Source organism: Nocardia sp. NPDC060255 (genome assembly GCF_042727395.1).
Classification (GTDB): Bacteria; Actinomycetota; Actinomycetes; order Mycobacteriales; family Mycobacteriaceae; genus Nocardia.
Window position 1 is genome coordinate 1 of sequence record NZ_JBHXAU010000021.1, and the last position, 178,479, is coordinate 178,479.

161 protein-coding genes and 4 pseudogenes are annotated in these 178,479 nt (G+C 67.3%); 87 read left to right on the forward strand and 78 right to left on the reverse strand.

Annotated elements, in window-relative coordinates; translation table 11 throughout:
• Positions 1–200 precede the first annotated feature (200 nt).
• On the reverse strand, positions 201–623 hold the full coding sequence (locus tag ACFWF1_RS31180) for a PPOX class F420-dependent oxidoreductase (RefSeq protein ID WP_379291995.1): 423 nt from the start codon (positions 621–623) through the stop codon (positions 201–203).
• Positions 624–901: 278 nt separating this feature from the next.
• On the opposite strand from ACFWF1_RS31180, the gene ACFWF1_RS31185 reads away from it, so the two are divergent.
• The 4 genes from ACFWF1_RS31185 (at position 902) to ACFWF1_RS31200 (ending at position 4,367) form a co-directional block, all read left to right on the forward strand.
• Complete coding sequence (locus tag ACFWF1_RS31185; protein WP_379291996.1) at positions 902–1,657, forward strand: SDR family NAD(P)-dependent oxidoreductase; 756 nt, start codon at positions 902–904, stop codon at positions 1,655–1,657.
• Positions 1,658–1,668: 11 nt separating this feature from the next.
• Positions 1,669–2,913 (forward strand): precorrin-6y C5,15-methyltransferase (decarboxylating) subunit CbiE, encoded by a 1,245-nt coding sequence (cbiE, locus tag ACFWF1_RS31190; protein ID WP_379291997.1) that lies wholly within the window; start codon positions 1,669–1,671, stop codon positions 2,911–2,913.
• Positions 2,914–3,015: 102 nt separating this feature from the next.
• Positions 3,016–3,636, forward strand: a complete 621-nt coding sequence (locus tag ACFWF1_RS31195) for a hypothetical protein (RefSeq protein ID WP_379291998.1) — start codon at positions 3,016–3,018, stop codon at positions 3,634–3,636.
• A complete protein-coding gene (locus ACFWF1_RS31200) occupies positions 3,633–4,367 on the forward strand; it encodes a cobalt-precorrin-6A reductase (protein ID WP_379292032.1) in 735 nt (244 codons plus the stop codon). Before ACFWF1_RS31195 ends, ACFWF1_RS31200 begins: the two co-directional genes overlap by 4 nt.
• Here the strand turns inward: ACFWF1_RS31200 and ACFWF1_RS31205 are convergent.
• The 6 genes and pseudogenes from ACFWF1_RS31205 to ACFWF1_RS31230 all read right to left on the reverse strand — a co-directional run bounded on the left by ACFWF1_RS31205 (position 4,353) and on the right by ACFWF1_RS31230 (position 8,750).
• Entirely contained in the window at positions 4,353–4,883 is a 531-nt protein-coding gene (locus ACFWF1_RS31205; protein WP_379291999.1) for a PadR family transcriptional regulator, read from the reverse strand. The two genes, ACFWF1_RS31200 and ACFWF1_RS31205, sit on opposite strands and share 15 nt — an antisense overlap.
• 74 nt (positions 4,884–4,957) lie before the next feature.
• Entirely contained in the window at positions 4,958–5,224 is a 267-nt protein-coding gene (locus ACFWF1_RS31210) for a hypothetical protein (protein ID WP_379292000.1), read from the reverse strand.
• Between the two features lie 32 nt (positions 5,225–5,256).
• Positions 5,257–6,027 (reverse strand): annotated as a pseudogene (gene cobJ / locus ACFWF1_RS31215) (precorrin-3B C(17)-methyltransferase); the annotation flags it as partial.
• Positions 6,028–6,546: 519 nt separating this feature from the next.
• A pseudogene (locus ACFWF1_RS31220) lies at positions 6,547–7,317 on the reverse strand (precorrin-2 C(20)-methyltransferase); the annotation flags it as partial.
• Positions 7,318–7,589: 272 nt separating this feature from the next.
• On the reverse strand, positions 7,590–8,225 hold the full coding sequence (locus tag ACFWF1_RS31225) for a precorrin-8X methylmutase (protein ID WP_379292001.1): 636 nt from the start codon (positions 8,223–8,225) through the stop codon (positions 7,590–7,592).
• Positions 8,226–8,312: 87 nt separating this feature from the next.
• Positions 8,313–8,750 carry an Lrp/AsnC family transcriptional regulator gene (locus tag ACFWF1_RS31230; protein ID WP_379292002.1) on the reverse strand — a complete coding sequence of 146 codons (438 nt, stop codon included), beginning with the start codon at positions 8,748–8,750 and terminating at the stop codon, positions 8,313–8,315.
• Between the two features lie 137 nt (positions 8,751–8,887).
• On the opposite strand from ACFWF1_RS31230, the gene ddaH reads away from it, so the two are divergent.
• Positions 8,888–9,730 carry a dimethylargininase gene (gene ddaH / locus ACFWF1_RS31235; protein WP_379292003.1) on the forward strand — a complete coding sequence of 281 codons (843 nt, stop codon included), beginning with the start codon at positions 8,888–8,890 and terminating at the stop codon, positions 9,728–9,730.
• A 118-nt stretch (positions 9,731–9,848) separates the two neighbouring features.
• On the opposite strand, the gene ACFWF1_RS31240 is transcribed toward ddaH, so the two are convergent.
• Entirely contained in the window at positions 9,849–11,048 is a 1,200-nt protein-coding gene (locus ACFWF1_RS31240; protein WP_379292004.1) for a precorrin-3B synthase, read from the reverse strand.
• A 184-nt stretch (positions 11,049–11,232) separates the two neighbouring features.
• On the opposite strand from ACFWF1_RS31240, the gene ACFWF1_RS31245 reads away from it, so the two are divergent.
• From ACFWF1_RS31245 to ACFWF1_RS31255, 3 genes and pseudogenes are all read left to right on the forward strand, one after another.
• The gene (locus ACFWF1_RS31245; protein WP_379292005.1) at positions 11,233–11,673 is read left to right on the forward strand and encodes a nuclear transport factor 2 family protein; all 441 of its coding nucleotides are present in this window, start codon (positions 11,233–11,235) and stop codon (positions 11,671–11,673) included.
• Positions 11,674–11,899: 226 nt separating this feature from the next.
• Positions 11,900–15,748, forward strand: a pseudogene (gene cobN, locus ACFWF1_RS31250) (cobaltochelatase subunit CobN); the annotation flags it as partial.
• Positions 15,749–15,924: 176 nt separating this feature from the next.
• Positions 15,925–16,455: a hypothetical protein gene (locus ACFWF1_RS31255; protein ID WP_379292006.1), complete on the forward strand. Its 531-nt coding sequence runs from the start codon at positions 15,925–15,927 to the stop codon at positions 16,453–16,455.
• 98 nt (positions 16,456–16,553) lie between these two features.
• On the opposite strand, the gene ACFWF1_RS31260 is transcribed toward ACFWF1_RS31255, so the two are convergent.
• The 8 genes from ACFWF1_RS31260 to ACFWF1_RS31295 all read right to left on the reverse strand — a co-directional run bounded on the left by ACFWF1_RS31260 (position 16,554) and on the right by ACFWF1_RS31295 (position 22,446).
• Positions 16,554–17,513, reverse strand: a complete 960-nt coding sequence (locus tag ACFWF1_RS31260) for a helix-turn-helix transcriptional regulator (protein ID WP_379292007.1) — start codon at positions 17,511–17,513, stop codon at positions 16,554–16,556.
• An 87-nt stretch (positions 17,514–17,600) separates the two neighbouring features.
• Complete coding sequence (locus ACFWF1_RS31265; RefSeq protein WP_379292008.1) at positions 17,601–17,879, reverse strand: hypothetical protein; 279 nt, start codon at positions 17,877–17,879, stop codon at positions 17,601–17,603.
• Between the two features lie 146 nt (positions 17,880–18,025).
• A complete protein-coding gene (locus tag ACFWF1_RS31270) occupies positions 18,026–19,000 on the reverse strand; it encodes a RimK family alpha-L-glutamate ligase (RefSeq protein ID WP_379292009.1) in 975 nt (324 codons plus the stop codon).
• A gap of 190 nt (positions 19,001–19,190) precedes the next feature.
• Entirely contained in the window at positions 19,191–19,835 is a 645-nt protein-coding gene (locus tag ACFWF1_RS31275) for a formylglycine-generating enzyme family protein (RefSeq protein WP_379292033.1), read from the reverse strand.
• Positions 19,836–19,840: 5 nt separating this feature from the next.
• Positions 19,841–20,371 (reverse strand): GtrA family protein, encoded by a 531-nt coding sequence (locus ACFWF1_RS31280; RefSeq protein ID WP_379292010.1) that lies wholly within the window; start codon positions 20,369–20,371, stop codon positions 19,841–19,843.
• Between the two features lie 143 nt (positions 20,372–20,514).
• A complete protein-coding gene (locus tag ACFWF1_RS31285) occupies positions 20,515–20,910 on the reverse strand; it encodes an isochorismatase family protein (RefSeq protein ID WP_379292011.1) in 396 nt (131 codons plus the stop codon).
• Between the two features lie 89 nt (positions 20,911–20,999).
• Entirely contained in the window at positions 21,000–21,602 is a 603-nt protein-coding gene (locus tag ACFWF1_RS31290) for a TetR/AcrR family transcriptional regulator (RefSeq protein WP_379292012.1), read from the reverse strand.
• Positions 21,595–22,446 (reverse strand): alpha/beta fold hydrolase, encoded by an 852-nt coding sequence (locus ACFWF1_RS31295; RefSeq protein WP_379292013.1) that lies wholly within the window; start codon positions 22,444–22,446, stop codon positions 21,595–21,597. Before ACFWF1_RS31295 ends, ACFWF1_RS31290 begins: the two co-directional genes overlap by 8 nt.
• A gap of 247 nt (positions 22,447–22,693) precedes the next feature.
• On the opposite strand from ACFWF1_RS31295, the gene ACFWF1_RS31300 reads away from it, so the two are divergent.
• The 6 genes and pseudogenes from ACFWF1_RS31300 (at position 22,694) to ACFWF1_RS31325 (ending at position 28,048) form a co-directional block, all read left to right on the forward strand.
• A complete protein-coding gene (locus tag ACFWF1_RS31300) occupies positions 22,694–23,482 on the forward strand; it encodes an oxidoreductase (RefSeq protein WP_379292014.1) in 789 nt (262 codons plus the stop codon).
• Between the two features lie 221 nt (positions 23,483–23,703).
• Positions 23,704–24,006, forward strand: a pseudogene (locus ACFWF1_RS31305) (helix-turn-helix domain-containing protein); the annotation flags it as partial.
• 129 nt (positions 24,007–24,135) lie between these two features.
• Positions 24,136–25,083, forward strand: coding sequence for a hypothetical protein (locus ACFWF1_RS31310; RefSeq protein ID WP_379292037.1), 948 nt, complete (start codon positions 24,136–24,138; stop codon positions 25,081–25,083).
• Between the two features lie 224 nt (positions 25,084–25,307).
• A complete protein-coding gene (locus tag ACFWF1_RS31315; protein ID WP_379292015.1) occupies positions 25,308–25,730 on the forward strand; it encodes a VOC family protein in 423 nt (140 codons plus the stop codon).
• Between the two features lie 635 nt (positions 25,731–26,365).
• Entirely contained in the window at positions 26,366–27,529 is a 1,164-nt protein-coding gene (locus ACFWF1_RS31320) for an epoxide hydrolase family protein (RefSeq protein ID WP_379292016.1), read from the forward strand.
• A 126-nt stretch (positions 27,530–27,655) separates the two neighbouring features.
• Complete coding sequence (locus ACFWF1_RS31325) at positions 27,656–28,048, forward strand: PPOX class F420-dependent oxidoreductase (RefSeq protein WP_379292017.1); 393 nt, start codon at positions 27,656–27,658, stop codon at positions 28,046–28,048.
• A gap of 82 nt (positions 28,049–28,130) precedes the next feature.
• Here ACFWF1_RS31325 and ACFWF1_RS31330 read toward each other — a convergent pair whose 3' ends face one another.
• Positions 28,131–28,394 (reverse strand): helix-turn-helix transcriptional regulator, encoded by a 264-nt coding sequence (locus ACFWF1_RS31330; protein ID WP_379292018.1) that lies wholly within the window; start codon positions 28,392–28,394, stop codon positions 28,131–28,133.
• Positions 28,395–28,717: 323 nt separating this feature from the next.
• Here ACFWF1_RS31330 and map point away from each other — a divergent pair, with 323 nt between their 5' ends.
• Entirely contained in the window at positions 28,718–29,515 is a 798-nt protein-coding gene (gene map, locus ACFWF1_RS31335) for a type I methionyl aminopeptidase (protein WP_379292019.1), read from the forward strand.
• Positions 29,516–29,910: 395 nt separating this feature from the next.
• Here the strand turns inward: map and ACFWF1_RS31340 are convergent, their stop codons facing one another.
• Positions 29,911–30,630 carry a glyoxalase gene (locus ACFWF1_RS31340; protein ID WP_379292020.1) on the reverse strand — a complete coding sequence of 240 codons (720 nt, stop codon included), beginning with the start codon at positions 30,628–30,630 and terminating at the stop codon, positions 29,911–29,913.
• 113 nt (positions 30,631–30,743) lie between these two features.
• On the opposite strand from ACFWF1_RS31340, the gene ACFWF1_RS31345 reads away from it, so the two are divergent.
• A complete protein-coding gene (locus ACFWF1_RS31345; protein ID WP_379292021.1) occupies positions 30,744–31,295 on the forward strand; it encodes a PadR family transcriptional regulator in 552 nt (183 codons plus the stop codon).
• A 24-nt stretch (positions 31,296–31,319) separates the two neighbouring features.
• Positions 31,320–31,703 (forward strand): PPOX class F420-dependent oxidoreductase, encoded by a 384-nt coding sequence (locus tag ACFWF1_RS31350; protein ID WP_379292022.1) that lies wholly within the window; start codon positions 31,320–31,322, stop codon positions 31,701–31,703.
• 173 nt (positions 31,704–31,876) lie between these two features.
• Here the strand turns inward: ACFWF1_RS31350 and ACFWF1_RS31355 are convergent, their stop codons facing one another.
• The 3 genes from ACFWF1_RS31355 to ACFWF1_RS31365 are packed head-to-tail and all read right to left on the reverse strand — an operon-like array spanning position 31,877 to position 35,215.
• Positions 31,877–32,245 carry an immunity 8 family protein gene (locus ACFWF1_RS31355; protein ID WP_379292023.1) on the reverse strand — a complete coding sequence of 123 codons (369 nt, stop codon included), beginning with the start codon at positions 32,243–32,245 and terminating at the stop codon, positions 31,877–31,879.
• Between the two features lie 52 nt (positions 32,246–32,297).
• A complete protein-coding gene (locus tag ACFWF1_RS31360) occupies positions 32,298–33,674 on the reverse strand; it encodes a metallopeptidase TldD-related protein (protein ID WP_379292034.1) in 1,377 nt (458 codons plus the stop codon).
• Between the two features lie 11 nt (positions 33,675–33,685).
• Entirely contained in the window at positions 33,686–35,215 is a 1,530-nt protein-coding gene (locus ACFWF1_RS31365) for a TldD/PmbA family protein (RefSeq protein WP_379292024.1), read from the reverse strand.
• Positions 35,216–35,338: 123 nt separating this feature from the next.
• On the opposite strand from ACFWF1_RS31365, the gene ACFWF1_RS31370 reads away from it, so the two are divergent.
• Positions 35,339–36,058 carry a helix-turn-helix domain-containing protein gene (locus ACFWF1_RS31370; RefSeq protein WP_357389428.1) on the forward strand — a complete coding sequence of 240 codons (720 nt, stop codon included), beginning with the start codon at positions 35,339–35,341 and terminating at the stop codon, positions 36,056–36,058.
• Here ACFWF1_RS31370 and ACFWF1_RS31375 read toward each other — a convergent pair whose 3' ends face one another.
• Entirely contained in the window at positions 36,059–36,826 is a 768-nt protein-coding gene (locus ACFWF1_RS31375; RefSeq protein WP_379292035.1) for a TSUP family transporter, read from the reverse strand.
• A 158-nt stretch (positions 36,827–36,984) separates the two neighbouring features.
• Between ACFWF1_RS31375 and ACFWF1_RS31380 the strand changes: the two genes are divergently transcribed.
• The 11 genes from ACFWF1_RS31380 to ACFWF1_RS31430 all read left to right on the forward strand — a co-directional run bounded on the left by ACFWF1_RS31380 (position 36,985) and on the right by ACFWF1_RS31430 (position 61,615).
• A complete protein-coding gene (locus ACFWF1_RS31380) occupies positions 36,985–38,157 on the forward strand; it encodes a sensor histidine kinase (RefSeq protein WP_379292025.1) in 1,173 nt (390 codons plus the stop codon).
• A 34-nt stretch (positions 38,158–38,191) separates the two neighbouring features.
• Positions 38,192–38,851 carry a response regulator transcription factor gene (locus ACFWF1_RS31385; protein ID WP_357389435.1) on the forward strand — a complete coding sequence of 220 codons (660 nt, stop codon included), beginning with the start codon at positions 38,192–38,194 and terminating at the stop codon, positions 38,849–38,851.
• Between the two features lie 177 nt (positions 38,852–39,028).
• Positions 39,029–39,730, forward strand: a complete 702-nt coding sequence (locus ACFWF1_RS31390; RefSeq protein WP_379292026.1) for a TetR/AcrR family transcriptional regulator — start codon at positions 39,029–39,031, stop codon at positions 39,728–39,730.
• A 9-nt stretch (positions 39,731–39,739) separates the two neighbouring features.
• Positions 39,740–40,876 (forward strand): FAD-dependent oxidoreductase, encoded by a 1,137-nt coding sequence (locus ACFWF1_RS31395; RefSeq protein WP_379292027.1) that lies wholly within the window; start codon positions 39,740–39,742, stop codon positions 40,874–40,876.
• Between the two features lie 87 nt (positions 40,877–40,963).
• The gene (locus tag ACFWF1_RS31400; RefSeq protein WP_379292028.1) at positions 40,964–41,446 is read left to right on the forward strand and encodes an FxsA family protein; all 483 of its coding nucleotides are present in this window, start codon (positions 40,964–40,966) and stop codon (positions 41,444–41,446) included.
• A 76-nt stretch (positions 41,447–41,522) separates the two neighbouring features.
• Entirely contained in the window at positions 41,523–41,765 is a 243-nt protein-coding gene (locus ACFWF1_RS31405; RefSeq protein WP_379292029.1) for a hypothetical protein, read from the forward strand.
• Between the two features lie 40 nt (positions 41,766–41,805).
• Entirely contained in the window at positions 41,806–43,401 is a 1,596-nt protein-coding gene (locus ACFWF1_RS31410; RefSeq protein ID WP_379292030.1) for an amidohydrolase, read from the forward strand.
• Between the two features lie 344 nt (positions 43,402–43,745).
• A complete protein-coding gene (gene lnt, locus ACFWF1_RS31415; protein WP_379292036.1) occupies positions 43,746–45,470 on the forward strand; it encodes an apolipoprotein N-acyltransferase in 1,725 nt (574 codons plus the stop codon).
• Between the two features lie 360 nt (positions 45,471–45,830).
• Positions 45,831–59,633, forward strand: a complete 13,803-nt coding sequence (locus ACFWF1_RS31420; RefSeq protein WP_379322242.1) for an amino acid adenylation domain-containing protein — start codon at positions 45,831–45,833, stop codon at positions 59,631–59,633.
• Positions 59,634–59,706: 73 nt separating this feature from the next.
• A complete protein-coding gene (locus ACFWF1_RS31425) occupies positions 59,707–60,702 on the forward strand; it encodes an ATP-binding cassette domain-containing protein (protein ID WP_379283426.1) in 996 nt (331 codons plus the stop codon).
• Between the two features lie 130 nt (positions 60,703–60,832).
• Positions 60,833–61,615, forward strand: coding sequence for an ABC transporter permease (locus tag ACFWF1_RS31430; RefSeq protein ID WP_379283903.1), 783 nt, complete (start codon positions 60,833–60,835; stop codon positions 61,613–61,615).
• A 223-nt stretch (positions 61,616–61,838) separates the two neighbouring features.
• Here the strand turns inward: ACFWF1_RS31430 and ACFWF1_RS31435 are convergent, their stop codons facing one another.
• Positions 61,839–62,174, reverse strand: a complete 336-nt coding sequence (locus ACFWF1_RS31435) for an RNA polymerase-binding protein RbpA (RefSeq protein ID WP_040731279.1) — start codon at positions 62,172–62,174, stop codon at positions 61,839–61,841.
• Positions 62,175–62,442: 268 nt separating this feature from the next.
• On the opposite strand from ACFWF1_RS31435, the gene ACFWF1_RS31440 reads away from it, so the two are divergent.
• Positions 62,443–62,778, forward strand: coding sequence for a hypothetical protein (locus ACFWF1_RS31440; protein ID WP_379283904.1), 336 nt, complete (start codon positions 62,443–62,445; stop codon positions 62,776–62,778).
• A gap of 166 nt (positions 62,779–62,944) precedes the next feature.
• On the opposite strand, the gene ACFWF1_RS31445 is transcribed toward ACFWF1_RS31440, so the two are convergent.
• On the reverse strand, positions 62,945–64,054 hold the full coding sequence (locus ACFWF1_RS31445) for a hypothetical protein (protein WP_379283427.1): 1,110 nt from the start codon (positions 64,052–64,054) through the stop codon (positions 62,945–62,947).
• A 113-nt stretch (positions 64,055–64,167) separates the two neighbouring features.
• Between ACFWF1_RS31445 and ACFWF1_RS31450 the strand changes: the two genes are divergently transcribed.
• The gene (locus ACFWF1_RS31450) at positions 64,168–64,488 is read left to right on the forward strand and encodes a transposase (protein WP_379283428.1); all 321 of its coding nucleotides are present in this window, start codon (positions 64,168–64,170) and stop codon (positions 64,486–64,488) included.
• Positions 64,489–64,498: 10 nt separating this feature from the next.
• On the forward strand, positions 64,499–65,407 hold the full coding sequence (locus ACFWF1_RS31455) for an IS3 family transposase (RefSeq protein WP_379283429.1): 909 nt from the start codon (positions 64,499–64,501) through the stop codon (positions 65,405–65,407).
• A 734-nt stretch (positions 65,408–66,141) separates the two neighbouring features.
• Here ACFWF1_RS31455 and ACFWF1_RS31460 read toward each other — a convergent pair.
• The 6 genes from ACFWF1_RS31460 to ACFWF1_RS31485 form a co-directional block, all read right to left on the reverse strand.
• Positions 66,142–66,552: a YybH family protein gene (locus tag ACFWF1_RS31460; RefSeq protein ID WP_379283430.1), complete on the reverse strand. Its 411-nt coding sequence runs from the start codon at positions 66,550–66,552 to the stop codon at positions 66,142–66,144.
• A gap of 133 nt (positions 66,553–66,685) precedes the next feature.
• On the reverse strand, positions 66,686–68,086 hold the full coding sequence (locus tag ACFWF1_RS31465) for an APC family permease (protein ID WP_379283431.1): 1,401 nt from the start codon (positions 68,084–68,086) through the stop codon (positions 66,686–66,688).
• 188 nt (positions 68,087–68,274) lie between these two features.
• A complete protein-coding gene (locus tag ACFWF1_RS31470) occupies positions 68,275–69,420 on the reverse strand; it encodes an LLM class flavin-dependent oxidoreductase (protein WP_379283432.1) in 1,146 nt (381 codons plus the stop codon).
• Positions 69,421–69,434: 14 nt separating this feature from the next.
• Positions 69,435–70,439 (reverse strand): ABC transporter substrate-binding protein, encoded by a 1,005-nt coding sequence (locus ACFWF1_RS31475; protein ID WP_379283433.1) that lies wholly within the window; start codon positions 70,437–70,439, stop codon positions 69,435–69,437.
• Positions 70,436–71,308, reverse strand: coding sequence for an ABC transporter ATP-binding protein (locus tag ACFWF1_RS31480; RefSeq protein WP_379283434.1), 873 nt, complete (start codon positions 71,306–71,308; stop codon positions 70,436–70,438). The genes ACFWF1_RS31475 and ACFWF1_RS31480 overlap by 4 nt, the downstream gene beginning before the upstream one ends.
• On the reverse strand, positions 71,281–72,018 hold the full coding sequence (locus ACFWF1_RS31485) for an ABC transporter permease (RefSeq protein WP_379283906.1): 738 nt from the start codon (positions 72,016–72,018) through the stop codon (positions 71,281–71,283). Before ACFWF1_RS31485 ends, ACFWF1_RS31480 begins: the two co-directional genes overlap by 28 nt.
• Before the next feature lie 320 nt (positions 72,019–72,338).
• Here ACFWF1_RS31485 and ACFWF1_RS31490 point away from each other — a divergent pair, with 320 nt between their 5' ends.
• Complete coding sequence (locus ACFWF1_RS31490; RefSeq protein ID WP_379283435.1) at positions 72,339–73,844, forward strand: flavin-containing monooxygenase; 1,506 nt, start codon at positions 72,339–72,341, stop codon at positions 73,842–73,844.
• Here the strand turns inward: ACFWF1_RS31490 and ACFWF1_RS31495 are convergent, their stop codons facing one another.
• The gene (locus ACFWF1_RS31495) at positions 73,845–74,558 is read right to left on the reverse strand and encodes a TioE family transcriptional regulator (protein ID WP_379283437.1); all 714 of its coding nucleotides are present in this window, start codon (positions 74,556–74,558) and stop codon (positions 73,845–73,847) included. It lies immediately after the preceding gene.
• An 81-nt stretch (positions 74,559–74,639) separates the two neighbouring features.
• Here ACFWF1_RS31495 and ACFWF1_RS31500 point away from each other — a divergent pair, with 81 nt between their 5' ends.
• From ACFWF1_RS31500 to ACFWF1_RS31510, 3 genes are all read left to right on the forward strand, one after another.
• Complete coding sequence (locus ACFWF1_RS31500) at positions 74,640–75,782, forward strand: erythromycin esterase family protein (RefSeq protein WP_379283438.1); 1,143 nt, start codon at positions 74,640–74,642, stop codon at positions 75,780–75,782.
• 154 nt (positions 75,783–75,936) lie between these two features.
• Positions 75,937–77,526, forward strand: coding sequence for an ABC transporter ATP-binding protein (locus ACFWF1_RS31505; protein ID WP_379283439.1), 1,590 nt, complete (start codon positions 75,937–75,939; stop codon positions 77,524–77,526).
• Positions 77,523–79,268 carry an ABC transporter ATP-binding protein gene (locus ACFWF1_RS31510; protein WP_379283440.1) on the forward strand — a complete coding sequence of 582 codons (1,746 nt, stop codon included), beginning with the start codon at positions 77,523–77,525 and terminating at the stop codon, positions 79,266–79,268. The genes ACFWF1_RS31505 and ACFWF1_RS31510 overlap by 4 nt, the downstream gene beginning before the upstream one ends.
• 42 nt (positions 79,269–79,310) lie before the next feature.
• On the opposite strand, the gene ACFWF1_RS31515 is transcribed toward ACFWF1_RS31510, so the two are convergent.
• Positions 79,311–79,877 (reverse strand): TetR/AcrR family transcriptional regulator, encoded by a 567-nt coding sequence (locus tag ACFWF1_RS31515; protein WP_379283442.1) that lies wholly within the window; start codon positions 79,875–79,877, stop codon positions 79,311–79,313.
• A gap of 145 nt (positions 79,878–80,022) precedes the next feature.
• Between ACFWF1_RS31515 and ACFWF1_RS31520 the strand changes: the two genes are divergently transcribed.
• Positions 80,023–81,042 carry an NAD-dependent epimerase/dehydratase family protein gene (locus tag ACFWF1_RS31520; protein WP_379283443.1) on the forward strand — a complete coding sequence of 340 codons (1,020 nt, stop codon included), beginning with the start codon at positions 80,023–80,025 and terminating at the stop codon, positions 81,040–81,042.
• Between the two features lie 186 nt (positions 81,043–81,228).
• Positions 81,229–84,408, forward strand: a complete 3,180-nt coding sequence (locus tag ACFWF1_RS31525) for a carboxyl transferase domain-containing protein (RefSeq protein WP_379283444.1) — start codon at positions 81,229–81,231, stop codon at positions 84,406–84,408.
• A gap of 144 nt (positions 84,409–84,552) precedes the next feature.
• Here the strand turns inward: ACFWF1_RS31525 and ACFWF1_RS31530 are convergent, their stop codons facing one another.
• Both ACFWF1_RS31530 and ACFWF1_RS31535 read right to left on the reverse strand, forming a co-directional pair.
• The gene (locus ACFWF1_RS31530) at positions 84,553–85,719 is read right to left on the reverse strand and encodes a serine hydrolase domain-containing protein (RefSeq protein ID WP_379283445.1); all 1,167 of its coding nucleotides are present in this window, start codon (positions 85,717–85,719) and stop codon (positions 84,553–84,555) included.
• Between the two features lie 21 nt (positions 85,720–85,740).
• Positions 85,741–92,955 (reverse strand): amino acid adenylation domain-containing protein, encoded by a 7,215-nt coding sequence (locus tag ACFWF1_RS31535; protein ID WP_379283446.1) that lies wholly within the window; start codon positions 92,953–92,955, stop codon positions 85,741–85,743.
• Between the two features lie 324 nt (positions 92,956–93,279).
• Between ACFWF1_RS31535 and ACFWF1_RS31540 the strand changes: the two genes are divergently transcribed.
• From ACFWF1_RS31540 to ACFWF1_RS31550, 3 genes are all read left to right on the forward strand, one after another.
• Positions 93,280–93,684 carry a YciI family protein gene (locus tag ACFWF1_RS31540; RefSeq protein ID WP_379283907.1) on the forward strand — a complete coding sequence of 135 codons (405 nt, stop codon included), beginning with the start codon at positions 93,280–93,282 and terminating at the stop codon, positions 93,682–93,684.
• Position 93,685: 1 nt separating this feature from the next.
• Positions 93,686–94,939 carry an RNA polymerase sigma factor gene (locus ACFWF1_RS31545; protein ID WP_379283447.1) on the forward strand — a complete coding sequence of 418 codons (1,254 nt, stop codon included), beginning with the start codon at positions 93,686–93,688 and terminating at the stop codon, positions 94,937–94,939.
• A 67-nt stretch (positions 94,940–95,006) separates the two neighbouring features.
• Positions 95,007–95,654, forward strand: coding sequence for a pentapeptide repeat-containing protein (locus ACFWF1_RS31550; RefSeq protein WP_379283448.1), 648 nt, complete (start codon positions 95,007–95,009; stop codon positions 95,652–95,654).
• Between the two features lie 5 nt (positions 95,655–95,659).
• On the opposite strand, the gene ACFWF1_RS31555 is transcribed toward ACFWF1_RS31550, so the two are convergent.
• The gene (locus tag ACFWF1_RS31555; protein WP_379283449.1) at positions 95,660–96,427 is read right to left on the reverse strand and encodes a TetR/AcrR family transcriptional regulator; all 768 of its coding nucleotides are present in this window, start codon (positions 96,425–96,427) and stop codon (positions 95,660–95,662) included.
• A 137-nt stretch (positions 96,428–96,564) separates the two neighbouring features.
• Here ACFWF1_RS31555 and ACFWF1_RS31560 point away from each other — a divergent pair, with 137 nt between their 5' ends.
• Positions 96,565–97,206, forward strand: coding sequence for a hypothetical protein (locus tag ACFWF1_RS31560; protein ID WP_379283451.1), 642 nt, complete (start codon positions 96,565–96,567; stop codon positions 97,204–97,206).
• Here ACFWF1_RS31560 and ACFWF1_RS31565 read toward each other — a convergent pair.
• From ACFWF1_RS31565 to ACFWF1_RS31605, 9 genes are all read right to left on the reverse strand, one after another.
• Positions 97,199–97,714 (reverse strand): hypothetical protein, encoded by a 516-nt coding sequence (locus ACFWF1_RS31565; RefSeq protein WP_379283452.1) that lies wholly within the window; start codon positions 97,712–97,714, stop codon positions 97,199–97,201. The two genes, ACFWF1_RS31560 and ACFWF1_RS31565, sit on opposite strands and share 8 nt — an antisense overlap.
• Positions 97,715–97,815: 101 nt before the next feature.
• The gene (locus ACFWF1_RS31570; protein ID WP_379283453.1) at positions 97,816–98,790 is read right to left on the reverse strand and encodes an MlaD family protein; all 975 of its coding nucleotides are present in this window, start codon (positions 98,788–98,790) and stop codon (positions 97,816–97,818) included.
• On the reverse strand, positions 98,787–99,848 hold the full coding sequence (locus ACFWF1_RS31575; RefSeq protein ID WP_379283455.1) for an MlaD family protein: 1,062 nt from the start codon (positions 99,846–99,848) through the stop codon (positions 98,787–98,789). The genes ACFWF1_RS31570 and ACFWF1_RS31575 overlap by 4 nt, the downstream gene beginning before the upstream one ends.
• Positions 99,845–100,945, reverse strand: coding sequence for an MlaD family protein (locus tag ACFWF1_RS31580; protein ID WP_379283457.1), 1,101 nt, complete (start codon positions 100,943–100,945; stop codon positions 99,845–99,847). The genes ACFWF1_RS31575 and ACFWF1_RS31580 overlap by 4 nt, the downstream gene beginning before the upstream one ends.
• A complete protein-coding gene (locus ACFWF1_RS31585) occupies positions 100,945–101,982 on the reverse strand; it encodes an MlaD family protein (protein WP_379283458.1) in 1,038 nt (345 codons plus the stop codon). The genes ACFWF1_RS31580 and ACFWF1_RS31585 overlap by 1 nt, the downstream gene beginning before the upstream one ends.
• Complete coding sequence (locus tag ACFWF1_RS31590; protein WP_379283459.1) at positions 101,970–102,992, reverse strand: MCE family protein; 1,023 nt, start codon at positions 102,990–102,992, stop codon at positions 101,970–101,972. Before ACFWF1_RS31590 ends, ACFWF1_RS31585 begins: the two co-directional genes overlap by 13 nt.
• Complete coding sequence (locus ACFWF1_RS31595) at positions 102,989–104,032, reverse strand: MlaD family protein (RefSeq protein ID WP_379283460.1); 1,044 nt, start codon at positions 104,030–104,032, stop codon at positions 102,989–102,991. Before ACFWF1_RS31595 ends, ACFWF1_RS31590 begins: the two co-directional genes overlap by 4 nt.
• Before the next feature lie 4 nt (positions 104,033–104,036).
• Complete coding sequence (locus ACFWF1_RS31600; RefSeq protein WP_379283461.1) at positions 104,037–104,903, reverse strand: ABC transporter permease; 867 nt, start codon at positions 104,901–104,903, stop codon at positions 104,037–104,039.
• Positions 104,903–105,757 (reverse strand): MlaE family ABC transporter permease, encoded by an 855-nt coding sequence (locus ACFWF1_RS31605; RefSeq protein WP_379283462.1) that lies wholly within the window; start codon positions 105,755–105,757, stop codon positions 104,903–104,905. Before ACFWF1_RS31605 ends, ACFWF1_RS31600 begins: the two co-directional genes overlap by 1 nt.
• A gap of 333 nt (positions 105,758–106,090) precedes the next feature.
• Between ACFWF1_RS31605 and ACFWF1_RS31610 the strand changes: the two genes are divergently transcribed.
• The 13 genes from ACFWF1_RS31610 to ACFWF1_RS31670 all read left to right on the forward strand — a co-directional run bounded on the left by ACFWF1_RS31610 (position 106,091) and on the right by ACFWF1_RS31670 (position 121,797).
• Entirely contained in the window at positions 106,091–106,771 is a 681-nt protein-coding gene (locus ACFWF1_RS31610) for a TetR/AcrR family transcriptional regulator (RefSeq protein WP_379283463.1), read from the forward strand.
• 3 nt (positions 106,772–106,774) lie between these two features.
• Positions 106,775–107,419 (forward strand): TetR/AcrR family transcriptional regulator, encoded by a 645-nt coding sequence (locus ACFWF1_RS31615; protein ID WP_379283464.1) that lies wholly within the window; start codon positions 106,775–106,777, stop codon positions 107,417–107,419.
• 92 nt (positions 107,420–107,511) lie between these two features.
• Positions 107,512–108,555, forward strand: a complete 1,044-nt coding sequence (locus ACFWF1_RS31620; RefSeq protein ID WP_379283465.1) for an AraC family transcriptional regulator — start codon at positions 107,512–107,514, stop codon at positions 108,553–108,555.
• Between the two features lie 90 nt (positions 108,556–108,645).
• Positions 108,646–110,064: an MFS transporter gene (locus ACFWF1_RS31625; RefSeq protein ID WP_379283467.1), complete on the forward strand. Its 1,419-nt coding sequence runs from the start codon at positions 108,646–108,648 to the stop codon at positions 110,062–110,064.
• A 103-nt stretch (positions 110,065–110,167) separates the two neighbouring features.
• Positions 110,168–111,427, forward strand: coding sequence for a hypothetical protein (locus ACFWF1_RS31630; RefSeq protein WP_379283469.1), 1,260 nt, complete (start codon positions 110,168–110,170; stop codon positions 111,425–111,427).
• Complete coding sequence (locus ACFWF1_RS31635) at positions 111,424–112,395, forward strand: glutamate ABC transporter substrate-binding protein (protein ID WP_379283470.1); 972 nt, start codon at positions 111,424–111,426, stop codon at positions 112,393–112,395. Before ACFWF1_RS31630 ends, ACFWF1_RS31635 begins: the two co-directional genes overlap by 4 nt.
• Positions 112,392–113,576 carry a hypothetical protein gene (locus tag ACFWF1_RS31640; protein ID WP_379283471.1) on the forward strand — a complete coding sequence of 395 codons (1,185 nt, stop codon included), beginning with the start codon at positions 112,392–112,394 and terminating at the stop codon, positions 113,574–113,576. Before ACFWF1_RS31635 ends, ACFWF1_RS31640 begins: the two co-directional genes overlap by 4 nt.
• Positions 113,573–115,981, forward strand: a complete 2,409-nt coding sequence (locus ACFWF1_RS31645; RefSeq protein WP_379283472.1) for a tetratricopeptide repeat protein — start codon at positions 113,573–113,575, stop codon at positions 115,979–115,981. The genes ACFWF1_RS31640 and ACFWF1_RS31645 overlap by 4 nt, the downstream gene beginning before the upstream one ends.
• Entirely contained in the window at positions 115,978–117,015 is a 1,038-nt protein-coding gene (locus tag ACFWF1_RS31650; protein ID WP_379283474.1) for a protein phosphatase 2C domain-containing protein, read from the forward strand. The genes ACFWF1_RS31645 and ACFWF1_RS31650 overlap by 4 nt, the downstream gene beginning before the upstream one ends.
• Positions 117,012–118,298: a VWA domain-containing protein gene (locus ACFWF1_RS31655; RefSeq protein WP_379283475.1), complete on the forward strand. Its 1,287-nt coding sequence runs from the start codon at positions 117,012–117,014 to the stop codon at positions 118,296–118,298. Before ACFWF1_RS31650 ends, ACFWF1_RS31655 begins: the two co-directional genes overlap by 4 nt.
• A gap of 167 nt (positions 118,299–118,465) precedes the next feature.
• Positions 118,466–118,942: an FHA domain-containing protein gene (locus ACFWF1_RS31660; RefSeq protein WP_379283476.1), complete on the forward strand. Its 477-nt coding sequence runs from the start codon at positions 118,466–118,468 to the stop codon at positions 118,940–118,942.
• A gap of 79 nt (positions 118,943–119,021) precedes the next feature.
• Positions 119,022–119,885 (forward strand): SDR family oxidoreductase, encoded by an 864-nt coding sequence (locus ACFWF1_RS31665; RefSeq protein WP_379283477.1) that lies wholly within the window; start codon positions 119,022–119,024, stop codon positions 119,883–119,885.
• A 19-nt stretch (positions 119,886–119,904) separates the two neighbouring features.
• Positions 119,905–121,797: a CocE/NonD family hydrolase gene (locus tag ACFWF1_RS31670; RefSeq protein ID WP_379283478.1), complete on the forward strand. Its 1,893-nt coding sequence runs from the start codon at positions 119,905–119,907 to the stop codon at positions 121,795–121,797.
• Here the strand turns inward: ACFWF1_RS31670 and ACFWF1_RS31675 are convergent.
• The gene (locus ACFWF1_RS31675) at positions 121,794–122,153 is read right to left on the reverse strand and encodes a hypothetical protein (RefSeq protein WP_379283479.1); all 360 of its coding nucleotides are present in this window, start codon (positions 122,151–122,153) and stop codon (positions 121,794–121,796) included. The two genes, ACFWF1_RS31670 and ACFWF1_RS31675, sit on opposite strands and share 4 nt — an antisense overlap.
• Positions 122,154–122,329: 176 nt before the next feature.
• On the opposite strand from ACFWF1_RS31675, the gene ACFWF1_RS31680 reads away from it, so the two are divergent.
• Positions 122,330–123,094, forward strand: a complete 765-nt coding sequence (locus ACFWF1_RS31680; RefSeq protein WP_379283480.1) for an SDR family NAD(P)-dependent oxidoreductase — start codon at positions 122,330–122,332, stop codon at positions 123,092–123,094.
• A 1-nt stretch (position 123,095) separates the two neighbouring features.
• Here the strand turns inward: ACFWF1_RS31680 and ACFWF1_RS31685 are convergent, their stop codons facing one another.
• The gene (locus tag ACFWF1_RS31685) at positions 123,096–123,560 is read right to left on the reverse strand and encodes an NUDIX domain-containing protein (RefSeq protein ID WP_379283481.1); all 465 of its coding nucleotides are present in this window, start codon (positions 123,558–123,560) and stop codon (positions 123,096–123,098) included.
• Positions 123,561–123,824: 264 nt separating this feature from the next.
• Between ACFWF1_RS31685 and ACFWF1_RS31690 the strand changes: the two genes are divergently transcribed.
• Entirely contained in the window at positions 123,825–124,112 is a 288-nt protein-coding gene (locus ACFWF1_RS31690) for a muconolactone Delta-isomerase family protein (protein WP_379283482.1), read from the forward strand.
• Between the two features lie 26 nt (positions 124,113–124,138).
• Here ACFWF1_RS31690 and ACFWF1_RS31695 read toward each other — a convergent pair whose 3' ends face one another.
• A complete protein-coding gene (locus ACFWF1_RS31695) occupies positions 124,139–124,459 on the reverse strand; it encodes a hypothetical protein (RefSeq protein WP_379283483.1) in 321 nt (106 codons plus the stop codon).
• A gap of 291 nt (positions 124,460–124,750) precedes the next feature.
• Between ACFWF1_RS31695 and ACFWF1_RS31700 the strand changes: the two genes are divergently transcribed.
• The 3 genes from ACFWF1_RS31700 to ACFWF1_RS31710 all read left to right on the forward strand — a co-directional run bounded on the left by ACFWF1_RS31700 (position 124,751) and on the right by ACFWF1_RS31710 (position 128,089).
• Positions 124,751–125,821, forward strand: a complete 1,071-nt coding sequence (locus ACFWF1_RS31700; protein ID WP_379283484.1) for a hypothetical protein — start codon at positions 124,751–124,753, stop codon at positions 125,819–125,821.
• An 83-nt stretch (positions 125,822–125,904) separates the two neighbouring features.
• A complete protein-coding gene (locus tag ACFWF1_RS31705; RefSeq protein ID WP_379283485.1) occupies positions 125,905–126,774 on the forward strand; it encodes an inositol monophosphatase family protein in 870 nt (289 codons plus the stop codon).
• A gap of 136 nt (positions 126,775–126,910) precedes the next feature.
• Entirely contained in the window at positions 126,911–128,089 is a 1,179-nt protein-coding gene (locus ACFWF1_RS31710; RefSeq protein WP_379283486.1) for a hydroxylase, read from the forward strand.
• Between the two features lie 29 nt (positions 128,090–128,118).
• Here the strand turns inward: ACFWF1_RS31710 and ACFWF1_RS31715 are convergent, their stop codons facing one another.
• A complete protein-coding gene (locus ACFWF1_RS31715; protein WP_379283487.1) occupies positions 128,119–128,727 on the reverse strand; it encodes an HAD family hydrolase in 609 nt (202 codons plus the stop codon).
• Between the two features lie 142 nt (positions 128,728–128,869).
• Here ACFWF1_RS31715 and ACFWF1_RS31720 point away from each other — a divergent pair, with 142 nt between their 5' ends.
• Positions 128,870–129,394 (forward strand): AAA family ATPase, encoded by a 525-nt coding sequence (locus ACFWF1_RS31720; RefSeq protein ID WP_379283489.1) that lies wholly within the window; start codon positions 128,870–128,872, stop codon positions 129,392–129,394.
• Between the two features lie 5 nt (positions 129,395–129,399).
• Here ACFWF1_RS31720 and ACFWF1_RS31725 read toward each other — a convergent pair whose 3' ends face one another.
• A complete protein-coding gene (locus tag ACFWF1_RS31725; RefSeq protein ID WP_379283490.1) occupies positions 129,400–130,905 on the reverse strand; it encodes an FAD-dependent oxidoreductase in 1,506 nt (501 codons plus the stop codon).
• 116 nt (positions 130,906–131,021) lie between these two features.
• Here ACFWF1_RS31725 and ACFWF1_RS31730 point away from each other — a divergent pair, with 116 nt between their 5' ends.
• Positions 131,022–132,098, forward strand: a complete 1,077-nt coding sequence (locus ACFWF1_RS31730; RefSeq protein WP_379283491.1) for a P1 family peptidase — start codon at positions 131,022–131,024, stop codon at positions 132,096–132,098.
• Here ACFWF1_RS31730 and ACFWF1_RS31735 read toward each other — a convergent pair.
• The 6 genes from ACFWF1_RS31735 to ACFWF1_RS31760 all read right to left on the reverse strand — a co-directional run bounded on the left by ACFWF1_RS31735 (position 132,085) and on the right by ACFWF1_RS31760 (position 135,320).
• Positions 132,085–132,252, reverse strand: coding sequence for a hypothetical protein (locus tag ACFWF1_RS31735; RefSeq protein ID WP_379283492.1), 168 nt, complete (start codon positions 132,250–132,252; stop codon positions 132,085–132,087). The genes ACFWF1_RS31730 and ACFWF1_RS31735 overlap by 14 nt on opposite strands.
• A 60-nt stretch (positions 132,253–132,312) precedes the next feature.
• On the reverse strand, positions 132,313–132,630 hold the full coding sequence (locus ACFWF1_RS31740) for a hypothetical protein (RefSeq protein ID WP_379283494.1): 318 nt from the start codon (positions 132,628–132,630) through the stop codon (positions 132,313–132,315).
• A gap of 2 nt (positions 132,631–132,632) precedes the next feature.
• Positions 132,633–133,094 (reverse strand): hypothetical protein, encoded by a 462-nt coding sequence (locus ACFWF1_RS31745; RefSeq protein WP_379283495.1) that lies wholly within the window; start codon positions 133,092–133,094, stop codon positions 132,633–132,635.
• A gap of 1 nt (position 133,095) precedes the next feature.
• Positions 133,096–133,437 carry a hypothetical protein gene (locus tag ACFWF1_RS31750; protein ID WP_379283496.1) on the reverse strand — a complete coding sequence of 114 codons (342 nt, stop codon included), beginning with the start codon at positions 133,435–133,437 and terminating at the stop codon, positions 133,096–133,098.
• Positions 133,438–133,503: 66 nt separating this feature from the next.
• On the reverse strand, positions 133,504–134,478 hold the full coding sequence (locus tag ACFWF1_RS31755) for a glycosyltransferase family 9 protein (RefSeq protein WP_379283497.1): 975 nt from the start codon (positions 134,476–134,478) through the stop codon (positions 133,504–133,506).
• Positions 134,479–134,600: 122 nt separating this feature from the next.
• Entirely contained in the window at positions 134,601–135,320 is a 720-nt protein-coding gene (locus ACFWF1_RS31760; RefSeq protein WP_379283498.1) for a metallophosphoesterase, read from the reverse strand.
• A 148-nt stretch (positions 135,321–135,468) separates the two neighbouring features.
• Here ACFWF1_RS31760 and ACFWF1_RS31765 point away from each other — a divergent pair, with 148 nt between their 5' ends.
• Positions 135,469–136,017: a DUF6328 family protein gene (locus ACFWF1_RS31765; RefSeq protein WP_379283499.1), complete on the forward strand. Its 549-nt coding sequence runs from the start codon at positions 135,469–135,471 to the stop codon at positions 136,015–136,017.
• Between the two features lie 3 nt (positions 136,018–136,020).
• Here the strand turns inward: ACFWF1_RS31765 and ACFWF1_RS31770 are convergent, their stop codons facing one another.
• Together ACFWF1_RS31770 and ACFWF1_RS31775 are read right to left on the reverse strand one after the other, a co-directional pair.
• Complete coding sequence (locus tag ACFWF1_RS31770; protein ID WP_379283500.1) at positions 136,021–137,241, reverse strand: glycosyltransferase; 1,221 nt, start codon at positions 137,239–137,241, stop codon at positions 136,021–136,023.
• Positions 137,242–137,403: 162 nt separating this feature from the next.
• Positions 137,404–137,646 carry a hypothetical protein gene (locus ACFWF1_RS31775; RefSeq protein WP_379283501.1) on the reverse strand — a complete coding sequence of 81 codons (243 nt, stop codon included), beginning with the start codon at positions 137,644–137,646 and terminating at the stop codon, positions 137,404–137,406.
• Between the two features lie 296 nt (positions 137,647–137,942).
• On the opposite strand from ACFWF1_RS31775, the gene ACFWF1_RS31780 reads away from it, so the two are divergent.
• From ACFWF1_RS31780 to ACFWF1_RS31795, 4 genes are all read left to right on the forward strand, one after another.
• Positions 137,943–138,350 (forward strand): STAS domain-containing protein, encoded by a 408-nt coding sequence (locus ACFWF1_RS31780; protein WP_379283502.1) that lies wholly within the window; start codon positions 137,943–137,945, stop codon positions 138,348–138,350.
• Between the two features lie 98 nt (positions 138,351–138,448).
• Positions 138,449–139,123: a PAS and ANTAR domain-containing protein gene (locus ACFWF1_RS31785; protein WP_379283908.1), complete on the forward strand. Its 675-nt coding sequence runs from the start codon at positions 138,449–138,451 to the stop codon at positions 139,121–139,123.
• A 174-nt stretch (positions 139,124–139,297) separates the two neighbouring features.
• Positions 139,298–139,729 (forward strand): anti-sigma factor, encoded by a 432-nt coding sequence (locus tag ACFWF1_RS31790; protein WP_379283504.1) that lies wholly within the window; start codon positions 139,298–139,300, stop codon positions 139,727–139,729.
• Positions 139,719–140,504 carry an RNA polymerase sigma factor SigF gene (locus ACFWF1_RS31795; protein WP_379283505.1) on the forward strand — a complete coding sequence of 262 codons (786 nt, stop codon included), beginning with the start codon at positions 139,719–139,721 and terminating at the stop codon, positions 140,502–140,504. The genes ACFWF1_RS31790 and ACFWF1_RS31795 overlap by 11 nt, the downstream gene beginning before the upstream one ends.
• A 42-nt stretch (positions 140,505–140,546) precedes the next feature.
• On the opposite strand, the gene ACFWF1_RS31800 is transcribed toward ACFWF1_RS31795, so the two are convergent.
• The gene (locus tag ACFWF1_RS31800) at positions 140,547–140,789 is read right to left on the reverse strand and encodes a hypothetical protein (RefSeq protein WP_379283506.1); all 243 of its coding nucleotides are present in this window, start codon (positions 140,787–140,789) and stop codon (positions 140,547–140,549) included.
• A gap of 309 nt (positions 140,790–141,098) precedes the next feature.
• Between ACFWF1_RS31800 and ACFWF1_RS31805 the strand changes: the two genes are divergently transcribed.
• The 9 genes from ACFWF1_RS31805 (at position 141,099) to ACFWF1_RS31845 (ending at position 149,343) form a co-directional block, all read left to right on the forward strand.
• Positions 141,099–141,428 (forward strand): hypothetical protein, encoded by a 330-nt coding sequence (locus ACFWF1_RS31805; protein WP_379283507.1) that lies wholly within the window; start codon positions 141,099–141,101, stop codon positions 141,426–141,428.
• 276 nt (positions 141,429–141,704) lie between these two features.
• On the forward strand, positions 141,705–142,415 hold the full coding sequence (locus ACFWF1_RS31810) for a response regulator transcription factor (protein ID WP_379283508.1): 711 nt from the start codon (positions 141,705–141,707) through the stop codon (positions 142,413–142,415).
• Positions 142,402–143,481 (forward strand): ATP-binding protein, encoded by a 1,080-nt coding sequence (locus tag ACFWF1_RS31815; RefSeq protein ID WP_379283509.1) that lies wholly within the window; start codon positions 142,402–142,404, stop codon positions 143,479–143,481. The genes ACFWF1_RS31810 and ACFWF1_RS31815 overlap by 14 nt, the downstream gene beginning before the upstream one ends.
• Positions 143,482–143,671: 190 nt before the next feature.
• Entirely contained in the window at positions 143,672–144,163 is a 492-nt protein-coding gene (ectA, locus tag ACFWF1_RS31820; RefSeq protein ID WP_379283909.1) for a diaminobutyrate acetyltransferase, read from the forward strand.
• On the forward strand, positions 144,160–145,437 hold the full coding sequence (gene ectB, locus ACFWF1_RS31825) for a diaminobutyrate--2-oxoglutarate transaminase (protein ID WP_379283510.1): 1,278 nt from the start codon (positions 144,160–144,162) through the stop codon (positions 145,435–145,437). The genes ectA and ectB overlap by 4 nt, the downstream gene beginning before the upstream one ends.
• The gene (locus ACFWF1_RS31830) at positions 145,434–145,832 is read left to right on the forward strand and encodes an ectoine synthase (RefSeq protein ID WP_150404705.1); all 399 of its coding nucleotides are present in this window, start codon (positions 145,434–145,436) and stop codon (positions 145,830–145,832) included. Before ectB ends, ACFWF1_RS31830 begins: the two co-directional genes overlap by 4 nt.
• A gap of 8 nt (positions 145,833–145,840) precedes the next feature.
• On the forward strand, positions 145,841–146,746 hold the full coding sequence (gene thpD / locus ACFWF1_RS31835) for an ectoine hydroxylase (RefSeq protein WP_379283512.1): 906 nt from the start codon (positions 145,841–145,843) through the stop codon (positions 146,744–146,746).
• A gap of 206 nt (positions 146,747–146,952) precedes the next feature.
• The gene (locus ACFWF1_RS31840; RefSeq protein ID WP_379322243.1) at positions 146,953–147,177 is read left to right on the forward strand and encodes a hypothetical protein; all 225 of its coding nucleotides are present in this window, start codon (positions 146,953–146,955) and stop codon (positions 147,175–147,177) included.
• Between the two features lie 114 nt (positions 147,178–147,291).
• On the forward strand, positions 147,292–149,343 hold the full coding sequence (locus ACFWF1_RS31845; RefSeq protein WP_379283910.1) for an AMP-binding protein: 2,052 nt from the start codon (positions 147,292–147,294) through the stop codon (positions 149,341–149,343).
• Positions 149,344–149,368: 25 nt separating this feature from the next.
• Here ACFWF1_RS31845 and ACFWF1_RS31850 read toward each other — a convergent pair whose 3' ends face one another.
• From ACFWF1_RS31850 to ACFWF1_RS31860, 3 genes are all read right to left on the reverse strand, one after another.
• Entirely contained in the window at positions 149,369–150,535 is a 1,167-nt protein-coding gene (locus ACFWF1_RS31850) for a lactate 2-monooxygenase (protein WP_379283513.1), read from the reverse strand.
• Entirely contained in the window at positions 150,532–151,392 is an 861-nt protein-coding gene (gene erm, locus ACFWF1_RS31855; RefSeq protein ID WP_379283514.1) for a 23S ribosomal RNA methyltransferase Erm, read from the reverse strand. Before erm ends, ACFWF1_RS31850 begins: the two co-directional genes overlap by 4 nt.
• 265 nt (positions 151,393–151,657) lie before the next feature.
• Positions 151,658–152,389 carry a tyrosine-protein phosphatase gene (locus ACFWF1_RS31860; RefSeq protein ID WP_379283515.1) on the reverse strand — a complete coding sequence of 244 codons (732 nt, stop codon included), beginning with the start codon at positions 152,387–152,389 and terminating at the stop codon, positions 151,658–151,660.
• 86 nt (positions 152,390–152,475) lie between these two features.
• On the opposite strand from ACFWF1_RS31860, the gene ACFWF1_RS31865 reads away from it, so the two are divergent.
• Positions 152,476–153,042, forward strand: a complete 567-nt coding sequence (locus ACFWF1_RS31865) for an NADAR family protein (RefSeq protein ID WP_379283516.1) — start codon at positions 152,476–152,478, stop codon at positions 153,040–153,042.
• On the opposite strand, the gene ACFWF1_RS31870 is transcribed toward ACFWF1_RS31865, so the two are convergent.
• From ACFWF1_RS31870 to ACFWF1_RS31885, 4 genes are all read right to left on the reverse strand, one after another.
• A complete protein-coding gene (locus ACFWF1_RS31870) occupies positions 153,027–154,505 on the reverse strand; it encodes a hypothetical protein (protein ID WP_379283518.1) in 1,479 nt (492 codons plus the stop codon). The two genes, ACFWF1_RS31865 and ACFWF1_RS31870, sit on opposite strands and share 16 nt — an antisense overlap.
• A 206-nt stretch (positions 154,506–154,711) precedes the next feature.
• Complete coding sequence (locus ACFWF1_RS31875; protein ID WP_379283519.1) at positions 154,712–155,293, reverse strand: DUF2867 domain-containing protein; 582 nt, start codon at positions 155,291–155,293, stop codon at positions 154,712–154,714.
• A 237-nt stretch (positions 155,294–155,530) separates the two neighbouring features.
• Positions 155,531–155,860, reverse strand: coding sequence for a hypothetical protein (locus tag ACFWF1_RS31880; RefSeq protein ID WP_379283520.1), 330 nt, complete (start codon positions 155,858–155,860; stop codon positions 155,531–155,533).
• Positions 155,861–156,094: 234 nt separating this feature from the next.
• A complete protein-coding gene (locus ACFWF1_RS31885) occupies positions 156,095–156,415 on the reverse strand; it encodes a nuclear transport factor 2 family protein (protein ID WP_379283521.1) in 321 nt (106 codons plus the stop codon).
• 260 nt (positions 156,416–156,675) lie between these two features.
• Here ACFWF1_RS31885 and ACFWF1_RS31890 point away from each other — a divergent pair, with 260 nt between their 5' ends.
• The 3 genes from ACFWF1_RS31890 to ACFWF1_RS31900 all read left to right on the forward strand — a co-directional run bounded on the left by ACFWF1_RS31890 (position 156,676) and on the right by ACFWF1_RS31900 (position 158,577).
• Positions 156,676–157,755 carry a dihydrodipicolinate reductase gene (locus tag ACFWF1_RS31890; RefSeq protein WP_379283522.1) on the forward strand — a complete coding sequence of 360 codons (1,080 nt, stop codon included), beginning with the start codon at positions 156,676–156,678 and terminating at the stop codon, positions 157,753–157,755.
• A complete protein-coding gene (locus ACFWF1_RS31895) occupies positions 157,752–158,240 on the forward strand; it encodes a carboxymuconolactone decarboxylase family protein (protein WP_379283523.1) in 489 nt (162 codons plus the stop codon). Before ACFWF1_RS31890 ends, ACFWF1_RS31895 begins: the two co-directional genes overlap by 4 nt.
• A 211-nt stretch (positions 158,241–158,451) precedes the next feature.
• Complete coding sequence (locus tag ACFWF1_RS31900; protein WP_379283525.1) at positions 158,452–158,577, forward strand: hypothetical protein; 126 nt, start codon at positions 158,452–158,454, stop codon at positions 158,575–158,577.
• Positions 158,578–158,676: 99 nt separating this feature from the next.
• On the opposite strand, the gene ACFWF1_RS31905 is transcribed toward ACFWF1_RS31900, so the two are convergent.
• The 9 genes from ACFWF1_RS31905 to ACFWF1_RS31945 all read right to left on the reverse strand — a co-directional run bounded on the left by ACFWF1_RS31905 (position 158,677) and on the right by ACFWF1_RS31945 (position 168,515).
• On the reverse strand, positions 158,677–159,372 hold the full coding sequence (locus tag ACFWF1_RS31905) for a hypothetical protein (RefSeq protein WP_379283526.1): 696 nt from the start codon (positions 159,370–159,372) through the stop codon (positions 158,677–158,679).
• 61 nt (positions 159,373–159,433) lie between these two features.
• Positions 159,434–160,516, reverse strand: coding sequence for an MSMEG_0565 family glycosyltransferase (locus ACFWF1_RS31910; protein ID WP_379283527.1), 1,083 nt, complete (start codon positions 160,514–160,516; stop codon positions 159,434–159,436).
• Positions 160,516–161,361, reverse strand: a complete 846-nt coding sequence (locus ACFWF1_RS31915) for a carbon-nitrogen hydrolase family protein (protein WP_379283528.1) — start codon at positions 161,359–161,361, stop codon at positions 160,516–160,518. The genes ACFWF1_RS31910 and ACFWF1_RS31915 overlap by 1 nt, the downstream gene beginning before the upstream one ends.
• Positions 161,362–161,368: 7 nt before the next feature.
• Positions 161,369–162,619 (reverse strand): MSMEG_0569 family flavin-dependent oxidoreductase, encoded by a 1,251-nt coding sequence (locus ACFWF1_RS31920; protein WP_379283529.1) that lies wholly within the window; start codon positions 162,617–162,619, stop codon positions 161,369–161,371.
• A complete protein-coding gene (locus ACFWF1_RS31925; protein WP_379283531.1) occupies positions 162,612–163,526 on the reverse strand; it encodes a carbon-nitrogen hydrolase family protein in 915 nt (304 codons plus the stop codon). Before ACFWF1_RS31925 ends, ACFWF1_RS31920 begins: the two co-directional genes overlap by 8 nt.
• Positions 163,523–164,932: an MSMEG_0567/sll0787 family protein gene (locus tag ACFWF1_RS31930; protein ID WP_379283532.1), complete on the reverse strand. Its 1,410-nt coding sequence runs from the start codon at positions 164,930–164,932 to the stop codon at positions 163,523–163,525. The genes ACFWF1_RS31925 and ACFWF1_RS31930 overlap by 4 nt, the downstream gene beginning before the upstream one ends.
• 4 nt (positions 164,933–164,936) lie before the next feature.
• On the reverse strand, positions 164,937–165,995 hold the full coding sequence (locus ACFWF1_RS31935; RefSeq protein ID WP_379283533.1) for an MSMEG_0568 family radical SAM protein: 1,059 nt from the start codon (positions 165,993–165,995) through the stop codon (positions 164,937–164,939).
• 9 nt (positions 165,996–166,004) lie between these two features.
• Positions 166,005–166,547 (reverse strand): MSMEG_0572/Sll0783 family nitrogen starvation response protein, encoded by a 543-nt coding sequence (locus ACFWF1_RS31940; protein WP_379283534.1) that lies wholly within the window; start codon positions 166,545–166,547, stop codon positions 166,005–166,007.
• A 411-nt stretch (positions 166,548–166,958) separates the two neighbouring features.
• Entirely contained in the window at positions 166,959–168,515 is a 1,557-nt protein-coding gene (locus ACFWF1_RS31945) for an amino acid permease (protein WP_379283535.1), read from the reverse strand.
• Between the two features lie 158 nt (positions 168,516–168,673).
• Between ACFWF1_RS31945 and ACFWF1_RS31950 the strand changes: the two genes are divergently transcribed.
• Entirely contained in the window at positions 168,674–170,044 is a 1,371-nt protein-coding gene (locus ACFWF1_RS31950) for an FAD-dependent oxidoreductase (protein WP_379283536.1), read from the forward strand.
• A 3-nt stretch (positions 170,045–170,047) separates the two neighbouring features.
• On the opposite strand, the gene ACFWF1_RS31955 is transcribed toward ACFWF1_RS31950, so the two are convergent.
• Together ACFWF1_RS31955 and ACFWF1_RS31960 are read right to left on the reverse strand one after the other, a co-directional pair.
• Positions 170,048–170,467 carry a nitroreductase family deazaflavin-dependent oxidoreductase gene (locus ACFWF1_RS31955; protein ID WP_379283538.1) on the reverse strand — a complete coding sequence of 140 codons (420 nt, stop codon included), beginning with the start codon at positions 170,465–170,467 and terminating at the stop codon, positions 170,048–170,050.
• 68 nt (positions 170,468–170,535) lie between these two features.
• Positions 170,536–170,928: an ankyrin repeat domain-containing protein gene (locus tag ACFWF1_RS31960; protein ID WP_379283539.1), complete on the reverse strand. Its 393-nt coding sequence runs from the start codon at positions 170,926–170,928 to the stop codon at positions 170,536–170,538.
• A 137-nt stretch (positions 170,929–171,065) separates the two neighbouring features.
• Here ACFWF1_RS31960 and ACFWF1_RS31965 point away from each other — a divergent pair, with 137 nt between their 5' ends.
• A complete protein-coding gene (locus ACFWF1_RS31965) occupies positions 171,066–172,334 on the forward strand; it encodes a glycosyltransferase 87 family protein (RefSeq protein WP_379283541.1) in 1,269 nt (422 codons plus the stop codon).
• Positions 172,335–172,435: 101 nt separating this feature from the next.
• Positions 172,436–172,630: a general stress protein gene (locus ACFWF1_RS31970; protein WP_379283542.1), complete on the forward strand. Its 195-nt coding sequence runs from the start codon at positions 172,436–172,438 to the stop codon at positions 172,628–172,630.
• 136 nt (positions 172,631–172,766) lie between these two features.
• Here the strand turns inward: ACFWF1_RS31970 and ACFWF1_RS31975 are convergent, their stop codons facing one another.
• On the reverse strand, positions 172,767–173,882 hold the full coding sequence (locus ACFWF1_RS31975) for a hypothetical protein (RefSeq protein ID WP_379283543.1): 1,116 nt from the start codon (positions 173,880–173,882) through the stop codon (positions 172,767–172,769).
• 229 nt (positions 173,883–174,111) lie between these two features.
• On the opposite strand from ACFWF1_RS31975, the gene ACFWF1_RS31980 reads away from it, so the two are divergent.
• A complete protein-coding gene (locus ACFWF1_RS31980; protein WP_379283544.1) occupies positions 174,112–174,690 on the forward strand; it encodes a TetR/AcrR family transcriptional regulator in 579 nt (192 codons plus the stop codon).
• Between the two features lie 94 nt (positions 174,691–174,784).
• Entirely contained in the window at positions 174,785–175,723 is a 939-nt protein-coding gene (locus tag ACFWF1_RS31985; RefSeq protein ID WP_379283545.1) for an alpha/beta fold hydrolase, read from the forward strand.
• A 27-nt stretch (positions 175,724–175,750) separates the two neighbouring features.
• Here the strand turns inward: ACFWF1_RS31985 and ACFWF1_RS31990 are convergent, their stop codons facing one another.
• The gene (locus tag ACFWF1_RS31990; protein ID WP_379283546.1) at positions 175,751–176,413 is read right to left on the reverse strand and encodes a TetR/AcrR family transcriptional regulator; all 663 of its coding nucleotides are present in this window, start codon (positions 176,411–176,413) and stop codon (positions 175,751–175,753) included.
• Positions 176,414–176,516: 103 nt separating this feature from the next.
• On the opposite strand from ACFWF1_RS31990, the gene ACFWF1_RS31995 reads away from it, so the two are divergent.
• Both ACFWF1_RS31995 and ACFWF1_RS32000 read left to right on the forward strand, forming a co-directional pair.
• The gene (locus tag ACFWF1_RS31995; RefSeq protein ID WP_379283547.1) at positions 176,517–177,986 is read left to right on the forward strand and encodes a cytochrome P450; all 1,470 of its coding nucleotides are present in this window, start codon (positions 176,517–176,519) and stop codon (positions 177,984–177,986) included.
• A complete protein-coding gene (locus ACFWF1_RS32000) occupies positions 177,983–178,171 on the forward strand; it encodes a ferredoxin (RefSeq protein ID WP_379283548.1) in 189 nt (62 codons plus the stop codon). Before ACFWF1_RS31995 ends, ACFWF1_RS32000 begins: the two co-directional genes overlap by 4 nt.
• Positions 178,172–178,479 lie beyond the last annotated feature (308 nt).

Sequence of the window (178,479 nt, forward strand, 5' to 3'; positions counted from 1 at the left end):
CCGCAAACGCCACGGCTACCGCACCCCCGCCCAAGTCCTCGACCAGCTACTGTCGAACCCCGACAACCCTGTTGCATCGACCCCTTGAACCTGCCTCGACCGATGCCTGCATCACTTCCCAGTGATCACCCGTCCAGCACGGCGTCAGGTGCGATCGTTGCCTCTTGTGGCATCGAGATCCGCTGCCGGATCCGACGGTGCTACTGCGCGTCAGGGGCGGCTGGGGTGGTCAGGGTGGAGCTGGACAGGACGCGTTGGACTGCGATCGCGATGACTACTCGGGTCGGGTTTTCGCGGGGGACTCGGTAGCGGCCTGCGTAGCGGGTTTCTGCCTCGGCGACGGCGTCCGGGTCGTCGAGCACGGTGGCCGGGCCCTCCAGGGTGAGCCAGCGTCGCCCCTCGACCTGGCTCACGGCCGCGTAACCGCCCCGGCGCACGTTGCGTACCTTCGCCGACCCGCCGTCGGTGATCACCCTGGCGATCCCGGCCGCCGGATCCCAGGTGAATCCCACCGCGACGACGTGCGGTGTCCCGTTGGCGCGCAACGTGGTCAACGTGGCGAGGTGCCGCTCGATGACGAACTCGAGCGCGGCGGGCGAAAGCTCTACGGTCTGCGTCGGCATCCTCCGACGGTAGCCGCCGCCTCGGGGCCTCCTCCGCAGGGGCGCGGCGACCGCACGATCTCGCTCAACCCGCAAGCCTGCCCCGTCTGGTCGAGCAGATGCCCGGGCGTGCTCTGCGGGTGCGCGGTGGCGGTAAAACGGCGAGGCAATCCGCGATGGCGTGTCCTCGATGAATCGCGGCGTGATGGACCGGACATTGCTGGCGAGATGGCTCAGTCCGGTCCCGTTGGTCGTGGGGTGACGCGGGTGGGCAGGGGTGGAATGACAGACTTAGCGGCATGGGATTGCGAGGGATTGCCGAGGGGACGGTGCTGCTGCTCGGTGGGCGCAGCGAGATCGGGCTCGAGGTGGCGCGGCGGCTGGCACCGGGGCAGGTGGTGATTCTCGCGGCCCGTCGCAGCGGCGACCTGGCGGCGCAGACCGCGGCGCTGACAGATGGTGGAGCGGCGGCCGTGCACTGCGTGGAGTTCGATGCCGACGACACGGCGAACCATCCGGCGTTCCTCGAGAAGATCGCGGCCGAGTACGGGCAGATCGGGGTGGCGGTGCTCGCCTTCGGCGTGCTCGGCGATCAGGCGCGGGCCGAACAGGATCCGGCGCACGCGCTCGCCGTCGTGCACACCGACTACGTCGCCCAGGTCAGCGTGCTCACCACGCTCGCGAATCTGCTTCGCGCGCAAGGCGAAGGACAGCTTGTCGTGTTCAGCTCGGTGGCGGGCGTGCGGGTCCGCCGGGCCAACTACGTGTACGGCTCGGCGAAGGCAGGCCTCGACGGTTTCGCCAGCGGACTCGCGGATGCGTTGTACGGCACCGGCGTTCACCTCCTGCTGGTGCGCACCGGCTTCGTCATCGGCCGGATGACCCAGGGCATGGACCCGGCCCCGTTCTCGAGCACCCCGGACCAGGTCGCCGCCGCCGTCGTCAAGGGCCTGCACAAGCGTGCGGGAGTGGTCTGGACGCCCGGCATCCTGCGCCCTGTCTTCTTTGGCATGCGCCTACTGCCCCAAGCGATCTGGCGCCGGATGCCGCGGTGAGCGGTACGGCAATGACCGATGCGTGGTCGGGGCCGCCGGTGGTGGTCGCCGGGATCGGGGCCGATGGGTGGGATGGGCTGGGGCGGGCGGCGCGGGAGGCTATTGCGTCCGCCGAGGTGATTTTCGGGTCGGTGCGGCAGCTTGGTCTTGTGGCGGAACGGGATTCGGTGGGGGAGCGGGTGGTGTGGCCGTCGCCGCTGGTGCCTGCGTTGGCCGGGTTGTTCGAGCGGTATGCCGGGGCGCGGGTGTGTGTGCTGGCCAGCGGGGATCCGATGTTTTACGGGATCGGGGTGACGTTGGCGCGGTTGCTGGGGGCCGATGCGCTGCGGGTTTTGCCGCAGCCGTCGTCGGCGTCGTTGGCGTGTGCGCGGTTGGGGTGGGGGTTGGCGGAGACGCCGGTGGTCAGTGTGGTGGGGCGGGCGCTGGAGACGGTGCTGCCGGAGTTGGGTGACGGGCGGCGGGTGCTGGTGCTCAGTGCCGATGAACACACGCCGGGATTGCTAGCGGAGTTGTTGGGGTGCAATGGGTTCGGGGATTCCTCGGTGACGGTGTTGGAGCAGTTGGGTGGTCCGGCGGAGCGGGTCGAGGCGGGGATCGCGAAGCAGTGGCAGCGACCCGCGGGAGATCCGCTGAACATCGTGGCGATCGAATGCGTCGCCGACCCGGAACATGTTCGGGCGACGCGATTGCCCGGCCTGCCCGATGAATTGTTCGGCGGCGATGGTCAACTCACCAAGAGCGAGGTGCGCGCGCTGACCCTGGCCGCATTGGCCCCCGCACCCGGGGAACTGCTGTGGGACATCGGCGGTGGCTCCGGCAGCATCGCCATCGAATGGTGCCGCACGCATCCCAGTTGCCGCGCACTGACTTTCGAACAACTCGAACGTCGGCGGCGCCAGATCGCGGACAACGCCGCTGCTTTGGGCGTCGCGCACATCACCGTCCACGGCGAGGTACTCGCGGAATTGCACGGCACCGCCGAATTCCCTTCGCCGGACGCCATTTTCCTCGGCGGTGGCCTCACCCAGCCTGGCCTGTTCGAGACATGCTGGTCGCAGCTGCGCCAGGGCGGCAGGCTGGTCGCCAACGCGGTGACCGCGGAATCCGAATCGCTGCTGCTCAGCTGGGCGGCCGGCCACGGCGGCACCTTGCGGAAGTTTCAGGTCTACCGTGCCGAGCCGCTGGGATCTTTCACGACGTGGCGCCCGCAACTGCCGGTCACGCAATGGTCAGTTGTGAAACTGCACAGTGCATGATCGCAAAATGAGGTCCACGGCCGAGAGGATTGCACCCCAGCGGGTAGGGTCGGGGCCGAGATCCGGTCATGATCGGAAATCCGGTTCCTGATGGGGAGATAGATGAAATACAAGAAGTTCGCCGCTACCGCACTTTTGGCCATCGCCGCGACCGGCGTCAGCGCGGGCACCGCGTATGCCGCGCCCGTTCCCGCGCCGCCCGCCGTGCAGGATCAAGCCGCCGCACCGACCGTCAAGGGCCAGGACCAGGGCATCAGCTACGACCTGCAGCTGGCCGACGCGGGCAAGTCGGTCGTCACCAACGTCACCGGCGGGGCGTTCAGCCTGGCCGCCGACAAGCAGTCGGTCACCTTGACGAATGCCGCTGGTGAGACAGTCACCACGATCCCGCTGACCCAAACGGCCAAGGGCGAGCAGGTGGCGATCGCCGCCGCCATCGCCGACGACGCCAAGCAGCTGACGCTGACCCCGCAGGTCGCACCGACTGCGAACGCCCCGGTCGCCGCCGAGTTCATCGGCGCGCAGGACTGGTTCTTCGCCGAGCTGCAGCGTAGTTCGCTGGGCGCGCTGGTCGGCGGATTGATCGGCGCCGCAGTCGGAATCCTGTTCTTCGGTGTCGGGATCCTGCCCGGTGCCGTGCTCGGCGCGATCATCGGCCTCGCCGTCGCGGGCGGGCCGTCGCTGCTGAACGCGGGCATCGCCTACTTCAGCGGCCAGCCCTGAAAACCCTGATTCTGGGCGGCACCCGGGAAGCCAGGGAACTCGCCGCCATCGCTTCCGGCGAGCAAGGATTCGACATCGTCTCCTCGCTCGCCGGCCGCGTTCGTGACCCCCTGTTGCCGGTCGGCGCGGTGCGCGTCGGCGGCTTCGGCGGGGTCGAGGGCCTGCGGGAATGGTTGGTGGCCAACGAGATCGAGGCCGTGGTCGATGCCACCCATCCGTTCGCGGGCATCATCAGCGCGAATGCCGCCGTGGCGGCAGCGGATCTGCCGCTCGTCCATCTTCGACGGCCCGGCTGGTCCGAACAGTCAGGCGACCAGTGGATTCGGGTACCCGACCGCACCGCCGCCGCGAAAATCGTTGAGGAGCAGGGCGATCGCGTCTTCTTGACCATCGGCCGCCAGGGCGTCGGCGCTTTCGCCGAGCTGACGCGCCCCTGGTTTCTGATCCGCGCCATCGATCCACCCGAGGGTGCGTTACCACCGAGACACGAATTACTGCTCGCCCGTGGACCTTTCACCGTCGATGAGGAAACCCGGCTGCTGACAGATCGGCGCATCGACCTGCTCGTCACCAAGGACAGCGGTGGCGACCAGACCGAGGCCAAGCTGACCGCCGCCCGCTCGGCGGGCCTGCCGGTGGTCATGATCGACCGGCCACCGTTGCCCGAGGGCGCCGTGGTCATGGAAAGTGTTGCCCAGGTCTGGGATTGGCTTCGCTCAGCCGCCGAGTAGTTCGGGCAGCCGGTCGAACCAGTCGAGTACCGCGCGTTCGTATCCGATGCCGAAATCCAGCGTCGCGCGGGCGAAGGCGGGCATGCAGCTGGGATCCTCGGTGAGGTATCGAGTGAGTCGCTCCTGGTGAATCTCCTTGTTGGCGGCGATCATTCGATCGAGATGCGGTCGATCGAGGTGGTCGCCGAAGGCAAGGGTCAGCAGTAATGGGAAGCGGATGTTTTCGCCGCCGGGTTCGCGGGCTATCCACTCCAGGAAGGCTTCCCGCCCCGCGTCGGTGATCAGGTAGGGGGTGCGCTCACGTGCGCCCGGCGCGCCCTTCTCCACCAAGCCCGCCGCGTCCATCGCACCGAGTTCCCGGTAGACCTGGCTTTGCGTGATCGTCCAGAAGTCGCCGATGCGTTGCTGGGCCTGGGCCACCAGATCCCAGCCCGACATGGGCCCTTCGTGCAGAAATCCGAGCAGCGACGCGGCCGTGGAGTTCAACGGCTTGCGGCTGGTCGCGGTGTTCGTCAACCGACTGCTCCCTTCGCTCTCAACCTTCCATAATGGAATGTTATACGAACGTGCGCCGGACCTCCCCGCCTGGCCTACTTGCCGGCCAGCTGATCGAGACGGGCGAGCACCAGCGCCATGCCCTCTTCCAACCGCGCTTGCCCGAGGCGCAGCTCGACGAGGTCTTCCTCGATTTTCTCGGCGCGCTCCTCGATCCGGTCGATGCCGTCGAGCGCCTTTCTGGTGAGAGCCGCGAGTTCGCTGAGAACGTCACCCTGCTCGTCGAGTGCTTGTTCGCCGGCGGTGGCTCGGGCCTCCAGGGCTCGGGCGCGCAGCGTCAGCTCCGACAGTGTCGCGGCCAAGATCCCTCCAATCGTCAGTGCGTCAGGAGATCTTACGCGTCGGGCGAGGTCGCGTCGCGTGTGCGTGTGTAGCGCCGCGAGGTGTAAACCCGGACCCCCTGGTCGGTTTCCAGCGTCGCGGTGGTGGACGCGCCGATGATCAGCAGGGTGCGCATGTCGACGTCGGCCGGGTCGAGGTCGCCGAGCGGTACCACGCGCACCGACTCGGCCGGCCCACCCACATCGCGGCCGAGCACCACGGGCGTGTCGGGCTTGCGATGCTCCAGCAGCAGGTCGCGCATGGCACCGACCTGCCAGGTGCGCTGGGACGAGGCGGGGTTGTAGACGGCGATCGCCATATCCGCGGCGGCCACTGCGGAAAGACGTTGGGCGACAACCTCCCACGGCTTGAGGCGATCCGAGAGGGAGATCATCGCGTAATCGTGACCGAGCGGCGCACCGACGCGGCTGGCCACCGCATTGGCCGCGGTGAGACCCGGCAGTACCCGCACCGGCACACCGCGCCACTGGGGATCGGCTGCTTCCTCCAGCACTGCCGCCGCCATCGCGAACACCCCCGGATCGCCCGACGACACCACCACGACCCGCGCGCCCCGCGTGGCCAGATCCAACGCCATAGCGGCGCGCTCCGACTCGACGCGATTGTCGCTCGCATGCCTGCGCTGGCCGGGGCGCAACGGCACCCGGTTCAGATAGGTGGTGTAACCGACGAGATCCGTTGCGTCGGCGAGTGCTTCGTGCACCTCGGTGGTCGTCCACTCGGCCGCACCGGGACCGAGGCCGACGACGACAACTTGACCAGGCTGATCGGCGCTGCGTTCTGGAGTGGCATTGTCGGCGGAATGATAGGCAGCCGAGCCGGATTCGTCGGTAGCTGCGGTGAAGGTAGCGCACAGTGCGGAGGTGGCGCGGGGTTCGGCCGTGCTGGTGGCAGTGCCCTTCGAGGCAGCGTTGCCAGTGAAATGATAGGCAGGCGAGCTGGGTTCGTCGGTGGCTGCGGTGAAAGTGGCGCGCAGTGCGGAGGTGGGGCGGGGTTCGGCCGTGTTGGTGGTAGTGCCCTTCGAGGCAGCATTGTCGGCGGAATGATGGGCGGGCGAGCTGGATTCGTAGGCTGGAGCGGCGGAACTAGCGAGCGGCGCGGAATTCTTCGCGGCACCGCGCTGGTCTGTCGTGGAGCCGTCGACGTGTGCGGCGGCCCTCGGCTGACCACCTGATTCGCGAGAGCTGATCGTCACTGAGTTGCGCGGCTCCGGGTGGGGTTCCGCTGCTCGAGGATTCGCATGCTCGGCGTGGTCGCCCGTCGACTCATGCTGCTTGACCGCAGGTTCGGTGTCCACGCGGGGGAGCGGTGTGGTCGGGGTCGGGCCGGGGACGAGGGTGATGGCGAAGTAGGGGACGTCCGCGTCATCGACGTCGGCGGCGCGCAGCACGCGTTGGCGGGTGCTGCTGGCGCGTTCGATGTAGTAGGCGTCGGCGAGGCGGCCGGAATCCGAAAGTGCCTGGCGCACACCTGGATAGGTGCGACCGAGCTTCATGATGGCGGCGGCCTCGGTGTCGCGGAGCCGACGGGTGAGCTCGTCGACCGGCATGGTGCCGGGCAGGATGGTCAGCACCTGCTCGCCCTCGACCAGCGGAGTGCCGAGCGCCGCCGAGGCCGCGCTCACCGAGGTGATGCCCGGAATGATCTCGGCCTCGAAGCGATCGGCCAACCGTCGGTGCATGTGCATGTAGGAGCTGTAGAACAATGGGTCACCCGCAGCGAGCAGCGCGACCGACCGCCCCGCCGCCAGATGCCCCGCCAGTCGCTGCGCGGCCTGCTCGTAGAACTCATCGATCGCACCCTGGTAACCGCCGGGATGATCGGTGGTCTCGGTGGTCACCGGATAGACGAGATGTTCCTCCAGCTGTCCCGGCCGCATATACGGCGCGGCAATGCCTTTGGAGATACTCCGTCCATGCCGCGCACTGTGGAACGCGATCACATCGGCCTCGGCGATGATTCGCGCCGCCTTCACCGTGACGAGCTCGGGATCGCCGGGACCGAGCCCAACGCCCCACAATTTGCCTGGCGTCGTACGTGATTCGGCCTCCATCGACGCCGCAGTGCCTATCGCGCGTTCGACCCGCATTGTGCCGGTGGATTGTCGGCCGGAGTCGTGGGCGGTGCCGTCGCGCTGCGTGCTATCCGATGTCGCGCTGCCGGATTCGAGGGTCGCTGCCGAGAAGGGCGCGTCCGTGCGGGAATCCGTGGCCTGTGCGTCATGCTTCGTGCTTGCCGAGCCTTCGCCGCCGAACCGCCTGCCTGCCAAGTTTTCTGCGCTGCCCACGTCGGTCCTCGCCGACTGGTCGCTGTTCGTCCCGTCCGTCATTCCTGTTCGCTCGCAATCGCATTCAGCGCCGACGCGGTGATGGCGCTGCCACCCCGCCGGCCGCGGACGGTCAGGAACTCGACGCCGCCGAAATCGATCAGCGCGTCCTTGGATTCCGCGGCACCGATGAAGCCGACGGGGATGCCGAGAATGGCGGCCGGTCGTGGCGCACCCGCGTCGAGCAGGTCGAGCAGGTGGAACAGCGCGGTCGGCGCGTTCCCGATGGCCACGACCGCACCGTCGAGGTGCTCGCGCCAGAGCTCGAGCGCGGCCGCGGAGCGCGTATTGCCCATGCTCGCAGCGAGTTCCGAGACGCGCGGATCGGCGAGCGTGCAGATCACCGGATTGTCGGCGGGCAGTCGCTTACGGGTGACACCGGAGGCAACCATGTTCGCGTCACACAGAATCGGCGCCCCCGCCCGCAACGCCGCCCGCGCCGAAGCCACCACACCCGGCGAAAACGCCACATCCCCGGCCAAATCCACCTGACCGCAGCCGTGGATCATCCGCACCACCACCTGCGCCACGTCCGGCGGGAACCTGTCGAGCTCCGCCTCGGCGCGGATCATCGCGAACGAGCGCCGGTAGATCTCGGCCCCGTCGGTGAGGTAGCTGGCACGCACGTCGGACATGCGGTCCACCCTAAGAGGTCGGCTCCCGGCCAGGTCGGCGCGGGTAGCTGGTGCAACCGGTTCGGCGCGGCAGTCGAGTCGGCGGGGTCAGGTGCGGGGGCGCTCGAGGATCCGGGACATCACGATCGAACTGCGGGTGCGCCCGACGCGGGCGTTCTCGCGGATTCGCTCGACGGTCACCTCGATTTCGGCCATGTCGGTGGCCATCACATGGATCAGCGCGTCGGCCTCGCCCGCGATCGTCCACACGCCGACGACCTGCGGAATCGGTTCCAGGGTGCGGCGCAGTTCGGCGGGGGAGATGTTGTCGCGGTAGTACACCTCGACGTATGCCTCGGTCTTCCAGCCCATCGCCGCCGGATTCACCATCGCGGTGAAACCGGTGATCTGTTTGCTCGCGACCATCTTGTCGACGCGCCGTTTCACCGCGGGCGCGGTGAGGCCGACCGCGCTGCCGATTTCCTGGAACGAGGCCCGTGCCTGTCTGAGGAGGTGCTCCAGAATCCGCCGGTCGATGTCGTCCACGTCACACTCGCTTCCTCGTCACACAACGATTCGATGTTTCAGGGCCAAAATGCGCAACGATTCGTTGTTCCTGGCGCAATAGTAGGCGAATTACCGTCGTGTGAGCCGCAAGATCGCGCCGACCTACGGGAGACACGTTGACGTCTGTAGCCACCCTCCGCGCCGAGTCCACCGCTCGTAAGTCGTCGCCGCGACGGTTCGTCATGTGCCGTCCGGACTACTTCGAGGTCACCTACTGCATCAATCCGTGGATGGATCCCGATGCGCCGGTCGACCGCGCCCTCGCCCTGCTGCAGTGGGAAACGCTGCGCGCCACCTACGAGGAGTACGGGCACAAGGTCGACGTGGTGCCCGGCGTGCCCGGCCTGCCCGACATGGTGTTCGCCGCCAACGGTGGCCTCATCGTCGGCGACCGCGCGATGTCGGCCAGGTTCACCCATGTGCAGCGGGCCGCCGAGGGCCCGGCTTACCACAACTGGTTCGCCCAGCACGGCCTCGCCGGACTGGTCGAGGCCGCCGAGATCAACGAGGGTGAGGGCGACTTCCTCCTGGTCGGCGAGCGGATGCTGGCCGGTATGGGCTTCCGCAGCTCGCTCGCCGCGCATCAGGAAGTGTCACAGCACTTTTCGCGCGAGGTGGTGTCGCTGGAGCTGGTCGACCCGCGCTTCTACCACCTCGACACCGTCCTGCTGCCCCTCGACGACACCACCATCGCCTACTTCCCGCCCGCCTTCAGCGCGGCGAGCCAGGCGGTGCTCACCGAGCTGTTCCCGAACGCCATCGTCGCCACCGACGCGGATGCCGAGGTACTCGGTTTGAACGGTGTCTCCGACGGATTGAACGTCTTCCTCAGCAACAAGGCCACGGCGCTGACCGAAGCCCTGCGCGCCCGCGGCTACAACCCGATCGGCATCGACATGTCGGAGCTCCTCAAGGCCGGCGGCAGCGTCAAGTGCTGCACCCTGGAAGTCCACGAATAACCAACGCAAAATCCGCACTCTCACTCGGGATCTGCACTCAGAATTCGGCCCTATTGCGAGTGCAAATCCCGAGAGAAAGTGCGGATTTTGGTTATTGGTGGGTCGAGTGCGGTGGTGGTCAGGTCGAGGACTGGCGGTAGCCGGTGTTGGTGGCGATGACGTCGGTGACGGGGCCGCGGGGGCGACCACAGCGGCGGTCGCAGCCGGACCAGTGTTGGCGACCGGCGACTGTCACCTCGTTTGCGTCGAGGATCGGGATGTCCTGGTGCGTGGGCGGATTCGGCTCCGCTGGAAGCACGCGTCCCGATTCGACGGCTGCTGTCACGTCGGCGCGGACATCGGTGAGTGACTTCGCGCAACCAGGGCGACCCGCGCAGGCGCTGACCTGCAGCCAGGGGGAGTTGGCGTCGAAGATCAGGTCCATCGGGGCGAGCACGCGGACCACTTGCTCGGCGGTCCATTCGTCCATATCGGTGATGACGAGGCTGCGCCAAGGGGTGATGAATATGGGACGCTCGATGGCGGCGATGAATTCGGCTGTGCGCACGGGCAGGGAGCCGAGACGAACTCCGGCACCGAGGCTGACCAATCCGTTGTCCTGATCCAGCCAGCCGATCGGAATATCCTGGGCCGCACCGACTTCCACTCGGTCAGCACCGCGAGTGAGGGCGAGCGTCTCGGCCACCCGTTCGGCACCGTTCTCGATATCGTGCAGACGCCACTGGCCCGCGTCATCGCCACGCAGGTCGAGGAATCCGTGCGCGGCGGCGAGCATCACATCCACCGCGTCAGCGGCCGAGATTCGAATGCCGGTGTCCCGCCCCGCGAGCAGCAGCGCGAATTCCTCTGCGCCCGTGGCGTGTACGCCGATATCGGCGCTGAGTCCACTGACGTCGCCACGCCCGTCATCGAGCGTGAACAGCACCCGCCCGGGCAATTCGGCCAGGCGCGGCGCGGCCAGCAGACCGGCATCGAGGACCGGAACCAGCGCGTGCACATCCGCCGAACCACCGATCCGACCGGACAATGGTGAGGCGACGATATTGCGCACCCGCTCATGGCGGTGACTCGGCAACAACCCGGCCGCCTCTAGCCGACCGGTCAGCGCCTCCGCATCCCGCACCTGCCGCAACTGCACATTCCCCCGCGACGTCAGCTCGATATTCCCGTCTCCGAGCTCCCGCGCCGCCTCCGCCAACACCAGCAACTGCCCCGGCGACACCCGTCCCCCCGGCACCCTTACCCGCGCCAACGGCCCATCGGCCGCCGCATGCAACCGCAGCACACCGGGACAGGAATCCGGACCACCTCGACTCATAGTCCACCCAGCGTACGTACCCCCACTGACCACCGACCACCGACGGCGACTTGACGTACGAAGGGGGCTCTTGACGCATGTTGCAGCGTGCGTCAAGAGCACCCTCCGTACGTCAAGTCGACAAGGGGCGATGGTGGTGATTAATGGCGAGCGGTGAACGGTGGGGATCGCTAATGTGAGACATATGTCTGAAATCTCTACCCTGGCAGATCGACTCGCGATTATCGACGTGGTTACCCGGATGTTCGTCTACACCGATCAGCGTCGTTGGAACGACCTGGTCGACGCCGTTTTCACGCCGAAGGTCGATTTCGACGGCGGGTTCGGCGGCCCGGTCGGCGAGCGGGACGCGGCCGACATCGTCGAGGACTGGCGGGTCGGGCTCGCTGATCTGGACGAGCTCCATCACCAGTCCGGGAATCATCTGATCGAGCTGGCGGGCGACACGGCCGACGTGCACGCGGACGCGATCGCGGTACACGTGAAGAACTCCGCTACCAACGGCAAGACCCGCACGTTCGTCGGCAGCTACGCCATCGGCGCCGAGCGGACTCCGAACGGCTGGCGCGTCAACAAGTTCCACTACCTCCTCAAAGTCATCGACGGAAACGCCGATCTGACCTGATCCGCGATGGGGTGACGCCAACTCGGAAGCAACGGCGTCACCCTCGCACCAACATCCGCGGTGACCGCCTGAACGGAACCCAACCGCACGGCAGGTAGCATCTGCATGCTCGACGGGCGACGAGGAAACCGGTGGAAATCCGGTGCGGTCGCGCCACTGTGAAAAGCCAGACCCTCTCCGGCGAGCAGCAACCCCCGATGGGCGCGTAACCCGAGGAAGGCCGTCACCTGTGATTCTGCTGCTGTCCACGTCCGACACCGATCTGCTGAGCGCCCGCGCGAGCGGCGCCGCGTACCGGTGGGGCAACCCCGCACGGCTGCTGGTGGACGACCTGCCCGCGCTGCTCGACGGCGCCGATCTGGTGATCGTGCGCATCCTCGGCGGCAAGCGCGCCTGGGAGGACGGTCTCGACGCGATCCGCGCCAGCGGCGTGCCGATGGTGGCGCTCGGCGGCGAGATCGCGCCGGACGCGGAGCTGATGGAGTGCTCGACCGTGCCCGGCGGTGTCGCCGCCGACGCACACAACTATTTGGCCGCGGGCGGGTCGGACAACCTGCTGCAGCTGCACAACTTCCTGTCCGACACGGTCCTGCTGACCGGGCACGGCTTCGAGCCGCCGGTGCAGCTGCCGAGCTGGGGTGTGCTGGAACGGGTTTCGGGCGAGCCGAGCGCCGATCAGCCCACCGTCGCGGTGATCTATTACCGCGCACAGCATCTCGCCGGGAACACGGGCTACATCGATGCCCTCTGCCGTGCGATCGAAGACGCCGGTGCGCGCGCACTGCCGCTGTACTGCGCCTCGCTCCGCACCGCCGAGCCGGAACTGCTTGCGACACTGCGCCAGGCCGACACCCTCGTGGTGACGGTGCTCGCCGCGGGCGGCACCAAGCCCGCGACCGCCTCGGCGGGCGGCGAGGACGAGGCCTGGGATGTCGGCGCGCTCGCCGACCTGGATGTGCCCATCCTGCAAGGCTTGTGCCTGACCAGCGGCCGCGACCAGTGGGCCGCCAACGACGACGGCATGTCGCCGCTCGACGTCGCCACCCAGGTCGCCGTCCCCGAGTTCGACGGCCGGATCATCACGGTCCCGTTCTCTTTCAAGGAGTTCGACGCCGACGGCCTGTCCACCTACGTCCCCGACGCCGAGCGCGCGGCCAGGGTCGCGGGCATCGCGGTGCGCTACGCGCGGTTGCGGCACATCCCGGCCGATCGCAAGCGCGTCGTCCTGATGCTGTCCGCCTACCCGACCAAGCACGCCCGTATCGGTAACGCCGTCGGCCTCGACACTCCCGCGAGCGCCATCCGCTTGCTCACCGAAATGCGCACCGCCGGTTATCACCTCGGCGAACCGGGGGAGATTCCCGGCCTCGACGAGCAGGACGGCGACGCCCTCATCCACGCGCTCATCGCGGCGGGCGGCCAGGATCCGGACTGGCTGACCGCGGAACAGCTGGAGGGCAACCCGATTCGGATCGGCGCGGCCGCCTACACCGCCTGGTTCGGCACGTTGCCCGAGGACTTGCGCGAGGCGATCGTCGAGGCGTGGGGGCCGCCGCCCGGCGAGCTCTACGTCGACCGTTCCGCCGACCCGAACGGCGAGATCGTCATCGCCGCATTGCGTTTCGGCAATGTGGTACTGATGGTGCAGCCGCCCCGTGGTTTCGGTGAGAACCCCGTCGCCATCTACCACGACCCCGACCTGCCGCCGAGTCATCACTACCTCGCGGCCTACCAATGGGTCAGGTCCGCTGACGGTTTCGCCGCCGACGCGATGGTGCACCTCGGCAAGCACGGCAACCTGGAATGGCTGCCCGGCAAGACCCTCGGCATGTCCGCCTCCTGCGGCACCGACGCCGCCCTCGGCGACCTGCCGCTGATCTACCCGTTCCTGGTGAACGATCCGGGCGAGGGCACCCAGGCCAAGCGCCGCGCGCACGCGACCCTGGTGGACCACCTGATCCCGCCGATGGCCCGCGCCGAAAGCTACGGCGATATCTCGCGTTTGGAGCAGCTGCTCGACGAGCACGCCAACATCTCCACCCTCGACCCGGCCAAACTGCCCGCCATCCGCCAGCAGATCTGGACGCTGATGCGCGCGGCCAAGATGGACCACGACCTCGGCCTCGCCGAACGCCCGGACGAGGAAGTCTTCGACGATATGCTGCTGCACGTCGACGGCTGGCTGTGCGAGATCAAGGACGTGCAGATCCGCGACGGCCTGCACATCCTCGGCCAGGCGCCCGCGGGGGAGAGCGAGGTCGACCTCGTGCTCGCCATGCTGCGCGCCCGCCAGCTGTGGGGCGGCGAGCGAAATGTGCCCGGCCTGCGAGAAGCGTTGGGGCTGGACGAATCCGGCACCGAGGTCCGTGGCCGAGTCGATGTCGTGGAGAGCCAAGCTCGCGGACTGGTTGCCGCACTGCAATCGGCCGACTGGTCGGCGGCGGCGGTCGACCGGCTCGTCGACGAGTTCGCCGACTCGCTCCTCGCGACAGCGGATGGCTCCCGGTCCACGGCGAAATCGTCGGCGCTGGCCGAGAGCCCCGACGCTAGTCCTCAGCAATCGGCTGATCGCCTGCCCGGTTCGCCCGTGGCCGCAGCCGATGCCCGGACCGGCGCGCGATCAGCGGCCGAGAGTCCCAGTGCGACGGCCGAATCCAGCGCTGACCGCCCAGCGGCGGCAGCGCACGCCGACCTCGTCGACGCGGGTGCCATCCTGACGACCGATCCCCGGCTCGCCGCGGTTCGTGACGTACTCCGTTTCGCCGCAACCGAAGTCGTTCCCCGTCTCCGCCAAACCGGCATCGAGATCGACCGCGTCCTGCACGCCCTCAACGGCGGCTTCATCCCGGCGGGCCCCAGCGGTTCACCGCTGCGCGGCCTGATCAACGTCCTGCCGACCGGTCGCAATTTCTACTCCGTCGACCCGAAGGCCGTGCCGTCGCGCCTGGCCTGGGAAACCGGTCAGGCCATGGCGGATTCGCTGCTGGCGCGTTATCTCGCCGATCACGGCGAATACCCGCGTTCGGTGGGCCTTTCGGTGTGGGGCACCTCGGCGATGCGCACCTCCGGCGACGATATCGCCGAAGTTCTTGCCCTGCTCGGTGTCCGGCCGGTGTGGGACGAGGCGAGCCGCCGCGTCACCACCCTGGAAGTGCTTTCGCTCGACGAATTGTCCCGTCCCCGTATCGATGTCACGGTGCGCATCAGCGGTTTCTTCCGCGACGCGTTCCCGCACGTGCTCGCCCTGCTCGACGATGCGGTGCGCATGGTCGCCGAACTCGACGAGCCCGCCGAGTCGAATTACGTTCGCGCACATGCCGAGGCCGACCTGGCCGAGCACGGCGACGCCCGCCGCGCCACCACCCGCATCTTCGGTTCCAAGCCGGGCACCTACGGCGCGGGCCTGCTGCAGCTCATCGATTCCAAGAGCTGGCGCACCGACGACGACCTCGCGCAGGTCTACACCACCTGGGGCGGCTACGCCTACGGTCGCGACCTCGACGGCGCACCGGCCGCCGACGACATGCGTACCGCGTACCGCCGAATCGCGGTGGCGGCCAAGAACACCGACACTCGCGAGCACGACATCGCCGACTCCGACGACTACTTCCAGTTCCACGGCGGCATGGTGGCCACCGTGCGCGCGCTCACCGGCAAGAACCCCGAGGCCTACATCGGCGACAGCACCCGCCCCGACGCGGTGCGCACCCGCACGCTCTCCGAGGAGACCTCCCGGGTCTTCCGGGCCCGCGTGGTGAATCCGCGCTGGTTGGAGGCGATGCGCAGGCACGGCTACAAGGGCGCGTTCGAGATGGCCGCGACGGTCGACTACCTGTTCGGCTACGACGCGACCACCAATGTCGTCGCCGACTGGATGTACGAGAAGCTCGCGGAGAGCTACGTTTTCGACGACGTGAACCGCAAGTTCATGGAGCAGTCCAACCCGTGGGCGCTGCACGGCATTGCCGAGCGGCTGCTGGAGGCCGCCGAGCGGGACTTGTGGGAGCACCCGGAGCAGGCGACACTGGATCGATTGCGGCAGGTCTACTTGGAGACCGAAGGGGAATTGGAATAGCGGGAAAATCAACCCCCCAATTGTTGGGGGATTGGTGAATTGCGCGATCTTGCAAGGCAATTCAATCTTCGCACAACTCTCGACAACGCTGTTGCCGAGAGCGCATGATCGATGGTGTGCCCATGGGTGTTCTCGGGGAAACGCCAATCGATTCGGCTAGATGATTGGAAAGCTTTATGAATATCAGGAAGTTCGTAGCAACAGCAGTTCTCACCATCGCCGCAACAGGTGTCGCCGCCGCCACCGCGCACGGTGAGGGGCAGGTGGCCGATGCCGCGTTCAGCGGTGTCGATCAGGGCGTCGCGTACACGGCGGCGGTCGCGCCCGACCACTCGAGCGCCACGCTCACCCTCGCCTCCGGCAAGTTCGTGCTGACGCCCGATCAGGGCATCTCCGTGGTGGCGCCGGACGGATCGCTGGTCGCCACCGTGCCGACCACGATGCAGTCGGTGTCCGGCCAGCAGGTGCGGGTGGCGCCGGAAGTCAACGCCGGCGCAACTACTGTGACGCTGACGCCGGTCGGGGCGGCGACCCCGGAAATGGGGGCACCGCAGTTCATCGGTGACGCGGGCACCACCGTGGCCGGAGTGTTGATCGGCTGCGCGATCGGGTTCTTGATCGGGCTGATCTTCGCCATTGTCGGAGCCATCCCCGGCTGCATCATCGGTGGCATCATCGGCGGTATCGCGGGTGCCAACCAGCCCTAGCAGGTAATTCCGGATAGTAGCGACCCGGCCGTGCTCGGCGAATTCCGCCCGCTCCGGCCGGGTTTCGCTTTATCGCCGAATTCCAGCGCGCTGAGATTTCATGGACGACCGGCGGCCCTGCGAAATCGCTCGGCGGTCGCCAGCAGTTGCTCGGCGAGTTCGGGGGCGTCCAGCACCTCGAAATCGACGTCGGCCAAACCGAGATAACACGTGAGCAGCTGCGGCGAATCCGAACCCACGTGAACCACACAGTGATCCGGCCCGTCCGGCTCGATGGTCAGCGCCGCCGGCATCTTCGCCCGAATCGCACTGGCGGACGCGGCCATTCGCACCGTCGCGCGATAACGCCAGGTTGCCGTGCCGACGCCATGCTGCACGCGCTCGGCGGTCTCGGCCTCCGACAGCACCCGCGGGGTGAACCGCGGGCCGTTCGGCGTCTTCGGCGCGAGCCGGTCCACCCGGAAGGTGCGCCAGTCGCCGCGCCCCGGATCCCAGGCGACCAGGTACCAGTGACCGCGCCAGTGCACCAGCCGATGCGGCTCGACATCGCGGTGTGACGGTGTGCCGGAATGTGTTTCGTAGTCGAAGCGCAATCGCTCGCTCGCGCGGATCGCCCCGGCGACGGCGGTGAGTACCGCCGCGTCGACGGTCGGCCTACCGGCACCGGGCACGTGCACGGTGGCCGACGTCAACGCCGCCACCCGATTACGCAGCCGCGACGGCAACACCTGCTGCAGCTTCACTAGCGCCCGCACCGAGGTCTCCTCGATGCCGGTGACCGCGCCGTTGGCCGCGGTGGCCAGGCCGACCGCGACCGCAACCGCCTCGTCGTCATCGAGCAGCAGCGGCGGCAGCGCGGAGCCCGCGCCCAGCCGATAGCCGCCCGCGACACCGGGCGTGGCGTGCACCGGGTAACCGAGGGTGCGTAGGCGCTCGATGTCGGTGCGCACTGTGCGAGTGGATACCCCGAGTCGCTCGGCCAGTACCGGGCCGGTCCAATCGCGATGCAGCTGCAGCAGCGACAGCAGCCGGAGCAGTCGCGCGGAGGTCTCCAACATCACTCGATCATCGCAGCAATCGCGGAAGAGCACCTTCCGCGATTGGTTCCGTTCTCCTCCGGCTCCAGCGCTCGCCGGGATGACGGCTCAGCCGACGACGGCGTTCATGATCGTGCCCGCGCTGGTGGCGACCACCCCGCCGATCATCGCCCCCGCGATCATCTTCGGCGAGTCGATCGGACCACCTTGCCACTTCTCCCACGCGAATCGTCCACCGGCGTAAGTGATTCCGCAGACTCCGGAGAGCAGCACCAGCCAGGTGAGGTAGCGGACCATCTGCAAGATCTTGTCCGAGACCGGCGGCGCCTCCGGCGTCGGATTGCCGATCTGTGCGAGGAGGGCGTCGTGCACAGCGAAGATGACCATGAATACGCTCGCTTCGGGGTCGATGTGGCTCCGGCTAGGAGTGCCACTGGCGCGTTGTCTGGGTGATAGCCATGCTTGTACCGGACAGTATGTGCGGCGCCGACGATTTCGTGGAGCGTACGGAAGAACCTGTCGGGAATGTCCGATCAGCGGTGCGGGCGCAAGGTTTCGTGCCGCGTCGGGACTGCGGCAGCGGCATCGGCGAGGTGTGCGAGCAGGAAGGGAACCGCCACCGTTTCCAATCCCTGCGGAACATCGAGCACCGGATGCACATTCACCTCGAACACCGCGCCTCCTCGCTCGGGCACCAAATCGACGCCGCCGAACGGTAGCCCGACCGATGCTGTGGCTCGGATGGCGAGCTCGCGGAGGTGCTGGGGGAGGGCGTCGGGCGCGAGCACGGTAGAGACCGCGCCCTGCGCCTCGTTGCACGGGGCGTCCGGATTGCCCTGGACGTGCTCACACACCCGCAACACCCGTTCGCCGAGCACGACGACGCGGTACTGATGGCGGCGGCCGTGCTCATCGAAGTTGTGCGCATCGCGCGTGAGCAGCCAACTGCCACCGGTCTTTTGGTAGCGCTCGCGCGCCGCGTGCAGTTGCGCCTCGGTGGTCACGTGCCAGACGTCGCGCCCGCCGAAGCCGATGATCGGCCGGGTCCACACGTCGCGGCCGAGCCGTTCGAAGGCGGCCAGCGCGGCGGGCCAGGTGGGGTTGTCCAGGACGAGCGATTCGGCCTGTGAAATGCCTTCGGCCCGGAATCGGTCAATCGTGCACCGTTTGTCGGTCGCGTTTCGCCAACCTCGCGCACCGGCACCGAGACAGGGAATGCCGCTGCGCGCGACATCCGCTTGAAAACGGGTGAACCGGTGCCGATCACCCGGCGGTATTTCATAAATGACGAGGGCGGCGGGTCGCACCTCGAGGTTCTCGGACGGCACCAGGAGTATCGGCTGAGCGCCGAGTCGCAACTCACCGTCGCCGCCGTCGTAGAAATGTCTCGCGTCGACGATCAATGGTGTAGCGCCGGTGACCAATTCGACCGCGCGGGCGAGCTGAGCGGAACTCCCCTCGGTGGAACTGTGGTCGGTCATTACGACGATGTCGCTGGTATTCCTCATCGTGCACCACCGTCCTGCAGCAGGGGCGAATCCACTATCGAGACAGCGTCACTCCGTGCCGGCGCGGCGAATCCGGTTCGGGCGCAAGCCGGCTACTCGGCGACCAGGGCCGACGCGGCACCGGCCCGATCGACACCCTACCGGACCGCACATGATGCGAAAGCCGAACGGCGGCAACAGAAATGTTGGTTCAGATGCCCAATGAACGCGCGACGCGGAATCCCACATCGTCCAGCCGCAGCGTCGGATGGCTGCGGCGGCGCACCGACGCGCGGCAGCTCCAGTGTTCGTCGAACCAGCCGCCACCGCGCAATACCCGGTAGGAGCCGTAGATTTCGGCGTCGTAGATGTCCCAGCACCAGTCCCAGGTGTTGCCGAGCATGTCGTACAGGCCCCACGCATTGGGCCGCTTGCCGCCCACCTCGTGCATGTGCTCGGCCGAATTACCCCGGTACCAGGCGATTTCGTCGAGCTCACCGTAGCGCGGGCCGGTGCTGCCCGCCCGGCAGGCATGCTCCCATTCGGCCTCGGTGGGTAGTCGATAGCCGTCGGCGGCGTTGTCCCACAGGGCGTTCTCGTCGTCGAGTCGATACGCCGGTGTCAGCCCCTCCCGGGCCGACAGGGCATTGCAGAATCGCAGCGTCTCCCACCAGGAGACGCTGTCGACCGGCAGTCGGTCGCCTCGGCCGCTGCTCGGCCGCTGCCCGGTGACCTGCGCGTACTGTTCCTGGGTGACCGGGGTCGCCGCCAGCTGGAACGGTGCGACGGCCACCGGCCAACTGCGCTGGGTCCGCCGATCCGACAGCGTCACCGTTCCCGCGGGGATAGCGACCAGCACGGTCAGGCTCGCGTCCCGGAAACCGGCTCGTCGTGTTCCATGGCGGGCCGCACCGGATCGGGGAACACGAATTTACGCATCGCCCACCAGCGGAAAACCGTGGCGAGCAGGGTGCCGATCACAGTCGCGCTGATGAAGTCGGCGATGTTTTCCGTGAGCACCGAGACGTGCGGGGTGCGCAGCTGGAAAAGGTAGCTCGACACGGCGAGCGGCAGCTGGTTGATCACCATGCCGACGCTCGCGACCAGGAAGAACAGGGCCGCTTCGTGACGGCGCTCACGTCCGCCGCGCGCGGTGAACGCCCACTCGCGGTTCAGCACGTAGGAAACCACGGTGGCGATCAGCACGGCGACCACGTTCGCGGTCACCGGCTTGCCTTCCAGCACAGTCCATTTCAGGCCGAAGAAGAGCACCATGGTGGTGACGAAGGCGATCGCTCCGACGGTCAGGAATTTCAGCAACTCCGCGTTCCGCACGAACACGGACAGCATCCGGCTCGGCACGCGAGCGGCGACGATCTGGGCCAAGAACATCGGGACAGGTTATCCGAGGGGCACATCGGCAGTAGCGGGCGGACCGTTGCCGGGCGGCGGACCGCAGGCGAATTCTTGGTGCGCGGCAGGTGACGACGAGCGGAACAGTTTGAGCACGGTTCGGCGGTGGCGTTGCTAATTCGTTATCTGCGAACAGCTTTCGGACGGCGATCTGAGAGGAAGATCGTTGCCGCGGTGCTAGTACAGATGCAAGAGCACGCGAGCTCACCGGTTGCCGCGTCGCTCGGTGAGCCGAATGCGCGGAAGTATGAAAGCCTCATGTATCGAGGCAGGGGCCCAGAGGAAATCACTCGGACACCGGTCGGCACGACCCGCGGGGCCTCAGCTATCAGCTGAGGCCCCCGCAGTGCCTCGGGGCCCGAATGCCGGGCCGGTCCAATATTCGGGGTCACGCCCGCGACCACCAGGCGGTGCACGCCCAGGTTGCGCAGCTGCGGCTCCAACTCGGTGTAGGCGAAGAAGCTGTGCCGGGTCTTGACCAGGACCAGGTCGCCCTGGTGCGGCGCGACGGCGTCCATGATCTGCGCCTTCCACTCCGATGCTCGGGCGGCAGCTTCGGCACCAGGTGCCTGCGCTGTTGCAGGTGGCGGCGCGGGTGCGGGCCGGATCAGTCGGCGATCGGTCCGTGCAGATCGGTTCGGCGCGAGCCGATTTGGGTGAGCCCATGGTCGATGAATCGGATCATCCAGTCGAAACTGTCGTCGGTGTCTTCGCTCCACTGGAAGCCATGGGACGTTTGCAGGGTGGCGAATCCGTGCAAGGCGCCGCGTACCGAGCGCATCGCGTGCACCATGTCGGACTCGTCGATGCCGTAGCCGTGCAGGACCGCCTCCAGGGACTGCAGGAGCCGGGAACCGCTGTGCCGCAGGGGATCTTCCGATCCGGTGTCGGGCTCGCCGATGGTCGCGGCGTAGCGGCCGGGATGCGCGACGAGGTAGTCGCGGAAGGCGGTGGCGAACGCGGCCAGCGCCTCGGTTCCCGAGCGGCCGTGCATGGCGTCGCGGACCCGCTGGTCGAGTTCGGTGATGGCCAGGGCGGCGATGCTGTGCCGCAGGTCGGCCAGGCTGTCGATGTGCTTGTACAGCGACGGGGTGCGCACACCCAGCCGCTGGGCCAGCGTGCCGAGTGAGAGATTGGTGAAGCCGACGTCGTCTGCGAGGGTCGCCCCCGCGGCGACGACGTCGGCGTTGCTCAGGCCCACCCTAGGCATGGTGCTCTTTCAGGAATGGCACGATCACCTCGGCGGTCCGCTCGGCGGAGTCGAAATGCGGGTAGTGCCCGCTGCCGTCGATCACGGCGAGGCTGCCCAGCCCGGCAGGCAGTGCGGCGACGATGCGTTCGCCCTCGGCCCGCGGGCTCGGGAAGTCGGGATCGATGGCACCCATGATGATCAGCGCGGGCTGAGTTACGTTGGGCGCCTGAGCTTCCGCGTCCGCGGGCGTCGATTGACCGGTCTTCATGAACTCGGCCATCCGGCCCGGCTCGCGCAGCCGCGCCGCGACCCCGGCCAGGAACTCGGCGTAGTCGGCGTTCTTGACCGGAATGGCCACGCTCAGGTACTTCAGCCACAGGCGCAGGCTCTTGAAGATCATCGTGCTCAGCAGTGGCACCATGCCGCGCCGGTGGTGCGCGTTGGTGAGCAGCGCTCCGATATCCATCTTCTGGGTCAGCGTGAACGGGTTGATCTCCACGATCGCCCGCACCAGGTCCGGCCGCCGCGCGGCAGCGATGGTGGCCGAGCCGCCCGAGAGCGAGTGCCCGACGATGACCGCGGGCCCGCCGCCCAGCTTCTCGATGACCGCGAGCAGATCCCCGGCCACGTCGGTCCGGCTGATGGCCGCCTTGCCGGTTTCCGAGGTCCAGTTCATGCTCGACTCGCCGTGGCCGCGCATATCGGTGTTGACCACCCGGTATCCGGCGTCGGCCAGGAGTGGGATCAGATTCTGATAGGCGCGCCGGTCCACACCCATCCCGTGCGACAGCACCACCAGTGGGCCGGTGCCGATCTCGTCGTACGCGATCCGGCCGCCGTCGATGTCCACATACTGCGTCATGGTCTTACCCTTCAAGAAAAGCTAACTGCGTTAGCCGTAAAGCTAATCACGTTAGCCTCGGGCGTCAACCCCTGGCCGAGGATTGTGGAGGCGATGCGCGAAGGTGTGCCGCGCGGGCGGTCTACTGCCTCCTGCGTCAAGCAGAAGCGCTACAAAAGTGGCACTTGTAACTTCTTAGTTGCAACATTAGTGTTGCAACTAGGAAGTCAACGAGGTCTTCGTTGATGCTGTTAGGAGGCTCGAGGTTATGGACGTTCAACTAGCTGGCAAGACCGCCTTGGTGACTGGCGCCAGCCGCGGGATCGGCTTGGCCATCGTCACCGCGCTGATCGCCGAGGGCGTGCACGTAGTCGCCGGCTCACGCACCATCCCGCCGGAACTGGCCGCGTCCGGGGCGATCGCGGTGCCGGTCGACCTCGCCACCGCCGAGGGCTCTATCCAGCTCGTCGAACGGGCGCGCACCGAGCTGGGGGAGGTCGACCTGCTGGTCAACAATGTCGGTGGCGGTGACAGCGACGGCCGCCAGACCGGCGGCTTCGCCACCTTCGACGACGAACAGTGGCAGCGGATGTTCGAGCTGAACTTCTTCAGCGCGGTCCGGACCACTCGTGCCGCACTGCCCAGCCTGCTGCGACGAAAGGGCGTCATCGTGAACATTTCGTCCAACGCAGCGCGAATGCCGCACGCCGGGCCGATGCCGTACAGCACCGCGAAGGCGGCCTTGACCGCGTTCGGCAAGGCACTCACCGAGGAAGTCGGCCCGCAGGGCGTGCGGGTGAACACCATCTCGCCCGGCCCGGTCCGCACCTCCATGTGGGAGTCCCCCCAGGGCTACGGCGCGGAACTCGCGCGTTCGATGGGCGTACCGCACGCCCAACTCCTGGCACAACTGCCAGCGGCACTGGGCATCGCCAGCGGCCGATTCGTAGAGCCCACCGAAGTCGCAGCCCTCGTCGCCTACCTCGCCTCCCCGCTGGCCGCCAGCATCACCGGCGCGGACCACATCATCGACGGCGGCGCGATCAAAACAGCCTGACCGCCCCCGAAGCCGAAGCCCTGTCCGCCCAGTTGCCATGTGGCCGACAGGGTTTCAGGGCATCCCGGACTGTGCGGGCACCTGGTTGGCGATCACGTTGCAAGTGCTGCTTGAAAAGCGTTGCGGTCTGATCGCCGTCCATCTGGCCTGGCGGTAGCGTCGAGTAGGCGCGAGCACCGCAGTCTTGGTCGGCCCGCGAGCCTGTTGGGAAGGTCAGCATAATGGGGGACAGTCGGCACAACAGTTCATGTGGACGCCGTCTGGCGCGAAATATCTTGGCGGCGGGTGGTTTTGCGGACGACGCGGCGTTTGCCGTGCACCGGCACTGCGGGGTGTCGTTGCTGCGCGCGCACCGTATCGCCTGCGGGCACACGCTGGTGGAAGCGGTCGAACTGCTGAAGAAGTCTCTGCGCTCCCGTGGAGCGCTGTCCGAAGGGCTTGCGCACCAGCAACTCTCGCGCTGGGAAAACGGACTGGACGTGCCGAGACCTCGATATCTCGATGCATTGTGCGCTTTGTACCGCACCAGGCCGGACCGGCTCGGATTCGGAAACGACTACTCCGGGACTACCCCGTCTTGTTCTGACGGGATCGTAGATCGGCGGGTGCTTGCGGACCCTGTGACGATCGGCGTAGAACCTGCTCTGTTGTCGATGACCGAGTTGCCGTGCGGTCATACCGACGTTCCCGACCGTGGCAGGGCGGCCATTGCGTACCTCGACTTCCTCGAAGAACTAACCGCGGCGGCCGGATACATGCTGTACACCGCTGCGCCGACCGACTTCATCCCGGCGCGTATGGCGGATCTGGCGCGCATCAAGGCGTGCTTGATGACGGTGCGGTCACCGAGTATCCGGCGGCGGTTATACCGCGTGTCCGCCATCAACGCCGGATTCATCGGCATCCGGATCATCGACGTCGCGAGCCTGGACGATGCCCTCGAGTGGCTCGGTGTCGCGCACCGGGCCGGCCGCTCGGCCGGTGATGTCGGTATACAGGCGTGGATCGCCGGACATGTCTGCACATCGTGCGCGTGGTACGGCCGGTTCCTCGAATCCGGCCTCGCCGCCGCGCGCATGGCCCAGTCGGCCGGGGATAGTCGTCCGAACGCTGCGGCGGTATTCGGCTACCTCGCCGAAGCGGGCGTCCAAGCTAGAATGGCTTGTCGCGGAGAGGCTTTGGCCGCAATCCGCGCTGCCGATCGGATGTTCACCGCACTTCCCGAGGCTGAGACCGTAGCCGACGGATGCCACATCACCGAGTACTTTATGCGCTGGCATCAATCCGTCGCGTTGACCGCGATCGGCGCGCGAACCGACGCCGATGCGCTCCGGACGCGAGCGCTCGAGCTGCCGTTCAGCCGACAGGACGAGGTCGGTACGGCGGCGCTGCATTTGGATGAGGCTGCCTCGAAAGTCGAGGAAGGAGAAGTGGATTGGGGCTGCCGGATAATCGCCGAGGTGTGGGAACGTACACCGCCGGAGTATCGAGTCGGTCAGATCCCACGCCGCGCCCTGCAGATTCTCGACAGTGTCAAGCCTGCCGACGCCGCCGGTACCGGGGTCCACGCGGTACGGGATCTGCTGCGGCACCCGGTGTAGTAGCCGAACGGTCAGCCGCGTCACAGATCTCGGCAACACCTCGAACAAACTGAAATGGAGCCGGTTGCGGTCGCCAGCGCGAACTCCGGGGTCGGAGGGCGACGCGGCAAAATGGTGCGTGTGCGCAGGACCGCCCTGATTGCGCGGTCGCGTAGGTCACCGGCGTACCGTGGCGCGCGTTCCGTCGCCTGCACGAACACTGCAATGGGGAAGGGTGCCTCGTAATGATCGATCATGTCTATATCTCGGTCACTGACATCGAGAAGTCGTTGGCCTTCTATGTCGAGGCGCTGAAGCCCATTGGCTGGCGCGAATTCGGGAACTATGACGCCGCGGCTGGGCCTGATAACGTTCCGGATCTCTTCGGTCTCGGCGACGACGCATATATGTCCGGTACGGGAGTCGGGTCGAGTATTTGGCTGCGGCGGCGTCAGCGTGGCGAGACAGGTCTGTATATCGGCATCGTTTGCGATACCAACGAGGCTGTTGACGCCGCTTACCTCGCCGCGATCAATGCCGGTGGCATCGATGAAGGCGGGCCGGCGGACCGGACCTATTTCGCCCCAGGCTATTACGCTGCCAATGTTGCCGACTTCGATGGCAACCGCCTGGAGTTTGTGCACAAGGCATGGAACCCCGCGCGGTAGGGCCGCAGGCCCGGCAGCCGAACGATTCTTGCCGCTGACACTCCGACCCATCCGGGCTGCTCGCAGGTCCGAATATTGGGAAGTATGGTGAATCGGACCGTCCGGACCACCTCGACGAAACGGGGCTTTGTATGCAGTTGAGGCGAGCAGGCGGCACGGCAGTCGTAGCGGCGTGTGTTGTTCTTTGCGGGGCGGCGCCCGCCGACGCCGCGCCGGCGGAGATGCCGAAGTTGGCGGGCACAGGACTCGCGGGAGCCGTCAAGACCTTGGGCGGCCACGAGAAGACCGATATCAGGGACATGAGCGGACAAGATCGACCTGTCGATTGGCCAGGCAACTGGAAGGTCTGTACGCAGTCACCGGCAGAGGGTGCACCACTAACTCAGAAAACCACTGTTTTGCTCGGCGTGGTCAAGACGAAAGAGGATTGCCCGAAATAGCGGCGCCCGCAGTGGTAGCGACTTACCCGTGAAGTCACGTCGAGTTGCGGATGGGAGCAGCGGGTCGATTCCGGACTAGGCTCGCGCCCTGCAGGACGGCGAGCGGCGGGTGGGCCCTCGCGGAGCTCGACGAATCTGAAAGAAGGGTTGGATTGCGGAAGCAAGTCTTCCGCAATGCCCGCGAGAGTGCTTCTCATGACGAACACAGCGATCCACCCCTTCCGTATCGACATTCCACAGACCGAGCTCGACGAGCTGCGTCACCGGCTGACGCGGACCCGAGTCCCGTATGCGGTGCGTGGGACCGAAAATGATTGGGGCCGTGGCATTGCGCCCGATTACCTCGCGGAGCTGGCGGAGTATTGGCGGGACGGGTTCGACTGGCGGGCGCAGGAGGCGAAGCTGAATGCGTTCGACCAGTTCACGACCGAGATCGATGGGCAGACAATCCATTTCATTCACGTGCGGTCGGCGGAGGCGGGGGCGCTGCCGCTGTTGATCACGCACGGGTATCCGGGGTCGGTGGTCGAGTTCCTCGACCTGATCGGGCCGTTGACGGATCCTGTTGCGCACGGCGGTGATTCGGCGGACGCGTTCCATGTGGTGATTCCGTCACTGCCGGGGTTCGGGTTCTCCACGCCGTTGGCGTCGACCGGGTGGGAGTTGGCGCGGACGACAGAGGCGTTCGCGGAGCTGATGACTCGGCTGGGGTACGAGAAGTTCGTGGCGCAGGGCGGGGACGTCGGTGCGGGGGTGACCGGGCGGCTGGCCGCGATCTATCCGGAGCGGGTGATCGCGACGCACGTCAACAGTGATCGAGGCTCGCTCGGGTTGGTTGGTGAGCAGTTGCCGGTGCCGGATGGGCTGACCGACGAGGAGCTGGCGGCGATCAAGGAGGCGCAGGTGCGGTGGTCGGGGCAGAAGGGGTATCTGGTGCTGCAGACGACGCAACCCAACGCGATCGCCGCCGCGCTGACCGATTCGCCGATCGCACAGTTGGCGTGGATCGCGGAGAAGTTTCAGGTCTGGACCGACCAGGCGCGTTCGGCCGGTGAAGCGGTGGACCGCGATCTGCTGCTGACCAACATCAGTATCTACTGGTTCACCCGTAGCGGTGCCTCGGCCGCTCAGTTCTTGTGGGAGACAGCTCATTCCGGCATGGATTGGGTGATGCCCTCCGGCGTCCCCCAGGGTTGGGCGGTGTTCGATACGAGCCCACTGATGCGCCGAGTCATGAACCCGGGTGGGTACATCGAACACTTCACCGAGTACGCCGAGGGCGGACACTTCGCGGCATTGGAGCAGCCGCAGCTGTTCCTCGAGGACGTGCGGACGTTCTTCCGCGGCCATCGGGGTTGAGCCGTAACGGGGTGCGCCGATCGGGTGCACCCCGTTACCTGCGCCGCGGATACGTCACGACGCGTAGTGCGGATTTGTGCCCGTGGACGGATGTGCCTGCGCATACCGCGGCCTACCGTTTTCGCTATGACATGGAATGAGCTGGGCGCGAGCAAGTTCGTGCTGCTGACGACGTACAAGAAGGACGGCACCCCGGTCGGGACGCCGGTATGGGTTGCGCCGGAAGGGGATCGGATCGTCGTATGGACCAATCCGACGACGTGGAAGATCAAGCGCATCCGTCGCAACTCGGATGTGACGTTGCAGGCCTCCGATGCCCGCGGCCGCCCGAAAGTCGACGAGGTGCTCGCGGGAACCGCCACGGTCCTCGATGCCGACGGCACTCAGCGAGTGCGCGATCTGGTTTCGCGCAAGTACGGCATTGTCGGCGCGCTGGCCATCAAGCTGCACAAGCTGTTTCGCGGCGCGGATGGCTCCGTCGGCCTCGCCATCACTCAGGGGCTGGTCGTCGACGAGTAGCGCCCAGCTTTCATGATCAGGGGGATCCGGTGCGGGTTGCCTCGACGAATGCCAGCACCAGTTCCTGATGATCTTGGTTGAGTCAGGCGGATTCGGCTAAGCCGGCGGCGCGCCAGGTGTCGGCGAGGTCCTGGAGGGGGAGGTCGAGGGTGAGGCTGAGGGCGACGACCGTGCCGAAGGCGGGGGAGGGGAGGCGGCCGGTCTCGATCTTGCGCAGGGTTTCCGGGGAAATGCCTGCTGAGCGGGCGACTTCGATGAGGTCGCGGTCGGCGCGGGCGGCGCGCAGGGCGGAGCCGAGGCGGCGGCCTGCGTCGATTTGAGCCGGGGTCAACGGGAGACGGACCATAGGCACAGGGTATTGGTGGTATTTAAATACCGCAAGTATGCGCTAGAGGGGCCGTCGGATGTGCGTATGACCGCGTAGACCGGTGTTGGCATCGGGCGCGGTCGTGATCGGCGGCTCAGCTGGCATGGCAATCAGGCTCGGTGGAACGTTCCCAGCTAAACCATGCTCTTACGTAGATATGCGCATCAAACGTTGAATCGTGTACATCCGAGGTTGCGCCGTGACCGTCTGGAACCTGCACATACCGCTGAGGACCAGGCGGGTTGGTATTAAAATACCGAATGGGCTACGTTGGTATAAAAATACCAAGGAAAGGGATGCTCATGGTGGAGCTGAAGTCGCCGGACGAGATCGAGCGAATGCGGGTGACCGGTCAGTTCGTGGCCGAGGTGCTGGGGGAGTTGCGGGAGCTCGCGCACGTCGGGGTGAACCTGCTGGAGCTGGAAGCTCATGTGCGCGAACGGATCAGGCAGCGCGGCGCGGAATCGTGCTACTGGGACTACTCGCCGTCCTTCGGGCGCGGGCCGTTCCGGAACACCGTCTGCCTCTCGGTCAACGACGCTGTCCTGCACGGACTTCCGTTCGATTACGCGCTCCGCGACGGTGATGTGCTGACTACCGACCTTGCCGTCAGTATCGACGGTTGGGTGGCGGATGCGGCGACCACGTTCGTGGTCGGCACCGCCGCGGCAGAGGATCTGCGCCTGGTCCGGGCGACCGAGGAAGCGCTCGCCGCCGCGATCGCAGTCGCATTGCCCGGCAACCACATCGGCGACATCTCCGCCGCGATCTCGACGGTCGCCCGCGACTACGGCTACCCGGTGAACACCGAATTCGGTGGCCACGGACTGGGCCGCACCATGCACGAGGACCCACACGTCGCCAACGTCGGCCGACCGGGCCGCGGCTTCCGCCTCCGCCCCGGCCTCACCATCGCCATCGAGCCCTGGTTCGCCCGCACCACCGACCGCATCGTCACCGACCCCGACGGCTGGACCATCCGCTCCGCCGACGGCTCCCGCACCGCCCACTCCGAACACACCATCGCCATCACCGAAACCGGCCCCGACGTCCTAACCCTGGCCCCAGTGAAAGCCCAAGGCGGACAACACCGTCCGTAAGAAACGCCGCCCTCGCAGCAACCCACTTGACGTACGTTGCATGCACTTGGCGCATGCTGCAACCTACGTTAAGAGCACGCTCCATACGTCAAGTCGCCGGGGCTCGCGGTGGAGTGCAGCTCGATTGGGGTTCCTGCGATGCGGGCACAAGCCGATGGTCGCCGCTGGTGTGGCCGTCGCGCCCATGGCTGCTCGCCGGTCCCACCGACCGGTGACAGAATCCGCACCCTAACTCGGGACCTGCACTGAAACTCGGGACCTGCACTGGCTTTAGGGCCCTGTTCCGAGTGCCGATCCCGAGTGAGAGTGCAGATCTTCAGCTCACTGGACTGGCCACCTCTGGAGTCTAAGCAGCTCTTGCCCGATGGGCACAGCTTCGCGGAAAGTGCTGCGGGTCAGTCGGTTTCGGTCAACCACTGCTCCAAGTCGGTTGCGATCTGGAGGTGCTCGTCGATCTTCGCGCGGTCCTCGTCGGAGAGGTCGAGTGCGGCGATCTCGGCGCGTAATTCGGTGACGCGCTGCCGTTCATCGGCCGCCACCGCCAACTCGATGAGTTCGGCCATCGCGTGCGCTTTGTCGAGCGGAGCCGCCGTGGCGCCGAAGCGGCGCAGCCCGGACTCCAGTGTCCTGCGGGCCGCCTTGTCGTCGAGTTTGGAGTAACGCAGGATGCGGGCATTGTCCAAAGTTCGTTGCAGCCCTTGGAGTTCGCGCGATCCGCCATAGTCCGGGTCGGGTTCGTCGCGCACGACGTAGACGACGGTATTGCCGACCGGATCGAATACGGTGAACCTGGTCTGGCCCGGCCGGAATCTGGTGATGCGCGGCAGGCCGCTGGCGGGCACGCGCCCGAAGCGTTGACGCAACGCGGCACTGAACTGCTTGTGCAGATCGGCTACCTCGTCGACGAAGACCACGCACGACACGTAGCACTCCTCGGCGGTGCCCTTGTCCTTCGGGGTTGGGCCGAAATGCAAGGAGTAACCGTTGCGGGCTACCGCGCCGTAGTTGTAGGGCCGAGTCTGCTCGGCGGTCACCTCGTAGCCGAGCGTCCTGTAGAAGTCGAGTGTTTCGGTCAGATCGCCGCTCCACATCATCGGCACCGACACGTCGCCCATAAGACCTCCCCGTGCTGCGGTAATCAATTTTGACTACCGAAGGGTAGGGCGGTCGCTGCCTGGAAGTCAAGTTTGACTACCATGGAGATTTCCTATCTGAAGGAGGCTCGTCCATGTCGGCTGTGCGCCTGTTGGTGCTGGGGGTGATGCGCTTGCGTCAGCCCACCTACGGCTACGCCGTGCGTCGCGAATTACTGTCCTGGCGTGCCGAAACGTGGACGAACGTCAAGCCCGGCTCGATCTACCACGCACTGAAACAGCTGACGCAAGAAGGAAAGTTGAGCGCCTTCGGCACCGAGGACAGCAGCGAGGGCCCTGGCCGCACGCTGTTCAATCTCACCGAGGCGGGCGAGGCCGAATTCCGCAAGCTGATGGACGAGGCGCTGGTCAGCATCGACATGGAGGAACTCGGCGCGGGCATCGCGTTCATGGACGCGCTGCCTCGCGCGCACGTCATCGAGAAGCTGCGTGAACAGCGCAGGCGCAGCGACGAAGCCCGCGCCGGCCTGCTCGACATGATCCCGACCTTCCCCGGCGGCCGCCACGAGCCGCCGCACACGACCGACCTCCTGGAACTGTGGAGCAGCGTCTTCGGCAACCTCACCGGCTGGACCGACGCCGTGCTGGCACGGTTGGAGGCCGGCGAGTACCGAATGTCCGAATAGCCGACACCCCGATACGCTGCCCTCATGACGAACACGCTGGGGGCCGTCGGCAAGGCCGATTACGTTCTGCTGACCACGTTCCGCAAGGACGGCACACCCGTCGGCACGGCGGTCTGGGCAGTCGCCGACGGCGACAAACTCTACGTCTGGACCGTCACCGACAGCTGGAAGGTCAAGCGGCTACGCCGCAACACCGACGTCACCGTCCAGCCGTGCAACGTCGCAGGCAAAACCCGCGGCGAGGCAGTCACCGGCACCGCCCGCATCCTCGACCAGGACGGCACCGCCCGCGTCCGCAAACTCCTCATGCGCAAATACTGGCTCATGGGCCCCATCACCATCCTCGGCAGCAACCTCCGCCGCGGCAAAAAAGGCACCATCGCCATCGAAATCACCCTCACCCCTTAACGATCCACCCGCACCCCCGTTAAATCGCCTGGCTGACGGCAGAATCCGCGCACTCTCTCGGGACCCGCACCGACTCTAGGGCCCTATTCCGAGTGCCGATCCCGAGAGAGAGTGCAGATCTCGGGCACCACAGTCCGGACCCGGCAACCGCTGGCGCTGATCGACGCCTCCGGTCAAGGCTGACGACGTGTTTGCGTGTAGTCCTCGAATTCCCAGAGTCCGTACCGGCTGAGTTTTTCCGCGACCTCATGCCAATCACTTCCCGGGCACCTGGTTACCAGCCTGTGGAAATAGCTTTGCAGGACTTTCCAGTCGAAATGGCCCACGATCACGCGATGACGTCCCGTCATGGGGCCTTCGTCCTGAACTCGATCGTGCAGCCAGCCTGGCGTGCAGACCTCGAACTGAAAAGACTCGCCTCCTGGTTCACCTACCGGTCCGGCGATCATCTGGACGAGAAACATGAATCGTTCGGGGTCGTCCGGGACGAAGGTGTCTGGATCGATGTCCGGAGTCAGGAGGTAGCGGATCTCAGCGTGCATCGCTGCTCCGATGGTCGGGAATGGCGGCTGTGGATCGACTCGACTCGATGTATCAGGTGGCCTGGCTGACGGAGGACATGTGGAAGTCGGGGATTCGTAAGGGGGGCATGGCGGTTCGGGTGAACCAGTCTTTCCATTCGCGGGGGAGGGTGATCTCGGTGGCGCCTGCTTCGGTGACTCGGCGGAGTAGGTCGAGGGGGCTTTCGTTGAAGCGGAAGTTGTTGACTGCGGCGGTGACCTGGCCGTGCTCGATGAGGTAGACGCCGTCTCGGGTGAGGCCGGTGAGGAGCAGGCTGGCGGGGTCTACCTCGCGGATGTACCAGAGGGTGGTGAGGAGCAGGCCGTGTTCGGTGCGGGCGATCATCTTGTCGAGGGTGGCGTCGGAGCCGCCGGTGAGGAGCAGGTTGCCGCCGGGAACCGTAGCGGCGGTGTCGAATTCGGCGGCGGTGGCGCGCGGGTAGACCAGTGATTCGATGACGCCGTCGCGTATCCAGTCGACGCGCTCGGCGGAGAGTCCGTTGTCGAAGACCGACATCGCTTGTGACGATGAGGATGTCGCGACGAACGGACGATATTCGAGCCCGGGCGCGGCCGGGTCGGAGTAGAGCGTCAGCGGAATGTCGGTGAGCCGCTCGCCGATTCGGGTGCCGCCCGCGCGGGAGAACGCGGTGTGCCCCTCGTGCGCGCCGCGCCCCTCCATCTCCCAGTTCAAGTAGATCATGAGATCGGCGACGGTGGACGGCGGCATCAGGGTTTCGTAGCGGCCCGCGGGCAGTTCGACCTTGCGCTTGGCCCAGTCCAGCCGCCGGGACAGCTCGGTGAGCAGGCCCGGCACGTCGACGTCGGTGAAGTCGGCGGTGCCGACACCCACCCACGCGCTCGCGAGATCGGTTCCCTCACCGCGCTTTCCGTTGATCTCCACCGAACCGGTCGGCTGCACGAAGCGCCGCCGCAGTCCGGTCGAGGTGCCGAGCCAGGTGGTGTGCACCGTGTGGTGGGCGAAACCGTACAGCCGGTCGCTGCCGTCGAAGCCGGTGGACAGGTCGCGGGCGAGCGAGGTGAACACCTCGATCCCGGTGCTGCCCGGCGCGGCCGCCCAGTCGTCGGCGGCCGCGTCCGGTGCCAGCAGCGGCATCGCGTCCCTGGCGGGTTCGGCGGTGCGGGCCGCCTCCTCGCTCTTGCGGACCACCGCTTCGATCTCGGCGGGGTCGACGCTGGTGGAGCCGATGGTGCCGACGCGCGCCGCCTGCGGTCCGTCGCGGAAGATCGACACGACGACCCAATCACGCGACACCGACGACCCATTGGTCGTCATCGAATTCCCGGCCCACCGCAGCGAGGCGTCGTGCGCGTCGGTAACGATCACGATCGCCTCGTCGGCACGGGACAACGCGAGCGCCCGCTCGACGACCTCGCCCGCGGCGATCACAGTCTGCGCGGTCATTGGCCCGCCTCCGTCCGGGTGTTGAGAATGTTGATGCCGCGCACCAGAACCGACGGACAACCGTGACTGACCGCCGCCACCTGACCGGGTTGCGCTTTGCCGCAGTTGAACGCGCCGCCGAGCTGCCAGGTGGACGGCCCGCCGACCGCCTCCATCGCACCCCAGAAGTCGGTGGTGGTCGCCTGGTAGGCGACATCGCGCAGCTGCCCGTCCAGCTTCCCGTCCCGGATGCGGAAGAACCGCTGCCCGGTGAACTGGAAGTTGTAGCGCTGCATGTCGATCGACCAGGACTTGTCGCCGACGATGTAGATCCCGTTGTCGACCCGCGAGATGAGCTCCTCGGTGCTGGTGTCGCGCTCGGGGTCGGGTTGCAGTGACACGTTCGCCATCCGCTGGATCGGCACGTGGTGCGGGGAGTCGGCGTAGGAGCAGCCGTTGGAGCGGTCCAGGCCGAGGCGCGGCGCGAAGACGCGGTCGAGCTGGTAGCCGACGAGAATCCCGTCGCGCACCAGGTCCCACCGCTGCCCGGCGACACCCTCGTCGTCGTAGCCGACGCTGGCCAGCCCGTGCTCCTGGGTGCGGTCGCCGGTGACGTGCATGACCGGCGTCCCGTACTTCAGCGAGCCGAGCTTGTCGGGCGTGGCGAACGAGGTGCCCGCGTAGGCGGATTCGTAGCCGATGGCCCGGTCGTATTCGGTGGCGTGGCCGATGGATTCGTGGATGGTGAGCCAGAGGTTGGTCGGATCGATCACGAGATCGGTCGGGCCCGGGGTGACGGTCGGCGCCTTCACCTTTTCGGCGAGCCACTCGGGGATGCGCGCGAGTTCGCCCTGCCAGTCCCAGGTTCCGTCGGCGCCGGTGACGTACTCCCAGCCGCGACCCACCGGCGGCGCCAGCGTGCGCATGGTTTCGAACACGCCCGCCGAGGAGTCGACGGTGGTCGCCTCGAATACCGGGTGCAGCCGGACCCGCTGCTGGGTGATGGACGAACCCGCGGTGTCGGCGTAGTAGGTCTGCTCCTTGACCTGCAGCACCGACGCGGTGACGTGGTCGACGCCGTCGGAGCCGGACAGCCGGCCCGAATAATCCTGCAGCAGTGCGACCTTGTCGGTGGTCGACACCGTGAACGGGTCCAGGTCGTAGGCCGAGACCCAGTGCACGTTGTCGTAGATCGGTTCGTCTGCGAGCACCACGCGTTCGCGGTTGAGCGCGCGCAGCGTCGTCGCCACCGTCACCGCTCGGCGGGCCACGTCCACCGCCGTCTCCGGTGTCAGCGCGGCGTGCGAGGCGAAGCCCCAGGTGCCGTCGACGATCACCCGGACCGCGAGGCCGAGCTCGGCGTTGTCGGTGATCGACTCGACCCGCCCGTCGCGCAGCCGGATCGACTGGGTGACCAGCCGATGCACCCGCAGGTCGGCGTGTTCGGCGCCCGCCGCCTTCGCCGCGGTCAAGGCGGCCTCGGCGAGCGCGGCCAGGGGGAGGTCGAGGAACTCGGCGTCCACGTCTTTGGAAGTCGCGATGCTCACCCGGTCCAACCTAGTCGGTTCCATCCGAGAGCACTTGCGCCCGTCCCGATTACACGCCGTGCGAGTTTGCAGCGCATGCAAACAAGCACGAAATGCACAGTGGCACACCGTGAAAGACAGGGCATGAGCGGGGAAAACGGCACGCGCGAAACCGCCGCCTACCGCGTCTGCCTCGCGAAATGCCGTACTGTGCCCGCCGTGCCGCCATCCGCCCTTCGTGACCGCAAACGCGAACGTACCCGCCGAGCCCTGCTCCAGGCAGCCGTAGAGCTTTTCGAAACGAGAGGCTATGAAGAAACGACGGTGGCCGACATCGCCGCGGTCGCCGACGTCGGGACCCGCACCTTCTTCAACTACTTCGCCAGCAAGGAAGAACTGCTCTTTCCGGAGACGGACGAGCGGGTGCGGGCCGCGGTCGCTGCGATCGGCAGCAGGCGGCCGGGGGAGCGGCCAGTCGAGGTGCTGCTACGGGCATTGCGCGCGGCCGGGGACAATCCCGGCGAGCATCTCGTCGACGATCTGAACGCGCGGATCGCCGCGCTGCGCGCGCAGGTGTCGCGCACCGTGCCGTCGGTGAGTGGGCGGGCCGCGCATGCGCAACTCGTCGCGCAGCGGGAGATCGCGCGTCAGCTGCACATCGCGTTCCCGAACGAACTGGACGAGGTCGGTGCCGCGGCGCTGGTCGGTGCGGTCGTCGGTGCCGTGTCCGGCGCGCTCACCGTGCTGTTCCAGCAGCCGCTCAACGGCGCGGAGGACGGGGAGCGGCTACACCGGCGGATCCACGAGACCACCTCGCGGGTGCTGAAGCCGTGGCTCGCGTCGCAGGTGGAAACGCGCGGCTGATCAGCCGAACTGCTGCCAGCCCAACCGGAGCACCATCCCGATCACCACCACCAGCAGCACGACGCGGACGAACTTCGCGCCATTGCGCAACGCCATGTGCGAGCCGACGATCGCGCCCGCCACATTGCCGACCGCCATGGCCGCGCCGAGCGCCCAGATGATGTGGCCGGTCGCGCCGAAGAAGATCAGCGCGCCGACATTCGAGCCGCAGTTGATCACCTTCGCCATGGCCGCCGCGCGGACGAACTCGGTGCCGAGCAGGGTGGCGAAGGTGATGATGAGGAACGTGCCGGTGCCGGGTCCGAGCAGGCCGTCGTAGAGGCCGATGAGGCCTGCGGCCAGCGCGATCGTGAGGATGAACTTGCGCCGCGTCGGCGCGTGCGTGGCGAGGGTGACGCCGATCGAGGGACGCAGCGTGACGAACACGGCGACCGCGACCAGCACCACCATCACGATCGGGATGAACAGTTCGCGATCGATCAAAGACACGGCGGCAGCACCGATTCCGGCCGCGACCGCCGCGATCGCCGCCGCGGGCAGCAGCACCCGCCAGCGCAGCGGAACCCTCTTGGCGAAGGTCACCACCGACGCGGTGGTGCCCGCGACCGCGGCCAGTTTGTTGGTGCCGAGCGCGGTCTGCGGTGCGATGGTCGGTGCGACGAGGAACAGGGTCGGCAGGATGATCAATCCGCCGCCGCCGACCACCGCGTCCACCCAGCCCGCGGCCGTCGCCGCGGTCAACAACACCGCCCAATCACCGATCTGCACCTCGTCAGCCAACCAGACCACGTGTCCAATACCAGTCAGCGGTCCAGTATCGGCGCACGCCTTCTGATTTCCGGCACCGGAAATCGCATGCGATTCCCGGTGCCGGAAATCAAGAGCCGTGCGCCGCCGGTCGGGGCTGGTCGCCTTAGGCTGAAGCGATGCGTCGGTTCAGCTTGTGGCTTCGCGGGAAGCCCATCGTTGCGGATTCGATGCTGGCGTTTGTCCTGTTGGTGCTCGAGGTGCTCGGGGCCACTAATGCGGAGAACAAGCCCGCGGCGATCGCGATCGGGTTGTTCCTGCCGCTGCCCGTGGTGTTCCGGCGGGTGTATCCGCGGGCGATGGCGGCGGTCTCGTTGCTGCTGTCGTTCACGGCGACCGCGGTGCAGTATGTGGTCGGCGACGAGAAGGTCGAGCACATCACGCTGTTCAGCCTCGGCATCATGCTGTACACGTTGGTGGCGTATGTCGGGCGGCGGGACGGGCTGTGGTTCGGGGTCGGATTGATCGCCGACAGCGGACTGTCCGCGTCGGCGGGCATCGTCGCGCCCAGTGATCTCATCTTCACCGCGATGTTCTTCGCCTTGTGCTGGACGCTTGCCGAATTCATCGGCGCGCGGCATGCCTACGACACCGAGGTCGCGGCGCGGCTCGCGGTCGCCGACTACGACAAGGAACGCCGCGCGCACGACGCGGTCTCGTCCGAGCGGACCCGCATCGCCCGCGAGTTGCACGACGTGGTCGCACACGCGGTCAGCGTGATCATCGTGCAGGCCGACGGCGCGAGATACGCGCTGCGTCGCGACCCCGACGCCGCCGAACAGGCCCTCGGCACCATCGCGGGCACCGGCCGCGAGGCACTGCGCGAACTCCGCAGGACCGTCGCACTACTGCGCACCGAACACGCCCCCGACCAACTGCCACAACACGGGACCGCAGGCCTGGCGAAGGTGGTCGAGATGATGCGCGGCACCGGCCTCGCCGTCGAACTCGAACTGACCGGCGAACTCGACGACATCGCCCCCGAGGTCAGCCTCGGCGTGCACCGCATCGTGCAGGAATCCCTCACCAACACCCTGCGCCACGCCGGCCCGCACCCGAAGGCCTGGGTCCAGGTTCGCCGCCGCGACACCGACGTCACCATCGACATCACCGACACCGGCGGCGTCCCCCTCGACGAACCCGCCGTCCGCATCAAGGGCGGCGGCATGGGCCTGGTCGGCATGCGCGAACGCATCGCCGTCCTCGGCGGCACCCTGGAAACCGGCCGCGCCCCCGACGGCGCCTGGCGCGTCCAAGCCACCATCCCCCTCGAACCCGGCTTCCCGGAGTAGTCGCCCCGCGCGGTGGGCACGTTAGATTGGGGGCGTGCCGATCACCGTTCTCGTTGTGGATGACCAGGAACTCATGCGTATGGGGTTGAAGATGGTGCTCGGTGCGCACCCGGATATCGAGGTGATCGGGGAGGCGGCGAATGGGGCGGCCGCGGTCAGCCGGGCGGCGGAGTTGCGGCCCGATGTGGTGTTGATGGATGTGCGGATGCCGGTGGTGGACGGGGTTACCGCGACCGCGCGGATCGTCGAGGCCGGGCACGGTTGCCGGGTGCTCGTGATGACGACCTTCGATCTCGATGAGCATGCGCTCGGTGCGTTGCGTGCGGGTGCGAGCGGGTTCCTGTTGAAGGACACGCCGCCGGAAGACCTGATCTCCGCCATTCGTAGCGTTGCCGCGGGTGACGCGGTGGTGTCGCCGAAGGTGACCAAGCGGCTGCTGGACCGGCTCATCGCCGAGGATCCGGCGCGCATGCGTGACCCGGGTGTCCTCGACGTGCTCACCGCCCGCGAACGCGAGGTGCTGGAGCAGATCGCGGCGGGTCGGTCGAATGCCGAAATCGCCGAACAGCTGTTCCTTTCCGAGGCGACGGTGAAGACCCATGTGGGTCGTGTGCTTACGAAACTTGGTCTGCGCGACCGGGTTCAGGCTGTGGTGTTGGCCTACGAGACCGGGTTGGTTCGTCCTGGCGGCTGATCGGCCAGGCCTGCGCTGAAGTAGATATCCCTGCGCTGAAGTATCAAGGAGGCCGCACCCAATCGGGTGCGGCCTCCTTCCTTGTCAGTGCCTCCGTGATGTGTCCTGACCAGGTGTTTTCGTATCGATTGTCTCAACGAACTTGTTCGTAACGAACATGTTCGTTACGATGAGCTCATGCCAACGGAGCGACATGGACCGCGAAGCCGCCGTGAGCGGCCTGCGAAACCCGCACTGACCCGGCCGGGCATTATCGCGACAGCCGTCGAGTTGGTGCGCGCCGAAGGTCTGGAGCGGGTCACCATGCGACGTCTCGCGGCAGAGTTGGATACCGGACCCGCCTCGCTCTACGTCTACGTCCGCAACACCGCCGAACTGCACGCGGCGGTTCTCGACGACATGCTCGGCGCGGTCGATCTCACTCCGGTCACCGCAGCGGGCGACTGGCAGGACCGGCTCGTGCAGGTACTCACCTCGTACACGAAGCTGCTGTTCGACAACCCCGGCCTCGCGCAATCCGCGCTGGTCGCCCGCCCCTCCGGCCCCGGCTACCTGAACCTGCTCGAAGCGGTGCTCGCACTACTGCACGCGGGCGCCGTCCCCGACGGACGCGCGGCCTGGCTGTGCGACGTGCTGCTGCAGTTCGCCACCGCGACCGCCGCCGAGCAGGTCACCCGCGACCACAACACCGAGGCCGAGCAGGAAATGGACGCGCTCGTCGCGGCCATTCGGCACGCCTCGGCCGAAACCCACCCCAGGATCGCCACTTTGGGTGACGACCTGCTGTCCGGCCCCGGCTCCGACCGTCTCGACTGGGGCTTCCGGCTATTGATCAACGGCGCCTTGCATACTGCGCGCCCCACCGAAAAGAACCGTTAGGGGAATGTCATGTCCGAACATCATCCGATCGCCGTAATCGGCGCGGGACTCAGCGGCCTCGTGCTCGCCCGCGTCCTGCACATGCACGAAATATCAACGGTCATATACGAACTCGACGCCTCGCCGACCGCCCGCAACCAGGGCGGCATGCTCGACCTGCACGCGGAATCCGGCCAAGCCGCACTGCGCGCGGCCGGACTGTTCGAGGAGTTCACCGCCCTCGTGCATCAGGGCGGCGAGGAAATGCGCATCATCGACAAGCACGGCACCGTCCGCATGGCGGAGTCGGGCGAGGACGGCGATCGACCCGAAATCGACCGCAACGACCTGCGTCGCCTGCTGCTGAATTCACTGCCCGACACCATGATTCGCTGGGGAACCAAGGTGACCGCCGCGCGCGCACTCGGCGACGGCAGGCACGAGGTGACCCTCGCCGACGGCACCACCTTCACTACCGATCTGCTCATCGGCGCGGACGGCGCCTGGTCCAAGATCCGCCCGTTGCTGTCCGCGGCCACCCCGAACTACACCGGCGTCTCGTTCATCGAATGCGATCTGCCCGACGCCACCCGGCACCCCGCCACCGCCGAATTGGTCGGCGGCGGAATGATGTTCGCCCTCGCCGACCACAAAGGCCTGCTGACCCACCGGGAAACCGACGGCTCCGTGCATACCTACGCCGCCTTCGCCGCGGCCGCCGATTGGCTGGACACCATCGATTTCACCGACGCCGTCGCGGCGAAAACCGCGGCCTTGCAACACTTCCAGGACTGGGACGACCGACTCCGCGCTCTCATCGCCGACGCCGCCGCCCCGCTCGTCCCGCGCCGGATCAACGCGCTGCCGATCGGCCACCGGTGGGACCGGGTCCCCGGTGTCACGCTGCTCGGCGACGCCGCGCACCTGATGTCACCCTTCGCGGGCGAAGGAGCCAACCTCGCCATGCTCGACGGCGCCGAACTCGCCGGAGCCCTCCTCGCCCACGCCGATATCGAGCAGGCCCTGCACGTCTACGAACAAGCTCTGTTCCCGCGCAGTGCCGAACTCGCCGCCGGTTCCGCCGAAAATCAGGCGCTGATGTTCGGCCCGGACAGCCTGGAGAAGCTGATCGCACAGATGATGTCCTTCCGCGAACCGGTCGCCTAACCGGATCTCAGCGGGCTCTCAGGCGGATTCGGGAGAAAATCGGCGCCGCCGGACGTTGCAACGAGTAGATCGTCCGAAAGGATCGCCATGCCCGCCCTAGTATTCGTCCTCTACGTGATCACCGAGATCATCGCACTGGTCGCCGTCGGCCAGTGGCTCGGTGTGATTCCCGCCATCCTGCTGCTGATCGCCGGATCCGCCGCGGGCATGCTGCTGATCGGTTCGCAGGGTCGGCGCGTGTTCGAGCAGTTCCGGCGCGCCGGGCGCGGCGAGATCGCGCCGGGCACCGCGGTCGCCGACGGCGCGCTCGTCGCCGCGGGCGGGTTTCTGATGTTCGTGCCCGGTCTGGTCACCTCGCTGTTCGGCCTGCTGCTGCTGTTGCCGCCCACTCGGATGCTGGTGCGTCCGGTGGTCACCGCGTTCGCCGCGCGCCGGTTCGGCAAGCTGGCCGCCGCGGTGCCGTATCGCGGCGTCGTGATCGACGGCGACCAAGTGGTCGACGGCGTTGTGGTGCAGCAGTGGTACGACGACGGACAAGGCAACGCACACCGCGCGATTACCAAGCCATAGTTTCGCTATTACCAACGAGTAGTAAAGGCGCGCGGGCGCGCTAGGGATCCGCGCGAATCGGGACTATGGTGGCGCGATGGCCACCGAGCAACTCACCATCACGGTGAGCGAGGAGCTAGCCGCAGCGGTCAAGAAAGCCGCGGCAGCTGCCGGACAGTCGATTTCTGGGTTCACCGCGGCGGCGCTGCGGCTCGAGCTGATCGCCGTCGAAGCAGGGTGTCGTTCCGGGTCGCACCTAGGACCCTCGCCGTTCGCGGAGGTGATGACGGTGCTGGCGTGCCCGGAGGACACGATGCCGCACGCCGTACTGAACGGCTGACCTGAACACCTGAATCAGGCATACGGCAGACTGGTGCCTCGTGAGAACCCAGTTGCTGATCGGCGGTCGCTTCTACAGTTCCAGTTCCCCCGACGCGACAGCGATGGCGGTGACCGACGGGACCGTGGTGTGGCTGGGCGCCGAACAGCCGGGGCGAGCGTTGCATCCGGATGCGGAGGTCATCGATCTGGACGGCGCGTTCGTGGCGCCCGCCTTCGTCGACCCGCACGTGCACGTCACTGCGCTGGGACTCAAGCTCACCGGCCTCGATCTGTCGGTGGCTCGATCACTCGAACAGTGCCTGACGCTGCTCGGTGATTTCGCCGCGGCACATCCCGAGGGGGCGATCCTCGGCGATGGCTGGGACGAGACCACCTGGCCGGAGGGCCGCCCGCCCACGGTCGAGGAGATCGACAAGGCCGCGGGTGCCCGGCACGTGTATCTGTCCAGGGTGGACGCGCACTCGGCCGCGGTGTCGTCGGCGCTGCTCGACGCGCTGCCCCAGGTGACCGCCGCCGACGGCTTCACCCGCGGCGAGCCGGTGCGAGCCACCGCGCATCATCTGGTGCGGACCGCCGTGCTCGCGGAACTGGATCGGGCACAACGAGATCGAGCCAGAACAGCCGCTCTGGATCACGCGGCCGCGCACGGCGTCGTCGCGGTGCACGAATGCGCGGGCCCGGAAATCTCCGGCCGCACCGACATTCGCGAACTGCTCGACTTCCGGCACGGCGTCGAGGTGCGTGCGTACTGGGGCGAAGCGGTCAGCAGCGCGGACGAAGCCCGCGCACTGGTCGACGAACTCGGCGTACACGCCCTCGGCGGCGACCTGTTCGTCGACGGTTCCATCGGCTCACACACCGCCTGGCTGCGCGACCGCTACACCGACGACCCGGGCACCGGCCGCGCCTACCTCGACGCCGACACCATCACCGCCCACGTCCGCGCCTGCACCGAAGCCGGGATCCAGGCCGGCTTCCACGTGATCGGCGACGCCGCCATGGACGCCATCATCACCGGATTCGACCGCGTCGTCACCGAATTCGGCGGCCCGGCCGTCGCCGCCCTCGGCCACCGCGTGGAGCACGCTGAACTCCTCGACGCCGACCAGATCGCCAAGCTCGCCTCGTGGGGCGTAATCGCCAGCGTGCAACCAGGATTCGATGCGGCCTGGGGCGGCACCGACGGCATGTACGCCGCCCGCCTCGGCACCGACCGCGCCGCCACCCTGAATCCCTTCGCCGCCATGGCGGCCGCGGGTATCTCCTTGGCCATCGGCTCCGACGCCCCCGTCACCCCACTCGACCCCTGGTCCGCCGTCCGCGCCGCCGCCAACCACCACACCCCCGGCCATTCCCTTTCCCCGCGAGCCGCTTTCGCCGCCGCCACCCGAGGCGCCTGGCGCGCAGGCGGCGTCCGCGACGGCATCGCAGGCACCCTGGTCCCGGGCGCCCCCGCCTCCTACGCGATATGGGCCGCCGACGAACTCATCGTCGCCGCAGCCGCCGACACCGTCCAACGCTGGTCCACCGACCCGAGATCCCGCGTCCCCGGATTACCCCCGCTGGCACCGGATTCGCCGCTACCCACCTGCCTGCGCACCGTGCACCGCGGAACAACTATCTATGAAGCGTGAACGCGCTGCTCATCTCCCGCAGCGCAGATCACTGGGCAGCGTTGTCGAGTCGAGTGAATCCCGCAGCGCCACAACCGCTGCCATCGGTGGTGCTACGACGAGTAGCGGGCGGACCATCGCGAGCGCTGGTGAGCACCTCTTTGTCGGTGCGTCGGAACGTCGAGTCGCGCTGCGCGGCCGTCGAAATCGGTGGGCGCGTCGGTGGCTCGGCATGACATCGCAACATCGGGGAATCGTGGCGCTCGTCGCCGCCTTATCGCAAGGAAAGGCGACCACTCGTGGTGCGTGAAGGACTGTCGGCGGCGTTGAGTCGGTATCCGGTGTTGTGGCGATCGGTGGCGGCGATGGTGGCTGGGCTGTTGTTGTTCGGTAGCTTTCCGCCGCGGCCGTGGTGGTTTCTTGCGCCGCTGGGGATTACGGTCCTCACGTTGGTCGTGCGGGGGAGCGGGCGGCTGCGTGGGGGGTTCGGGTATGGGTTCCTGGCTGGGCTCGCGTTCTTCGTTCCGTTGTTGCCGTGGACGGGGATCTACGTCGGACCGGTGCCGTGGCTGGCGCTTTCGACGGTGTGCGCGGTGTACATCGGGCTGTTCGGGCTGATGGCGCGGCTGGTGGGCAGGCTGCCGGGCTGGCCGCTGTGGGTGGCTTTGGCGTGGGCGACCGCCGAGTGGGTGCGGTCCAGTTTTCCTTTCGGCGGGTTTCCGTGGGGCCGTTTGGCGTTCGGGCAGGCTGACGGCTGGTTCCTCTCGTTGGCTTCGATCGGCGGCGCACCGTTGGTCAGCTTTGCGGTGGCGCTCACCGGAACTGGTGCTGCGGCACTGGTTCTGGTCGTGCGATCGATGCGGGCGGGTCAGTCCGACTCGGACGGTGTTCGCGAGGAATCGAATCGGGAAGCCGCTTTTGAAGAGGCATCCGTCGAGGACCATGTCGTGAACTACACGACGGAGGAAGCGGATCGCGCGCCTGCGGATCAGCACCCCGCGCCTGCGGATCAGCACCGCGCTCCGGCAGACCAGCATCGCGGTCCGGCCGATCAGCATCGCGCCCCGCGGATCGCATTGGTCACCGCCGCAGCAACTTTGGTCATCATGCCGATCGCCGGCCTGATCCTCGGCGCCACCCTGCCCGATCCGGCTCAAGGTGACCGGACCATCACCGTCGCCGCCATTCAGGGCAGCGTGCCGCGCCTCGGTCTCGACTTCAACGCCCAACGCCGCGCTGTACTGGACAATCACGTCCGCCGCACCAAGGAACTGGCCCGCGCGATCGAGGCGGGTCAGGTCAAGAAGCCGGATGTGGTGATCTGGCCGGAGAATTCGTCCGACATCGACCCGTTGCGCAATGCCGACGCCGCCACGCTGATCACCGAGGCGTCCGAGCAGATCGGCGCGCCGATCCTGGTCGGCGCGGTGCTGGTGAACAGCGATCGCACCACCACCAACTCGGTGATCGTGTGGAACGGCGCGGCGGGCCCGGGGGAGCGGCACGACAAGAAGATCATCCAGCCGTTCGGCGAGTACCTGCCGATGCGCTCGTTCTTCCGGCTGTTCTCCGAATACGCGGACCGCGCCGGATATTTCGTGCCCGGCCACGGCGACGGCGTGGTGCACGCCGACGGCATCCCGATCGGCGTCGCGACCTGCTACGAGGTCGCCTTCGACCGCGCCTTCGAGGACGCGATGCGCGCGGGCGCCCAGCTGCTCACCGTGCCGACCAACAACGCGACCTTCGGGGATAGCGAGATGACCTACCAGCAGCTGGCCATGTCGCGGATCAGGGCGGTCGAGCACGGTCGCGCCCTTGTCGTCGCGGCGACCTCCGGGGTCAGCGCGATCATCGGCGCGGATGGCAGTGTGCGGCAAGAAAGTCCGCAGTTCGTGCCCGCCGCGTTGGTAGCCGACCTCCCGCTACGCACTAGCAACACTGTAGCAACCCATGTGGGGCCCGCGCCAGAACGGGTTTTTGTCGCACTGACCGTCCTTGCCATGATCGCCGCGGTGCTCCGGAGAAGGTCGTCACGAGCCGCAAACGAGACCGACCGGAAGGTACTTAAAGCCGAAATCCTCGGCTGAAGGTCTCGGGGAGATAACCTGACTCCCGGTTTTTTCTGTGGTTGCTGTGAGTGACTCGTCATGTAACGAATCGTTCGCAAGAGTGCGATCGGGCGGCCGTAAGTGCTTGTCAGCGCATAAATATCCTGGCACTTCCGCTGTGCCATCTGGGCGGTTTGGGTAGTTAGCTAAATGTTTGCTAGCCAATCGGCACCGCCGTAGCTAGCGTGCGATGTGAAACAAATCCGCCACGTTGGCAATCCGGCCGATCAGACGCTCCGAATCATAGGGCGTGGATCACGTTCCACGGTCGGCCTTGCGTGCCTGCTGTGGGACGTAGCTCAGAGAGTTGCGTCATACAGCGGCAGAACGGAGTGATTGATGAGTTCATTGGCCACGGACAGCGTCGACCAATGTTCATCGGGCGAATCCTCGGCACAACCATTCGTCTTGTCGCCGGCCCAAACGGCTCTCTGGTACGCGCAGCGGATTCGTCCGGACGTGCCATTGACGATCGCCCAGTATGTGGAGATCCGGGGCGACCTCGATGTCGGCCGGCTGCTCTACGCGATCGAGCGCTTCGGCGCCGAAGCCCAGGTCGGTCAGGTGCGGCTGCGGGAAATCGACGGAATCCCGCATCAGGTGGTCGATTCCACGCGCCGGCCGGGTTGGGCGCGGGTCGATCTGCGCGCCGAGCCCGACCCGCACGCCGCGGCGCTGCGCTGGATGAACGAGCACGCCGGCTCGCCGATCGATCTCGAACGCGATCCGCTCAGTACGAATGTCGTACTGCGGACCGGTGATTCGGACTACATCTGGTACGCCCGTGCGCACCACATCGTGATCGACGGCTACGGCGCGATGAACGCGCTCACCCGCACCGCGGAGATCTACACCGCGCTGGACAACCAGACCGAGCCGGTGGTGTCCAGAGCGACCCCGCTGGCCGAGATCTACGCCGACGAGGTGCGCTATCGCGACACCAGCCGGTTCCGCGCGGACCGCGACTACTGGCTCGAGCAACTGGCCGGCGCGGGCGAGCCGATGAGCCTGAGCGGTGCCACCGTCACCGCGGCCAGCCACGACGGCGGCCGGCGCACCGCCACCGCCGTGCTCGACGACCGCGCCCAGTCCGCGATGGACGCGGCGGTCACCGCCTTCGGCACCGCCAACTCCGCGCTGTTCGTCGCGGCGCTCGGCGCGTATGTGCGGTCGGTGACCGGCAATTCGGATGTGGTGCTGAGCCTGCCGGTGTCCGCGCGCACCACGGTCTCGCTGCGCCGCTCGGCCGGCGTGGTGTCCAACGTGGTGCCGATCCGGCTGCGGTTCACCGCCGACACCACCGTCGCCGAGGTGGTGAAGGCCACCGAGTTGCAGATCACCGGCGCGCTGCGCCATCAGCGCTACCGGCACGACGACATCCGCCGCGACTGCGGCTACTCCCGTGACGCGCGCGGCTTCTTCGGCCCGATGGTCAACATCATGCTGTTCCACGACGAGCTGAAGTTCGGCAATCTGGTCGGCTCGCTGAACGTGCTGGCCACCGGACCCGTCGAGGACCTGTCGGTCAACCTGTACAACGGCGTCGGCAATCGGATCCACGTCGACTTCGAGGCCAACCCGCGGCTCTACAGCGAGACCGAGGTGAGCACCCACCACGACCGCTACCTCGATTTCCTCACCCGCTTCCTCACCGCCGCACCGGACACCCTCGCCGAGTCGCTCACCGCGATCACGGCGACCGAACGCGACCGGGTCCTGCACGACTGGAACGCCACCGAGACCCCGCCGCACACCGGCACCCTCGCGAGTCTGTTCGCCGAGCGTGCCGCGAGCTGCCCCGAGACCGTCGCGCTCGAATTCGGCGACGAGGCACTTACGTATGCCGAGCTCGACGACCGCGCCAACCGGCTCGCCCGATTGCTCATAGCGCAGGGCGCGGGTCCCGAGCGGGTCGTCGCGCTGTGCCTGCGCCGCAGCCTCGAACTCGTCGTCGGCATCTACGCGATCGTCAAGACGGGCGCGGCCTACCTGCCGTTGGATCCCGAGCATCCGGCCGAGCGCATCGAACAGATCGTGGCTCAGGCGGCACCGGTCTGCGTGCTGACAGCCGAGCGCGACGAGCTCACCCTGCCGGTGGACCGGCTCGACCTCGACACCGTCGACCTGTCCGGCTTCGACAGCAGCCCGATCACCGACGCCGACCGCACGGCCGCGCTGCGCCCGGGTCACCTCGCCTACGTCATCTTCACCTCCGGTTCGACCGGAAAGCCGAAGGGTGTCGGCGTCACCCACGCCGCGATCGTCAACCGGCTGCGCTGGATGCAGCACGAATATCCGCTCGACCAGACCGACGCGGTCCTGCAGAAGACACCGGCCACCTTCGATGTGTCGGTGTGGGAGTTCTTCTGGCCCTTGCAGATCGGCGCGCGGCTCGTCGTCGCCGAGCACGACGGACACCGGGATCCCGGCTACCTCGCCCGGCTGATCACCGAAAAGAAAATCACCACAGCGCATTTCGTGCCATCGATGCTGTCGGTCTTCGTCACCGACACCGATGTGCGCGGCTGCACGGCGCTGCGTCAGGTGTTCTGCAGTGGTGAAGCACTGCCCGCCGCGACGGTTCGCGACTTTCACGCCGCGTTGCATCACCCTGCCCTGCACAACCTGTACGGCCCGACCGAAGCCGCGGTCGACGTCACCTACTGGCCGTGCCCGGCCGATCCGGCGAGCGTGCCGATCGGCTCGCCGGTCTGGAATACCCAGACCTACGTGCTGGATTCGCGCCTGCGACCGGTGCCGCCCGGTGTGGTGGGTGAGCTGTATCTGGCCGGTGTGCAGCTGGCCCGCGGTTATCTCGGCCAGCCCCGGCTCACCGCGGATCGCTTCGTGGCCAACCCGTTCAGCCCCGGCGTCCGGATGTACCGCACCGGCGACCTGGCCCGCTGGCAGCTCTCGACCGGCCGCCCCGGCGTGCTGGAATACATGGGCCGCAGCGACTTCCAGGTCAAGATCCGCGGCCTGCGCATCGAGCTCGGCGAGATCGAGGCGGCCTTGCTGTCCGACGAGCGGGTGGCCAGGGCGGTCTGTGTGGCGCACACCGGCCGCAACGGTGACGAACTGGTCGCCTACGTCGTCGCCGCCCTCGACGCCGAGGAGTATCGGCCCGCCGTGCCCAGCGCAGGCCCGCCGCACCCGGCGTCCCGGATCGACACGGCCGCACTGCTGACCGCACTGCGGCGCACCCTGCCCGCGTACATGGTGCCCTCCGCGCTGATGGAGCTCGACGAGCTGCCGCTCAGCGCCAACGGCAAGATCGACCGCAAGGCGCTGCCCGCGCCCGCGGTGGGTGCCCGCTCGGCCAACAGATCGACCGCCGAGCCGCGCACCGAGGTGGAGCGAGTACTCGCGGGCATCTTCGCCGAGGTGCTGGGCACCGACGACATCGGCGTCGAGGACAGCTTCTTCGACCTCGGCGGCAATTCGCTGATCGCCGCCCGCGCGGTGGCCAGGATCAATGCCGCCCTCGGCACCGGTCTGACCATTCGCGACCTGTTCGAGGCGTCCACCATCGCCGCGCTCACCCAGTGCTTCGCCACGCACACCACCGATGTCGCCTCGCCGAAACTTGTTGCGGGCGAACGGCCGGAGCGGATTCCGCTGTCGCTCGCCCAGCAGCGGTTGTGGATTCTCAACCGATTCGCCGAACATGCCGCCGCCTACAACATGCCCCTCGCGGTTCGGATCGACGGCCCGCTCGACGTCGAGGCCTTGCGCGCCGGACTGGTCGACGTGATCGAACGGCACGAGAGCCTGCGCACCACGTTCCCGGAGTCGGCCGACGGGCCGTGCCAGCTGATCCACCCGGCCGCCGAGATCCCGCTGACGCTCGACCCGATCGATGCCACCGGTGCCGACGTCGCGGCGCTGGCCACCGAATTCGCCGGATACGGCTTCGATCTGCGCATCCAGGCCCCGATCCGGGTCGCGCTCTACACCACCGGACCCGACAGCTGGGTGTTTCTCCTTGTGCTGCACCACATCTGCGGTGACGGCTGGTCGATCGCACCGCTGGCGAGGGACCTGATGACCGCGGTATCGGCCCGAACCGACGGCGCCGCGCCGCAGTGGACACCGCTGCCCGTGCAGTACGCCGATTTCGCGCTGTGGCAGCGCGAACTGCTCGGCAACGAATCCGATCCGGCCAGCGCGCTCAGTGGCCAACTGACCCACTGGCGTTCGGCGCTGACCGGGCTGCCCGACCAGCTCGACCTGCCGCTCGACCGCCCGCGCCCGCTGCGCCGGTCCACCACCGGCGCCCGGGTCGAATTCGCCATCGCTCCCGAAATCCGCCGTGCCGCAGGCGAACTGGCGGCCACCCGGGGCGTGAGCATGTTCATGGTGCTGCACGCCGCGCTGGCCACCCTGCTGTCGCGGCTGTGCGCGAGCACCGACATCGCCATCGGCACACCCATCGCGGGCCGCTCCGACCCGGCGCTGGACGAGCTGGTCGGCATGTTCGTCAACACCCTGGTGCTGCGCACCGAGGTCGACCCCGCCGCGGGCTTCGACCGGATGCTCGACGTGGTGCGCGAGACCGACCTCAACGCGTTCGCCAACGCCGACGTGCCGTTCGAGCGGCTGGTCGAGGTGGTCAATCCGGAACGCTCCGCCGCCAGGCACCCGCTGTTCCAGGTGATGCTGTCCTACGACCGCGCGCCGGACCTGCGCGTCGAACTGTCCGGCGTGCGGGCCGAGGTGCTGCCGATCGTCTCCGACATCGCCAAGTTCGATCTGCAACTGGTGGTGCACGACGACATCTCCGACGGGCCGCTGACCGCCGAATTCGGCTACGCCACCGATATTTTCGACGCCTCGACGGTCGAGTCGTTCGCCCGCCGATTCGTCGCGGTGCTCAACGCGGTGGTCGCCGCACCGAGCCTGCCGATCGGCGACCTGACCATCCTGGACCGCCGCGAACTGGCCAACCTGGTGCCGATCGCGGGCTCGCCCGCCGAGCCGTTCAGCACCTTGGCACGGCTGCTCACCGATACCGCCGAGCGGCTGCCGGACGCGGTGGCGGTGCGCTACCTCGGCATCGACACCACCTACCGCGAGCTCGACGAGACGTCGAACAAGCTGGCCCGCGCGCTGATCGAGCACGGCGCGGGCCCCGAGGTAGTGGTCGCGATCGCGCTGCCGCGCGGACTGGACGCCATCACCGCCGTGTGGGCCGTCGCGAAAACCGGTGCCGCCTATGTGCCGATCGATCCGGGTTACCCGGGCGAGCGGATCACGCACATGATCAACGACTCCGGCGCGCTGCTCGGCCTGACCGACGCGGAATGCCTTGCGGCCATGCCGGAATGGCCCGCGCCACGCGGCAAGCACCGCAAGACCTACCTCGACTGGCTGGTGCTCGGGTCCGACGAGCTCGCCGCCGAATTGGTGGACCACTCAACAGGTCCCGTCACCGATGTGGACCGGCATCTGCCGCTGTGCACGGTGCATCCGGCGTACCTCATCTACACCTCCGGCTCGACCGGAACGCCGAAGGCCGTGGTCATCACCCACGCCGGGCTCGCGTCCCTCGCGCACGAGCAGATGCATCTGTTCGGCGTCTCGGATTCGGCACGGACACTGCACTTCTCGTCGCCGAGCTTCGACGCGTCGGTGCTCGAGCTGCTGCTCGGCTTCGCGGCGGGCGCCACCATCGTCGTCGCGCCCGCGGGTCTGTACGGCGGCGCCGAGCTCGCCGCGTTCTTACGCGACGAACGGGTCACCCATGCCTTCGTCACCCCCGCCGCGCTGGCCACCGTGCCGAGCGAGGGGCTCGACGAGCTCGAGGCGGTCATCGTCGGCGGTGAGGCGTGCTCGGAGGAGCTCGTCGAGACCTGGTCGGTCGAGCACCGCATGCACAACATGTACGGGCCGTCCGAGGCGACCGTCGCGGCCACCGCGACCGGTCCGATGGTGCCGGGCCGCCCGGTGCCGCTGGGCAGGCCGATCCGCGGCATGCGGTTGTTCGTGCTGGACGGACGGCTGCACCCGGTGCCGCCGGGGACGCCGGGCGAGCTGTATTTGTCCGGACCCGGGCTGGCGCGCGGCTATCACGGCAGGTTCGGCCTTACCGCGCAACGGTTTCCGGCGAATCCGCACGGCAGGCGCGGCGAGCGGATGTACCGCACCGGCGATCTGGTGGTTGTCGAATCGGGCGGGGGACGGCAGCCGGCGGGGTTGGTGAACGCAGGGCAGCTGCGCTTCCTCGGCCGGGCCGACGATCAGATCAAGATCCGCGGCTTCCGGATCGAGTTGCGCGAGGTAGACCACGTGCTGCGGGGCTACCCCGGGGTGAGTTTCGCGCTCACCGTGGTGCACACCGACGAGCAGGGGCAACCAAGGCTCGCGTCGTATGTCACGGTGGACAGGCCGGTGGCGGCCGCGGCGATCGTCGAGGCCGCGCGGCAGCGGCTGCCCGGGTACATGGTGCCCGCGTCGGTCATCGTGCTGGACGAGCTGCCGGTCACTCCGGCGGGCAAGCTGGATCGAAAGGCGTTCCCGGAACCGGTTTTCGCCGCCATCGGTTCGTCCCGCGCGCCGAGCACCGAGCTGGAATTGCGGGTCGCGGGCGTGTTCGGCGACATTCTCGGCCGTCCCGTCGCCGGAGCGGAGGACAGCTTCTTCGACGTCGGCGGCAACTCGCTGCTGGCCACCAGGCTCGCCGCGGCACTGCACGCGGAATTCGGAGTCGACCTGCCGGTGCGGGTGATCTTCGAGGCGCCCACCGTCGCGGGTGTCGCCGAGCGGCTGACGGAAGCGCCCCGGACGCAGCGGTTGGCGCTGGCTGTGCAGACCACGCGTCCGGGACGCATTCCATTGTCGCTGCCGCAGCAGCGACTGTGGTTCCTCAATCGATATTCTCCCGAATCGAGCGCATATAACATCGCTTTCGTTATCCGAATCTCCGGTGATCTGGATGTGGCGGCGCTGCGCGCGGCACTCACCGACGTCATCGAGCGGCACGAGGTGTTGCGGACGATTTTCCCGGAGGACAGCGCCGGGGCCCAGCAATCGGTGCTGCCGACCGCCCGCGCGCTGCCGGCGATCGATCCGATCGACACCGACGACGCGGGCGCGGCGGCGGCCCTGCGCACCCTCGCGCACACCGGCTTCGACCTGGTGCGGGCCACGCCGCTGCGAACTACGTTGCTGCGCACCAGCTCCGAGCGTTACCTGCTCGGCATCGTGGTGCACCACATCGCCGCCGACGGCTGGTCGCTCGGCCCGCTGACCAGGGACCTGGCCGCCGCGTACGTGGCGAGGCACGAGGGCGCCGCACCCGCGTGGGCGCCACTTCCGGTGCAGTACGCGGACTTCGGGCTGTGGCAGCGCGCCTGCCTCGGCGACGAGAACGACAAGGACAGCCTCGCGGGCAACCAGCTGGCGTACTGGCGGACCGCGCTGGCCGACCTGCCCGACGAACTCCCGCTGCCGTACGACCGGCCGCGACCCGCGGAACCGACGCAGCGGGCGGGCACGGTGAAATTCACGGTGCCCGAGCCGGTGCAGCATGCCCTCGCCGACCTCGGCAAGGAACAGGGCGTCAGCATGTTCATGGTGCTGCGCTCCGCGCTGGCGGTGCTGCTGCGCTCGGTCACCGGCGGCCGCGACATTGTGATCGGTACCCCGGTCGCGGGGCGCACCGACACCAAGCTCGACGAGCTGGTCGGCATGTTCGTCAACACGCTGGTGCTGCGTTCCGATGTCGATCCGGACCGCACCTTCGCGGGACTGCTGCGCGCCGATCGGGACACCGAGCTGGCCGCGATGGCGCACGCGGACGTACCGTTCGAGCGCATCGTCGAGGAATTGGGCCGGGACGCAAGGAGTTCCGGTCGCCATCCGCTGTTCCAGGTGGCGCTCAGCGTGCAGGACGGTCCGGTTCCGATGCTGGAGTTGCCGGGTCTCGCCTTGCGCGCCGAGGAACTCGACATCGCGCTGGCCAAGTTCGACCTGGAACTGCGGGTCGCCCACATCGGCTGCGACGCCGGACCGGGCGAACCCGGTCAAGCCTTCGAATTCGTCTATGCCGCCGAGCTTTTCGACGAGTCGACGATCCACACGCTGGCCGACCGGTTCCTGCGGGTGCTCGCGGCGGTCACCGCCGATCCACGAGTCCTGGTGCGCGACATCGACGCTCGCACCGAACGCGAGCGACGCCTGTTCGCGCCGGCGACCGGCGGGGCGACGATGCCGCAGTGCACGTTGTCCGCGTACTTCACCGCCACCGCGCACATGCATCCGCAGCGCACCGCCCTGCAGTCGGGCAGCACCACGCTGACCTACGCGGAGGTGGATCGCCGCTCGAACCGGTTGGCGCGGGCGCTGCTCGCGCGCGACATCGGGATCGGGGACCGGGTCGCGCTCGGGCTCACCCGATCGGTCGAATCCATCGTCACCCAGCTCGCCGTGGTCAAGTCCGGCGCCGCGTTCGTGCCGGTCGACCCGAACTACCCGGCCGACCGGATCCAGCACATGCTCGCCGACGCGGGCTGCTGGGTCGGCGTCACCGTCGCCGCGCACGCCGACCGGCTGCACGCGGTCGACGGCCCGGCGACCGAATGGCTGCTGCTGGACGATCCCGACTTCGGCACCGAACTGGCGACCTACGACGACGCACTGGTCGACGACCTCGACCGGCTGTGCACCATCGAGGCGTCCGACCTCGCGTACCTGATCTACACCTCCGGCTCCACCGGAAAACCCAAGGGCGTCGCGGTCACCCACGCCGGACTGTCCAACTTCGCCGACGAGCTGCGCGACCGCATGCGGGTCGACCGCGAGTCGCGCACGCTGCACTTCTCCTCGCCGAGCTTCGACGCGGCGATGCTGGACCTGCTGCTCGCGGTGGGTTCCGGTGCGGCCATGGTGATCTGCCCGCCGGAGGTCTACGGCGGCGACGAGCTGGCGGCGCTGCTGGAGCGGGAGCGGATCACGCACACCTTCCTGACGCCGGCCGCGCTGTCGACCATCGATCACGAGCGCTGGCCGCTGCCGCACCTGCGGGCGCTGATGGTCGGCGGCGAGGCCTGCGGGCCCGATCTGGTGGCGCGCTGGGCGCCCGGGCGGGCCATGTTCAACGGGTACGGGCCGACCGAGACGACCGTCGTCGCGACCATCGCGACGCTGACCGCCGACCGGCCGGTCACCATCGGCACGCTGGTTCGCGGCGCGCGGGCGCTGGTGCTGGACGAGCGGCTGCGGCCGGTGCCGGTCGGCGTGCCCGGCGATCTGTACCTCGGCGGGCACGGCGTGGCGCGCGGGTACTTCGACCGATTCGGGCTCACCGCACTGCGTTTCGTGGCCGATCCGCACGGTCCGGCCGGTGCCCGGCTCTACCGCACCGGCGACGTGGTGCGCTGGAACGGCGCGGGCGAGCTGTGCTACCTCGGCCGCAGCGATCACCAGGTGAAGGTGCGTGGCTTCCGCATCGAGCTCGGCGAGATCACCGCCGCGCTCGGCGAGCATCCCGGAGTGCGGTTCGCGCACACCGAGGTTCGGCAGATCGCGGGCGCGGATCGGATCGTGTCCTTTGTGCAGGCTTCCGACGAGCACGCGGGTGTGGATGTGGAGGCGGTGCGCGCCCATCTGGGCGCGCAGTTGCCGACGCACATGGTTCCCACGAGTATCACTGTGCTGGAACATATTCCGCTGACGCCGGTGGGCAAGTTGGATACCGCCGCGCTGCCCGAACCGCAGCTCGTCGCCGATGTCGCGGCGCGGGCGCCGGAGACCGAGTCGGAGCTGCTGGTCGCCAGGGTGATGGCGGACCTGGTCGGCGTCGACGAGGTGCGGGCCGACGACAGCTTCTTCGATATCGGCGGAAACTCGCTGCTGGCAACGCAACTCGTGGCCCGGCTGGCGGCGGCGACGAACATCCGGCTGGAAGTCCGCACCGTGTTCGCCGCGCCGAAGGTGGCCGCGCTTGCCGCGCTGCTCGATTCGGGACCCGCGGGCTCGGACGCACGCCCGGCGTTGGCGCGGCGGCACCGGCCGGAGCGGATTCCGCTGTCGGCGGCGCAGCGTCGGCTGTGGTTCCTCAACCGGTTCAACGGATCCGGCGAAGACCAGACCGCGGGCGCCTACAACGTGCCGGTCGTGCTCCGGATGAACGGCAAGCTCGACGTCGACGCGCTGGTGATGGCGCTGCACGCGGTACAGGCCAGGCACGAGACGCTGCGCACCGTGTTCCCCGAGACCAATGGTGAACCGGCCCAGCAGATCCTGGATCTGGCCGCCGCCGCGCTGACGCTGTTCGTCGCGACGGTCACCCCGGACGAGGTCGACGACGCCGTACGGCGCTTCGCCGCACCGGGATTCGACCTCGCGGGCATGGTGCCGATCCGGGCCGCGCTGATCTCCGTCTCGCCCTACGGCGATACCGGCGTGCAGAATCCGGCCGAGGTGTCCGACGAGCACGTCCTCGTCTTGGTGGTGCACCACATCGCCATGGACGGCTGGTCGCTCGAGCCGATGGCGCTCGACGTGGCCACCGCCTACCGGGCGGCCTGCGCGGGACAGACGCCGCAGTGGACCGATCTCACCGTGCAGTACGCGGATTACACACTGTGGCAACAGGACACGCTCGGCGCCGAGCACGACGCCGACTCGGTGCTGAGCCGTCAGCTCGCCTACTGGCGGCGCACCCTCGACGGCAGTCCTGAGCTGCTCACCGTGCCCGCTGACCGGCGGCGGCCACCGATGCCGTCGTATCGGGGCGGGCTGGTCGAATGCTCGGTCGACGCGTTCACCCACCGGGAACTGCGCACGGTCGCGACCAGCAACAACGTCAGCATGTTCATGGTGCTGCACGCCGCGCTCGCGGTACTGCTGCACCGGATGAGCGCGACCGACGACATCACCGTCGGCACGCCCATCGCCGGACGCGGCCATCCCGCGCTGGACCGGTTGATCGGCATGTTCGTCAACACCCTGGTGCTGCGCACTCGGATCGATCCGGATGCCAGGTTCACCGATCTGCTGCACACCGTCCGCGACACCGATCTCGACGCGTTCGCGCACGCCGACGTGCCGTTCGAGCGGCTCGTCGAGGTGCTGAATCCGGCACGATCCCAAGCCCATCACCCGATGTTCCAGGTGATGCTCTCGGTGCAGAACCAACCGGTGCGCGGGCTGGACCTGCCCGAGCTGCGGATCGAGGCGGCCGATATCGACACCGGCATCGCCAAGTTCGATCTGCAGTTCACGCTCACCGAATCGCAGACACCGGAACGGGATCCGGCGGGCATCACGCTGTCGGTGAACTACGCAAGCGACCTGTTCGACGAGCAGACCGCGCTGCGGCTCGGCAAGCGACTGGTCCGGCTGCTCGCGGCCGTTGCCGCGAATCCGACTACCGCCGTGGGTGATCTGGAGCTGCTCGATCCCGCCGAATGGTCCGGGCTCGCCCCGGTGCGCGGCGCGGAGGCGGACCGGCCGGTCACCTTCCCCGAGGTGTTCGCGGCGGCGGCGAACGTCGATCGCAAGGCGGTCGCGTTGCGCACCGAGGACACACAGGTCAGCTACGACGCGCTCGACCGGTGGACGAACCGGCTGGCGCGGGTGCTGATCCGGCAGGGCGTCGGTCCGGAAACACTGGTGGCGCTGGGTATTCCGCGATCGGTCGAATCGGTGGCGACGGTGCTCGCGGTGGCCAAGGCCGGTGCCGCGTTCGTGCCCGTCGACCCGCTGTATCCGGCGCACCGGATCGAGCACATGCTGTCGGATTCCGGTGCGGCGCTGGGCATCACGCTCGGCGACTATCGAGCCGAGTTGCCCGCCGGCGTGCAGTGGATCGTGCTGGACGACGCGCACTTCCGCGGCCTCGTGCTCGACGCGTCGGACGCGCCGATCACCGCCGCGGAACGCACCGCGCCGCTGCGGATGGACAACCCGGCGTATGTGATCTACACGTCCGGTTCGACCGGCACGCCGAAGGGCGTGGTGGTCACGCACGGCGGTCTGTCCAACTTCGCGGCCGAGACGGCGCAGCGGTTCGACGTCCGGCCCGGTTGCCGCGTCCTGCATTTCGCGACCCCGAGCTTCGACGCGGCGATGCTGGACCTGCTGCTGGCACTCGGCGGCGCGGCCACCCTGGTGATCACGCCACCCGGTGTGGTCGGCGGCGAAGACCTCGCGCGGGTGTTCATCGACGAGGCGATCACGCACGCGTTCATCACCACCTCGGCGCTCGGCACGGTCGACCCGACCGGGGTCACCGAGTTGCGGCACGTGCTGGTCGGCGGCGAGGCGCTGCCGCCGGACCTGGTCACCCGATGGGCGCCGAACCGCAACCTGTACAACGTGTACGGGCCCACCGAGACGACCATCGTCACGGTGATCGGGCAGCCGTTGACGCCGGGTGGTCCGATCACCATCGGCGGGCCGATCCGCGGCGTCAGCGCGACCATCCTGGACATGCGCCTGCACCCGGCACCGGTCGGTGTCACGGGCGAATTGCACCTGTCCGGTGCCGCGTTGGCTCGCGGTTACCTGAATCGGCCGGGTCTCACGGCGCAGCGGTTCGTCGCGAATCCGTATGGCAAGCCGGGGGAGCGGATGTATCGGACCGGCGACCTGGTGCGCTGGTGGTCCGGGCAGGGTTCGTTGTCGGCGGGGCGCAGTACGGGCGCGGGACGTGAGATCGAATACGTCGGGCGGACCGATCATCAGGTCAAGATCCGTGGCTTCCGTATCGAACTCGGTGAGATCGACGCGGCGCTCGCGCGGCACGGTGCGGTGGAGTTCTCCACCACCATCGGGCATCGCACGCCCGCGGGGACTACCGCGCTGGTGTCGTATGTGAAGGCGCGCAACGGGGTGTCCGCGGCCGAGCTCACCGAGCACGTGGCCGAGCTGGTGCCGAATTACATGGTGCCGCAATCGATCATGATGCTCGACCGGGTGCCGCTCAGTCCGGTCGGCAAGCTGGATCGAAAAGCGTTGCCGGAACCGGTGTTCGCGTCCGCCGAGGGTTATCGTGCGCCGTCCACTCCGACGGAGGTGGCGCTGTGCGCGGCCTTCGCCACGGTGCTCGGCATGGAATCGGTGGGCGCCGACGACGGGTTCTTCGAACTCGGCGGCAACTCGCTGCTGGCCACGAAAGTTGTTGCGCAGGTGCGGGCTAACGGTCTCGACCTGCCGGTGCAGTTGATGTTCGGCGAGGCGACCCCGGCGGCCATCGCGGCTCGCCTCGACGGCTCGGGTGCGGGCATCGCGGCGGCATTGGGTCCGGTGCTGCCGATCCGTCCGAACGGCACCGGGGCACCGCTGTTCTGCATCCATCCCGCGATCGGGCTGGCCTGGTGCTACTCCGGTCTGCTCGCGCATCTCGCACCGGACCGTCCGGTGTACGGGCTGCAGGCGCCGCACGTCGCGGGCGAGGACGGCTTCGCCTCGATCACCGAGGCCGCGGGACAGTATGTGGCGCATATCAAGTCGATCCAGCCGACCGGGCCCTACCACCTGCTCGGCTGGTCGCTCGGCGGCCTGATCGCGCACGAGGTGGCGGTGCGGTTGCAGGAGGCGGGCGACGAGGTCGCGCTGCTGTCGATGATGGACAGCTACCGGCTCTCCGACGCCTGGCTCGAGCATGCGATCCCGAGCGTGGCCGAGATCATCGAGGAATTCGGCAGCGACCAGCTCGACACCCCGATCGATCCGGCCATGAACCTGCGCGACGCGGCGGAGCTGCTGCGCGCGCGGCCGGGGCCGTTCGCGGCGCTCACCGTCGAGCACCTCGAACGGCTCTACGCGGGCTACACGAACGGCACGCTGCTCGCGCACAGTTTCCGGCCCCGCGTCTTCGACGGCGACCTGCTGTTCTTCACCGCCGCCGCGGACGAGATCAACCGGGCCGATCCGGAACGCCGCGCGGCCGCGTGGCAACCGTTCGTCACCGGCGCCATCCATGATCATGAACTGCCGTGCAGGCACTCGGCGATGACCGCACCCGAATCGCTCGCCGCGATCGGCCCGGTGCTGCGCAGGCAGCTGGACGGTACGCCGGCACGACAGTCGACCAACGGGTCGCACCCGGTCAATGGAGACCCGAAACGGGCCAAGAACGGCTCGCGATCCGAGAAGCCTGCCATCGGGATCAGAAAGAAGGAGAAGCAAAGGTGAGTGGGCGAGACGTGCAGGGGTCCACCGACAGGCCGACCGCGAAGGCGGGGGAGTCGCTCGTGGAGGTGAACCAGTGAGCTTGGCAGTAGAAGTCCTCGGCCTGGTGAAGAGTTACGGCAAGATCCGGGTGCTGGACAACATCGACCTGCAGATCCCTACCGGCACGGTGATGGGGCTGCTCGGGCCGAACGGGGCGGGTAAGACGACGACGGTTCGCATCGTCACCACGCTGCTGCGTCCGGACGCCGGGTCGGTTCGGGTGGCCGGGGTGGATGTGCTGCGTAATCCGGGTGCGGCGCGGCGGCGGATCGGTCTGTCCGGTCAGTACGCCGCGGTCGACGCGAATCTGTCCGGGTACGAGAACCTGCGGATGGTGGCTCGGCTGTACGGGATGTCGCAGCGGCAGTCCACCGCACGGGCCGCGGAACTGTTGAGCGCGTTCGGGTTGGAACAGGCGGCCGACCGCAGGGCGGGCACCTACTCCGGTGGCATGGCGCGGCGGCTCGACCTGGCCGGGGCGCTCGTGGCCCGGCCCGCGGTGGTGGTGCTGGACGAGCCGACCACCGGGCTCGACCCGCGTGGGCGGCTCGACATGTGGCGCGTCATCGGCGATCTCGTCGACGACGGCACCACCGTGCTGCTCACCACCCAGTATCTGGAAGAAGCCGACCAACTCGCGGACCGGATCACCGTCATCGATCGCGGCCGGGTGATCGCGCGTGGTTCCGCGGACGAGTTGAAGATGTCCATCGGCGGTGATCGGCTCACCGTCACCCTCGCCGCCGGTCAGGACGTCACGCCCGCACTGCGGGTGCTCGCCCAGGTCGGCGTCGGCGAGCCGGGCCACGAGGACGGCACCGACGAGGTGTCGATCGTGGTCGGCGACGGCTCACGCACCATGGTCGAGGCGTTGCGCCGGCTCGATGACGCAGGCGTGTGCGTGGTGGACGCCGAGGTCCACCGCCCCAGCCTCGACGACGTATTCCTTTCGCTCACCGGCACTGCGGCCCGTGATTCGGCCGAGCGCCAGCCAGAAACCGATGACGTACAAGAGGAGATCCTGTCGTGAGAGCGCGTACCGACACAGCCGCCCTTGCGGGCGCGACGGAGCCGAACCGCAGCGAGGTGCAGTCGTGACTGCTGTCGTCGAGGTCCCGAAAATGCAAGTCGTCCAATTCGATTCGGGTCCGCGGTGGCGGATCTTCCGGGACAGCGCGATCGTCGCGCACCGCAATCTGCTGACCATTCTGCGGGTGCCGACCTTACTGGTGACCGCGACGATCCAGCCGCTGATGTTCGTGTTCCTGTTCGCCTACATCTTCGGCGGGTCGCTCGGCGGCAGCCAATACCGCGAATTCCTGCTGGCCGGAATCTTCACGCAGACAGTCGCTTTCAACGCGGCCTTCACCACCGTCGGCCTGGCCAGCGACCTGCAGAAGGGCATCATCGACCGGATGCGCACGCTGCCGATGTCGCGGCTCGCCGTGCTGATGGGGCGCACGCTGTCCGACTTGGTGGTCAATATCCTCAGCGTCGCCGTCATGGTCGGCTGCGGTTACGTCGTCGGCTGGCGAATCAACGGCGGAATCGCCGACGCCGCACTGGCATTCGGGGTGATCCTGCTGTTCGCCTTCGCCATGTCCTGGGTCGGCGCACTCACCGGCCTGATGTCACCCAACGTCGAAGTAGCCCAGAGCGCAGGCCTCATCTGGCTGTTCCCCCTGTCCTTCATCTCCTCGGCCTTCATCCCCGGCTCCACCCTCCCCGGCCCCCTCCGCACCATCGCCGAATGGAACCCCATCACCGCAGTAGCCGGAGCAGGCCGCAAACTCTTCGAAAACGACGCCCCACCCACCTTCGCCCACGCCACCGGCTGGCCCGCCGACCACTGCATCGAATACGCCATAGCCTGCTCCCTCGCGATCCTCGCCATAGCCGTCCCCTTAGCCCTCGCCCAGTACCGCAAGGTAGCCAGCCACTAACCCCACCAGGCCAACCACCACCGCGCCTGCCCACCCGGCACAGCGGGCACACCCGGCACAGTGCGGGAAATCCGCACTCGCACTCGGGACATGCACTTGGAATAGGGCCCTAAAGGCAGTGCATGTCCCGAGTTAGGGTGCGGGGTTTTGCTGACGGACGTCTGGACGCGCGAAAGGCCGCCGGCATCTTTCGATGCGGGCGGCCTTTTCGGCTAATTGCGACCTAGACGCGGCGGCGGGTCTTGAGGAGGTCGAGGCGCTCCTTGAGGAGTTCCTCGAGCTCTTCCTTGCTGCGGCGTTCCAGCAGCATGTCCCAGTGGGTGCGCGGCGGCTTGACCTTCTTGGTCTCGACGGTGGTGCCCTCGATCAGCATGCCTTCCTGACCGTTGCGGCACAGCCACGTCGGGGGAATCTCGGCGTCGTCGGCGAACGGGACGTCGAATTCTTCACCGTTGTCGGTGCGGTACCGGGCGATCCGACGCGGAGCCAGGTCGTGGTCGCGATCGGTCTCGTAGCTCACCGCTCCGAGCCGACTGCCCCGGAGTACGCGATCTGCCATGGTGTGCCTCTCCCTGTGTGCTCGAGTCTTGTTGCTGCGACCGTACGAGCGTGTGGTGCTCGCTGGACCTTATGTGCAACGAACGGGCCTGCGCCGATAGTTCCCGACGGGCCGCGGAACCGTTCCATTGTAGTGCCAACGGCGCGCCTGCCTCGCCGCGCCCGCCGTCCGGCGGTTCTCGGGGGTCGCTGAGCGGGTTCGCGGCGTCGAGCGATTAAGGTTCTGCGTCATGTCGCGCCGCTCGCTGTCCCGCTAGGGGGTGTGTTCCATCTCTGATCGTCGTCACTCGCGCCAGCTGTCCTGCCTGTGGTGTGGGCGGGAAATCGTGGAGTCCGAGGCCGGCCGTCGCCGCCGGTACTGCCGCCAGTCCTGTCGCCAACGCGCCTACGAAAACCGCAACAGCCTCAAGGGGACCGGCATCCCCGACGACTCCGTCGTCCTCAGCGCCCAAGAGGCCGCCGACCTGGCCGACCGCTGGTTCGCCGCCCGCTGCGCCGCCGAAGACATCACCACAGCCATCGAAGAGGGCGCCAGCCCCGACGAACTGGCCACCCTAGGCAAAACCCTCCTCGAACTCACCCGAGACGCAGAACGCCTACGCTGACCCCTTGCCGAACAGCTTTGGCAGACAACAAGTGCGGATGCTGAAGGTGGGGCGAGTTGCTCAGAGCCGAGGCCCGGTGGCAGGTAGCTGACTTGACGTAGGAAACGTGCTCCTGACGCATGCTGCAGCATCAGTCAGGAGCACGTTTCCTACGTCAAGTGGGGCGCTAGACCTTGGCGTGGAGGGGTGGGGTGGTGGTCGCTGGGTGGAGCGGGACGAGCTGGGCGTTTGGGGTTGGATGTTCGGGAGCTGGGGTGGTGTGGGCTCGCCAGTAGATGAGGGCGAGTAGTGCGGCTACGCCTGCGGTGAGGCCGGCGAGGGCGGTCAGGGTGGTGGTGTCCGGGTGGATGAGGGATTGGGCGCGCATTGCCTGGGTGAAGACGATGGCCAGTAGGCCGGTGTAGCCGAGGGCGAGGACGCCGATTACTGCGGCTCGGGTGCGTTCGGGGCGCAGCCAGGGGTAGCGCGGGGCGAGCCAGGACAGGACGACGACGGCGAGTAGCAGGACTTGGATGGCGTGCAGGCCGAGGAAGTGGGGGATGCGGAGGTCGCCGCCGATAGTGCTCCAGTGGGTGAGCGGCATGCCCAGTACGGCGTCGCGGGGGGACAGGTCGCGGGTCGCGGGGTCGAGGACGGTGTGGCCGGCGACGAGCTTCACGATGTTGCCGTCGGCGTCGCGGACCAGTTGTTTGCCGGTGAAACCCATCAGGTAGCCGATCATCATCGCGACGACGGCCAGGAACAGCCCGGCGTGGATCGCCCGTGCGGTCGGCCGATCCACCAGCCGCTGCCAGCACAGGATCAGCGCGATGATCAGGTTCGCCAGGAACAGCCCCGGCACGCCCGACTGGAACACCAGCTGGCCGATATGGTTCACCGCGTCGGTCTCGGTGTTGAAATGGCTGAACGTGCCGCGCGCGGCCTGTAGTGCGATGAAACCGACATCGATGAACCCGGCCACCGCGAACAGCGTGCCCAACCACCAGGTCGCGCGACTTCCCTTGTGCGGCAACGACAACAGCCACGCCAGCGTGAGCCCGTACATGGCGAACGCGAAACCGAACTTCATCGGCTTCAACCAGACCGACTCGCCGAGCAGCATGCGGTCGTCGAACAACATTGCCACCAGCGAGAACACGACCAGCGCGATCATCGTGAGCGTCATCAACGTCAGCGGCCGATGCAGCCGGGCAGCGGCGTCGACCAGCGCACCACGGCGACGATGCCGCGCCGACGACCGACTATCGAGCGAGACAGCGGAATGTGTTGTTGGCATGCATCGAAGGTAGAAATCGGCACCCCCGGAACACGTCCCGCCGCAGTGAGGCTCCCCCCGATCGGTGGACACCTAGTTAGCGGGATGGTTTGTCCTGCTGAGAGGATGTCTGTATGTCTCGGAAGCGTCGGTCGTTCACGACCGAGTACAAGGTCGAGGCCGCGCATCGGGTGATCGATTCCGGCCGTTCGATCGCCGAGGTAGCCCGTGAGCTGGGCTTGGGTGAACCGCTTTTGTGTAAATGGGTCGCTGATGAGCGGCGCCGAGTCGAGGCTGCCGCCGTGCACGGACAGGCGCCGTTGAGCGTGGCGGAGCGGGCGGAGTTGCTGCGGTTGCGTAAACAGGTGGCCGAGCAGGAGAAAGACATTGTCTTTCTGAAAAAAGCCTCGGCGTACTTTGCGGCGATGCAGCAGAACAGGACCGGTTCGAGCTGATGGCCGTGGAGTGCGCCGGCTCCGAGGTCATCACCACCGCCGGGCGCACCGGCGGTGTGGCGCTGCTGATGTGGTGCGTATGGCGCGGCTGCTTCAGGTGTCGAGGGCGGGCTACTACCAGTACGTGAAACGCACGGCAGCAACGTTTTTGACCGACCGCGAGCAGCGACGCGCCGATCTGGAGGTGAAGATTGTTGCCGCGCACCGTGGCTCCGGTGGCGTTTATGGGTCGCCGAGGATCACCGCGGAACTCCGCGCTGCCGGTGAACGGGTGTCGCAGAAAACGGTCGCGAAGGTGATGGCCGAGATCGGTGTGACCGGGATCAGCCCACGCACCTTCACAACCCGCACCACGATCGTGGATCCGGCTGCGTCGTTCCCACCCGATCTTGTCGGGCGGGACTTCGACCGAGGCCGTGTCGATGCCGTGTGGTCCACCGACATCACCTATTTGAGCTGCGGCGGGATCGACATGTATTTGTGCGCGGTCCGCGACGAGCATTCCAAGAAGGTCCTGGGCTGGGCTGTGGCCGATCACATGCGTGTCGAGTTGGCCACGGCTGCAGTCGACATGGCTGTGAAAACGCGTCGCGGCTGCTGTCAGGGCACGATCCTGCATTCGGACCGCGGCAGCCAATACACCGCTGATGCTATGGCCCAGGCCTGTGGTCTACACGGTCTACTGCGGTCGATGGGTGCGACCGGGATCTGCTGGGACAACGCCGGAGCCGAATCGCTGTGGTCGAGCTTCAAACACGAGTACTACTACCGGCACGTATTCGCCACAAAAGCTGAACTCGTTGCCGCAGTTGACAACTGGATCAACTTCTACAACACTACCCGGCGACACTCCAGCATCGGGATGCTCAGTCCCGACGACTACGAGAAGTCACTCACCGCGGCAGTCGAAGCCGCTTAACCCCCTGTCCACAATTCGGGGGGAACCTCACAGCACTATTCGCGTCTAGTACCGGAGTACTGACCCGGCGGCGAACTCAGCCGCCGACCGCCCCCGGCGGCGAAGTGTCGTGGGCCGCAGAGCGGAACCGGCACCCTCGGAATACGTCCAGATATCTACCCGAAAAGAACTGGTACACAGCGCCCCCACACCGAACACACCGACCGCAACGCCATCGACCCCTTCGGTGCCCCTACCCACACAACACAAGCATCGAGCAGAGTCATATGGACGCTAAACGATCTTCACCAACAACCATTCGACTCTGTTCGATCGTGAAAACTCTCTCAACGCCACCACAGCCAGATGACCACCTCAGCAACGCGACATCGCGCACCCGACACGCCCCTAAAGTCGGGTACGGCACACGACGCGCCCACACTACTTCAGGGAAAACCTGGATAGGTCTTCAGCTTTCATGAACAGGGTCACCTTGGGAAATCCCTAGGTGCACTTGCCCGGATAGGTATACCCGTCCAAGGGAAATGACCGAGTAGTGCGGGGCGCGTCAGGTGGGATACCCGGCTTTAGCTATCGGTCAGGCGCGCGATGTCGCGTTCCCGAGCCGCGGCCGCACCGTCACCAGAACCGAGCCTGCCGCACGAACTCGTCAGCGCTTGCGCCTCTAGCGCCCAGGTACTACTTCACGGACGAAATTCACCTCGGGCTGCTGCGAGCCTTGGCCCCTGATTGGATCAGATGGCGGGCAGGCTGTCGTCCGGGAAGGAGTGGTGTTCGTGCGAGACGATCCAGCGGCCGTTTTCCTTGCGCAGGCCGAGGGTGAGGCGCAGGCGGCGTCCCGGGTCCTTGGCGAAGTCCTCGGCGGTCCCGCACAGCAGCAGCGCGTGTGCGAACGCGACGTCCGTCCCGGCGGTGACGTCCAGCGAGACGATCTCGAATGTCGCGCCCTGCGCCTGCCACTCGAAGAAGCCCGGCCAGGCCGCCTGGTAGGCGTCGATGCCGCGCAGGCCCTCGTTCGGCGGCGGGACGTCGAACATGACGATGTCGGGCGCGTGGTCGGCGAGGACGGCGGCCAGGTCACCAGCGTGTACGGCGGCGGCCCACCGCTCGATCAGCACCCGGATCGTCTTCTCGTCGTCCGACATCGTTCATCGTCCCTTCCTGCGGCGCCTCACCAGTACGTTCGGCATCTAGTGAGCCTGCCGAAAACACGCATGGGACGCAATGGAATCCATGCCATATGTGAGATATCCCGACCGCGAAAGGCCGGTTCTCCTGCTATTCCACTGCGGCAGGGGCGAGAGTCGAGCGCTTGCGGCCGTATCCGAGATAGACGGCGAGGCCGACAACCACCCACACCGCGAACCGCACCCAGGTCAATCCGTCCAGCGTCGTCGCGAGCAACACGCACCCGACGAGCGCGAGCACCGGAACCACCGGCACGAACGGCGTGCGGAACGGCCGCTCCCGCTCCGGCTCGGCCCGCCGCAACACCAGCACGCCGACGCACACCACCGCGAACGCCGACAACGCACCGATATTCACCAGCTCCACCACGATGTCGATCGGCAGCAACCCGGCGATCGTCGCGCAGAACACGCCGAGCAGCAGCGTCAGCCGGACCGGCGTGGAGCTCTTGCCGGTCTGCGCAAGACCGTAGGGCAGCAATCGATCCCGGCACATCGCGAACGCCAGCCGCACCTGCGCGTAGACGATCATCAACAACCCTTTGGTCAACGCGATGATCGAGGCGATCACGATGACATTGCCGATCCAGCCGATCTTCAACGCCTCGAACGCCGTCGCGATCGGTGCCCCGTTGTTCAGCGACGCGAACGGCGCGATACCGGTGAGCACGGCACTGACCAGGGCATACAGCACGGTCGCGATCAGCACCGTGCCGATGATGGCGAACGGCACGTCCCGGCGCGGATTGCGTGCCTCCTCCGCCGAGGCCGCCACCACATCGAAGCCGAGGAACGCGAAGAACGCGATCGCCGCGCCCCCGACGATGCCGCTGAAACCGAAGGGTGCGAACGGAGTCCAGTTGTTCACGTCGATATGCGGCGCACCGACCGCGACCACCAGCACCAGCACGCCGATCGTCACCCCGACCAGCGCCTTGGTGATCCGCGCGGTCAGCGACACCTCGCCGACCAGTACCGCGACGATCACCCCGATGATCAGCACGGCGGGCAGATTCACGATCCCGCCCTCGCCCGGCCCCGCCGCGATGGCCTTCGGCACCGTGATCCCGAAGATCGAATCCAGCGCCGACACCGTGGTGCCCGACCAGCCGATCGCGACCGCGGCCCCCGCGATCACGAACTCCAGCAACAGATTCCACCCCACCAGGAACGCGGGCCCTTCACCGAGCGTCGCGTAGGTATAGGTGTAGGCACTGCCGGACACCGGCACCATCGCCGCCAGCTCGCTGTAGCAGAGCGCGACCAGCACGCACACCGTCCCGGCCAGCAGGAACGACAGCACGATCGACGGCCCGGCCTTCTCCGCCGCGGCCACCCCGGTGATCACGAAGATGCCCGCGCCGACGATGGTGCCGACGCCCATGGCCGTGAGGTCGATGCGGCCGAGTCTGCGCGCCAGCGTGGGCGCCCCGTCGGTGGTCGCGGTATCGGGCAGGCGGCGACGCCAGCGCTGGGCAGCGGAGGTGGTCATGACTCCCTTATGAGCTCGTCTACAGGTCCAGCCTGGGAGCCGGACCGATAGATCATTCTCGTTGAAGTGAGTCAGTCACCGTTAACTGGGTGCGACTGGGTATCGCGCTCTGCCCGAGTTCCCGCACCCGAAACAGCAGTTCGGGACGTGTGCGGGAACTCGAACAGTGGCGCGACGGCACAGCGGGGTCAGCTGCTGGACGACGCCGCGAAGGGAGTCGCGGCCGGCACGGCGGCCGGGCGCGACGGGTGGCTCCACAGTCCCTTGCGCTCCAGGATCGGCAGCACGCCCTCGCCGAACCAGTACGCCTCCTCCAGATGCGGGTACCCGGACAGGATGAAGTGGCTGATGCCCAGCTTCGAGTATTCGACCAGCCGCTCGGCGACCTCGGCGTGCGAGCCGACCAGCGCGGTACCCGCGCCACCGCGGACCAGGCCGACCCCGGCCCACAGGTTGGGCGCGATCTCCAGCCGATCGGTGCTGCCACCGTGCAACTCGGACATCCGCCGCTGCCCCTCCGACTCGCTTTTCGCCAGGCTCGCCTGCACCCGCTCGATGTCCGCGGGATCGATGCCCTGCAGCAGCCGATCGGCCTCGGCCCACGCCTCCTCGGAGGTGTCGCGGCTGATCACGTGGATGCGCAGGCCGTAGTCGAGGACGCGGCCCTGCTCGACGGCCAGGCGCCGGATCCACTCCAGCTTCCTGCTCACCGCGAGCAGCGGCTCGCCCCAGGTGAGGTAGGTGTCGGCGTAGCGGGCCGCGACCGGACCGGCCGGCGCGGAGGAACCACCGAAGAACACCGGCGGGATCGGGTCGGGGCGGTTGCTCAGCAGCCCGTCCCGGACGTGAATGTGCTCGCCCTCGAAGGTGATCGGCTCGGGCGAGTTCCACAGCTCCCGCACCACGTGCAGGAATTCGCCGGTGCGGGCGTAGCGCTGTTCCTTGTCCAGGAAGTCGCCGTAGGCCTGCTGTTCGTGCGGTTCGCCGCCGGTCACCACGTTCAGCAGCAGCCTGCCCCGCGAATGCCGCTGGAAGGTGCCCGCCATCTGCGCGGCCAGCGTCGGGCTGATCAGGCCGGGGCGCAGCGCGACCAGGAACTTCAGCGTCTCGGTGGTGTCCACCATCATCGCCGTGGTGAGCCAGGCGTCCTCGCACCAGGTTCCGGTGGGGGTGAGCACCGCCTCGAAGCCGTTGTCCTCGGCGGCGGCGCCGATCTGATTCAGGTAGCGCAGCGTCGCGGGACGGTCACCGGACATGAAGGTGCCGTGCCCGCCCGCGACCAGGCCGCGCGAATCACCGTAGGTGGGCAGGAACCAATGGAAGGACAACGTCATGGTGCGCCAACTCCTCAGGAAGCGGGGAACAGGTCATTGAAACGGGTGTCGGTGAAGTCGGTGATGTTCACCTTGCCGGGGATGAGTCCAGCGCCCGCGAACGCGTCGGCGACATTCTGCTCGGCGGCGATGGCGGCGGGATCGAGCGGATGGTTCTGGTAGCGGCCACGTTTCACGACGGTGAGGATCACGTCATAGGGCAGGCCGGTGAGTTCGGCGTAGGTCTTCGCCCACTCCTCGGGATGATCGTTCACCCAGTTGTGCGCTCGGCCGATCCTGGCGATCAGGTCGCGCAGTGCGGCGGAGGTCGCCTTGCTTTCCAGTGCCTTGGTACCGGCGACGAAGAAGGCATCGCCCGCGACATATCCGGTGCCACTCACCAGGATTCGCGCGTTCGACTGCTGTTCGGCTTGTGCGGTGTACGGGTCCCAGATGGCCCAGGCGTCGACCCGGCCGGTGGTCAGCGCGGCGAGCGCGTCCGGCGGCTGCAGGTACTGCGGCTCGACCTGATCCCACTTGATGCCCGCCTTGTTCAGCACCGCGAGCAGGTGGTGGTGCGCCGAACTGCCCTTGGCGACGGCGATCTTCTTGCCCCGCAAGTCTTCTGGGGTGCGCAGTGGTGACTCCTTGGGCACCACGATGGCCTGGCCTTCGGTGCCGCCCTGGTAGCCGTTGACGATCTTGATCGCCGACTTGGCCGCGGCCGCGAACACCGGCGGGGCGTTGCCGACGCCGCCGATATCGACCGCGCCGGAGTTGATCGCCTCCAGCATCGGCGGACCGGACTGATACTGCGACCAGGTGATCTTGTAGGGCGTGTTGTTCAGCTCACCCGCGGCCGTGAGCAGCGCCTGCAGGCCGGTGCCCTTCTGGTCGCCCGCGTGCAACGTCACCTGGGACAGGTCGATGGAACCGTCCGCGCGCACCGCCGTGTCGTCGGCCTTGTCGGACCCGCAGGCCGTGCCGACCGCCATGACCAGGGCGAGAGTCGTTGCGAGCAGCAGCCTTCTGGCTTTCATGCGGTTCCTTCCGGTGCTACGCCCAGTTCGGCGAGCAGTGTGTTGCGCAGGGAGAGCAGTTGCGGGTGGTCGTTGCGGCGCGGGCGCGGCAGGTCGATGCGGGATTCGTGGGCGATCCGGCCGTCGCCGAGCACCAGCACCCGATCGGCCAGTCGCAGCGCCTCGTCGACGTCGTGGGTGACCAGCAGGACGCCGGGCTTGCGGCGCTGCCACAGGTCGATGACCAGGCGGTGGATGGTGATGCGGGTCAATGCGTCGAGGGCGCTGAAGGGTTCGTCGAGCAGCAGCAGTTCGGGCTCGCGGACCAGGGCGCGGGCCAGGCTGGCGCGTTGTGCTTCGCCGCCGGAGAGGGTGAGCGGCCAGGCGTTCGCGCGCTCGCTGAGGCCGACCTCGGCGAGCGCGGCACGAGCGGCGGCCTTGGGATCGCTGTGCCGCAGGCCGAGGAATACGTTGGCCAGCACGCGTTTCCACGGCACGAGGCGTGGTTCTTGGAAGGCGACGGCGATGGTGCCGTGCGTGGTGAGCTCGCCTTCGACACCGCGATCGAGGCCCGCGAGCGCACGCAGCAAGGTGGACTTGCCCGACCCGCTGCGGCCGAGCAATGCGACGAATTCGCCTGGGGCGATGTCGAGATCGAGCCCGTCGAGGACGCGGCGACCGTCGAAATCACGGATCAGGCCGCGTACCCGGGCAACCGGTGTCTCAGAAATCGTTGCGGCCGAATCGGCTTCGGTCGCATTCTCGACCGGCGTTGTTACGACGGCGTCCCTGCCGTTCGCAGTTGCTCCGGAGCGAGCCGATATCGTTTCGGCACTTACCGTTTCGGTCAACTCTTCGGTGATCACTGTCCCAGGAATCCGCGTCGCCATGCCAGCGCCTTCCTTTCGATCAATCGGACGAACGCGTCGGTCAGCAGACCGAGCACGCAGTAGACGAGCAGCCCGACGACGATGATGTCGGTGCGCAAGAACTCGCGGGCGTCATTGATCAGAAAACCAAGTCCCGCATCGGCATTGACCTGCTCGGCGACGATCAACGCCAGCCAGGCGATACCGAGCGATTGGCGCAGCCCGACCAATATCTGCGGCAGCGCGCCCGGCAGCACGATGTGCCCGATGACGGCGAGCCGGCCGAGCTGCTGCACCTGCGCGAGCTCGGCCAGTTTGCCGTCGACACCACGGATCCCGGCGAACGTGTTGAGGTACAACGGGATCGCCGCGCCGAACGCGACGAGCACCACCTTCGGCAGCTCGCCGATCCCGAACCACAGGATCAGCAACGGAATCAGCCCGTAGAACGGCACCGTCCGCAGCATCTGCATCGGCGGATCGACCACGTACTCGCCGACCGTGCTCAAGCCGGCGACAATCGCCAGGCCGATCCCGAGGACCGCGCCGATCACGAATCCGGTCGCCGCCCGGCCGAGCGATACGGTGATCGCCTCCTGCAACGTCCCGGCGCGCAGTAGATCTCCGGTGGTCCGCACAATCGTTATGGGCGAGGCCAATAGGCGTTCCGGCAGCACCTCGGTGGCGCTGGCCAGCTGCCACGCCAGCACGATGACCAGCGGGCTGACCACCCGCAACCAGGTCTTGCGCGGCCGCCACCGAGCCGCCGACCGAACCCGAATCGGTGTCGGCTCCAAGACAATTGATGACACGCGACACCTCGGGTAGGGGACAAGATCGCCGGAGCGCCGCTGAGTGCGCCCGGGCTATCCATCGTGTGCGCGCGGCGCGGCGGAGTCACCGGTTGAAACCAGCGAGGTTTTAATTGACGCGCGGTCACCGGCATGTTTTCAGCTATCGTCACTAGACGTAACCTCAAATAACACGTACCCTCGGCGGAAACCCTCGTTCGCTGGTGATCGAGGTGTGACCAGACGAAACGAGTTCCTCAATGACGCGGCATGTCGACGTACTGATCATCGGCGCCGGCCTCTCCGGCATCGGTATGGCCTGCCACCTCACCCGCGAGCAAACCGGGCGCAGCTACGCGATCCTGGAACGCCGGTCGGCGATCGGCGGCACCTGGGACCTGTTCCGGTACCCCGGCATCCGCTCCGACTCGGACATGTTCACCTTCGGCTACGGCTTCCGTCCGTGGACCGGCACCAAGGTGCTGGCCGACGGGCCGCACATCCGCCAGTACGTCGAGGACACGGCCGTCGAGTACGGGGTCAAGGAGCACATCCACTTCGGCCGCAAGGTCACCACCGCCCGCTGGTCCAGCGCGGCGGGTATCTGGACCGTCGAGGCACTCGACGAGCAGACCGGCGAGACCGAGACCTTCACCAGCAACTTCCTCGCCGGCTGCACCGGCTACTACGACTACGACAACGGCTACCGGCCGGAATTCCCCGGCGAGGCGGACTTCGGCGGGCAGATCGTGCACCCGCAGCACTGGCCCGAGGATCTCGACTACCGCGGCAAGCGGGTCGTGGTGATCGGCAGCGGCGCCACCGCCATCACCTTGATCCCGGCGATGAGTAAAGACGCCGCGCACGTCACCATGCTGCAGCGCTCGCCCACCTACATCACCGCACTGCCCGCCGACGACCCCGTCGCCGTCGGCATGAAGGCGGCCCGGGTACCGGCGAAGGTGGCCTACCGAGTGGGCCGCGCCCGCAATATCGCGTTGCAGCGCGCCAGCTTTCAACTGTCCCGCACCAATCCCGGCGCCTCACGCAAGGTGCTGCTCAGCGCGGTGCGGATGTGGCTCGGCCCGAACATCGATATGCGGCACTTCACCCCGTCCTACGACCCGTGGGATCAGCGGCTGTGCGTCGTGCCGAACGGCGACCTGTTCAAGGTGCTGCGCAGCGGCAAGGCGTCCATCGTCACCGACCGCATCGAGACCTTCACCGAGTCCGGCATCCGGCTCGCCTCGGGCGAGGAACTGGCCGCCGACATCGTGATCAGCGCGACCGGCCTGCGCGTGCAGATGCTCGGCGGCGCGACCCTCGAACTGGACGGTGAGCCGGTTGTCACCCGCGACCGCGTCGTCTACAAGGGCGCGATGCTCGACAGCGTTCCCAACGCCGTGATGGTGCTCGGCTACACCAACGCCTCGTGGACCCTCAAGGCCGACCTGGCCGCCGAGTACTTCTGCCGCGTCCTCAATCACATGAAGTCGCACGGCTACACGAGAATGGTTGCGGTGGCCGAAGAAGGCGACCGTTCCGCCGACTCGGTCATGGGCGGCGCGCTGAGCTCCGGCTATATCCAGCGCGGCGACGCGGTGATGCCCCGGCAGGGCACCCGTGGACCGTGGCAGGTCATCAACAACTACTTCCGTGACCGCAAGATGCTCCGCAAGGAGCCGATCGAAGACGGCGTCCTCACCTTCACCCGCGCCGCGGCCGGCACCGAGGCTCGCCCGCTGGCGGCCACCCGCACCGCCTGATCACCGCTGCTGTTCGAGCACGCGCAGGTAGTGGTCGAGTTGGGTGGCGGCGTTGAGCATGGCGCGGCCTTGGGCGGTGAGCTTTCGCTGCCAGTCGGCCAAAGCGGCGGTCAATGCGTCTGTGCCGCCTGCGGTTCGGATCTGCTGGATCACGGTGCGGATGTGGTCCAGTGGGTAGCCGCCGCGGCGGAGTAGGTCGGTGAGGTGGGCGTCGCGGATGTCGGTTGCGGCGTAGTGGCGGTAGCCGGTGGCCGGGTCGCGGGGTGGGGCGAGGATGCCCGCGCTTTCCCAATTGCGCAGGGTCGCAGGGGTTACCCGGAGTTGGTGTGCGAGTTCGCCGATGGTTCGGGTTTCCCCAGATAGGTCTGCGGTTGCGTCGGACTCCGCCGTCAGGTGCGCTACCGCTTTCCGCACTGAATCGAGCGTCGCCCTGTCCTGGAGCAATTGGCTGTGGCCGCGATCGATGGTCACCAGGACGCCGTCGAGTCCAGCATTGTGGAGTGCGTTCATGATCTGGCCGCTGGCCGCGTGCCCGTATGCCGGGATCAACGCGAGGTAAGTGCGCAGCGCCGCCGCATGCACCTCGGTGTAGATCCGGTAGCCGCTAGCCGTGCGGTCGGCAGGTGGGATGCACCCGTCCTGCTCGTAGTTGCGGACGGCTTGGGTCGAGAGGCCGTGCTCGCGGGCTAGGTCGGCTGGTCGCAAGGTGATCACCGTTTTGAGACTTTACCGTAGGGCTGGGCGGTCAAGTATGAGAAAGTCTCAACCGATCTTTCAACGATACGATTCAGATACATGAGTCAGAACATTGGAGACTTCCTTCCCGCACCATGTGACCTGGTAGCACTCGGCGAGCCGACCCACCAGGAACCGGCCTTCCAACTGGTCCGCAACGAACTGTTCGCACAACTGGTAACCCTCGGCTTCCGTTCGATCGCCCTCGAAACCGACCGCATCGCCGCGCTCACCGTGAACGACTACGTCCAAGACGGCATCGGCAGCCTCGACACCGCGATGAGCGAGGGCTTCACCCACAACTTCGGAAAGCTCGACGGCAACAGGCAATTGGTCTGCTGGATGCACGATTACAACCAGCACCGGCCACCGGAAGAACGAATCACCTTCCACGGCTTCGACACGCAAACCGAGAACACCACCGCACCCAGCCCGCGCCGCTATCTCGAATACGCCCGCGACTACCTGAAATTCGACATCGACCTCGCGAATCTCCTAGGCGCCGACGAACTATGGGATCGCGAGGAGGCAATCCTGGACGCGACCAAGTCGATCGGCGCCACACCCGAGGCCGAGCGGCTGCGATCTATTGCCGGCGACATGCTCGTCGCGCTGGAGGCACGCGCACCAGAACTGACCGCGACCACGTCGCTCGCTGAGTGGCGAAGGGCCAGAACCTATCTCACCGCCGGTATCGGTCTGCTCCGCTACCACCGGGAGGCGGCGCGGCCCTTCGAACTGGAGGCGCGGATATCCCTCCTGTCGTCGACCCGGGACGCGCTCATGGCGCAGAACCTGCTCGATATCCGCGGCATCGAGGCCGGTCGCGGCGGGACTTTGGCCCACGCGCACAACTTTCACCTGCGCAGGCATCCGGGCACCATGCGCGTGGCGGGCATGATCCTCGATTGGGTCGGCGTCGGCGCCATCGTCGGGGCGCTCTGGGGTGAGCAATACACCTTCATCGCAGGCAGCCTGGGGCGCAGTGCGGGTCTCGGACTGCCTGCGCCGGAGCCGGATACGTACGAGGGCATGTTGCAGAGCCGGATAAGCACCTGGGGTCTGGCACCGGCGACCATGATCGCTACCGGTCGTGCGCGTACCGGGACCACCCCTGAGAAGGGTTACTTCCCCCTCGATCACGCAACCCTCGACACCGCCGACACGATCCTGCACATCAGCGACGCCACATCGATAGCTTGATGGCATAGCGGGTTTCACTATCGTGGGCGGTGTGACCCTCTTCCCCGATGGCCCTGGTCCAGGTGAGCGGTCGAGTCCTGGTCGATTTCTCTTGTGGCTGGTGGTCAGTGAACGACGACGGGTCGCGCTCGGGGCGACGTTGGGGACTGCGTGGATGGTGACCCTGGCGGTACCGCCATATTTATTGTCTCGCGCGATCGATGATGGGTTGGCCACCAAGAACTTCGCGTCCCTTACCGGGTGGGTGGTGGCGTTGTTCGGTATCGGGGTGGTCAATGCGGGGCTGGGCATCGCACGTCATCGCACTATGTCGAAAATACGGATGGAGGCGGCTTTTCGGACGGTGTCGGCGACCGTCGGGCATTGTGTTCGCCTGGGCGCCGGTCTTTCTCGTCGGACGACCGCGGGGGAGGTGGTGGCGATCGGCAGCGGCGATGTCCAGGTGATCGCGCAGTCGCTGACCGTCACCGGCCCCGGGGTCGGTGCCGTGGTCGCGTACCTCGTTGTCGCCGTGGTGCTGTTTTCGATCTCACCGCTGCTCGCGGTGGTGGTGCTGGCGGGGGTGCCGTTGCTGGTGCTGACCGTTGGGCCGCTACTGCATCGGATCGAGCGGACCAGTGCCGGTTATCGCGAGCGACAGGGCGTGTTGACCACACGGCTGGTGGATGTGTTGCACGGGCTCCGGGTACTGAACGCCCTCGGTGGTAAATCGGTGTATGCCGCTTGCTATCAACGTGATTCGCATGATCTGGTGGCACAGGGCTACCGCGTAGGAGTGCCCGCGAGTTGGGTCGACGCGCTGTCCAAGGGGCTGCCCGCGGCCTTTCTCGCGGTCGTCACGTGGCTGGGCGCCCGGATGGTGGCCGAGGGGTCGATCAGTGTCGGCGGTCTGGTCGCGGTGTACGGGTACACCGCGATGCTGGTCGTTCCGGTGGAGTTCTTCATCGAGGGTGCGGGTGATCTGACCCGCGCCCGGGTCGCGGCCGGGCGCGTGACCCGGTTGCTGGCGCTGCCACCCGATCTGCCCGTCGAAGGTGACCAGCTCGACGCTCCGGAGGGGGCGTCGATGCTGCGAGATCCTGCCTCCGGCGTCGAATTGCGGCCCGGTCGGTCGACCGCGCTCGTCAGCGACCGCCCGGCGGAGAGCGCGGCGATCATCGATCGGCTCGGCGGGTTCACCAAGTCCGACGTCACCTGGGCAGGCATCGACTTGGACGTCATCGCCACCGACCAGCTCAGGCGGCGAATCCTGGTGGCGGACAACGACGCCTATCTCTTCACCGGCAGCGTCCGCGATGTTGTCCGTGGCCGCCACGAGGCCGACGACGATCGACTGCATCGAGCACTGCACATCGCGGTGGCCTCGGACATCGTTGACGCCCTGCCCGAAGGTCTGGCCTCGACCATCGATCCCCGCGGCGGCAACCTGTCCGGCGGGCAACGCCAACGGCTCCGGCTCGCGCGTGCCGTCTACGCCGATCCCGAAGTGTTGCTGGCCGTCGAACCGACCTCGGCCGTGGACGCGCACACCGAGGCCACGATCGCGAACCGATTGCTTGCCGCGCGACGCGGGCGGACAACCGCGGTGACCACGACCTCTCCACTCCTGTTGGCCCACGCGGAGATCGTCGTCTACCTGGTCGACGGCATCGCTGCGGCAACGGGCACGCACCACGACCTACTGGCGACCGAGCCCGGCTACCGAGCTCTGGTAACCCGTGGCGAGGAGGACGAGCCTCGATGACGACCCTGCTCCCGGTCGCAGGCGCGGCCCAGATCCGGCACGCCGCGGTGAACGAGATCCGTACGGACAGAAAAACATTCACTGCCGTGCTGGTGCTCAACGCGCTCGCGGTAGGTGCCGGCCTGGTCGGTCCCTGGCTCCTCGGCAAGATCGTGGATGCGGTCGGCGAATCACCGGCGCGGGACGCGGTCGGCACCGTCGACCGGCTGGCCCTGATCATCCTGGTCTGCACGGTCGCGCAAATCGTGCTCACCCGATACGCCCGATACCTCGGCTATCGCTTCGGCGAGCGCACCGCGGCTCGCATTCGAGAACGTTTCCTCGATCGAGTCCTCGCGCTGCCGGCGGCAGTGGTCGAACGCAGCTCCGACGGTGACCTGATCGCCCGGGGCACCACCGACGCACCCACCATCGCGTTCGCATTGCGGACCGCCGCGCCGGACGTTTTCGTCGCTGTCATCCAGGCGGCCTTCATCATCGGCGCGGTGGTGGTGCTCAACCCGATCCTCGGGCTGTCGAGTCTGAGCTGTCTGCTCGTCGCCACCGTCGCCGTGCGGTGGTATCTGCGCCGATCCGGCGCCGCGTATCTCACCGAGGCCGCCGCCGGTTCCCGGCTGGCCGAGCTCCTGGCCACCAGCGTGGGCGGAGCGCGGACGATCGAGGCGCTCGGCCTGGCCGAAATCCATGCTAGGGCAACCGCTGCCACGATCGACACCGCGCGCCGCGCCCGATTGGCGACCTTGCGACTGCGCTCAGTACTGTTCCCGGCTTTGGACGTCGCGTATGTGCTGCCACTGGTCGCCGTGCTACTGATCGGCGGCGTGCTGCACAACCGCGACGCCGTCAGCCTCGGCACCGTCGTCGCTGCGGCCGTGTACTTGCGACAACTGATCGGGCCGCTGGACACGGTCATGCTGTGGGTCGACGGGGTGCAGAGCGCGATCGCGTCCTACGCAAGGTTGGCGGGGCTCTCGTCCACACCCGCTACGCGCCAGGACATTTCGGCGGAACCTACAGACAACCGGATTCGCATCGCCGAGGTGAGCTACGCCTACGACCACGGCCGCGACGTACTGCACGACGTCGAGCTCGATATCGAACCGGGGGAGCGGCTCGCCGTCGTCGGTACCTCCGGCGCGGGCAAGTCCACCCTCGCCCGGCTCCTCGCGGGGATCGACACGCCGCGGACCGGCACGATACATGTTGGCGGCGTACCGATCTCGGGACTCGACCCGGATCGGTTGCGTCACCACGTCGCCCTGGTCACCCAGGATCAGCACGTATTCCACGACACCGTCCGCGGAAATCTACTCATCGCCAGGCCGGACGCCACGGACGCACAGCTACGCAGCGCACTGACCGCCGTCGGTGCCGACTGGGCCGACGATCTGCCGGACGGCCTCGACACCCACCTGGACGGCACCGGCCACCGGCTCGATGCCGCACAGGCACAACAGCTTTCGCTGGCACGCGTGGTTCTCGCCGACCCGCACACCGTTGTCCTGGACGAAGCGACCGCGCAAATGGACCCGACGTCGGCGCGAAACACCGAGCGAGCACTGGCTGTCGTGCTCGAAGGGCGCACGGTCATCGCGATCGCCCACCGGCTGCAGACCGCGCACGACGCGGATCGAGTCGCCGTGCTGGCAGCAGGCCGGATCATCGAACTGGGCACCCACGACGATCTGATCGCACGCGAAGGCACCTACGCCGCCCTATGGCACTCGTGGCACGGTGAATAGCGAGGCCAAGGGCAACCGCCGCTTGATATTCGGCGGATTCCGCTACCCGGACCGGGGGTTCGCCTGGAGCCCGTCGACGATGAGGTCGAGGATGCGCGCGGCCCGCTCGGCGCCGCCGTTGCCGGGATTGATGCGCCACAGCACGCTCAGCTGAAGCAGTACGTCCTCGGGGTCGAGGCCGGGCTTGAGCGAGCCTTCCGCGATGCCGGGTTCGAGCAGTAGCGCGATCGCGCCGACGAACGGCCGGTAGTGCTCGTCGTCGAGGCCGCCGTTGGTCGCCGCGTGAATGACCTCGGCGACACCGTATTTGAGCTGTCCGTAGCGGGCGACCTCGTCGAACCATAGTCGCAGCGCGGCCACCGGCGGATGCGCGGCGCGCAGGGCCGGGGCCAGGTCGATGAGTTCCTGGATGTCGTGGCGGTAGAGCGCGACGATGAGCGATTCCCGATTCGGGAAGTGCCGGTACAGCGTGCCGATGCCGACGCCGGCCTGCTTGGCGATAGCCGTCAGCGACGTGCCGCCGGAAACGGAGAACGCGTCCCTGGCGGCGACGAGGACGCGTTCACGGTTGGTGCGGGCATCAGCTCTGGCCTGCTTCGGCGTGTTCACCAATGGTCGCGCTCCCTATCCATCACACTGTGCTATCCATCAGGCTTTTGTTAAACGGAGGGCACTCCGTTATGGTGGTAGCCATTGGCGGAGGGGTCTCCGTTTCATTCTCGCACAAGCGTTCCGAACACATTGGAGGACGACGATGGGTGAGTTGGTTCTGGTTACCGGGGGCAGTGGTTACGTAGCGGGATGGTGCATCGTCGAGCTGCTGGAACGCGGCTACGACGTGCGGACGACCGTGCGCGGCGCAGACAAGGAAGCCGCGGTCCTCTCGGCCGTGTCCACGGCGGTCGACCCCGCCGGGCGGCTGACCTTCGCCGTCGCCGACCTGACCTCGGACGACGGCTGGGCGGCCGCGGTCAAGGACGTCGACTACGTGCTGCACGTCGCCTCGCCGCTCGGCCGCAACGCCGAAGATGTGGACGCGCTGATCGACGCGGCGCGCGGCGGCGCGCTACGGGTGTTGCGCGCGGCCACCGAGGGCGGGGTGAAACGTGTGGTGCTGACTTCGGCGGCGAATGCGTCGAGCCCCGCGTCGTACGCGACCGACGGCATCACCGACGAGACCCTGTGGACCGACCCGGACGATCCGACGCTGATCCCGTACCGCCGGTCCAAGACCCTCGCCGAGCGCGCGGCCTGGGACTTCATGGCCGACTACGACGGACCCACCGAGCTCACCACCATCCTGCCCGGCGCGGTCTTCGGACCGATCCTCACCACGGGCACCACCGGATCGGTCGATATCGTGGCCCGCATGGTGTCCGGCAAGCTGCCCGGTGTTCCGCGGATCGGCCTGGAGATCGTGGACGTCCGCGACCTGGCCGACATCCACATCAAGGCCATGACCGACCCTGCCGCCGCGGGCGAACGTTTCCTCGCCACCGGCGAATTCATGTGGATGCGCGATATGGCGCGCACCCTGCACAACGGCCTCGGCTCGCGCGGCAAGCAAGTCTCTACTCGTCAGCTGCCCGACTTCGCGGTCAAGCTCGCCGCTCGCCTCAGCGACGCGTCGCTCGGCGAGGTCATCCCCGCTCTCGGTCGTCGCAACCGGCACAGCACCGACAAGGCGAAGCGTCTCCTCGGCTGGGAGCCGCGCCCCGCCGACCGGGCCGTCCTCGACTGCGCCAACAGCCTGATCGAACACAACGCCGCCTGACCTTCACCCGTAGCCGCCCGCTACCTGACATCGCCTGCAGTGTTGACAGTTTCGGGCGGCTCGCGTGAGTGTCGATGTGTAGATCAGATCGCTCGCCAGTGGCCGATCGGTCGCGATACTTCCGGTGAGCTGGAAGTCCCGCCAGGTCCCGTTCGCCGTGCACTCGGCATGCGGGAGACTGGCGGCATGCGCGTGGTGGTGGTCAACCGGGGTGAAGTGGCGGTTCGGGTTTTGCGGGCCGCCAGGGAGCGTGGGTACGCGACGGTGGCGGTGTACACCGCCACCGAGCGCGACGCGCTGCATGTCCGGTTGGCGGATGATGCGGTGCAGTTGCCGGGGACGGGCGCCGCTGCCTATCTGGATGTGAGTGCCGTGGTTGCGGCGGCCCGTAAAGCGGGGCCGGGTGCCCTGGTGCATCCGGGGTACGGATTCCTCAGTGAGAGTGCTGATCTCGCCTCCGCCTGTGCGGCGGCCGAGCTGGTTTTCGTGGGTCCGGGGCCGGAGGTGTTGCGCACGTTCGGTGACAAGGTCGCCGCGCGGGCGGCGGCGGAGCGGGCCGGGGTGCCGGTGCTGGCCGCGACGTCGGCGACCGCGGGCGTCGGTGAGATGGCCGCGCTGCTCGCCGGACATCCGGACGGCGTGATGGTGAAGGCCGCGGCCGGGGGCGGCGGGCGCGGGATGCGGGTGGTGCGGGAGTTGGAGTCGCTGGGGGAGGCGTATGAGCGGTGCCGGGCGGAGGCGCTGGCGGGGTTCGGGGATGACGCGGTATACGCGGAAGTACTGGTGGCCGATGCGCGGCATATCGAGGTTCAGGTGGTGGCGGACGGCGTGCTTGCCGTTGCCGTCGGTGACCGGGACTGCAGTGTGCAGCGGCGGCAGCAGAAGCTGATCGAAGTCGCGCCCGCACCGAATCTCGCTGTGGCGCTTCGGGAACAGCTGCATGGCGATGCGGTGCGGCTCGCCGAGTCGGTGGGCTGTCGAGGAGTGATCACCGTCGAGTTCCTCGTGCGTGGTGATGAGGCGTGGTTCCTTGAGGTGAATCCGCGACTACAGGTCGAGCACACCGTCACCGAGGAGGTGATGGGGGTGGATCTTGTCGGGATCCAACTGGATCTGGCGCAGGGGCGCACCCTCGTGGACCTCGAATTGCCCGCTGGCGCGCCGCGCGGCTATGCCGTGCAGGCGCGGGTTAACGCCGAAATCGTCACTGCGGGTGGTGATGTGCTGCCCAGCACCGGCACGGTGGCGCAGTTCGCCGCGCCGACCGGCGTCGGTGTGCGGGTCGATACGGCGGCCTATGCCGGTATGCGGCAAGGCGCGCAGTTCGATTCGTTGCTGGCCAAGGTAATTGCCCGCGGTCCGTCGTATTCCGCTGCGCTGCGCCGTTGTTCGGACGCAGTGGCCGAGACCTTGGTGGTCGGCGTCGATACGAACGCGGCACTGTTGCGGGCGGTGCTGGATCAGCTGTCCGATGGCGCTACCGTCTCGACCGAGTGGTTCGAGCGGAACCTGCCCGAACTCGTAGCTCGGGCAGTCGATTACGTGCCCGCACCGCACCTCGAGCCGACCGTCACCGTCATTCAGGAATCGGTCGACCTGCAGGACGATGAACAGACACTGCGCTCACCCATGGGCGGCACGGTGGTAAGCCTGGTCGAACCCGGCACCGTCGTCGCGGCCGGTGCCGAGGTCGCCGTCCTGGAAGCCATGAAGATGCAGCACGTGCTGCGCGCCGAGCAACCATTGCGCGTCCGACGGCACGTAGCGGCACCCGGCGCGACGGTGGATCCGCATGCACCCCTGCTTATTTGGACCGAGTCCGAGCACGACGGGACCGTCGCCGATATCGCGGCGCTCGACCTCGACGCGATCCGCCCGGATCTCGCCGAAGTACTCGAGCGGCACCGCGTCGGCCTCGACGAGGCCCGCCCCGCCGCCGTCGCCAAACGCCACCGACTCGGCAGGCGCACCGCCCGCGAGAACATCGCCGACCTCGTCGACGAGGACAGCTTCGTCGAATACGGCGGACTCGCCGTTGCCGCCCAACGACTGCGCCGCAGCCCTGAAGACCTGATCGCGAACACCCCCGCCGACGGCTTGATCGGCGGAGTCGCCACCATCAACGCCGACCGTTTCGGCGCCGACCGGACCCGGGTGGTCGTGATGTCCTACGACTACACCGTTTTGGCGGGCACCCAGGGCTACCGTGGTCACGCCAAGTCCGACCGCATGCTGGAAATGGCCAGCACCCAACGCCTTCCGGTGGTTCTCTTCACCGAGGGCGGCGGCGGTCGCCCCGGCGACACCGACACCGGCGGCATCTCCGGCCTCGACTTCACCACCTTCCGTGCCATGGGCGCGTTGTCGGGCCGAGTCCCGTTGATCGGCATCGTCTCCGGCCGCTGCTTCGCGGGCAACGCCGCCCTGCTCGGCATGTGCGACGTCGTGATCGCCACCCCCGACGCGAACATCGGTATGGGCGGTCCCGCCATGATCGAAGGCGGCGGTCTCGGCGTCTACGCCCCCGAGGACATCGGGCCCGTCGAGGTCCAGCGCCGCAACGGTGTCGTGCACATCGTCGCCGCCGGCGAAGCCGAGGCCGTCCGCATCGCCAAGCACTACCTCGCCTATTTCCAAGGGCCGGTTGATGATTGGACCGCACCGGACCCGCGCCTGGCCCGCCATGTGATCCCGGAGAACCGGCTGCACGCCTTCGATATCCGCGCCGCGATCGAAGCCATCGCCGACCTCGACTCCGTCCTGGAGTTACGCGCCGACTGGGCCGTCGGCATCGTCACCGCCCTGATCCGCGTCGAGGGACACCCCTACGGCCTCATCGCCAACAACTGCCACCACCTCGGCGGCGCCATCGACGCCCCCGCCGCCGACAAACTCAGCGCCTTCCTGCGCCTGTGCGGAGCACACGATCTCCCGATCGTCTCCCTCTGCGACACACCAGGTTTCATGGTCGGCCCGGACGCCGAAAAAGACGCCACCGTCACCAAATTCAGCCGCCTCTTCATCGACGCGGCCGCCCTGTCCGTCCCCTGGGGCACCATCATCCTGCGCAAGGGCTACGGCCTCGGCGCCCAAGCCATGGCCGCAGGCTCCTTCGTCGCCCCCCGCTTCGTCATCGCCTGGCCCACCGGCGAAATCGGCGGCATGGGCCTGGAAGGCGCTGTCCGCCTCGGCTTCGCCAAAGAACTCGCCGCCATCGAGGACCCCGCCAAACGCCAGGAAGCCTTCGACAACCTGGTAACCCTCGCCTACACCACCGGCAAGGCCCTGACCGCCGCCACCCTGCTAGAACTAGACGACGTAATCAACCCCGCCAACACCCGCCGCTGGATCCGCACCCTCCGCTGACCCACCGCGCACGCCCCGTCCGCAGCGCCGTGCCGCGCGCGTTCCGTCGGCACGCGCGCGATATTGCTGGCAAATTGGTGCGCGGGAGGCTAATTCGTGCGCGGCGGGCGACATTGTGCGCGCCGTGAAGTTTGCGCGGCGGTGTTATCCGAGGGCGGTTTCCAGGGCGTCGACGAGGTTGCGGGCGCGTAGGTCGAGGGCGCCTTCGACGATGTGGTTGGTGATGTAGGTGAAGGCGATGTTTCGGGTGGGGTCGGCGTAGCCGAGGGAGCCGCCGCGGCCGGGGTGGCCGAAGGAGTTCGGGCCGCCGAGGGTCAGGTCGGCGATGGGGAGCATGAAGCCGGTGGCGTAGCGGTCCGGCAGCATGATGACGCGGTCGATGCCGCTGGTCTGTTCGCGGATGGCGGCGGCGAGGGTGTCCGGGGTGAGGAGCCGTTTGCCGTCGACCTCGCCGACCAGCGACGCGTACAGCCGGGCCAGGCCGCGGGCGGTGCCGATGCCGTTGCTGGCGGGTATTTCGGCGGCCTGCACGGCGGGGGAGTTGAAGTCGATGTCCGGCGGGTCGGTGATCTGGAAAGCTCGGTTCGTCAAGGATTGCGGGTCGCGCATCGCGGCGACCATCGGACGGATCTCCTCGGGGATCATTTCGTCCGGCACGGAATCGAGGTCCGGCTTCGGCGCGAACACCAATCGGCTGACCCGATGCTGTTCGGCGGCAGGCAAACCGATGAAGAAGTCGATGCCGTACGGCCCGGCGATCTCCTCGGCCAGGAACCGGCCGACGGTGCGTCCGGTGATGCGGCGGATCACCTCACCGACCAGGTAGCCGTAGGTCCGTCCGTGGTAGCCGTGATCGGTGCCCGGCGTCCAGTTCGGCGTTTGCGCGGCCAGCGCGTCGACCATCGGCGTCCAGGCCAGCGCCTCGGCCAGCGGTACCGGCTTGTCGATCGCCGCGAGACCGGCCTGGTGAGTCAGTAACCAGCGCACCGGAATCTCGGCTTTCCCCACCGCCGCGAATTCCGGCCAGTACTGCGCGACCGGCGCGTCGAGGTCGAGCTGACCGCGCTGGACCAGCAGATGGGTCGCCGCCGCCACCACACCTTTGGTCGCCGAGTAGACCAGTTGCAGCGTGTCGCGCTCCCACGGCCGCCCACTGTCGGGATCGGCCAGCCCGCCCCATAGATCCACCACCGGCTGCCCGTCCCGATACACGCACACGGCCGCCCCGATATCACCCTGATCAGCGAAATTCGCGGCGAACGCCGCCCGGACCGCCTCGAACCCGGGCGCCACCGTTCCGTCAATGCTCATGCGACCCAGCATGTCACGCGATCAACTCGCGCATTTCGCACAGTGCGGAGAGTGCTCGCAACAGCACGCCGCCTGCCCTTCGGCCCGGAACGCGGCCTCTTCGAGGTAGCGGCTCAGCACCGGCCCGATCTCCGCGAGCGCCTCGGGGGAGGTCATCTCGCCGTGCGCGCAGGCGACGAAATGCTCGTGCACCGCACCGTCGACAAACGGATACCAGGCCGCCGCACCCCTGGCCGAAACGATCCGGCCGTGCTCGTCGACGGGCGCGGAATCCGTGTCGGCCGTGAAGTACAGCAGGTCGCCGGTGTAACCGCGCGGCTTGAACCGGAAACCCATGCGCGAGCACACGAGATAGCTGGCATACAGCCGCTCGACGTGTGCGGCGGTCAGCGACGCGAACCGGCCCTGATGCGCACGCAGCAGCGCGGCGGCCTGTTCGGCGGTGACCTCGTCCCGCACCCGGGCCGCGTCACCGAGCAGTGCGCTGAGCAGCTCACCGGCGGTGGGATCGGCGACCTCCAGGTCGCCCTCGATGAGCCGAGTATCCAGCATGGACAGCAGCGCCACTCGATCTCCGGCCTCGTCGAGGCACCCGGCGATCTCGTAGGCGATCACGCCGCCCAGCGACCAGCCGAGCAGGTGGTAGGGCCCGTCCGGCTGTACCTTCTTGATCTCCGCGACATAGTGTTCGGCGAGCAGCTCGACCGTGTCGACCTCGGCACCGGCCTCGACCAGATCGGTGATCTGCAACCCGTAGACCGGCCGCTCGGGCCCGAGATGCGCGAGTAGTCCTGCGTAACTCCAGGATTCGCCGCTCACCGAATGCACACAGAACAGTGGTGGCGCCGAGCCCTGCGCCCGAATCGGCAGCATCGTCTGGAAGGCCGCATCGATCGTGCCCGCGACGTCATGAGCGCCGGGCTCGAGCCGGGCGGCGACACCGGCCGGTGTGGGATCGAGGAACAGTGCCTGCACCGGCACGTCGAACCCGTGCCGCGCGCGCACCACCGAGACCACTCGCGTTGCCAGCAGCGAACTTCCGCCGAGCTCGAAGAAACTGTCGTCCGCGCCCACCGAATCCAGACCGAGCACCTCCGCGAAGGCGTCACACAGCGCCGACTCCGCCGCCGAACGCGGCGCTCGATAACCCGCCCGCGCCCGCAGCACCGGTTTCGGCAGCGCCGCCCGATCCAATTTCCCGGCGGGCGTGCGCGGCAACGTGTCCAACACGGTGATCGACTGCGGCACCATGTAATTCGGCACCCGGTTCGACAGGTAGCCCGCCAGGTCGCTCGCTCCGCATTCGGCAGCGGGTGTCAGCTGCACATAGGACGCCAAAATCGTTGTCCCGTTCGGCATCTCGTACCCGGCGGTGGTGGCATACGCGACCTCGGGATGACTCACCAGCGCGGAGTCGATCTCACCGAGCTCGATCCGGAAACCGCGGATCTTCACCTGATGGTCGGCCCGGCCGAGCAGGACGAGCTCACCGGCGGCCGTCCACCGCGCCAGATCGCCGGTGCGATACATCCGTTCACCCACCCCGCCATGCGGAGTCGCGACGAATCTACCGGCGGTCAGCCCCGGCCGCCGGTGATAGCCGCGCGCCAGCCCGACCCCGGCCAGATAGAGCTCACCCGCCACGCCGGGCGGCACCGGATGCAACCGCGGGTCGAGCACGGCGACCCCGGCGCCACGGATCGGCCGGCCGAGCACCACCGGCCCGCCCGGCCGCATCGGCTCGGAAATGGTCACCGCGACAGTCGCTTCGGTCGGGCCGTAAGCGTTGAGCAGGTCCCGATCGGGTGCCCAGCGCTCGACCAGTTCCGTACCGCACGCGTCGCCGCCGACCACCAGCAGCCGCAACCGCGGCAACGGCCAGCGCACCGCGTCGATGCTCGCCAGCGCCGCGGGGGTGAGGGCGGCGTGCGTGATGCGCTCCCGAGCCAGGAACTCGGCCAGCGCGTCGCCGCCGAAGATGTCGGTCGGCGCGATCACCATCGTCGCACCCGCGCACAACGCCATCAGCAGCTCCAGCACCGAGATGTCGAAGCTCGGCGACCCGATGTGCAGCGTCCGCGAATCCTGCTGCACCCGATACCGATCGCGTTGCTCGGCCGCGAAACTGGCCAGGCCGCGGTGGGTTACCGCGACACCCTTGGGCGTCCCGGTGGAGCCGGAGGTGTAGATGACATAGGCGAGGTCGTCGACACGCACCGTCCGCACCCGATCCGCATCGGTGACCGGTGCCGCATCGAACGCGTCCAGATCCGAGGCCACCAGCCACGGCACGGTATCGGGCAGGCTCGTCGCGCCGTCCGTCGTGGTGAGACCGACCCGAGCCCCGGAGTCCGACAGCACCGACCGAATCCGCTCGGCAGGATGACCGCGATCGATCGGCAGGAACGCCGCGCCCGCCTTGGCGACGCCGAGCCAGCCGATCACGTTGTCCACCGACCGCGCATATCCCAGCGCGACAACATCATTCGCGCCGATCCCACGGCCGATCAACATCCGGGCGAGCCGGTTCGCCCGCGCGTCGAGTGCACGATAGGTCAGTTGCACCGAACCCGCCTGCACCGCAACGTGATCCGGCGACTGTGGGACAACCGCGGCGAAATAGTCGGCCAAAGTGACCGCTGCGGTCGCGGGCCGTCCGCGCACAGCCGCCAACGCCGTCCGCTCCGCCGCGCTGAGAATCTCGATATCCCCGACGATGACCGCCGGGTTAGCGGCCACCGCCGACAGCACCCTGGCGAACCGGCGACCGATCAGTTCGGCCGTCGTGCCGTCGAACAGGTCCGTCGCATAGGTCAGGCACACGTCGAGTCCACTCGCGCGACGATCGGCGGTAAAGGACTCGGTCAGCGCGAACTGCAAGTCCCACTTGGCGATACCGGCATCGATCTCGGCCGCGACCACCTCGACCCCCGGCAGCTCCACCCGCACCGGCGCCGAACTGTCCACCGACACCATGATCTGGAACAGCGGATGCCGTGCCGTCGAGCGAACCGGGTTGAGCACCTCGACCAGCCGCTCGAACGGCACCTCCGCATGGGCGAACGCATCGACATCGATATCGCGCTGCCGCGCAAGCAGATCCGTGAACGACTCGCTCGGATCGATCCGCGTCCGCAACACCACCGTGTTCACGAACATCCCGATCACCTCGTCCAACTCGGCCTCACCGCGACCGGCGATCGGCGTACCGACCGCTACCTCCGCTACCCCCGAAATCCTGGCCAGCAGCACGATCAGGGCGGCATGCACCGCCATGAACAAGGTGGCGTTGTGTGAACGCGCCAATTCGGCAAGCGCGCGATGGGTTTCGGCATCGATGGCGAAGCCGACCCGACCGCCACGAAAGGACTGCACCGCGGGCCGTGGCCGATCGTAAGGGAGGGAGAGCTCGTCGGGCAGCTCGGCCAGCTGGGACCGCCAGTAGGTCAATTGGCTCGCCGCGGCACTGCCGGGCATCGACTCGTCGCCGATCGTATCCCGCTGCCAGAGAGTGTAATCCGCGTACTGCACAGGCAGAGGCACCCATTGCGGAGGCTGTCCACCCTGACGTGCACGATAGGCCGCCATCAGATCGGCACACAAAGGCGTCAGTGACCAGCCGTCGGCCGCGATGTGGTGAATGACGATCGCAAGGACATAATCGTGGTCGCCCGTGCGCAGCAGCTCGACCCGTAACGCGGTGTCGCTCGTCAAGTCGAAGCCGCGCCGAGCCAACGCCCGCAGGTGGTCCTCGACCTCGGCGGGGGACAGGTCGGTGAGCGGCATCGCGGGCGCAGCACTTGCCGGCCTGATCACCTGACTCGGGCCGTCCGGACCGTCGGGAAAGCTGGTCCGCAGGGCTTCGTGCCGATCGATGACATCCGCCAATGCCGCGCGCAGCGCTTCGATATCGAGGTCGCCTCGCATCCGCAAGGCGAACGGAATGTTGTACGTCCCTGATTCGGGATCGAATCGGTTGATGAACCACAGCCGTTGCTGCTGCGGTGACAGCGGAATCCGGGCCGGTCTGGGCCGAACGCGCAACGCGATCCGGGCACCGGCCCCCGTCTGCTCGGCCAGCCGCGCGGCGAGCGTTGCGACGGTCGCCTGCTCGAGCAGCAACCGAACCGGCACCTTGGTGTTCAGCGCGGCACCGAGCCGGGACGCGACCCGGGTCGCCGCCAGTGAATTCCCGCCGAGCGCGAAGAAGCTGTCGTCCACGCCGATTCGGTCCACGCCGAGCACTTCGGCGAAGACGCGCGCCACGCCCTGCTCGATCGGCGTCCGCGGCGCGCGGTACGCCGTCACCTCCGGTACGGGCGCGGGCAGCGCGCGGCGATCCAGTTTGCCGTTGGCGGTCAACGGAATTGCCTCGACCGGCACGAAGGCCGCGGGAATCATGTACCCGGGCAGCAGCGATCCGGCGTGGTCCCGCAGCGCCGCGATATCGGGATGCCCGACCACATAGGCCACTATCCGCCGGTCACCCGGTTCGTCCTCGCGCACGATCACGGCCGTCTGCCGCACCGCCTCGTGCTCGAGCAGCGCCGCCTCGATCTCGCCGAGTTCGATCCGGAAGCCGCGGATCTTCACCTGATGGTCGGCCCGGCCGAGATATTCGAGCCCCCGGTCGGGACGCCACCGCCCGAGATCACCGGACCGATACAACCGCGCCCCCGGCCCGCCGAACCGATTCGCGACGAACCGGCTCGCCGTCAACGCGGGCCGACCGAGGTAGCCGCGGGCCAGTTGATCGCCCGCCACGTAGATCTCACCCGCGACACCCGGCGGGACCGGCCGCAATCTGCTGTCCAGCAACAGAATCCGGAGACCGGGGATCGCCCGGCCGACGCCACCGGCGTTCGGTGCGGCCACGGCGGCACGGTCCAACCCGCCGAATGTCACATGCACCGTGGTCTCGGTGATGCCGTACATATTCACCAACCGCGGCCGCGAATCCTCATGCCGCGCATACCAATCCGCCAGCCGACGCACTTCGAGTGCCTCGCCGCCGAACACCAGGTACCGCAACGCCAGCGGCGGCAGACCGGCGCCCTCGACCCGATCCGCCTCGGCCAGTTGATAGAACGCCGACGGCGTCTGATTCAGCACCGTGACCCGCTCGCGCCGCAACAGCTCCAGAAACTGGGCAGGCGAACGCGAGGTGTAATAGTCGACCACCACCAGCGAACCGCCGTGCAGCAGCGCGCCCCACAACTCCCACACCGAGAAGTCGAACGCCGCCGAATGGAACATCGTCCACACGTCGTGCTCGTCGAATCCGAAGAACTCCGCGGTCCGGGTAAACAGCTGTGCCACATTGCGATGCGGGATCTGCACGCCTTTCGGTCGCCCCGTCGAACCAGACGTATAGATCACGTACGCGACATTGCGCGGCAGCAATGGCGCGCGTCGATCGGTATCGGTGATCGTCGCGGTGTCGAACCGGGACAACGCCGCTCGATCGACCTCGATGGCGGGCAATCCGGCAGGCAGCTCAAGGCTGGGGGGAGCGGACACCACGACACACACCGGACGCGCATCACCGAGCAGGTACTGGATCCGATCCGCCGGAGCGCTCGGATCAATCGGCAGATACCCACCGCCTGCCTTGAGTACCGCGAGCAGCGCGACGACCAGGTCCAGCGACCTCGGCACAATAACGGCCACCAGCGCTTCCGGGCCGACCCCGGCCTCGATCAGCCTGCGCCCCAGCTGATTCGCCCGAGCATCGAGCTCGCCATAGCTGAGCGATTCGTCGAGAAACTTCACCGCCGTCGCCCCGGCATTCGCCGTCGCGGCGGCTTCGAACAACTCCACCAAGGTCACCTCGGGTGCCGCAACTCCGGTCGCGGCATCTTCCGCCTCGACCAAGCTGCGTTCGGTCGCGCTCATCAGCGCCAGCTCGGACACCGCGGTTTCCGGTGCCGCGGCAAGGAATTCGGCGAGATAGTCGAGAAAACGCCGATGATGATCGCGGAGCTCATCGACCGCGTAACGGTCCGGATTGGCGACGAAGTCGACATGCAGACCCTCATCCCGTGGCCCGTTGTAGATATTGATCGACAGATCCTCGACCGGCCCGGTGGACACCACATGGGTGGATCCCACGGCCGAGCCGAGTCGAATCTCGTTGTGGAACAACATGATATTGATGCTCGGCCCGAACAGGCCGCGCGAGCGACGGCCTGCGTCATGGTCGCGCCGGATGTCCTCGTGTCGATAACGCTGATGCGCAAGCACTGCCGTGATCTGCCGATGGGTCTGCTCGGCGAGCTCGTCGATCCGTACGCCCTCGGCAACCGGGATGTACAGCGGCACCACATTCGAGACGAAACCCGCGGAGCAGCGCAGCCCGGCCGTGGTCCGCGCCGTCACCGGAAGGCTCTGCACGACATCGCGATTCCCGCTGGCGGCGGCCAGATACCCGGCCAGCCCGGCGACGAACAACGCGGGCCGCGACACCCGCAGCGCGGTCCGGGCCGCGTCGAGCAGGCCGGCGGCGTCGTCGGTGAGGACACCCTCCTCGACCAGCCGCTGCCGGTTCGCGGGCGCGGCCCGGCCACTCAGCGTGAACACCTCGGGCAGGTGCGATACCTGCTCCCGCCAGAACCGCTGGTCCTCGATGAAGTCCGCGGACGCGCGGTAGTCCCGCTCGAGCCGGTAGATCGTGTACAGCGACTCGGCCATGGTCCGGCTCGCCTCGACGCCGTTGCGCAGCGCGTTGTACCGCTCCGCGATCCGCAGGAACAGCAGCATGCCGCCGTACCCGTCGATGGCGATGTGGTGCATCTTCCCGTACCAGAAGTATTCGGCGACACCGGTTTGCAGCACCACGTTGCGCGCGAGCGGTGCACCGGCGACATCCATCGGCACCGTCACGTCGCGTTCGATCCACTGCAGCGCCGCCGCGCGCGGATTCTCGGCGCCGCGCAGATCCACGTGCAGGACTCCGAGCGGCACTGCCGGATCGATCAGCTGACACGGCTGGTCGCCGAGCTCGACGATGCGCACCTGCAGGCTCTGCATATCGAAACCGCAGCGGTAGATGGCTTCGGCGAGCAGTTCGACGTCGAGTTCGCCACGCAGCTCGACATATTGTGAAATGGTCTGCGGCAACTCCGGGGCGACCTGCTGCACATTCCAGATGCCTAGCTGAGCGTGCGATAGCGGGAACGGGTTCTCGGCGTCCGGTCGGTCGGACTCCGCGGGCGGGTCAGTCACTGCTGCTGACATCAGATCGCTCCGTTCCGTCGAGTTGTCGTCACATCGCCTGCGAGGCACCCGTGCCAGCAAGCCCACCGCCAGCGCAGCGCGGGCGTCGGTACTGCGACTCAGCACGAGGACCGGACGAAAGGTGCTCGTCCGCAAACTTTCAGAGAACTTCAACTGCGTGATTCGGAGCGACCAGTCTGCCGGATCTGAACTGTGATCCAGATCACTTGATCTTGCTTCGCGATGCTGTCGGCCGGGATGTCCGAGAATGGTCAGCGGCTCCGACGTTCCCGACGAGCGGTGCCACCGCGGTGCCGACTACCCAGAGGAGTTGCCGTGAAATACATGATCCTGAGCTACGGCTCGCAGCAGGACTACGACGGCTTGGCGGGCAAGGACACCGGCAAGCCCGCCTGGACGGCCGCGGAGGTGGCGGCGATGGTCGAGTTCATGACCGACTTCAACAACGGGCTGGAGGCGTCCGGCGAACTGGTGGAGACTCGTGCGCTGGTCGATCCGGTGCACACCCGGCGGGTCGGCAGCAAGAACGGTGCACCGTTCGTCACCGACGGACCGTATGCCGAAACGCAGGAGGTCCTCGCGGGCTACTGGATCGTCGAGTGCGAAAGCTTCGACCGCGCTACCGAAATCGCGGCCGGGCTCGGCAAGTGCCCGGGGCCCGCGCATATCGCCGACACGGCGTATGCGGATGTGCGGCCGATGGCCGAGGCGCCGCCCGAGTTCGGCTGATATGCCGAATGATGGAGTGGCGGACCTGCTGCGCGTCTGCGCGCCGCAGGTCCTCGCCGCCCTGGTGCGTCGCTACGGTCATTTCGATTCCGCCGAGGATGCGGTGCAAGAGGCGCTGCTCGCCGCGGCGACGCAATGGCCTGGCCAAGGCGTTCCCGACAATCCGCGCGCCTGGCTGATCACGGTCGCGTCCCGCCGGCTGACCGATCTGTTGCGTAGCGACCAGGCCCGAAAACAGCGCGAGGAGACGGTCGCCCGGTGGGCGCTGCCGGAGGATTGGCTGACCCCGCCCGCGGATCGGCAGCCGACGGATTCCGACGACACCCTCATCCTGCTGTTCCTGTGCTGTCACCCGGCGCTCTCGCCGCCGTCGCAGGTCGCACTCACCCTGCGCGCGGTCGGCGGCCTGACCACCGCCGAGATCGCCCGTGCCTTCCTGGTCCCCGAGCCGACCATGACGAAACGCATCGGCCGAGCCAAGAAAACGATCAAGGACAGCGGCGTCCCGTTCGCGCCGCCAGCGCTCGGCGATCGCGACGCGCGCCTCGCCGCCGTGCTGCACGTGCTCTACCTGATCTTCACCGAGGGCTACGCCGCCACCTCCGGCCCCAGCCTGCACCGCGTCGAATTGTCCACGGAGGCAATCCGGCTCACCCGCCTGGTGCACCGGCTGCTGCCCGACGACGCCGAGGTGGCGGGCCTGCTCGCGCTGCTGCTGCTCACCGACGCCCGCCGCGCGGCGCGCACCGGACCCGGCGGCGAACTCGTCCCGATGGAAGATCAGGACCGCACCTGCTGGCACGCCGAATTCATCGCCGAGGGCATCGCCCTCATCACCGCGGCCCTGCCGCGCGGCGTGCCCGGCCCGTACCAATTCCAGGCCGCGATCGCCGCGCTGCACGACGAGGCGCCGAGCTACGCGGCGACCGACTGGCCGCAGATAATGCTGCTCTACGAACGCCTGCTGGCCCTCGCCGACAATCCGATGATCGCGCTCAACCACGCCGTCGCGGTGTCCATGGCCCGCGGTCCGCACGCAGGCCTGAAACTGGTCGATGACCTCGAGGCCGACGGTCGTATCGCCGACGACCACCGCCTGCACGCCGTGCGCGCCCACCTCCTGGAGTCCACCGGCGACACCGCAGCCGCCCGCGCCGCCTATCTTGTTGCGGCGCAACGGGCTATGAGCCTGCCGCAACAGCGGTACCTGAACGCCCGCGCGGCCCGTCTCGATCCGGGACCGACCTCGGGATGAACCTGTCGGTGCCGACCGGAATACTCGACCGCTGTCGCACCATGAACCGTCATCAGGAGGATCCCGCATGCCCAGCGAGCTCGAAGACCTGCCCTACGCGCGCCATCTCGCGCCACTGGAAGGCGACCTCGAGCCGGAAGGCGATTATGACTGCGTGCATCTGGACGGCGGCGAGCTCGACGACGTCGACGTGCAGAACGCCCGCTTCAGCGAGTCGGCCTTCACCTCGATGGCCGTCAACAGAGGCAGCATGCGGCACACCAGATTCGCCGACGTCTGGCTGCGCAACGTCCGCTGGATCGGCACCGAACTCGCCGACACCGGCTGGATCGACGGCGAGGTCATCGCCGGCGCCATGTCCGGCGTCGATCTGGCGGGCTCCCGGCTGCGCCGAATGCGCTTCGAGGGCTGCAAGTTCGACTCCGTCAACTTCCGCACCGCGCAACTCCGCGACGTCACCTTCGTCGAATGTGTCTTGCGTGACTGCGATTTCGGCGACGCCACCCTCACCAACGTCACTTTCCCCGGCTCGACGCTGGAAAGCATGGTCATGAACCGAGTGAAACTGACCAAGGTCGACCTGCGCGGCGCGCGCGCTCTCGACATCACCGACGGCCTGGATTGTCTCCGCGGCGCAACCATCGACAACGGCCAATTGATGGAACTAGCACCAGCTTTCGCCCGCCACCTCGGCATCGTGGTCCGGAACAGCTGATGGAGTTACCCGGCTGAACCGGCGCGGGCGATCGTCGCGGCGACGCCGTCGAGCACCAGCGTCAGGCCGAACTCGAAGTCGTCCTGGGCGGGGTCGGGGGTCGGCGGCGGCGGAGCCGATTCGAACAGGTCGGAGTGGAAGAGTTCGGCTGCGTCGGGGAAACGTTCCGGGTCGATCAGGCGGGCCATGTGGCGGCCGTAGTCGCGGTTCGTCTCGGATTCGTCGAGACCGGTTGTGCGCCTGCCCTGTTCGAGTTGCTGGGCGAGTAGGTCGGCCTGGCGGACGTAGCCGCTGACCACCGTCACCACGCCGACCTTCGCGCCGGCGTCGAGGCCGGTGCCGCGCAGGGCACGCAGGCCCGCGTCCATCCAGCCGATGGCGCGGGGGCCGCTGGGTGGCCCGGCGATCGGCAGCTGGGTCAGCCAGGGGCGCTGCCGGTGCACCCGCCAGAGGGTGACAGCCCACTCGCGCAGCGCTGGGCGCCAATCATCTTCTGGCGCTGGGAAAGTCGGCGGCGGGCCGGTGCCTGCGTCGCCCATGAGGACGAGCAGCTCTTCCTTGGAGCCGATGTGGCGGTAGAGCGACATCGGTGTGACGCCGAGGGTTTCGGCGATCTTCGGCAAGGTCGCGCCCGGCAATCCGTCCCGGTCCGCCAGTTCCACGGCGGTGCGGACGACCAGCTCGACATCCAACCCGGCCGGGCGGCCCAGCCGCGGACCGATGGGCAGCCGCCACAGGCGGACCAACGCGTTCGGCGGGGTGTCGTCGACCATCGTGCCCTTCGCCTCCTCAGCGGTTGTGCTCGAACGGCCGGAACGTTAGCATGCGTCATATAGTATAAGAGATATACTAAAGAGGAAAGGGCCTGGTCGCCGCGATGCGGGCGGCAGGCCGGCGAAAGTGGGAGTTCATGGACAGCACCGTCATCAGACGCACCACCGGCACGGCGGGTCTGGTCGCCACGATCCTGATGCTGGTCGAATTACCGCTCTACTTCATCTACGACGGCCCACCACCGGACTGGAACATCATCACCCGCAGCATGTTCGGGCTCATCGGCAACACACTGCTCGTGGTGTTCATGATCGGGCTCCCGTACCTCCTGCGAGTGCGCGGTCCGGAGTACGCGTGGCTCGGCTCGATCGCCGCGGTCGCCGGAGTGCTGTGGCTGACGGTCGGTGCCGTCTCCACCTGCCTCGAGGTCGGCGCGACCATCGCCGCCCCCGACCCGATCGATCCCACCATCGCCGTCACCGGCACATATCTGCTCTACGGCTCGCTGTCGAAGCTGCTGATCGCCTTGTTCCTGACCGCCTTCGGCTGCGCGATCGCGGGCACCGCCCTGCTGCCGCGCTGGACGATGTGGTCGGCGTTCGGTTTGGCCGCGATCCACCTGGCCTTCGTGCCGTCGATGTTCTTCGGGAACGAACCCGCGAACTTCTACGCGGCCAACGGCTGGGGCACGACGGCGACAACGGGCGGACTGACCATCCTCTGGTTGCTCGCGGTGAGCATCACCGTGTTGCGCGCGAAGCCGGTCCGGACTACTTGAGCGGCAGCGCCTGATTCATCCCGCCGACCTCGGTGATCTTCCACTCGGAATGCTCGTCGACCGTCACCGTGTAGGTGGCGGTCACCTGACCGGCCTGCGGGTTCTGCACATTCGAGATGGTGAGATCCACGAACACGTTCACCGTGTACACGCCGTTGTCCTGCGCGGTCACCTTGGCGGTCACCGGGGTGGCGGTCGAGGTCCATTTCAACGGCGTGAGCAGTTCGCCCATCTTCGGCCCGACGGCATCGAACTTGCTCGCCAGCGCGGGAGCGGTGTTGGCCTTCAACTTGCCGATCCACGTATTGAGATCGGTGTAGTTGATGGTCGACGCGCCAACGGCGTAGTCGGTGGCGATCTGCTCGGCGTGCCGGTCATCGGCGGCCGCGTCCCGACCGTCGGCCAGCTCGCTGCGCGCGAGGACGAGGAAGATCGACAGCGCGACAACGGCCACTACGAGCAGTGCGATGACTGCGCCACGAATGAGCGTGGGAATCTCGATACTCACCGACCGGCTGCTCGTCGCCGGAGGCCGCGCAGGTTCCGTTGGCGCGGTGGGGGATTCGATCGTCTTTGTCAGCTCTGGCATAGTCGGTAACTCCGTCTGGTCTATTTGACAGTGATCTGCAGGTTCAGCGCACCATCCGGGCTGGTGGCGTTGAGGGCCTGCGAGATGAGGGCGCCGAGGTCGATTTGGTGCGCCACCCCGGTGGTCGCGGCGACCACCGGCTGGAACACCGGAAGCAGGGCCTGCAGGTCCGGCCCGAGCAGCGTGATCTTCGCGGCGACCTCCTTCAGCAGCGGGATCAAGCCGATGGTCTGGTCGGTGTCGATGAGATAGTCGGGCGGACCGTTGCCGGTCCGTGCGATCCGCGCGACGGCGGCGGCGACGTCGGCGACCCGTGGCCCGAATTCGGCCCACGGCCCGGCCGCCTTATCCAATTCCGGTCCGGCCCAGGACAGCTCGGTGGCGCGCGCCTGCAAGTCCACCAGCATCTTGCGGATCACGTCGGTGCGGCTCAGCAGCGTCGCCGCCAGCAGATCGGTGGACCGGGACAGCTGCGGAATGACGGATTCGGTTCCCGCCAAACCCTGGTCGAACGTTTCGACGATGCCCGCGATCGCCTTCGGATCGAGCTGCTCGAGCAATCGCGTTGCGGCGCGCGCGACTTCGGGGATCGAGACCGGCTTGGCGACGGTGGTCGCGTCGACCCGCTGACCGTCCCGCAGGTACGGCCCGCCCGCCGCGGTCGGCCGGAACTCGAGGTAGGGCTCGCCGAGGCCCGAAAGCGCCTCTATCCGAGCCGAACTCGCGGTCGGTATCCGATACTCGGCATCGAACCGAAACGCCACCTCGACCGACGGCCCCTGATGCGCCACGGACGTCACCTGACCGATCTCGATGCCGGACAGCAACACCTTGGATCGGGGCAGCAGCCCGCCGGAGTCCGCGAGCAGCATGGTCGCGCTGGTGGTGTCGGTGAACCAGTCGACCCGGACCACGCCGAAGGTCAGATAGGAACCCACGAGGACCAGGATCGCGCCGATCGAACCGAGCGACGCGATCGAGCCAAGGTGCCTCATCGGACGACTCCGATCATCCGCAACGCGTCGATCATTCGCGCGACGTGCTCGTCGGTGTCCGCCGCACCCTCGATGCCGACATGCGTGACATTGATCTTCGGTCCCCGCTCGGCGAACGGGATGACCTTGTCCCGCAGCAGCGCAACCACCCGGTTGAGGTTGGACGGCGCGTTCAGATCGAGGGGACGATTCGTGAACAGCAACGGCACCAGCGCCTTCGCCGTCGCGTCACCGGCTTCCAGCGCGGGCCCGAGCCACTGCACCGCGTGCCCGACGACACCGAGCCCGCCGACTACACCCAGCGTCATCACCAGCGACTGCGCGTCCGCGGGGATCTCCACCGCGCCCCGATCGCTCAGCAACGCGTCGAGCTGGGTCGGATTGTCCAGTACCGCATTGAGATCCTTCTCGATCGCGTCCAGCATCCGGTCCACCGAGCCCGTCTCGGCCGCGACGTCCGTGGCGTCGCGACCGAGCACCTCGAAGATCCGCGCCGTTTCCGTGGGCTGCTCCGGCAGTACCGCGTTCACCCGGTTGACGATGTCCTGGGCTTGTTGCAGCGCGCCGCCGCCGACGAAGGTCGACATACCCGCCAGCAGGTCCTCGACCTGCAACGCGGCCTTGGTCTGGCGTAGCGGGATGGTGCCGCCGTCCGAGATGATGTCGGCGAAACCCGTTGCCGGAGTGGTGAGTCCGATGTAGATGTCGCCCAGAAAGGTGTTCTGGCGCAGCTGGGCGGTGGTACTCGCCGGCAACTTCACCGAACTCGAGATCTCGACGATGGCATCGACGCGGCCGCTGCTCGCCGCGGTGGGATCCACCACGTGCACCGCGCGCAGGCTGCCGATCTGCGCGCCATTGGCCACCACCTTCGCCTGGGTGGGCAGGTTGAGCGCGTTGGCGAGTTCGATGCGCACCTGATAGGTCGGACCGGACACCGACGCGCCGGGCACCGGCACCGTGGACGGGTCGAACGCGCAACCCGACGCGGTCAGTAGCATCGCCGCCGCGGCCGCGACGACCTCTAGCCTGAATCGTCTTGTCCCAGAACCAGTCATCGCGCCCCCACCGATCCGAGGATCATCGGCACCACATCCACCGCGGCGAGGCCGTCCGCCGAGGAGCCGCACCGACCGGGGCGCACCGCATTGATCGCGGCACACACCTGATCCGCCTGTTCCTGCGGCAGCGCAACTTTCGGTGCCGCATAAGTGATCCGTGGCCAGCCGGTCGCCGGATCGATCGTCTGCTGGAAGGCCTGCACGATCGCCGGGATCATGTGCACGACCTGTTGCAGCGAACCGACATTCGCGGCCAGCAGCCGCAGTCCCGGCACCGCGCCGTCGAGCGCGCCGAGCAGCGGCCTGCCGTAATCCCGGGCGAGACGGTTGAGCCACGGCAACAGCACCAGCAGCGAATCGACGATCTGTACGACCCGCGACCAGATGTCGTTGACGAACGCGATGCCGGTATTCGCGCGCACCAGGACCGTGGCGATGTCATCCCAGTTCGTCGCGATGCTCCCGGCGATCGAGGCGAACGCGTCGATGAGGTGCCCGATATTGCCGATCGCGGCATCCGGTTGGCGCAACGCCCCGGCCAGCTCCTTGATCAGGGTGTTGAGTCGCGGGCCGGTGTCGGCGGTGGCCGCCTGCAGCGCGTTGACACCGTCTCGGATTCGGGTCTGATCGGCGGGATTGTCGCCTCCACCGAGCTGAGCGGCGAGCTGGGAGAAGCCTTCCAGCGTCTGACTGATGCTCTTCGGTGTGAAAGTCTTGGTGAGGCAACGGCTCCGGTCCCATTCGGCCGGCGCGGCGGGCTCGCCGAAGACGGCGAGCGTGCGGTCGGCGACCAGACTGTCCGACAGGGTGGTCGCGGTGGGCTGCCCGCGCAGCGGATGATCGGCCGCCACCTCGAAGTCGACCCGGACGGCGGTGCCTTCCGGCCGGATCGCGGTGACCGTGCCGACCGGAATGCCAAGGGTGGTCACCTGATTGCCGGTGTACAGGCCGACCGCGTCCGGCATCAGCGCGCAGTAGCTCAGCATCTTCTTGGCCGGATCGAACGCGATGACGTATCCCGTGACCGCGACGACGGCCAGCAGCAGCGCACCGACCACGGTGACGAAACCCGGCGCGGCAAGCAGACGTTTCATCAGCACCCCCGCCCCGGCACCGGCACACACACCTGCGGCGTGAGCGCGGCCTGGTCGATCACGATCCCGTCCGGTCCCGCGGTCGCGGCGACCAGGCGATCACGGAACTCCCGCCACGCCGGAATCGCGACATCCAGTTGCGCACCGAGTTCGGCCAGTTGCGGCAGCGTCTCGCGCAGTTTCCCGGCCAGCGGTTCCAGCACCTCCCGCGACGCCGGTTCCAGCGCGGCGATCCTGGACAGCAGTTGCGCGGTGATCCGCAACGCCACCTCGATCTCGGCCTTCTTGTCGAGTCCCTCGACGAGCAGCATCCCGATTTGGCGCACGAATACACCTACCAGGCCCTTGTTCTGATCGATGGTTGCGAGGAATTCGTTCATCACCGTCAGCGCGCGAGACACTTCGGCGTTCTGGCGATTCAATATGTCCACGAACGACTGCACCGACCCGCCGATCCGGCGCAACGCGTCCGGACTCTGATCCAGCGAATCCTGCAGGGCCGCCAGGTTTTTCCGGAGCGTATCCCCGTCGACGTCGCGGGTGGGCTGCGCCGCGTCCTGCAAGGTGCGGATGAGGCTGTAGGGCAGACGCGTGTGATCGATCGGAATTACCTTGTCGCCGAGCGGCTTCGAGCCCGCGGGGAACACCGCCACGTAGTGGCCGCCGACCGCGGTGAGCATGCGCAGCTCCAAAGAGGTCGCGTCGCCGAGGAACACGCCGCGCTTGACGGTGAAGGTCATGCGCACCCGATCCGGCTTCAGTTCCAGCCCGGTGACGGCGCCGACGGTGATCCCCGCGACGCGCACCTGATCGCCCGCCTTTACCGACTGCGCCTCGGCGAGTTCGGCCGTGTAGGTTGACTTGCCGATCGGCACCACATAGATCGCCGCGGTGATCAACAGCAGCACCGCGACGAACGCGGCACCGAGCAGACCGAGCCGCAGCTCGTGCCGATTCTTGGCGGCCTCGTGCCGGTCGACGTGCGCGTGGTCCGGAATCAGCTTGTGCAGCAAGCCTGTTGGTGTCACCCGTTGCATATGGCGATCCTCTGCCCGGCCACCAGAATCTTCATGACCTCCGGGAGCTCGGCCGAACCCTTCGAACACGTCAGGTTCACCTCGCTCGCCGCGGCACCGGCGGGCGGCAGCACGGCACTGAGCGCCTGCAGCAGTCCGGGCAGCCTGCCGAGCAGGTCCAGTGCCGCCTGCGGGTCGGGAAACAGCAGCCGCAGGTCGGTCATCAGATCCGGGTTGGTGTTCTCGGTGAAGCCGAGGGTGTCCATCAGGCTGTTGAGCGGGGCGAGCGCGGACGGTGCCACGGCGGCGAAATCGAGCAGCCCATCGAGCTTCGCGCGAAACGCGGTGAAGACATCGGCGAGCCCGCGCAGCAGCGTGACCAGATGCGGTGAGCGGCCGCCGATCTGGCTGGAGATGCTGCTCAGATTGGCCACGATGGTGCTGATCACCGCCTGCCGGTCGGTGGCGAATCGGCTGAGCTTGTCCAGGGATTCCAGCGCGGGCCCGATGCCGGAGCCGTTGCCGTCGATCACGGCCAGCACGTTCTCGGTGAACTGGTTGAGCGCGCCGGGGGAGAACTGGGCGATCACCGGCTGTAACCCGTTGAACAGCTGGGTGACATCGAACGACGGAATCGTATTCGCCTCGGCGATGGTCGATTCCGCCCGCAACCGGGTGCCGGGCCGGTCCGGCTGCTTGATGTCGACATAGCGTTGCCCGGTGAGCGATTGGTAGCGGATGGCGAGCACGCTGGCGTCGTAGACCGGCCGATCCCGCTGCACGGAGAACCGCACCACCGCCGTCGCGCCGTCGAGGTCGATCGCGCTGACCTTGCCGACCTGCACTCCGAACATGCGCACGTCGTCACCGGTCTTCAGGCCGCTCGCATCGGTGAATCGCGCGCGAAAACCGTCGGTGTCGCCGCCGATCGGCCGGGTGATCGCCTGCGCGACCACCACCAGCAATACCACCATCGCGACCGTGAACACGCTGAGCCGCACCATGATCGAGCGAATAGACAATTGTTTCATCGAACACCCCCGGGGCTCTGTCTGCCGAACAGCGGTGTCGCGAGGCCCGGCATGCCGCGCAGCACCACGTCCACGTTCAGCGCGGGCCCGTCCGGGGTATCGGCGAACATCCGGTTCAGCCGGTCGATCAGTTCGGTGCCCTCGGCCCTGGTCCGTTGCGGGTCGGGCACCGTCGCGGCGATGGCTTCCAGCAGCGGCGTGAGCATCTGGGCGTAGCCGAGGAATTGGCCGCGCGCCGCGTCGCCGACCTGGCCGATCGCCGGGAACACGTCGTTGACGACCATGCCGATGAACGCGTCGTACTTCGCACGGTCGTTGACGAACACCTCGATGTTCATGACGGCGTCGAGCAGCCGGAAGGTGGCCGAGGTGAACGTGCCGATCCCGCCGAACAGCGCGGCGTACTGATCGAGCAGGTACGGCGTCGGGTAGCGCTGGGTGTCGGCGACCGCGCGGCTGAGCGTGACCATGGACTGCAACAGCGGCGTGAAGGCGGGTAAGTCGCCGTTGAACCGGGTGATCAGCTCGGTGAGCTTCGGGGTGAGTACCTCGGTGGAGGTGTCGGTGAGCGAGCGCAGCAGGCTGCCCATCGTCACGTCGGTCACCTTGCCGGCGTTGCGGCCCGCCAGATCGATGACCGTGCCCGCGTGCAACGCCGCGCCGCCGGTGGCCCGGCGCAGGGTGAGCGCGCTGATCCCGAACAGGTTGTCCGGCGCGTAGTCGACGGTGAAAGCGTCGGTGAGGGAGGCGGTTTCGGCGCGGTCCAGGTCCAGGGTGATCAGCTGGCGGCCCTGCTCGGCGCTGGTGATGGTGGCGATCTCGCCGACCGTCACGCCGTCCATCCGCACCTTGGTGCCCGGGATGACGCCTTCGCCGATCTGCTCGGTGTGCAACTGAATGCGCACCCGGTCGGCGTCCGCGTTGTCGAAAACGCCGCGCCAGCACAGGGTTACCACGGTGGTCGTGATGAGGGCCAACGCACCGACGACCAGTGCGCCGCGGCGGGTCATCGAGACGCCGGGCATGCTGTAGTTCGGCATCAGCTCACCCCGGGAATTCGATGGCCGAGTTGACGCCCCACAGCAGAATCGACAGCACCATGTCCAAGGCGACGATGGCGACGAAGCTCGCCCGCACCGCCCGCCCCGACGCGATGCCGACGCCCTCGGGTCCGCCGGAGGCGAAAAAGCCGTAGTAGCAATGGATCAGGATCACCGCGACACCGAAGACCAGAATCTTGATCACCGCGGCCAGCACGTCGTAGCCGCTGGTGAACTGGAAGAAGTAGTGGTCGTACACGCCGCCCGCCTGGCCGTGCAGCAGCACCACCACGGTCGAACAGGCGACATAGCTGAGCACCAGGGCGATCAGGAATGTCGGCACGATCGCCACCGCACCCGCGATCACCCGGGTGGTGACCACGAACGGAATCGACCGCAGCCCCAGCGATTCCAGCGCGTCGATCTCCTCGGAGATCCGCATCGAGCCGATCTCCGCGGTCATCCGGCAGCCCGCCTGCGCGGCGAACCCGACCGCGGCCGCGATCGGCGCCAGTTCACGGGTGTTCGCGAACGCGGACACCACACCGGTCACCGGACCGAGGCCGAGCAGGTCGAGGGCCGCGAAGGATTGGATGCCGACGCCCGCGCCCATCGCGATGCCGAGCACCACCAGCATCGGCACCGTGCCGCCGCCGACCAGGACCGACCCACGGCCCCAGGTCATATCGGTGATGGTGCGCATGGTTTGCGCCCGATAGCGGCGCAGGGTGAGCGGGATCGCCCACAGCGCCTGGAAGACGAAGCCGAGCATGAACCCGACGGTCTCGATCGGCGCGAACACCCGACCGCGTTGCCGGACAACGCGATAGGCCCAGCCGAGGCCCTTCGGCGCATACGGTGTCGCGGTCATCAGGCCACCCGCAGCGGTAAGAACATCGCCACCACCTGGGTGATCACCAGGTTCACCACGATGATCCCGGCCACCGAGACCACCACGGCCGCATTGACTCCGTCGGCCACCCCGCGCGGCCCACCTTTGGCCTCCAGCCCGCGCTGACAGGCGACGATCACCACGATGAAGCCGAACAGCGTCGCCTTGGCCAGCGAGATCCACACGTCGGTCAGCACGGCGAACGAACCGAAGGTGGCCCAGTAGCTGCCCGGTGTCACGTTCTGCGCGCCGATCGCGACCGCGTAACCGGCGACGATGCCGACGAAGATGATCAGAATGTTCAGCAGCGGCGCGACCAGCAGCATGGCCGTCACCCGCGGAATGACCAGCCGATGCACCGGGCTGATTCCCATCGTGCGCAACGCGTCGATCTCCTCGCGCACGGTACGCGCGCCGAGATCGGCGGCGATCGCGGACGCGCCCGCGCCGCCGAGCAGCAGCCCGGTGGCGATCGGCGCGCCCTGCTGGATCACCCCGAGCCCGCCCGCGGCGCCGATCATCGAGTCGGCACCGAGCTGGTGAATCAGATTGCCCACCTGCAGCGAGACGACCACCCCGAACGGAATGGCCATGAGCACCGCGGGTATCGCCGTCACGGTGATCAGATACCAAGCCTGGCGCAGCATTTCCGACCATTGGAAGCGCAGGCCGAGCACGTCGGTCACCGTGCCGCGCACCGACTCGAGGCCGAGGTCCACCGCGCGCCCGAAGGTGCGCAGGCTGGAAAGCGCGGTGCCGGTGAGGTTCTCGCGGACGATCTGCCCGGCCGAGGTGGAGCCTGCCTGCTCCGTGAGCGGGGGAGCGCCCTTCATTGATCCTCCTACTGCCTCGTCCGCGGATCGATCGGTGATCCGTGCAGAGGCTCTCCGCACGGTAGGTCACACCGGGGGAGTTACTCGTGGCTCGGCTGGCCAGGATGTTGACAGTTCTCGACAACCGCGTCGGTGAGGTCGTGTGCTCGCGCGTCGTTGGTGTGGTTGATTGCCCAACTGTGATCCGCCCCACCAACGCTCGGCACACGGTAACACCGGTTCGGCTCGAGAACAACGGTGTCAATTTCGCTACCGAGGCCGAGCTGAGCACGTACTATCCGATCGTTCATCAGCAGTACTCGACTCCCGATGCCGCCACGGCAGTTATAGCCGATGCGTACACTGACGCCACCGGATCACCGGTCGACCGACCTGATGATCACCGCTCGAGCACCACTGGAGGAGATCGTGTCGGCGCGACGCGAGCGCATCTTGGATGCGGCGCGGGGGGTCATCGTCCGGGAGGGATACGTCGGGGTCAGCATGCATGCCATCGCGCGCGCGGCCGGGGTCACCCGCCCCGCGCTCTACGCCGAATTCGGGGACCGCGACGAGGTTTTCGCGGCACTGCTGGACCGGGAGAAGGCGCGGGTGGTGGCGATGGCCGCCGCCGCGCAGCCGGCCATTCCGCCGGACGCCGACCCGGCGGATATCATCGTCGGCCTCGCGGTGGACGCGGTCGACGTCTTCCTGGACATGGTGCAGTCCGCACCCGAGACCTGGCAGCTGGTCGTGATGTCCGGCGACGGCCTGCCCGCCGCCGCGCACGACCGAATCGAACACGGCAGGAACGAGATTCGGCAGCAGACCGAAGCGGCGATCGCGGCGGTGGCCGCGCTGCACGACCGGGTGATCGACGCGGAGCTGCTGAGCCACGCGATAACAAGTGTCGGCGAGACCGGCGTTCGATTGGCCCTGGCCGACGGCGGCGCACAGCGAGACGCGGTGTCGCGTACCCTGCGCTGGATGCTGCGCAGGATGACCGAGGCGACGCTCGCCGCAGAGGCGGGATAGCCGGTGCCGAAGCCGGAGCCGGAAGCCAAGCCGCAGCGACGCCGCTACGCCAAGCGGCTCGCGCCTGCCGACCGCCGGGCCCAATTGCTCGACGCCGCACTGGAAATCATCATCGAGAGCGGATTCGGCGACGTCAGCATCGCCGCGGTCGCCGAGCGCGGCGGCGTCACCCGGCCGGTGGTCTACGACTCGTTCGCCGGCCGCGACGACCTGCTGCACGAGCTCATCGAACGCGAGAGCGCGCGCCTGCGCGCAGCGGTGGACCGATCGATGTTCGGCAGCGAATCCGCAGCGCCACAAGGGGATCCCGCCGACGCATTGTCGGCGGCACTGGCCAGGCTGCTCGCCGAGGTGCGCGCCGTGCCCGACAGCTGGCGGCTGATCTACTTCCCGATCGACGGGGTCCCGCCGATCCTGCGCGACCGCATCGAGAAGTCCCGCGACGACCTGAGCGCGCCACTGAATCACGCCCTCGGCGAGTGGCTTTCCGGCAAACACGGCGCCGAGGACGTCGATATCGATGTCCTGGTCCGCGTCTTCGAGACCATCATCCACACCGCGACCCAACTGGTCCTCGACGACCCCGTCCGATTCGACAGCGACCGAATCATCGCCATGCTGAACGAAATGTTTCTGCGCGTGCCCTGACCAGTTCGTCGTTTTGCCCCACCGAACGGCCGCGCATTGATAGATTTCGCCAAGCCGTCCGGGGCGGCGAATTCGATGAGGAATGCGAGTACATGTTCGACCGGGATTTTCGCCGCAGCACTTCCAGCGTTCGCGTGCTGATCGAGCTCGCCGCAGAGCGCGGAATGTCCGATGTGGAATGCCTATCCGGCACCATGCTGTCGCCGGCCGATATCGAGTGCACGGCCACTCAGGAATTACGGGTCGTGCGTAATGTGCTCGAACGCGTCGGTGCCGCGCCCGGCCTCGGTGCGGAAGCGGGCAGCCGGGCCGATATCCCCGTGTCCGGACCCTGGGGTCTCGCACTGCTCAGCAGCCGCACAATGCGCGACGCGGTCGATGTGCTGGTGCGCTACCTCGACCGCGCCTCCGTTTCCGGGCGGCTCCTGGTCGAGGAAACCGCGGGGGTCACCAGCGTGCGATTCGACGATGCGGAATGCCCGCCGGACCTGCGCGTCTTTCTCGCCGAGCGAATCCTGGCCGGTATCAAGACAATCGGTAGCGAGCTGTTCGATACCGGAATTCCGTCCAGTCGAGTCGAATTCCGGCACCCGGCGCCTGCGGACACCAGCCGGTATCACGAGATATACGGCGTGCTGCCCATTTTCGGCGCGGACGCCGACGCGGTCTCGTTCGACGGCCGCTCGCTCGACGTTCCGGTGCCGCAAACAAACGAACAGGCGCGCAGTGCCTGTGCGCAGCTCTGCCGCGAGCTGCTCGACCGGCATCGCAGCCGCTCCGGTGTCGCGGGCGCGGTCCGCGATCTACTCGTCCGCACCCCCGGCGATATCCCCGATCAGATCGCGGTCGCCAACGAGTTGTTCATGAGCCCGCGCACCCTGTCGCGGCGACTCAACGACGAGGACGCCTCCTTCCGCGGCCTGCTCGACGAGGTCAGGCAGCTGATGTCGGAGCAGCTGCTCGCCTATACCGATCTGACCACCGAGCAGGTCGCCGCCCGCCTCGGTTACGCCGAGGCCGCCTCCTTCATCCGCGCCTTTCGCCGATGGAAAGGCTGCCCGCCGCAGGAGTTCCGGCTGCACGGCGGCCGGTCGGCCATACCGACCAGGGCTCCGGTCCCCGCAGGCACCCACTAGGGAGTTCATCAGGAGCTCCCAACTGGAACGAGTCGAACCGCACGGTGTGTTGGGAGCGGCAGACCGGCGGGATGCTGCAAGTATGCTGGCATGTCGATCAGCGCCCCTGTCGCGCCGAGTGTCCCGAAGACGATCCGGCAGGCCACGGTGCTGGCGGTCTGCTGCACCGCGGTGGTGATGGCGAATGTGGACACCACCGCGGTCAACGTCGCGCTACCGGCCATCGGGCACGGGCTGGGCGGTTCGCTGGCCGGGGCGCAGTGGGTGGTCGCCGCCTACACGTTGACCTTGGCCTGCCTGCTGACGCTGTCCGGCTCGCTGGCCGACCGGATCGGTCGCCGGACCATCTTCCAGCTCGGCCTCGCCATATTCGCCGTGAGTTCGCTGGCCTGTAGTCTCGCGCCCTCGATTGGCTGGCTCATCGCGTTCCGGGTGCTGCAGGCGGTCGGCGGATCGATGCTCACTCCCGTTGCGATGGCGATCATTTCGGCGGTGTTCACCGAACCCGGCCAGCGGGTCAGGGCGATCGGGATCTGGAGCGGATCGGTCGGGATCGGCATGGCGGCCGGTCCGGTGGTCGGCGGCTTCCTGGTCGACGCGATCGGGTGGGAGGCGGTGTTCTGGATCAACGTGCCGATCGCGGTTGTCGCGCTGGCATTCACCTTCCTGGTCGTTCCGCAGTCGAAGTCCGACAGTCCGCACGCGCTCGACCCGCTGGGGCAGCTGCTGGTGATCGGTCTGCTCGGGCTGCTGGTGTTCGCGATTATCGAAGGGCCGCACCGGGGTTGGCTCGCGCCGCTGACGATCGGCTGCTTCGCCGGGTCGGTGGCCTGCCTCGCCGCGCTGCTGCGGTACGCGCCGCGGCACCCGCACCCGCTGATCGACCTGCGGGTGTTCCGGTCGGCCCCGTTCACCGGCGCGTTCGTGATCGCGATCCTCGCCTTCGCCGCGCTGGGCGGGTTCCTGTTCCTGAATACCTTCTACCTCCAGGAGATTCGGCACGACTCGCCGCTGACCGCCGGGCTCGCGCTGGTGCCGATGGCCGTCGCCATGTTCGTGTTCGGGCCGATGTCGGGCCGGATCGTCGCGCGCCGCGGCGCCCGCAGCGCGCTGAGCGCGGGCGCGGTGCTGGCGACCGCCGCGGCGGCGGTGCTGACGGCGACCTTCGACGGCGGCGGAAACCTGTTGCTGCTCATCGGTTACGCGATGTTCGGCGCGGGCATCGGCCTGATCTACACGCCGATCACGGCCACGGCGGTGGCGGGTCTGCCGCCCGCGCAGTCCGGGGTCGCGGCGAGCCTGGCGACCACGTCACGCCAGATCGGCCAGTCGCTCGGCGTCGCGGTCATCGGATCGCTGATCGCCAGCCATCCCGACGCGCTGACCTCGGCCGAGGCCTTCCGGCCGCCGGCCAATCTCGGCTGGCTCACCATCACCGGCCTGTGCGCCGCCGCTCTGGTCGTGGCTCGAATCAGCACCGCGCCCAAGCTGGTTCGCACCGGCGTCTGAAACCCCGATTGTCCACTACCTCGGCAATCGGTCGGCAGCCGTAATCCTCCTCCCGTACTATCGCGATCGAATGCACCGGCCGGGGAGATGTTAGGAGGACGGTGTGGGACCTCGCATCCGCAACGGGACCCTGTGGTTGCGACGCTTCGCCGGAACGACGCCGGGGGTGATCGCCGTTGTCGTCGTCGTTTCCGTCGTGCTGTGCCTGCTCGCCGGTTTCGCCTGCGCGAACCAGATGAGCGACAAGAGCGCGCGCCGCGACGTCGCGCTCGACCGCACCGAACCGCTGGCGTTCGCCGCGCAGCGGTTGTACGTGGCGCTCTCGGCCGCCGACGCCTCGGCGGCTACCGCGTTCCTGTCCACCGGCATCGAGGCGCCCGCGCTGCGCCAGCAGTATCAGCAGTCGCTGGCCGACGCCGCCGCCGCGCTGTCGGAGGCCACCGCGGGCGTTTCCGACGAGCAGACCAGGCAGATCGTGGCTCGAATCGCCGCCGACCTGCCCGCCTACACCGGCCTCATCGAGACGGCGCGGGCGAACAACCGGCAGGGCTTCCCGGTGGGGTCGTCCTACTTGAGCGCGGCCTCGGCGGTGATGCAGAAGTCCTTGCTGCCCAACGCCGAGCGGCTCACCACCGACCGGTTCGCCGCGGTGCGCGCGGACCAGCGGGCCATCGGCGCGCCGCCGGTGCTGAGCATCGTGCTGATCCTGCTGGTGCTGTTCACCTGCGCGGTGGGGTCGTGGATCCTGTTGCGGCGCACCAACCGACTGGCCAACGTCGGCATCATGGCGGCGGCGGGCGCGGCGATCCTGGCGCTGCTGTGGGTGGTCGTCGCGACCGGCGTGGCCGCGAGCGTGCTGGACACCGGCGCGTCCGGCGCGCGCGATCGCTTCGAAACCCTGGCGAAGGCGCGCATCGCGGCGCAGCAGGCCCGCACCGACGAGACGCTGCAACTGATCACCCGCGGCGATATCGCGGCGGGTGAGGAGTCGTACAACAGGCACGCCACCGATGTGCGGGACCGACTTAGCACCGTCGTCAGCCCGGACTCCGCTGCCGCACAACAGCTCACCAAGTGGACGGCCGGTCACCGCGCGCAGGTCGCGGCCTATCAGGCGGCGAACTATCCGGCCGCCCTCGCGCAGGCGATCGGCACCGAGCCCACCTCGTCGGCCACCCAATTCGCCGCGCTGGACCGCTCGCTGAACGACAACCTCACCCAGGCCCGCCGCGACCTGCGCGGTGGGCTGCAGAATGCGGGCACGGTGCTGATCCTCAGCCCGTTCGGCACGCTCGTGCTGCTGGTGCTCGCCGCGGCCGCCGTGGTGACCGGACTGTGGCCGCGGCTGAAGGAGTTCCTGTGAATACCCGCCTGCTGCTCGCCGCGCTACTGGTCGGCGCGAGCGTTCTGATGACGGCTTGCGGGTCGGGCGATCTGCCGACACCGAGCACGCTCGCCGCGGTGGACCCGCAACCCGCGGGCGCGACGGAGATCACCACCCCGCCGCAGGCCGAGGGCGAGGGCGACTGTGACACGGAAGGGTCGCTGCGGCCCGGCCCGCTGCCGAGAGCCGGTGCGATGCCCGCCGGTTCGCCGATGGCGGCGATCGTGGCGAACGGGCGACTGCGCGTCGGCGTCGACCAGAACACCTACCTGTTCGGCTTCCGCGATCCGGCTACCGGCCGGCTGGAGGGCTTCGATATCGACATCGCGCGCGAGATCGCCAGGGCGCTGTTCGGGGATCCGGACAAGATCGAACTGCGCTCGGTGACCGCCGCCGAGCGCATCTCCGCGCTGCGCGACAAACAGGTCGACATGGTCGTGCGGACCTTCTCGGCGACCTGTGAGCGGCGCAAGGATGTCGACTTCTCGGCCGTCTATTACCGTGCGGCGCAACGGATTCTGGCGACGCGCGGGTCGGGTGTCAACTCCGCCAACGACCTCGCGGGCAAGCGGGTGTGCGTGGCGCGCGGCACCACTGCCCCCGCGCCGCTGTTCACGCTGCCCAAGCGGCCCACCGTCATCGGCGTGACCAACTGGACCGACTGCCTCGTCGCGCTGCAACTGGGGCAGGTGGACGCGATCAGCGGCGACGACCCGATCCTGTTCGGCCTGGTCGCCCAGGACCACAACCTCGAGGTGGTCGGCCAGCCCGTCGGCACCGGGGCCTATGCGGTCGGCCTGCCCAAGGGCGGCGACGACATGATCCGCTTCGTCAACGGCGTGCTCGAGCGGATGCGCGCCGACGGCACCTGGCGGCGGATCTCCGAGGCCCGGCTCGGCGCGCTCGGCCCGGCCCAGGAGCCGCCCGAGCCACGGTATGTGGGATGAGCCCGGCCATCATGCAACCGCTCACCCTGATCGAGATCGACCGCGAATTGGCCAGGCGCGCAAGCGAAGCCGATTCGATCGTGGCCACCCTGCTGGAGCTCGACAAGCATCCTGGACTGAACCTGGTGCGCAGCTACCCGCCGTCCGGGGTCACCGAGGCGCGCTGGCTGCCGGTCCGCGACGCGCTCGCGCTGATGTGGGAGGACTTCGGCCGGATGCGCGCGATCCTGGATTCCGCGCAGGCGGTGCGCGGCAACCGCACCAGGCTCGACGACGGGCAACGCGCGCAGCTGACCGAGCTGCTGCGCGGCCGGCCGCACGAGGTGTCGCGCACGCCGATCCCGCTTGCCGAACGTTCGCTGACCGGTCCGAGCGAATTCGTGCTGTTCGTCGGGCTCGCCGATACGCTGGATCGCATGCGGGCGACCTTCCCGATGATCGCCGAATTCCTCGACGCGGTGGACAAGGTGAACACCCGCGTGATGTCCGGGCTTGCGCCGCTGCAGGACACCCTGGACAAAGCCGGTGGCGTGACCCCGCAGCTGCGTGCGATCGGCGACGGCATCGCCGATCTGCTGAGCCGCTCGGCCACCGACCCGCTCGCGCTGACCAATGCCGAGATCGATGCCCGCCTCGCCGAACTCACCGCTGCCATGCGGCGGGAGGCGGCTGTGCTCGCCGAACTCGCCGCGGTGGTGGCCAATTGGCCCGGCGCGATCACGGGCGCGCGCCAGAAGCTGGACGCACTGCAGGAAACCCGGGAGCGGGCCGCGCAGGCCAGGGCGAAGGTCGAGCGCGCCATCGTGTCGGGTCCGCTGCCGGTGCTCGCAGACGATGTCGGCCAACTGCGCGCCCAGCTCGACGCCGTCGCGGCCAATCCCGGTGCGGCGGCGGCACTGCTGGAACTCGGCGGCCGCATCGATATCGCGAGCTCGGCGGCCGCCGCCGCCGAGAATCTGGCCCAGGGCCTGCTCGACCGGCGCGGTGAACTGCGCGGCAGGCTGGCCGCCTATCAGGCCAAGGCGGCGCGGCTCGGCGTCGGCGAAGACCGTGACCTGCTCGCCTCCCATCAGATCGCCGCCGGGCTGCTCTCGCGCACGCCGTGTGATCTGGCGGCGGTCACCCGCGCGGTCGCCGACTATCAGCAACTCATCGCGGAGAAATCGGGGAGGCGACCGTGAGGGCATGTACCGAACCCGGCTGCACGGGCACCATCGAAGACGGTTACTGCGCGGTGTGCGGGACCGCCCCGGCCGAGGCGACGACCGTGCATTCGACGGCGGCGCAGGCGAAGCCGGCTCAGGCGCAGGCGGCCAACGCGACGACCGAGTCGACGACGGTCGAGTCCGCGCATCGGCACTGCACCGAACCCGGTTGCGGCGGAACGATTATCGACGGCTATTGCGAGGTATGCGGCACCGCGCCCGCCCCGGAGACGGTCGCGACGATGTCCGGCAGCACCCGCAGTGCTCGGGCGAGCTCGCGCTCGGTGCGCACCGGTCGATCCTCGTCCAGGTCGAGCAGGCGCGGGCGGCTCGGGGCGGGCATGGTCGAGGTGCCGCGAGTACCGCGGATCGATCCGAGCACCGCGATCATGACCGACCCGCAGGTGCCGGAGAACAAGCGGTTCTGCGGCAAATGCGAGAAGCCGGTGGGCCGGGGCCGGGACGGAAAGCCCGGCCGCAGCGAGGGCTTCTGTGCCAACTGCGGCACCCGATTCTCTTTCGCGCCCAAGCTGATCAAGGGCGATCTGGTCGCCGGACAGTACGAGGTCGCGGGATGCCTCGCCCACGGTGGGCTCGGCTGGATCTACCTGGCGATCGACCGCAATGTCAGCGACCGCTGGGTGGTGTTGAAGGGCCTGCTCAACGCCGGTGATGCGGACGCGATGCTGGCCGCGGTGGCGGAGAAGCGCTTCCTCGCCGAGGTGGAGCACCCGAGCATCGTCAAGATCCACAACTTCGTCGAGCACGCCGGGGCGGACGGGGTCGCGGTCGGCTACATCGTGATGGAGTACGTCGGCGGCACCTCGCTCAAGCAGATCCTGCGCGCGCACCGCGACGCGGGCGGCGGATTCCTGCCACCGGCCCAGGCGATCGCCTACGTGCTGGAGATGCTGCCCGCGCTCGGCTATCTGCATTCCCTCGGCCTCGCCTACTGTGATTTCAAGCCGGACAACGTGATGCAGACCGACGAGCAGCTCAAGCTCATCGACCTGGGCGCGGTGATCGCCATGGACGATCAGGACAGCCCCATCTACGGCACCATCGGCTATCAGGCGCCGGAGATCGCCGAGACCGGGCCGACCATCGCCACCGAGGTCTACACGGTCGGGCGCACGCTGGCCGTGCTGCTGATGGATGTGCCGCAGCGGGGCGGGCATTTCGCCGAGTTGCCGGGTCCGGAGACCGAACCGCTGCTGGTTACTTACGATTCGCTCTACCGGTTCCTGTCGCGCGCCACCGACGACGATCCGGACGTGCGGTTCGCCTCGATGGAGGAGATGGCCGATCAGCTGACCGGGGTGCTGCGCGAGGTCCTGTCCACCGACGACGGGGTGCCGCGGCCCGGCATGTCGACCTACTTCGGGCCGCCGCGCGGTGTCTTCGGCGTCGATGCGGCGGTGGATGCGGCGAATATCATTGCCGCCCTGCCGGTTCCGCTGGTCGATCCGACCGACAGCGCGGCCGCGTTGCTCGCCACCACGAGCGGGACCACTCCGGCGGAACTGGAGCAGGCGTTCGAGGCCGGCCTGCGCTCGGTCGTCACCGGGCGCGCGGCGTCGACCGAGATCCCGTTGCGGCTCATTCGGGCCGCGCTGGAGGTGGGCGACACCGCTGAGGCGGACCGGCGGCTGACGGAGGTCGCCGAGACGTTGCCCGGCGATTGGCGGCTCGCCTGGTATCGCGGGGAAAGTCGTTTGCTTGCCGGTGATTTCGCGGCGGCGACGAGCGAGTTCGACGCGGTGTACGCGGCGTTGCCCGGCGAGGGGGCGCCAAAACTCGCGCTGGCGGCCGTCGCCGAGCTTTCCGGTGCCGCGACCACCGATTCCGTTGGATTCCATGCCGCGCAGGAAAGGCGCAGTGCGGCAAACTATTACGAGACGGTGTGGCGGACCGATCGGACGTATCTCAGTGCGGTGTTCGGGTTGGCCAGGCTGCGGGCGTCGGCCGGCGATCGCGATGGCGCGGTAGCGGTACTCGATCAGGTCGATGCCGGTTCTTCGCTGTTCACCGACGCGAGAATCGCGGCGGTAGAGACGACGTTGAACGGGCGGTCACCGGCAGAGCTCACCGAGTTGATCGTGCGCGACGCGGGCGAGCGGGTGGCCCGGTTGCGGCTGGATTCCAAACGCCGTGGCGCACAGGTGCGTTTGCGCGTACTGACCGCCGCCTTGGCTTGGCTACGGGCGGGCGGCGTCTCGAACGCCCTCGATCCGCTGCTCGGCGCGAAGCTGGATCACGACGGTGTCCGTACCGGATTGGAGCGTTGCTATCGGGACCTGGCCCGGGAAACCGACGACATGTGGGAGCGATTCGCATTGGTAGAACAGGCGAACACGGTCCGGCCGAGGACCAGGTTATGAGCGAGGGGGTTGGTTTGCATTGTCCGGGTTGCGCGGCCGAGGTGCGTCAGCAGGATCGTTTCTGCGAGAACTGCGGGCAGGAGCTGGGCGGCAAGCGAATCGCGTTGCCGAACAACGAACCCGGGCCGCCCAGCGCCTGTGACGGGTGCGGTGGGCTGCAGTACGACGGCGACGGTTACTGCGTCGACTGTGGGCAGTTGCGTGGGGCACCGGACCGATTCGACGCGGACCTCGGCGCTGTCGCGGTGGTGACCGATCGCGGAATCTCGCACGCGCGCAACGAGGATGCGGTCGCCGCGGCCGTGCTGGACGGCACCGGCGCGGCGCCGGGGACGGTCGTGCTCGTGGTCGCCGACGGGGTGTCCTCCTCGGAAGATCCGCAGGTGGCCTCGGGTACCGCGGCCAGGACAGGTGTCGATGCCTGCCGCACCGCGCTGCTCGACGGACTGCCCGCGGCCGAGGCGGCGATGGCCGGCCTCGCCGCGGCGGCGCAGGCGGTCCGCGATATCGCGGTGGCCGACGGCCACGCGCCGTCGTGCACCTACGTGTCGGCCGTGGTGCGCGCCGACGCGGACGGCACCGAGATCACCGTCGCGAATGTCGGTGACAGCAGGGCGTATTGGTTGCACGCCGACGCGCCCGACGAGCCGGGCAACCCGCCGTCGCAACGGCTGACCTCCGACGACTCCTGGGCGCAGGCCCTGGTCGACGCGGGCGCGATGGACGAGCAGGCCGCGATGAACGACCCGAGGGCGCACACCCTGATCCGCTGGCTCGGCGCGGACGGCCCGGCAAAACCGTGGTCCGACAGCTGCATTCGGACGCTGCGCACCACGGGCCCCGGCGTGCTGCTGCTGTGCAGCGATGGCCTCTGGAACTACCTGTCCGACGCGACCGCGCTCGCCGAGGTGGCCACCGCGACCGCCCCCGCCGTCGCCGCGCGCGAGCTCGTCGAGTTCGCGCTGCGCTGCGGCGGCAGCGACAACATCACCGTCGCGCTCGTCCCCGTTCCACAGCCAGGAGAAGTCAAGTGAGTTCCGTTGCAGGCAATGGCATTTCGGTAGCCATCGATCAGAACGAGTATCTGGCCGACGGCGTCGGCACGGTCGACGCCGTGGTGACCGTCGAGACCGCGGCCGATCTGGTGGTGGCGGCCGCGCCGCAGGAACGGCTGGAGATCCTCATCCTGGACTGCTCCGGCTCGATGGCCACCGGTCGCAAGTTCCCAGGTGCGCGCCAGGCCGCGCTGGCCGCGCTCGACGTGATGGCCGACGGCACCAAGTTCGCGATCATCGAGGGCACGGCGATGGCGCGGTTGGCCTTTCCGTCGAATGTGCCGTCCCTGGCGGCGAATCGGGACTCCCGCGCGGCCGCGCGGCGCGCACTCGACAAGCTCACCCCCGGCGGCGGCACGGCGATGGGCACCTGGCTCGGCCTGACCAGGCAGCTGGCCAAGAAGCATCCCGGCGCGATGGTGCACGCCATCCTGCTCACCGACGGCAAGAACGAGCACGAGGAGCCCGCGGCGCTCGCCGCGGAGATCAAGCAGTCCGAGGGCGTGTTCACCTGTGACTGCCGCGGCGTCGGAACCGATTGGCGGGTCGACGAATTGCGCACCATCGCCTCGGCGCTGCACGGGACCGTCGACATCGTCGCGGACCCGGCCAAGCTGGCCGCCGACTTCGCCGCGATGATGCAGGGCTCGATGGCGAAGGCGATTCCGGAACTGACGCTGCGGGTGTGGACGCCGGCCGGCGCGAAGGTGCGGTTCGTCAAGCAGGTCGCCCCGGCCATCGAGGACCTCACCGCGCGGCGGGTCGAGACCGCGGCACAGGTGGGGGAGTACCCGCTCGGTGCGTGGGGTGCCGAGGACCGCGACTATCACGTGCAGGTCGAGGTGGAACCCGCCGCGCCCGGCCGGGAGAAGCTCGCCGCGCGGGTGAGCGTGGTGAGTGGCGACGAGGTGCTCGGGCAGGGGCTGGTGAAGGCGGTGTGGACCACCGACAGCGAGCTGTCGGCCCGAATCAGCAGGCGGGTGGCGCATTACACCGGTCAGGCGGAGTTGGCGCAGGTGGTGCAGGAAGGGTTGGCGGCGCGCAAGAGTGGCGATACCGATACCGCGACGGCCAAGCTGCGGCGGGCGGTGGAGCTCGCGGCGGAGTCGGGCAACGAGAGCACGGCGAAGCTGTTGCGCGGGGTGGTCGAGGTCGATGAGCGCAGCGGGACGGTGCGGTTGCGGTCCAGCGTCGCGGCCGCGGACGAGATGGCCCTGGACGCTCGCTCGACCAAGACCGCCAGGGTACGGAAGGAGGGGTAGTGGCCGTTACCTGTCCGGAGGGGCATCGGTCGAGTGCGACCGACTATTGCGATGTGTGCGGAGCACCGATCGGGGAGGCGGTCGCGGCGGAACCGGTTGCGCTGTGTCCGTCCTGTGGCGCGCCGAGCAGTGGGCGTTTCTGTGAAGTGTGCGGACATGATTCGGCGTTGCCCACGCCGGCTGTCCGGCCTGATCTGCTGCTCGCGGAGGCCTCGGTGGCGGTGTCCGCCCCCTCGGCTTCCTGGGTGGCCACCATTACCGCGGATCGTGAGTTCTACGATCGGGTGATCGCGCGCAAGGGCCCCGATGCCGATCAGGTCGGCTTTCCCGCCTTCTATCCTGAACGGCGAATCACCCTGCACGGCAACGATATTCTGATCGGCAAGCGCAGTGTCTCGCAGGGGCTGACGCCGGATATCGATCTCGGTATCGCGCCCGCCGACGTGGGGGTGTCCCGGGCGCATGCGATGATTCACCTCGACGGTGCCGAACTCACCGTCACCGATCTCGGGTCGACCAACGGCACCAGCGTCAACGGTAGTGACGAGCTCATTCCCGCGAAGGTGCCGGTCGCGCTGCGCAGCGGTGACCGGATCCATCTCGGCGGCTGGACGACCATCGTGTTCGAGCATGAACCCGCCTGAGCGCCAGCTCTTTTGCGTCTGGGACAGCATCCGGCGTTTCGTGGACAACAGTGTTCATTTCCGCCTATCGTCGTGAGTTATGACCACGTTCGGCGGCAAGAGCTGCTTGATCACCGGGGCGGCCAGCGGTCTCGGCCGCAGTACCGCCCTCGCGGTCGCGGCCAAGGGCGCCTCGCTGATCCTGACCGATATCGATGCGGAGGGTCTGCAGCAGACCGCGACGCTGGCACGGGCGGCGGGGGCGAATGTGCACCTCGCGGCGACCGCGGACGTCAGCGACCACGATCAGGTGGTCGCGTTGGCGACCAGGGCGCACGACGAGGTGGACAGCGTCGACATCGTCATGAACGTGGCCGGGATCGCGACCTGGGGCACCGTCGACCGGCTGAGCCACACGCAATGGCGGCGCACCGTCGATATCGATCTGATGGGTCCGATCCACGTGATCGAGGAGTTCCTGCCGCCGATGATCGCGGCGGGGCGCGGTGGGCATCTGGTGAATGTATCGTCGGCCGCCGGACTGTTCGGGTTGCCGTGGCACGCGCCTTACAGCGCGGCCAAATTCGGGTTGCGCGGAGTGTCGGAGGTGCTGCGGTTCGATCTGCGTCAGCACCGGGTCGGGGTCAGCCTGGTCTGTCCCGGGGCGATGGCGACGCCGATGGCCGACCGGGTGGACATCGCGGGCATCGATCGCGACGCCGAGGTGGTGCAGCGCGCGATGGCGCTGTTCCTGAAGCGGGCGGCGACACCGGAGGCCGCGGCGCGCTCGATCGTGCGCGGGGTCGAGCGCAATCGCTATCTCGTCTACACCTCGAACGACATCCGCATCGGGCACTTGGCGCAACGGTATTTTCCACCGTCGTACAACCTCGCCATGCGCGGGCTGAACTGGGCGATGAGTCGCTATATCGATCAACCGGCCACGACGAACACCGTGCGCTGACGCCGAGAGGACCTCACTAATGGCCCAGCCGCTGACCACTACCGCGGCGACGGTGCCGCCGAACCATCGATTCGATATCGGGCCTGCCCGGTACTCGAAGTTGTTCGGCGCCACCACCGTTCCCATCCCGATGTCGGATGGTGTGATCCTCACGGCCGATATCCTGCGGCCCGGCGACGGGGCGGGGCCCGCGCGCGAGCCGCTGCCCGCGATCATCAATTTCACGCCGTACAACAAGATGATCAACCGGCAGGGCATGCGCTGGCACAACACATTACGTGCGCTGGCCGGGCGGGTCGGCTCCTCGGATCGGCGGCGGTTCACCGCGCGCGACGTGCTGCACACGCCCGCCGGCGGGATCCTGGAACCGTTCGTGATAAACCGTACCGCGGTGCGCCGCGGGTACGTCGGGCTGATGATCGATGTGCGCGGTACCGGAACCTCCACCGGGAGTTGGGATTTCTTCCAGCCGCGGGAGCAGCAGGACTATCTGGAGGCCGTCGCGTGGGTGCGCGAACAGCCTTGGTGCAATGGCGATTTCGCGGTGACCGGGGTGTCCTACGGTGCCATCTCCGCGCTGATCACCGCCGGTCTGCGGCCGGAGGGCCTGCGCGCGGTGTTCGCCATCGAGGCGGGCGAGGATCCGGTGCGCGAACTCGGCCTGACCGGTGGCGTGCCGACACCAGGGATGCTGCTGTGGATCCTGGCCGTCACCGGCTTCAAATGGCTGCCCTCGGTGCCCGGTCTGCTGCGCGCCGGGATCACCAGGCAGTTCCTGCGTGATCGGATCGCCGACCCGGCGGGCTGGGTGCGGCATGCGATCGATATCGGGCTCACCGAGCAGCATCCCGACAGCTTCCTCAACCCGATGTGGGCGAGCAAACTGGCCCGCTTCGAGGACATCATCGCGCCGACCTGGATCCACGGCGGCTGGCACGACGTCTACAACCGCTCCAACTTTCGCATGTTCGACCGAATCCCGTTGTCCGGCGGGGCGAAACAGGTCCTGGTCGATGACTCCTACCACCTCACCGTCGGCTCGGGTCTCGGTGCCGCGGACAGTCCGCAGGCGATCGATGAGCTGCAATGTGCCTGGTTCGATCGGTGGGTCAAGGGTGTCGACAACGGCATCGATCGATACGGTCCCATCACCGTTCGCAGGCAGGGCGACGGACAGTGGTTGCGGCACAACGAGTTCCCGGATCCGGCCGCGACCCTGCAGCGGCTCTACCTGAACTCCGAAATCACCGGCGCCGCACCGCATGCCGGTACCGACGCCGGGCTGTCCGCCGAGCCGGCCGAGATCGAATCCCGACTACCGCTGCCCACCGGGCGAATCCGCATGGCGTCCAACAACACCGGGGTGATGAGCATGGGCGTGACCCTGCTCTTCGGGAGCCGATTCGGCACCGACGACCGGCACGCCGAGGCCGGGGCGGTCACCTTCACCACCGAACCTTTCGCGGAAGACACGGTCCTGTCCGGTCCGATGAACCTGCACCTGAACGTGGAAGCCGAAGGGACAGAAGCGTTCTGGTCGGTGACCATCTGCGATGTCGAGCCCGGCGGAGCCTCCGTGCCGATCACCCGCGGCGCGTTGCTCGCCACCCTGCGGGCGATCGATACGGCGGGCAGCGAGTACGTCGGCGGCGAACTGCTGTTTCCGCTGCACACTCTCACCGCCGACTCCGTGCTGCCGGTGATCCCCGGTGAGCCGTTCGTCATCGACATCGAGATCAACCCCACCGAAGCTGTTCTGCGCACCGGCCACCGATTGCGAATCGCAGTGAGCCGCACCAGCTTCCCGCGTCACCTGATCCCGCCGTGGAAGCAGCGCGCGATCACCGGTCAGACCATCGTGCTCGACCCCGACCAGCCGAGCTACCTCACCTTGCGGACGGGGCGTGCCTAGCAGCTCGGGTTTCCGTATTGCGCGGCGCTCAGAATCAGCAGATAGCCGGACGCCATGATCAAGATCCCGGCGCTGAGCACTGCCGTGGGGAGCCAGCCGATCCTCCGGAGGTTGAGCCACAAGTAGATGAGCGCGAGCGTGCCGAGCACGAGCATGACGATCGCGCCGGTGGTTTGGATCGTGTCGATCAGGGCGTAGTCGCGGTCGCGTTGTGCACGGGAGCCGTGGGCTCCTATGTCGCAGAAGTCGCCGTTCGCGGGGGTGATGAAGTAGCCGGCCAGAAAGATGCTGGGGCCGAGCAGGATCGAGCCCAGAATGTAGAGCAGCGCTGCGGGGAGCGGGCGGATCTTGATCATGACGGCTCACCATAGTTCGCGGTCGCGGGGGCTCCGTGGGGGTTGTGTGGAGATGCTGTGTGGCGGTCCAGGGCAACCCCTTTCGGCTGTGGCGTTTGGCACCGGCCGCCGGGATTGTCCTTTTCAGGTATCTCACTATGATCTACTACAAGAAGTCGTAGACGTGAGGGGAAGTCATGGGCAAGCTGCGGGGCAAAGTCGCCCTGGTCACCGGATCCAGTCGAGGCATCGGACGCGGCATCGCCTGCCGCCTCGCGCAGGAGGGGGCGTTGGTCGCGGTGCACTACTCCAGCAACGAGCAGGCGGGCAAGGAGACCGTCCGGCAGATCGAGGCGGCGGGCGGTCAAGCATTCCTGGTGTGCGCCGAACTCGGTGCGCCAGAGGCGGTTTCGGCACTGTTCGCGCAACTGGAGCCGGAACTGCTCACCCGCACCGGCACCGCGAACCTGGACATCCTGGTCAACAACGCGGCGCACGCGGGGTTCGCCGGCGCCATGCCCGAGGACGTCACACCGGAAATGTTCGACCGGCACATCGCGGTGAACGCGAAGGCGCCGTACTACCTGACCCTGCGCGCGCTGGCAACGATGCCCGCCGGTGGCCGCATCATCAACATCTCCTCCGGCATGACCAGAACGTCGCTGCCCTCGCAGATCTGCTACGCGATGAGCAAGGGCGCGATGGAGCAGATCACGCTGCAACTGGCGCTGCACGTCGCGCCCCGGGGGATCACTATCAACACGGTCGCGCCGGGCGTCACCAACAATGGCGATCCGGTCTTCGACGACCCGGCCACCGTCGCGCAAATGTCGGAGTGGTCCGCTTTCAACCGCGTGGGTGAGGTTTCCGACATCGCCGATGTCGTCGCCTTCGTCGCGTCAGACGACTCTCGCTGGATCACCGGTTCCTATATCGATGCCAGCGGCGGAACGCTGCTCTGACCTACCAGTTCTGCGCGCCGAGCGACGCGTGCTCGGGCCAGCCGTACAGCCCGAAATGCTGCTTGCGCCGGAACATGTCGAGGCCGGCGCGGGTGCTGAGGATCGTCTCCTCCGGGATATCGTCGAAGTCGAACCAGCGCAGGTCCGAACAGCGGTCCGGCTCGAGGTTCCGCGGTTCGCCGGACCAGGTATCCGTGTGAAAGATGAACACGATCAGCGCCTGCCCCGGCGGCGACTGTATGTGCATCGACGCGACCATCCGCACGTCATCCCGCTCGACCCGCACCCCGATCTCTTCCTCGGCCTCCCGAATGACCGCGGTGAGCACATCCTCCCCGTCATCCAGCCTGCCCCCGGGCGCATTCCACTCCCCGTCCCCGAAACTGGTGTTCCGCCGCCGCGCCAGCAACACCCGTTCGCCCCGGCTCATCAACAGCTGCACACCGACCACACTGCGGAACGTCACCTGGTCTCCTGATCAGATTCGGACAAACGGCCGTTGCAGAAGGCCAGGACTGCTATTGGCTCGATCGTAGCCATCAAAGACCGGTACGTCGTCCCGGCAAACCCAATCGGGCTTGTTGGTCGACTGATCATGAGGAAATGATGCTGGCATCGAGCGAGAGGCCAACAGCACCAGTTCCCCATGATCACCTGTCCAATAGTGCGCACCCGTCAACGTCGGCGAGGCGACGTTGCGGACACGTTGGCGGCGGGCGCACGATTAGCCATGCAGGAATTCCTCGTCGAGATCACCACCACGATCCCGGACGGCACCGACCCAGCCGACGTCGATGCCCGCCGTGCCGCCGAAGCGGTACGCGCCAAAGAACTAGCCGCCACCGGCAACCTGGGCCGCCTCTGGCGCCCAGTAGGCGAACTCCGCAGCATCGGCCTCTGGCGCGCCACCGACGAAGCCGCCCTCCGCACCACCGTCCTAGACACCCTCCCCTTACGAGCCTGGATGACCTTCACCATCACCCCCTTACAACCCCACCCCAACGACCCGGGCCAGTAAGCCCCGCGTGCAGCGAATCGAGCTAGTCACCACGTCCCCCCGTCACGGCCCCGCAGGTTCGGCAGATCGGTAGCACACAGGAGGGCGGCCCAGTAGTCATCGCGCAGCGCATCCCAAAGATCGCTGTGCTCAGGGAGGGTTTCCCGAGCGTCAGCTAGATCGGGGGACGCGTCGAACACGATCGTTCCAGGTTGCACGGACGGAAGTGATGTCTTCGAGGGCAGGCGATACGCGGTGAACGTTTCGGTAGTGAGTTCCACGCGCGCGATACGCGCAGAACGTTCGGTCAACCGCCATATCGCGACTTTGTGGCCGTCTTGGGTTCGGGTGGTCCGGAACGCGGTCATCGACGGTCACCTCTCAGTTGGATTCGACTTGGCGCCAACAACAGTCGCACTCAGCACCGGTACTGCACACCTGTGTGACGGGTCGACAATCGCCCGATGCGTGGGTCGAGCTGACCTGCCGTTTCCACGGAAAGTCTGGTATTGCCCATCGTGATGGGTAAGGTCGGTGACCTCGTATCTTTACTGCGCGAAGGGCCGTATGCAGTGGGAGCCTCATCGAGTTCGGCGCACGGGAATCCACGGACGAACCATCCTTTGAGCCCACAAGCGCGTGGCCGGGAGATGGCCGCCGTGGGCAGAAAGCTGTGGACCGAGCTGGGTTCGGTGACACGTGCCGCGACAGAGTTGATGGCGAGGTATCCGGATGTGCCGAGTTTGCAGGCGCATAGATACGCCGCGGGCCTGTCGCAAGACAATGCTGCGGAGCGTTATAACGAGGTCACTGGAAACCAGACAAGCCTCGGCGGTACGTCGATCAATGCGTGGGAAGCCTGGGCGCGTGGGCGTGGTCAGGGCTCACCGCCGTCGTTGTCGAGTTTGCTGATTTTGTGTGTTGCCTACGGTCGCGGTCCGCTCGGCGTGGCCGAGGAACGGGTGTCGCCAACCGAGTTGATCGCCGAAGCCTACGAACGTCTTCCGATCGAGGATCAGTTGTCCCTCAAGCAGTTCACAGCGGACGGTGCGGCGCGCCTCAATGACCGAGGCGTACAGTCTCGGGTTCAGCGTGGGCATGTCCCGAACTCGGCTAGTTGGCCAAGCCAAGTGGGCGATGAGTTCGTCCTCGCGGTGCCGACCGTCGAGTACGGCAACTCCGATATCTGCGTGTTCTCCTTGCCGAGCTCGCAGCCAGGTCGGCTGCTCGATTTGACCTGGGAGACATTCGGATTCGGCGTGGAGCGTCTGTCGTCGCAAATCAAGAACGTGGGTAGACGCCTGGATGTGGATGTGTGCTTCGGGGTGAACGAGGCAGGTCTCGTGATGGCGACATTTCTTGCCTCGGCGCGTTTCTCCCGCTGCAAGATCGGCTACCTGCGGTGCAACAAGATCCGTGATGGCATCGATCTGGACGAGGCATCGTACTTTCCCGACGCCAAAGACGCGCCCACCATCGTCATCTGCGACTTCGAGGTCAAGCACGCCGACGTGATCGGCTGTCTTGCCCGTCGGGTGCGTGCGAAATACCCCAAAGCCGAGCTGTATTTCGCCGTATTCGGTGCCATGACGAAGGGGCGTGATTTGAAGGTGGAAAGCTTCGATGATCTGACAGGTGCAAAGATCATGCGGGCTGCCGACTTCGAGGCCATATTCATTGCCGCCACCATGAGTCCGCCTGGTATCGAGCCCCCGTTGGAGTTGCGATGAACCTACCCAAAGGTGCTTGCCCTATGAGTAGCTCGAGTCAGATACCGCTCCGTGCTCGAGGTATCGCTGATCTGGTGCGTCGGATGATGGACGAAATCCGGCCGCGGCTGATCGAGGCGGCGCTGACAGGCAGGCGCGCGGAACACGATAATCCCAGGCATGGCGATAATTTTCTTTCGGACTTCGATCTGTGGATGCATCAACGCTACAAAGAGTTGCTCGTCGAGCACATCCCGTCGTTCGTCTATGCCTCAGAGGAGGCGGATCCGGAAGTCGTTGGGGGCGAGGTCGATCCGGATCTCTGTGTGCTCGTCGATCCGCTCGATACGAGTGAGATGGCGGTGCGAGGGTTGTACGGTTATACCCACGTCCTGGTCTATTCCCGCGAGCTGGCGCGGCCTGTTTTTGCCGTGGTCGGCGACATCTTCCATCATGTCCAGATCTACCTGGCCGCCCTCGGTGACGATGGCACTGATCGAGCATTCATGCTGACTGTGGGCGGGGGCGAACACATCCTTGAAAAGCCTTCGTCTGCATCGCTTTCGGAAGCGCTGGTCACGAACTATCTGATGCGGCCAGAGCAGCGGTTCCAACCCCTGGCTCTGCAGCAGGAGCTGATGCGGGCGCTGAGCGCACCGTCCCGCGATGGAAAGTCAAGGGGGCGCATCGGTGTCGACTTCGGGTCGATCGGACTCTGTCACGTAGCAGCCGGATTCTCGGACGCCATGGTCGAATTCGCGAAAGGTTTCGCGATCTGGGACTTGTCGCCAGGACGCTACGTTCTGCACGCCGCAGGCGGGACTGTGGTCGACCTGCACGGGACCTCGATTCCACTGGACTGCCGTCTGGGCTCGATGTCCGACATCAAGCGCGCCATGAGCAAGCGTCAAAAGTTCATTGCCGCCGGAAACCCTGAGCTCGCCGATGAGATACGAGCATCGCTGCGTCTGTGAGTTGTGCGGCCACGCAGAATCCGGCGCTGGCCCGATCCGGCCGCCCATCCGCTGATCCCGAAGAGTGGTCATTTTGCTTCGGGCGCGCTGGAACGTGTTCTAGTTTGGAGGCATGGTCGTACGGACGGGGAGAGTCATGGGGCTGGTTCTGGATCGGGTCGAGGAGTACTCGGAGGAGATTCGGGAGGCGGGGGTGGAGGGGGACAAGTTGATGCGGTTATCCGATACTTCGGCTGGGCGGCTGCGGGAGGCGGGAGCTATTCGGATGTTGCAGCCGAAGCAGTATGGGGGGCTCGAGGTGCATCCGCGGGAGTTTGCGGAGACCACGATGGGGATCGGGGGGATGGATGGGGCTGCGGGGTGGGTTACTGGGATTGTTGGCGTACATCCTTGGGAGTTGGCGTTTTTCGATACCAAGGCGCAGGACGAGGTGTGGGGAAGCGATCCGGATACTTGGATGGCGTCGCCTTATGCGCCGATGGGGGTGGCGACGCCGGTGGATGGTGGGTATCTGCTCAGTGGGCGGTGGTCGTTCTCGACCGGTACGGATCATTGTCAGTGGGTGATGATCGGGGCGGCTCTTGGCGACGAGCGGGGCAAGCGGGTGATGCCGCCACAGACGATGCATGTGTTGTTGCCGCGCAGCGATTATGAGATCGATCAGGAGAGTTGGGATGTTGTCGGTCTGCGAGGGACCGGGAGCAAGGATTTGATCGTCAAGGATGCGTTCGTTCCGGCGTATCGCACGATAGACGCGGCGAAGGTGTTCGATGGCACTGCAGCGAAGGAGGCGGGGCGTACCGAGACGCTCTACAACTTTCCGTTCTCGTGCATCTTCCCGCTCGGCATCACCTCGTCACTGATCGGAATTGCCGAGGGCGCGTTGGCGTGTCACATCGCGGCACAGAAATCGCGGGTGGCGATCACCGGTATCCCGATCAAAGAAGATCCGTATGTGCTGTACGCGATCGGTGATGCGGCCGCCGAGATCGCGGCGTCGCGGGCCGCGATCCTCGAAACGGTGGACCGGTTCTGGGACCTGGTCGACCAGGGCAAGGAAGTCACCTTCGAGATGCGCGCGATCGGTCGCCGCACCCAAACCGCCGCCGCATGGCGGGTAGTCCGCGCCGTCGACGAAATCTTCGCCCGCTCGGGCGGCGGTGCGCTGCAAATGAAGACACCGCTGCAACGCTTCTGGCGCGACGCACACGCGGGCCTGTCCCACGCCATCCACGTACCGGGCTCGATCTTCCATTCGTCAGCTCTGACTCAACTCGGCGGTGAGCCCCAGGGAATCCATCGCTCGATGATCTGATCTCTCACCGGCGATTTCGCGGTGTTTGTCTACGGCTTCGACAACAAGGTGTCCAGCGCGGAGACGGTGGCCGCATTGCTCACGTGGTGGATCGTGGTGATTCCCACGGACTCGGCTCCTGCGACTGCTATCTCTGAGTCGTCTATGAACACCGTCTCGCAGGGGTCGACGTCTAGGCGCGCGCAGGCCAGGAGGTAGATCCGGGGATCGGGTTTGGCCATGCCGACCTCGTGGGAGTACACGATGTCGTCGACCAAATGCTCGAAACCGTAGGCGGCTCTTTCGCGTTCGCGGGCGCCGACGAAACTGTTGCTCAACAGTCCGGTGCGGTATCGCGGGCGCAATGCGCGGAGGTATTCGATCAGTTCGGTGTTCGCGACGCCGAGATACTGTTCCCACATGTCGGCGATCACGGCGTCGGCGACCGACTGATCGATGGCCAGACCTACCCGGATCGCCTCGTGTATCTCCGATTCGGTGACCGTGCCGAGTTCGCCCGCTTTCCAGATATCGATCAGGGCCGGATCGATCTCGTCGGCCGATAGCCCGAGTCGCCCCAGCCAATCGCCGAGAAACGTCATCTCCGAGGTGATTTCGAGAACCCCGCCGATGTCGAACAGGACCGCGCGTACCCCCATACCGCACCAGTGTAGGGACAACCTATCCGCTAATTGGTCGACCTCGTTGCCAGATCAGGTAAGGCCAGCAGGTTTCGGTGGCGCGATGACCGATTCGGCCGTCAACGGGCACTCGGTTGCCTCGAGTGCAATCATGATCGCCATGACACCTTCGGTCTACCTCATCTCCGGCATTCAGGCGGCCGGAAAGTCGACGGTGGCGCAGGCGCTGGCCGAGCGGTTGCCGCGGTCGGCGCATGTGCGGGGCGATACGTTTCGGCGGTTCGTGGTCGGCGGGCGCGAGGAGATGCGTCAGGAGCCGTCGCAGGAGGCGCTGCGGCAGCTGTGTCTGCGGCATCGGCTGGCCGCCAAGGCTGCTGATGCTTATGCGGCGGAGGGGTTTACGGCGATCGTGCAGGACACGGTGCTGGGGGAGTTGATGCAGTACACCATTGATCAGATCGAGACGCGGCCACTGTTCGTGGTGGTGCTGGCGCCGCGGCCGGAAGTTGTTGCCGCGCGGGAGGCGGGGCGGGGGAAGTCCGCCTACGGGGCGTTCAGTGTCGCGGAGTTGGATGCGGCGCTGTGGCAGAGCACGCCGCGGGTCGGATTGTGGCTGGACACTTCGTATCTCACGGTTCAGCAGACCGTCGACGAGATATTGGCCCGCGCGCAGCCGGTGACATAGGGCCGCTATGGCATGTCCTGCGGCGCGCTCAGCGGGGTGAGCGGCTTGGTGGCGGGACCTTCCAGGAGCGTCCCGTCGGGCGCGAAGCGGGAACCGTGCAGCGGACAGTCCCAGGAGCGTTCGGCATCGTTCCAGCGGACGATGCCGTAGAGATGCGGGCAGACGGCGGACAGTTCGGTGGTGGTGCCGTCGACCGTGCAGGTGGCGGTGGGCCGTACTCCGCGCCGTTCGACAGTGCCGCAGCCCTCCGCAGGTACCTGGTCGGAGGTGTGGGTCGCCATGCGTAGCCACCCGGCCGTGAGTTGCTGGGCCACAGCACTGTTCGAGAGGGTGGCGGACGGCAGCGCCTTGAGTTCGTCCGGCCGCCAACTGGCCAACGCCCCACTCCAGCTCGGTGGCTTACCGGTGATGCGTCCGGCGAGCGCCAGTGCCGCGGCAACACCGTTGGTGAGGCCCCATTTCGCGTATCCGGTGCCGACCAGAATGTTGTCCTGCCCTGGCAGCAACGGGCCGACATAGGGCAGTTCGCCGACCGGAGTGTAGTCCTGAGCCGACCACTCCTGCATGGGTTCCGCTGTGGGGAACCAGGTTTGCGTCCAGCGCAGCAACTCGTCGACCTGCCGGCGCTCCGACCTGGTGCGCCCGACGACGTGACCGTTCCCGCCGACCAGCAGCACGTCGCCGTCGGGTGTCGGCGCGTAACGCAGTGAGCGAGTGGGTTGTCCTGCACTGAGGTACATTTCGTGCGGAATCGGCTCGTCCACGTGGAAGGCCGCGAGATAAGAGCGCTGAGCCGTGAGCCGGGCGAAGAACCCACCACGATCGAGAATCGGTGTACCGGTGGCCAGCACAACTGTTCCCGCACCGAGATCCCCATGCTCGGTCTCCACGGTGAGATCCCCGTTCAACCCACCGCGCACTCCGCGCACCATGGTCGACTCATAGACCGGCGCCCCATGCGATTCGACCTCGGCGGCGAGCGCGGCCAGCACCGCCATCGGATCGACCTGAGCCTGATCATCCAGCCGCACTGCACCGTACGACGGGAACGGCACCGCCAATTTCGCCACCATCTCGGTGGCCAGTCCCGCCTCCCGCGTCGCCTCGAATTCCGCTCGCACCTTGCCGATTTCGGCCTCCGACTGCGCGTAGGTGAGCGCGGCGACCTGCTGCACCCCCACTCCGTGCTCCTCGCAGAACCGCAACAACCATTGCTGCCCTGCACGATTCGCCGCGACATAGTCGCGCAGTGTGCCCGCGGTATGCCGCCGGCGAATCTGCTGGGCCCGAGTTCCTTGGAGCAGACTGATCTTTCCGGTGGTGGCACCGGTGGTACCCGCACCGACCCGTCGCCCTTCGACCACCGCCACCTCGACGCCACTCTCGGCCAGCAACAGCGCGGTCACCAATCCGGTGAGACCGCCGCCGATCACGACAGTGTCGAAGCGCGATCCTGGCGTCAATCGCAGCCGTGCCGGAACCTCTGCGTCGTTCAACCATAGTGGCGTCATAACCACGGCATAGCCGGTGTGCCGATCGGCAAACCCACCGGTTGCCGCAGGAAAATCGGTATCTGAACCGCAGAAGTTTCCGAGCGGAAGAACGTTTCCTTGCCTAAGATCATCCCATGAATGTGCGCGCAAGGGAGTATGGGCTGCAATTCCCTGGAGCCACCGGAGATTTGAACGCGATTACCGACGTTCCTGGTGTCGAGGTCGGCTACACCACCCTCATCCGGGGCGAGGACGTGCGCACCGGCGTCACGGCGATCCTGCCGCGCGGCCGCGAACGGGTGTTCACTCCCTGTGCGGCAGGCTGGTATTCGCTCAACGGCAACGGCGAGATGACCGGAACCACCTGGCTCACCGAGACGGGTTCGCTGGCACTGCCGATCCTGATCACCAACACGCACGCGGTCGGCACCTGCCATCGCGGCATCATCGACTGGCTGATCGGCGCGTTTCCCGAATTGCCCGACGACTGGTCACTTCCGGTGGTCGCCGAAACCTGGGACGGCTATCTCAACGACATCAACGGCACCCATGTCACCTCCGCCGACGCGGTGGCCGCGATCGACGCCGCGGCGGGCGGCGCGATCGCCGAGGGCAGCGTCGGCGGCGGCACCGGCATGAACTGTTACGGCTTCAAGGGCGGCAGCGGAACCGCTTCGCGCCGAGTCGGTTACGGCAAGGACACCTACACGGTCGGCGCCTTCGTGCAGGCGAATTTCGGCTCCCGGAAAGAACTTACGATCCGCGGCGTCCCCGTCGGGCCACTGCTGGCCGAGGACGATCCGCTGGGGGAGTGGACCGCACCGTCGGGCTCCGGCTCGGTCATCGTCGTCATCGCGACCGACGCCCCGCTGCTGCCCGGCCAACTGACCGCGCTGACCCGCCGGGTGCCACTCGGCTTGGCCCGCACCGGAACCAGCGGCTCCCACTTCTCCGGCGACATCTTCCTCGCCTTCTCGACCGCCAACGAGGGCGCACTCACCAGCACCTTCCCGAACGCCGAAACCCCGTACGAGCAACTGACATTCATCCCGTGGGGCCAGCTCAACCCGTTCTACGACGCGGTCGTGCAGGTCGTCGAGGAAGCCGTGGTCAACGTGCTGTTCGCCGGTGAGACGATGATCGGCCGCGGCGGTCATCGCTCACCGGCGCTGCCGGTGGATCAGGTGCTGCGGTTGCTCACAACGAGCTGACGGTGCCCGTCATCAATTCCGCCTCGGTGGCCTCGTGCACGGCGAGCCAGCGCGCGAACTCCTCGAACGACTCCCTGCGGTCCGGTCCCGCCGTCGACTGCAGGTCGTCGAGTAATTCACGCATCCGGTTGTGTTGCAGAGCAAGGAGTTCCACGACGTTTCGGTGGTGACGCGCTGTCATGTGTTCGCCTCGTTCTGAACGGAATGTGTTCGGTTACTTCGGGACCAGGATGCCGGTCAGGTCGGCCTTGTTGATCGGGGTGTCCGGGTTGGCCTGTGCCACGCACATCAGTTTGATAGATGCGATGGCCGCATCGATAGTTTGGCCGTCAGGGGCCGACGAGTCATTGTTGCGTTCCTGCTCCAGGAATTTGGTGACGGTGATCCGCTGCTTGTCGGCATCCTGCGCGGTGAACTCGCTGCACGGCGTGCTGCCGCCCTTGTTGACGAGCTTCTTCGGCTCGTCACCGCAGCCGCCGACGAAGAACGCCGCGATGAGCACGAACACGAAGAACTTGGTGGTCTTGATCATGGTCAGCCTCCGAATCCGACAAGGGCACTGGCAAGGTCATCGGTGTCGAGCGCCCCGAGCGCCTGCTGGCGCACATCGGGACAGTGTTGCGTGGTGATCTGGTCGACGACGCCACGGTCCTTCAGCACAGCGCCGTTGAGTCCGCCGTTGCGGGCCGCCCAGTCGTGCACGGTGCCGTTGAAGGAGACTCGGCCGACCGCCGCGCCGTCGGTGCGCCACTTGTCGATGTCCGGGCGCATCATGTCGCACAACTGTTTTGCCGCTGCGGCGGAGATCTGGGCGTCGGGGTCGGGCACCTCGGGCGAGGCCGACGGCATCGAGAAGACGATGGTGCTGTTCGTCGCGGTGGCCGGGGTCGCTGGGCCCAAGTTATTGTCCGAACACGCGGCGACCAGCGGTGCCGACGCGAGCACACCGGCGATCAGCAGCGCGCGCAGCACCGGCCGATGGTGCGATCGGCTCATCTCAATGACCTGCCTGATCGGTGAGGTTCAAGCCCTCACGGTTCTTCAGGCGACGATGTTCGAGCACGACCAGGAGAATGCCCAAGCCGATGCACACCACGGTCGCGATGGAGCCGATGATGACCCAGCCGCCGAAGCCGTATCCGGCCGCCGTGAGCGTCAGCCCAAGGCCGACCAGGCCGATCGCCACCAGAATGATGCCGGGCCAATTGCGGGCGTCCTCGATGGATTCCCCGACGTGGGCACGCGAGGTCCTGGTGTAGTCCGGGAAGTTGTCGTCGGGGCGGCCGTGGTGTTCGGCGCCGCTGTGTCCCGTGGTCGTCTCGTCCGGTCCGGGGAGCATAGGGATCCTTTCTGGTCCTACCCACCGAAGAGGGGGCATTCGACCGCATACCCGGCCAGCCGAAGATCAATCGGTGGCGCGCAGCACCTGCTCGGTCGCGGAGACGATCGCGATGTCCGGGATGGCGTCGAGGCCGTACCGCCCGCACGGCGCGGTCTGATCGCCGAGCACGATGGTCGGCACGCCGTAGGGCGCCCAGCGCCGGGCGGGCACGACCGGTGCGAACAGCGAAACGACGGGGGTTGCCACCGCGGCGGCCAACGGGGCGGCGCCGGTATTCGGGGCGACCACCGCGTCGGCATCACGCAGCACGGCGGCGAAGCAGGCCAGATCGGTGACCCCGCCGAGATCGCGGGCATGCCCGTCGGCGACGGTGTCGGTGAGCGCCCGCTCGGCCGCGCTGCCGGTCACCACCACGCGATGGCCCGCCTCGGCCAGCGCCGCGGCCACCTGCCTGCTGCGCGGCGCCGACATCCGCCGGGCCGGCTCGGTGGCACCGGGATGCAGCACGACATAGCCTGGGCCACCGGTCAATTCGGCGACCTCGGGCAGATCGTCGCGCACCCGCAGCCGGTGACCGCCCGGCGGATAGCCCGCCGCGACGGCCAGCGACAACGCTCGAATCTGTTCCGGCATATCGTCGTTCACGCGGTGACGGACGTCGAGCAGCGAGCCGGCCTCGTCGGTGGTGATCGCACTGATCCGCGGCACACCCGCCATCCGGAGCAGGAGCGCGAGCGGCAACGGGGACTGATGCGCCGAGGTGCTGATGAGCGCCTCGTCCGGCGCCAGCATGCGCACGCATTCGATCAGCGCGCGCACGCCCGCATCGGTCAGCGGCGGCGGATCGGCTGCCAGCCAGGCGGCCTCGAATTGCAGCACCCGGTCCACGCCGGGGAGCAGCGCGGCGGCCGAACTGCCTCGCGGGCCGGCGAGAAAGGTGACCGAGTCCGCTCTGCGTGCGACAGCGCGCACGGCAGGCCCGGCGAGGAGCACATCACCTGCGCTGTCCAGTCGCGCCACCAGCACGTGCCCGGTCATCGGGTAGACAACGCTCGGTGCGCGGCGGTCCGGTATCGCTTCGTTTCAGTCGTCGGCGCATCCATACGACACGTGTGCCCGGGCCGGCAAATCCGAAACGCCCGCTCTCCATCGATGGCCGATCAGGTGGCGGCGGGCACCAATTCGTAAACCCGGTAGGCGGCGTGGATGACCGGCTGGGCGACATTGCGCACCGGGACACCGCCCGGTGTCTTCCCGTGTTCGCTGCCCGCGTGGGCGTGGCCGTGCAGTGCGAGATCGGCGCCGAATTCGTCGATCGCCTTGCCGAGCAGGTGGGAGCCGAGGAACGGGTACAACTCCGGCGGCTCGCCGATCAGGGTGTCGGTGACGGGGGAGTAGTGGGTGAGGGCGAGGGTGACATCGGTGGAAAGCTCCGCCAGTGCCGACCCGAGCGAGGCCGCGAGATCCGCTGTGTGCCCGGCGAATTCGCGCATCAACCGCTCGCCGAAGATGCCCGCGCACTTGCCTTCGTAGCCGCCGCCGAAGCCTTTGGTTCCGGCGATGCCGAGCGTCCGGCCGTCGATGTCGAGCGTGACCGCGGTGCCCTCCAGGACGGTGATGCCGTGGTCGCACAGCATGGCCGCGATATCGGCTTCGGCGTCGCTGTGGTGATCGTGGTTGCCGAGCACCGCGACCACGGGAAGGCCGAGGTCGGTGAATTCGGCGGCCACCACCCGTGCCTCGTCCAGGGTGCCATGGTGGGTCAGGTCGCCGGCCAGTAGCAGTGCATCGGCCCGCCCCGGCAGTTCGAGCAGTTCGGGCCGGAGCAGGCCGGCCGAGTCGGTGCCGAAATGGACATCGCCGATCGCCGCGATCCGCATGAGGCTCAACTCTCTCCGTTGTCGATGGACTGGACGCCTACGTCGGGGCGCGCACTGCGGTGGTACCCGGCGGATACCTGGTTAATCGCGGGGTGACCGGGTACACGTTTTCGTGCGCGACGGCCAGTAATGGAAGGGCGAGTGGGAGATGACCGAGGACGACTCGTCGAGGCGATCGAGCGGGCATGAACCGCTCGGGCCCGGCAGTGACGACACCTGGAACCGGGACGTGCGCGGTGAGACCGAAACCGAACGGCTGGACCGCAATTGGGGCACCCTCATCCAGGAACTGCGGGTCGTGCAGACCGGGGTGCAGTTCCTCATCTCGGCACTGTTGATCGTGCCGTTCCAGGCGTCGTTCGGGACGCTGTCGCACCCGCTGCGGGTGCTCTATCTGATCACCCTGTGCGCCGCGATCGGGGCGACCGTGTTTCTGGTCGCGCCGGTGTCCTGGCATCGAATCCTGTTCCGGCGGCATCGTCTCGGCAACGTGGTCGCCGCGGCCCACCGGTGTGCGATGGCCGGTGTCGGCCTGCTCGGCATCGCGTTGACCGGGGCCATGGTGCTGGTGGTGAGCATGGTCGCCGGAACGGCCGGTGGCGTAGTCGCCGGGGTGACCATCGCGGTGCTGTTCCTGGTGGCGTGGCTGTTCGCGCCGCTGTATTGGCGTGGACCGAGCGAGCCCGGCGACCGGTGACGGTCAGCGGGCCGAAACGACGTCCCCGGCGTGCGCGGGCGCGGCCCGGTGATAAGCGGTGAGCGTTTCGAGGGCGACCTGATCCCAGGCGTAGCGGCTCGCGGCGCGCTGATATCCGGCCGCACCCCAGGTATCGCGCAGGGTCTTGTCTTCGAGCAGCTGGCGGACCGCCCTGGCTACCGTGAGCGGATCCGGCGGTGCGACGAGCCTGCCGGTGACGCCGTCGACGATGGTGTCGAGCAGGCCGCCGACCGCAGTGGCCACCACCGGCTTCCGGCACGCCATCGCCTCCAGGGGCACCATGCCGAACGGCTCGTACCACGGGGTGCAGAGCACCACATCGGCCGAGCGATACCAGCGCGGCAACTCAGACCGGTGGACGTGGCCGAGCATCCGAAGCCGTTCCTGCACACCGTATTCCATCGCCAGCCTGCGCAGCCGCCTGCCCTCGCTGTCGTCCTCGATATCGTCACCGACCGGGCCGCCCGCGATCACCAGTTCGGTATCGGGCAACTCCTGCAGCGCCTTGATCGCAACGTCGAATCCCTTGCGCGGCACCAGTCTTCCGACCGCGAGCACGCGGTGCATGCGGTGTCGCTGGTTGCGTTCGGCGGCCGGGCCTTCCGGCGTGAACGTGGACAGGTCGACCCCGCTCGGCACGATCGAGATACGGAACCGGGGAACGCCCATCCTGGTCAGCTCCATCAGCTCGTCCGAGCTGGTCGCCACGATATGCGCTGCGCGCCCGGCGATCAGCCGTTCGAAGCGGATGCGCGAGCGCGGGCTGGTGTCGGCCAGGCCCTGATGGCGGCGCCGCACGGTGCCGAGCGCGTGGAAGGTGACCACCACCGGAATCCCGTGTGCGCGTGCGGCCAATTCCGCTGCGAGGCCGGACATCCAGAAGTGCGCGTGCACGATGTCGGGGGTGTCGAGACCCCACTGGCGCTGCAGGAAAGTGCCGAAATCGCCTAGGTGCGGCAGACTTTGGTCGCGCGGCAGCGGTTCGGCCGGCCCCGCGGTCACGTGCACCACGCGGTAGCCCGCGTCTGTGACGATCTCGGCGGGCAGCTTCGGATCGTCACGACGGGTGTACACGGTGACGTCGTGTCCGCGCCGCACATAGGCGGCGGCCAATTCCGCGACATGGACGTGCTGGCCGGTCGCGGTGGTCGCGCCGGGCCCGGTAAGCGGGCTGGCGTGTTCGGAAACCATGGCAATCTTCACGATGTGCTCCGTTCTCACCACGGGTGACAGGCACACTGCGACGCTGCGTGGTGCCCGCGACCAGGCATCGCGTGACATGTGTTGAATTCGGATACGTCCCAGTTATGCCCGTGCGCACGAGAACGAAACCCCGGACGCCGCTTCGTGATACGAGAGGGGGTCTCAGATCATCGACACGATGATGCCGACCGCGACCGCGGTGCAGGCGACCACGAACAGCATCGTCGCGATCATCGCGCCGACGCCGGTGCCGGGAAACTGGTGACCGGGCGAAACGCCACCGCCCGGCGCCAAGTCCGGGGTGGTCAGCGGGGCGGGGTCCATGGTCGTGATCGGATCGGGCTGCATTGATAAGGCGTACCCGATCACCGGATCGGCAATCCGCCGCGGTTCGGCCGCCCGCATTGTGGGTAGCCGACCAGCACGAGGACGCCTGCGCGCCCAACTGCACAGCGCCGGTGACCTGCGGGTCACCCGTGACGCTGTGACATCAGTGGCGGTCCGTGCAACACTGTAGGGAGGTTGAGACTACAGCCGACCCCGGTTCGACGCAGGGCGCACCACACCCGCCGAAACCGGTCGATAGGAACGTAGCAGCAACCGATTCGTACAGTTGCGACAGTTGTTCGCTCCCTTCTTTTCCCATCGGCCGAACCTGTCGCGTAGAACTGGTATTCCCCCCTTATACGGGAGGTTCAGTTATGTCCGCTAGTTCCGCTGTCTTCGAGCACGCCGAAGGCGTGCACCGGAACGGCTCGGGGCCGCGCGCCGGCCACTCCTGGGCGCAAGGCGTAGACCGTCGCCAGCAATGCGTGGTGGTCCGCGTCGAAGGCGAATTGGATGCGGCCGCTAGTCCGCAATTCTTTGCCACGATCGAACGGGCGGTCCGCTCGAACTGTCACGCCGTGGTGATCGATCTGCGAGCGGCGAAATTCCTCAGTCTCCGGACCGCCGACGGGCTCGGCTCGGTCAAACGACGCGCCGCGGGCGACGGCACCGATGTGCGTATCGTGGCCGGTCGGCAGGCGATCGAGCGGTCGCTCGAGGTCTCCGGCGTGCGGCAGCTGTTCAACCACTATCCGTCGATGCAAGCGGCATTGGACGCGTAGGGAGCACCTGATTCACCTGTGCCGCCGATTTCGGCGTGGCGAGCGTTGATCTGGCTGCGTGCCGCTGGTCAACGACGGATACTTGCGCTGTGAATGAAATGGGGCCGGTCCAGCCCGAGGATTCCCTCGCGCTGGACCGGGTGATCGGATTAGGGACACCGCAGAGTGTCGGTAGTTTTCGTTTCTGGTTCGCCGATCAGCGTTGGGAATGGTCGGACGAGGTCGCCACGATGCACGGCTATTCACCGGGCACCGTCGCACCGACTACCGATCTGCTGCTGACCCACAAGCACCCCGACGATCGCGCCCAGGTGGCCAACGCGTTGGCCAAGTCCATCGACGAGGGCGAGCCGTTCTCCAGCAGGCACCGGATCATCGACACCGAGGGCGGCATCCATCACGTCATCGTCGTCGCCGACCACCTGTTCGACCACGAGGGCCAGGTCGCGGGCACGGCCGGTTACTACATCGACGTGACCGACACCCTCGAACACCACCGGCAGGAAGCCCTGGACGACGCGCTCCCCGAACTGTGGGCCTCCCGCGCGGTGATCGAGCAGGCCAAGGGCGCGGTGATGCTGGTCTACGGCGTCAGCTCGGAACAGGCGTTCCGGGTACTCAGTTGGCGCTCGCAGGAGACCAACATCAAGCTGCGCACGCTCGCCTCGCGCCTTGTCGCCGACCTCGGCTCGCTGACCAGCTCGACCGTCGGATTACGCACCCAATTCGACCATCTGCTGCTGACCGCGCACCAGCGGATCGACGTGGGCTGATCTCGCGCGCACGTTTCGGGTGTACCGCGGCGGGTACGACGGTAGGGATGAGGAGCGCCGCGACCTTGGAGTTCTGGCCTGTCGCGGTGTCGGGCAGCGGGCAGCCCGGAAGAACTCGGCGAGACGAGTATCCGACGTCTCCGGGCTGGCTGCGAGAGCAAGGTGGTGATGGGCATGGGGGAATGGACTTCCCGATCCTCAACGGAAACAACAACAATCGGCGTCCGGATCCCCGCGCAGCTGGAACAGTTGACGATGTTGCGCGCGCTCGCCGAGACGGTCGCCCTCATCGCCGATTTCGCGCTCGATGAGGTCACCGACATTCGCCTCGCGCTGGACGAGGTGGCCACCTCGCTGATCCTGGACGCGGTGCCCGGCTCCGGCCTCGATTGCGAATTCACCTATGACAGCAGGCAAATGTTCGTCCATGTCGCCTCCGTGGCCACCTCGGAATCGGTGGTGGGACAGGCCGGATTCGGCTGGCATATCGTGCGCACGCTGACCCATTCGATCGCCGCGGCGCAGGCCCCGTTCGACGGCGTCCTTTCCGGGTATCCGACTGTCGTCGACTTCAGTTGGATACGAGGGGCTTCGGATGGCGGGTGAATCGAGATCACGCGGCGACAGCTACGACAATATCGAGCCACTCTTCGAGAAGATCGCCGCGCTGCCCGAGGACGACCCGCGGCGCGAGCCGATGCGCGAGGAGCTGATCGGGCGCTGTCTGCCGCTCGCCGAGCACATCGCGCGTAAATTCGCCGGGCGCGGTGAGAATTTCGACGATCTGCTGCAGGTCGCCCGGCTCGGTCTGGTGCAGGCCACGGACCGGTTCGACGTCACCCGCGGCTCGTCGTTTCTGGCGTTCGCGGTGCCGACCATCATGGGCGAGGTGCGCAGGCACTTCCGGGACAACACCTGGTCGGTGCGAGTACCGCGGCGCACCAAGGAGATTCAGCTCAGCATCGGCGTGACGGTGGAGGCGCTGTCGCAGCGGCTCGGCCGGATGCCGCGCGCCCGCGAGATCGCCGCGGAATTGGACGTCGATCTGGTCGAGGTCACCCAGGCGCTGATCGCGGGCAATGCCTACCAGTCCTCGTCCATCGACGCGGTGGCCGGCGACGACATCGAGAACGCGCCGCTGCCGCTGCTGGAAAGCCTTGGGGCAGAGGAGCCCTCCTACCATCTGGTGGAGGACTTCCTCGCCGTTCGTCCACTGATCGAAGAGCTGCCCGAGCGGGAGCGTCAGGTGCTGATCATGCGGTTCTTCGAGAACAAGACGCAGACCCAGATCGCAGACGTGCTGGGTGTCTCCCAGATGCACGTCTCGCGGATTCTGTCGAGAACCCTGAATCAGCTGCGCGAGCAGGCATTACGGGATTGATTGCCCGAATAGCCGGAAACCACAAGGGCTGAATCAGCTGAATCACAGGGGATTTGGCGGGGCGGGTTGGGCAGGCGGGAACGGTCCGCCCGGTTCCGGGACGGGTGGCAGCGGGCTCGGCCCACCGGGGTTCGGCGGGGCCGGTGCCGGATCGGGTCCGGGAACCGGGGATATCGGGTCGGGCGGCGCGGGCGCCGGGTCGGGCCCGGGTACCGGCGGGACCGGATCGGGGCTGGGATACGGCGGTGGGATCGGGCTCGGTTCGGGAGAGATCGGACTGGTCATGTGTATTCCTCCTCGGGTGGGTAGTTACCCACCCGAGGACACCTGAATCGGCCGCATTCGCCACTCGATTGCGGGTGACTCGCCTCACAGACGCACTGCCGGTCAGCGTTTTTCGGCACCCGCATGCCCACAATCGACGGTCGAGTGACCAACAGCCGGTTTGCACGAAGTTCACGTCGGGTACGTGAAAGACAGCCGGACATACGATGCCGATGGCTCAGGAGCTCGTTTATGAACGATCACCGACTAGGCACCCGGAATCCGTACGCCGGATCGGGGAGCGCGAGGTCGCCGAAATACCAGCAGGAAATGCAGTCACCAGAGTGGATGGTTCGCACCCGCGCCACGAATGTGGAGCGCACGCGCGTCACCCAGAATCACGACATCATCCGGCAGTGGGCGGAGCGGCGTGGTGCGCGCCCCGCGACCATGCCGGGCAGTGAAGACGAAGGGCGACTCCGGGTGCTGCGCTTCGATTTTCCGGGCTACGGGGGTGCGGTGCTGCGGCCGGTGGATTGGGACGCGTGGTTCGCCACCTTCGATGAGCGGCACCTGCATTTCCGCTATCAGGATCGGCGCGCGGACGGGACGCCCAGCAATTTCAATCGACTGGAACGCCCGACTCGCGAAGATCGCTGAGGTCGCGATACACCCTCGCGGCAATGCGCATGAACAGCACGTAGCTGCAATGTGTCAGGAGTCACGTAACGGTTGCGTAACGGTGTGAGTGGGTACAGGGTGGAGGTGACGAGCCTGACTCTTGATCGAGCGTCCAGTTGACGTTTACCAAACGGTTGGTCCGGGTAATTGGAAGCTCGGCAACAAGGTGGCTCGAACAGCGGAATGTCGCGTCGGTATGGGGATGCGAAGTTCCGTACCGGCGATGTGTTCTGCGCGTCTGCGAAGGATAGGTATTTGAGCGCGAACCTCATGATCGTGGAGGACGACGACCGGGTCCGTGGTGCGCTGCGGCTCGCCATGGAGGACGAAGGCTATGACGTCGAGGAGGCGGAAGAGGCCGAGGACGCGCTCACCCATCTGCGCAGCAACGGTGTTCCCGATGTGATGATCGTCGATCTCATGCTCGGCGGCATGGATGGTTTCGATTGCATCCGCGAGATCCGCCGCGAGCACGACGTGCCGATCATTGTGGTGAGTGCCCGCGACGATACCCACGACGTGGTGGCCGCGCTGGAAGCCGGCGCCGACGACTTCGTGACGAAGCCGTTCGAGATCAAGGAGATCACCGCGCGGATGCGGGCGGTGCGCCGCCGCGCCCGGCCGACCGTCGAGCGTGACGCGCCGCAGGAGATGGTGCTCGACGCTCACCCGGACACCCCGCTGGTGCTCGCGCAGGACGGCGGCGTGGTCCGGCGCGGCGACGAGGAGATCCGGCTGACGCTCACCGAGTTCCGGCTGCTGTGTGAGCTGGCCGAGGCGCCGGGCCGGGTGCTCAGCCGCACCGTGTTGCTCGAACGTGTGTGGGACCAAGGGTTTTTCGGTGACGAGCGGATCGTCGACGTGCACATGCGCAGGCTGCGCACCAAGATCGAGAGGGATCCGTCCGATCCACGCATCGTGGTCACCGTGCGCGGGCTCGGCTATCGCCTCGATGTCCAGCGCTGAGCGCTGGTTCGATCCGAAACGCTGGAGTCTGCGCGGCCGGGTGTCCGCCATGTTCGCGGCGATCGCCGCGCTCATGTCGCTGGTGCTCGTCGTGTCGGTGTTCACCATCAGCCGCAGCTACCTGGAACACGCGCAGGCCGGCGGCACCGGCCTGCAGTCGAATCTGAACCTGCTGCGCAATGTGCTGATCGGCTGCGCCGTGGTGGTGACGCTGATCGGTGCCGGGGTCGGCTGGTGGGCGAGCAGGCGCGTGCTGAAGCCGCTGCATCAGCTGGCCGGCGCCGCGGCCGAGATCGCCTCGGGTGACCTGGATTTGCGCCTGTCCGCCACCGAAGACCAGGATCTGGCGACCACGGTGCAGTCGTTCAACAGCATGGTCGACTCGCTGCAGCGCCGGATCGAGCGGGAGCATCGGCTGTTCGGGGACGTCAGTCACGAATTGCGTACGCCGCTAACCACTTTGATGGCCAGTGTCGATGTGCTCAATCGGCATAGCGCGGATCTGCCCGAACGTTCGCAGCGGGCGCTCGGTCTGGTCACCGTCGAGGTGGACCATCTGCGGCGGTTGCTCGACGATCTGCTGGCCTTGGCGCGGGTCGAGGCGGGCATGCATCGCGGCGATATGGAACCGCTGTCGGTGCGCGATCTGCTGACCCACACCCTCGCCGAGCGGCGGTATGCGCCGGAACTGCTGAGCATCGCCGACGACGTAGTGGTGCGCGGCCGCAAGCTCGAGCTGGAGCGCGCGGTGGGCAACCTGCTGCGCAACGCCGATCTGCACGGCGGTGGCGTCGTGGCGGTGACCGCGGACCGCCGGGGCGGCGATGCGGTGATCGTGGTGGACGACGCCGGGCCCGGCGTGCCCGCGCTGGACCGGGTTCGTATCTTCGAACGTTTCGCGACAGCACGCAGCGGACGGCGTTCCGCGACGGGCACCGGCATCGGCCTCGCGCTGGTCTCCGAGACCGTCGCCAAGCACGGTGGCCAGGTCGAATGCGCCGATCGCCCGGGTGGCGGCGCGCGGTTCGTCGTCACCTTGCCCGGACTCGAGGCAATCGAGTCGTAACACAACCGTAATGAAGTCGACCAGGTCACCTCAAAGTTGGTTCGTAAGCCTGGATAAGTACTAGCGACGAGGGAGTTGTATGCCACTGCCAACGTTGAACACCGCGGAGATCGAACGAATCCGCGTCGAACAGGCCGCAGCCGCACTTGGCTCCACCCAGACCCGCACTCGGCCGGGACCCGCCGTGGTCATGCGCGCCCCACGCGTCGGCGACGGTGCCCGGCTGTGGCAGATCGCGAAAGACTCTGCCGTGCTCGACACCAATTCGAGCTACGCCTACGTGCTGTGGTGTCGCGACTTCGCGGCCACCTCGGTGGTCGCCGAGGTACAGGGCCGCGTGGTCGGCTACGTGATCGGCTTCATCCGGCCGCAGGCGCCGGACACCGTCTTCGTCTGGCAGGTAGCCGTCGACCGGGCCCAGAAGGGCAAGGGAATCGGCGCACAGCTGCTGCACGCATTGCTCAACAATGTTGCCGCCCAAGGCGTTTCCACGCTGGAGACCACGATCTCGCCGGACAACGCCGCCTCGATCGCCCTGTTCAGCTCGGTGGCGCGGCGCCGCGGCGCCCGAATCAGCAAGCGCCCCTTGTTCGACGCAGGTGTCTTCCCGGACAGCCACGCGCCGGAAGACCTCTATCTCATCGCACCGACCGCTCGCACAACGCAGGAGGACCACCGATGATCACCGCCGATACGAGCATTTTCGAAAGTCTGGAATCCAATGTCCGCGGCTACTGCCGCAATTGGCCGACCGTGTTCACCAAGGCCAAGGGCAGCTGGCTACGTGACGAGGACGGCAACGATTATCTCGATTTCTTCGCGGGCGCAGGCGCGCTGAACTACGGCCACAACAACGATGTGCTCAAGCAGCCGCTGCTGGATTACATCGCGGGCGACGGCATCACGCACGGGCTCGACATGTCGACCTCGGCCAAGCGCAGTCTGCTCGTCACGTTGCGCGACACCATCTTTGCCCCGCGCAACCTGGACTACAAGGTGCAGTTCCCCGGCCCGACCGGCGCCAACGCCGTCGAGGCCGCGCTCAAGCTGGCCCGCAAGATCACCGGGCGGGAAACGATCGTCAGCTTCACCAACGCCTTCCACGGCATGACGCTCGGCGCGCTGTCGGTCACCGGCAACGCCGCCAAGCGGGCCGGCGCGGGGGTGCCGCTGGTGCACGCGGCGCACATGCCCTACGACGGCTACTTCGACGGCACCACCGCCGACTTCCAGTGGATGGAAAAGGTTTTGGACGACACCTCGTCGGGCTTCGACCGGCCCGCCGCGGTGATCGTCGAGACGGTGCAGGGTGAGGGCGGCGTCAATGTCGCTCGCGCCGAATGGCTTCGGCATCTGGCCGGGCTGTGCGAGGCCCGCGAGATCCTGCTGATCGTCGACGACGTGCAGATGGGCTGCGGCCGCACCGGCCCGTTCTTCTCGTTCGAGCTCGCCGGCATCACCCCGGACATCGTCACGCTGTCCAAGTCGATCGGCGGCTACGGCCTGCCAATGGCGCTGGTGCTGTTCAAGTCCGAGCTCGACCAGTGGTCGCCGGGTGAGCACAACGGCACCTTCCGCGGTAACAACCCGGCGTTCGTCACCGCGGATGTCGCGTTGCGGCACTACTGGTCCGACGGCTCGCTGCAGGCCTCGACGCTGGCCAAGGGTGACCGGGTCGCGCAGACGCTCGGCGGGCTCGCCGAGAACATCCCCGGCCTCTCGACCCGCGGTCGCGGCCTGGTGCAGGGCATGGTGTTCGAGGACGCCTCGCAGGCGAGCAAGGTCTGCCAGGTCGCCTTCGAGCGCGGCCTGTTGGTGGAGACCTCCGGTTCCACCGACGAGGTGGTGAAGTTGTTGCCGCCGTTGACAATTACCGATCAGGAACTCGACCACGGCCTCGGCATCCTCACCGGCGCCATCGATACCGTCTGCAGCGGAATGGGGGCGATCGCATGATCGTGCGTAGCACCGAAGAGATCACCGGCACCGAACGCGATGTGGCAGGGGAGGGTTGGCGCAGCAAGCGCATCATCCTCGGTGGCGACGGCGTCGGCTTCTCCTTCCACGAGACGACCATCGACGCGGGCACCACGCACGAATTCCACTATCGCTATCATGTGGAGGCGGTCTGGCTGATCGAGGGAACGGGCAGCCTCACCGATCTCGACAACAACGTCACCTACGTGCTCGAGCCGGGTTCGATGTATTTGCTGGACGAACACGAACGGCACCGCCTGGAGGCCCGCACCAAGATGCGGATGATGTGCGTGTTCAATCCGCCGGTCACCGGGCAGGAGGTCCACGACAGCAGCGGCGCTTACCCATTGGTCGCCGCGACGATCGGGGGATAGAGGTAGTAATGGTTTTGCTGCACACCGAAACTCGACCCGAGACCGGCTCGGCCGATCGTTACCCGACCCGGCTCAGCACTCCCGGAACCCATCTGGATCGCAAGGATCCGACGGTGTGGGGCCGAGTCGAGACCCCGGCGCTGGCCGGCTTCGAGACCGACGGTTTCGCCAGCGTCGACGCGTTGCTCACGCCCACCGAGGTAGCCGACTTCAGCGCCGAAATCGGCCGTCTCGCAGGCGATCCGTCACTGCGCGACGACGAGCGGGTGATCGTGGAGAAGTCGTCCAAGCGAGTGCGTTCGGTGTTCGAGGTGCACCGGCTCAGCGCGGCCATCGCCGACCTGACCCGGGAATCCCGGGTCGCCGGATTGGCCAGGCAGATCCTCGGTTCCGAGGTCTACCTCCATCAGAGCCGGGTGAACTACATGCCCGGATTCCGCGGCACCGGCTTCTACTGGCACTCGGATTTCGAGACCTGGCACGCCGAGGACGGCATGCCCGCGCCGCGAGCGGTCAGCCTGTCCATCGCGCTGACCGACAACTATCCGATCAACGGCAGCCTGATGGTGATGCCCGGCTCGCACCGGACGTTCGTGCCGTGCCTGGGCAGCACGCCGGCCGAGCACTATCGGGAGTCGTTGCAGGAGCAGGAAATCGGGGTGCCGACCCAGGACGACATCACCACGCTGGCCAATACCTATGGCATCAGCCAGTTCACCGGCCGGGCCGGCTCGGCGCTGCTGTTCGACTCGAACCTGATGCACGGCTCGTCGAACAACATCACCCCGTTCCCGCGCTCGAACATCTTCCTGGTGTTCAACAGCGTGGAGAACACCCTGGTGGAACCGTTCGCGGCACCCGCGCCGCGGCCGGGCTACATCGGCAGCCGCGACTTCACGCCGCTGTCGGCCTGACCCACCGAACCGAAAGCGCCCTCGGTCTCCCTACCGGACCGGAGGGCGCTTCCGGTTGCTGAGGGAAAGCGCGATGTGGGCGGCGGCTGCTCGCCGCGCGGCCCGCGCGCATCGGCGGTACGATCCTGTCGGCCATCCGCCTGTTGCCGCCCGACACGCCCCGATCGGCCCCCAGTTCCGGCTCTTCCGCCAAAAAGTCTGCTGGCGTGCGCAATATTCTGGACAACACGAGGGTGTTGTCGTTCGCCACAAGGTCACTCATCGGCCCGATCGCGCCCGCAGGACGATCCGGCTACTGTCCGACGCTGTTGCGCGTGGTCTTCTCGATCCGATACCCGATCGGGGCTGGCCCGGCGGCGTTTCCGCGCGAATTGTGCAGAGTGCTGTCGGCCGCCCGCATCACGCGCAAAAATGGGCGTCTGACCAATTGAGTGGCAAATCATCGGCTACGCGCGAACCTCTTGACCTAGTTGTTACCGGTGGGTACAACTACGTAACCATGCCGACGCATACCGCTCGGTCGGCCCATGAAGAAATGCACGCAGTTGGTAACGGACGTCATCACGATCGATGCGGAGTTCGCAGCCGCACGCAAAGCATTGTGGGACTTTTTCATGGACCCACAGACCTACACCCGGATGTTCCTCGGAATCGGAGACTGTGATCGCGCGGAAACCTCGGACACGCATCCCGTTCTCCTGATTCGTGCGCGGCACCACAGCACTGAGCTGACCGTGCCCGCACTCCGGCTCGTCGTCGGCAAGGAGCTGGAGACCTTCGAGCTACAGTGCCCTGGGCTGGGCAGTTTCGCCGCGATCCGACTACGCGGCGAGCAGGAACTGACCCGGGTCACCGTGACCTACTTCGGCGCGGCGCGGATCCATCCGTGGATCGCCGAGCAGGACAACGCCGACGTGATCGACTGGACCATGGCCGGGCTGGACCGGATCGTCGACGCCATCACCGGCGCGCCGACCTCGGTGCTGGTCAACGGCGAGGAGTCGGGGACGAAACAGCAGGTCGATACGCTGAAACAGATGGTGTCGACCGGCGTCGTGCGCACCTTCCGGCCCGACCGCGCGCTCAAGCAGATGGGCGGACTGGCCAAGTGGGGTTTCACCCTGGCCGGTGGTTACGCGGCCGCCGCGGGGCACTCGCCGAATCGCTTGGCCGTGGTGGACGACGTGTCGGCTTACACCTTCGGCCAAATGCACGATCGCACCCACAAACTCGCGTCGGCGCTGACATTGCTCGGTATCGGCGCGCGCGACAAAGTAGGGCTACTTTCGCGCAATCGGGTGGCGATGGTCGAATGCATGGTCGCCACCGGCAAACTCGGCGTGGACACCGTCCTGATGAACACCGGTTTGTCGGCGCGCCAGATCGAGGACGTCGCCGACCGGCACGGGCTGTCCGCGGTCTTCCTCGACGACGAGTACGACGCACTGACCAAGTATGTGGGGTCCGGGGTGCCGCGCTTCGCGACCGGACGCGCGTCGACCTTCGAGCGCAACACCGTCGACGATCTGATCGCCCTCGACGCGCCGACGTTCTCCCGGCCCCAGCATCCCGGTCGGCTGATCGTGCTCACCTCCGGTACCAGCGGCACGCCCAAGAGCGCACAACGCCCGCAGCCCAAGGGATTTGGCACGGTCGCCGCGCTGCTGTCGCGGATTCCGTTGCGGATGGACGAGACCATGCTCATCCCCGCGCCGCTGTTCCACACCTGGGGCTTGGCGGCGTTGCAGATCAGCACGCCGATCCGCGCGAGTGTCGTACTGCCGGAACGATTCGACGCCGAGGACTGCCTGCGGCTGATCGAGGAGCACCGCGTCACCTCGCTGATCGTGGTGCCGGTGATGGTGAACCGAATCCTGGATCTGCCCGCGCACATTCGGGATCGCTACGACACCTCCAGCCTGCGGGTGGTGGCGAGTTGTGGTGCGCCCCTTGCCGGTCCGACGGTGCTCAAGTTCATGGACACCTTCGGCGACGTGCTCTACAACGTCTACGGCTCGACCGAGGTGTCCTGGGCCACCATCGCCGATCCGGCCGACCTGCGCGCGGCGCCGACCACGGCGGGCCGCCCGCCGCTCGGTACGAAACTCGCTGTGCTGGACAAGGACCTGCGTCCGGTGCCGCGCGGTGTCACCGGACGCATCTTCGTGCTGAACCACATGCTGTTCGACGGCTACACCGACGCCAAGCCGCCCACCGAGTCGGGCGGCATGCTCGACACCGGCGATCTCGGCTATCTCGACGCGGACGGACTGCTGTTCGTGGCGGGCCGGGACGACGAGATGATCATCTCCGGCGGCGAGAACGTCTTCCCGCGCCCGGTCGAGGAGGCGCTGTCGCATCTGCCGCAGGTGAGCGAGGTCGCGGTGGTGGGCGTGCCGGACAAGGAGTACGGCCAGCGGCTGGCCGCGTTCGTGGTGACGCGGGAGGGGTTCGGGCTCGACCGCGACATGGTCTGCAACTACATCCGCCATCGGCTCAGCCGGTTCTCGGTGCCGCGCGACGTGACGTTCCTGGAGGCGTTGCCGCGCAACGCGACCGGAAAGATCCTGAAGCGCACGCTGATTCAGCCGAGCTGAGCCTGGGCTCAGCCCGGCCGACGGGTCAGTTCGACCGGCGGATCGTCTCCGGGGTGAGATCGGCGATCGTCGGGTAGCCGTCCACCGCCATCAGCAGATCCGCCTCGGCGAGCAGCGTGCGCAGCACGTGCACGATGCCGTCGGCACCGCCCAGTGCCAGGCCGTAGCAGTACGGGCGACCGATGCCGACGGCGGTCGCGCCGAGGGCCAATGCCTTGACAATGTCCGCGCCGGAACGGATTCCGGAGTCGAACAGCACCGGCAGACCGTCGGCGGCCGCGACGACGTCGGGCAGGTGCTCGATCGCGGGGATACCGCCGTTGGCCTGCCTGCCACCGTGATTGGAGCAGTAGATGCCGTCCACGCCAGCGTCTTTGGCGCGGCGGGCGTCGTCGGGGTGGCAGATTCCCTTGAGTACCAACGGAAGATCGGTCAATGACCGCAGCCAGGCCAGGTCGTCCCAGGTGAGCGGATTACCGAACTGCGAAATCCAGGTCAGGATGGCGGTTTTCGGGTCCTCCTCGGGGCTCTTCGCGAGCAACTTGCGGAAGACCGGGTCGCTGAAGTAGTTCGCCAGACAGTGGCCGCGCAGCTGCGGGAAGTTCGAGGTGCTCAGGTCGCGCGGACGCCAGCCGGGGACCCACGTATCCAGTGTCACCACAATGGCTTTGAACCCGGCGGTCTCGGCTCGGCTGACCAGGCTCTGCGCGAGGTCGCGGTCGGTCGGCGTGTAGAGCTGGAACATGCCGGGGGTGTCGCCGAATTCGGCGGCCACGTCCTCGAGCGGATCGACCGTCAGCGTGGACGCCACCATCGGGACGCCGGTGCGCGCTGCGGCCTTGGCGGTCGCGAGGTCGCCGTGGCCGTCCTGCGCGCAGAGTCCGATCACGCCGACCGGGGCCATGAAGATCGGTGACGGCAGCCGCATGCCGAACAGATCGACCGTGAGGTCGCGTTCTTTGGTGGCGCGCAGCATGCGGGGGACGAGGCCGAGCTTCTCGAAGGCCGTTGCGTTGGTGCGCTGGGTGAGCTCGTCGCCCGCGCCGCCCGCCACGTAGGACCAGATGCCCGGTGGCAGCGCGGCCTGTGCCCTCGTCTCCAGGTCGGCGAAGGTCATCGGCAGGTTCGGCTGGACGCCGCTGAGGCCCTGGAAGTAGATCTCGTACTGGTAGTCACCGAAGTTGCCGGTCACGGCGCTCCCTTCCTCGTTTGATACATGAATGTATCCGATACATTTGTGTAGCGGGGTGAGTTGGCGTCGGTACGTAATGCCGCGTAGAGGGTCAGCCATCGGTCCGGGTCGATCAGCCCGACCGGCTCGTCCGATGCGATTTCCGCGGCGGTGCAGGCCGCTCGCACAGTGCGGGTCGGGAACTCCTGGCGTAACGAACTTGCCAGTGAACCTCCAACGCCCAGGAAGCCGAGTTCGACTACCCGCCGATAGTCGGCGAGAGCTGAACCGGGCAGGAGCGGACGAGGTCGGCGGCGCAGGTGCAGGATCGCGGTGTCGACGCTCGGTACGGGATGGAAGCTGTGTCGTCCGATGCGCGCCCCTAATTCCATTGCGACGGTGGGCCAATGGGTGACGGTGAGCTTGGTCCACCGGCCGTAGTCGCCGGAATGCTTACGGGCGAACTCGTATTGGGTGAGCAGGGTGGCCGAGGTGAGGTGCCGGGCTGCCAAGCACCAGCGCACCAGATCGGTGGTGACGGCGAACGGCACGTTGGCCACCACCGCGAACGGCTCCTGCGGTTCGCGCACCGCTCGGAAATCCGTGTGGTACAGCTGTATTCGGTCATCGTCGGCGTACCGCCTGCGCAGGCGGTCGGCGTAATGGGCGTCTTTCTCGTAGGCACGTACTCTGCCCGCCGAGCCGAGCAGCTGCCTGGTCAGCATGCCGTCGCCGGGCCCGATCTCGAGCACGAGATCCGCGGCCGAGACGCCCGACGAGCGCACGATCAACCGGGCGGCACCGGCATCGGTAAGAAAGTTCTGGGACAAACGCTTACGCGTATTTCGGGCACGCGGCAGCGAACGATTGCGGGACATGGGTGTCCTCCGAACGGAGTGGTCGAATCAGAAAAAGTGATTCGCCCGGACCCATGCCAGGGCACAGAAACCCGACGGTCATCAACCGCCGGCGCAGTTCCCGATCAGAACAGTCGGGACACCGGAGCGCGGTGCACTGGCAGAGCCCAGGCCTCCGCGCGCAGCCGCATGAAGTACACGCCGGCCGCGCACGCTCCGTTCATCTCCAAACTGCCCATGCCCGCAAGATATCGCACCGCCGCCGCAGCCCGCGACCGGTTATTCGCTAGGCCGATTCGAGCAGATTCCGTCGCAGCGCGGCGACCAAGTCGTCGTCGACGCCGAGCAGTTTCGTCGTATATCCGCGCACAGAGCCATGTTCGGCCGCCAACGCCGCGAGGAACAGCCGCATCACCTCGGCGGGCGCCCGGCCGTATCCGGGCCAGGTCAGCACCTTGTCGGGATACGCGGAATGCCAGTCCGCGACGAGGCGCTCGGCGGCGAGCTCGGTCAGCGCGAAGTCCTCGATGATCTGTTCCTCGGGGACGCCGAGCAAGCTCAGGACGACTGCGGCGAGCAGACCGGTCCGATCCTTGCCTGCCGCGCAGTGGAAGACCGTGGGGCCGTCGGCCTCGGCGATCACCTGGAGGGCTTGGCGGATTTCCTCGACACCGTCAGTGGCGACCTCCATGAACCGTTCGGCGAGGAAGGGCCCGGTCTCGATTTCCGGACCGAGCGCCGCCTGATCATAGGGGCGATGTTCGATGCTGAGGTTGTGGTAGACGAGCGACTCGTGCTGGGGGACGCGGCCTTTCGCGTCGACCTCCCAGGGATAGCGCAGGTCGATGACCGTCGTGATGCCTAAGTCCAGGAAGCGCGCCACATCCGCGTCGCGCAGTTTGCCCAGGGAGTCGGAGCGAAACAGCCGCCCCCATCGCACTGTCTGTCCGTCCTCGGTCGGATATCCGCCCAGATCGCGGAAGTTGTGTAGTCGTTCGAAATGGATGTGTCTGTTCACCACAGGAACCCTATGTCCGCCGTCCACAACGCCGCTCACAGATATTTGGGAGGCAGGGACGCCCGACCATAGGGCACACTTTGATCATGAACCTGCGTTCGGTAGGCGACCTGGTCAGGGTGACAACTGCGGGCGAGAAAGTGGACTATCTGCTGTTCTGGGGGCATCAGCCGGAGCGGAGTGGGCGCATCGGCGCCAGCTGCCTGAGTCAGTGGTGGCCTGCGTCGTTCGTGGTCGACGGGGTCGAGTTCGCGTCGGCCGAGCACTACATGATGTGGGGTAAGGCGCGGCTGTTCGGGGATGCGGCGAATGCCGAGCGGGTGCTGGCGGCGCGGACGCCGAAGGACGCGAAGCGGCTCGGGCGGGAAGTGCGTGGCTTCGACGGAAAACTGTGGGGCGAGCACCGGTACGAAGTAGTGGTACGCGGGAATGTCGCGAAGTTCGGGCAGCATGCGGACTTGATGGAGTATCTGCTCGGAACCGGAGACCGGGTACTCGTGGAAGCCAGTCCGGTGGACCGGATCTGGGGGATCGGGCTGGCGGCGGACAGTCCGCAGGCCGAGGATCCCGCGCAGTGGCCTGGACTGAACCTGCTGGGTTTCGCGTTGATGGACGCTCGCGCCGAACTACGCGGCGGTCAGCCGACCGACTGATCGGCGTTCGTGACGCGCTCCTCGTCGGCGCACGCGCGCCAGACGCGGGCCTCGGCGTAATTGCCTTGGCGGTCCAGGAGTTCGGCGAGCCCGGCCATCGCGCGCGGCTCACGGCGGTCGGCCGCGGTGCGCCACCAGCGTTCGGCGTCGGCCAGATCGCCGCGGCGGAAGCGGACGACGCCGAGGTCGTAGGCGGCGCCGGGATGGCCCGCGTCGGCGGCCTGTGCCCACAGTCCGCACGCCTGGTCTTCCTCGCCGCGGCCGTACATGGCGACGCCGAGGTCGTAGAGGGCGGTCCGATAGCTGGTGTCCTGTGCGGGCTCTTCCTCGGCGCGCGGCCTCGCCTGCATGGGACGGGTGGGCGCGGACTGAACGCCGGGGCCGTATTTGGCGTCGGAGCCGAGGTGCGGTGTTCGAGCGGGTTGCGCTCCGTCATCTGGGTTCGGTGCGGATTGTTGGTTCGGCGCTGTGTGTGGGTTCGCTGCGGACTGCGGGTTTGGCGCTACGTGTGGATTTGGTGCGGATTGTGGGTTTGCTGCGGACCGTGCGCTCGGCGCGGACTGGGAGTTCGGCGCGGACTGGGAGTTCGGCGCTGCATGTGGGTTCGCTGCGGACTGTGGGTTAGGCGCTGCGTGTGGATTTGGTGCGGATTGTGGGTTCGATGCGGAACGTGTGCTCGCCGCGGACTGTGGGTTAGGCGCTGCGTGCGGATTCGGTGCGGACTGTGAGTTCGCCGCGGACTGTGGGTTCGGGGCGGGCTGTGGTGCGCCGGAATACGCGGCATTCGGACCGGGTCCGCCGGGATTGGTCTGCGCCGACTGCATGGTCGGGTGGTGCGCGTTGTTCGGCGTGGTCGACGGGTAGGCACCATTCGGATTCGTCGGCAGGTTCGGCATCGAGCGCAGGGGATGGGTGTGCTGGGCGTCCGGGGCGGGGTGCGGTTCAGCCGGTAGGTTCGCCGGGGCGGAATGCACTTCGACGACGAGGTTGGCGAAATTGGCCGGCCCCTCACCGATGCTGCACCACAGCACAGTTCGGCCGTCCGGGGTGCCCTCGACGACGATGCCGTAATTGCCGACCCAGGATTTCTGCTCGCCGAAACCGTCGACCCAGACGGGTGTCAGCGTCACCAGGGTGCCGGGGCCGGTGCCGATGATGTCGAAGCTGATGCCGCCGACGAGCGCATCGGACCACACATCGACGCCGTTCAGCCGACGACCGTTCAGGCCGAGGTAACCGTCGACCACCGACAAACCCATGCCGAGGCCGCGCAGCCCGGCCGGGGGCGCGGCGGACAGCAGCGTCACCGTGATCGTGGTCGGCTCGGGCCCAACCTGCTCGGTGTACATCGGATAGACCTTGCTGCCACGCAAAACGATCGGTTCCGCGCTCTGATAGCGGGCGGAAAGCGGCCGGTCGTCGGGCGAATTCCGAGCGGCCCATGACGAATAGGGCTCGTTCATCGATGCCCGCCTTTCCGCCGAATGCGTCGTGCCGTCCTTGCGCTGTTGCGGCGGGATATACCGTACCTGCCGAAGCCGGGAAAGGCGCACCGATCCGGCGGCCCCCTTAACATGCGGGCGGTGTTCTTCCCCGGTGCCCGGGCCCGCGGCCCAGAAATTGTTCGGCCAGTAGCGATATCGTTGTTTTGTCCGAATTGGCGTCGAGGCTAGGCGGGCTGGGTCTGCCAGGCGTGTGCCATGGTGCGTAGCAGGGCCGGATAGACCAAGAGGTAGCGGAACGGCAGGATGGCGGCCAGGTAGAGCTTGCCGAGCAGGCCGTTCGGTTTGACCAATACCGCCATTTGGCCGCGGTAGCCGCCGGTTTCGTCGGGCACCCAGCCGATGTGCAGCACGGCGTGCACGGTGCCGTTGGCGATTTCGGCGGCCCATTCGTTGTCGGTCAGGAAGACGGAACGGAAAGGTACTGACCGGAAGTCCGGGCCGGGTGGTGCGTCGCGAAGATCCGCGGGGAGCCGATCGCGCAGCGATCGCACGCGGGTGTTGACACCGGTGTCCGGCTTGTCCCAGCCGAACAGCGCCCCGAGTTTCCAGCGGATCGCGAAAAGTATCCGGTAGGCGGCGGGGAACTGGCTCGTATCGTTGTGCGATGCGATGAGCTGTACGAGGCGCGGGAAGTCGTCGGGTCCGCCGGGTGTCGGCAGCGCCCAGACGTCCTCGAGCTTGAAATCGGGGGTGAGTTCGTGAATGCGCCAGGGGAGGGCGGTGTGGGCAGTTTTCGGGAGCCTCATGATTCGGCCTCGATCCGGTTGTACCGATTGATCAGAAACTGCGCTCGGACGAAGCATACCGGGCAGTTTCCTTCGGCTGGACCGAACTCGGTTCGATGATCTGGTGGGCGCGCAGCTTGCTCGCCTTCTGTCTGGCGGTCGGCAAGCCCTTTCTCGTCGCCGATCACCGCAACAACGAAGTCGCTTTCCGCGCAGCGGATCTCCTACTCGGGAACCCGCCGGACAGCGCGTAGGAACTTAGCCGTCGGCTTGAGCTTTGGGAAAGGCCCAGCGCGCGTAGGTGTTTTCGGGTCGCACGGTGATGATGTCGCACGATTTGACGAGCGGATCCACTGTGCCGTCGAGGTGCTCGAGCGACGGTGTGATCACCGCTTCGGCCGCGTTGAGTTGGACCGCGGTCGCCAGTTGGTCCAACCGATACTCGGTGTCCGTGTCGAAAATGATTGTCTTGACCAGGTCGTAGCCGAGTCGCTTTGCGAGGCTTCGGATCTGGGTTTCGTCCCACGTTTGCTGCGCACCAGAGATATCGCGCCGCAGGTAACCGAGTGCCGTCGGATTATCTGTCATCACCACCCCTCCTCGCAGTGGAAAGTCGACTTGTCGCGCATGTCACCACCTGTAGCTCGCCCCCGAGCCCCCTTAACCTAACTCGCTCTCGCTACGGAGAGCATCGGTTTCGGGTACTGGAACCCTCGACTGGGGAACCCTCATGCGGGAAGGGTGATGTACAGGCGAGTGGGGCATCCGGTTGGCGGCTGTGATGTGTTGCGGAACAGTTGATTTCGGTGACGAGCGGTCCGGTCAAGCCTGTCCGGTGTCGAAGCGCGCGACCTGGCCGCCGTCGACGGTGAAGCGCCACTTGGTGCGCATATCGCCCCAGGTGTCGTTGTGGAAGTTGGCGATCAGCGAGCGTCCGTCATCGGCTTCGCTCTCGACGTCCATGCGGCCGTTGGCCGCGAAGATTTCCTTCTCGGCCCACTGGTCTAGGTCCTCGTCGCTGCCGTCGTCGGACATCGTGGCGTCCGGGGTGAGGGTGCCCCGGAACGCGCTGGGGTCGTTGCTGTTGACGGCGGTCACGAAGGCGCGCACGGCAGGGTCGGTCAGCTGATCCGTGGGAATCATGAACCCAGTCTCCCACTGCCGGCTGCGACACGGTCGTCGAAACTGGTAACCGTCTGGCTACCGATCGCGGCTGCGGGATTTATGTGTAACCGACGGTTACAGATAACTTCGGGAGCATTCTGGGGTGAATTTCGGTCGCGGATCAATCACGCGGCCCCCCGAGATGTAGTTAGCGTACCCGCTGCCTCCCGAGGACGCCACCGGACCCCAGCTTTGCGATAAACCCGTGAACCCGACCAAGCGCTTGCTACGCTCGCCGCATGATCTCCACGACGGTGTGGGGCACCGGCAATGTCGGCCGGGCGGCCATTCGAGCCGTCGAGGCACATCCGGCGCTGCAGCTCACGAGTGTGCTCGTGCACAATCCGGACAAGGCCGGGCGCGACGCGGGCGAGTTGAGCGGTCTCGACTACCGGGTCGGCGTCGCGGCCACCGATGACATCGATGCGGTGCTCGCGACGCGTCCGCGCGCGATCGTCTACGCGGCCTCCGGCGATATCCGCCCCGACGACGCACTCGCCGACATCGTCCGTGCCCTGCGCGCGGGCGCCATCGTCGTCACGCCCGCGCTGTACGCGCTCTACGACCCGCGCAACGCACCGGCGGAGCTCCGCGATCCGGTGCTGGCCGCGATCGCCGAGGGCGGCGGGTCCCTGTTCGTCTCCGGCGTCGACCCCGGCTGGGGCAACGACGTGCTGCCACTGTTGCTGAGCGGTCTCGGCGGCACCGTCGACGTGATCCGCTGCCAGGAGATCTTCGACTACGCCACCTACGACCAGCCGGACTCGGTCCGCTACCTCGTCGGCATGGGCCAGCCGATGGACTACCAACCGCCCATGCTCGCGCCGACGGTGCCGACCATGGTGTGGGGCGGGCAGATTCGACTGATGGCGCGGGCGCTGGGCGTCGAACTCGACGAGATCCGGGAGACCCTCGAACGCCGGCAACTCGACACCACGATCAGCACACCATCGATGGGTGAGTTCGCCGCGGGCACGCAAGGTGCGGTGCGGTTCGAGGTGCAGGGCATCGTCGAGGGCGAGCCGCGCATCATCGTCGAACACGTCACCCGTATTCACGCGTCCTGCGCGCCGGACTGGCCCGCGCCCGCCGACGGCGACGGCGCGCACCGGGTGATCATCGAGGGCCGCCCGCGCATCGAGGTAACCATCGAGGCGTCGGACGAGAACGGCAACCGCGCCGCGGGCGGAAACGCCACGGCGGTAGGCCGTTTGGTGAGTGCCATCGATTGGCTCGCCGAAGCCGAACCCGGACTCTATGACGCACTCGATATTCCACTGCGTCCGGCAGTCGGCAAACTCGGAAGGAAACGCCCATGATCATCGATATCCCCGAGGGCAAAGACCCGATCGGTTACGTCTGGGGCGAAATGGTGCCCGGTATCGGCGTGGCCGCCGCGCAGTTCTCGATGTCGGTGTATTCGCACAGCACCCTCGGGCTGCGCGAATTCGAGGCCGCCCGGCTGCGCATCGCGCAAATCAACGGCTGCATCTTCTGCCAGGACTGGCGCACCGAACGCGACGGCGAAAAGGTGGAGCCGGAATTCGCCGACGCCGTCACCGACTGGCGGCTGACCGACGCGTTCGACGAACGCACCAGGCTCGCCGCCGAATACGCCGAGCGCTACGCCCTGGACCACCACGGCATCGATGACGAGTTCTGGACGCGCATGCTCGCCGAGTACTCGCAGGTCGAAGTCGTGGAACTCAGCATGAGCATCGGTTCCTGGCTGGCTTTCGGCCGACTCAATCGGGTACTCGGCCTCGACACCGCCTGTGTGCTGCCCGGACATTCGGCCGCATAACAAACGATTATTCGATTCGCCTGGGCGGCCACAGCGTGTTGTTCGCGGCATCGTAGAGCTGATATTCCAAACCGGATATCAAGCCCTCGATCAGTCCGCGCACCGCTGTCGCCGCACTATCGACCGCGGATCCGCGATGCCTCCGTCGATCCGCGCGATCGGCCGCCGTTACCCGGACCGAACTGCCCGCGGCCTCGACATGGAGTAGCGCATGCCGATAGGCCGCGGGAACCCGGCTGTTCCACAGTTGCAGCCCGGCCACGACGAAGCGGCGCAACTGCTCGTCAACGGGTTGTCCTTCCTGGGTCCGGACGTAGGCCAGGACCTCGGCGGGTGAGTCGACGGCCCCATCGGCAGCACCACGAACTCGTAATTCATCTATCCAACGGTAGCGCGGTCGCCCGAAATATAAGCTGGGACAACCTCTTTCCGTGCACTACTGGTTCGGCACCCAGGCGGGCTGGCCGTCGACCAATCCGGTCTCGAATAACCAGGGCGCGTCGACCACGGCCTGGAGATGGTCGTGTGCTTCCTCGAGCGAAAGGCTGGCGGGGTACCGGATGTATTCGAGGGTCGCGGCGATTCGGGCCTCGAATCGATGGCGAAAGTCATCGTCGCCGACGTAGGTCAGTGCGATGCGTCCGTGCCAGGTGATGTCGTGCCTGCCGTCCGGGCGGCGGGTGAAAAACACTTCCTGGTCGGCCACCGAGTCGTGGCCGAGCAGGTAGATGTTGAAGGCGAGATATTCGAGTTGATCGAGTTCGACGAGCGGCAGTGGATCGGCCGTCAATCGTTGTGGCGTCAACGTTTTCAGATGAAATGGATTACCGGGCGTGGCGGCGAGAAATCCGGTGCCGTCGTCCTCACCCCAGTAGGTGGACGACAACGTGCAACTCCCGTAGTTCTGCCACACCTCCGGCGACGACCAAGCCTCGTCCGCCACGGCACTTTCCGGTGTGCCGCCGGCAACATACTTCGCCGACCGCAGGTGCAAGTCGAACCATAAATTGCCGTTCTCGTCGATCCGCCCGGTCCACGCGAACTCCTCGATCGCATGTCCGGCCGGCCACGGGTTTCCCGGAAACATAATCCGGCCGATGGCCGGATTGTCTTCCAGGTCGATCCTTTCCATGAGGACGAACCTAGCGACCGGCACCGACAAACCGCGAACCAGTTGCCAATTCTCTGACAGATCACACCGCGGCGCGGGTCAGCGCGGCATAGAAGTCGAGGTGGGCGCGGGCCGCATCGGCCCAGCGATACCGGGCCGCCACCGCGCGACCACGCGCCTGCCTGGCCGGATCCGCGGGCAGCGCCGCGCGTAACGCGGCCGCCAGCTGGTCCGGTGTCGATACGTAGTCGACGGCGTCGGCGAAGACTTCCCGCAGTACCGGAAGATCGCGCGCCACAACGGGTACGCCCGCGGCGAGCGCCTCCATCGCGGCCAGCCCGAAGCCTTCTTTGCGTGAAAAGAACGGCACTGCCGACGCTTCGGCCATCAGCGAGGGCAGCTCGGAGTCGGCCACCGCGCCGAGGATCACCGGCGTGATACCGAGTTCGTCGGCGCGGGCCGTGAAGCGAGCACGGTAGTCGCGGTAGTCGAAAAGTGTCTCGCCGCCCGCGAAGACCAGCTGCAGCTCCGGCTCGGCCCGCACCAGCAGGGCGAAGGCCTCGAGCAGATCGATCGAGCCTTTGCGCGGTTCGATGCCGCCGACGGCAAGCACGTAGCAGCCCAATCGGTTCCGCCAAGCCTGCCGGGGGTCTGCGGCGGCCGCCGCGAATCGCGCGAAGTCGACGCCGTTGGGGATCACCGTCGGTTCGAATCCCCAGCCCGCGCGGACCTCGGCGGCGACGGCCGCGGACACGCAGATCCTGGCGTAGGGCTCGACGATCGCCCGCTCATGGCAGGCCGCGAGTTCAGGTGTGGTGAACTCGTCGAGGTGATGGATCGTGCGGACGCAGCGCCCGGCCGCGTTGGCGCTGAGGCAGTCCTGCGCGTGCACGATGTCGTACCCGGCCGCGTCGAAAGCCGCCCGCAGCGTGTCGATGGACCGCAGAATCCGCTGCCCGACGGATTCGCCATCGATCGCGGCGAACGGCACGAGCTCGAGCCGCACCGCGTCGGCCACCGGCCGGAAGAAACCCGGGTCGCCGTCGCGGGCCAGGCTCCACACCGTCACGTCGGCTCCGGCCGCTGCCAGCGCCTCCGCCAGGTGCAGCGTATGCACCACGCCGCCACGCGGTTTCGTGGAATAGGTGAGCAGCGCGATCCGCATCAGCCGACGCCCTTCTCGTCGATCAGGTTGTGATAGGTGCCCACCCGGCGTTCCTCCAGATGCCGCAGCACCCGCCTGGCCCGGTCCACCTCGCGGTCGATGTCGATATCCGCCACGGCCAGACCACCTTTCGACCAGGTCCTGGCCAGCACGTCGCCGCCGGGACCGACCACCTTGGCCTGGCCGAGGAACCGCAGCGACCCGGTCACGCCGGTCTGATTCGACGAGGCCAGCACCACCTGGTTCTCCGCCGCGCGCGCCATGTCGTACAGGTCGAACAGCCTGGCCTGCCGGTCGTTCGGCATTCGCGAGGCCCGATCGGTGACGCTGGCCGGCCACGCCGACAGCACCGCGAGGGTGCGCGCGCCGTCCAGCGCGAGGGTGCGGGCCGATTCGGGGAAGGTCTTGTCGTAGTCGATGAGCATGCCGATCCGGCCGACCGGCGTATCGAAGGCGGTGAAGCTGTCGCCCGCCGCGTACGCCAGATGTTCGCCCGCGGGCTGATGCACCTTGCGGTGGTGGCCGAGCACGCCGTCGCCGGTCAGGCAGGTGGCCGCGTTGTAGCGCAGCTCGCCCGCGCGCTCGGCGTAGCCGACACACACGGTCATCCGGCCCGCCATCGCGCACAGCAGCCGGATCTCCGGGCCGTCCGGGTCCAAGGCGACCGGGATATCCACCGGGTTGCGCAGATCGCCGATGTAGCCGCCCAGCGTCGCGTCCGGCAGCACCAGCAGGTCGACCTGCTCGGCGGCCAGCCGCTCGATGATGCCGCCGAGTTTGTCGAGCGCACGCGCGATGTCGGGGCCGAAGTGACCGGCCAGCGCGGCAACTCGCGTGGTACCCATCGGGGGGCTAAGCCCGGACCGAAGTCGGCGTCAGCGCGCCGATGCGGTCGGCGAGGTAGGCGGCGTCGCGGGCGACGGCGGCGAAACGGCCGGAGCCCCAGGTGTGTTGCCAGGGCAGGCCGATGAAGTACAGCCCGGTCGCCGTGGTCACGCCGCGGTTGTGGCAGGGGTGTCCCTCGCCGTCGAAAACGCCGACGCGCAGCCAGCGGTAGTCCGTCCGGAAGCCGACCGCCCAGACGATCGACGTGATTCCCGCTGCGGCCGAGACGATCTCGGTGGTCTCGTACTCGGGCCGCCAGACTGGTCGATAGCGGGCTTCCCGTGGCGCGTCGATACCTTCGCGGTCAATGTAAGCGTCGATCGAATCCTTGATGCTCTCCGCGACCGCGTCCGCCGCATCGAGCGAGGCCGCCAGGGTCGGCGCGAACCGCATCGTCGACTCCGACGCGTCGAGCAGCCTGCCGTACAACGACATTCCGTCCGCGGCGAACTGCCGCAGGTCGATGTCGCGTCCGCCGTCGCGGCCGGTCACGTAGTGATTGGTGTTCTCGCGCTTGCCGATACCGCCGGGCTGGTCCTCGATGGGAATGTCGTAGTGGCCCATATCCTGCAGCCACGCAACGCAATCCCGGCCTCGATAGAACCGGGCCACCCGTGGCGCGCTACCGACGACGAGATGCACCTTCCGTCCCGCCAGGTGCAGGTCTTCGGCGATCTGCGCGCCCGACTGCCCGGTCCCGACCACCATCACCGCGCCGTCGGGAAGATCGGCGGCGCTGCGGTATTCGGAGGAATGCAGCTGACGGATCGAGGACGGCAGCTTCTCGGCGAGCCGGGGAATCGCCGGAATATGGTATCCGCCAACGGCGATCACGACCTGTCCGGCGTGCAGTGGCCCCGCTGATGTTTCGACGTCGAATCCGTCGAAGGGGGAGTGGGTGACCGCGGTGACCGCGACGTGCTCGCGTACCGGCGCGTCGAATGTCGCCGCGTAGCCACGCACGAAGTCGTACACCGCGTCGCGCTGCATGAAGCCGTCCGGCTCCGGGCCTTCGTAGCGGTAGCCGGGTAAGACGCACTGCCAGTTCGGCGTCACCAAAGTGAAATTGTCCCAACGTCTGTCGCGCCATTCGTGCGCGATGGTGTCGCGCTCGAGCACCACGTGGTCGATGCCGCGCTGCACCAGGTGCCTGCTCACCGACAACCCGGCCTGGCCCGCGCCGATCACGACCACGTCATGATGTGTCCGCTCAGGCATCGACCACCGCCAGGGCCGAAGGCATGCCGACGACGCCGAATTCGGCGACCACCGTGCGATAGAGGTCGGGCCTGCGGTCGCGCAGGTTGTACATGCCGCTGTTGCGGGCGAGCCCGAGCTTCTCGTCGAGATCGATTGTCGCGGTGGCGAGTCCGGGCTCCGCGCCGGTCGTCGCCAGCACTTCGCCGCCGGGACCGACGATCTTCGCGCTGCACACGAAGCGCAGCGAGCCGAAAGTGCCCGCCTGGTTGGAGGCCACCCAGATCAGCTGGTTCTCGAGGGCGCGGGCCCGATCGTAGATGTCGAAGCGCTGCTTCCAGCGGTCGTCGTCGAGGTTGGCCACGGTGGCGGTGCGCGCCGACGGCCAGGCGGACAGCGACGTGACGATCTCCGCGCCGTCGAGCGCGAGCAGTCGCGCCGCCTCCGGGAAGGCTTTGTCGTAGCAGATCTGCATGCCCATCCGCCCGATCGGCGTATCGAAGGCGCGGTACTCCGATCCCGCTGAGTAGCAGAGGTTTTCGCCGAGCGGCTGGTGCACCTTGCGGTAGGTGCCGAGCACGCCGTCACCGTTGAGCGTCACCGCCGTGTTGTAGCGCGTGGCACCGTCGGCCTCGCAGAATCCTAGGGTGACGACGAGATCGCCTGCCATGTCGATGACGCGGCGCACCTCGGGCCCGTCGATCTCCAGCGCGGGCGGCAGGCTGCGCAGCCTGCGCTGTTTGGCCTCCTCGGATTCGTCGCCGCCGCCGAGGCTCGGCAGGTAGCCGCCGAGACATGCCTCGGGCAGCACCAGTAGTCGGCTGTTCCGTGCCCGCGCCTGCTCGATCAGAGCGGCGATGGTGCGGTAACCCGCCTCCATGTCGCGGCCGAATTCCGCAGCCGCCACGGAGATCGTGACGTCGTTCATGACTCTCCTAATCCGGTGACGGTGCCGTGCACCGCACGTGTCGTGACGCCGTCGGGCCAGCGCAGGCCGACGCCCGGCGTCGAAGTCAGTTGTCCGCAGACAGCCGATGCGGCGGGGCCGGGCGAACCGGTGGCCGCGCCGGGCCGGTCGGCGGTGAGCATGGCGAACCCGGGAAAGCAGGTGAGCCATTCGCCGACCGAAGCGCCTGCGGGACGGGGCATCCGGGCGATGTCGATCTCGGCGCCGAGTCCGCTGGCCTCGGCGAGCATTCCGGCGGTACCCGCCAGTCCGGCCATGCTGACGTCCTTCGCCGCGTTCGGACGTGTCCGTGCGACGAAGCCGGCCAGTAGGCGTAGTTCGCCGCCGGTGCGGCGGGACGTCGAATCCCATTGCTGTCCTTGATATCCAGGCCGCCAGCCGCCGCCCAGATCGGCGGTGACCCGCAACTCGTCGCCGAGCCGCGCCCCGCCACCGCGCACCGGGTGCGCGGTGCGACCCAACGCGGTGACCGAAAGTGCCGCGGGCACACCGAGTTGCGTATGGCCGCCAAGCACCGGCACGCCCCACGCTTCACTCGCCCGCGCGAGACCGCGGATCACCCTGGTCAGGATCGATCGATGGGGTGCGCCGACGGCGTCGAGCAGTCCGACGGGTGCGGCTCCCATGGCGCACAGGTCGTTGAGATTGACCAGCACCGCACACCATCCGGCCCACTCCGGATCGCGTTCCACCATCGAGGGAATGATGGCGTCGCAGGCGGCGATGAGGTCGCTGCCGGGCACTGGTGCGCCGTCGTCGCCGCGAAATCCGTTGCCGCCCAGGCTCGACGGCAGTCCGCGCAGCGGTGCCAGTGCGGACGCGAGCAGCGCCTTGGTGGCTTGGGCCAGCCGCTCGATCCGATCGATCGGCCAGCGCATGTGTACGTGCGGGCTGTGCGCGACCTCGATATCGGCCAACCGCATCCAGCCGAGTCGTGCGAACATCTGCTCGTGCCTGGCCTGCACCGTGGCCTCGAAGCGCAACACGTTGTTCGACTCGGCGTCCGCGGCCGCCGCTCGCACGAGCGCCGGTCCGACGCCGCGAGTTCGCCTGCGCCCGTCCACCACCAGCCTGCTGCCGGTCCACCAGCCCAGGTCGAGGTCGGTGGCGGGAGCGAGCCGGACGCCACCGAGCACAGCGCCCTCGGCGTCGAGCGCTACCAGCACCCTGGTGCGCGGATCGTCATCGATGTCGTCGAGATCGGTGCGCGCGAACAGGTTTTGCTCCGCGACGAACGATTCGTGCCGCAGCGCTCGATACGCGGCGAGGTGCGCCGCGCCGGCAGGCTGAATCAGGAAGTCCGGTTCGGTGGACCTGCGCGGCGCGGGGCCGGTGAGGACGGTGAAATCCGCTTCGGAGAGGGTCATCGAATCAACCTCCGGCGCTCTGCAATACGCTGCACGCCCCGCAGGCCGCGCAGCCTGCCCGCTGGTCCGCGCCGAGCATCCCGGCCCGCCGCAGTTCCTTCGCGACTCGGACGGTCACGTCCGCCAGGACATCTGGGCGCGGAGCTGTCGCACCGTCCACGTCGACGGCGAGGGTGCCGAGCAGGGGACGGAACGGCACCACGAACGGGTACACGCCCATATCGATGAGTTCGGCTGCGCCGGCGACCAGTTCGTCGGGATCCTCGCCGAGCCCGACGAGCAGATAGGTCGAGACCTGGTTGCGGCCGAATACCCGGACCGCTTCCGCCCAGGCCGCGCGGTAATCATCCAGCGGCACAGTCGCTTTGCCCGGCATCCAGCGCCGCCGGACCTCGTCGTCGAGCGACTCGACGTGGATGCCGATCGCGTCGGCTCCCGCCTCGTGCAACTCGGTCAGCGTCCGGAGGTCACCGGGCGGCTCGCACTGCACCTGGATCGGCAGTTGCGGCACAACGGCTTTCACCGCCCGAACGCACCGGGCCAGGTGTCGCGCGCCGCGATCCTTCGCCGCGGACGTGCCGGTGGTCAGCACCATCTGACGCACACCGTCGAGCCGCACCGCCGCCTCGGCGACCTCGGCCAGCTGATCCGGGCGCTTCACCGCGATCGTATTGCCCGCCGCCAGTGACGCTTCGATCGAGCAGAACCGGCACCGCTGGTCCTCCCCGTATCGAATGCAGGTCTGAACCACGGTGCTGGCCAGCACATTCGAGCCGTGTAGCCGCGCGATCTGCTCATAGGACACGCCGTCTGCCGTGTTGAGGTCGTAGAACTTGGGGCGCTGAACGGGTTCGATGTCCAGCCCCATGTCCGTGCCGTCGAGCAGCAGGCGGTTGCCTTCGACGAGGTATGGACTGTCGGAGCGGATCGGGATGGCGGCGCCGACGCCGCCGATCAGCATATGGCCGTCGTCGCTCGGCCCGGCACCGGAACGGCGCTGTACCGGGGCGTCGACTCGGATACCGAGCAGGGCGATATCCACTCGAGTTGACAGACCATTCATCACGTCACCTCAGAGCTGATAGGTGGAATTGATGATCGCGCCCTTGCGGGCGTAGTGGATCAGCGCGTCCTGCACGTCGAGCGGATGCGCCGGAATGACCCCGGCGATCAGGTCCTCTTCCCGGGCGCCGTGCAGGGCCAGGCCGAAGCGGCAGCAGAACACCGTCCCGCCCTCCTTGATGAAGGTGCCGAGCGCGTCGTTGATGTTCTGTTCGCCGGGGAAGCCGTTGTCGCCGGTGGTCGGAAAGCCGCGATTGGCAATGGCATTGACCGCGCCGGGACCGTAGAAGTAGATGGCGGATTCGAAGCCTTTCCGCAGCGCCCTGGTCGCCTGCAGGATCGCGACGAAGCTCACCGACGACTCGTGCGCGATGCCGTGCACCAGGGTGAAATATGTTTCGCCCGCCTGAGCCTGGTAGTCGGGGAAGATCTTGGTGGAGCCATAGATATTCGTGCCCTTGGGCAGGGCCGGGTGCGGGATCTCTTCCAGGGACTTCTTGATGTTCTCCTCGATCGCCTGGTCGACATCGGCGGTCGTCAACGGTGTGGACATTGGCTTCTCCCTCTGCGGAAAGTGACGGATGTCGACAGGGGCGGCCATGCCCGGGAACCTCCGCCTCGGGCTGGACACCCGATTTCGTATTCGTCAAGTGGACGTCTCGGATATTTCCGATTGGTTACGTCTGGAACAATCGACGATTGCGTAATACTCACCGCTTTACCTGCTCGATATGGCATTAATGTGTTGCGGGACAGGCGATTACGTTCGAACCCGGACAAAGGTGACGTCGGATGGTCGATCGACTTAACTACCAGGAAGTCAAAACGCCGGAATTCGGCCGATAAGAGTTAACGACCAGGGAGCATGCGGCGACGACACGTAACATCGCGGAAACCGGCTCACGGACAAAAATCGGCCCGCTCGACGTAGGCGAGCGGGCCGATCAGGTAAAGCCGAGTCGACTCAGGCGTTGACCGCCGTCTCGTCACCGGCATCCGGTGCCTCCTCGACCGTGCGCTTCGGTCCGGTGAACCAATTGCGAGCCGAAACCAGCCACCAGATGCCGATCGCACCGACGACACCGACCAACGCGATCGGCGCGTAATTGACCGTGTTCCAGGTGAACTCGTCATTCCACGGATACCCGCGGTCATCGGTCGGCAGGATGAACAGGAAGCTGATCAACACGATCCAGATCAGCGCGACCACCCCGATCGGCCGATACCAGCGGCCGAGTTGCCAAGGGCCGGTACGGAATCGGGTCCCGTGCACCTGTCGCAGCAGAATCGGTATCCCGTAGGCGATATAGAGCCCGATGGTCGCCACCGAGGTAGCGGCCGCGTAGGCGGTGGGCGCGTTCTCGGCGGGCACCAGCATCGACGGAATCAACAGCACGAACGCGAACACCGAGATGAACAGCACCGCGTTCACCGGCACCCGCTTGGCCGAAAGCTTCGACCAGAGCGCCGATCCCGGCACCGCGCCGTCCCTGGAGAACGCGAACAGCATGCGCGAAGCCGACGTGACCGAGGCATACCCGCAGAACAGCTGCGCGATCGCGGCGATGATCAGCAGCAGCCCGGACCAGAACGAGTTGAGCGAATTCTCCAGGATGTAGATCACCGGATAGCCGCTGTTCTTCGTCGGATCCAGCGCGTCGTCGAGATTCGGAATCGCGAAGGTCACCGCCATGATGAGCAGATATCCGGCGATCGCCGACACCACGATGGTGTTGATGATGCCTTTTGCCGCCATCCGCGAGGCGTCGTGGGTTTCCTCGGACATGTGCGCGGACGCGTCGTACCCGGTGAACGTGTACTGCGCGTGCAGCAGGCCCAGCAGGAAGCTGAAGGTCACGCCGCCGAACCCGACCCCGGCGTTGTCGACGGTTTTGGTGAACACGAACTCGACGCTCTGATGATGGTTCGCGCCGAACGCGAGCACCAGGACGAATATCGCCACACCGCCGACGTGCCACCACGCGGAGATATTGTTGATCACCGCGGACAGATGCGGCCCGATCGCGTTCAGTACCGCGTGCAGCACCAGGATCACTATGAAGACCAGGAAGATCGCGGTCCGGTCGGTGCCGATATCGATGCCGATCACATTCAAGACCACGGTCGTGAAGATCGCGGCCCCGTAATCGATGGCCGCGGTCACCGCGATCTGGCCGATCAGGTTGAACCACCCGGTGAACCAGCCCCAGACCGGCCCGCCGAGTTGCGCCGCCCACCAGTACAGGCCGCCGGAGGTGGGATAGGCCGACGCCAATTCCGCCATCGCCATGCCGATGAACAGCACCATGATCGAGACCAGCGGCCAGCCCCAGGCCATGGTGATGGGGCCGCCATTGGCCAAACCGATTCCGTAACTGGCCAATCCGCCGGTCAGGATGGAGACGATGGTGAAACTGATGGCGAAGTTCGAGAATCCGGACCAGGATCGGGCCAATTCTTGTTTGTAGCCGAGTTCGGCGAGCCGACGTTCATCGTCGGACGGGGACGGGTTATCACTCATATACAGCTCCCGGATGTAAACGCGGCCCTCACACAGCGTTTGCCAGAAGATCAGTCTGAAGTAAACCCGGGTCAACCGCACGGCAACCAGGAATACCGCAGCAAATCGCGGCGACCCCGTCCGTCCGGCGATGGCCGGTCCGCCGTAGCGTGAGACGTATGGAGCGACTGGTGGTCATCGGTGGTGACGCGGCCGGCATGTCGGCGGCCTCGCAGGCACGCAGGCTGAAGGGCGCGGGCGAGCTGGCGATCGTGGTCTTCGAGCGGGGGCGGTTCACCTCGTTCTCCGCGTGTGGCATCCCGTACTGGGTCGGCGGCGATGTGCTCGATCGGGACGCGCTGATCGCTCGCACCCCCGAGGAGCATCGATCCCGCGACATCGATCTGCGCATGCGCACCGAGGTGACCGAGATCGATGTCGCGGGTGGCCGGGTGCGCGCCCGTGATCTCGAGTCCGGTGCCGAATCATGGACGGACTACGACAAACTCGTCATCGCCACCGGTGCGCGCCCGATCCGTCCGCCGTTGCCCGGCATCGACGCGCCGGGCGTGCACGGCGTGCAGACCCTCGACGACGGGCAGGCGCTGATCGAGACCCTCGCCCGCATCGAGGGCAAGCGGGCGGTGGTGGTCGGCGCGGGCTACATCGGTGTCGAGATGGCGGAGGCGCTGATTCAGCGCGGTTACGACGTCACGATGGTGCATCGCGGTCCCGAGCCGATGTCGACGATGGATCCGGACATGGGCGCGTTGGTGCGAGATGCCATGTGCGGCTTGGGGATCAAGGTGGTCGGCAGTGCCGAGGTGACCGAGATCCGCACCGACGAACAGGGGCTCGTCCGCGCGGTGGTCGCCGACACCGCCGAATACCCCGCGGATGTAGTGGTGCTCGGCATCGGCGTGCGCCCGGACACCGAGCTGGCCCGCGCGGCCGGTCTGCCGCTGGGGGAGTACGGCGGACTGCTCACCGACCTGGCCATGCGGGTGCGCGGTCACGAAAACATCTGGGCGGGTGGCGATTGCGTCGAGGTGCTGGATCTGGTGTCCGAGCGGGAACGGCACATCGCCCTCGGCACGCACGCCAACAAGCACGGCCAGATCATCGGCGCCGGCGTCGGCGGAGGCTATGGGACCTTCCCCGGTGTCGTTGGCACCGCGGTCAGCAAGGTCTGCGACCTGGAGGTCGCGCGAACCGGCTTGCGGGAGAAGGACGCTCGCGCCGCGGGCCTGCAGTTCGTCGCGGTCACCATCGAATCCACCAGCCGCGCAGGCTATTACCCCGACGCCGCGATGATGACCGTGAAGATGCTCGCCGAGCGCCGCACCGGGCGCCTGCTCGGCGTGCAGATCGTGGGCCGCGAGGGCGCGGGTAAGCGCGTAGACATCGCCGCCGTCGCGCTCACCGCGCGGATGACGGTCGAACAGATGACCGCCCTCGACCTCGGCTACGCGCCGCCGTTCTCCCCGGTCTGGGATCCCATCCTGGTGGCCGCCCGCAAAGCCGTCACCGCGGTGCGCGAACGCGGTTAGCGCTCAGGCCGCGGCCCGGTGCACCGCGAACACCGGGATCACCCGCGAGGTCTTGGCCTCGTACTCGGCGAAACCGGGCATGATCTCGACCATCTTGGCGTAGAGCGTGTCGCGTTCGGTACCCGAGACGATGTCGGCCTTGGCCGCGTACCGCTCGGTGCCGATCTCGACGGTGAGGTCGGGGTTCGCCCGCAGATTGTGGTACCAGGCGGGGTGCTTGTCGTTGCCGCCGTTGGAGGCGATGAGCACGACCCGGTCCCCGTCGGAGAGGTAGACCAGCGGGTTGGTGATGCTTCGTCCGGATTTGGCCCCGGTGGTGGTGATCAGCACCATGGGCGCGCCCTCGAACATGCCGCCGACCTTGCCCGCGTTGGCGCGGAACTCGTCGATCACCTGTTCGTTGAAGCTCTTGGGTTCGGACACGATATTTCCTCCAGCGGTTGCGTTTTCTCCGGCAACCACCGGACGAGCGGCGAAATTCCTGCGCCGCTTCAGTAGTCGGCCATCAGCTCCAGCAGGTCGGTCTTGCCGAACATCACCGCGGCCTCGCGGGCGGACGGAGTGCCACCGTCGGGGTCGGCCCCTGACTCGATGAGCAGTCGCGCGATCTCGTTCTCGCCCTTGAAAACCGCACCGGCCAGCGGGGTTTGCCCCTTGTCGTTGGCGCGGTTCGGGTCCGCGTCGCGATCCAGCAGCGCCGCCACGGCCTCGGCATGGCCGTGGTAGGCGGCCAGCATCAGCAGGGTGTCGCCCGAATCATTGGTCAGATCGGCGGGCACTCCGGCATCCACGTAGGAGGCCAGCGCGGCGGCATCCCCTTGCCGAGCGAAGTCGAACACTTTGGTGGCGAGCTCGATGAGTTCCGGATCCAGGTCAGCGCTCATTCGCCCATTCCTACCACCACGCCGCCCGGGTTTGCCGCTACTAGCGGCATCCGTTTTGCGAAGGATCACCCGGCAGGCCGCCGAATGCCCCTCCCACCTGGTGTACCGGACGACATAGGTCGGTATAGTCGCCGCGGATGAGTAGTGTGACCACCCGCGTTGAGCCGGAAGCCAAGAACCGTCGACTCGGCGTCGTTGGGTGGCTGGCACCGGTCCTCTGTATCGCGTTCGCCGCGTTCTGTTTGCTGCTGCCGACCTGGCCGTTCCACAAGATCACCGGTGGGTTCATCGACCTACAGGTGTATCGCCTCGGGGTGGACGCGCTGCGGCACGGCCACGACATGTACGGACAGTTGCCGCAGACCACCATCGGCGCCGGACTGCCGTTCATCTATCCGCCGTTCGCCGCGCTGGCGCTGAGCCCGTTCGCGCTGCTGCCCTGGCATGCGGCCGCGTTCACCTTCTTCGTGTCGTCGGTGGCCGCGCTGGCGCTCACCATGTACCTGGTCGCCCGGCGGGTGTGGCCCGGCGAGGATCAGCGCAGGCTGGTCCTGGTGGCCACCGCGTGTGCGACGCCGCTGGCCCTGCTGCTGGAGCCGGTGCACTCGACGCTGGACTTCGGTCAGGTGAATCTGCTGCTGATGGCGTTGGTGGTGGCCGACTGTCTCGCGATAAAACCGCGCTGGCGGCGCGGCATGCTGATCGGCGTCGCCGCGGCCATCAAGCTGACTCCGGCGGCGTTCGTGTTGTATTTCCTGGTGCGCCGCGACTACAAGTCGGCGGCCACGGCCGCCGCGACCGGAGCGGCCGCGACGCTGCTCGGTTTTGCCGTGCTGCCCCACGAGTCCACGAAGTACTGGTTCGGCGGCATGGGCAATGTGTCCGGCTTGAGCGGGTCGGCGTTCCACACGAACCAGTCGATCCAGGCGGTGCTGTCCCGGCTGCAGGTGCCCAAGCCCGCGTCCACCATCCTGTGGCTGATCCTCGGCGCCGCGCTGCTGGTGCTCGTGGTCGCGGCCATGCGGCGGGCGGTCGACTTCCCGCCGCTCGCGCTGGCCATCAACGCGGTGTTCACGCTGCTGCTTTCCCCGATTTCCTGGTCGCACCACTGGGTGTGGATCGCCCCGGCGCTGGCGGGCGCGATCGGCTACGCGACCCGGTTGCCGCGCCGTCAGGCCATCGGCTGGTGGATCACCATCGCGGTCATCACCGCGGTCTTCGTCTACGGCCCGCAGAACTGGCTGCCCGACGGCGAGCACCGCGAAACCCAGTGGACGCCTTGGCAACACATCGTCGGCAACACCTATGTGTGGTTCAGCGTGCTGCTCGTCGCGTTGTATTTCTTCGCAGGCCGCCGGGCCGCGCGGGCGCCGGAACCGGCGCCCGCACTGGTGCCGCAGCACTGATCCGGACCACCCTGGTGTTTGCTGCCGGGATCCCCGGGTAGGGCTCTCAGTGACGGCATCTTGCCGTCGCCGACAGAATTACTCGAGGCAAGGAGGGATTCATGGCCGCCCGACGTGGCTTCGCAGCCATGGACGCGGAGCAGCAACGCAAGATCGCCAGCCTGGGAGGCAAGGCGAGTAGCGGAAGCTTCGACAACGACCCCAAGCGCGCCAGCGAGGCAGGCAAAAAGGGCGCGGCCGCACAGCCGACCGAGGCCAAACGCCTCGGCGGCGCACGCAGCCACCTGAACCGATAGTCGAAACAGTCGATGGGCGAGGCCGCGGCCTCGCCCATCGTCGTTGCGTGCAAGTGCGGTGCCCGTTGTCTTGGGCGGGATTCCGGTCTTCGTCGAGCGTGGCCTGCCGCGCCTCGGCCAGGCGGGCGCTTTGGGTTCAGGCCAGTTCCAACTGAGGGCCGATATGGATAGCGAGGTACACCTGGTTGCGGAGTGCGTTTGCTTCCTCATCGGTGAGGGTGCGGGTGAGTGGCCGGAGGATCAGGCGCACAACGGCATTCGTTTGGCCCGGCGTGATACCGAGCCGGTCTCTTGCCTTTTCGGAGAGTTCGGCCCACGAGGTCCGCGCGGTGACGAGCACCGACTCGATGTCGTCGACCCGATCGTGCAGCACCTTTCGCACGGTGTCGCCGAGGGTTTCGCCGTCGGTGTCGTCGGCGATCACCACCGACAGGTCGCGGCGGATCGGCGGCAGCATGGAGACCGGCCGCCACGGCGACAGATCCAGCAGCTGGTCGGCGATGCGCGGATGCGCGGATCGGAGGTAGCGGATATCGGGGATTCCCTTGCGCAGCATCAGGGCTCGGTCCAGGCCCATGCCGAGTGCGGTGCCGGACCAGTGCGCGGGGTCGAGCCCGGCGCCCGCGAGGACATGGTCGGCGATGAGACCGCACTCGGCGAGTTCGAGCCAGTCGTCGCCGAGCCGCACGTCGACTTGCCTGCCGAGGGCGGTGTAGGGGTGGCGGGCCGGAGTCGTGCGCCATTCGGCACCGGGGAGCACGGCTTCGACCAAGTGGGCGACCATGTCCTGCACGTCATTATCGCCGGTGTCCGGGCGCGACCGCAGCCGCCAGAGATCGACCTGATGGGGTTCGCCCACATGGATTCTGTCGACGACGTCCCTGCGGTAGACCAGGCCCGGTATCACGATGAGGTCGTCGACCTCGGCGGTCAGTTCGGCGTAATGCCGCAGGGTTTCGGGGATGTCGGCGCTGGTGTGGCTGCGCAGCATGGTGGTCGGGCTGACGTATCGGGTGTAGCGCGCGTCGCGGGTGACGTCGGCCGGGTCGTAGCCGAGCTTGTCGTAGTTGTCGGCGACGGCGACGAGCGGCGAGTTGCGCACTACGCGCACCTGTGACGCCCAGGCGCGAACGAGCGCGTCGACGGTCCCGTCGAGCAGTGCCTGCATGGCGTGCCGCCCTTGCGCGGCATCGCTGAGATCGCGCACGGTCAGCGCGCGCGACAGGTCCAGTGCAGTGAGATAGGTAGGCATGAGTAATTCCTTTGGTAGCCGGTCGGATTCGGTGAAACCCCCGAACCGGCGACGGCCACAGGAACTACGTGATCGGACGCACGCAGCAGACCCCGCGGCCGACTGACGGCCCGGGGCGCAGAAATCGCGTGCGCGTGTTCATGAGCCAAGCGTAAGGGATCGGCTGCTCGTTCGGCCAGCGGCGCTGGCTTTTTTGAATGATCGGTCCAAATGAAGTAGCCTTCTCGGCGTGGGCAGAACGAAGGAATTCGATCCGGATGTCGCGCTGCGGTCGGCGATGGAGCTGTTCTGGCGGCAGGGCTACGAGGCCACCTCCATGCAGGATCTGGTCGATCACCTGAAGCTGGGGCGCGGCAGCATTTACGGCGCGTTCGGCGGCAAGCGCGAGCTGTATCTCAAAGCGGTGGAACGCTATGTGGACGAAACGCGGGCGGACTTGCTGGCGCAGCTTTCCGTGCCGGGGTCCGCGCTCGATGCCGTTCGCGCCATGGTCCGCTGGTATGCGGAGAGCTCGCTCGCCGATGAGCAGCGAAAAGGCTGTCTGATGACCAACACTGCGGTCGAACTCCCCGCCGACGAGGGCGCACGACGGCTGGTGACCTCCAGCTTGGAAACCATGGAGACGGTGCTCACGAGCGCGTTGCTGCGGGCTCGCGCGGAAGGGGAACTGTCGGTAGATCGGGATCCGGTCGTGCTGGCCAGATTCCTCGTGACCCTGCTGCAAGGGATTCGGGTGGTCGGCAAGACGCCCCTTCGGCAGCGTTTCCTCGACGACACGGTCGAGCAGGCGCTGGCCTTGCTCGGCTGACGTTCGGTCGTTCCGCACCACATCGCCCATTCGGGTCGCTGCCGGGCATTGCTATGTCCATTTTCTGGACTGATCGTTAAAGAAAAGGATAGATGTGACACGCACCGTCCCCACCGATGCCGAGCTGGCTGCCTCGCTGGCCGGCGACTTCACCAGTGCCCACGCCGACGTCAACGGCACCCGTCTGCATCACGTCACCGGCGGTGCGGGGGAGCCGCTGATCCTGCTCGGCGGCTGGCCCCAGACCTGGTGGCAGTTCCGGAAGATATTGCCGGAGTTGGCCCTTCACTATTGGGTGACCGCCGTCGACCTGCGCGGCATGGGAGGCTCGGCCAAGCCCGAGTCCGGTTACGACAAGAAGACCATGGCTCGCGATATTCACGAGTTGATTCAGCACCTCGGTCACCGGTCGGCGTTCGTGGTCGGGCACGATATCGGCGCTTCGCTGGGCTATCACCTCGCCGCCAACTTCCCGGAGTCGGTGCGGCGGTTGGTCACCGTCGATATGGGTGTTCCGGACGAGGCCTGGCAGGCGATTCCGATGTTGCCCAGCAGTGATGAGCAGGTGGTCGCGCTCGAGCGCGGGCGCGGCGGCTATCCCTGGTGGTTCGCGCTGAATCAGCTGCGTGAGTTGCCGGAACTGCTACTGGCCGAACGCTTTCGGCTGGTGATCGATTGGCTGTACGGGCACATGCTGGTCGATCAGTCGTCCGTCGAAGAGGAAGCTCGGGCCATCTACGCGCAGGCCTACGATTCCCCGGATGCGATCCGGGCGGGCAACGGCTGGTATCAGACGATGCGCCAGGACATTACGGACCTCGCCGGCTATGAGCCGGTGACCCTGCCGATTCTGACATTGGCGGGTGAGGAGTCGTATCCGGTGCTGCGCGAACAGATGTCGTCGGAGAAGGGCACCGATATCCGGGTCGTTGAGATCAAGGGGAGTGGTCACTACATTCCCGAGGAGCAGCCGGAGCAGGTGTTGCGTGAGCTGGCCGCGTTCTTCGCGCCGAGCGCGGCGGTCGGCTCCTAGATTCGCAGTGTCGCAACGGGTTCCGGTTCAGCGCCCGGAACCCGCCGACAAGCGCTGGGCCACGTCGGGGAGCCGGCCGACCATCGAGATGGTGAACTCGGCGAGCAGGTCGATGAGGCCGTCCCGGTCGACGTCCAGGCCGCCGTCGAGCCAGACGAGGACCAGCTCCGCGGCGCCGCCGGTGATCAGCTGCGAGGTCGCGGCGACGGCGGTGTCCTGGCCGGCGGGGAGGTCGAGCACCAGGCGGGTCTGTTCGATGATGACGTCGGCGACCCGGCGCATACCGTCGAAGCGGCTGCGCATCAGGACCTCGCTGCCGTAAGCCTGGGCGAAGACGACCTGGGCCCGGCGCGGGTCGTCGGTGAGTTCGACGATGAGCGCGGCGACACCGGCCCGGATCTTGTCCGACGGCCCACCGTCGGTGCCCGCGACGGCCGCCCGCGCGGTGTCGAGGGCGGAATCCTGGATCTCCAGCAGCAGTTCCGAGGCGAGCGTGTCCAGATCGGGGAAGGCCTCGTAGAAGAAGCGGGGTCCGACCTTGGCTTGTTCGCAGAGGCCGCGCACGGTCAGCGCGGACAGGCCCTGGGTGCCGACGATATCGAGGGCGGTGTCCAGTAGCCGCCTGCGCCGATCCTCTTTGCGCTCGGCGGTCGATGTGCCGCGGTAGGTGCCGCTGAATGCTCGGGTCACCTAGCCAAGCCTTCCATAGGCGAAGTCGGGAAACAAACGTTTACGGAAACGTTTGTTTCCGCTATGGTCGAGGGGATCGCAGCGTCGCGAAGGGACGGCCGTTATGAGTCTTCTGATTCCCCCGAAAGTCACCGATGTCCACGGGGATGTCCGTCGTTTACGTGCGCGAGTCGCGAAACACGCGCAAACGTTGGGGGCCCGCGTCGCCGGTCAGTACCCATCCGCGGCGCGGCCGCTGGCGGATCCGCCGCCGGGCAGCGGATTGCGGCCGGTACCAGGCGATTTCGGTGCTCCGGGCATCGGTTACACGCTGCACGCGCTGAGCGATCCGATCGAGCTGGCGCGCAATCGCTTTGAACGCTACGGGCCGGTGAACTGGATGGGCGTGCTCGGTCGCCGGACGGTCGGCGTGAGTAGTCCCGCTGCCATCGAGGCCGTGCTGATGGATCGCGACAAGGTGTTCTCCGCGCAACGCGGCTGGGAGTTCCTGATCGGCCCGTTCTTTCGCGGTGGGCTGCTGCTCCGGGACTTCGACGAGCATATGTTCCATCGCCGGATCATGCAGCAGGCCTTCACTCGGCCGCGCCTGGTCGGCTACTTGGACCTGACCACCCCGCGGATCACCAGGGGCATCGCCGGATGGCAGCCGAGCGAGCACTTCCCGGTCTTCGACGCGATCAAGCAGATCCTGCTCGCGCAGGCCACCGAGGTGTTCGCGGGCGCCGAGCTCGGGCCCGAAAGTGCGGTGCTGGCACGGGCTTTCGAAGACGCCGTGCACGGTGCGACCGCGCTCATCCGCAGCGATGTGCCCGGTGGGGCGTGGTCGCGCGGCATTCGCGGACGACGCGTCCTCGGCGACTACTTCCGCCGCGAACTACCCGCCAAGCGTGCGGGCGACGGCACCGATCTGTTCAGTGTGCTCTGCCACGCCGAAACCGATGAGGGACATGCCTTCTCGGATGAGCAGGTGATCGAGCACATGATCTTCGTGATGATGGCCGCGCACGACACCAGCACCATCGCCGCGTCCATGCTCGCCTACGAACTCGCCCGCCACCCGGAGTGGCAGGACCGGCTGCGCGCGGAATCCCGCGCCCTCGGCAAGCCCGCCCTCGACTACGGCGACCTCGACCAGCTGCCCAGCCTCGACCTGGCGTTCAAAGAGGCGCTGCGCATGTATTCACCGGTGGCCCAGCAGATTCGCGAAACCACCCGTGACACCGACATTCTCGGCTACTACCTGCCGAAGGGCACGCTCGTCATGGTCGGCGCGTACCCGATGATGCGCACCGAGGACTACTGGCACAACCCCGACGTCTTCGACCCCGAGCGATTCGCCGCCGACCGCCGCGAGGACAAATCCCACCGCCACGCCTGGACCCCCTTCGGCGGCGGCGCCCACAAATGCATCGGCCTGTACTTCGGCGCCATGACCGTCAAAGCCGTACTGCACCAAATGCTGTTGCAATACAGATGGTCCATCCACCCGGACTACGAAGTCCCCCTCGTCGCAGGCACGGGCCCCATGCCCGCCGACGGCCTACCCCTGTGTCTGGAACGACTCCCCGCATGAGAATCACCGCCGACCGCACCCGCTGCGCGGGCCACGCCATGTGCGAGGCCCTCGCCCCCAACCTCTTCCGCGTCGCCGACGACGGCATCGTCGAACCGCCCGCCGACACCATCGACGAAACCAACCGCGACCTCCTCCAACTCGTCGTAGACAGCTGCCCAGTCGAGGCCCTCCGCCTGACCTGACCCGGCGCAGTCGGCCGAAGCTGCCGCGCACAAGTTGTGCCGCTGCGCATGTAATTGCTGGCAATTTCGTGCGCAGCGGGCGAGGACTCGCGCGGCGAAGGGCATGCGGCGACAGGGCGCGGGGGCGTGCGCCCCGACGGGGCGGCCGATGCCGCTGCGCATGAGTTGTGCTGCCGCGCATGAGTTGTGCTGCCGCGCATGAGTTGTGCCGCTGCGCATGTAATTGCTGGCAGTTTCGTGCGCGGCGGGCGAGGACTTGCGCGGGCGAAAGCGGCGTGCGGCGAGAGGGCGCGGGCGTGCGCCTCGAG

What these genes read in the sequence shown, in the direction of transcription:
- ACFWF1_RS31180 (WP_379291995.1), bottom strand. Translation starts at nt 623, where the DNA reads ATGCCGACGCAGACCGTAGAGCTTTCGCCCGCCGCGCTCGAGTTCGTC.
- ACFWF1_RS31185 (WP_379291996.1), top strand. Translation starts at nt 902, where the DNA reads ATGGGATTGCGAGGGATTGCCGAGGGGACGGTGCTGCTGCTCGGTGGG.
- cbiE (WP_379291997.1), top strand. Translation starts at nt 1,669, where the DNA reads ATGACCGATGCGTGGTCGGGGCCGCCGGTGGTGGTCGCCGGGATCGGG.
- ACFWF1_RS31195 (WP_379291998.1), top strand. Translation starts at nt 3,016, where the DNA reads ATGAAATACAAGAAGTTCGCCGCTACCGCACTTTTGGCCATCGCCGCG.
- ACFWF1_RS31225 (WP_379292001.1), bottom strand. Translation starts at nt 8,225, where the DNA reads ATGTCCGACGTGCGTGCCAGCTACCTCACCGACGGGGCCGAGATCTAC.
- ACFWF1_RS31240 (WP_379292004.1), bottom strand. Translation starts at nt 11,048, where the DNA reads ATGAGTCGAGGTGGTCCGGATTCCTGTCCCGGTGTGCTGCGGTTGCAT.
- ACFWF1_RS31245 (WP_379292005.1), top strand. Translation starts at nt 11,233, where the DNA reads ATGTCTGAAATCTCTACCCTGGCAGATCGACTCGCGATTATCGACGTG.
- ACFWF1_RS31255 (WP_379292006.1), top strand. Translation starts at nt 15,925, where the DNA reads ATGAATATCAGGAAGTTCGTAGCAACAGCAGTTCTCACCATCGCCGCA.
- ACFWF1_RS31260 (WP_379292007.1), bottom strand. Translation starts at nt 17,513, where the DNA reads ATGTTGGAGACCTCCGCGCGACTGCTCCGGCTGCTGTCGCTGCTGCAG.
- ACFWF1_RS31265 (WP_379292008.1), bottom strand. Translation starts at nt 17,879, where the DNA reads ATGGTCATCTTCGCTGTGCACGACGCCCTCCTCGCACAGATCGGCAAT.
- ACFWF1_RS31270 (WP_379292009.1), bottom strand. Translation starts at nt 19,000, where the DNA reads ATGAGGAATACCAGCGACATCGTCGTAATGACCGACCACAGTTCCACC.
- ACFWF1_RS31280 (WP_379292010.1), bottom strand. Translation starts at nt 20,371, where the DNA reads ATGTTCTTGGCCCAGATCGTCGCCGCTCGCGTGCCGAGCCGGATGCTG.
- ACFWF1_RS31285 (WP_379292011.1), bottom strand. Translation starts at nt 20,910, where the DNA reads ATGGACGCCGTCGCGCCGCACCAGGGCGACCTGGTCCTGGTCAAGACC.
- ACFWF1_RS31290 (WP_379292012.1), bottom strand. Translation starts at nt 21,602, where the DNA reads ATGCCTAGGGTGGGCCTGAGCAACGCCGACGTCGTCGCCGCGGGGGCG.
- ACFWF1_RS31295 (WP_379292013.1), bottom strand. Translation starts at nt 22,446, where the DNA reads ATGACGCAGTATGTGGACATCGACGGCGGCCGGATCGCGTACGACGAG.
- ACFWF1_RS31300 (WP_379292014.1), top strand. Translation starts at nt 22,694, where the DNA reads ATGGACGTTCAACTAGCTGGCAAGACCGCCTTGGTGACTGGCGCCAGC.
- ACFWF1_RS31310 (WP_379292037.1), top strand. Translation starts at nt 24,136, where the DNA reads ATGACCGAGTTGCCGTGCGGTCATACCGACGTTCCCGACCGTGGCAGG.
- ACFWF1_RS31315 (WP_379292015.1), top strand. Translation starts at nt 25,308, where the DNA reads ATGATCGATCATGTCTATATCTCGGTCACTGACATCGAGAAGTCGTTG.
- ACFWF1_RS31320 (WP_379292016.1), top strand. Translation starts at nt 26,366, where the DNA reads ATGACGAACACAGCGATCCACCCCTTCCGTATCGACATTCCACAGACC.
- ACFWF1_RS31325 (WP_379292017.1), top strand. Translation starts at nt 27,656, where the DNA reads ATGACATGGAATGAGCTGGGCGCGAGCAAGTTCGTGCTGCTGACGACG.
- ACFWF1_RS31330 (WP_379292018.1), bottom strand. Translation starts at nt 28,394, where the DNA reads ATGGTCCGTCTCCCGTTGACCCCGGCTCAAATCGACGCAGGCCGCCGC.
- map (WP_379292019.1), top strand. Translation starts at nt 28,718, where the DNA reads ATGGTGGAGCTGAAGTCGCCGGACGAGATCGAGCGAATGCGGGTGACC.
- ACFWF1_RS31340 (WP_379292020.1), bottom strand. Translation starts at nt 30,630, where the DNA reads ATGGGCGACGTGTCGGTGCCGATGATGTGGAGCGGCGATCTGACCGAA.
- ACFWF1_RS31345 (WP_379292021.1), top strand. Translation starts at nt 30,744, where the DNA reads ATGTCGGCTGTGCGCCTGTTGGTGCTGGGGGTGATGCGCTTGCGTCAG.
- ACFWF1_RS31350 (WP_379292022.1), top strand. Translation starts at nt 31,320, where the DNA reads ATGACGAACACGCTGGGGGCCGTCGGCAAGGCCGATTACGTTCTGCTG.
- ACFWF1_RS31355 (WP_379292023.1), bottom strand. Translation starts at nt 32,245, where the DNA reads ATGCACGCTGAGATCCGCTACCTCCTGACTCCGGACATCGATCCAGAC.
- ACFWF1_RS31370 (WP_357389428.1), top strand. Translation starts at nt 35,339, where the DNA reads ATGAGCGGGGAAAACGGCACGCGCGAAACCGCCGCCTACCGCGTCTGC.
- ACFWF1_RS31380 (WP_379292025.1), top strand. Translation starts at nt 36,985, where the DNA reads ATGCGTCGGTTCAGCTTGTGGCTTCGCGGGAAGCCCATCGTTGCGGAT.
- ACFWF1_RS31390 (WP_379292026.1), top strand. Translation starts at nt 39,029, where the DNA reads ATGCCAACGGAGCGACATGGACCGCGAAGCCGCCGTGAGCGGCCTGCG.
- ACFWF1_RS31395 (WP_379292027.1), top strand. Translation starts at nt 39,740, where the DNA reads ATGTCCGAACATCATCCGATCGCCGTAATCGGCGCGGGACTCAGCGGC.
- ACFWF1_RS31400 (WP_379292028.1), top strand. Translation starts at nt 40,964, where the DNA reads ATGCCCGCCCTAGTATTCGTCCTCTACGTGATCACCGAGATCATCGCA.
- ACFWF1_RS31405 (WP_379292029.1), top strand. Translation starts at nt 41,523, where the DNA reads ATGGCCACCGAGCAACTCACCATCACGGTGAGCGAGGAGCTAGCCGCA.
- lnt (WP_379292036.1), top strand. Translation starts at nt 43,746, where the DNA reads ATGGTGGCTGGGCTGTTGTTGTTCGGTAGCTTTCCGCCGCGGCCGTGG.
- ACFWF1_RS31420 (WP_379322242.1), top strand. Translation starts at nt 45,831, where the DNA reads ATGAGTTCATTGGCCACGGACAGCGTCGACCAATGTTCATCGGGCGAA.
- ACFWF1_RS31435 (WP_040731279.1), bottom strand. Translation starts at nt 62,174, where the DNA reads ATGGCAGATCGCGTACTCCGGGGCAGTCGGCTCGGAGCGGTGAGCTAC.
- ACFWF1_RS31445 (WP_379283427.1), bottom strand. Translation starts at nt 64,054, where the DNA reads ATGCCAACAACACATTCCGCTGTCTCGCTCGATAGTCGGTCGTCGGCG.
- ACFWF1_RS31450 (WP_379283428.1), top strand. Translation starts at nt 64,168, where the DNA reads ATGTCTCGGAAGCGTCGGTCGTTCACGACCGAGTACAAGGTCGAGGCC.
- ACFWF1_RS31460 (WP_379283430.1), bottom strand. Translation starts at nt 66,552, where the DNA reads ATGTCGGACGACGAGAAGACGATCCGGGTGCTGATCGAGCGGTGGGCC.
- ACFWF1_RS31465 (WP_379283431.1), bottom strand. Translation starts at nt 68,086, where the DNA reads ATGACCACCTCCGCTGCCCAGCGCTGGCGTCGCCGCCTGCCCGATACC.
- ACFWF1_RS31470 (WP_379283432.1), bottom strand. Translation starts at nt 69,420, where the DNA reads ATGACGTTGTCCTTCCATTGGTTCCTGCCCACCTACGGTGATTCGCGC.
- ACFWF1_RS31475 (WP_379283433.1), bottom strand. Translation starts at nt 70,439, where the DNA reads ATGAAAGCCAGAAGGCTGCTGCTCGCAACGACTCTCGCCCTGGTCATG.
- ACFWF1_RS31480 (WP_379283434.1), bottom strand. Translation starts at nt 71,308, where the DNA reads ATGGCGACGCGGATTCCTGGGACAGTGATCACCGAAGAGTTGACCGAA.
- ACFWF1_RS31490 (WP_379283435.1), top strand. Translation starts at nt 72,339, where the DNA reads ATGACGCGGCATGTCGACGTACTGATCATCGGCGCCGGCCTCTCCGGC.
- ACFWF1_RS31500 (WP_379283438.1), top strand. Translation starts at nt 74,640, where the DNA reads ATGAGTCAGAACATTGGAGACTTCCTTCCCGCACCATGTGACCTGGTA.
- ACFWF1_RS31505 (WP_379283439.1), top strand. Translation starts at nt 75,937, where the DNA reads ATGGTGACCCTGGCGGTACCGCCATATTTATTGTCTCGCGCGATCGAT.
- ACFWF1_RS31510 (WP_379283440.1), top strand. Translation starts at nt 77,523, where the DNA reads ATGACGACCCTGCTCCCGGTCGCAGGCGCGGCCCAGATCCGGCACGCC.
- ACFWF1_RS31520 (WP_379283443.1), top strand. Translation starts at nt 80,023, where the DNA reads ATGGGTGAGTTGGTTCTGGTTACCGGGGGCAGTGGTTACGTAGCGGGA.
- ACFWF1_RS31525 (WP_379283444.1), top strand. Translation starts at nt 81,229, where the DNA reads ATGCGCGTGGTGGTGGTCAACCGGGGTGAAGTGGCGGTTCGGGTTTTG.
- ACFWF1_RS31530 (WP_379283445.1), bottom strand. Translation starts at nt 85,719, where the DNA reads ATGAGCATTGACGGAACGGTGGCGCCCGGGTTCGAGGCGGTCCGGGCG.
- ACFWF1_RS31535 (WP_379283446.1), bottom strand. Translation starts at nt 92,955, where the DNA reads ATGTCAGCAGCAGTGACTGACCCGCCCGCGGAGTCCGACCGACCGGAC.
- ACFWF1_RS31540 (WP_379283907.1), top strand. Translation starts at nt 93,280, where the DNA reads ATGATCCTGAGCTACGGCTCGCAGCAGGACTACGACGGCTTGGCGGGC.
- ACFWF1_RS31545 (WP_379283447.1), top strand. Translation starts at nt 93,686, where the DNA reads ATGCCGAATGATGGAGTGGCGGACCTGCTGCGCGTCTGCGCGCCGCAG.
- ACFWF1_RS31550 (WP_379283448.1), top strand. Translation starts at nt 95,007, where the DNA reads ATGCCCAGCGAGCTCGAAGACCTGCCCTACGCGCGCCATCTCGCGCCA.
- ACFWF1_RS31555 (WP_379283449.1), bottom strand. Translation starts at nt 96,427, where the DNA reads ATGGTCGACGACACCCCGCCGAACGCGTTGGTCCGCCTGTGGCGGCTG.
- ACFWF1_RS31560 (WP_379283451.1), top strand. Translation starts at nt 96,565, where the DNA reads ATGGACAGCACCGTCATCAGACGCACCACCGGCACGGCGGGTCTGGTC.
- ACFWF1_RS31570 (WP_379283453.1), bottom strand. Translation starts at nt 98,790, where the DNA reads ATGAGGCACCTTGGCTCGATCGCGTCGCTCGGTTCGATCGGCGCGATC.
- ACFWF1_RS31575 (WP_379283455.1), bottom strand. Translation starts at nt 99,848, where the DNA reads ATGACTGGTTCTGGGACAAGACGATTCAGGCTAGAGGTCGTCGCGGCC.
- ACFWF1_RS31580 (WP_379283457.1), bottom strand. Translation starts at nt 100,945, where the DNA reads ATGAAACGTCTGCTTGCCGCGCCGGGTTTCGTCACCGTGGTCGGTGCG.
- ACFWF1_RS31585 (WP_379283458.1), bottom strand. Translation starts at nt 101,982, where the DNA reads ATGCAACGGGTGACACCAACAGGCTTGCTGCACAAGCTGATTCCGGAC.
- ACFWF1_RS31590 (WP_379283459.1), bottom strand. Translation starts at nt 102,992, where the DNA reads ATGAAACAATTGTCTATTCGCTCGATCATGGTGCGGCTCAGCGTGTTC.
- ACFWF1_RS31595 (WP_379283460.1), bottom strand. Translation starts at nt 104,032, where the DNA reads ATGCCGAACTACAGCATGCCCGGCGTCTCGATGACCCGCCGCGGCGCA.
- ACFWF1_RS31600 (WP_379283461.1), bottom strand. Translation starts at nt 104,903, where the DNA reads ATGACCGCGACACCGTATGCGCCGAAGGGCCTCGGCTGGGCCTATCGC.
- ACFWF1_RS31605 (WP_379283462.1), bottom strand. Translation starts at nt 105,757, where the DNA reads ATGAAGGGCGCTCCCCCGCTCACGGAGCAGGCAGGCTCCACCTCGGCC.
- ACFWF1_RS31610 (WP_379283463.1), top strand. Translation starts at nt 106,091, where the DNA reads ATGCGTACACTGACGCCACCGGATCACCGGTCGACCGACCTGATGATC.
- ACFWF1_RS31620 (WP_379283465.1), top strand. Translation starts at nt 107,512, where the DNA reads ATGTTCGACCGGGATTTTCGCCGCAGCACTTCCAGCGTTCGCGTGCTG.
- ACFWF1_RS31625 (WP_379283467.1), top strand. Translation starts at nt 108,646, where the DNA reads ATGTCGATCAGCGCCCCTGTCGCGCCGAGTGTCCCGAAGACGATCCGG.
- ACFWF1_RS31640 (WP_379283471.1), top strand. Translation starts at nt 112,392, where the DNA reads ATGAGCCCGGCCATCATGCAACCGCTCACCCTGATCGAGATCGACCGC.
- ACFWF1_RS31650 (WP_379283474.1), top strand. Translation starts at nt 115,978, where the DNA reads ATGAGCGAGGGGGTTGGTTTGCATTGTCCGGGTTGCGCGGCCGAGGTG.
- ACFWF1_RS31665 (WP_379283477.1), top strand. Translation starts at nt 119,022, where the DNA reads ATGACCACGTTCGGCGGCAAGAGCTGCTTGATCACCGGGGCGGCCAGC.
- ACFWF1_RS31670 (WP_379283478.1), top strand. Translation starts at nt 119,905, where the DNA reads ATGGCCCAGCCGCTGACCACTACCGCGGCGACGGTGCCGCCGAACCAT.
- ACFWF1_RS31675 (WP_379283479.1), bottom strand. Translation starts at nt 122,153, where the DNA reads ATGATCAAGATCCGCCCGCTCCCCGCAGCGCTGCTCTACATTCTGGGC.
- ACFWF1_RS31680 (WP_379283480.1), top strand. Translation starts at nt 122,330, where the DNA reads ATGGGCAAGCTGCGGGGCAAAGTCGCCCTGGTCACCGGATCCAGTCGA.
- ACFWF1_RS31690 (WP_379283482.1), top strand. Translation starts at nt 123,825, where the DNA reads ATGCAGGAATTCCTCGTCGAGATCACCACCACGATCCCGGACGGCACC.
- ACFWF1_RS31695 (WP_379283483.1), bottom strand. Translation starts at nt 124,459, where the DNA reads ATGACCGCGTTCCGGACCACCCGAACCCAAGACGGCCACAAAGTCGCG.
- ACFWF1_RS31705 (WP_379283485.1), top strand. Translation starts at nt 125,905, where the DNA reads ATGATGGACGAAATCCGGCCGCGGCTGATCGAGGCGGCGCTGACAGGC.
- ACFWF1_RS31710 (WP_379283486.1), top strand. Translation starts at nt 126,911, where the DNA reads ATGGGGCTGGTTCTGGATCGGGTCGAGGAGTACTCGGAGGAGATTCGG.
- ACFWF1_RS31715 (WP_379283487.1), bottom strand. Translation starts at nt 128,727, where the DNA reads ATGGGGGTACGCGCGGTCCTGTTCGACATCGGCGGGGTTCTCGAAATC.
- ACFWF1_RS31720 (WP_379283489.1), top strand. Translation starts at nt 128,870, where the DNA reads ATGACACCTTCGGTCTACCTCATCTCCGGCATTCAGGCGGCCGGAAAG.
- ACFWF1_RS31725 (WP_379283490.1), bottom strand. Translation starts at nt 130,905, where the DNA reads ATGACGCCACTATGGTTGAACGACGCAGAGGTTCCGGCACGGCTGCGA.
- ACFWF1_RS31730 (WP_379283491.1), top strand. Translation starts at nt 131,022, where the DNA reads ATGAATGTGCGCGCAAGGGAGTATGGGCTGCAATTCCCTGGAGCCACC.
- ACFWF1_RS31740 (WP_379283494.1), bottom strand. Translation starts at nt 132,630, where the DNA reads ATGATCAAGACCACCAAGTTCTTCGTGTTCGTGCTCATCGCGGCGTTC.
- ACFWF1_RS31745 (WP_379283495.1), bottom strand. Translation starts at nt 133,094, where the DNA reads ATGAGCCGATCGCACCATCGGCCGGTGCTGCGCGCGCTGCTGATCGCC.
- ACFWF1_RS31750 (WP_379283496.1), bottom strand. Translation starts at nt 133,437, where the DNA reads ATGCTCCCCGGACCGGACGAGACGACCACGGGACACAGCGGCGCCGAA.
- ACFWF1_RS31755 (WP_379283497.1), bottom strand. Translation starts at nt 134,478, where the DNA reads ATGACCGGGCACGTGCTGGTGGCGCGACTGGACAGCGCAGGTGATGTG.
- ACFWF1_RS31760 (WP_379283498.1), bottom strand. Translation starts at nt 135,320, where the DNA reads ATGCGGATCGCGGCGATCGGCGATGTCCATTTCGGCACCGACTCGGCC.
- ACFWF1_RS31765 (WP_379283499.1), top strand. Translation starts at nt 135,469, where the DNA reads ATGACCGAGGACGACTCGTCGAGGCGATCGAGCGGGCATGAACCGCTC.
- ACFWF1_RS31775 (WP_379283501.1), bottom strand. Translation starts at nt 137,646, where the DNA reads ATGCGGGCGGCCGAACCGCGGCGGATTGCCGATCCGGTGATCGGGTAC.
- ACFWF1_RS31780 (WP_379283502.1), top strand. Translation starts at nt 137,943, where the DNA reads ATGTCCGCTAGTTCCGCTGTCTTCGAGCACGCCGAAGGCGTGCACCGG.
- ACFWF1_RS31785 (WP_379283908.1), top strand. Translation starts at nt 138,449, where the DNA reads ATGGGGCCGGTCCAGCCCGAGGATTCCCTCGCGCTGGACCGGGTGATC.
- ACFWF1_RS31790 (WP_379283504.1), top strand. Translation starts at nt 139,298, where the DNA reads ATGGGGGAATGGACTTCCCGATCCTCAACGGAAACAACAACAATCGGC.
- ACFWF1_RS31795 (WP_379283505.1), top strand. Translation starts at nt 139,719, where the DNA reads ATGGCGGGTGAATCGAGATCACGCGGCGACAGCTACGACAATATCGAG.
- ACFWF1_RS31800 (WP_379283506.1), bottom strand. Translation starts at nt 140,789, where the DNA reads ATGACCAGTCCGATCTCTCCCGAACCGAGCCCGATCCCACCGCCGTAT.
- ACFWF1_RS31805 (WP_379283507.1), top strand. Translation starts at nt 141,099, where the DNA reads ATGCAGTCACCAGAGTGGATGGTTCGCACCCGCGCCACGAATGTGGAG.
- ACFWF1_RS31815 (WP_379283509.1), top strand. Translation starts at nt 142,402, where the DNA reads ATGTCCAGCGCTGAGCGCTGGTTCGATCCGAAACGCTGGAGTCTGCGC.
- ectA (WP_379283909.1), top strand. Translation starts at nt 143,672, where the DNA reads ATGCGCGCCCCACGCGTCGGCGACGGTGCCCGGCTGTGGCAGATCGCG.
- ectB (WP_379283510.1), top strand. Translation starts at nt 144,160, where the DNA reads ATGATCACCGCCGATACGAGCATTTTCGAAAGTCTGGAATCCAATGTC.
- ACFWF1_RS31830 (WP_150404705.1), top strand. Translation starts at nt 145,434, where the DNA reads ATGATCGTGCGTAGCACCGAAGAGATCACCGGCACCGAACGCGATGTG.
- thpD (WP_379283512.1), top strand. Translation starts at nt 145,841, where the DNA reads ATGGTTTTGCTGCACACCGAAACTCGACCCGAGACCGGCTCGGCCGAT.
- erm (WP_379283514.1), bottom strand. Translation starts at nt 151,392, where the DNA reads ATGTCCCGCAATCGTTCGCTGCCGCGTGCCCGAAATACGCGTAAGCGT.
- ACFWF1_RS31865 (WP_379283516.1), top strand. Translation starts at nt 152,476, where the DNA reads ATGAACCTGCGTTCGGTAGGCGACCTGGTCAGGGTGACAACTGCGGGC.
- ACFWF1_RS31870 (WP_379283518.1), bottom strand. Translation starts at nt 154,505, where the DNA reads ATGAACGAGCCCTATTCGTCATGGGCCGCTCGGAATTCGCCCGACGAC.
- ACFWF1_RS31875 (WP_379283519.1), bottom strand. Translation starts at nt 155,293, where the DNA reads ATGAGGCTCCCGAAAACTGCCCACACCGCCCTCCCCTGGCGCATTCAC.
- ACFWF1_RS31880 (WP_379283520.1), bottom strand. Translation starts at nt 155,860, where the DNA reads ATGACAGATAATCCGACGGCACTCGGTTACCTGCGGCGCGATATCTCT.
- ACFWF1_RS31885 (WP_379283521.1), bottom strand. Translation starts at nt 156,415, where the DNA reads ATGATTCCCACGGATCAGCTGACCGACCCTGCCGTGCGCGCCTTCGTG.
- ACFWF1_RS31890 (WP_379283522.1), top strand. Translation starts at nt 156,676, where the DNA reads ATGATCTCCACGACGGTGTGGGGCACCGGCAATGTCGGCCGGGCGGCC.
- ACFWF1_RS31895 (WP_379283523.1), top strand. Translation starts at nt 157,752, where the DNA reads ATGATCATCGATATCCCCGAGGGCAAAGACCCGATCGGTTACGTCTGG.
- ACFWF1_RS31900 (WP_379283525.1), top strand. Translation starts at nt 158,452, where the DNA reads ATGCCGATAGGCCGCGGGAACCCGGCTGTTCCACAGTTGCAGCCCGGC.
- ACFWF1_RS31905 (WP_379283526.1), bottom strand. Translation starts at nt 159,372, where the DNA reads ATGGAAAGGATCGACCTGGAAGACAATCCGGCCATCGGCCGGATTATG.
- ACFWF1_RS31910 (WP_379283527.1), bottom strand. Translation starts at nt 160,516, where the DNA reads ATGCGGATCGCGCTGCTCACCTATTCCACGAAACCGCGTGGCGGCGTG.
- ACFWF1_RS31915 (WP_379283528.1), bottom strand. Translation starts at nt 161,361, where the DNA reads ATGGGTACCACGCGAGTTGCCGCGCTGGCCGGTCACTTCGGCCCCGAC.
- ACFWF1_RS31920 (WP_379283529.1), bottom strand. Translation starts at nt 162,619, where the DNA reads ATGCCTGAGCGGACACATCATGACGTGGTCGTGATCGGCGCGGGCCAG.
- ACFWF1_RS31925 (WP_379283531.1), bottom strand. Translation starts at nt 163,526, where the DNA reads ATGAACGACGTCACGATCTCCGTGGCGGCTGCGGAATTCGGCCGCGAC.
- ACFWF1_RS31930 (WP_379283532.1), bottom strand. Translation starts at nt 164,932, where the DNA reads ATGACCCTCTCCGAAGCGGATTTCACCGTCCTCACCGGCCCCGCGCCG.
- ACFWF1_RS31935 (WP_379283533.1), bottom strand. Translation starts at nt 165,995, where the DNA reads ATGAATGGTCTGTCAACTCGAGTGGATATCGCCCTGCTCGGTATCCGA.
- ACFWF1_RS31940 (WP_379283534.1), bottom strand. Translation starts at nt 166,547, where the DNA reads ATGTCCACACCGTTGACGACCGCCGATGTCGACCAGGCGATCGAGGAG.
- ACFWF1_RS31945 (WP_379283535.1), bottom strand. Translation starts at nt 168,515, where the DNA reads ATGAGTGATAACCCGTCCCCGTCCGACGATGAACGTCGGCTCGCCGAA.
- ACFWF1_RS31950 (WP_379283536.1), top strand. Translation starts at nt 168,674, where the DNA reads ATGGAGCGACTGGTGGTCATCGGTGGTGACGCGGCCGGCATGTCGGCG.
- ACFWF1_RS31960 (WP_379283539.1), bottom strand. Translation starts at nt 170,928, where the DNA reads ATGAGCGCTGACCTGGATCCGGAACTCATCGAGCTCGCCACCAAAGTG.
- ACFWF1_RS31965 (WP_379283541.1), top strand. Translation starts at nt 171,066, where the DNA reads ATGAGTAGTGTGACCACCCGCGTTGAGCCGGAAGCCAAGAACCGTCGA.
- ACFWF1_RS31970 (WP_379283542.1), top strand. Translation starts at nt 172,436, where the DNA reads ATGGCCGCCCGACGTGGCTTCGCAGCCATGGACGCGGAGCAGCAACGC.
- ACFWF1_RS31975 (WP_379283543.1), bottom strand. Translation starts at nt 173,882, where the DNA reads ATGCCTACCTATCTCACTGCACTGGACCTGTCGCGCGCGCTGACCGTG.
- ACFWF1_RS31995 (WP_379283547.1), top strand. Translation starts at nt 176,517, where the DNA reads ATGAGTCTTCTGATTCCCCCGAAAGTCACCGATGTCCACGGGGATGTC.
- ACFWF1_RS32000 (WP_379283548.1), top strand. Translation starts at nt 177,983, where the DNA reads ATGAGAATCACCGCCGACCGCACCCGCTGCGCGGGCCACGCCATGTGC.